This is a genomic window from Hyalangium versicolor (assembly GCF_020103695.1).
GTDB classification, from domain to species: domain Bacteria; phylum Myxococcota; class Myxococcia; order Myxococcales; family Myxococcaceae; genus Hyalangium; species Hyalangium versicolor.
Genome location: NZ_JAHXBF010000009.1, coordinates 230687 through 448868, shown reverse-complemented (window position 1 = coordinate 448868; position 218182 = coordinate 230687). Strand labels below are relative to the sequence as shown.

Annotated in this window: 163 protein-coding genes (1 of these 163 only partly in view); 85 read left to right on the top strand and 78 right to left on the bottom strand. The window is 68.2% G+C overall.

The genetic code is table 11. From position 1 onward, the window contains the following. Positions 1–119: 119 nt before the first annotated feature. A complete protein-coding gene (locus KY501_RS21165) occupies positions 120–413 on the bottom strand; it encodes a hypothetical protein (protein WP_224365026.1) in 294 nt (97 codons plus the stop codon). 106 nt (positions 414–519) lie between these two features. Next, positions 520–1323, bottom strand: coding sequence for a type I methionyl aminopeptidase (gene map / locus KY501_RS21160; protein ID WP_224365025.1), 804 nt, complete (start codon positions 1321–1323; stop codon positions 520–522). A 101-nt stretch (positions 1324–1424) separates the two neighbouring features. Here map and KY501_RS21155 point away from each other — a divergent pair, with 101 nt between their 5' ends. Then, a complete protein-coding gene (locus KY501_RS21155) occupies positions 1425–1706 on the top strand; it encodes a LysR family transcriptional regulator (RefSeq protein WP_224365024.1) in 282 nt (93 codons plus the stop codon). Positions 1707–1752: 46 nt separating this feature from the next. Here KY501_RS21155 and KY501_RS21150 read toward each other — a convergent pair whose 3' ends face one another. After that, positions 1753–2922, bottom strand: a complete 1170-nt coding sequence (locus KY501_RS21150) for an esterase/lipase family protein (protein ID WP_224365023.1) — start codon at positions 2920–2922, stop codon at positions 1753–1755. 131 nt (positions 2923–3053) lie between these two features. Further along, entirely contained in the window at positions 3054–3509 is a 456-nt protein-coding gene (locus KY501_RS21145; protein WP_224365022.1) for a hypothetical protein, read from the bottom strand. A gap of 445 nt (positions 3510–3954) precedes the next feature. On the opposite strand from KY501_RS21145, the gene KY501_RS21140 reads away from it, so the two are divergent. Next, a complete protein-coding gene (locus tag KY501_RS21140; protein ID WP_224365021.1) occupies positions 3955–4512 on the top strand; it encodes an adenylate/guanylate cyclase domain-containing protein in 558 nt (185 codons plus the stop codon). A gap of 31 nt (positions 4513–4543) precedes the next feature. Then, positions 4544–5191 carry a glutathione S-transferase family protein gene (locus KY501_RS21135; RefSeq protein WP_224365020.1) on the top strand — a complete coding sequence of 216 codons (648 nt, stop codon included), beginning with the start codon at positions 4544–4546 and terminating at the stop codon, positions 5189–5191. A gap of 18 nt (positions 5192–5209) precedes the next feature. Here KY501_RS21135 and KY501_RS21130 read toward each other — a convergent pair whose 3' ends face one another. Next, entirely contained in the window at positions 5210–5809 is a 600-nt protein-coding gene (locus KY501_RS21130; RefSeq protein ID WP_224365019.1) for an HAD family hydrolase, read from the bottom strand. Between the two features lie 129 nt (positions 5810–5938). On the opposite strand from KY501_RS21130, the gene KY501_RS21125 reads away from it, so the two are divergent. Beyond that, entirely contained in the window at positions 5939–7336 is a 1398-nt protein-coding gene (locus KY501_RS21125) for a hypothetical protein (RefSeq protein WP_224365018.1), read from the top strand. Positions 7337–7382: 46 nt separating this feature from the next. Next, positions 7383–8675: a hypothetical protein gene (locus KY501_RS21120; protein WP_224365017.1), complete on the top strand. Its 1293-nt coding sequence runs from the start codon at positions 7383–7385 to the stop codon at positions 8673–8675. 23 nt (positions 8676–8698) lie between these two features. Here the strand turns inward: KY501_RS21120 and KY501_RS21115 are convergent, their stop codons facing one another. After that, complete coding sequence (locus KY501_RS21115) at positions 8699–9133, bottom strand: host attachment protein (RefSeq protein WP_224365016.1); 435 nt, start codon at positions 9131–9133, stop codon at positions 8699–8701. A 174-nt stretch (positions 9134–9307) separates the two neighbouring features. Between KY501_RS21115 and KY501_RS21110 the strand changes: the two genes are divergently transcribed. The 6 genes from KY501_RS21110 to KY501_RS21085 all read left to right on the top strand — a co-directional run bounded on the left by KY501_RS21110 (position 9308) and on the right by KY501_RS21085 (position 15701). Next, positions 9308–10471 (top strand): M20/M25/M40 family metallo-hydrolase, encoded by a 1164-nt coding sequence (locus KY501_RS21110; protein ID WP_224365015.1) that lies wholly within the window; start codon positions 9308–9310, stop codon positions 10469–10471. Positions 10472–10523: 52 nt separating this feature from the next. After that, positions 10524–11786 (top strand): PEGA domain-containing protein, encoded by a 1263-nt coding sequence (locus tag KY501_RS21105; RefSeq protein ID WP_224365014.1) that lies wholly within the window; start codon positions 10524–10526, stop codon positions 11784–11786. Between the two features lie 2 nt (positions 11787–11788). Further along, entirely contained in the window at positions 11789–12040 is a 252-nt protein-coding gene (locus KY501_RS21100) for a hypothetical protein (protein ID WP_224365013.1), read from the top strand. Between the two features lie 137 nt (positions 12041–12177). Beyond that, positions 12178–13365, top strand: coding sequence for a PEGA domain-containing protein (locus KY501_RS21095; protein WP_224365012.1), 1188 nt, complete (start codon positions 12178–12180; stop codon positions 13363–13365). A gap of 163 nt (positions 13366–13528) precedes the next feature. Next, on the top strand, positions 13529–14977 hold the full coding sequence (locus KY501_RS21090; RefSeq protein WP_224365011.1) for a serine/threonine-protein kinase: 1449 nt from the start codon (positions 13529–13531) through the stop codon (positions 14975–14977). After that, entirely contained in the window at positions 14949–15701 is a 753-nt protein-coding gene (locus KY501_RS21085) for a tetratricopeptide repeat protein (RefSeq protein WP_224365010.1), read from the top strand. The genes KY501_RS21090 and KY501_RS21085 overlap by 29 nt, the downstream gene beginning before the upstream one ends. 61 nt (positions 15702–15762) lie before the next feature. Here KY501_RS21085 and KY501_RS21080 read toward each other — a convergent pair whose 3' ends face one another. The 4 genes from KY501_RS21080 to KY501_RS21065 form a co-directional block, all read right to left on the bottom strand. After that, on the bottom strand, positions 15763–16308 hold the full coding sequence (locus tag KY501_RS21080; protein ID WP_224365009.1) for an FHA domain-containing protein: 546 nt from the start codon (positions 16306–16308) through the stop codon (positions 15763–15765). Between the two features lie 136 nt (positions 16309–16444). Then, positions 16445–17293 (bottom strand): ATP-grasp domain-containing protein, encoded by an 849-nt coding sequence (locus tag KY501_RS21075; protein WP_224365008.1) that lies wholly within the window; start codon positions 17291–17293, stop codon positions 16445–16447. Positions 17294–17364: 71 nt separating this feature from the next. Beyond that, positions 17365–19065: a membrane dipeptidase gene (locus tag KY501_RS21070; RefSeq protein WP_224365007.1), complete on the bottom strand. Its 1701-nt coding sequence runs from the start codon at positions 19063–19065 to the stop codon at positions 17365–17367. 70 nt (positions 19066–19135) lie between these two features. Continuing rightward, a complete protein-coding gene (locus tag KY501_RS21065) occupies positions 19136–20746 on the bottom strand; it encodes a serine/threonine-protein kinase (RefSeq protein WP_224365006.1) in 1611 nt (536 codons plus the stop codon). A gap of 199 nt (positions 20747–20945) precedes the next feature. Here KY501_RS21065 and KY501_RS21060 point away from each other — a divergent pair, with 199 nt between their 5' ends. Then, positions 20946–25421: a lamin tail domain-containing protein gene (locus KY501_RS21060; RefSeq protein WP_224365005.1), complete on the top strand. Its 4476-nt coding sequence runs from the start codon at positions 20946–20948 to the stop codon at positions 25419–25421. 126 nt (positions 25422–25547) lie between these two features. Here KY501_RS21060 and KY501_RS21055 read toward each other — a convergent pair whose 3' ends face one another. From KY501_RS21055 to KY501_RS21045, 3 genes are all read right to left on the bottom strand, one after another. Beyond that, positions 25548–26186 carry a TetR/AcrR family transcriptional regulator gene (locus KY501_RS21055; RefSeq protein ID WP_224365004.1) on the bottom strand — a complete coding sequence of 213 codons (639 nt, stop codon included), beginning with the start codon at positions 26184–26186 and terminating at the stop codon, positions 25548–25550. Positions 26187–26207: 21 nt separating this feature from the next. Continuing rightward, positions 26208–27437: a metallophosphoesterase gene (locus tag KY501_RS21050; protein ID WP_224365003.1), complete on the bottom strand. Its 1230-nt coding sequence runs from the start codon at positions 27435–27437 to the stop codon at positions 26208–26210. Positions 27438–27516: 79 nt separating this feature from the next. After that, positions 27517–31188, bottom strand: a complete 3672-nt coding sequence (locus KY501_RS21045) for a two-component regulator propeller domain-containing protein (RefSeq protein WP_224365002.1) — start codon at positions 31186–31188, stop codon at positions 27517–27519. A gap of 397 nt (positions 31189–31585) precedes the next feature. Here KY501_RS21045 and KY501_RS21040 point away from each other — a divergent pair, with 397 nt between their 5' ends. The 3 genes from KY501_RS21040 (at position 31586) to KY501_RS21030 (ending at position 34068) form a co-directional block, all read left to right on the top strand. Beyond that, complete coding sequence (locus KY501_RS21040) at positions 31586–32014, top strand: hypothetical protein (protein ID WP_224365001.1); 429 nt, start codon at positions 31586–31588, stop codon at positions 32012–32014. Between the two features lie 74 nt (positions 32015–32088). Beyond that, positions 32089–32331: a mersacidin/lichenicidin family type 2 lantibiotic gene (locus tag KY501_RS21035; RefSeq protein ID WP_224365000.1), complete on the top strand. Its 243-nt coding sequence runs from the start codon at positions 32089–32091 to the stop codon at positions 32329–32331. 96 nt (positions 32332–32427) lie between these two features. Then, a complete protein-coding gene (locus tag KY501_RS21030; RefSeq protein WP_224364999.1) occupies positions 32428–34068 on the top strand; it encodes a cell division protein FtsK in 1641 nt (546 codons plus the stop codon). An 86-nt stretch (positions 34069–34154) separates the two neighbouring features. Here the strand turns inward: KY501_RS21030 and KY501_RS21025 are convergent, their stop codons facing one another. The 5 genes from KY501_RS21025 to KY501_RS21005 all read right to left on the bottom strand — a co-directional run bounded on the left by KY501_RS21025 (position 34155) and on the right by KY501_RS21005 (position 39868). After that, positions 34155–34949, bottom strand: coding sequence for a Dyp-type peroxidase (locus KY501_RS21025; protein WP_224364998.1), 795 nt, complete (start codon positions 34947–34949; stop codon positions 34155–34157). 165 nt (positions 34950–35114) lie between these two features. Further along, positions 35115–36686: a V-type ATP synthase subunit I domain-containing protein gene (locus KY501_RS21020; protein ID WP_224364997.1), complete on the bottom strand. Its 1572-nt coding sequence runs from the start codon at positions 36684–36686 to the stop codon at positions 35115–35117. A gap of 2 nt (positions 36687–36688) precedes the next feature. Beyond that, on the bottom strand, positions 36689–38314 hold the full coding sequence (locus tag KY501_RS21015) for a PDZ domain-containing protein (RefSeq protein ID WP_224364996.1): 1626 nt from the start codon (positions 38312–38314) through the stop codon (positions 36689–36691). Between the two features lie 94 nt (positions 38315–38408). Continuing rightward, entirely contained in the window at positions 38409–39317 is a 909-nt protein-coding gene (locus KY501_RS21010; protein ID WP_224364995.1) for a TIGR01777 family oxidoreductase, read from the bottom strand. Then, positions 39314–39868 (bottom strand): peroxiredoxin family protein, encoded by a 555-nt coding sequence (locus KY501_RS21005; RefSeq protein ID WP_224364994.1) that lies wholly within the window; start codon positions 39866–39868, stop codon positions 39314–39316. The genes KY501_RS21010 and KY501_RS21005 overlap by 4 nt, the downstream gene beginning before the upstream one ends. A 128-nt stretch (positions 39869–39996) precedes the next feature. On the opposite strand from KY501_RS21005, the gene KY501_RS21000 reads away from it, so the two are divergent. From KY501_RS21000 to KY501_RS20945, 12 genes are read left to right on the top strand one after another with little or no spacing between them, the layout of a single operon-like run. Beyond that, a complete protein-coding gene (locus KY501_RS21000) occupies positions 39997–41109 on the top strand; it encodes a polyprenyl synthetase family protein (RefSeq protein WP_373691625.1) in 1113 nt (370 codons plus the stop codon). 16 nt (positions 41110–41125) lie between these two features. Next, a complete protein-coding gene (locus tag KY501_RS20995; RefSeq protein ID WP_224364993.1) occupies positions 41126–42673 on the top strand; it encodes a phytoene desaturase family protein in 1548 nt (515 codons plus the stop codon). After that, on the top strand, positions 42670–43680 hold the full coding sequence (locus tag KY501_RS20990) for a phytoene/squalene synthase family protein (protein ID WP_224364992.1): 1011 nt from the start codon (positions 42670–42672) through the stop codon (positions 43678–43680). The genes KY501_RS20995 and KY501_RS20990 overlap by 4 nt, the downstream gene beginning before the upstream one ends. Continuing rightward, positions 43677–45002, top strand: a complete 1326-nt coding sequence (locus KY501_RS20985; RefSeq protein WP_224364991.1) for a hydroxymethylglutaryl-CoA reductase, degradative — start codon at positions 43677–43679, stop codon at positions 45000–45002. The genes KY501_RS20990 and KY501_RS20985 overlap by 4 nt, the downstream gene beginning before the upstream one ends. Then, on the top strand, positions 44999–46468 hold the full coding sequence (locus KY501_RS20980) for a phytoene desaturase family protein (protein WP_224364990.1): 1470 nt from the start codon (positions 44999–45001) through the stop codon (positions 46466–46468). Before KY501_RS20985 ends, KY501_RS20980 begins: the two co-directional genes overlap by 4 nt. Continuing rightward, complete coding sequence (locus KY501_RS20975; RefSeq protein ID WP_224364989.1) at positions 46465–47385, top strand: carotenoid 1,2-hydratase family protein; 921 nt, start codon at positions 46465–46467, stop codon at positions 47383–47385. Before KY501_RS20980 ends, KY501_RS20975 begins: the two co-directional genes overlap by 4 nt. Further along, positions 47382–48557, top strand: a complete 1176-nt coding sequence (locus KY501_RS20970; protein WP_224364988.1) for a glycosyltransferase family 2 protein — start codon at positions 47382–47384, stop codon at positions 48555–48557. The genes KY501_RS20975 and KY501_RS20970 overlap by 4 nt, the downstream gene beginning before the upstream one ends. Next, the gene (locus KY501_RS20965) at positions 48554–48868 is read left to right on the top strand and encodes a lycopene cyclase domain-containing protein (RefSeq protein ID WP_224364987.1); all 315 of its coding nucleotides are present in this window, start codon (positions 48554–48556) and stop codon (positions 48866–48868) included. The genes KY501_RS20970 and KY501_RS20965 overlap by 4 nt, the downstream gene beginning before the upstream one ends. 5 nt (positions 48869–48873) lie before the next feature. Further along, positions 48874–49221 carry a lycopene cyclase domain-containing protein gene (locus KY501_RS20960; protein ID WP_309242982.1) on the top strand — a complete coding sequence of 116 codons (348 nt, stop codon included), beginning with the start codon at positions 48874–48876 and terminating at the stop codon, positions 49219–49221. After that, a complete protein-coding gene (locus tag KY501_RS20955) occupies positions 49218–49895 on the top strand; it encodes a lysophospholipid acyltransferase family protein (protein ID WP_224364985.1) in 678 nt (225 codons plus the stop codon). The genes KY501_RS20960 and KY501_RS20955 overlap by 4 nt, the downstream gene beginning before the upstream one ends. Next, a complete protein-coding gene (locus tag KY501_RS20950) occupies positions 49892–50773 on the top strand; it encodes a MerR family transcriptional regulator (RefSeq protein WP_224364984.1) in 882 nt (293 codons plus the stop codon). The genes KY501_RS20955 and KY501_RS20950 overlap by 4 nt, the downstream gene beginning before the upstream one ends. Next, complete coding sequence (locus tag KY501_RS20945) at positions 50766–51674, top strand: MerR family transcriptional regulator (RefSeq protein WP_224364983.1); 909 nt, start codon at positions 50766–50768, stop codon at positions 51672–51674. Before KY501_RS20950 ends, KY501_RS20945 begins: the two co-directional genes overlap by 8 nt. Before the next feature lie 20 nt (positions 51675–51694). Here KY501_RS20945 and KY501_RS20940 read toward each other — a convergent pair whose 3' ends face one another. Then, entirely contained in the window at positions 51695–52492 is a 798-nt protein-coding gene (locus KY501_RS20940) for a tetratricopeptide repeat protein (protein WP_224364982.1), read from the bottom strand. A 112-nt stretch (positions 52493–52604) separates the two neighbouring features. Between KY501_RS20940 and KY501_RS20935 the strand changes: the two genes are divergently transcribed. Together KY501_RS20935 and KY501_RS20930 are read left to right on the top strand one after the other, a co-directional pair. Next, the gene (locus tag KY501_RS20935; protein ID WP_224364981.1) at positions 52605–53312 is read left to right on the top strand and encodes a 2OG-Fe(II) oxygenase; all 708 of its coding nucleotides are present in this window, start codon (positions 52605–52607) and stop codon (positions 53310–53312) included. A gap of 225 nt (positions 53313–53537) precedes the next feature. Beyond that, positions 53538–53822, top strand: coding sequence for a hypothetical protein (locus tag KY501_RS20930; protein ID WP_224364980.1), 285 nt, complete (start codon positions 53538–53540; stop codon positions 53820–53822). Here KY501_RS20930 and KY501_RS20925 read toward each other — a convergent pair. Then, positions 53799–54098 carry a hypothetical protein gene (locus KY501_RS20925; protein WP_224364979.1) on the bottom strand — a complete coding sequence of 100 codons (300 nt, stop codon included), beginning with the start codon at positions 54096–54098 and terminating at the stop codon, positions 53799–53801. The genes KY501_RS20930 and KY501_RS20925 overlap by 24 nt on opposite strands. Here KY501_RS20925 and KY501_RS20920 point away from each other — a divergent pair. The 3 genes from KY501_RS20920 to KY501_RS20910 all read left to right on the top strand — a co-directional run bounded on the left by KY501_RS20920 (position 54097) and on the right by KY501_RS20910 (position 56839). Then, a complete protein-coding gene (locus tag KY501_RS20920) occupies positions 54097–54351 on the top strand; it encodes a hypothetical protein (RefSeq protein WP_224364978.1) in 255 nt (84 codons plus the stop codon). The two genes, KY501_RS20925 and KY501_RS20920, sit on opposite strands and share 2 nt — an antisense overlap. Positions 54352–54831: 480 nt before the next feature. Then, complete coding sequence (locus tag KY501_RS20915; RefSeq protein ID WP_224364977.1) at positions 54832–56109, top strand: two-component system sensor histidine kinase NtrB; 1278 nt, start codon at positions 54832–54834, stop codon at positions 56107–56109. Further along, positions 56096–56839 carry a YqjF family protein gene (locus KY501_RS20910; protein WP_224364976.1) on the top strand — a complete coding sequence of 248 codons (744 nt, stop codon included), beginning with the start codon at positions 56096–56098 and terminating at the stop codon, positions 56837–56839. Before KY501_RS20915 ends, KY501_RS20910 begins: the two co-directional genes overlap by 14 nt. Positions 56840–56866: 27 nt before the next feature. On the opposite strand, the gene KY501_RS20905 is transcribed toward KY501_RS20910, so the two are convergent. Both KY501_RS20905 and KY501_RS20900 read right to left on the bottom strand, forming a co-directional pair. Continuing rightward, positions 56867–57871, bottom strand: coding sequence for a hypothetical protein (locus KY501_RS20905; RefSeq protein ID WP_224364975.1), 1005 nt, complete (start codon positions 57869–57871; stop codon positions 56867–56869). Positions 57872–58121: 250 nt separating this feature from the next. Further along, on the bottom strand, positions 58122–59528 hold the full coding sequence (locus tag KY501_RS20900) for a serine/threonine-protein kinase (protein WP_224364974.1): 1407 nt from the start codon (positions 59526–59528) through the stop codon (positions 58122–58124). Between the two features lie 223 nt (positions 59529–59751). Between KY501_RS20900 and KY501_RS20895 the strand changes: the two genes are divergently transcribed. Beyond that, on the top strand, positions 59752–62028 hold the full coding sequence (locus tag KY501_RS20895) for a serine histidine kinase EspA (RefSeq protein WP_224364973.1): 2277 nt from the start codon (positions 59752–59754) through the stop codon (positions 62026–62028). Then, a complete protein-coding gene (locus tag KY501_RS20890) occupies positions 62025–63824 on the top strand; it encodes an OPT/YSL family transporter (RefSeq protein ID WP_224364972.1) in 1800 nt (599 codons plus the stop codon). The genes KY501_RS20895 and KY501_RS20890 overlap by 4 nt, the downstream gene beginning before the upstream one ends. Here KY501_RS20890 and KY501_RS20885 read toward each other — a convergent pair. Further along, positions 63805–67818 (bottom strand): serine/threonine-protein kinase, encoded by a 4014-nt coding sequence (locus tag KY501_RS20885; protein WP_224364971.1) that lies wholly within the window; start codon positions 67816–67818, stop codon positions 63805–63807. The genes KY501_RS20890 and KY501_RS20885 overlap by 20 nt on opposite strands. Before the next feature lie 116 nt (positions 67819–67934). Then, a complete protein-coding gene (locus KY501_RS20880; RefSeq protein ID WP_224364970.1) occupies positions 67935–69566 on the bottom strand; it encodes a mucoidy inhibitor MuiA family protein in 1632 nt (543 codons plus the stop codon). 387 nt (positions 69567–69953) lie between these two features. Here KY501_RS20880 and KY501_RS53950 point away from each other — a divergent pair, with 387 nt between their 5' ends. Continuing rightward, a complete protein-coding gene (locus KY501_RS53950) occupies positions 69954–71000 on the top strand; it encodes a D-Ala-D-Ala carboxypeptidase family metallohydrolase (RefSeq protein ID WP_224364969.1) in 1047 nt (348 codons plus the stop codon). A gap of 19 nt (positions 71001–71019) precedes the next feature. Beyond that, on the top strand, positions 71020–72099 hold the full coding sequence (locus tag KY501_RS20870; RefSeq protein WP_224364968.1) for a tetratricopeptide repeat protein: 1080 nt from the start codon (positions 71020–71022) through the stop codon (positions 72097–72099). A 40-nt stretch (positions 72100–72139) separates the two neighbouring features. Here the strand turns inward: KY501_RS20870 and KY501_RS20865 are convergent, their stop codons facing one another. From KY501_RS20865 to KY501_RS20850, 4 genes are all read right to left on the bottom strand, one after another. Next, entirely contained in the window at positions 72140–72868 is a 729-nt protein-coding gene (locus tag KY501_RS20865) for a hypothetical protein (RefSeq protein WP_224364967.1), read from the bottom strand. Positions 72869–72882: 14 nt separating this feature from the next. Then, positions 72883–73725 carry a hypothetical protein gene (locus tag KY501_RS20860; protein ID WP_224364966.1) on the bottom strand — a complete coding sequence of 281 codons (843 nt, stop codon included), beginning with the start codon at positions 73723–73725 and terminating at the stop codon, positions 72883–72885. Beyond that, on the bottom strand, positions 73722–75239 hold the full coding sequence (locus KY501_RS20855; protein WP_224364965.1) for an ImmA/IrrE family metallo-endopeptidase: 1518 nt from the start codon (positions 75237–75239) through the stop codon (positions 73722–73724). The genes KY501_RS20860 and KY501_RS20855 overlap by 4 nt, the downstream gene beginning before the upstream one ends. Positions 75240–75331: 92 nt before the next feature. After that, complete coding sequence (locus KY501_RS20850) at positions 75332–75532, bottom strand: hypothetical protein (RefSeq protein ID WP_224364964.1); 201 nt, start codon at positions 75530–75532, stop codon at positions 75332–75334. 134 nt (positions 75533–75666) lie between these two features. Here KY501_RS20850 and KY501_RS20845 point away from each other — a divergent pair, with 134 nt between their 5' ends. Beyond that, a complete protein-coding gene (locus KY501_RS20845; protein WP_224364963.1) occupies positions 75667–76755 on the top strand; it encodes a lanthionine synthetase LanC family protein in 1089 nt (362 codons plus the stop codon). A 3-nt stretch (positions 76756–76758) separates the two neighbouring features. Here KY501_RS20845 and KY501_RS20840 read toward each other — a convergent pair whose 3' ends face one another. Further along, a complete protein-coding gene (locus tag KY501_RS20840; protein ID WP_224364962.1) occupies positions 76759–77646 on the bottom strand; it encodes a 2OG-Fe(II) oxygenase family protein in 888 nt (295 codons plus the stop codon). Positions 77647–77767: 121 nt separating this feature from the next. Here KY501_RS20840 and KY501_RS20835 point away from each other — a divergent pair, with 121 nt between their 5' ends. Beyond that, the gene (locus KY501_RS20835; RefSeq protein WP_224364961.1) at positions 77768–78976 is read left to right on the top strand and encodes a JmjC domain-containing protein; all 1209 of its coding nucleotides are present in this window, start codon (positions 77768–77770) and stop codon (positions 78974–78976) included. 917 nt (positions 78977–79893) lie between these two features. Here KY501_RS20835 and KY501_RS20830 read toward each other — a convergent pair. Beyond that, entirely contained in the window at positions 79894–80913 is a 1020-nt protein-coding gene (locus KY501_RS20830; RefSeq protein ID WP_224364960.1) for a polysaccharide lyase family 20 protein, read from the bottom strand. Positions 80914–81315: 402 nt separating this feature from the next. Between KY501_RS20830 and KY501_RS20825 the strand changes: the two genes are divergently transcribed. Then, positions 81316–82953, top strand: a complete 1638-nt coding sequence (locus tag KY501_RS20825) for an acetate--CoA ligase (RefSeq protein ID WP_224364959.1) — start codon at positions 81316–81318, stop codon at positions 82951–82953. Positions 82954–83019: 66 nt separating this feature from the next. On the opposite strand, the gene KY501_RS20820 is transcribed toward KY501_RS20825, so the two are convergent. From KY501_RS20820 to KY501_RS20775, 10 genes are all read right to left on the bottom strand, one after another. Further along, complete coding sequence (locus KY501_RS20820; protein ID WP_224364958.1) at positions 83020–84819, bottom strand: serine/threonine protein kinase; 1800 nt, start codon at positions 84817–84819, stop codon at positions 83020–83022. 12 nt (positions 84820–84831) lie between these two features. Beyond that, on the bottom strand, positions 84832–85698 hold the full coding sequence (locus KY501_RS20815; protein WP_224364957.1) for a DUF2381 family protein: 867 nt from the start codon (positions 85696–85698) through the stop codon (positions 84832–84834). An 82-nt stretch (positions 85699–85780) separates the two neighbouring features. Then, positions 85781–89650, bottom strand: a complete 3870-nt coding sequence (locus KY501_RS20810; protein WP_224364956.1) for an NACHT and WD40 repeat domain-containing protein — start codon at positions 89648–89650, stop codon at positions 85781–85783. A 104-nt stretch (positions 89651–89754) separates the two neighbouring features. Next, on the bottom strand, positions 89755–90420 hold the full coding sequence (locus KY501_RS20805; RefSeq protein WP_224364955.1) for a DUF4276 family protein: 666 nt from the start codon (positions 90418–90420) through the stop codon (positions 89755–89757). After that, positions 90417–91502: an AAA family ATPase gene (locus KY501_RS20800; protein ID WP_224364954.1), complete on the bottom strand. Its 1086-nt coding sequence runs from the start codon at positions 91500–91502 to the stop codon at positions 90417–90419. The genes KY501_RS20805 and KY501_RS20800 overlap by 4 nt, the downstream gene beginning before the upstream one ends. Before the next feature lie 128 nt (positions 91503–91630). Then, positions 91631–93064 carry an NADP-dependent phosphogluconate dehydrogenase gene (gene gnd, locus KY501_RS20795; RefSeq protein WP_224364953.1) on the bottom strand — a complete coding sequence of 478 codons (1434 nt, stop codon included), beginning with the start codon at positions 93062–93064 and terminating at the stop codon, positions 91631–91633. 46 nt (positions 93065–93110) lie between these two features. Beyond that, positions 93111–93779: a 6-phosphogluconolactonase gene (gene pgl, locus KY501_RS20790; protein ID WP_224364952.1), complete on the bottom strand. Its 669-nt coding sequence runs from the start codon at positions 93777–93779 to the stop codon at positions 93111–93113. Further along, positions 93776–95320 (bottom strand): glucose-6-phosphate dehydrogenase, encoded by a 1545-nt coding sequence (gene zwf, locus KY501_RS20785; protein ID WP_224364951.1) that lies wholly within the window; start codon positions 95318–95320, stop codon positions 93776–93778. The genes pgl and zwf overlap by 4 nt, the downstream gene beginning before the upstream one ends. 88 nt (positions 95321–95408) lie before the next feature. Continuing rightward, a complete protein-coding gene (locus KY501_RS20780) occupies positions 95409–96281 on the bottom strand; it encodes an NmrA/HSCARG family protein (RefSeq protein ID WP_224364950.1) in 873 nt (290 codons plus the stop codon). A gap of 194 nt (positions 96282–96475) precedes the next feature. Further along, positions 96476–98575: an ArnT family glycosyltransferase gene (locus KY501_RS20775; protein ID WP_224364949.1), complete on the bottom strand. Its 2100-nt coding sequence runs from the start codon at positions 98573–98575 to the stop codon at positions 96476–96478. A gap of 110 nt (positions 98576–98685) precedes the next feature. Here KY501_RS20775 and KY501_RS20770 point away from each other — a divergent pair, with 110 nt between their 5' ends. From KY501_RS20770 to KY501_RS20755, 4 genes are read left to right on the top strand one after another with little or no spacing between them, the layout of a single operon-like run. After that, positions 98686–99477, top strand: coding sequence for an SDR family oxidoreductase (locus tag KY501_RS20770; RefSeq protein ID WP_224364948.1), 792 nt, complete (start codon positions 98686–98688; stop codon positions 99475–99477). Between the two features lie 48 nt (positions 99478–99525). Beyond that, positions 99526–100296, top strand: a complete 771-nt coding sequence (locus tag KY501_RS20765; RefSeq protein ID WP_224364947.1) for a lysophospholipid acyltransferase family protein — start codon at positions 99526–99528, stop codon at positions 100294–100296. After that, positions 100287–101066, top strand: coding sequence for a PhzF family phenazine biosynthesis protein (locus KY501_RS20760; RefSeq protein WP_224364946.1), 780 nt, complete (start codon positions 100287–100289; stop codon positions 101064–101066). The genes KY501_RS20765 and KY501_RS20760 overlap by 10 nt, the downstream gene beginning before the upstream one ends. 55 nt (positions 101067–101121) lie before the next feature. Next, positions 101122–103818, top strand: coding sequence for a PQQ-dependent sugar dehydrogenase (locus KY501_RS20755; RefSeq protein ID WP_224364945.1), 2697 nt, complete (start codon positions 101122–101124; stop codon positions 103816–103818). A 17-nt stretch (positions 103819–103835) separates the two neighbouring features. Here the strand turns inward: KY501_RS20755 and KY501_RS20750 are convergent, their stop codons facing one another. The 3 genes from KY501_RS20750 to KY501_RS20740 form a co-directional block, all read right to left on the bottom strand. Beyond that, positions 103836–104444, bottom strand: a complete 609-nt coding sequence (locus KY501_RS20750) for a hypothetical protein (protein ID WP_224364944.1) — start codon at positions 104442–104444, stop codon at positions 103836–103838. Positions 104445–104529: 85 nt separating this feature from the next. After that, a complete protein-coding gene (locus KY501_RS54330) occupies positions 104530–105288 on the bottom strand; it encodes an immunity 52 family protein (RefSeq protein ID WP_373691624.1) in 759 nt (252 codons plus the stop codon). Positions 105289–105300: 12 nt separating this feature from the next. Beyond that, positions 105301–106821, bottom strand: coding sequence for a Tox-REase-5 domain-containing protein (locus KY501_RS20740; RefSeq protein WP_224364943.1), 1521 nt, complete (start codon positions 106819–106821; stop codon positions 105301–105303). A 322-nt stretch (positions 106822–107143) separates the two neighbouring features. Between KY501_RS20740 and KY501_RS20735 the strand changes: the two genes are divergently transcribed. Both KY501_RS20735 and KY501_RS20730 read left to right on the top strand, forming a co-directional pair. After that, positions 107144–108385 (top strand): exonuclease SbcCD subunit D C-terminal domain-containing protein, encoded by a 1242-nt coding sequence (locus KY501_RS20735; protein WP_224364942.1) that lies wholly within the window; start codon positions 107144–107146, stop codon positions 108383–108385. Beyond that, a complete protein-coding gene (locus KY501_RS20730; protein ID WP_224364941.1) occupies positions 108382–112170 on the top strand; it encodes an AAA family ATPase in 3789 nt (1262 codons plus the stop codon). The genes KY501_RS20735 and KY501_RS20730 overlap by 4 nt, the downstream gene beginning before the upstream one ends. Before the next feature lie 3 nt (positions 112171–112173). On the opposite strand, the gene KY501_RS20725 is transcribed toward KY501_RS20730, so the two are convergent. The 4 genes from KY501_RS20725 to KY501_RS20710 form a co-directional block, all read right to left on the bottom strand. After that, a complete protein-coding gene (locus tag KY501_RS20725) occupies positions 112174–113166 on the bottom strand; it encodes a TIGR02266 family protein (RefSeq protein ID WP_224364940.1) in 993 nt (330 codons plus the stop codon). Positions 113167–113356: 190 nt separating this feature from the next. Beyond that, positions 113357–115114: a M14 family zinc carboxypeptidase gene (locus KY501_RS20720; protein WP_224364939.1), complete on the bottom strand. Its 1758-nt coding sequence runs from the start codon at positions 115112–115114 to the stop codon at positions 113357–113359. Between the two features lie 31 nt (positions 115115–115145). Further along, positions 115146–116081, bottom strand: coding sequence for an MBL fold metallo-hydrolase (locus tag KY501_RS20715; RefSeq protein ID WP_224364938.1), 936 nt, complete (start codon positions 116079–116081; stop codon positions 115146–115148). Positions 116082–116347: 266 nt separating this feature from the next. After that, positions 116348–117877 carry a choice-of-anchor A family protein gene (locus KY501_RS20710; RefSeq protein ID WP_309242980.1) on the bottom strand — a complete coding sequence of 510 codons (1530 nt, stop codon included), beginning with the start codon at positions 117875–117877 and terminating at the stop codon, positions 116348–116350. A 327-nt stretch (positions 117878–118204) separates the two neighbouring features. Here KY501_RS20710 and KY501_RS20705 point away from each other — a divergent pair, with 327 nt between their 5' ends. The 4 genes from KY501_RS20705 (at position 118205) to KY501_RS20690 (ending at position 122881) form a co-directional block, all read left to right on the top strand. After that, positions 118205–119650, top strand: coding sequence for a sensor histidine kinase (locus tag KY501_RS20705; RefSeq protein ID WP_224364937.1), 1446 nt, complete (start codon positions 118205–118207; stop codon positions 119648–119650). Further along, positions 119647–121041, top strand: coding sequence for a sigma-54-dependent transcriptional regulator (locus tag KY501_RS20700; RefSeq protein WP_224364936.1), 1395 nt, complete (start codon positions 119647–119649; stop codon positions 121039–121041). Before KY501_RS20705 ends, KY501_RS20700 begins: the two co-directional genes overlap by 4 nt. A 186-nt stretch (positions 121042–121227) precedes the next feature. Next, complete coding sequence (locus KY501_RS20695) at positions 121228–121854, top strand: DUF47 domain-containing protein (protein WP_224364935.1); 627 nt, start codon at positions 121228–121230, stop codon at positions 121852–121854. A gap of 1 nt (position 121855) precedes the next feature. Further along, on the top strand, positions 121856–122881 hold the full coding sequence (locus tag KY501_RS20690) for an inorganic phosphate transporter (RefSeq protein ID WP_224364934.1): 1026 nt from the start codon (positions 121856–121858) through the stop codon (positions 122879–122881). Between the two features lie 61 nt (positions 122882–122942). Here the strand turns inward: KY501_RS20690 and KY501_RS20685 are convergent, their stop codons facing one another. Then, positions 122943–124160, bottom strand: a complete 1218-nt coding sequence (locus KY501_RS20685; protein ID WP_224364933.1) for an MFS transporter — start codon at positions 124158–124160, stop codon at positions 122943–122945. Positions 124161–124298: 138 nt separating this feature from the next. Next, positions 124299–125327, bottom strand: coding sequence for a hypothetical protein (locus KY501_RS20680; RefSeq protein WP_224364932.1), 1029 nt, complete (start codon positions 125325–125327; stop codon positions 124299–124301). 201 nt (positions 125328–125528) lie between these two features. Between KY501_RS20680 and KY501_RS20675 the strand changes: the two genes are divergently transcribed. The 6 genes from KY501_RS20675 to KY501_RS20650 are packed head-to-tail and all read left to right on the top strand — an operon-like array spanning position 125529 to position 133363. Beyond that, positions 125529–126776, top strand: coding sequence for a TolC family protein (locus KY501_RS20675; protein WP_224364931.1), 1248 nt, complete (start codon positions 125529–125531; stop codon positions 126774–126776). Continuing rightward, complete coding sequence (locus KY501_RS20670) at positions 126773–127324, top strand: hypothetical protein (protein ID WP_224364930.1); 552 nt, start codon at positions 126773–126775, stop codon at positions 127322–127324. The genes KY501_RS20675 and KY501_RS20670 overlap by 4 nt, the downstream gene beginning before the upstream one ends. Continuing rightward, a complete protein-coding gene (locus KY501_RS20665) occupies positions 127321–128484 on the top strand; it encodes an efflux RND transporter periplasmic adaptor subunit (RefSeq protein ID WP_224364929.1) in 1164 nt (387 codons plus the stop codon). Before KY501_RS20670 ends, KY501_RS20665 begins: the two co-directional genes overlap by 4 nt. Next, positions 128485–131652, top strand: coding sequence for an efflux RND transporter permease subunit (locus KY501_RS20660; protein WP_224364928.1), 3168 nt, complete (start codon positions 128485–128487; stop codon positions 131650–131652). It abuts the gene before it with no gap. Between the two features lie 35 nt (positions 131653–131687). Beyond that, positions 131688–132788 carry a cupredoxin domain-containing protein gene (locus KY501_RS20655; protein ID WP_224364927.1) on the top strand — a complete coding sequence of 367 codons (1101 nt, stop codon included), beginning with the start codon at positions 131688–131690 and terminating at the stop codon, positions 132786–132788. A gap of 11 nt (positions 132789–132799) precedes the next feature. Next, on the top strand, positions 132800–133363 hold the full coding sequence (locus KY501_RS20650) for an RNA polymerase sigma factor (protein ID WP_224364926.1): 564 nt from the start codon (positions 132800–132802) through the stop codon (positions 133361–133363). Between the two features lie 15 nt (positions 133364–133378). On the opposite strand, the gene KY501_RS20645 is transcribed toward KY501_RS20650, so the two are convergent. Both KY501_RS20645 and KY501_RS20640 read right to left on the bottom strand, forming a co-directional pair. Beyond that, a complete protein-coding gene (locus KY501_RS20645; RefSeq protein ID WP_373691628.1) occupies positions 133379–134287 on the bottom strand; it encodes a trypsin-like peptidase domain-containing protein in 909 nt (302 codons plus the stop codon). 149 nt (positions 134288–134436) lie between these two features. Further along, positions 134437–135291, bottom strand: coding sequence for a trypsin-like serine protease (locus tag KY501_RS20640; RefSeq protein WP_224364924.1), 855 nt, complete (start codon positions 135289–135291; stop codon positions 134437–134439). Between the two features lie 464 nt (positions 135292–135755). Here KY501_RS20640 and KY501_RS20635 point away from each other — a divergent pair, with 464 nt between their 5' ends. After that, complete coding sequence (locus KY501_RS20635) at positions 135756–136832, top strand: trigger factor (RefSeq protein ID WP_224364923.1); 1077 nt, start codon at positions 135756–135758, stop codon at positions 136830–136832. A gap of 32 nt (positions 136833–136864) precedes the next feature. Here KY501_RS20635 and KY501_RS20630 read toward each other — a convergent pair whose 3' ends face one another. Then, positions 136865–137899, bottom strand: coding sequence for an AraC family transcriptional regulator (locus KY501_RS20630; RefSeq protein ID WP_224364922.1), 1035 nt, complete (start codon positions 137897–137899; stop codon positions 136865–136867). 210 nt (positions 137900–138109) lie between these two features. On the opposite strand from KY501_RS20630, the gene KY501_RS20625 reads away from it, so the two are divergent. The 6 genes from KY501_RS20625 to KY501_RS20600 all read left to right on the top strand — a co-directional run bounded on the left by KY501_RS20625 (position 138110) and on the right by KY501_RS20600 (position 146637). After that, positions 138110–139108 carry a coiled-coil domain-containing protein gene (locus KY501_RS20625; RefSeq protein WP_224364921.1) on the top strand — a complete coding sequence of 333 codons (999 nt, stop codon included), beginning with the start codon at positions 138110–138112 and terminating at the stop codon, positions 139106–139108. 162 nt (positions 139109–139270) lie between these two features. Next, positions 139271–141757: a heavy metal translocating P-type ATPase gene (locus tag KY501_RS20620; RefSeq protein WP_255636694.1), complete on the top strand. Its 2487-nt coding sequence runs from the start codon at positions 139271–139273 to the stop codon at positions 141755–141757. A gap of 37 nt (positions 141758–141794) precedes the next feature. After that, positions 141795–143117, top strand: coding sequence for a hypothetical protein (locus tag KY501_RS20615; RefSeq protein ID WP_224364920.1), 1323 nt, complete (start codon positions 141795–141797; stop codon positions 143115–143117). Between the two features lie 68 nt (positions 143118–143185). Next, positions 143186–144181 carry a metallophosphoesterase family protein gene (locus KY501_RS20610; RefSeq protein ID WP_224364919.1) on the top strand — a complete coding sequence of 332 codons (996 nt, stop codon included), beginning with the start codon at positions 143186–143188 and terminating at the stop codon, positions 144179–144181. Positions 144182–144254: 73 nt separating this feature from the next. Then, positions 144255–145337, top strand: a complete 1083-nt coding sequence (locus tag KY501_RS20605) for a Rieske 2Fe-2S domain-containing protein (RefSeq protein WP_224364918.1) — start codon at positions 144255–144257, stop codon at positions 145335–145337. 208 nt (positions 145338–145545) lie between these two features. Then, complete coding sequence (locus KY501_RS20600) at positions 145546–146637, top strand: Kelch repeat-containing protein (RefSeq protein ID WP_224364917.1); 1092 nt, start codon at positions 145546–145548, stop codon at positions 146635–146637. 21 nt (positions 146638–146658) lie between these two features. On the opposite strand, the gene KY501_RS20595 is transcribed toward KY501_RS20600, so the two are convergent. Both KY501_RS20595 and KY501_RS20590 read right to left on the bottom strand, forming a co-directional pair. Next, positions 146659–148011, bottom strand: coding sequence for a sensor histidine kinase (locus tag KY501_RS20595; RefSeq protein WP_224364916.1), 1353 nt, complete (start codon positions 148009–148011; stop codon positions 146659–146661). A 154-nt stretch (positions 148012–148165) separates the two neighbouring features. Further along, the gene (locus KY501_RS20590; RefSeq protein ID WP_224364915.1) at positions 148166–149116 is read right to left on the bottom strand and encodes a PLP-dependent cysteine synthase family protein; all 951 of its coding nucleotides are present in this window, start codon (positions 149114–149116) and stop codon (positions 148166–148168) included. Between the two features lie 136 nt (positions 149117–149252). Between KY501_RS20590 and KY501_RS20585 the strand changes: the two genes are divergently transcribed. From KY501_RS20585 to KY501_RS20575, 3 genes are all read left to right on the top strand, one after another. After that, positions 149253–149843: a DUF2378 family protein gene (locus KY501_RS20585; RefSeq protein WP_224364914.1), complete on the top strand. Its 591-nt coding sequence runs from the start codon at positions 149253–149255 to the stop codon at positions 149841–149843. Positions 149844–150157: 314 nt separating this feature from the next. Continuing rightward, complete coding sequence (locus KY501_RS20580) at positions 150158–154492, top strand: DEAD/DEAH box helicase (protein ID WP_224364913.1); 4335 nt, start codon at positions 150158–150160, stop codon at positions 154490–154492. Positions 154493–154567: 75 nt separating this feature from the next. Continuing rightward, complete coding sequence (locus tag KY501_RS20575; protein WP_224364912.1) at positions 154568–157135, top strand: S8 family peptidase; 2568 nt, start codon at positions 154568–154570, stop codon at positions 157133–157135. An 8-nt stretch (positions 157136–157143) separates the two neighbouring features. On the opposite strand, the gene KY501_RS20570 is transcribed toward KY501_RS20575, so the two are convergent. Further along, positions 157144–158853, bottom strand: coding sequence for a sensor histidine kinase (locus tag KY501_RS20570; RefSeq protein WP_304608627.1), 1710 nt, complete (start codon positions 158851–158853; stop codon positions 157144–157146). Between the two features lie 167 nt (positions 158854–159020). On the opposite strand from KY501_RS20570, the gene KY501_RS20565 reads away from it, so the two are divergent. After that, entirely contained in the window at positions 159021–159647 is a 627-nt protein-coding gene (locus KY501_RS20565; RefSeq protein WP_224364911.1) for a biliverdin-producing heme oxygenase, read from the top strand. Between the two features lie 21 nt (positions 159648–159668). On the opposite strand, the gene KY501_RS20560 is transcribed toward KY501_RS20565, so the two are convergent. Next, entirely contained in the window at positions 159669–160232 is a 564-nt protein-coding gene (locus KY501_RS20560; RefSeq protein WP_224364910.1) for a DUF420 domain-containing protein, read from the bottom strand. A 277-nt stretch (positions 160233–160509) separates the two neighbouring features. Between KY501_RS20560 and KY501_RS20555 the strand changes: the two genes are divergently transcribed. The 7 genes from KY501_RS20555 (at position 160510) to KY501_RS20525 (ending at position 172317) form a co-directional block, all read left to right on the top strand. Then, positions 160510–162414 carry a DUF1585 domain-containing protein gene (locus KY501_RS20555; protein WP_309242979.1) on the top strand — a complete coding sequence of 635 codons (1905 nt, stop codon included), beginning with the start codon at positions 160510–160512 and terminating at the stop codon, positions 162412–162414. Next, positions 162414–163085, top strand: coding sequence for a hypothetical protein (locus KY501_RS20550; protein ID WP_224364909.1), 672 nt, complete (start codon positions 162414–162416; stop codon positions 163083–163085). The genes KY501_RS20555 and KY501_RS20550 overlap by 1 nt, the downstream gene beginning before the upstream one ends. A gap of 20 nt (positions 163086–163105) precedes the next feature. Next, positions 163106–164494 (top strand): DUF1501 domain-containing protein, encoded by a 1389-nt coding sequence (locus KY501_RS20545; protein WP_224364908.1) that lies wholly within the window; start codon positions 163106–163108, stop codon positions 164492–164494. A 61-nt stretch (positions 164495–164555) separates the two neighbouring features. After that, positions 164556–166061 carry a hypothetical protein gene (locus KY501_RS20540; RefSeq protein ID WP_224364907.1) on the top strand — a complete coding sequence of 502 codons (1506 nt, stop codon included), beginning with the start codon at positions 164556–164558 and terminating at the stop codon, positions 166059–166061. Positions 166062–166082: 21 nt separating this feature from the next. Then, positions 166083–169793, top strand: coding sequence for an FG-GAP-like repeat-containing protein (locus KY501_RS20535; protein WP_224364906.1), 3711 nt, complete (start codon positions 166083–166085; stop codon positions 169791–169793). A gap of 188 nt (positions 169794–169981) precedes the next feature. Next, complete coding sequence (locus KY501_RS20530; RefSeq protein ID WP_224364905.1) at positions 169982–171910, top strand: sensor histidine kinase; 1929 nt, start codon at positions 169982–169984, stop codon at positions 171908–171910. A 32-nt stretch (positions 171911–171942) separates the two neighbouring features. Then, positions 171943–172317 carry a DUF488 domain-containing protein gene (locus KY501_RS20525; RefSeq protein ID WP_224364904.1) on the top strand — a complete coding sequence of 125 codons (375 nt, stop codon included), beginning with the start codon at positions 171943–171945 and terminating at the stop codon, positions 172315–172317. Positions 172318–172338: 21 nt separating this feature from the next. On the opposite strand, the gene ligD is transcribed toward KY501_RS20525, so the two are convergent. Further along, entirely contained in the window at positions 172339–174843 is a 2505-nt protein-coding gene (ligD, locus tag KY501_RS20520) for a DNA ligase D (RefSeq protein ID WP_224364903.1), read from the bottom strand. Positions 174844–175174: 331 nt separating this feature from the next. Here ligD and KY501_RS20515 point away from each other — a divergent pair, with 331 nt between their 5' ends. Next, positions 175175–175516 (top strand): PQ-loop repeat-containing protein, encoded by a 342-nt coding sequence (locus tag KY501_RS20515; RefSeq protein ID WP_224364902.1) that lies wholly within the window; start codon positions 175175–175177, stop codon positions 175514–175516. Positions 175517–175550: 34 nt separating this feature from the next. Here KY501_RS20515 and KY501_RS20510 read toward each other — a convergent pair whose 3' ends face one another. The 3 genes from KY501_RS20510 to KY501_RS20500 all read right to left on the bottom strand — a co-directional run bounded on the left by KY501_RS20510 (position 175551) and on the right by KY501_RS20500 (position 182461). After that, on the bottom strand, positions 175551–176513 hold the full coding sequence (locus KY501_RS20510; RefSeq protein ID WP_224364901.1) for a class I SAM-dependent methyltransferase: 963 nt from the start codon (positions 176511–176513) through the stop codon (positions 175551–175553). A 51-nt stretch (positions 176514–176564) separates the two neighbouring features. Then, positions 176565–181871, bottom strand: a complete 5307-nt coding sequence (locus KY501_RS20505) for a trifunctional serine/threonine-protein kinase/ATP-binding protein/sensor histidine kinase (RefSeq protein WP_224364900.1) — start codon at positions 181869–181871, stop codon at positions 176565–176567. Between the two features lie 281 nt (positions 181872–182152). Further along, complete coding sequence (locus KY501_RS20500; RefSeq protein ID WP_224364899.1) at positions 182153–182461, bottom strand: hypothetical protein; 309 nt, start codon at positions 182459–182461, stop codon at positions 182153–182155. Between the two features lie 180 nt (positions 182462–182641). On the opposite strand from KY501_RS20500, the gene KY501_RS20495 reads away from it, so the two are divergent. The 3 genes from KY501_RS20495 (at position 182642) to roxA (ending at position 186902) form a co-directional block, all read left to right on the top strand. Then, positions 182642–183127, top strand: coding sequence for a ferritin-like domain-containing protein (locus KY501_RS20495; RefSeq protein ID WP_224364898.1), 486 nt, complete (start codon positions 182642–182644; stop codon positions 183125–183127). 49 nt (positions 183128–183176) lie between these two features. Next, positions 183177–184697 carry a hypothetical protein gene (locus KY501_RS20490; protein ID WP_224364897.1) on the top strand — a complete coding sequence of 507 codons (1521 nt, stop codon included), beginning with the start codon at positions 183177–183179 and terminating at the stop codon, positions 184695–184697. A 183-nt stretch (positions 184698–184880) separates the two neighbouring features. Further along, positions 184881–186902, top strand: a complete 2022-nt coding sequence (gene roxA / locus KY501_RS20485) for a rubber dioxygenase RoxA (RefSeq protein ID WP_444881608.1) — start codon at positions 184881–184883, stop codon at positions 186900–186902. Between the two features lie 37 nt (positions 186903–186939). Here roxA and KY501_RS20480 read toward each other — a convergent pair whose 3' ends face one another. From KY501_RS20480 to KY501_RS20440, 9 genes are read right to left on the bottom strand one after another with little or no spacing between them, the layout of a single operon-like run. Next, positions 186940–188346: an aldehyde dehydrogenase family protein gene (locus KY501_RS20480; RefSeq protein ID WP_224364895.1), complete on the bottom strand. Its 1407-nt coding sequence runs from the start codon at positions 188344–188346 to the stop codon at positions 186940–186942. A 24-nt stretch (positions 188347–188370) separates the two neighbouring features. Next, positions 188371–190548, bottom strand: coding sequence for a 3-hydroxyacyl-CoA dehydrogenase NAD-binding domain-containing protein (locus KY501_RS20475; protein WP_224364894.1), 2178 nt, complete (start codon positions 190546–190548; stop codon positions 188371–188373). Positions 190549–190596: 48 nt separating this feature from the next. Further along, positions 190597–191808 carry an acetyl-CoA C-acetyltransferase gene (locus KY501_RS20470; protein ID WP_224364893.1) on the bottom strand — a complete coding sequence of 404 codons (1212 nt, stop codon included), beginning with the start codon at positions 191806–191808 and terminating at the stop codon, positions 190597–190599. Between the two features lie 32 nt (positions 191809–191840). After that, on the bottom strand, positions 191841–192989 hold the full coding sequence (locus tag KY501_RS20465; protein WP_224364892.1) for an acyl-CoA dehydrogenase family protein: 1149 nt from the start codon (positions 192987–192989) through the stop codon (positions 191841–191843). A 31-nt stretch (positions 192990–193020) separates the two neighbouring features. Then, the gene (locus KY501_RS20460) at positions 193021–194160 is read right to left on the bottom strand and encodes an acyl-CoA dehydrogenase family protein (protein ID WP_224364891.1); all 1140 of its coding nucleotides are present in this window, start codon (positions 194158–194160) and stop codon (positions 193021–193023) included. A 28-nt stretch (positions 194161–194188) separates the two neighbouring features. Then, the gene (locus KY501_RS20455) at positions 194189–196027 is read right to left on the bottom strand and encodes an AMP-dependent synthetase/ligase (protein ID WP_224364890.1); all 1839 of its coding nucleotides are present in this window, start codon (positions 196025–196027) and stop codon (positions 194189–194191) included. A gap of 48 nt (positions 196028–196075) precedes the next feature. Next, complete coding sequence (locus tag KY501_RS20450; RefSeq protein WP_224364889.1) at positions 196076–196903, bottom strand: SDR family oxidoreductase; 828 nt, start codon at positions 196901–196903, stop codon at positions 196076–196078. A gap of 11 nt (positions 196904–196914) precedes the next feature. Further along, the gene (locus KY501_RS20445) at positions 196915–197586 is read right to left on the bottom strand and encodes a TetR/AcrR family transcriptional regulator (protein ID WP_224364888.1); all 672 of its coding nucleotides are present in this window, start codon (positions 197584–197586) and stop codon (positions 196915–196917) included. Beyond that, positions 197583–198425, bottom strand: coding sequence for an enoyl-CoA hydratase-related protein (locus KY501_RS20440; protein ID WP_224364887.1), 843 nt, complete (start codon positions 198423–198425; stop codon positions 197583–197585). The genes KY501_RS20445 and KY501_RS20440 overlap by 4 nt, the downstream gene beginning before the upstream one ends. Positions 198426–198569: 144 nt before the next feature. Between KY501_RS20440 and KY501_RS20435 the strand changes: the two genes are divergently transcribed. Beyond that, positions 198570–199955 carry a formimidoylglutamate deiminase gene (locus KY501_RS20435; RefSeq protein WP_224364886.1) on the top strand — a complete coding sequence of 462 codons (1386 nt, stop codon included), beginning with the start codon at positions 198570–198572 and terminating at the stop codon, positions 199953–199955. After that, positions 199952–201097, top strand: a complete 1146-nt coding sequence (argE, locus tag KY501_RS20430) for an acetylornithine deacetylase (RefSeq protein ID WP_224364885.1) — start codon at positions 199952–199954, stop codon at positions 201095–201097. Before KY501_RS20435 ends, argE begins: the two co-directional genes overlap by 4 nt. Before the next feature lie 548 nt (positions 201098–201645). Here the strand turns inward: argE and KY501_RS20425 are convergent. The 4 genes from KY501_RS20425 to KY501_RS20410 all read right to left on the bottom strand — a co-directional run bounded on the left by KY501_RS20425 (position 201646) and on the right by KY501_RS20410 (position 204196). Then, positions 201646–202176, bottom strand: coding sequence for a transglutaminase domain-containing protein (locus KY501_RS20425; protein ID WP_224364884.1), 531 nt, complete (start codon positions 202174–202176; stop codon positions 201646–201648). Between the two features lie 61 nt (positions 202177–202237). Then, the gene (locus tag KY501_RS20420) at positions 202238–202705 is read right to left on the bottom strand and encodes a metal-dependent hydrolase (RefSeq protein ID WP_224364883.1); all 468 of its coding nucleotides are present in this window, start codon (positions 202703–202705) and stop codon (positions 202238–202240) included. Positions 202706–203231: 526 nt separating this feature from the next. Further along, on the bottom strand, positions 203232–203834 hold the full coding sequence (locus tag KY501_RS20415; protein ID WP_224364882.1) for an ImmA/IrrE family metallo-endopeptidase: 603 nt from the start codon (positions 203832–203834) through the stop codon (positions 203232–203234). Beyond that, on the bottom strand, positions 203834–204196 hold the full coding sequence (locus KY501_RS20410; RefSeq protein WP_224364881.1) for a helix-turn-helix domain-containing protein: 363 nt from the start codon (positions 204194–204196) through the stop codon (positions 203834–203836). Before KY501_RS20410 ends, KY501_RS20415 begins: the two co-directional genes overlap by 1 nt. 691 nt (positions 204197–204887) lie before the next feature. Here KY501_RS20410 and KY501_RS20405 point away from each other — a divergent pair. From KY501_RS20405 to KY501_RS20395, 3 genes are all read left to right on the top strand, one after another. Then, entirely contained in the window at positions 204888–205616 is a 729-nt protein-coding gene (locus KY501_RS20405) for a hypothetical protein (protein WP_224364880.1), read from the top strand. Positions 205617–205722: 106 nt separating this feature from the next. Then, on the top strand, positions 205723–206202 hold the full coding sequence (locus KY501_RS20400) for a hypothetical protein (RefSeq protein ID WP_224364879.1): 480 nt from the start codon (positions 205723–205725) through the stop codon (positions 206200–206202). Positions 206203–206337: 135 nt separating this feature from the next. Beyond that, entirely contained in the window at positions 206338–207033 is a 696-nt protein-coding gene (locus KY501_RS20395) for a hypothetical protein (RefSeq protein ID WP_224364878.1), read from the top strand. A gap of 27 nt (positions 207034–207060) precedes the next feature. On the opposite strand, the gene KY501_RS20390 is transcribed toward KY501_RS20395, so the two are convergent. The 5 genes from KY501_RS20390 to KY501_RS20370 form a co-directional block, all read right to left on the bottom strand. Further along, the gene (locus tag KY501_RS20390; RefSeq protein ID WP_224364877.1) at positions 207061–207879 is read right to left on the bottom strand and encodes a helix-turn-helix domain-containing protein; all 819 of its coding nucleotides are present in this window, start codon (positions 207877–207879) and stop codon (positions 207061–207063) included. 22 nt (positions 207880–207901) lie between these two features. Beyond that, entirely contained in the window at positions 207902–210055 is a 2154-nt protein-coding gene (locus tag KY501_RS20385) for a cation:proton antiporter domain-containing protein (RefSeq protein ID WP_224364876.1), read from the bottom strand. A gap of 110 nt (positions 210056–210165) precedes the next feature. After that, complete coding sequence (locus KY501_RS20380) at positions 210166–210603, bottom strand: DUF1634 domain-containing protein (protein WP_224364875.1); 438 nt, start codon at positions 210601–210603, stop codon at positions 210166–210168. After that, the gene (locus KY501_RS20375; RefSeq protein ID WP_224364874.1) at positions 210600–211442 is read right to left on the bottom strand and encodes a sulfite exporter TauE/SafE family protein; all 843 of its coding nucleotides are present in this window, start codon (positions 211440–211442) and stop codon (positions 210600–210602) included. Before KY501_RS20375 ends, KY501_RS20380 begins: the two co-directional genes overlap by 4 nt. 460 nt (positions 211443–211902) lie before the next feature. Next, positions 211903–213633 (bottom strand): chloride channel protein, encoded by a 1731-nt coding sequence (locus tag KY501_RS20370; protein ID WP_373691627.1) that lies wholly within the window; start codon positions 213631–213633, stop codon positions 211903–211905. A 199-nt stretch (positions 213634–213832) separates the two neighbouring features. On the opposite strand from KY501_RS20370, the gene KY501_RS20365 reads away from it, so the two are divergent. The 3 genes from KY501_RS20365 to KY501_RS20355 all read left to right on the top strand — a co-directional run. Next, on the top strand, positions 213833–214849 hold the full coding sequence (locus KY501_RS20365; protein ID WP_224364873.1) for a peptidylprolyl isomerase: 1017 nt from the start codon (positions 213833–213835) through the stop codon (positions 214847–214849). A 172-nt stretch (positions 214850–215021) separates the two neighbouring features. Beyond that, complete coding sequence (locus KY501_RS20360; protein ID WP_224364872.1) at positions 215022–215474, top strand: DUF6896 domain-containing protein; 453 nt, start codon at positions 215022–215024, stop codon at positions 215472–215474. A 152-nt stretch (positions 215475–215626) separates the two neighbouring features. After that, positions 215627–218182: the 5' portion of a serine/threonine-protein kinase gene (locus KY501_RS20355; protein ID WP_224364871.1), read on the top strand. It continues 423 nt past the right edge of the window; only the first 2556 of its 2979 coding nucleotides appear in the window; it begins with the start codon at positions 215627–215629; its stop codon lies off the right edge, out of view.

Genomic DNA, 218182 nt, shown 5'->3' with positions numbered 1-218182 from the left:
CACCTGACACAGCAGCAAGCCAGAGAAGGGGCTGGCAGGCTGCCTGTGCCTGCCTTGTACTAGGTTGGCTGCTGGGGAAACACTACAGGTTGAGCCTGCTCACCCAAGGTCAACACCCTCTAAGCGAAGACCTTGTTGTACGGGTCCTCCGCGGAATCGTCGTACGGCACTTCACGATTCCCTCGCGGGACAATCGTCTTGATGGACAGGACGCCGCCGCGCATCTGGCGTGGGCGGAAGATGCCTTTGGCTCGAGTGGCGAAGCGATACGTCTCCCCGCGGAACGAGAACCCCTTTCGAATGTGCTCCCAATCCAGCACGGGACCGTGGAGCCGAGTCAGCTCAGCAAGCCGCTGGAATGCGGCGAGCCGTACGGGCATCTCGGCGTCGGCGGTGAGGGGGGCGCTGGGCATGGCCGTGAGGTGGCGGCCAGCCTATCACCCGAAGAAGAGGGAAAGTGGATAATCCGGAAAAGACCCTTCTCTTTGAGAGGCACGTGTGCAGCGCCGAGGAGGCCTCTCAAACTCCGAGCGTCTGCTCTGGTTCGGGGAGGATTCTGGAGGCCGCAGCAGGCAGCCGGGTGAGCACCTCGCATCCTTCGCGTGTCACCAGGATGGTGTGCTCGAACTGGGCGGAGAGGCTCCCGTCCGCCGTCACCACCGTCCACCCGTCCGGCAGCATCCGTATGCCCGGGCGGCCCAGATTCACCATGGGCTCGATGGTGATCACCATCCCCGAGCGCAGGGTGATGCCCGTGCCGCGCTGCCCCACATGGGACACGTGAGGAGGACCGTGCATCTGGTGGCCAATGCCGTGCCCCCCGTACTCCTTCACCACGCTGCAGCCCTCGGCTCGCGCCAGCTCATCGATGGCCGCGCCGATGTCCCCCAGCTTCGCGCCGTGCCGCACCACGGCGATGCCCGCGTCCCGGCATCTGCGCGCTACGTCCACCAGGTGCCTGGCCTCCGCTGACACCTCGCCGATCAAGAACGTGGCCGAGGTATCTCCGTGGAACCCGTTCAGGCACGTCGTCACATCCACGTTGACGATGTCCCCGGGCACGAGCTGCTCGTCCGCCTGAGGGATTCCATGGCAGACCACCTGGTTGCGGCTCGTGCACACCGACGCGGGGAAGCCGTGGTAGCCGAGCTGGCTCGGTTTGCCGCCGCGCCGGGCCGTGTCCTCTCGCACCCACGCGTCGATCTGCCCGGTCGTGACACCGGGAGCCAGCCGCTCCGCGATGAACGCCAACGTTCCGGCCGCTGCCTGCCCAGCCAGGCGCAGGCGCTCCACCTCGGTGCCCTTGAACAACGGAATGCTCATGGTGAAGCAAGGTGCACCCCGCTGAGTGAAGCGTCCAATGCTGTTTGGGAATGAGGAGGGGGCCGTGCCTGTGCGGCCGGGCTGCGCTAACATGCAGGACCGTGAGCCTCACGCACATCCAGTCCTTTGTCGCCGTGGCCGAGGAGGGCCATGTGGGCCGAGCTGCCCGCCGGCTCCACCTCACCCAGCCTCCGCTCAGCCGCCACATCCTCGCGCTCGAGGACGAGCTTGGCACGCCGCTCTTCGAGCGCACCCCCCGCGGCATGCGCCTGTTGCCGGCGGGAGAGGCGTTCCTGCTCCACGCTCGCCGGATCCTCGCCGAGGTGGACACGGCGGTGATCACGGTGCGGGGTGTTGCAGGAGGCCGCCCCGGCGCTTCTTGAGTTCCCCACCGTTCAACGGCTGCCTCCCGTGCAGCCGCTTGGGCAACTACAAGACAGGCCTGTCCCTCGGCGCCGTGCTCACGGGCTCCTCGAGCACGAAGTCCACCACGGACTTCCACACCTTCTCGAACTGCGGACGCCGGAACCCAGAGCCCGAGATGAGCCAGTCCACGTGCGGCGGCTGGTGCGACGGCTGATCGAAGTGGCCAATGGCGTCCAGGTGGTCCGCTCGCACCGCGCCAATCACCTTCCCGTAGACCTGCGAGCGCGTCGGGACGATGCCATCACACGCCTGCGGCCCCGGCAGCGCACCGAACGCCTGCACCAGCGCCGCCGTCTGCTCGGCGGTGTGAAGCGGAATCTGGTTCAGCGGCATCCGCAGCGTCTGCCCGTAGAGGAACGCGTACACGGTGTGGGTGATCTGTGCGTACGGATCCAGCCCCGCGGACACGCGCGTGCGCAGCGAAGGCGCTCGGGCCTGCGTCACCACCGAGCCGTAGCGCACCCCGGGCCGGTCCTCGCACCCCGCGTTGAACAGATCGATCCCCTCGGGCGTGAGCTGCGGAATGAGCGAGGTGTCGTTGCCCACGTCCGCCAGGAAGCGCGAGACGGCCTCGCGCCGATCCGCCGAGAAATCTCCCAGGAGCTGATCGAAGAGCTGATCCAGGATCGTCTGCTTCCAGCCCAGCAACTGGCCGTCTGCCCGGGACAGCAGGTGCCCCAGCCGGAACGCCACCTTCAGCGGCAGCCGCCCGAAGCGCAGCACGTACACGGTGAACAGCGACAGGAGCTTCAAGATCTGCTGCCCGAACAACCCCATGAAGAAGGACGCCAGCGGAGTGCCCGCATGGGGCGTGGACACGGTGACCACCGTGCGCACCCGGCTGGCGTAGGGGTCCAACTGCAGCCCCTCGCGCAGCGAGGCCGTCGGGCTGACGAACAGGCGCGAATCCAGCCCTCCCGTGGAGTGGCCGATGAGGTGGATGGCCCCCTCGTCCATGCCCGCTGTGGCCTGGATGCCTTGGAGCAGATCCACCGACCGCTGCCGGATGGAGGCGGTGGGGTGTGAGCGGATGGCCACGACTTCGGCCTCCACTCCTCGCCGGGCGCACTCCGCCTGCAGGAAGTCTCGGACGTGGCCGAAGTAGACCAGCTCGCCCAGGTTGGTGAAGCCGAAGAATCCGGGGACCAGGTAGATGTGATGCTTCACGGGCATTCCCGCCAACCTTCCGGCCTCTTGGCTCCCGACTCAAGCTCCATGCTCGATCGGCCGCGAAATTCGGACTCCCGCAGGGTCCGCCGCAGAGACAGGAAGCCTACTGCCTGCCTCCGACCTCCGGTTCCACCCTACAGGGAAGGAACGCCAACAGGTCGCCCCTTCCCCCCTTTGAGGCCGAGCGCCGCCAGGGTGGCTTCCACGTGCCCTCGGTGTTTCTTGAAGGCTTGGAGGAACGCCTGCGTCGCATGGAACAACACGGGGTCGCGCAAGGCTGTGCCGCGTGTCACCCGTCGGCCATGAGACGGCTCATGCGCCGTGGCTTCCTCCAGGAAGTTCAGGACGTCATGCACTCCCAGGAGCATCCGGGCCGGTCGGATGTCCATGGGCTGGCCCCACTTGTTGATCCACGTGGCATGACGCCAGCGCAGCCACAGGTTGAACGCCTTGTGCCCACCGGAAGTGCCGAGTACGGACCGGAGCAGCTCCGCCTGCTCGCCGCGATCCATCCAGTGCTGTCGCGACTCGAGCTGCCTCGGGGCTCGGAGATGCTCGCGCTTGAACGGATCCTCGAAGGCTGTGGTCACCCCGCGGCGCCTTCGAACGCTTCCGGATCGCGCTCGAAGCGGGCCATGTCGCCGTGCACAGGGCAGGATCGAGCGGCTCATGTCCCGTGTCTTCTCTTCGCCGTACACCATGGATGCCTCCCGTCGCCGTCGACAGGTGCCTGTCCCACACCTGACGTGACTCACATACCCACGGGCCCTCACTCCCAGTGTGAACTGTGAGACATGGAGGCTTGCGCGTCGCGTCAGCGATGGCCATGCCTCATGAAGTCCAACTGCGGCGATCTCCTCTCCATGTACGTGGTGCTCCTTCCTCGGGAGCTACCGGGTGGCTCGACCTGTCCAAACGGGCACCCGGCTGGGAACAGGTTCGGTTCATGAGTTAACGTTCCCTCCGGTCCGGGGGGGAGAGAGGTTTTGAATGGTGGAGGCACCGGAACCCCAATGTCCCGAAGTCCGGGCAATCATGTTCACAGCCATGGCCCCGTCCGGCTCCGAGGAGCCGCGAGGTGAGGCCCTGGAGCTGGCGTTGCGAGAGGAGCAGGGCCGGCTCGTTCGCGAGCTGCTCCCCCGTCAGGGCGGGCGTGAAGTGAAGATGCTCGAGGATGGTTTCCTGCTCGAGTTCGATCGCGGACTGCACGCGGTTCGCTTCGGGCTCGCGCTGCAGGAGGCCGTTGAGCAGCGCAACCAGCTCGTTCCTTCGGAGCAGCGCCTGGAGCTGCGCATCGGCGCCCACCTGGGCCCGGTGGTGCACCGGGATGGAGATGTCTTCGGCGAGGGCGTGAACCTGGCCGCGCGCATCGAGTCGCTTGCCCGGCCTGGCACCCTTTATGTCAGCGAGTCGGTGGCCCGTGAGGTGGAAGGCCACCCGCTCCCGCGTGCCGTGCGGTTGGGACGCGCCGGGCTCAAGAACATCCGCCTGCCCGTCGGTGTGTTCCGCGTCGAGCCGCGGCGCCAGAGCTCGCGCCCGGCCTTCCTGTCCCGGTTCCGCTCGCTCATCACCCACCTGCGCCCAGGGGGTTGAACCCTCGCGCGCGGGCGCTAGGGTTCGGCGTATGTCCGAACTCACGCTCATCCTCGCGTCGAAGAATTACTCCTCCTGGTCGCTGCGGCCCTACCTCGCGCTGGCCCACACGGGGCAGCCCTTCCGCGAGGTGGTCGTGCCGCTGGATGAGCCCGATACCGCCGCGAATATTGCCAAGTACTCGCCGAGCGGACGGCTGCCGGCCCTGCGCCACGGCGCCGTCTCCTTGTGGGACTCGCTGGCCATCTGCGAGTACCTGGCGGAGACGTTCCCTCAGGCGCGGTTGTGGCCGCACGAGCCGGTAGCGCGCGCGGTGGCGCGCTCGGTGACGGCGGAGATGCACTCGAGCTTCTCCGCGCTGCGGCAGAACATGCCCATGGACATTCGTGGTCGGAAGCCGGGACAGGGGCGCGCGCCGGGCGTGGCCGAGGACATCGCTCGCATCCAGGCCCTGTGGAATGACTGCCGGTCCCGTTTCGGGCAGGGCGGCCCGTTCCTCTTCGGGCACTTCACCATCGCGGATGCCTTCTACGCCCCCGTCGTCACCCGCTTCGTCACCTATGACGTGGAGCTGGATGCGGTGAGCCGGGCCTACCGCGACACCGTGCTCGAGCTGCCCGCGCTGAAGGCCTGGACGGAGGCTGCTCGCAACGAGCCGCCCCTCAAGCGCTACTTGTAGGCGCAGCGCTTCCTCGCTCTACAGTCCGAGCGCCTTCAACTGTGCATCGAATGCAGGTGCATCCGTGAAGACGTGGCCACGGATGCCGAGCACGTTGGCGGCCTCGACGAACTCGGGCAGATCATCGAAGAAGGCGGCCTCATGGGGCGCGCAGCCGACGCGTTCCAGGGCGAGCTGGTAGAAGGCGGGCTCGGGCTTCACGTGGCCCACCTCGCAGCTCATGAGCACGGCGTCGAAACGCTCGAGCACCGGCAGCCGAGGCCGCACATACGCCACGTGCAGCGGGTTCGTGTTGGACAGCAGCACCAGCTTCACCCGCCCCACCAGCCCCTCCACCCGCGGCAGCACCGCTTCGTGCACGGTGAAGTGGCTGCTCCACAGCGGAGCGAACTCCTCCATGGGCAGATCCACCCCCAGCGCTCCGCACACGTCCTTGCGGATGCCCTCCGCGTCCAGCTGACCTCGGTTGGCTGCCGTCCAGCCCGCGCCCGTGAGCCGCTGCGACACCTCGGGCGCCGTCAGCCCCGCGCGCTGCCCCAGCCGGTGGAAGAGCAGGGTGTTGTCGTGGAAGACGAGGACGTTACCCAGGTCGAAGATGATGGCTCGTGGCGGCGGCATGGTCCCTCCTTATATCGGGTCGCCGCTTGCGTGGGACTGGCAGCACCCGGTGCATCTCATGTCCCTCGTTCATCCCGGGGCCTGTGAGGTCCTTCCGCCCCTCCCGGGGGCGATGACAGGCTCCTCGCCATGCCACGCCTGTGCGCTTGGGTGCTCCTGGCCCTGCTGGTCTCTACGCAGTTGGGCGGCTCGTGTTCCGAACCCGACGCCGTTCCTCTCGAGGAGTTGCAGAAGGACGTCTCGCCTCCCTTCGACTACGCGCTTTACTGCGACGAGAGCGGCACCCTGGTGGAGAGGCGCTCCGCGGTGCTCCTCGTCTACCGTGCGGAGCACCTTGAGCGCGTGTACGCCGACTCGCGGGTCGGCAACTCGCGCGCCCAGGCGCTCTTGAGACAGTTGGAGGACAGCCTCCGCGCCACCGGCCAGGCGTTGGCCCGGCAATCCCTGGGCATTGTCTGCGCCTCGCTGCCGGCCTGTGTGGTGCAGTGGCACAAGCTGGACGAGTTCATGCCCTCGCGCGGCGAAGGGGGCATGCACCTGCGCCAGGTGATGGCGGCCAGCTTCTCCCACGAAGCCAGGCTCCAGCATGTGAGGAACACCACCATCGCCGCTGTGCTCGACGTGCTGTTGGTGGGCACCGTCCTCAAGCAAGGCGCGGCCGGTGCCACGGAAATGGAAGCAGCAACGGCCGATGCCAGGACCGCAGCAGCTGCAGCCGCTGCTCCGGTAGAGGCTGGAAGGCTGGCGGTGGCAGGCCTGGAGGCCCGTATCGCCGCGGAGGAACTCCCCGCTCTGGAGGCCCGCCTCGCCGAAGCGGAGGCCCTGGAGACAGCCGCACGCCACCCTCGGAGCCTGAAGGAGCTCGCACGCCACCGCCCTGCTTCCTCGCAGCCTCCCTCAGGCCTGGAGGCTGATCATCCGCGCTGGACCAGCTACGTGGCGTACTGGCACCGCCGTTACGAAGAGCTGGCCGGTACACGCCCTTTGCCCTCCGGGGTGACAGAAGCCAAGCCCCCTCTCACCTGGAGCAGCTACTCGGGACTTCTCAACACGTTCCAACGCTCCTTGGAGTTCCAGCGCGCCGTGACACGCTGGCTCCAGCAGGCGGAGGGCTCGCGGCAGTGCATGCCGGGGATGAAGCAACCCCTGGTCACCGACAACACGGGGCTTCAGCTCGAGGGCCGCGCCAACCCCGTGTATGTCGATCAGCTCGCCGTGGACCAGGCGACGCTCAGCCCGGGCGTCCGGCCTTCTGTTCATTCCGTCAGCAACAAGCAGCACAGCTTTGCCGGCAAGAGCGTGAACGAGGCGCTCGAACAATTCAGGGCTGACAGCCAGGAGGCCACAACGAAGTACGGGGGAGTGGTTGAGGTGCGTCGGCGCGGCCACCCGCTCTTCGGCCAGAAAGTGCGGGTCTCGCAAGTGCACCTCGTCTATGACGGGACAGGGCTTTCCTCCACGCTCCAGGAAGAGCTTTTGGCGGCTGCATCCAAAAGGGGTGTCCAACTTCACTTCTATGTCCCCTGACGAGTGGAACAACGCAGACAGTCTTCACCTTGATCTTTTCTCCTCCATGAACCCCATGGACCGGGGCTTCGAGGGGCTGGAGAAAGTCTTGGAGGTCATCGAGTCGCTGGACCCCGAGGTACGGCCAAACAAGATGTCGCACGTCGGTCGTCGTCGGTGGCTGAATTACTCGCGCCAGACTCTGCGGAAACGCATCCATGAGTCCTACATTGGAGAAACCTTCACGTTCATGCTGGTGCGCTCCCATCCGCCGGAGATCATGGTCGACTTCGCGAGCAGGACGACTGAGGAGGGAGTCTTTTGCTCCCTCTCACTGTACCTGCGGCCCTTCTCGTTCCTGCGCGAGCCGGGGCAAGCCGATAAGCGAGCTGCGTACCTCGTCTCCTTCGTTCGGGCCATGGCCTCCCGCCTCCCGCTCACCTTCGGCGTGGGGCACAGCTTCACGGATCTCCGCTTGGGCACCGATCCCACTGTGAAGGACCTGAGCGCGCCCCGGCCCATCTACGAGACGTTCTGGCTCAACGTGTACGGCTCGGCCACGGTGCAGGCCATCGGCCGCGAGCGCCTGTTGTCCACTCCCTCCACCCTCATGGAGGAGTTGCCCCACGGCGCCGTCCTCTGGCTCACACGCCCCACGCCCGCGGACTTCGACTCCGAGGAAGCCCGTCTCGCCCAGGCGCGCGCCCTCGTCCACCTGCGCCCCGAGCTCTCCCTGGACACGACTCTGGCCACCTTGCGCCAGCGCTCGCTCGAGTTTGCTCCCGTCCCCTTGGAGTTCGACCCCGACGTGGCCGACATCCTGCGCAGGGAAGCGGATTTCCGAGGAGTGCTCGGCGGCAAGCGCTCGTTCGTCGAGCGCTTCAACCGCTACCACCCTCCGCCCGTCTCCGAGTGGTTACTCGCCTCTCAAGCTCCCGCGCCGGATGTGGATGACATCCAGGCCGCCATCGACACCTACGAGGGCCTCTACGCCGAGCAGCTCGTCGCCCTGTTCCACACGGAGGTGCCCGAGGTCATGAAGGGCATCCTGGAGGCCCTGCCTCACCTGGACTGGCACCTGTGGAATGCGAACTGGGGCAGGCGCCTGTCCCACGAGCAGCGAGAGACCCTTGTCCCCGCTCTGGGGGCCTTCCTCGGCCGCTACCTTGTGGAGGGGCTCGGTGGGCGCTGGGTGCCTCGCAAGAAGTTGGAAGAGGCTGCTGTCATCATCGGCGACAGGGCATGGCTGCCCTTCCTCCGGGCCCGCCATGCCCTCCAGAATCAGGAGGCGCCTCTGGACTACTCCTGCTCCCAACTCTTCCGCACCGCTCAGCGTCTGGCCCGCGCTCACTCACATTGAAGCGTGGCTCGCCACCCCATGGCCTAGATGACCGGCACCCGGTTGGGCAGATCCCTCGCCGGGACGTTTGAGTAGTCCGCGTCCAGATCCAGCACCACCCGCTGGAGCACCCGCTTGCTCAGTGCCTTGCGCAGCCGGCCGAGGAACTCGGGTGGGGCGGCGATGATCAACCGCTCGAAGTGGTGACCGTCCACGCCCCGGTCCAACCTCCCGGACAGCTCGCGGGCGAACCGCTCGTGCTCCAGCTCCTTGCGCCCATCCGGCTCCGTCTCCGGAGGAGGGCCGTGGAGCGTGCCCGCATTGGGATTGTCCCGCTGCTCCTGCAGCTCCGAGTTGCGCGCCCGGCTCTCGTCGTGGCGGAACTCCTCCAGGAGCTTCCAGTCATCCCCCTTCTCGTCCGCGGAGAACAGCCGCACCCGGCTCGCATTGCCCACCAGAATCCAGAGCTTGTCCGCCATTCGTCATCCTCCCTCTCCATGGAGGGATGCGGAGCCCTCTCGCGCCCGGCAAGCTTCCGGGCGGAGGTGCCGGTTGTGTCGTGTGCCGGGGGAGCGACCACACGGGGCCTTTTCCCCGCCTGTCTGCCTGGCGTATGCCCAGGGGGCCGGGGGGTGGGCCCCGGTGGAGGCTTCATGCACGAGCTGGGTGAAGCAGCGGCCGGTTGGCTGACAGGCAGGTTGGGGGAGATGGAGGAGGCGCTGGCTGCGCTGGTGGAGGTGAATTCATTCACGGAGAACCCTCAGGGCGGCCGCAAGGTGGGCGCGCTCCTGCTCGAGCAGTTCACCGTGCCCGGCCTCTTCGCCGAGGTGGTGGTCAGCACCCGCTACGCGGACCACCTGGTGTTCCGCTCCCGAGGCCGCGCCGGCATGCCTCCCCTGGCGTTGGTGGGACACCTGGATACCGTCTTCCCGCCCGGCAAGTTCGAGGGCTACCGCAAGGAGGGAGCCCTGCGCCGTGGGCCCGGGGTGCTGGACATGAAGGGCGGCCTCGTCGTCATGGCCTGGGCCATCCGCGCGCTGGCGGCCTCGGGCGGGCTGGAGGCGCTCCCTCCCCTGCGCCTGGTGGTGGTGGCCGATGAGGAGGTGGGCTCGCCCGAGGGGCAGGGCATCATCCGCAGCGCCATCGCCGGCTCCCAGGCCTGCCTCGTCTTCGAGTCCGGCCGCACGGGAGACGCCATCATCACCCGCCGCAAGGGCACCGGCGCGGTGAAGGCGGTGGCCCATGGCCGGGCCGCTCATGCCGGCAATGCCCACCAGGAGGGGGCCAATGCCCTCTGGGCGCTGGCCCGCTTCGTAGACTCCGTGCAGCAGCTCACGGACTACCCACGGGGTCTGACGGTGAATGTGGGAAGGGTCGTGGGAGGGCAGGGGAAGAACACCGTGCCGGACCATGCCGAGGCGGATGTGGACCTGCGCTTCTGCACCCGACGTGAGGGGGAGGAGCTCATCCAGCGCTGTCACGCCGCCGCCACCCAGGCCTCCTCGGGCATCCCCGGCACGCGAATCGAGCTGGTCGGTGGCGTGTCCCGAGAGCCGCTCGAGCGCTCCGAGGCCTCCGGGGCGCTCCTGGAGGCCTATGGCACCTGCGCCCATGTCTCCGGCCTGGGCCACTCCGAGGCGCCGTTGATTGGAGGCGGCTCGGACGCCAGCACTTCGTCCGGTATGGGAATTCCCTCCATCGACGGCCTGGGGCCTCGCGGCAAGGGCTTCCACACCGTGGAGGAGTACATCGAGGTGGATACGTTGATCCCCAAGGCCCAGGCCCTCGTGCGCTTCCTGGCCTCGAGATCCGCATGATCTGTCCGCAAGGAGATTCCTTGGAACGGCACGGCGGGTTAAAACCAGGGGTATGCGCCGCCTTGGTTCCCCTCTCTCCGGCCTGCTGACGCTCTCGCTCATGCTGGTGGCTCCCGTCGTGGGCGCCCAGCAAGGGGGCGGCATGGGGCTGGATCTCTCCGGATCCGATTCTTCCCAGTCCGACACCACCGAAAACCCGGAGTCTCCCGCCGGAGGAGACGAGCAACCCGGTTCCATCGGTCTGGACTTGAGTGGTGAGGTGTCCAACTCGGAGTTGCTGCCGCACGTGGCACTGGTCGGGCTGGATACCCCTGAGCGCGCGGGCGCGGCGGTGGCTGGCAAGTGGCTCAAAGGGCTCTTCACCGCCGCCCGCAGCAACGCCCAGTGGGTGATGAACACCCCGCTCAAGGCGGTGCGCGAGAAGCTGGGCAAGGAGTATGGGGCCACCCTGCGCTGCGCGCAGGCCAACTGCTTCGCCGATGCCGCCGAGACCGTCGAGGCCGACCTGCTCGTCACCACGCGCCTGGCGCTGGAGGACGACGGGTGGACCTTCCGGGTGTGGACGTATGACCGGGACCGCAACAGGGTGGAGACGGACTCGGTCACCGGCCGCACGCCTCGGGATGTGAAGTTCCAGAAGGCGGGCGCGGACCTGTTGTCGCAGCAGCTCAAGCGCCTGGCCCGGCTGCGCTCCATCATCGTGGTGAAGGTGAACGTGCCGCAGGCGGTGACCAAGCTGGGCGACAAGACGCTGGGCGTGGGCAACATCCAGCGCAACGTGCCGCCGGGCGAGAGCACCCTCCTCGTCGAGGCCGATGGCTTCACCACGTACAACAAGCCCGTCACCCTGAAGCCGGGAGAGAAGACCTCCGTGGAGGCCTTCCTGCAGCTGCCGGGGCCCGGGCCCGAGGGTCCCGTCTCGGAGGTGGTGGCCGAGGCCACGACCAAGAAGTCCAGCTCCGCTCCGGCCATCCTCAAGCGGCCCGCGTTCTACACGGCCATCATCGGCGCGCTCGCCGTGGGCGCCGGCGTCGTGGTGGGAATGCAGGCCAAGAAGACTGCGGACGACGCGCAGGACACCGATGGTGATGGCATCGCCAACATCACCCGCAAGGAGCGCATCGATCTGGCCAGCCAGGCGAACCTCTCCACGGCGCTGCTGGCCGGCGGCGCCGCCGTGGCTGGCGGCAGCGTGCTGTACCTCGTGCTCATGCCCACCCGGAGCGAGGCCCCCAAGGCCACGGTGGAGCCTGGGACGGGCACCGGAAGCACCCCTAGCACCGCGATTCATCTCCTCGTTGGAGGGAGTTTCTGAACATGAAGGCGCTCTACCTCTCCCTGTGGTGCGCGCTCTCGGGCGCTGCCCTGGGTTGCGTCAGTGGCTTGCCGGATGAGCTGCCCTATGGCTGCCAAACGCAGGAAGACTGCGGCGGTGACAACTACGTCTGTACCGTGCTCCCGGACTCGCGGCGCTACTGCTGCCTGCCCTCGGACGAGCAGTGCAACGGCATCGACGACAACTGCGATGGCATCGTCGACAACGTGTCGAGCGGTTCCTGCAACAAGTGATTCGAGCCAGCGGTTGATACGGGGGATTGCCTTCCTGGCAATCCCCCTGGAGGAGACAGTCGCCCTCCGCCTTACCAGGTGGCTGACTCGTCCATCGGGCAATTCCTTGAGGAAGGACGGCGAAGTAGAACGAGGGGATGCATTCCTTCGGTTTTTCCCATGTCGGCCTGATCTCCCTCTCGCTCGTGCTGGTGGCTTCCCCTGCCGGAGCCCAGGAGGGGATGGGGCTGGACCTCTCCGGCTCCGATACGCCCCAGTCCGACTCCCAGGAGTCCACGGAGGGCGACGCGCCGCAGGGGGGCATGGGCCTGGACCTGAACAGCGAGGACTCCCCCCCGGATCTGCTGCCGCACGTGGTGCTGCTGGGCATGGACACGCCCGAACGCGCCGCGGCCTCCGTGGCCAGCCTGTGGCTCAAGGAACTCTTCCGCGCGGCCCGGAGCAATGAGCAGTGGATGCTGACCACGCCGCCCAGGGAGGTGCGCGAGAAGCTGGGCGATGGCTACACGGCGGCGCTCACGTGCGCCGAAGCTTCCTGCCTGGCCGAGCCCGCGGACACGCTCGAGGCCGACCTGCTCGTCACCTCACGCCTGGCGCTGGAGGATGAGGGGTGGACCTTCCGGCTGTGGATCTTCGATCGAGATGGCAACACGGTGGTGAAGGACTGGGTGACGGGACGCAACCCCCAGGACGGGAAGTTCATGAGTGCCGCCGCCGAGTTGCTGGGAGAGCGGCTCAAGGCACTGGCCCGGCTGCGCGCCCTCCTCGTGGTGACGGTGAACGTGCCGCAGGCCGTGGTGCGGCTGGGCGACAAGACGCTGGGCGTGGGCAGCCTCGAGCGGACCCTCCCCCCGGGCCAGGCCACCCTCATCGTCGAAGCGGATGAGTTCCCCACGTACTCCAAGACGATCACCTTGAAGCCGGGAGAGAAGAACTCGGTGAATGTGTACCTGGAGTCGGAGGGGCCCGAGCCCGAGGGCCCTCCCTCGGAAGTGGCGGAGCCGGTGCGCAAGAACTCCAAGCCCTCAGCGCCCACCGTGTTCAGCCGGCCGGCGCTGTACACAGCGGTGGCGGGAGTGCTGGCCATGGGTGTGGGCCTGGTGGTGGGCATGAACGCCCAGAAGGACGCCAAGCGCCAGGAGACCCTCTCCACGGCGCTGCTGGTGGGGGGCGCGGCGGTGGCGGGGGGCAGTGTGCTGTGGCTCGTGCTCGTGCCCTCCCGGAGCGAGGCTCCCAAGGTGGGGGGGTCGAATCGGGAGCCCGGTGCCGACAGTGGTGGGTCTTCCGCCACCTCGCTCCATCTCGTCCTGGGCGGGAGATTCTGATCAGTTCCCCAGGGATGAGCGCCCAGTGGCGAACACTCTCAGCCCGTCGAGGCATGTGGGGTGTCCATCGCTGGACGGAAGGAAATCTGGAACTCTCCGTGGAGAAGAAAATGGGAGCTGATCGGGTTGCCGTGTCGCTACCTCGTGAAAAGCTTTCGCGCCCATGGGTGGCGACGACTTTTTCGCACAGACCGTGCTGTCGAGCGTAGCCACGCCAGGTGACGCGATGCGGAGCGTTCAGGAAGCCCAGGAGGGAGACGTTCTGGGCAACTACCAGCTCGAGCGGCTCCTGGGAGAAGGCTCCATGGGCCGCGTGTACCAGGCGCGCCACGTGCGTCTGGGTCGGCAGGTGGCGCTCAAGGTGCTCCGCCCCCAGCACGCGCAGGACAGCGGCTTCGTCCGCCGCTTCTTTCAGGAGGCCCGCTCCGTCAACCAGATCAACCACGAGCACATCGTGGAGATCTTCGACTTCGTCGAGGAGCCTCAGCGGGGCCAGGTCTACTGCGTCATGGAGTTGCTGCGCGGCCAGAGCCTCTCCTCCCTGCTGAAGGAGGAACCCCTGTCGCTCGAACGCATCCAGCGCATTGGCGTGCAGGTGTGCGCGGCGCTCGGGGCGGCCCATGCGGTGAGCGTGGTGCACCGGGACGTCAAGCCAGACAACCTCTTCCTGGTTCACCGCAGCGGGCAGCAGGACTTCGTGAAGGTGCTCGACTTCGGGGTGGCGAAGATTCTCACCTCCGAGGGCACGGGCAACACGCTGGACGGGACCATCATCGGCACGCCGACGTACATGGCGCCCGAGCAGGCCGCGGGTCTGCCGGTGGATCACCGCGCGGACATCTACGCGGTGGGCAACCTGCTGTACGAGATGCTGGCGGGACAGCCGCCCTTCCAGGCTCCGGCCTTCGGTCAGCTCGTGGTGCAGATCATCACCCAGCCGCCACCGCCGCTGCCCGCACGTCTGGCGTCGGGAGAGTCCATGCCTCCGGCGCTGGCGGAGCTGGTGCTGCGGTGCCTGGCCAAGGAGCCCGAGGCTCGGCCGCAGCGGCTCGAAGAGGTGACCACGGCGTTGCTGACGTTGGGCCGCAATACGCCGGCGCGCGCGGCTCCGGCCGAGCCGGATGAAGAGGAGGACATTCCCACCCGCCGCACGCTGATGCGGCCGGATGCGTGGTGGTTGCACCCACGCCTGCCCCTGCTGGTGGGGGGTATGGCCCTGGCGATGCTGGCTGGTGCGGTCGCGTGGAACGGGCTGGAGCCGCTGCTGCAGCCTGCTCCCGTTCAGGCTGTGGTGGAGGCGCCTGTGGCTCCCGTCACCCTCACGGTGCGCACCGTGCCAGAGGGCGCGCGTGTCGTCCGGGCGGATACGGGTGAGGCGCTCGGTGTCACCCCGTTGGTGAAGGAGCTGCCGCGCTCCGAGGCGCCCCTGGGCTTGCGCGTGGAGATGGCCGGCTACGCTTCCCAGGAGCGTCAGGTGCGGTTGGATTCGCATGCCGTCCTCGAGGTGCCTCTGGCCAAGGTGAAGCAGGCTCCGCCTTCGCCCACACCTGCGAAGGCGGCTCCGCGCAAGGAGGTGAAGCGCGATGCCCTCATCGATCCGTTCGCGCAGTGAACGCTGGTGGCTGTCCATCCCGTTGCTCGTGCTGTGGGGGCTCGCGCCGCTGAACGCGGCGGGAGCGGAGATCAGCGACGAGGCCAAGACGCAGGCTCGCGTGAAGTACAGCGATGGCAACGCGGCTTATGAGCGCGGCGACTACCGCAATGCGCTCGCATCCTTCAACGCGGCGTACCAACTGGCCCCGCTGCCTGGCTTCCTCTTCAATGTGGGCCAGTGCCACCGCCAGCTCGGCGCCTTCGAAAAGGCGGCCTCCTTCTACCGCAGCTACCTGGCCCTCTCCGAGAACGAGCCCGCCAATGCGGGCATGGTGAAGGAGCTGATCGCGGAGATGGACTCCAAGGCGAAGCAGGAGGCTGCCCGCCGCGCCACGAAGGAAAAGACGGTGATGCAGGCGAAGGCGGCGGAGAAGGATCGTCCCGAGGCGCTCCCCGCCAAGGCCGCCGGGGCCTCGAAGCCGGAGCGCAGCGGGTTGAAGGAGGCCGAGCGCAAGGCCCTGGACATCCGCACGTCGCGAGCGCTCGCGGCGAAGCCGAAATCCCTGCCGCCGGGAGCAGTACCCGGTGCGCCTCGGCCCGAGCAGTCTCGGGAATCCCTCACGAGCAAATGGTGGGTGTGGGCGGGAGCGGGCGCGGCAGTGCTGCTGGCGGGAGGAATCGTCTACGCCGTCACGGCGCCAGACCAGCGTCCGACCACCCTGGGCACCTTCCCCACGCGCTGAGCTCTGGGCCCGCGGTGGAGAGAGGTGCCGCCCGAGTGGTGCCCGAGGGAACTCGAGCCGTTCAGCCGGCCCGAGCGGAGGCCACCTGGCGACTGAGGGTGGCGGCGAGCCTGTCCAGGCGGACGTAGAAGCCGGCGGGATCATGGAAGGTGAGCCGCACGTCCCCCAGCTCGAGCCGTGCTCCAGGTATGAGCGGAGCGGGCTGGCCGGGCTCGAGCGTCACGCCATCGAGCTTCACGGGACTGGATTTGGGCACGGCCTCGACCATCCACTGCCCGTATGGCCCGGTGCGCAGCACCAGGTGCTCGCGCGACACGGTGGCATCGTTGATGACGAAGGCGTTGTGCGAGGCCCGGCCGAGCGGCAGCACGGTGGGTGCGTCACCCAGGGGCACGAGCTCGAAGCAGAGCGCATCGCCCGCGGGCAGGCAGTCGCGCAGATCCGACACCGGAAGCTGGGTGGCGGCGACGTTCTGGCGTCCGGTTTCCGGGACGTTCCACGCGCCGGCCTCCCAGACGAGCCAGGGATGGGGGTACCGGGCCCGGAACTTCTCTTTGAGGACCAGGTGCTGACGAACGAGCAGGGAGAGGAGCAGGGAGCGCGCCATGGGAGGATCGTAAGCACCGTCCCCCCGAATCTCTCGGGCAGGGGACGATCAGATGTCAACGAATGGTCGAAGCTTGAATGCTGGGGGCCTACCGGTGTCCACCTCTCGGCAGGTGAACGCTGAGACGTTAGCAGGACTACAACTTGCGAGCGATGGCCTGGGCGAGTCGGGCTGGGGCTGCGGGGTCGAGGTTGAGGAAGAGGCTGGGCTCGGTGGCTTCGAGCTCCTGGAGGCGGGAGCGGCCCTCGTTGTCGGTGGCGACATCCACACGGGCGTAGAGCAGGGGCTGACCGACGGCGGCGAGCACGTCCTCGGCCAGGCGTAGCTCCTCGGCGAGGGGCTCGAAGAGCTGGGGCTGCTGGATGCCGCGAGGGGTGTCCTTGAGGCCCGGGGGCCGGCGCACGGCGTGGCTGAAGGCGCCATCGAAGAAGAGGTAGGCGCGCTCGCCTTCGGTCTCGAAGGCGGTGAGGTAGGGCTGCACCATCACCTCCTCCAAGGCGGCCAGCGACTGCAGGCAGGCCTGGGCGGCGTCCAGCTGGGCTCGAGCGAAGCGGTACGTCTTCAGGGCTCCGGCGGAGACCACGGGCTTGAGCACCACGGTCTCCCAGCCACGCTCCCGCATGAGCGCGCCGAGATCCACGCTGCCACCGCGAGGGACCCAGACGGTGGGAGTGAAGGGAATGCCCTTGGCTTCGAAGTCACGGAGGTACGTCTTGTGGGTGTTCCAGCGGAGCACGTCGGGCGGGTTGTAGAGGCGGGTGAGGCGCCCCACCTTGGTGGTCCAGGCGACGAAGGCCTCGCGGCGCAGGTGGTAGTCCCAGGTGCTGCGGATGACGGCCACCTTGGGGACGCGCCAGTCCATCTTCGGATCGTCCCAGACGACGGGGCGTGCATCCAAGCCGAGCGCCGCGAGGGCGGGCAGGAGTGGCGATTCGTTGGCGTCGAGCTGGGGCAGGTCGGCGTAGGTGACGATGGCGACGTCCAAGGGGTGAAGCTCCGGAGGCTCCACTGAGGTGAAGCCTGGGGAAAGGGGCAGCCCGCGGGGGGCGGCCATGATCAGCTTACCGGCTCACCGGCGGTGAGGGCGGCGCCTCGGGCCTCACAGGCCTCCCACATGCGGAGGAAGGCCTCGGCCGAGGAGAACAGCGGGCTGAGTTGCGCATCGGTCATGCCCACGTGGGCGAGATCCCGGATGAAGTCCGGCAGCATGCCGATGTGCGCCAGGCCATCGGTGTTGAAGTCGAACTCGCGAGAGCCGGCGCGCGAGCGGACGAAGGGCACGCTCGTGCCATGCATATTTCCCTCGTAGGGCAGGGGCTGCTTCTGCTTCTGCAGCATCTGCTGGACGGGGCGCCGCTTGTGGCGGAGCGAGTCGTCCTTGAGGCCGTAGGCGGCCTCGGAGCCGTAGCGCGGACCGGGTTGTTGGTTGAGCCCGTTGAAGTCGGTGCCGATGGCGACGCCGCCAGCGCCTACTTCGCTCAGCAGGGAGAGCGCGTACTGATAGGACTGGGCCCACGTCTTGGACGAGCGAGCGCAGTCATTGGCCACGGTGCTGCCCGGGAAGTCCTTCACCTCGTGCTGGTTGGTGATGGGCGCGAGCAGGCCGCCGAGGGCGAGGATGCGCCGGGCCTGCTCACGGGTCTTCATATACTCGTTGGCGCGCTTGGCCTTGACGCTGGTCTCCTCGCGGGCGAGGGCCTGCTCGCGGAAGGAGCAGTGCGACGCGACGACGGGGTAGCGTGCCTGCTCGGCCATGGAGATGACGTCATTGGTGCAGCGTTGGGACATGTGCTCGACGTCGAGGATGAAACCCTGGCGCATGGCGGCCTGGAGGAAGGCCTTGCCAGTGTTCGTGAGCCCGAGCCGGTTGACGTGTCCCTGGCCCGGAGCGTTGAGCGAGTAGCCGCGGGGGTAGTGGGCGCGCTGGGTCAGCTCATAGAAGACGATGGAGACCTTGGTCTGGGTGTCGAGGTCCTGCCCGAGCCGGAAGGCGACGCTGGTGTTGCCCTCGACATTCAGGAACTCGCCACGGAGGAAGTGGTTGAGCAGGTTGAACTTGTCGTCATAGACGGCGGCGCCGCCGAAGCTGTTGTTGGCCAGGTGCAGGGGCGTCATCATCCGGAAGCCCTGGTCGCGGAGCCACTGGAGGATGCGCGGCAGTTGCTCGAGGGAGAGGGGCTGCTTGTTGAGGGCGGCGCGATCTCCGAGGAGGCTGTCGAGCGAGTCCACCTCGACGCCCGCGACGATGGCGAGCTTGCCGGCCTGGATGAGCTGGCGGGCGTGGGAGGCGCTCAGGGCGAGCCCCATCCAGTCCGAGTGGCGCTCGGTGAAGCGGCGCAGCTCGTTCATCTGCTTCTCGATGGAGCTCTGGTCCTTGTCGGGGTGGTGTGTCTGGTCCGCGAGCAGCTCGTTGTTGACGGCGACGGAGCACAGCAGGCGCAGCCCGCCGGCATGGGCGCGTTGGAGCCAGTCCACGAAGACCTGCTGGTGGACCATGGTGGTGAAGCGGGGCCAGTGGGCATAGGAGTCATGGCCGCAGGGCCCATGACCGAGGGTGTCCTCGATGAAGACCTGGAGGAGGGACCAGTTCTTGCCGAACTGCCCGAGGCCCCAGGGCCCGTGGAGGTGGATGTCACAGCGGGCGAGGGCCTGCTCCATCTTCCCATCAGGGAAGCCAGACAGCAGGTGCCCACCGAAGCCGAGGTGCGCCATGGTGTGGCAGTGCAGATCGGCGAATCCGAAGACAGGAGAGGCCACGGGAGACTCCGGAGTAGGCGGCGAGAGCTACAGCATGCCCTGGAGGCCCGACGGCGTGCCAGCCCTGCGCTCACCCCGAGCGCATGAGGATCTGCCCCGAGGCACTCGGAGCCGAGCGTGAGCCGGACACCGGCTCGGTGCCCTGGCGCACGTGGGCCAGCGCCTCCTGTGCCGCTCGTGCCAGCGTCGCCTGTCCCTGCGGGTAGGGCGCCGCGTCCCCCGTGAGTGCCAGCAGCCTCTCGCGGACTTCAGCACCCGTGGCGATGCGCTGGTTCACGCTGCGCTGCAGCAGCCCCATCACCACCGCATCCAGCTCGGGCGGCACATCCGGTCGGCTCGCCGAGGGCGGCGCAATCTCCTGCGTCACCGCCGCATGCATCAACTCCGCCTCGTTCTGCCCCACCAGCACGCGCTGGCCCGTCAGCGCCTCGTGCAGCGTGAGCCCCAGCGCATATAGATCGACGCGCCCATCAATCTGCTTGCCGTAGGCCTGCTCCGGCGACATGTACCCCAGCTTGCCGCGCACGCTGCCCGCCACGGTGAGCTGCGCGCGCGCCGTGTCCCGCGCGATGCCGAAGTCCGACAGCTTCACCTCTCCAATCCGCGACACCAGCACGTTGGGCGGATTCACATCCCGGTGGATCAGGTGCAGCGGCTCGCCCGTGCGCCCGGTACGCCGGTGCAGATAGTCCAGCGCCGAGGCCAGCTCCGCCCCCAGGAACGCCACCGCGCTCACCGGGAGCCCCTGCCACCCCCGCCCCCGCAGCAGCGTGCTCAGCGGCAGCCCGTCCACGAACTCCATCGCCAGGAAGTACGTGTTGGCATGCTTCCCCAGGTCGAACACCTGCACGATGTTCGGGTGGTGCAGCGTGGAGCACAGCTCCGCCTCACGGCGGAACAGCGTGACGAACTCCACATCGTCCGCGTACGAAGGGAGGATCCGCTTCAGTGCCACCTGCTTCTCGAAACCACCCTCGGGGCTGTACGTGGCGCGGTACACCTCGGCCATGCCGCCGGAGCCGATGCGCTCGTGCAGCATGTACTTGCCCATGACTTCCTGCTCGCGCAGCGCGGCCAGCGCCTGCTCCGTCTTCCGCACGAAGTGCCGCGCCAGGATGGCCGTGGCCACGCCTGAACTCAGCAGGAACACCGAGCGCATGACGATGAACGGCGGCGTCAGCGTCAGCAGCGGCTGCTCGGGCAACAGCGGCCGGACGAAGAAGAAGTACAGCCCCAGGTACTCGCCCCCCGCGAGCGCTCCGGCCACCAGCGCCAACAACGGCTGGGTGCGGAGCGCCGCCAGCACCACCAGCGTGCCCCAGATGACGAGCGTGGGCGCGGTGAGCGCATACGTGGGCCCCTGGAACCGCAAGTCGAAGGCCAGCACCACCGAGGGAATGCTCACCTCAATCGCCACATTGAGCCAGTGGATGGCGGGGTGGAACCACCCGGCTCGCAGCGCCCGCCAGAGGATGGCGTAGTACACGCACAGCACCCCCACCAGCGACAGCAACGCCCGAGTGAGCCCCCAGCCCAGGTACGGCCCCAGCGCTCCCACCGCCACCAGGCACGCCCCCGCCAGCCCCGCCATGTAACCGGCCACGGAGGTTTCTCGCGCCTGGGCGTCCCGGCGCATGTGGTTCTGGAGAAAACGAGAGACGGCGGAGGCTCGGGTCGTCATGCGGAGCCTCGAACCATAGTGCGAACGAGGGTTTGGCGGGCAGGGGGGCCCAGGAAGACCCACCAGGTCTTCTGCCCGCTTCCCCCCTCACTTCCTTCACAGGTCGTGTCCGGGGTAAAGTGTCGCTGAAATGTTGCACAGGGGCTCTCGTGCCGTGGCAGGTACGGAGTCCTCCCCCTCGCTCTCCCAGGACATCCGCATGCGTCAAGAAACGCGCCTTCTGTTGGCCGTGCTCGCCACCGGCCTTCTCGCAATCACAGGCTGTTCCAGCGACGGCAACACCGTCTGTGGAGATGGGCAAAAGGAGGGCGCGGAGCAATGTGACGATGGCAACAACAACAGTGGGGATGGCTGTAGCAACACGTGTACGACAGAGACCGTTCCGCTGACGTGCGGCAACGGGGTACGGGAGCTCGAGGAGGCCTGTGACGACGGGAACTCGAAGAACGGGGATGGCTGCGAGAACGACTGCACCCTCACCCCCAAGCCCAGCACCGAGTGCGCCACGTTGCCGCCGGTGTCCTCGGGCAGCACCTGCGAGGTGACGAAGCCGGGCACCAACGGCGCGCGGCTGTTCCTGGGCGTGGTGCTCAAGGACAGCGGGGTGCTCAATGGCGGCCAGGTGTTGGTGGATGCCCAGGGCATCATCCAGTGCTCGGCGTGTGACTGCTCGGACAACGCGGACGCCGCGGAGGCCACCGTCATCTCCTGCCCGCAGGGTGTCATCTCCCCGGGCCTGATCAACTCGCACGACCACATCACCTACCAGGGCGGGCCGCCGTCGCGCACCGAGGAGCGCTACGAGCACCGGCACGACTGGCGCATCAAGAACCATGACGGCCACACGCAGTTGGTGAACGGCGCCACCAGCAGCAACAACGCCATCCTGTGGGGCGAGCTGCGCCAGGTGCTGGCAGGCACCACGTCGGTGGCGGGCAGCGGCGGGCAGCCGGGCCTGCTGCGCAACCTGGACAAGGACAGCATCACCACCAGCGGTGGCAACCAGGCAGGCCTCGGCGAGCAGGCCATCGAATACCAGACGTTCCCGCTGGGGGACTCCGGGGGCAAGGAGCTGACGAACAGCTGTGACTACCCGGCTTCGGGCATCGACAAGCCGACGGTCATCCCGGCCCACTCCGCCTACTTCCCGCACGTGGCCGAGGGCATCGAGGAGTCCGCGCACAACGAGTTCCGCTGCGTGTCCACCACCGACAACGGCGGGCAGAATCTCTTCACGCGCCAGACGGCCATCATCCACGGTATCGCCGCCAATGCGGCGGACATCGGCATGATGGCCAGCCGGGGCACGGACCTCATCTGGTCTCCGCGCTCCAACGTGTCGCTGTACGGCGACACGGCCATGGTGACGGCGTACAAGCAGATGGGTGTCACCATCGCGCTGGGGACGGACTGGGTGGCCTCGGGCTCCATGAACCTGCTGCGCGAGCTGCAGTGCGCGGACTTCCTCAACACCAACTACTACTCGCGGCCCTTCTCGGACGAGGAGCTGTGGCGCCTGGTGACGGCCAACGCGGCGGACATCACGGACACCCAGGAGAAGCTGGGCCGGCTCGAGAAGGGCAAGGTGGCGGACCTGGCCATCTTCCGGCTGCGCAGCTTCGCCGCCTCGCCCTATCGCGCCGTCATCACCGCCAATCCGGAGGACGTGGTGCTCACCGTGCGTGGTGGCCTGCCGCTCTACGGAGACAAGGCGCTGGTGACCGCGCTGGGGAGGAGCGGTTGTGAGGGGCTGGAGGTGTGTGGCGCGGAGAGGGTGCTGTGCATCAACGATGACATCAAACAGACGTACAGCGCGCTGGCGACGGCGAACACGAACCTCTACCCGCTCTTCTTCTGCAACCAGGCGCCCACCAACGAGCCGACGTGCGTGCCGCAGCGTACCTCCACCAACACCCAATTCCCCGCGAGCGTGAACAGCTCCACGGCGTACAGCGGAGCGCGGGCGGCGGACGACCAGGATGGGGACGGGGTGCCGGACTCGAAGGACAACTGCGCCATCGTCTTCAACCCCATCCGGCCCATGGATAACGGAGTGCAGGCGGACACGGACAAGGATGGCGTGGGTGACGCGTGCGACGTGTGCCCGCTGGAGGCCAACAGCACCACCTGCAAGGTGCCGGCGCCGGACGACGAGGACGCGGACGGCCTCAAGGACTGGCTGGACAACTGCCCGTTCGTGGCCAACGCGGACCAGGCGGACGCGGACAAGGATGGGCACGGCGACGCGTGCGATGCGTGCGCCACGGCCAACCCGGGCTTCCAGGCCTGCCCGGTGAGCATCTACGACTTGAAGAAGCCGGTGGGTGGAACGTACCCGCTCGTCAACGAGCCGGTGGCCCTGGCGGACGTGCTGGTGACGGCGGTGGGCAGCACGGGCTTCTTCGTCCAGGCACTTACCTCCGAACAGACGCCGGACTACTCGGGCCTGTTCGTGTTCACCAGCACGAAGCCCTCGGTGGCGGCGGGGGATCGCATCTCCATCACCTCGGGGACGGCGGCCAACTACTACGGGCAGATCCAGCTCACGAACGCCGCGTTCACGAAGAACTCCAGCAACAATCCGCTGCCGGCGCCGGTGAAGGTGAGCCCGGCGGACGTGCACACCGGAGGCCCGCGCGCCGTGGCGCTGGAGGGCGTGCTGGTGGAGCTCGACAACGTCTCCGTGACGAAGCTGGAGCCCACGCTGGGCTCGGGCGACAAGGCGCCCTCCAACGAGTTCGTCGTGGACACCACGGCGAGCACGGACAATGAGACGGCCGGCGTTCGGGTCAACGACTACCTCTACTTGAGCAATCCGCTGCCGGCGGTGGGCACGAAGTTCCGCCTGGTGCGGGGCATCCTGGAGCTGCGCAATGACCACTACAAGGTGGAGGTGCGCGGCGTGCAGGACCTGGTGGCGCCGCCGCCGGCCATCACCGCGTTCGGTCCCTCGGGCCAGTACGTGCGCGTGGGGCAGATGGGGACGGACTCCTTCCCGCAGGCGCTCACGCTGACGCTGGGAGGCACCTACTTCGAGGATGTGGTCGTCACCCTCGAGGCCAGCTCGGGAGCGCTCCATGCCGGCACCAACGGCAACGGTACCGTCACCATCCCAAAGGGACAGACCTCGGTGGTGGTGCCGCTGCAGGGTGTGTCCCAGGCCGAGAGCGTCACCCTCACGGCGACGCTGGAGGGCTCCTCGAAGACAGTCACGGTGCGTGTGCTGGGAGAGATGGAGCAACCCCAGGTGGCCTCGCTGACGCCGAACGAGCCAGTGACGGCGGCGGGCGGGCAGGTGCGCTTCACCGTCAAGCTTGACCGGCCGGCTCCGGCGAACACGACGCTGGACTTCACGGTGGCGCCGGCGGGCTTCGGCACTGTCAGCCCCACCTCGGTGAGCGTGCCCCTCAACGCCACGGAGGCGGCGTTCCGCTTCACCGCGGACGCGGCGCCGTCCAGCACGACGGGCACCGTCACCGCTTCGGTGGGCGCGGCCAGCGCGAGCGCCACGGTGACCATCGCGGCCAGTGTTCCCAAGCTCGCCAGCCTGACGCCCAGCGCTGCGGTGCTGGTGGAGCCGGGCGCCAGCCACACGTTCACCGTCACGCTGGATGCGCCGGCGCTGTATGACACGGCGGTGGAGCTGTCGGCGACGCCGGACTCGGCGGCGGCCACGTACGGCACGGTGCCGGAGGTGGTGGTGGTGCCCATGGGACAGACGTCCGCGAGCTTCACCTTCACGGCGGGCAGCTCGCCGAACGTGAACGGGCAGGTGAAGGCCAGCCTGGACGGGGTGGAGTTCTCCACGCCGGTGCGGGTGGGCGCGACGCTGCCTCGTCTGGCGAGCCTGTCGCCCGCGAACGCCACGGTGCTGGCCGGCGCGACGCAGACCTTCACGGTGACGTTGGACCAGTCCGCGCTGGAAGACACCCTTGTGACGTTGGCGCTCTCTCCGGCGAGCGGAGCGGGTTCCATCCCGGCCTCCGCCACCATTGCGAAAGGCGCGACCTCGGCCACGTTCACCTTCACGGCCGACAGCGCTCCCTCGGTGACGGCGGCAACGCTGACGGCGAGCATGGGCACGGTGTCGTTCTCCTCGACGCTGAGGCTCGTGGTGTCCGTGGCGGGGCTGATCATCAACGAGATCGACTACGACCAGCCGAGCGCGGATACGAAGGAGTTCGTGGAGATCTACAACAGCTCGAGCCAGACGATCTCCCTGTCTGGGCTGAAGCTGGTCTTCATCAATGGCTCGGGGACCGGCAGCAAGTACGCGGAAGTGGACCTCTCGACGCAGACGGATCTGGCGGCAGGGCAGTACCTGGTGGTGGGCTCGCAGTTGGTGCTCGACACGGTGCCGGCGGGCGCGAAGAAGATCCTGTTCGCGGCGGCCATCCAGAATGGTGATCCGGATGCGGTGGGCATCTACGACACAGCCAATGACAAGCTGGTGGATTCGATCTCGTACGGTGGGCAGACGCCCAATGTCGTCCTGGGCACGGCGAGCTTGAGCTTCCAGGAAGGGACGAACCCGACGACGACGCTGAAGGACTCGGGGACGGCCGATGGCTCGCTGTCGCGCTCGCCGAACGGAGTGGACTCCAACGTGAACGCGATGGACTTCAAGTTCACCACCACGGTCACTCCGGGCGCGGCGAACGTCCAGTCGCCCTGAGCAGAGCCGCAGCGCTCGGCCCGGCGCTCCTGGTGGTTCCAGGGAGCGCCGGTGTCGGGCGGCCATGAGCCGAACCTGTAGGACTGGCAGACAGGTTGGCTCGAACCGCGCTCGGAGGGGAGCTTCCTACTCCTTCAGCGGCTGGATGCCGGTGACGAGCAGCTTGTCCAGCGAGGCCAGGACGGGATCGTACGTTACCGTCGCCCGGAACAGGTTCTGGTGCACGAGCAGGCCGATGTACGCGCCGATCACCCCGTGCGCCGTCTGCACCGGATCCACGTCCGCGCGGAACTCCGCCTTCTTCTGCCCGTAGCGGATGATGCTGGCCAGCACGTGGACGTAGACCTCGAGCTTCTCGCGCAGCGCCTCGGCTACCCGCTCGTTGGACTCGGCGGCTTCGGCGGACACCATGCCGAAGAAGATGCCGTACTCACGGTGGTACCGCAGGAACTGCGCCGTGCGATTCAGGAATGAGACGATCTGCTCGCGCGCCGCCTGCTTGCGGTGCTCGGTCAGCAGATCGACGAACTCGTTGAGATAGCGCTGGTGCAGCTCGTCGATGGCCGCCAGCAGCAGATCCTCCTTCGTGGGGAAGTGCCAGTAGAGCGCGCCAGGCGTCATGCGGATGGCCTTGGCCAGCTCCGCCATCGTCGTTGCCAGGAACCCGCGCCGGGCGAACAGCGTGATGGCCGCCTCGAGAATCTCCACCCGGGTGCGTGCCGCGCGCTCTTGCTTGATCTCCCGCTTCGCCGGTTCCTTGCGCATGGGAACCGCATCCTATCTACCTCAAGAGAGCAGCGTCACCTGCACAATCTCCGGTGGGGCGGCGATGCGCACCGGAGGTCCCCAGAAGCCCGTGCCCCGGCTCACGTAGAGGTGGCGCCCGTTCTCCTCGAAGTGTCCGGCGGCGTAGTCCCAGATGGCGGACACGGCCAGGTTGAAGGGGAAGAACTGGCCGCCGTGGGTGTGCCCGGACAGCTGCAGGCCCATGCCTGCCTCGCGGGCCTCCTTCCAGTTGGCGGGCTGGTGGGCCAGGAGCACCGCCGCGCGATCGGGATCCCTGCCCGCCACGGCCTTCTTGAGATCATATCCCTGGCCACCGCCGAAGCGGCCCGCGGACCAGTCATCCACGCCGACGAGATCAAACGAGGCATTCGGCTCGCCGATGCGCAAGAACCGGTTGCGCAGCACGGGGATGCCCATGCGCTCCAGTGCCTCGGTCCACTCCTCGTCTCCGGAGTAGTACTCGTGGTTGCCGGTGACGAAGTAGGAGCCATATCGGCTGCGCAGATTCGTGAGTGCGCCCACCGCGTGGCCCAGGTCCTCCACGCTGCCATCCACCAGGTCTCCGGTGATGCACACGAGGTCCGGTTTGAGCGCGTTGCACTGAGCCACCATGGCATCCATGAAGCGGCGCTGGATGAGCGGGCCCACGTGGATGTCGCTCACCTGGACGAGGGTGACGCCATCCAGCGCCTTGGGCAGGCCGGGCAGCCGGACGGAGATGCGGTTGATGACGGGAGGGTGGAAGGCGCGCCAGGTGCCGTACCCCACCATGCCTCCCGTGACGAGCAGCGCTCCGCCGGCGGTGGCTCGAGCAAGGAACTGGCGCCGCTCCTCGGAGACAGGAGCAGGGGCGGGAGCGGGAGCCGAAGCCGGTGCGGAGTCGGCCGGTGCGGAGGCCTGCGCCCGCCGCTGCCGCACGAGGCCTGCCAGGGAGCGCGCCCCGCCCAGGACGAAGAGGGCCAGGAGCAGGTAGATGGCCACGCTCATCCAGGTCCACCCCACGGTGGCCAGGGCGAACACGAGATCCTCGGGAAGCACGAACGCCAGTCCCCGCGAGCCCAGCATGAGCAGGCACAGGGCCGCCATGGCGATGACTCCGGCCTTGCGCCAGCCCGGGTGTCCGGAGGTGTCCCGGAAGATGCGCCGGTACAGGTAGACGTGGCTCAGGACGGAGAGCACGCTGAGGATGACGAGGAAGACGAGGGTTCGCACGAGGACGGCGGCAGCCATGGACCTCAATACTTACCCCGTCCGTCCGCGCCGCAACCGGAACTGCATATGAAGAAACGTGAAGCGTCCGGTCCCCGCCTCAAGCCGCAGGAGCCTTGGAGGGCTGACCGAGCTCGGTGAGCAGCACTCGGAGGCGGGCGCGAAGGGGTTCCGGCTCGAAGGGCTTCTCCAGCCAGGGCAGGTGCGTGCTGTCCAGGAAGGTACGGGCCGCCTCGGTGAAGGCACCGCCGGTGAGGAACACCATGCGCTCGGCCATCTCGGGGGCTTCGTGGCGCAGGGTCTCGTGCAGCTCCATTCCCGTCATCTCCGGCATCATCAGGTCACAGAGGATGAGGGCATAGCGCTCCCCGGCGCGCAGCTGCTCCAGGGCCAGGCGCGCGCTGGTGAAGGACACCACCTCATGGTCGGGCTCCAGCGTGCGGGACAGGGCCGTGATGAGCAGCGGCTCGTCATCGATGATCAACAGCCGGCCCCGAGCTGGGGAGGACGGACCCACTGCGGGAAGGATGGTATGGGCCCCCGAGGGATCCTTCGGCGCCGGAGGCAGCTCCACCTCGAAGGTGGTGCCCTTGCCCTGCTCGCTGCGCACGCGGATCTCCCCGCCCATGTTCTGGATGTAGGAGTGGCAGATGGACAACCCCAGCCCGGTGCCCACGCCCACCGGCTTGGTAGTGAAGAAGGGCTCGAAGATGCGGGGCAGCACCTCGGGGGGAATGCCCGAGCCGGTGTCGCTCACCGCCGCCAGGATGTGGCCGCGCTCGTTGGTGCGCAGGGTGATGCGGATCTCATGCTGATCCGCGTGGCCCTCGGGGATGGCCTGGGCGGCGTTGACCAGCAGGTTGAGGAACACCTGGCCCAGGCGCGTCTCGTCCCCGAGCACCTCGAGCCCCTCGTCGTATTCCTTCACCACGCGGGCCCGGTGGCGGATCTCCGCGTCCGCGATGGACAGCGCCAGCTCCATCACCCCGTGGAGATCCACCCGCCGCAGGCGCTCGGGCTGCATGCGGGAGAACGTCTTCAAGTCCTGGACGATGCGCTTCACGCGATCGGCGCCCTGGAGCGCCTCATCGAGCGCCTGCTCCACCTCGCCCCAGCCGGCCTGAGGGCCTTCCCGTTGAGCAGCGCCGCGCACCTCCGAGGTGGCGTAGTGGAGGTTGGAGATGATGTAGGCCAGGGGGTTGTTGATCTCGTGCCCCACGCCGGCGGCCAGCGTGCCCACCGCCGCCATCTTCTCGGCGTGGATGAGCCGCTCGCGGGTGGCCTGCAGCTCCTGGATGCGAGCCTTCAGGTCGCCGTTGACGGTGGCGAGCTCGGCGGTGCGCTCATCGACGCGGGCCTGCAATTGCCGCTCGCGCCGGCGCACTCGGAGGATGCGCAGCCACACGGTGCCGGCCACCACCAGAGCGGTGAGCAGTCCGCACGCCACGCGGAAGCTCCACGTCTGGTAGAAGCGCGGCTCCAGGGAGAACAGCAGCGTGGCCTCGGACGGCGTGAACCCCTCATGTGGAGAGGCCACCTCGACGTGGAACCGGTAGTGCCCGGGGGCCAGGTGCGTGTAGTAGGCCTCGCGCCGGGAGCCGGCTTCCACCCAGTCCGCGTCCACGCCCTCCAGCCGGTAGCGGAACGTGAGCTGCTGGGGCGCGCGCAGGCTCGTGGCCGTGTAGTGGATCTCCACCCGGCCCTCTCCCACGGGGATGGGGCGCTCGACAGCCAGGGGCACGGACCTCGAGTTGATGAGGAGATCCTCGATGAGCACCGAGGGGGCGGGCAGTGCCTGCGTCTGCCACGGCTTGTTCGGATCGTAGACGACGACGCCTCGGATGGTGGGGAACCACAGCCGGCCATCGCGGCTGACGATGCCCGCGGGCATGCCGATGCCGTTGCACTCCTCGGCGCGCATGCCCTCATCCGTGCCGTAGGCCTCCGAGGTGAGGTGCGAGAGTTGGCCGTCGGCCACGGCCTCCAGCTCCGCCTGGGACACGCGGAAGATGCCCTTGTTGCAGCTCATCCACAGGTTGCCGTGCCCGTCCGGGAGGATCTCGAAGATGCGATCGTTGAACAGGCCCTCGGAGCGGGAGAAGCGCTGGAAGTTGTCCTGCTTCCACCGGTAGAGGCCCTCGTCGGTGCCGATCCACAGCACGCCGTCGGGCTCCTCTTGCAGGGCCTGGACCTCGCTGAACATCGGTCGGCCCTCGTCGGCCACGAGGACGAGGCGGCCCTTGAGGAAGTAGGCGAGCCCGCCCTCGGCGGTGCCCACCCAGAAGCCTCCGGCCTTCCGCTTCTTGAGCAGCGTGATGGAGTTGCCGGGCAGTCCCTGGGCGCGGGTGAGGAGCTCGAATTGCTCGCCGTTCCACCGCGCCAGGCCCTCCTGGGTGCCGGCCCAGAGCGAACCTTCCCGGTCGAAGTACGCCACGCGCACGGCCCCCGACGGCAGGCCCTGGGCGTGGGAGAGCGACAGGGTGATGGCGCCGCGCTCCCAGCGGCTGAGGCCCGTCTGGGTGGCGAACCAGATGCTGCCATCGGGGGCCTCGGTGATGGAGCGGACGCGGTCGTGGATGAGGCCGTCGCGAGTCGTCCACGTGGTCATCTTCCCGTCCTGCCAGCGCGTGACACCGCTGCCCAGGCCCGCGAACCAGAGGCTGCCGTCACGGGCCTCGTAGATGGCGGTGACGACCTCCTGGGGCAGTCCCTCGGGGCGGCCCATCGAAGTGAAGGGCGCATCCTTGAAGCGGTGGAGCCCTCCCTCGGAGGCACCGATCCAGAGGTTGCCCTCGAGATCCTCCAGGAAGGCGATCACCGTGTTGCTCACCAGACCCTGGGTGACATCGAAGGTGAAGCGTCGGCCTTGGGCCAGGCGCAGCATGCCCAGACCGGTGCTGCCCACCCAGAGGGTGTTCAGCCGGTCCACGAAGAGCGCTCCGACGGGAGAGCCCGGTAGGCTCGCCTCGGGGACGGGCCGCAGGCGCTGATCGCGCAACTGGTACACAGTGCCATCCTCGGTGCCGATCCAGAGGGTGCCGTCCTTTTCCGCGGCGAGCGACAGCACCGAGGCATTGGCCTGCTCCGGCAACGAGGGGCCCGGTTGCAGCGCCGTGCCGTCCCAGAACTGCAGGCCCTTCGGCGTGCCCACCCAAAGCCTTCCTTTGGGATCCTCGACGAGCGCACCAACGCGGTTGTGGGCCAGGCCGGTATCGGTGGTCCACACCTGGAAGCGGCCCTCGGAGTACCGCAGCAGTCCATGGCCGTCGGTGGCGATCCAGAGCGAGCCATCCCTCGTGGGGAGCAGCGCGTGGAGGTGCCGCAGTGGAACTTCGGGCGCCGCGTTGACGGCGGAGAAGATGCCCTGGCTCATGCGGGTGAGCCCCACGTCGGTGCCGATCCACAAGGTTCCTGCCGGATCCGTGGCCAGACAGCGGATGGTGCGTCCCTGGAGGGCAGGGGTGTTGATCAAATCGAAGACGGTGAAGTGCACGCCATCGAAGCGGACGAGTCCCTCCCAGGTGCCGGACCAGAGGTAGCCATCGGGCGTCTGCGCGAGAGCCTCAATGGCGTTCTCCGGGAGCCCATCGGTCGTCTGCCAGACGCGGTGGGGGAACTGGACCAGGGACTTGTCCGGATCAAGGGCCGAGGCTGGGAGCGCGCCTCCGAGCAGACCCACGAGCAGCACGGTCGCGAAGACACACCGGGAGCGCCGGCCCGCGGCGGGATCGGAGGGAGGTGCTCGGAGGTGGCTACGTGAAGCGGGGGGCATGGGGCGGACCTGGAGAGGCGGCACCGTAGCGAGGAGCTGCGCCGGGGAAAAGCCGGTCTACCGGATCCGGATCCGCATTCTCGTGAGCAAAAGCAGGCAGCTAGGAATTCGAGGGGAAACCTTTCGGATGGCTGCCCCCCAGACGAGCCAGCGGGGAAGGTGGGTCGAGAGGATTGGCATCTCGACGAGACCAGAAACCTCCTTCACCTATTTCCGACCTCCCAGGTTGAGTACTCAATAAGCATCACGGGTGATCATTTCGGGCACTGCTCCACTGCCTCCGGTCTTGGATTCTCATGACAGAACCATGACAAAGGCATGGAGTGCTCATGGCCATTGGATGGGGCCCCACGCAGTAGGTTGGTCCTCGTCACTGCTCTGCCCCGGTGCGCCCCCCATGCGTGTCATGACCGCTGCTCTCCTGGTGGAAGCTGTCACGGAACTCTCGAAGGGCTCCAAGCTGGTCCGGGCCAAGGATGTGTTCGCCTGGTGCGACCGGAACGGCGTGGACTACCAGGGAGAGCGACTCAAGAACCACGCCATCTGGGATGCGGACTGCGAGGAGGCCCGCGGTCAGCAGCGGCTCCTGAAGTTCAAGAGCGGGGAGAGCAAGCAGTCTCGAGAAGGCTGGGCGCTCATTGCTCATAGAGCCCGAGCCCGTGAAGCCGCCGCGCGCCTGGGCTGGCGCGAGATGCTCTGGACGGGAGAGAAGTGGGACTGGCTCGACGGGAGCCCGCCCATTCGGACACGGCGTTCCGGCGCAGCGGAGAAGCCGGTCGACGGAGAAGCGGGCTGGGGCTCGGCCTCCGAAGGCACCTGGCCGTAGCGCATCACAAACACGCGCGCGGAAGACTCTCTGTGGGGAGCCCTTTCCCTCTCCCGGCTTCCCAGGAGAACACCATGAACACCGCGATGATCGTCCAGGCGTGGAAGGATCCGGAGTACCGCGCGAGTCTCCCGCTCGAACAGCGCGCCGCGCTTCCGGAGAACCCTTCCGGCGTGCCGCTCACGGAGCTCGAGGAGTCCGAGCTGAGTGAGATCACTGGCGGGCGACCCCTACCCGTGACCTGTCCGGAGTTGTGCTGCTTCCTGAGCATCAACTGTCTCTCGCTGACGCTGGTCTGCCGCGATCTGGATTCCTGAACGCCGCGGAGCGTCATCTTGTTTTCCTTGAAATAAAGGAAAATCAGTTTAAGTAAGGTGCTGCCGTGAGTCCGTGCCCTCGAGGAGGACCCTGTCATGCGCCGCACCCCACTGGATGCTTCGTTCCCTGTGAGCCGTCCCCGTAGGACAGGTCTGCTGGGGCTGGCGGCGATGACGCTTCTGGCGTTCAGCGCCGGTTGCAGTGGCGCCCCGGAGCCGGAGCAGGACGGAGAACTGGGCAGCTCCAGCGGAGCCGTGGTGACCCAGGGCAGCATCCTCTTCGTGGGCAACAGCTTCACCCACGGCAACGAGGAGCCGGCGTACTCGTACAACAAGGCGGCCATCACCGATGCCAATGGCAGTGCGCAGGGTGGGGTGCCGGGTATCTTCAAGAAGCTGACCGTCCAGGCCGGGTTCTCGTTCAACGTCACCATCGAGGCGGTCAGCAGCGAGACGCTCAGCGGGCACGCTTCCACGAAGGCGTCGATCATCGGCCGCGTCTGGGACAACGTCGTCCTGCAGGAGCAGAGCACGCGTCCCCTGCCCACCGCTCATGGAGGAGACCCCGCGGCTTTCTCCTCGGGTGCTGGCAGCCTGCGGAGCCTCGTGGTGAGCAGCAACCCGGCGGCCCGGGTGTTCCTGTATGAGACTTGGGCATCGCCCGCGTCGGTCTCGGCCCAGAGTTACACGGCTGGCACGGCGGGCCTGCCAGAGATGCAGACCGACCTGCGCAACGCGTACTTCAAGGCTCGGAGCGATCTGGGCTTCACGGGCGTGGCCCGGGTGGGGGACGGGTTCATGCGCGCGGTCGATCAGGGGTTGGCGGATCCGGATCCCTCCAATGGAACCACCGCGGGAACCTTCAACCTCTGGAGCGCCGCGGACAGCCGCCATGCGAGCAAGTACGGCAGCTACCTCTCGGCGGCGGTGCTGTTCGCGAAGGTCACCGGAGCCGATCCGCGTACCCTGTCCGTCGGCACGGACAGCGCGGCGGCAGGCCTGGGGATCAGCTCGACCGATGCCACCAACCTGAACCGCATCGCCTACGAGATCTCCACGTTGCCGGATCCGGTGGTGGGGGTCTCCGGGCCTCAGGTCGTGACCAATGCGGCCTTCACGGGAACGGTGACGGCTGGTACTCCGGAGAACCTCACCGGCAATGCGCAGTTGAGCTCCCTCACCACCGCGGAGGGCACCTTCACGAACCTCGTGGGCGCGACGGCCAATGGCATCACGGGGACCAACACCCCCAACGCGCGTGGCACGGTGCCCGCGAACGCCAATGCCGCCGCTTCGGGCCTCAGCGTCCATGACGGCGCGAACAACCTGGGCTCGGGTAACTTCCAGTTCGGCACGGCCTTCACCGCGAAGACCCGCTTCTTCATCGTCGAGACGGGGCTGACCTCCGGAACGATTGGCGACGACACTGTCGTCACGCTGGTCAATGCGTCGAACACCCCGGTGGGCTCGTTCTCGCTCTCCCTGCGCGCGAATCAGTTCACCTCTTCGGCCGCGGGCAACATGTCGAACGCCCTGGCGACGATCAACTACACGAGCGGCGTTGCGAGCGTCACCGGAACCCCCGTGGGCACGGTGCAGTCGAAGCTGGGGGCCGTCACGTTCTCACTGGCGGACCTGGGTGTCACCGATGTCGCGAGCGTCAGCAGCGCCACCGGTATCCGCCTCGTCAGCTCTACGATCGATCCGAACGTGGTGGGCCTCTTCACGGTGCCTTGACCGGCGAGGCCCTGCTTGAAAGGGCAGCCCCGCAGGCGGCGGCCATGAACCGAGCTGGTATGCCTGTCATACCAGTTGGCGCTCGGTCACAGGCCGAGGAGCGCCAGGTCGAGCTGGCCCTTCTCGAGCGGCGGGCACCAGTAGTAGCCGCCAGTAATGGGTCGCGAGAAGGTGAAGAGCCCGTCCACGATTCCGTCCTCGAGCCCCGCCATCCGGCGCATCATGATCTCGAACCGGTCGAGCGATTCGACCTGCGCGATGAACTCGAGCCCCTCCTGCGTCGCCGTCGCCCACGGCATCGAGCGGCGGATCATGAAGGCCGGTGGCTCGAAGCTCTCCTGCGCCGTCCGCTTCACGTGCGCGGATTCCGGTGCCTCTTCGATTTCATCATTCGAATCGGCTCGCCGTCCGATCAACATCTCGCGCCGCTCCTCGCTGAACCGGCGGAAGCGCACGAGGTCATGAACCCAGCGCTGCACGACGAGGAAACTCGAGCCGCGCAGGTGCTCGCCCTGGGCCACGATGGCCGACCGCACCGCCAACTCCCCCTTGGGGTTCTCCGTCCCGTCCTCGAACCGCGTGAGGTCGCGGCCCTCGTGATAGGTGAACGTGTCGTTCGAATCCGCGAGCAGGAATGCGTCGGCGACGAGCTCGCGAATCTGCTGGGTCAGGTCGAACACGACGCCGCGATCGGGACCTCGCAGCAGGAAGCAGAGCGCATCCTGTGTCGATGGGACGCTGCAGGCCGGACCGGACATGGCTGGGAACGTGCGCAGCCCCGGAATCGATTTGCCGAGCGCGAGCACCACCGGCTCACCGATGCCGATGACGCCGCAATCGGCCGGCACGCCCTCGCGCAGCCGGCGGAGCGCGCCGAGCACGTCCGTCTCCGGAGCGATGCGAAACGTGAGCGTGCGGCCTACGGGTGGGCGGTCAGCGAGGATGGAAGGCTGTGAAGTCTCGAGCATGGGTGCGCGCTTATCGTAGAGCCGCACCTCCGTCGAGACAGTCACGTCCGAGCGTGGAGTATTGGATGCGCCTCAGCCTTAGCGGCCCGCGGAGGCGACCTGCTGGGCGATCTCCTGCACGGCGCGCGCCGCGTTCTTGGCCACCGAGGCCGGCGCTCGGCCGCGCGCCGCATCCATGGTCTTCAGCGCCTCCTGCATCTCCTGGGTCGCCGGGGCGCGAAGTTCGCTCTCGAGCCGGTTGACGGTCTCCTGCAGCAGCGCCTGGGCCTCGTAGGGCAGTTCGTTGAAGGTCGTGAAGGCGCCGAAGGCCCGGTCGACATTGCCCTGGATCTCGTAGATCCCGGCGTAGAGGCGCTGGAGTTGCTGGTCGAGATCGAGCCGGTCGATGCCGTTGGCCCACTGCTCGTAGAACGGCCGATCCGCGAGCGCGTCGATGGTCTCGTTGCTGATCGACTCGACGAGGATGCCCTTGAACTTGTCGACGAAGGTCTGGTGGACCTTGCGCATGAACTCGACCCAGTACGTCAGCGAGTCGTCGGCCCGAGCGGTGAAGGTGCGCACGTTGGCCTTGAGGCCATCGGTTGCCTGCGCGCTCTGCCAGTCCTCCATCGCTCTCACCGCGTCGGAGCGGTACTGCTTGGCCTTCTCGTAGCCGTTGTTGAGCACGTAGTCGGTGGCCTCGCGGCGCACGGTCGAGAAGCTCATGATCACGCCCTTGCGGCCTCCCATGAACGAGAGCATCTCCGACGCGCATTGGTCGACGTAGGACTGCGCGACCGGCAGCACGGCCTTGGCACCCTTGCCGATCATCTTCGCCGCGCCGCCGAGCGGGTTGTAGACCATCGACAGCGCCGTGAAGACATAGGATGCGAAGGCGTTGCCCGGCCGGGTGAGCTCGAGGATCTGGTTCATGATCGCCGGATCGATGCCGAGCCGTTCTCCCGCGTCCTTGATGTTCTGACGCTGCCGTTCGATCTGATCGAGCAGCTCGTCCGCCTTCTTCGGGTCGAGCCCCACGCGCTTCACGGCCTCGCGCAGCAGTTCCTTGAACTTGTCGTTGATCTGCTTCTTGACCTGCTCGACCTTGGAGGCCGCGTCGAGCGCATCGCGGATGCCCGTGGCATGCGCGGGCACGACTTCCTCCATCATCTTGTTGACGATCTCCCGGAGCTTGCCGGCCGCGTAGCGCTCCCTGTCGAGCAGGTCCTTCTCGGTCTGCGACAGGTTTGCCCAGTGAGTGCCGTAGATGGCCGCCTTCTCCTCAAGCCGGTTGCAGATCAGCATCTGCTCGTCGTGCGTCTCGCCGATCTTGCAGCGCTCCAGTCCCTCCCAGAACTTGCGCTCCTCGCTCGCCGCGATGTCGCGGAAGGCGATGAGGTTCTGGGGCGGCTCCTTGTAGCCTTCGAGGAGGTTGGCCAGGCCGTTGAGCACGAACTTGGACAGCGTGTCGAGCTTGCTACGGAAGTTGTCGGCGATCTTGCGGTCTCCCTTCTCCGCCGCGATGTCGCCGAGCTCGACGAGCCCAGCCTCGCGGCGTTTGAGCAGCTCGGTGAGCGCGAGGCTGACGCGGATGTAGTCATCCGGCGGGAGCGTCGTCTTGAAGAATGCAAAGCGCTGCTCGAGTTCCTGGGCGCGGGCTTCGAAAGCCATGATCAGATCCCCTGGAGCGTGGCGACGCGCCACGGTCCGTTGTCGATGCGCTGCAAGGTCCACCAGCGATGCACGGTCACGTCGAGAAAACCGCGGTACTCACCGTCGAACTGGCCAATGTGCTCGATCTCCGCCTCGACTTCTTCGACACGTGGGGCACCCGGGAACTCGTCTCCGCGGGTGACGACTCGCGGCTCGCCGACCCAGGCGACGCGTGCGTCCCAGACGCGCCGGGAGAAGCTCGCGCGCGAGCGCTCGAAGTCGTCGTCGGTGGGGTGCTGCATCCGGTAGCAGACCTGCGGCGTCTTGTCCGGGTTGGAGCGCACCAGCCAGTCGGCGAACAGCTGGCGCCACACCGAGAGGTCGCCCGCCTTGATGCAGTCGATCATGCAGGTGAGCACGGCTTGCGGCGAGGCATCGTCCGGCGGCAGCTCGGTGCGCGGCTTGAGCAGGCCTTCTTCACCGGCGAAGGCGGAGATCTCGCCCTGGCCTTGACGCACGTCGACGAACAGCGAGTCGCCGATCAGCGCGGCGAGCACTTCAATCTCCAGTCCCCAGGTGCTGCGGCCATCCACCATGACCACGCGAGGCTTGGGCAGCACGCGGCCGAGCAGGGTGTACTCCTCGCGGATCGATGGGGACACCAGCCGGGTGTAGCGGCGCAGCGCTCGCAGCATGCGGATGGCGCCGAGGCTCTCCATGTCGAGGAAGTAGCGACCCTGGCTGGAATCGCCAGCCACGAACCAGCCGTGCCCGGCCTCGGAGATCCACTGCCGTGTCGGCAGGCGTTCTAGCACCACGCACTTGCCGGCGACGGCTTCGCGCTGGCCATGGATGGGGTGCTGCGCCGGGAACGCGGGGATGGTCTCTGCCTTCACGGAGTCGAGCGCGGCGGCCCAGGCCTGCTTCGCGAGCGAGGCGACCTCGGCCGCGCGCTCCTCGTCGGCCTTGCGGTAGGCGAGCTCCGCCTCGCCGAGCGAGTAGCGTTGCCCTCGCAGCCGTTCGAGCGTCGCCTCGAAATCGCCGCGCACGGCTTCAGCGAAGGGTCCCGGGTAGCGGCTGAGCATGCGCTCGACGCGCGGGCGTTCCTCGAGCAGCGACTTGTACTCGTAGGGGGTGGTCAGGCCGACGCGGAAGCGCGCCTGGCAGAAGGTGTTGCGCACGCGCTTCTGCAGCGCCTCGAGCCAGGACGACCAGGCGTCATTGAAGCCGTCTCGCTCATAGGTGTCCGGGCCATTCTCCCAGACGAGCGTGCGATTCTCGGCGGAGCGGTAGGTGCGCTTCGCGCGCAGCGCGCCTTCGACTTCGAGAGTCTGCCAGCCCAGCGGTTGCTTGCGCCGCACGGTCAGGCGCACGCGATCGTTCTCGCGACGCTGGGACTTCTGCCAGTGCACATGCTCCTGGTACTGGCCGACGAGCAGCGCCTGTGCGGCACCATCGGGCGGGCGCGTGACTGGCGCACCATCGACCGCGATGATGCGGTCTCCCGGCAGCAAACCCGAGCCGCGGAAGCCGGACTCCCAGCCGAGGTTCTCGACCAGCAGGCTCGGAGGCGATTCGTCCCAGTTGGTCTCGGTGATCAGCCCGGTGGTGATCTCGTCGACCACGAACACCTGAGTTCCTTCCATGGAGTCCCCCCGCCGACTGCGGCTGGCATGACACGAAGAGTCTGCCAGCGGGCGGGGCGGTTGGTCACCGCAAAAAGGGGCAGAGGCAGGTGGATCATGTGGCGAGCAGATCCTTCAAGGCCTCCTCGAGTCGAGGGAACCGGAACGTGAACCCAGCCTCCGTGAGCCGCTTCGGCAGCACGCGCTGTCCCTCCAGCGCCACCATCGCCATCTCCCCGAGAGTGGCCTTGAGCACGAACCCCGGGACGTGCATCACCGAGGGCCTCCCCAGCGCCGTACCCAGCGCATGGGCGAAGTCAGCGTTGGTGACGGGCTCGGGCGCCGTCACGTTGACCGGGCCCTCCAACTGCGGACGCTCCAGCAGGAAGAGCATCGCTCCCACCATGTCCGCTCGGTGGATCCAGCTCACGTACTGCTTGCCCGAACCCACCCGTCCGCCCGCTCCCATGCGGAACGGAGGCAGCATCGTGTGCAGCGCTCCTCCTTCCGGGTGCAGCACCACGCCCATGCGCGCCACCGTCGTGCGGATGCCCACCTCGTGCGCACTGGCCGCCTCCGCCTCCCAGCTCAGGCTCACCCCCGCCAGGAAATCCTTCCCCGGAGCGCTCGCTTCCGTGAGTACCTCCGCGCCGTGCTCACCGCCGTAGTAGCCCACCGCCGATGCCGACACGAACCGCTGCACCGTACCCGCAGCCCTCATGGCCTCCACCAGTGCCCGCGTCCCCAGCACCCGGCTTTCCCGGATGCGGTGCTTCGCCTCGCGCGTCCAGCGCTGGTTCACAGGCTCGCCGGCCAGGTGGATGACCGCCTGCGCTCCTGCCAGGGCCTCGGGACCCAACGGCTCGCCCGCTCGGAAGGGAGCCCCCGTCACCCCCGCAGGCAGCTTCGCCAGGCTCTGTTCAAGGTTTCGCACCAGGATGTGCACCTGATGCCCCGCCTCCAACAAACCTTGGACAAGCGCCGGACCCATGAACCCGCTCGCCCCTGTGAGTGCGACCTTCATGGCAATGCCTCCTCAGCCCCCAGGTCCACCCCCACCAGCCGAGACAGCGCCGTGAAGAACGTCTTGCGCTCGGCCTCCTCCAGGCGCCCCGAGTAGCTGTAGACGACCGCCCCCGTCGCATCCAGGAGCATCACCGTCGACGTCTTCTTGGGGAGCGCCCACGGCTTTCCCCCCAGCGTCCCATCCAGATCCACCAGGATGGGCACTCCCACCTTCTTCTCCTCGTCCCTCACGTACGAGAGGGCAATCTGCCGAGCAGGGAAGAAGTTGAACTTCTCCAGGTTCGCCACCGCCACCACCCAGGCCGATTCCAGCAGGCCGTGCTTCTTGCCTCGCTCGAACAGCTCCTCCTTGAGCGCCAGGTTCAGCCGCGTGGAGTCCTTGTCCTCGTAGAAGAGGATCACCGGCTTGCCCCGCCACTTCGACAGGGGCGCCGACTCCCCGTCCGAGCTCTTCAGCGTCGCGTCCAGAGGACTGGAGGGAGGCCCTTCGCCGTACGCCTCGCCCACCGCCAGGGTCATCGTCAGTGCGCCTGCCAACCAGCCCTTCATGCGCGGCTCCTTCCGGGCACCTTGAGTCCAACAAAGGTGATGCAAACCTTGGACATAGTCTTGACAAACAGTGTACGCAGTCGGTACGAGTAGGACAAGACGCTCTCGAAGTCCTGGAGGAACGTGTGATGGCGCATCCCGTCTCCATGGAGTCGGCTCCGGTGGTGTCGGCTCCAGTGCCCACACCCCAGCCGCCGCCCTCACCCGAGCAGGCCTGGCTCCAGACGGTGCAGCACCAGGTCGAGGCCTCGCTGGCCGAGCTCTTCGAGCTGCCGGATGAGGCCTCCCTGGATGTGCGCTGGGCGCAGGCCATGGAGCGCACGCGGAGCTACTCGCTCCGGCCCGCCAAGCGGGTGCGGCCGGCCCTGGTGGTGGCGGGCTACAGCCTGGCGCGAGGCTCATTGAAGGTGCCCTCGGGAGTGTGGCGGTTCGCTGCGGGGCTGGAGTTGCTGCACACCTTCCTCCTCATCCATGACGATGTGGCCGATCAGGCCGAGCTGCGACGGGGTGGCGCGGCGCTCCATCACCTGCTGGGCCCTGGGCGGGCAGGCGAGGACCTCGCCGTGGTGGTGGGCGACCACCTGTTCGCTCGCTCGCTGGAGGCGATGCTCACCTCCGGACTGCGAGGAGCCTCGGAGGCTTCGCGGTACTACCTGGCCGTCTGCCGGCACACGGCGGCCGGCCAGTATCTCGACTTGGAGCTGTCTCGAGCGCCGCTCTCGGAGGTGAGGCTGTTCCAGACGCTGCGCGTGGCCCACCTGAAGACGGCCCGCTATGGCTTCTGCGCGCCGCTGGTGTGCGGGGCGATGCTGGCTGGAGCGGACGGCGAGCTGTGCGAGGCGCTCGAGCGGGTGGGCCGCTACGTGGGGCTGGCCTACCAGCTGCGCGACGATCTGATCGGCCTGTTCGGCGATGTGCGCGTTGCGGGCAAGGCCGCGGATGGGGACTTCGTGCAGGGCAAGCGAACCTTCCCGGTCATGGCTGCGTACACGCGCGCTCCCGTGCTGGTCCGCGCCGAGTTGGAGCAGCTCTGGGCGTTGCCTCCCGAGGTCAAGGACGAGGCGGCGCTGGCCCGAGCGCGGGCGCTGATCGAGGAGCACGGCGGCCGGGCCGCGTGCGAGCGGATGGTGGAGCGTGCGTCGAGGGCGGGGCAGCGGGCATTGCAGGCGCTGCCGGAGCGGGCAGGCGTGCGTGAGCTGTTGGACACCCTCATCACCCGGCTGGCGCGTCGCGCCGCCTGAGGAAGAGAGCAACGCCATGGAGCAGGGCAGGCCGAAGGCAGTGGTGGTGGGCGCCGGCGTGGGCGGGCTGGCGGCCGCGGCTCGCTTGGCGCGCCAGGGCTTCGACGTCCAACTCTTCGAGAAGACAGACGGGCCGGGCGGACGCTGCAACCAGCTCCGGGTGGACGGGTTCACGTGGGACATCGGGCCCACCATCGTGCTCATGCCCGAGGTGTTCGAGGAGACCTTCGCCGCCCTGGGCCGCCGCGTTGAGGACTACCTGACGCTCCAGCGGTGCGAGCCCAACTACCGCATCCACTTCCGGGACGGCTCGGCCATCACCTTCACCTCCGAGCTGTGCACCATGGGCAAGGAGCTGGAGCGCTTCGAGCCCGGCAGCTTCCAGCGCTACCTGGCCTTCCTCGCCCAGGGGCGCGAGCAGTACCGCACGAGCTTGGACCATCTCGTGGGCCGCAACTACGCGGGCATCTCGGACTACTTCTCGCCCAAGGTGCTGGCGCGGATCCTCAAGGTCCGCGCGCACCGCCGCATGTACTCGGACGTCCGCCGCTTCTTCCGGGATGAGCGGCTGCTCGCGGCGATGACGTTCCAGACGATGTACCTGGGCGTGTCGCCGTACGCCTCGCCGGCGGTGTACGGGCTGCTGCCCTTCACCGAGCTGGGCGTGGGCATCTGGTTCCCCAAGGGCGGGCTGTACTCCATCCCCCTGGCGCTGGAGCGGGTGGCGCGCGAGGAGGGCGTGCGGCTGAACTACGGCGCGCCGGTGGAGCGCATCCTCACGGAGGGGGCTCGGGCCACGGGCGTGCGGCTGGCGGACGGGCGCACGGTGCGGGCGGACGTGGTGCTGTGCAACGCGGATCTGCCGTACGCGTACGAGAAGCTGCTGGACGGCGCGCCCACCTCGCTGCCCCGCAAGGAGAAGCTGCGCTACACCTCGAGCGGCTACATGCTGTACCTGGGGCTGCGGCGGAAGTACCCGGGGCTGCACCACCACAACGTGGTGTTTGGCCACGACTACAAGGGCTCGTTCGATGACATCTTCGAGCGCTTCCGCGTGCCGGAGGACCCGAGTTTCTACGTGAACGTGCCCACGCGCACGGATCCAAGCCTGGCGCCCGAGGGCCAGGACTCGGTCTACGTCCTGGTGCCGGTGCCCCACCAGCACCCGGGTTTGGACTGGAAGGTGGAGGGTCCGAAGGTCCGCGCCAAGGTGTTCCAGCGGCTGGCCGAGCTGGGCTACCCGGAGCTGGAGCGGGACATCCTCGTGGAGCGCGTCTACACGCCGGATGACTGGGCGGCCTCGTACAACCTCATGCATGGCAGCGCGTTCGGGCTGGCGCAGAACTTCCTGCAGATCGGCCCCTTCCGCCCGTCCAACCAGGATCCGCGCGTGAAGAACCTCTTCTTCGTCGGCGCCTCCACGCAGCCGGGCACGGGGCTGCCCACGGTGCTCATCTCCGCACGGTTGGTGGTGGAGCGGATGCTCGCTTGGGCGAAGGCCTCCGGGTTGTCCCGGGCGCCGGGAGCCCAGGCCTCGCAGGAGAGCGTGGAGGTGGCGGCATGAAGTCGCACGAGGATCCATTTCTGGTGGGCCGCGGCTACCGCCGGGCGAAACAGGTGACGCGCCAGCATGCCAAGAGCTTCTTCTTCGCCTCGTACCTGCTCTTCGGCGCTAGGCGGAAGGCGGCCTTCGCGCTCTACGCCTTCTGCCGGCGGCTGGACGACATGGTGGACGAGGGCAGCCAGGGTGTCGCGCCGGTGGATCTCAAGGTGCGGCTGGATCGGGCGCGGCAGATGGTGGCCGAGGTCTACCTGCCGATGCCGGAGCTGGCGGCGCCGGGGCTCGACTCTCCGGCCGAGCGGCTCATGAGCGCGCAGGCACAGTCCCCGTGGGAGCCGGCCGAGTTCGCCGCGCTCAAGCACTGCATCCACCGCTTCCGCATCCCCGAGCAGCCCTTCCAGGACCTCATCTCCGGCATGGAGATGGATCTGACGAAGTCCCGCTACGCCACCTTCGAGGAGCTGGACCTGTATTGCTACCGCGTGGCGGGCGTGGTGGGGCTCATGTTGACGCCGGTGCTGGGGGGCTCGGAGGTGCGGGCCATTGCCCACGCGGCGGACTTGGGCCGGGCCATGCAGCTCACCAACATCCTGCGCGATGTGCGCGAGGACCTGGGGCGTGGCCGGGTGTACCTGCCTCTGGAGGAGCTGAAGGCCTTCGGGCTCGGTGTGGAGGATCTCGCCCGTGCCCAGGTGGACGAGCGGTGGCGCGAGTTCATGCGCTTCCAGATCCGCCGGGCCCGCGCCTATTACGCGCGCGCCGCCGCGGGTGTGCACTTCCTCCAGGCCTTCGGCAGCCAGCGGATGGTGCGGCTGATGGGCGGCATCTACGGGGACATCCTGCGCGTCATCGAGGAGCGGGACTACGACGTGTTCACCGGGCGCGCGTGGGTGCCGGGCCGGCGGAAGCTGGCGCTGGCGGCGGCGGCGATGGCTCGGCCGGAGGCAGTGCTTCCGGCTTCACAAAGCGAGGTGAGTGTTCCACTGCTTCCAACGGGGACTCGGGGATGAACGACGACAAGGTGAAGTCGTTGAAGGTGAGGCGGAGCTCCCGGCTGACGGGCTTCTACCAGGAGTCTCCCGATCGGCGGCGGGCGCGGCTGGTGGAGTCGCGCTGGTTGGCCCCGGAGGATGCGAAGGCCTGTGAGGGGCTGGCCGGCTTCGACGAGTCCTGCGCGGATGTGATGGTGGAGAACGTCATCGGCCTGCACGGCCTGCCGTTGGCGGTGGCGCTCAACTTCGTGGTGAACGGGGAGGATCGGCTGGTACCCATGGCGGTGGAGGAGCCTTCCATCGTCGCCGCTGCCTCTTACGCGGCCCGGCTGTGCTCCGAGGGTGGAGGCTTCACGGTGGTGGCGGATCCGCCCATCACCACGGCCCAGGTGCAGTTGCTGGACGTGCCCTCGCTGACGACGGCGGTGCGGGAGCTGCGGGCGCGGGCTCCAGAGCTGCTCGCGGAGGCCAACGCGCTGATGCCGGGCATGTGCGCGCGCGGCGGCGGCGCTCGGGAGTTGGAGGTCCGCTTGCTGGACAGCTCCACGCTGGTGGTGCACCTGCACGTGGACACGTGCGACGCCATGGGCGCCAACCTCGTCAACAGCCTGGCGGAGGATCTGGCGCCTCGGTTGGCGGAGCTCTCCGGGGGACGGGCCGGGCTGAGGATCCTCACCAACCTGGCGGACCGCCGGAAGGTGAAGGTGCGCGCGCGGGTGCCGTCGGGCGCGCTGTCCTCGGAGCGCTTCCGGGATGGAGGCGCCGTGCGGGACGCCATCCTCGAGGCCCAGCGCTTCGCGGAGCTGGACGTGTACCGGGCCGTCACCCACAACAAGGGCGTGATGAACGGCGTGGACGCCGTGCTGGTGGCGTGTGGCAACGACTGGCGCGCGGTGGAGGCAGGGGCACATGCCTATGCGGCGCGCGAGGGCACGTACCGCCCGCTCACCTCGTGGTGGAAGGGGCCGGAGGGCGAGCTGTGCGGCGAGCTGGAGCTTCCGCTGGCGACCTCGACGGTGGGAGGCGCGGCGCGCACGCACCCCGGTGTGCAGCGAGCGCTGAAGCTCGCGGGCGTCACGGGCGCGGTGGATCTGGCGGGGTTGGCGGCGGCCGCGGGACTGGCCACCAACCTGTCGGCCCTGAAGGCGCTGTCCACGGATGGAATCCAGAAGGGTCACATGTCGCTGCACGCGCGGCGGGTGGCGGCCGAGGCGGGAGCCAGTGGTGAGCTGGTGGAGATCATCGCCGAGCGGCTGTCTCGCGAGCGCGTGTACCGGCCGGAGCGGGCCCGGGAGCTCCTCGCGGCGGAGGTGGCGCGGAGGAAGGGGGGCTGGAGATGAGGCGCACCCGGGTCGCGGTCATCGGAGGCGGCATCGGCGGGCTGACGGCGGCCGGCCTGCTGGCGAAGGAGGGTCACGAGGTGACGCTCTTCGAGCAGGGCGCCACGCTGGGCGGCAAGGCCCAGGCCGTCACGGTGGACGGCATCACCCTGGACACCGGCCCCACGCTGCTGACGCTGCCGGCCCTGGTGCGCGGGACCTTCCAGCGGTTGGGGGCGATGGACCTGTTGCCACCCTTCTCGGAGCTGGAGCAGCAGTGCGTGTACCGCTTCGGGGACGGCTGCGGCCTGACGGTCTACAAGGAGGTGGCGCGCACAGCGGAGAGCGCGGCGGAGCTGCGCCACAGCGAGCGTCACGGGGTGTTCTCCTTCTATAAGGAGGCGGAGGCCATCTACCGGGCCGCGGGCGAGCCGTACCTGGAAGCGCCCTTCGAGGGCATGGCGGGCTTCATGGCGCGGGTGGCTCGGCGCGGGGTAGGGGCGGTGCTAGCGGGGATGCGGCTCAGCACGCTGAGCGAGCTGGCCGAGCGGCACTTCAAGACGGACCACATGCGGCAGTTCGTGGGGCGCTTCGCCACGTACACGGGGGCCTCGCCCTACGAGGCGAGCGCGGCCTTCGCGCTCATTCCCCACATCGAGCGGGCCTACGGCGCGCACCACGTGCGAGGCGGCATCGGTGCGCTGGTGGAGGCACTGGGGCAGGCGGTGCGGAGGCTGGGAGTCACCGTGCGGCTCAACGCCCACGCGCGCTACGAGCGTGAGTCTCAGTGTGGTGGTGGCTATCGGGTGGGGCCCGTGGGAGAGGCGGAGCCCTATGACAGCGTGGTGGTGAACGCGGATCCGCTGGGGGCGCTGAACCGCGAGGAGGAGCCGTTGTCGCTGTCCGGCTACGTGGTGCTGCTGGAGGTGGAAGGCCGTCCCTCGGTGCCGCACCACGCGGTGCTCTTCAGCCACGATTACCGCCGCGAGTTCGAGGAGCTGTTCGGCGGCCGGCTGGCGAGTGACCCGACGGTGTACGTGTGCAACCCTTCGGCGACGGATGACACGATGTCTCCGCCCGGGCGCATAGGGCTGTTCATGATGGTGAACGCGCCCCCGCTGCCCAGGAGCCCTGCGGAGGCTGAGCGCGCCGCCGAGGCGTGGGCACTGAATGCCGAGCAGGCCAAGGGACAGATGCTCGAGCGGCTGGCCACGCACTTCCCGCAGCTGAAGGGCCGGATGCGCGTGCTGGGGCAGCGCACGCCGGTGGATCTGGCGGCACAGGGGGCCCCTGGAGGATCCATCTACGGCTTCCTGCCTCATGGGAAGTTCGGTCCGTTCCGCCGTCCGCGGATCCGCGGGCGCACGCCGGGCCTGTTTTTCGCGGGCGGGGGGACGCACCCGGGCGGCGGGGTGCCGCTGGTGATGCTCTCGGGGAGCTTTGCCGCGGAGATGGCCTCCGCGCACCTCAGGAAGGTGGAGGCATGAGCCCGCTGCCACCGCTGCCGCTGCTGCCCTCGGAGCCGGGCGCCTACCGCTGGTTCTACGCGGACGTCACCTCGGGCGAGCTCAGCGCCGTGTTCATCTTCATGGTGGGCTCGCTCTTCTCGCCGCGCTACTCGGTGGCGGCGAGGCGCGGAGGGCTGCCACGGGAACACTGCGCGGTGAACTTCGCGCTGTACCACCGGGGCCTGCGGCTACGCTGGGTGCTCTCCGAGTACTCGAGGTTGGAGCAGGAGTCCGCGCACCAACTGCGCATCGGCCGCTCCACGCTGAGCTACGAGGGGGACCTGGTGCGCATGCAGGTGGATGAGCGCACGGCCCCGTGGGGCCGCCGGGTGAAGGCCTGCCTCGTGCTGGAACCCCTGACGCCCATGGGAGACGAGGTGCAGTTGGCGCCGGGCCTGCCGCACTGGTGGCAGCCGCTGGCTCCCCGCACCCGTGCGCGGCTGGAGGTGGAAACGGAGGGCCTGTCGCTCGAAGGGCTGGGCTACCACGACACGAACCATGGCGCGGAGCAGCTCGGAGCGCGGCTGCGCGGGTGGCACTGGTCTCGCACCCACGGGGAGCACGAGACGGTGGTGGACTACGTGCTGCCGGATGGAATCCCACCGGTGCAGGTGGTGGCCGGGCCCTGGGGGCTGCAGAGCAAGCGTGGGAGCTCCGCCGGGGTGCTGGAGACGGAGCGCACGGGGTGGGGCCTGCGCGTGCCGAGGCACCTGCTGACGCGCGCTCCGGTGGAAGGCGCTCCCCGGCTGTTGGAGTCCTCTCCCTTCTACGCTCGGGTGGAGGCGAGCACCCAGAAGGCGAACACGCTGGGCGAGGTGGCGGACTTCCGCCGCTTTCACTCTCCGCTGATCCGGTGGATGGCGCACTTCCGCACGCGGGTGGAGGGTCCATCATGAGTCCGTTGGAGCTGGTAGGCCTGGGTTGGGCGGCCGTGGCGACAGGCTTTAGCGCCGTGGCGCTGGGACGGCTGCTGCGCGAGCGGCGCGGGCCGAAGGTGGACACGAGCGTGCCGGTGCTTCTGCTGAGGCCGGTGGATGCGCCCACGCCTCGCGAGTTGGAGAACCTCTCGCGCCCGGTGGACTACGCGGGAGCGCTGGAGCAGGTGGTGGTGTCTCCGTATCGGCCTCGGCTGGGGCCGGACGTGCGATGGCTGCCGAGCGATCCGCCCACGCCGAACCGGAAGGTGGGGCACCTGCTGTACGCGCTGGAGGTGTTGCCGACGCAGGGACGGGTGGTGCTTGCGGTGGACGCGGACGTGGCGGTGACGGGAGCGCTGGTGGAGGCCCTGGCCGCACCGGTGGCGGCGGGCGCCGCGTTGAGCACCGCGGCCCCGACACCCGTGGGAGTGCGTGGCGTGGTGGGCTGGGCGGTGGCGGGGCTGCTGCGACACAGCCACCACAGCTTCCGGGCGCTGCACGCGATGAGCGCGGGCGCCAAGGCCGTCTGCGGCAAGGCCCTGGGGCTGTCACCCGTGGCGGCGGAGGAATTGCGGCAGCTCTCGGACCACATCGGGGAGGATCTCGAGCTGGCGAAGCGGCTGCACGCGAGAGGATGTGAGGTGGCGCTGGCGCAGGAGCCGGCGCTGGTGCCGATGGAGCCAATGCGCTCCTGGCGTCCCGCGGTGGAGCGCTTCACCCGATGGATGCAAGTGCTGGCGAGCCACCGGCCTGGGCTCTACCCGACGGTGCCCCTGCTCTTCACGCCCACCCTGCCGCTGGCGGTGCTGGCGGCGGTGCTGGGCTCCGGGCCGCTGGCCCTGGCGACAGGGGCCCTGGTGCTGGTGCGGACCCTGCTGTCCTGGAGGCTCGCCGTCCTCACGAAGTCCTCGCTCCCGCCCACTCTCGACGCGATGGGCGGCCCACCATTCGCCGAGAGAGTGGGTGGGGGCGGGGGTACCTCCTTCATGTTCCTGTTCTCCTGGCTGCTGGGAGAGGCGCTGTTGCTGGTGGCCTTCCTGCGCTCCACGTGGCAGGCAGGGACGGTCACCTGGCGTGGCCGCACCTATGCGCTTCAGCGTGGGGGACGGATGCAACCCGTGTGGCCCGAACTCAGCGGAGGTCCGGGATGACGTACGCACGCTTCATCGGCCTGTTTGTGGCACTGCCCATCGTCTTCCTCGCGGTGCGCTATCGGAAGACCCTGACGGCGCGAGGCCTGGCGCCGCTGGGCCTGCTGCTCGTCGTCGTCTATGCGGCCACGTCCCCGTGGGACAACCTGGCGGTGAAGTGGGGACTGTGGGGCTTTGCTCCGGAGCGCATCTGGGGCATCAAGCTCGGGTATCTGCCGCTGGAGGAGTATCTCTTCTTCGGATTGCAGACAGTGCTGGTGGGCCTGTGGGCGCGGGCCCGTCTGACTCGAGCGCTGGAGGGTCCGCCATGAGCGAGTTGCTGGAGTCACGCTGGGCCTACCTCGCCCACCTGTTGATCTGGACGGTGCCCCTCATCCTCTTGCAGTTGCTGGCGCTGGCCCAGCACTACAGACGGCGCACGGGGGCAGTGCTGCGAGCCGTGTTGCCCCCGGCCTTCCTCGTCGGCGGCTACCTGGCCGTGGCCGACCACCTGGCCATCTCGGCGGGCATCTGGAACTTCGGTGAGGGCAAGCACCTGGGCGTGTACGTGGGCGCGGTGCCCCTGGAGGAGGTGCTGTTCTTCGTGCTGACGAGCCTCCTGGTCTCGCTCGGGCTGGCGCTGTTCACCGCGCTGCTGGGCCCGAAGGAGGTCCGGGCGCCGTGATTCGCGCGGCCAAGGGAGGCCCCCTCGGGTGGCTGTTGGATCGGTACGTGGGCTGGAAGTTCCGGTCCGCCTTCCGAGGCCTCTGGGTGCGCGGCGCGCTGCCCGCGGGGGAGGAGGCCCGGCTCGTCTATATGAACCACTCGAACTGGTGGGATGGCTTCATCCTGCACCAGCTCGGGCAGGCGGCCGGCTGGGATGCGTACTGCCTCATGGAGGAGAAGAACCTGAGGCGCTACCGCTTCCTGGCCCGCATCGGCGCCTTCAGCATCCGGCCGGGAGACCCTGCCTCCTCGCTCGAGTCGCTGCGCCATGCGCGCGAGCTGCTGCGGAGGCCTCGGGCCGTGGTGGGCCTCTTCCCGGAGGGAGAGCTGCGGCCCTTCGGGGTGCTGCCGCTGCGGCTCCAGCGCGGCGTGGAGTTGCTGGCGCGGGCCGGGAAGCGCGAGTGCGTGCCGGTGGCGCTGCGCTACGCCTTCTTCGAGCACGAGCGGCCGGATGTGCTGGTAGAGGTAGGTACACCGCACCCTCCGGGTCCGATGGAGGTATTCCAAGAGGGACTCGACACGGTGGTGCGGCGGGTGGCGGAGGCCACGAGCCTGGAGGGCTTCACGCGCGTGGTGAGAGGAGGCAGTGGAGTGGCGGAGCGATGGGATACGGTGAGGGGGCTGGAGACATGACCCTTCGCATCCGCACCATCGCCCGGCTGACGGGCATCCGCGAGGCCACGCTGCGCGCCTGGGAGCGCCGCTACGGCTTCCCGCGGCCGAACCGCAGCGAGAACAACAACTATCGCTCCTACTCGCGCGAGGAGGTGGAGAACATCCGCCGCGTGGCGAAGCTCATCGCGGAGGGCCTCTCGGTGAGCGAGGCCATCGCCCAGGTGAAGGCCACGCCCGTGCAGGCGCTGCCCAAGGACGAGCGCTTCGCCGATCGCTTCTGGTCCGCCGTCATGGTGCTGGACGAGGAAGCCGCCCGGCGCGTGCTGGACGAGGCCCAGGCCTCCATGGAGGTGGAGGTCTACTGCAATGGCCTCCTGCTGCCGCTGCTCCGGGAGATGGGGCTGCGGCTGGACATCGCTCGGGAGCACATGGCCTCGGCGCTCATCCGCCAGCGGCTCCGACTCTTGCTGGACACGGAGAAGACTCGAGGCGAGGGGCCCCGGGTGCTGCTCGCGTGCCCGCCCAAGGACCACCACGAGGGCGGTCTGCTGGCGCTGGGGCTGCAGCTCAGACGCCGCGGTTGGCGTGTGACGGTGCTGGGCGCGGACACTCCCTCCGAGGCACTTCACAGCGCGTGTGTCCAGCTTGTACCGGAGTTGGTGGCGCTCTCCTTCGTGCGCAGCCGCGAGCCGGAGGAGATGGTGGCGGTGTTGACCGAGGTGCTCCATGCGTGCGGTTCCATTCCCGTAGTGGTGGGGGGGACGGGAGCCCGCGAGCATCTGAGGACCATTTTTTCGCTGGGCGCGCAGTATGCTGAGTCCGCCGATGAGCTCATGGCCTTGTGGCAGATGGCTCGCGGTTCCCTGAACCGGACTCGAGCTCCCGTGAATGGCTGAGCGCACCTACCGCATCCACATCGCCGCGGAGCTGTCGGGGGTCCGCGTGGAGCTCATCCGCGCATGGGAGCGCCGCTATGGCGTGTTGCGGCCTGAGCGCACGCCCTCGGGCTACCGCGTGTACACGGACCAGGATGTGGCGCTGCTCAAGCGGCTCAAGCAGCTCACCGAGGAGGGCGTGTCCATCAGCGATGCGGTGAAGCTGCTGCCCCGGCTCCAGGAGGAGCTGGCCGGGAGCACTCCCTCGCTGGCGGTCGAGGTGACCCCGTCGAGCCTGGAGTCGTGGCGGGGGGCGATCCTCGCAGCCGCCCAGAGCCATGATCAGGCGAGGGTGTCGGCCGTGCTGGACGAGGTGCTGGCGGCGCTGCCACCGCTCAAGGCCTTCGACGAGGTGCTGGTGCCGGTGCAGTGCGAGGTGGGGGACCGCTGGCACGCGGGCCGGCTGACGGTGGTGCAGGAGCACCTGGTGTCCCAGGTGGTGCGGGCCCGGGTGATGAGCCTGCTGCACGCCTCGCCGGGCAACGAGGGCGCACGGCACGCGGTGCTGGCGTGCTTCCCGGACGAGGAGCACGAGATTGGCCTGCTGGGCGCGGCGCTGCGGCTGCGGCACGCGGGGTTCCGGGTGACGCTGCTGGGGCAGCGAGTGCCCGTGGCGGATCTCGGACGGCTGGTGGCGGAGCTGAGGCCGGATCTGGTGGGGCTCTCAGCCGTGACGGATCTGGGCTCCGCGACGTTCGAGGAGACCCTGACACGGGTGCTCCAGGCCCTCCCCTCGGGAGTCTCCATCTGGGTCGGCGGCGCGGCAGCCAGGACGCACCGCGAGGTGTGTACGCGCTGGAAGGTGCGCTCCATCAGCTCCATGGAGGATTGGGCCGCCGAGCTGAAGCCGCAGGGCGGCTGAGCCTCGAGTCGCACCCCGGTTCAGGGTGTCACGTTCTCGGGCGTGTTGAGCAGCTCTCGCGCCTTGAGGGCAACGCTCGGCGGCGTGGCGGGATCGTCCAGCAGCGCCTGGAGCTGCTTGCGGGCGGTCGCCTTCTCTCCCCGCCTCCATTGCCAGGTGGCTTGGAAGACGAGCAGCTCTCCCCGTGTCTCGGCATCCGGCTCCAGTGACAGCGCCTTGTTGCTCAGCCGCTCGGACTCCTCGGACTTATCCGAGGACATGGCGAGCTCCTGCCATGCGGGCACGAAGTTGGGAGCCTTCTTGCTCAGCGCCTCCAAACGCTGCCGGATCTCCGCCGGCTCTCGCAGCTGCATCACCTCGACGAACTCCCCCAGCGTCCCCGGAGGCACGCGGCCGTCCTTCTCCCGGCGGAGGCTGTCGAGCATGCGCTTGCTGTCGGAGACGCCCTGAGGAGCCTGTGTGTCCAACTGCTCGTACGTCTCCAGCGCCTTCGCGTTGTCCTTCAGGTGCAGGTAGGTGAGGCCGATGTCGTAGAGGGGGATGGGCCAGTTGGGGGCCTCCTCGCGCGCCTGCTGGTACGACTTGAGCGCCTCGTCGTATTGGCCGGCACTCGCTTGCTTGCGGCCCTGGGCGTGCAACTCCATCGCCCGCTCGGGGATGGGCGGCGGCTGCGGAGGCGTCTCCGGCAGCGTGGGAAGGGGCTCGGGCTTGCTCAAGGCGGAGCCCGCGTCCACGGGGGAGGCCGCGGGGGCCTTCTCCTGGCGCGAGCAGCCTTCGAGCAGGGCCAGGGCGGCCCAAAGAATCAAGAGACGACGCATCTCGGGTGACCTCGTCCCCACCCGAGCGCCACCGGGACACCGGTGGGTCGTTCGAGGGGGGCGCGCCACTATATAATCAGCCGGCGGCTCCATCCCCTGCCCCTCTTCCGACATGACAGACTTCATCGAGGTCCACGACGGCGTCCTGGAGCCCGCACTCTGCGAGGATATCCTCCAGCGGTTCGAGCAGAGCCCCCACGTGCACCGGGGCCGCATCGGCCACGGCGTGGATGTCACCAAGAAGGACAGCTACGACCTGACGCTCAACCACGTGCCCGGATGGGAACCCACCCTCCGGCTGCTGCTGGACAAGACCTTCCCGCCGCTGCGGGCCTACCTGCGCAAGTACCTCTACACGCTGATTGGCGCCATCTCACCCGCCGTGAAGGATCCGAAGACGGGCCAGATGGTGACGCTCAACGAGCAGAACTTCGCGCAGGTGGGGGAGCCGCTCCTGGACACGCTCATCGGCGGCTTCTACCGCTATGGCGTCCTCAACGTGCAGAAGTACCTGAAGGGCTCGAGCGGCTATCCGCACTGGCACTCGGAGATCTACCCGAAGGACGCCAACTGCGAGCAGCTGCACCGGGTGCTGGCCTTCCAGTTCTACCTGAACGACGTGACCGAGGGCGGCGAGACGGAGTTCTACTACCAGCAGCGCAAGGTCGAGTCGAAGCAGGGCCGCATGCTCATCTTCCCGGCGGGCTTCACCCACACCCACCGTGGCAACCAGCCCGTCTCAGGCGACAAGTACATCATCACCTCGTGGGTCCTCTTCCACCGCGCCGAGTCCATCTACCGCGCCGCACCTCCGGCCTGAGGCAGGGCCGCCGGGCGCGGGCGCAAGGCGCCAGGTGGCTGCCCTCCTGGGCTTCCAGGCATGGCAATGCACCTGGGAGGCATGGCGTCCTGCCACGATGGTGGCGCGCTCACGCGAGGCTCCCCCAGGGAGTCGCGAGAGGCACGCACCTTGCTCTTGCTCCTCGTGTGCAGGCCGAGCCCGGAGGTGGCCTTCGGCTCGGGCCTGTCAGGAGGTTGAAGACAGATGAAGGCGTGGATGGCAGCCCTGGTGTTCGCGGTGGTTCCTCTGGTCGCCTGCGGGCCCTCGCAGGAACTGGAGCATGCTCGAGAGCAGGTGGACGCACTGCAGCAGGAGAACGCGAAGTTGAAGACCCGGGTCAGCGACCTGGAGGGAAGCCTTCAAAACCTCCGCCACGAGCGTGATCAACTGAAGCTCGCGGCGGCGGCAAAGCCCGCTCCTGCGCCCGCTCCCGCCGCGGCGCCCGCGAAGAAGACGAGCGCCCCGTCAGGCACCGCGGCCCGGAAGTAGCGTGCCGGCGGCCGAGGCCTCCTCCCGGTCCTGGAGGGGCTCGGTGAGGGGCTCGATGCGGGCCGCGAGCGTGGAGGTGTGGCAACTCGCCTGGGCGGTCTGGCGTCTTGCGAGGGTGGCTCGGCGCGCGGCGCGCACCTCCGAGCAGGCGACGGCCGGGCACGAGCCTTGCCTGGAGGCATTGAAGGCAGGTGTCTCCAGGGACGCTCCCTGGTTCGAGCCTGCAAGGAGCTGGATATCGATGAAGACCCGGGTGGTTGCTGGAGTGCTGGTCATGGGAGTGCTCGCCGCGTGTGGCCCCTCCAAGGAGTTGAGGCAGGTGCGCGCCGAGGCCAGTTCGCTGCGCACGGAGACAGACTCGCTGCGCGCGGAGGTGAGGGTGCTGCGCGCGGAGAACAAGACCCTGAAGGCGAAGGCAAGTGACTTGGAGGACAGCCTCGCCGAGGTGTCCCGCGAGCGAGACGAGCTGAAGCTCGCGGCGGAGCGGCCCCCTCCGCCCGTCACGCCGAAGAAGACGGGCCGCAAGTAGTCCCCCATCGTGGACCCCGAGGTGGAGCGGCCTGGCTTCCGGCCACTGCTCCTCTTGGGACACGAGGTGCCACACGCTGGATTTCACGGGCTGGCTGAGGCGTTCCTCGCTTCGAGCGCCACGTCGCCCTGTGACGCCCCGGGTCGCCGGGTCTCTCTTCACCTTCGAACTCCCCTCGCCGTACGAATCCCGGCTCGGATCCTCACGAGAGCGGTGTAGCCTGGGCGCTACTGGGATCCATTTGAGGGATCATGGGTTCGTTCCAGCGGGTGAGTCTGATTTGTTGCATGTATCTGTGAAATTGTAGTGGAATTGTATCGGACCCAAAGGGATGATGGGAAGAGGAGGGGGCAGCGTGATCGTGCTCCTGGCGCAGATGCGGGCGTGTGACGCTCGTGCGCCGCGGACATCGAGGGAGCCAGGGCGAGAGGCGGGGTTCGAACGCCTGCTCGGCTTTACGTCGTGGCTTCGGGTGACGCGATGAGCACCCTGCTGCTGCTTCTGCTGTTGGGGATGGCGGGGGCCGCGGGGCTGGCCGTCTACTTCGTGTCGCGGAAGCGCATCGAGCAGCTGGAGGTGGATGCGCGGGCCCTGACGGAGCAGGTGGAGCGAGGCCGCCGGCAATTGCGCGAGAACGAGGAGCGCTTCCAGACGTTGGTGGAGCGCTCGCCGGATGCGCTCTTCATCCACCGCGGTGGGAAGATCGTCTTTCACAACCCTGCGGCCTCCTCGCTGCTGGGCTACGCGCGCGCGGACGAGCTGCGGGGCCGCCCGCTGGTGGAGCTGATCCACTCGGGCGAGTCGGACATGCTCACGCACCCGGGGGACGAGCAGGGCGTCGAGGAGATCCACTGGGTGCACCGCGAGGGGAGGCTGGTGCTGGGCGAGGTGGTGACGTTCCCGCTGGTCTTCGACGGCCAGCCCGCCCGGGTGTCGATCGTCCGGGACATCACCGAGCGCAAGCACCTGCGCGAGAAGCTGCAGACGGCTGACCGGATGGCGGCCATCGGCTCGCTGGCGGCGGGCGTGGCGCATGAGATCAACAATCCGCTGTCCTTCATGCTGAGCAACGTGCGCTTCGTGCGCGACGAGCTGCAGGCGCTGGTGGAGGAGGTGGACGACAAGACGCGCGAGCGGCTCAAGGAGATCCAGGAAGCGCTGCAGGAGACGCAGGAGGGAGGCGATCGGGTCAGCGAGATCGTCCGGGACTTGCGGACATTCGCGCGCGGGGATGACGGCAAGCGCTCGCCGGTGAACGTGCACACGGTGCTGGACTTGTGCGGGAACATCGCCCGCAGCCAGCTCCGACACCGCGCGCAGCTGGTGAAGCGCTATGGCGAGGTGCCCGCCATCTACGCCAGCGAGTCCCGGCTGGGGCAGCTGTTCCTCAACCTGATCATCAACGCGGCGCAGGCCATCCCCGAGGGCGCGGACGCCAAGCAGCACGAGGTGCGGCTCACCACGTGGCGCGAGGGCCGCGAGCAGGTGGTGGTGGAGGTGAAGGACACCGGCGTGGGCATTCCTCCGGAGAACCTGCACCGGCTGTTCGACCCGTTCTTCACCACCAAGCCCGTGGGGGTGGGGACGGGGCTGGGGCTGTCCATCTGCCGCGGCATCGTGGCCTCGCTGGGCGGCCGCATCACGGTGGAGAGCGAGCCGGGCCGCGGTACCTCCTTCAAGGTGTTCCTCCCCGTGGGAGACCCCACGACGACCCCCGGCGCCCCCCTGCCGGTCGGGAGCCCCCATGGCGAAGGGTGACACGATCGATCGCATTGCCCCGACGCTGCGCCCGAACGGGCAGCCCGTCATGTACCAGCGCTGGCGGACGCTGCTCTTCCTGCACTGGGAGTTCCCCGCCGAGGTGGTGGCGCCGCTGGTGCCCCCAGGATTGACCCTCGACACATACGAGGACCGGGTGCTGGTGGGGCTGGTGCCCTTCACCATGAAGGGGGTGCGCCCCGCGGGGCTGCCGGCGTTCTCTCCGCTGTCGAACTTCCACGAGACGAACGTGCGCACGTACGTGCACCGCGAGGGGCAGGAGCCCGGGGTGTGGTTCTTCAGCCTGGACGCGGCCAACCGCATCGCCGTGAAGCTGGCGCGCGCCTGGTTCAAGCTGCCGTACCACTTCGCCCGCATGAGGCTGGAGTACGAGGGCGCGTGGATCTCCTACAGCTCGGAGCGGCTCTGGCCCACGCCGGTGCCGGCCCGGTGCGCCGTGCGCTGCTCACCGAAGGGAGAGGCCGCCGTCTCCAAGCCCGGAACGCTGCAGCACTTCCTGGTGGAGCGCTACTACCTCTACACCCTGCACGGGGGCTCGCTGTGGCGAGGCCAGGTGCACCACACGCCCTACCCGGTGCGAGGCGTGGAGGTGCAGGGGCTGGACGAGTCGCTGCTGGCGGCGGCGGGGCTCACCCGCCCCCAGGTCCCGCCCCTGGTCCACTTCTCCGAGGGCGTGGACGTGGACGTGTTCGGGCTCACGCGCCTCTGAGGCCTCTGGGGGGCAGTGCCCGCCGGCTCAGCGGCACCGGCCGCAGTCGCTCTCGCAGTTGTTGTACGTGGTGCCCGTGCCGCAGCTCTCGGTGAACTGGCACACCCCGTCACCGCACGAGTAGATGTCCGCCGGCAGCATGCGCGTGGTGATGGGCAGGTACGACACGCCGTTGTACGTGCACTGCGTGTAGAAGGTCCCCGTCGGGTCCAGCGTGCAGAAGTCCTTGCACGAGCCCACGTGGGCGATGGGCGCGCAGTCGGTGCTCTGGTCCCACGCCGACAGGCCGCACGCGCGCGGGCTGCTCTCCCAGGAGCGCAGCGCGTTGCGGTCATTGGCCGCGAAGATGCCCTCGTCCCGGAACGTGTTGCCGAAGAAGCACGCCTCCGTCTCGGAGTACTTCGTCAGCTCCGAGGCGGTGTACCCGATGGGGGTGCCCTGCGCGCTCTTGCCCAGCACGGAGATGGAGATGTGCATCCCGAACTTGTTGGCGTGCGCCGCCAGGCACGCGGTGATGATCTGCTGCTCGGCGATCGTGGCCGGGTACCCCGAGCTCCAGCGCGGCGCCAGCCCGAACAGGCCCTTCCACGTATAGGTGCGGCCCGTGGCCAGGCTCGTATACGTGCGCGTCTGACCGCTCGGCACCGCGCACTGCACCACGTACTTCATCACGCTCCCGCGCAGCTCCGGATCCTCCTCGAACCACGTCTTGAAGGTCGCCGTCAGCAGCCCATTGACAGACAGGCCGTTGACGGAGAGCCCATTGACAGACAGGCCGTTGACGGAGAGCCCATTCACAGACAAGCCATTCACCGAGAGCCCGTCCATCGCCGGCGTGTCCAGCTCGTCGTCCGTATCCAGCGCGGCGCCCCGCGACTCCAGCTCCGCGCCCTCGCCGGAGCCCTCCTCCGCCATCCCACATCCCACGGTCCCGCTCAGGCACATGGCCAGTGCCAGGAACCATGCTGCTCCACAAATGCTGCGCTGCTGTAACGAGTGGCCAGAGGAAACAATGGAGGACATCGTCTTCATGGCACTACCCCCCGCGGGAGAGGGCCGTGTGGAGCACGGCCGCGGTGAATCCGACAGTTACAGTGAGTCAGAATAATACCGCTAAAAATGATTTTAGCTGTCTCGCTGGAAGAGCGCCAGTCCAATAACTCTCAAAAACAACACCGGGCCTTCAGTCAGAGTCTGACAGTTCGCCCTCGGTGTGTATGTTTGTGATTCAGTTTGGCTCACGCATTGCGCGAGCCCGAGACAGGTGAGCCAGGGAATTGGCTCAACCCGAGACAGGAACGCCCAATAGCTGTCCTGCGCTCGGCGAGAGGTGTAGCCCGTTCGGCACCCGGACCACCCAGGTGGCGAGTTCCGTGACAGGCCCGCCCAGCACCTCGAGCGACGCGTCTTCTCCGCGCACTTCCACGGCGCCCACGTGGACACAGAGATGGACGTGGGCCCCCACGGTGGCGGCCAGGGACTCGGTGCTCCGGCGCAGCTCCCGGAGCGACTCGAGCAGCCGCTGGGATTCCTCGAGAGGCAGGGGATGGGCACTCTCCAGCAGCCGCACGCCCAGCAGCGCCGTGCCCGTCTGCAGCGCCAGGGAGAAGCCGGTGGCGCGCAGCTCCTGCTCCAGGCAGTCGAGCACCTCGGCCAGCACGGCGTGCACCATCTCCTCTTCCTGGCCGTCCTCGGCGAGCTCCACCTCGGCATGCACGGTGAGCGCCTGGCGCAGCGTGCCTCGCGGGCCCGTGGGCCCCACGTCCTGCACGGCCTCCCGGAGCGCGGCGAGGAAGGTGAGGGTGCCCGGGAAGCGGCTCGCGGCATCCTTCTCCAGGCAGCGCAGCACCACCGCGTCCACCGCCGGGGATACCGGCGCGGAGGCGCTCGCCCGCGGGGGCGGAGCTTCCAAGTGCAACCGCTCCAGCTCCAGCCGATCCTTGGAGTGGAACGGGTAGTGCCCCGTCACCAGCTGGAACAGCAGCACGCCCAGCGCGTACACGTCCGTGGCCGGAGAGATGGGCCCGTCGCGCAGCTGCTCGGGCGCCATGGCGAACGCGGTGCCCAGCCGCTGGCCGGCCACCGTCAGCCCCACCTGGCCCGTGGGCGGCTCGATGACCTTGGCGATGCCGAAGTCCAGCAGCTTCACCCGGGGCTGCTCCCCGTCCTCCACCACCATCACGTTGCTGGCCTTCAAATCCCGGTGGACGATGCCGGCGCGGTGGGCCGCCTCCAGGGCGTCACATACGGGCTCCAGGTAGGCGAGCGCTCGCTCGGCCGACATCCTGCCGCGCTCGTGGATGAGCTGGCTGAGCGTGCGTCCCTCCAGCAGCTCCATCACGTAGTAGGGGCTGCCGTCGGGCATCATCCCGAAGTCGTACACGTCCACCATGTGGGGGTGGCGGATCTGGTTGACGATGCGCGCCTCGCGCACGAAGCGCTGCAACATCTCCCCCTGGTCCGCCAGGTGGGAATGCAGCACCTTCACCGCCGCACGCCGCCCGAGGATGCGATGCTCACCCTCGTATACGCTGCCGTGCCCCCCGGAGGCAATCAGCCGCTTGAGGAGGTACTCTCCGGCGAGAACGTACTGGGGGCCCTCGGCCGTCTTGGCGGTGCCAGTTCCCGTATTCCAGGGGACCTGGGGTTTTCCCCCTTGGATGCGATAGGTGTCGTCGGAATCCCCCATGGTCTACACGCTAACTACCTGCTCCGTCGCATGCGAGAAATTGTCCTCGGCTGGGGCACACTCCTGGTACGAGCGAGTGTCGGCGATCGAGCAGCGCTCTTCCCGGTTGGCGGAGGCCCTGTTTGTTGGTGAATTCTCGCTTCTGCAACAGACGCGGTAGGTTGGACGATAGGGCGGCAAGGCTGGTGGGATTTCCCTGATTGCACAGGGGGGACGAGTGCCCATGACGACTCTGGATGATGTGACGACATGTGCGGGGGTGCCACTGGCGCCACCGTCGGCTGCGACGGGGGCTTGCCTCATCCTGATCAGCACGGCGATGCCGGCCTCCATCGGCAAGGCCTTCCCGTTGGGGCAGGGCGAATACGTGCTGGGGCGCGGCTCCGAGGCGGACATCCGCATCGATGACCATGGGGTGTCTCGCCGGCACGCGAGGATTGTCCGCACGGCGGAGGGCTCCTGCCACGTGACGGACCTGGGGTCGACCAACGGCACGTACCTCAACGGGGTGTCCGTCACCACGACGGAGCTGCGGGAGGGAGACCGGCTGCAGATTGGCACCGGCACGGTGTTCCGCTTCTCCGTCCGCGACCAGCTCGAGCCGCGCGAGGAGCAGTTGCGCCAGGCGCTGTCGGCCGCGCGCGTGGGCATCTGGGACTGGAACGCGTCCACGGGCGTGGTGACGTGGTCCGAGCATGTGGACCGGCTGCTCGGCCTGCCGGTGGGCAAGTTGTCGGGCCGGGCGATGGACCTGAAAGAGGTGGTGCACCCGGCGGACCTGTCTCGCGTGCGGGAGGTGCTGGCACAGGCGCTGGAGAAGCGCATCCAGGTGGAACTGGAGTACCGCATCGAGCCCGCGGGCAGCGGTTACCGGTGGCTGTCCTGCAAGGGTGACGTGCTCAGCGACATGGGCGGCGTGCCCGCGCGCATCACCGGCACGGTGATGGACATCACCGCGCGCAAGCAGGCCGAGCAGGAGCTGCGCCGCCAGGCCCTGCTGTTCGAGAGCTTCTACGACGCGGTGCTGATCACCGACTTGTCGGGCCGCATCGTGGACCTGAACCCGAGCGCGGAGCGGATGTTCGGGCGCGCGAAGAACGAGGCGCTGGGGCACACGCTGTTCTCGGTGCTGAACCCGGGGCAGACGGACATCCTCACGGCGAACATCCTCACCGCGCTGGACCAGGCGGACCGCTGGACGGGAGAGGTGCGCTTCGAGCGGCGGGACGGCTCGGTGTGCGCGTGCGAGTCGGTGGCCATGCCGCTGCGGGACTCGGAGGGGCGCACGATTGCCTTCATCATGGTCCACCGCGACATCACCGAGCGGAAGAACCTGCAGGCACGCCTGGTGATGGCGGACCGGCTGGCCTCGGTGGGCACGCTGGGCGCGGGCGTGGCGCACGAGATCAACAACCCGCTGGCGTACATGCTGGTCAACCTGCACCTCATCCGCGTGGCGTTGGAGCGGTTGGATGCCGTCTCGCCGCCGGGGACCGTGGAGCCGCTGGAGCAGCTGGTCCAGGAGACGACGCAGGGCGCCGAGCGCATCGCCGGCATCGTGCAGGACCTGAAGACGTTCGCGCGCGGCGAGCAGGATGCGCGGCTGGGGCCGGTGGACGTGCGGCGGGCGGTGGAGCTGGCGTGCAAGATGGCGGACAACATGCTGCGCCACCGCGCGCGGCTGGTGCTGGAGTTCGACCACGTGCCGCTGGTGGAGGCCAACGAGTCGCGGCTGTGCCAGGTGTTCCTCAACCTGTTGCTCAACGCGGCGCAGGCCATCCCCGAGGGCGAGCCGGCCGATCGGCACGAGGTGGCGGTGCGGCTGCGGATTCAGGGGCCGGGCAAGGTGGCGGTGGAGGTGCGCGATACGGGCCTGGGGATGACGCCGGAGGTGCTGTCGCGGGCGTTCGATCCGTTCTTCACCACGAAGCCCATTGGCGAGGGGACGGGGCTGGGGCTCTCGGTGTGCCACGGCATCATCGAGTCCATGAAGGGCACCATCACCGCGGAGAGCATGCCGGGCAAGGGCAGCACGTTCCGGGTGGTGCTGCGGGCCATGGGGCCGGAGGCCGAGCCCGTCACCCGTCCGAATGCTCGGCTGATCGATCCCGGGCTGGGGGCGCGGCGGGCCCGCATCCTGGTGGTGGATGACGAGCCGAACGTGACGCTGGCCCTGCAGCGGGCCCTGGGCTCCGAGCACGAGGTGTCCACGGCGACCAACGCGCGGGATGCGCTGGCGCTGCTGTCGCAGGATCGCGGCTTCGATGTCATCCTCTGCGATGTCATGATGCCGGGGATGACGGGCATGGATCTGTACGGGGAGCTGGAGCGGGCGTCGCCGGAAGTGGCCGGGCGGGTGGTGTTCATGACGGGAGGGGCGTTCACGCCACGGGCGGTGTCCTTCCTGCAGAGCGTGCCCAACCCGAAGCTCGAGAAGCCGTTGAACCTGGAGGAGTTGAGAATGTTGGTGACGCGGCGCGCCGTGGAGTCTCAACGATGAGTGTGCCCTCGGGGCCCTTGGAATCCTCGGCTCTGGAGGTCCCCTCCGCGCAGCCTGTGGTGTTTGTCCCGGCTCCGGGGTTGGTGGCTTCGGGTGGAGAGTTCACGCCCCGGGCGTTGGTGGGAGGTTGCATCATCGGAGCGCTGCTGGCCGTCTCCAACGTGTACATGGGGATGAAGACGGGTTGGTGGGAAAGCGGTTCCATCAGCGCGGCGGTGCTGGGCTTCAGCGGCCTGTCGGCGCTGGGGCGGCGCTGGGGTACGGCGCCCACCGCGCAGGAGAACAACCTGGTGCAGACGGCGGCGAGCGCCGTGGGGGCCATGCCGGCTGCCGCGGGGTTGCTGGGCTCGCTGCCGGCGCTGGCGCTGATGGATATCACCGTTCCCGCGTGGGGCGTGGTGGCCTGGGGCGCGGCACTGGGCGTGCTGGGCGTGCTGGCGGCGTACCTGTTGCGGCGGCGGTTGCTGGTGGACGAGGCCCTGCCGTTCCCCACGGGGGTGGCCACCGCGGAAGTGATTACCGCCATGCACCAGAAGGGGCGGGCGACACAGCCGGGGCGCGCGCGGGTGCTGTTGAGCTCGGGGCTGGTGTCCATGGGGATGACGTGGCTGAGGGATGTGACGGGATGGGTGCCGTCGGTCACGGCCATGCCGGGGAAGCTGGCGGGGCTGCCTGCGTCGAACTTCACGTGGGGGCTCGGGTGGAACCCCATGCTGTTGGCGATCGGCATGATGGTCGGGCTGCCCATGGGGCTGAGCATGCTGCTGGGGGCGGTGCTGGCCTGGGGTGGAATCGCTCCCAGGCTCGTGAGCACGGGGGCGGTGGCGACGAACGCGGGTTATGAGCAGTTCGTCGAGTGGCTCACCTGGCCCGGCGTGGGGTTGATGCTGGGGGCCGCGGTGGTGGCGTTGGCGGCGCAGGCGCGCTCCTTGGTGAAGGCGGTGAAGGATCTGCGGGCGGTGCGGAGCGGGAGTGGGGGCGTGGGACGCTGGGCCCTGGGGGTCGCGCTGGCGTCGGGGGCGGTGGTGTTGGTGTTGGGGCACGGGGTGTTCGAGCTGCCGATGCTCCACACGCTGCTGGCGCTGGCGTTGCTGCTGCCGCTGTGCGCGGTGTGCGCGCGCGCGGCGGGGCAGACGGACATCTCTCCGGTGAGCCAGATGGGGCAGATCACCCAGGTGGTCTCCGGCACGCTGTTTCCCGGGCCCCGGGGGCTCAATGTGGCGGTGGGCTCGGTGACGGCGGGCGCGGTGGCGCAGACGGGTGTGAGCCTCTGGTCTCTGAAGACGGGGCACGTGCTGGGGACGAAGCCGCAGCACCAGCTCCTGGCGCAGTTGCTGGGGGTCATCATCGGGGCGGCGGTGGGCGTGCCGGCCTATGTGCTGTTGATGAAGGCGTATGGCGTGGGGAGCGAGGCGCTGCCCGTGCCCTCGGCGCACCAGTTCGTGGCTTTGGCGGAGCTGTCCACTCGCGGGTTCTCAGGGTTGCCCGCGCATGCCTCGGAGGCGGCGTGGATTGGCTTCTGCGTAGGGGCCGGATTGACGCTCCTGGCGCGTGGGCGGCTGGAGCGGTTCGTGCCCTCGGCGGTGGCGATGGGCATGGGGTTCCTGATGCCGGCGCACTACTCGGTGACGATTGCCACGGGGGCCCTGCTGGTCGCGATCGCGCGCCGCGTGCGGCCCGATGGGGCGACTCAGCACGCCTCCGCGCTCGGAGCAGGTGCCATCGCGGGAGAGTCCCTCATGGGCCTGGCCATCGCGGCGCTCCTGGCGCTGGGCTTCATCCAGCGGTCTGGGTGAGGGCTCGGTCCAACATCCGGCGCAGTCGTCCCTCCATCACGTTGGGGATCCGGGCGGCCCGCTGCATGGCGTCCTCGAGGATGCGGATGGCCTCCGCGCGATCGCCTCGCCGCAGCGCCGCCATCCCCATCATCTCCAGCACCTCCAGCGGCTCCTGCTCCACGGAGACCTCCGCGGAGCGCTCCTGGAGCTGCCGCCATGCCTCCGGTGCCGCCTCTCGCGTGGTCAGCTCCACCATGACGAAGAGCACCTCCTCGGAGGGGCTCAGCCCCACGGGGTGCCGGCGCTGTGCCAGTGCCTCGCGCACCTGCCCGAGTCGCTCCCGGGCCCGGATGAACTGGCCCTCCCAGGCCAGCACTCGCGCGTGCAGCAGCAGCGCCCACGGCCTCGCGGCCACCTCCACGTGCTGCCGCTCCAACTCGATGGCTCGCGCGATGTGCGGCGCGGCCGAGGCCGTGTCTCCCGCCTGGTAGTAGAGCTCTCCCAGGTTGTGCTCGGCGAAGTACTCCCAGCCCACCACTCCCAGCTCGCGCCCCAGGTGCATGAAGCGCTCCTGGTCCTTGATCGCGCTCGTCAGGTCCTTGCGCGCCACCCAGAGGTTGCGGCGGTTGTTGATCGCCCCGCCCAGGTGGAACTGATCGCCGCGCTTCGTGCACGCGGCAATCACATCCTCCAGCACCGCCTCCGCTTCGGAGATTCGCCCCAGGTTCGGCAGGATGACCGCCAGCAGCAGCTGCGCCACCACCCGCGTCTCGTACCCCGCGTCCCCCAGCGTCAACGCGCGATCCGCCGCCGCCTCCAGCGGAGGACAGGCCTCCTCCCACTGACCCTGCCGGAACCAGCTGCGCCCCACCCCCAGCAGCAGCCGCGTCTGTACATAGGAGGAGGACACCTTCACCGCCAGCGCTCGCGCCTCCTGCACGCACGCCTCCGAGCGCGTGTAGTCGTTCACCCAGTCCAGCGCCATCGCCTCGTCCAGCAGCACCTCCACCTCGACGCGCGTGTCTCCCACCTTCCGAGCCAGCTCCCGCGCGCGGGTGAAGTCCGCCAGCGAGTCGTCATACCGGCCGATGCGATAGCGCATGAGGCCTCGCCCTCGGAACAGCGTGAGCCCTCTCAGCTCGTCGGCCGGATCCAACAGCCCCAGCGCACGCGAGTAGAGCGTCTCCGCGTCCAGGTATGCGTGGCGGCCTCGGGCCGACTCCGCCAGATCCAGGTAGAGCGCCAGCGCCTCCTCGCGCATCCCCGCCGTCGCGGCGTGGAAGGCCAGACGTGGCAGTTGCTGTTTCTCGTGGGCGGCGCGGCGGCTCTCGAAGAAGCGGAAGGCCGCGCGGTGGAGGCGGGCCCGCTCGGCCTCGGGCAGTGTGCGCGCCACGGCCTCTCGCACCAGCTCGTTGCGGAAGCTCAGCGCTTCGTGCCGGTGCTCCACCAGCAGCCCCTGCTCCAGCAGCCGGAGCGTCGCGTGGTGGGGATCCAGCGGGAACCCACTGGCGCCCCCCTCTCGTTCCAGCTCGTGCACCACGCCATCGGCCGAGCTCTCCGTGAAGTCCGAGCCCAGCAGCGCGCACAGGCGCGCGTGCGCCGCCAGCGCCGGAGGCAGCATGTTCAGCTCCCGCTCCGCCAGCCACTCCACCAGGCGCAGCTCCGGGACGGTGTCCAGCTCGTCCGTGACGAGGTACCAGCTCCCTCCCGGGCCCCGCTGGCGCACCAGCCCCTGGCGCTTGAGGGCTCGCACCAGCTCCACCAGGAAGAGCGGCACGCGCCGCGCCCGCTCGACGATGCGCTCCACCGCCTGCGAGGGGACATTCTCCACCGGGCGCAGCAGGAGTCGGCACAGCGCCTGCGCATCCCCAGGAGCCAGTTGCGCCAGGGTGACCGTGGCCCGGTGCGCCGCGCGCATGCCCCACGAGGGCCGGCTGCGCTCGAACTCCGGCCGCGCCAGCACGCACACCCAGAGCGGCACCTCGGCCTCGGCCAGACACGCGTACTCCAGCGCATCCAGCGCCGTCTCGTCCGCGAAGTGCGCGTCATCCAGCAGCAGGCACAGGGGCCGTTCCCGGGCGATCGAGGCCAGCAGCTCTCCCGCTGCTCGCAACGCCAGTGAGCGCAGCGCTCCAGGCGCCGCGGCCCGGCTCTGCAACTCTGGACTGTCCAGCCCGGACCAGCCCAGCGTGGCGGCCACTCCCGGCCACAACTCCGTGGCGAGCTCTGTCCCCAGCCGCTCGAAGAAGAGCTTGCGGCCCTCCTCCCCGCTGTCCGTCACCTCGCGCTCGAAGCCGTGAAGCCCCTGCCGCAACAGCATGCGCAGGGTGCTGGAGGGATCTCCCTGCACCGGCTCGCGCGCGCGGACCAGGTGGACCCGCGCTCGGGGCATGCCCTCCTTCAGCCTTCGAGCGAGCGCAGCGCCGAAGTGGCTCTTGCCGTGTCCCCGCTCTCCGAGCACGGTCGTCAGCGTGGGCGCCCGGCCCTCCACCGCGCCTCGCGCGCTCTCCCAGAGCCCCTGCAGCTCCTCGTCCCGGCCCACCAGCACGCTGCTGCCCAGCCGCAGCACGGTGACGTCCTTGCGCGGCTCCACCTCGGGAGTGCTCAGCCGCAGCAGGCCTCGCTCGGGCAGGGTGATGCAGCGCACGTGGGGCACGGCATCCGCCGCCGCCGGGGTGAGCAGCAGGGGGATGGTGTCCTGGGCCGCCGGGTAGCGCTCCTTCCGGGTGAAGATGCCGCCGAGGTAGCGCGCCGGAGCCCCCGGGCGCTGCTGCACGGTGACGGTGGCCACGTCGATGAGCGCGGTGGAGACGAGCCGCTGCTCCTCCAGCTCCTCGGCGGCCTGGATGGCCCGCTGCACCGGGTTCTCTCCGGCGTTGGGATCGAACACCCCCGCGAAGCGCGCGCCGTCCCGGTAGGCCACCTGCCCCCCGAGCCCCGTCAACACCTTCTGGATGGAGAGCGGGTTGGCCTGGGTGGTGAAGAGCAGCACCGCCACCGAGCGGCGCGTCTGCGGCGCCCGCGAGGACTCCGTGGACGAAGGAGCGCGCGCGGGAGGTTCCTCCACGGGCTTCGCCTCGGCGAGCGCCTCTCGCAGCGCACCGCGCGCGATGGCCACGCTGTCGAAGCGCCGGAAGCGCTCCTTCGCCAGGCACTGGAGGATGAGCGCCTCCAGCAGCGGAGGGACGGATGCCAGCTCCGACGGAGGCGTGGGGCGCCGCGAGAGGTGGGCCTGGAGGACGTCCGTCTGCACGCCGAAGAAGGGCGTCCGGCCGGTGAGCATCTCGTACAGCAGCACGCCCAGCGCATACACATCCGTGCGCGCGTCCAGCGTGGGAGAGCCCGCGCACTGCTCGGGAGCCATGTACTCGGCCGTCCCCGCGTAGGTGTTCCCCTCCGCCGGGCGAGGCACGTTGAAGGCGTCGGGCATGGCCAGCGCGCGGGACAGCCCGAAGTCGACGATGCGCACGCGCGAGGCCGTGTCGTCCAAGAAGAGGTTCTCGGGGGTGAGGTCGCAGTGCGCGAAGCCCTGGGTGTGCAGCAGGTCGAGCGCCTCGGCGATCGAGCGCGAGCGCAGAGAGAACTCCTCGCGCGGCATCGGCCCCGAGAGCTGCGCCAGGCGCGAGGCCAGCGTGGGCAGGGCGATGAACTCCATCACCACGTACCGGTTGCCCCCTTCCAGCGTTCCCTCCGCGTACACCGCGGGCACCGTGGGCGCCCCGATGGTGCGCAGGGTCCGGGTCTCGCGCTGGAGTTGCTCCTGGGCGACGGCATTGCCGGCATGGGCCACCTTGATGGCCACCGGCAGTCCGTCCGAGAGGCGGCGCCCCGCCAGCACCGTGCCAAAGCCACCGCGCGCGATGAGGCGCTCGGCCTGGTAGCCGGAGAGAAGGAGCTCCGGGACCGCGGAGCTCTCGGGCGGCGCAGCGACAGCTTCCGTGGGGGAAGTCCCCAGGGAACACTGGGTGTGAGACCCCTCCCAGCGCCGCCCGCATGTCAGACAGCGAGGCACGCTGCTGACTCTACGTGTCCGGCCCGGTGGCTTCCATCATGGGGGGCCGCTCAGGCCGCGGGGGGTCGAGTATTTGGATCGGCTCTCCGGGTTTCCAGGTCTCCATCCACCCCGGGTCAGAGTCCACCCGAGTCGTAGCTGGAGGGCACGTCCACGTGGAAGGCGAGATCCACCGTGCGTTTCTCCGCGGGGGCCAGCTCGAGCTTCCACGTGGCGATGCCGTCCTCCGCGGCCAGTGCGTAGCCCGCCGTCGTCTTCTTCGCGTCCAGCTCCACCGTGACGTCGTCCAGCTCGGACACGGGGACGTGCTCAGCCAGCTCCAGCTTCTCGGGAGCCTTGCGGTAGTTGGCCACCTCGAAGCGGTAGGCGTAGCGGAAGCGCCGCTTGCCGCCGAAGAGCCCTTCCTCCCGCTGCACCTCCTCCACCACCTTGCGCTCCACGCGCAGGCCCTCCTCGATGCCGAACGTCAGCTCGAAGGGCGCGCCCTGGGCCACGCGCTCCAGCGGCTGGCGGCCGAGGAAGCCCGTCTTCCGGAACGCATCCAGCTCGCCCGGCAGCAGAGGGAAGGGCGCGGTGTTGGTGAGCCGCGCCACGCGGAACACCACCGGGTACAGCTTGGGCACCGTGCGCCACGAGAAGGAGGCCTGCATCCGCGTGCGAGCCACTCGCAGCCGCATCTCCGTGCCGTCTCCCGGCACGTCCGACCGTTCTGGCACGGCGAGCTGCACGGAGAGGCCTTGAGCCGTGGCTTGCAGCGAGTCGCCGCTCGCGGGCGCGGTCGTGCCCTCCGCCGAGTGCTCCTGGTACTCGTCGCGCCGCACGAGCACCTTGCGCTCTTCCTTCCGCGCCTCGGAGAAGACCCTCAGGGGCCGCAATTCCGGTGGCGTCGCGTTCTCATCCGGCAGCGCGGTGGAGAGCAGCAGCCGTGCGTCCTTCCAGTCCTCGCCGGTGGACTGCTTCACGGTGGCGTAGGTGGACAGCTCCACCGCCCGGCCCTGCTCGTCGGCGTGCGCCTCGTAGGAGGGCTGCCAGGAGGCTCCGCCCATCATGTAGCTGAGCTCCACCCGGGCCTCGGTGCCGGCCGGACAGTCCAGTTGCACCTCCACGAGGCGGTCGGTGCGCTGGGAGGCCGCCTGCGTCCTCACCTCCTGCACGCGGATCTCGCTCAGGGCGCGCTCGGCGACGCGCACCTTCGCCGCCTGGGCCTCCTCTTCGGCCACGGCGCGCAGCCGGAAACTCAGCGCCGTCTCGAGCGCACTCGCCCACGTGCGGGTGTCCGGCTTCGGCAGGGCGAACTCCTGGCGGATGCGTGCGAGGGCCACCTCCAGGAGGCTCTTGCCCAGGGCGTCCAGCGCGTGGGTGCGCGTCTTGTCATCCTGCAGCACGCCCAGCGCTCGCTGCTGCTCCACGCGCTGCTTCTCCAGCCGCTCCTGCTCGGCGCCGTAGCGTGTCTGGCGCGTCTGCTCGGAGGCCAGGAGACCCTCCACGGTGCCGCGATCCACGCGGGCGCGGAAGCTGATCGGATCCGCCGCGGGGGGGAGTTCCTCGAAGCGTGCCAGGGTGTTGCGTCCCTCGCACGACACCGTCTGTGCGCGCGTCACCTGGGCTCGATCCGGGTAGACGACGACGGAAGTGACAGAGGAGGAGGCGCCGAGCACCCACAACGTCAGGGGCAAGGTGTGCAGGAGCATGAGGCCATGGTGGGGCAGCTCCACCCGGGCTGTCACAAAATGGTTGCCGCCACTCATTCCGCTCGGGGAGCCCCTGTTTTTCCTCTGGGAATGCCCTTGCGTGGGAGGCCCCGTCCCCATCTTCCCACCCAGGGCGGACTCGGCGCCGCGGGGGCTCCCCTGCCCTGGGGGGCAGCGGGCCGTCAGGCACTGCGCGGTGCTCGCGAGCGCTCGTCCGCTCATGGACGGCCATGCGCCGCGAGGGCTGGAACGCCGTTCCCGCGATCGCACCATGAGGACCGTCGAAGGGAGCAGCACATGGATTTGGACCGAGCCAGGCGACTCGCGTGGGTGCTTTGCGCCAGCCTCGTGGCGAGTTGCACATGCGGGAGGGATGCGGGCACTGGGGGCAGCGGTCCGCTCGCGGAGGACGCGGCTCAGGTCGGGGGTGCCAACGGACGGCGCGTGGCGCTCGAAATCACGGAAGCCTTCGTGAAGGGCACTGGCCAGGCGGCACCTCGGACCTCCTTTCTCTCTCCCGAGGAGAAGATCACCGTGCGCGCGCGGCTCATCAACGCGCCCGATGGGACGGAGGACCGCATCCGATGGACCGTGCGCCCGGTGGGGCCGCACACCGGTCCCGCGGTTCCGGCCACCTTCGTGGGGAAGGAGCTCTCCTTCCAAGGCAGCTCGTCGAACGGGCGTGCTGGCAGCCGGCAGCCCAACCCTCCGCTGGAGTACGAGGTGATCGCCTCCGCCAAGGTGGAGGGGCAGACGCTCGAGGCCCGCCTTCCGCCCACCTCCTTCATCCGCCAGGACGAGCCGGACATCGTGAGGCAGGAGTACGCCGATTACGGCACGAGCTTCCAGCCGCGCCTGGCGCAGATCTCCATGCCCCGGCGCGCGATCCTCAACACGGGCAACTATGCCTTCATCGTCGAGGAGGACGAGGGGAAGCTGGAGGAGCTGCTCGCCCAGGTGGAGCAGGAAGCGAACCGCATCCTAAATGACGACGTGCAGGAGCAGAAGGTGAAGACCCGAGGGCTGAGGCCCGACACGGTGGTGGTCTCTCCGGGGCCCTCGGTGCTGGAGGTCGGGCCGCTCGGAGACACGGAGCCTCAAGGGGACGATGTCTGCGGAGGGCCTCGGGTGAAGGGGGCCTGCGCCGGGCCCATCCTCGCGGGCCGTAACGGCATCGCCGAGACGACCGCCAACAACCGCAAGGTCCGGGTGGACCTCTCGCAGCTCGTGACCAGCGCCTACCGCAACCCGCAGCGCAACCGGGCCGTTGGCTCCAAGTCACCCGACAGCCGCCATACGCGGGGCCGGGCGCTGGATCTCGATCCGCGCGCGCTCACCGTGCCGGGCAAGGACTCGCGCCAGCTCATGTGCGTCCTCGAAGCGGCCGGAGACCGCATCGTCGGTTCGGGCAACTCGTTCACCGAGCGGGGCTCGGCCACCTTCCTCGACTGCAACGACGTGGCGGCGGACCACGTCCACATCCAGCGCTGAAGCGCGCGAGGAGCTCCCCATGAAAGCCTCTTCCCTCTCTTGCGCCCTCATGATGCTCCTGCCCTGGTGGGCCGAGGCCCAGCCTCCTCCCCGCTCTGCTCCCCCGGTACCCCTGTCCGCCGCCGCGCGCGAGGCGATGCAACTGGCTGAGCAGGGCTGCCAGTCCGATGGGTACGATGAGGACCTGTGCGAGCGGGCCATCTCCCGGCTGGAGGCCTCGGTGCGAGAGAACCCGGCGCAGTTGGAGGTGCGGCTGGCGCTCGCGCAGGCGTGCTGGAACCGCGCCTTCCAGGAGCGTCCGGAGTCCCGCTCCCGGCAGAACTGGCAGAGGCGCTCCATGGACATCTTCCAGGAGCTGGCGGATCGGAAGGTGGCGGATGCGCGGCCGTACTACGAGCTGAGCGTGCGGCAGAAGGACGACGCCCGGCGCATGGCGCTGCTGCAGAGGACGGTGGAGCTGAACCCGCGGCACGCTCGCGCCAACCAGGATCTGGCCTGGGGGCTGCTCCGGCAGGGGAAAACGGATGAAGCGTCCCAGGTCTACCAGCGGCACCTGCAGGTGAGCCCTGTGAGGGACAGGCAGGAGGCTCGAGAGAACCTGCGGTTCGCCGGGGCATTGGCTCAGGCCCAGCGGCCTCGGCAGGCCGCGCAGGTGCTGGAGACGGTGATGGATCAGATGCAGGGCGAGCGCCGTGCCGAGCGCTGTCTGCTCCTGCAGTCCGCGGATCCGCGGCTCGCCAAGGCACGGCCCAACGTGAGGCGTGCGCTCCAGGAGCTGCGTCCCTATTGCACGGACATGGAGCACCTGGATCGGGCGGTGGACCTGGAACAGCAGGGCCGGGTGGACGAGGCCGTTACGGAGCTGGAGCAGCAGATGGCCGCCAACCCCAAGCCCGAGGAGACGTACGTCATGCTCGAGCGCCTCTATCTGCGCAAGGGCCAGCCCGAGAAGGCGGCCGAGGTGACGACGCATTACCTGCGCTCGGAGCCGGATGCGCGCGAGAAGTGCGAGCGCTTCCAGCGGCTCTCACCGCTCACGCTGAGGGCCATGGACACTTCGACCCTGGAGGCGACGCGGCGGCAGTGCGGTCAACGCTGAGTCGCGACACGGACGAGGAACCTGTCCCAAGAGCGCTTGCTCAGAGTGACACACCCTCCGCGAACATCTCCGCCCAGTTCGCGCGGATGAAGGCACGGTCTCGCTTCGAGGGACGGAGACTGCGGGGGCCTTCCGAGCGCAGGTCGAGGTTCATCCTCTCCAGCCAGTGATCGATGGAGCCCCACTCCTCTTGAACGAAAGCGCGGTTCAAGGACAGCCAGTGGATCGCCACCGCACGGTAGATCCGCCAGGACAGGGCGCCGAGAAAGAGGGGGTCGATCCCCACGTACAGCCCCTTCGCTCCGGGCAGCCCATATTCCTCGGGGCGGCCCGTATGGCGAATCCCATGGCACTGCCTCCCCCGGACGAAGTCATTCAGCCTGTGCATCAGCCGGCCGAGCGCGGGCTGCGGCGCGTAGAAGACGATCTTGTCCGGGCGGCGGTAGCTCTGCCGGAACGCCTTCAGCTCCGTGCGCCCGGCGAAGATCTTGAAGCCGTTGCACACCCCGACGAGATCCGGCGACTGCGCGAGCGCCGACACCACCGGCCAGAACGATCGGCGCCCTACACACAGATAGACCTTGGGCAGCCATGTGTTGGGCTCCACCTTCAGGTCACCGCTGATGCGAGCCCAGTGCTCGTTCACGCTGAGCCGGTCTCCAAAGGTCCGCCCCAGCGTGGCGAGCAGCTCCTTTCGCTTCGCCCTGGCCGTGTCGAGGAAGTGAGGAGAAGCAAACCCATCCACGAGTGGCCACACATACGGAATCAAGTCACCCTCCTTCCTCAGAGCCCCAATGACGCGAGCACCGGACCATAGGGAGCTCGCAGCCGCTCCCGGACCTTCCAGGCCCTCCGGTACTCCGTGCCGCTCAGGGCTGCATGGGCCTGCTCCAGGAGCGCTTCGAAGGTGGCGGGTCTCCGGTCGATCCTCGGGTGCGCACAGGTCCGGCAGAGCTTGTAGAAGCGCGCATACCGTTCCCCAAACTGCTCCCGGAAGAGCTTCCAGCTCTTCGACAGCGGCGTCCGGATGTGCAGCCTCTTCAGTGCTCCCATCGCGCACGCGGGCAGGATTCCCAACTGGTACACGATGGCCGCCTCCTTCACACTCTCCCCCTTGAGCTTCTTGCGGACGAGCGTCACATGCTCGGGGGCCGTGAACTTGAGCGAGTAGGGCACCTTGTCGACGAGATAGGCGTCCTCGCTCGTCAAGGGGAGACAGCCCTCGAGATCGATGATCCGCACGTCCTGGACTCCGGGCCTGCACACCACGTTCGCGAACTTGATGTCCGTGTAGAGCCATCCCCGGCGGCGGATGGCCACGAACTGCTCGAGCAGGAAGAGCCACGCGCCGATCAGCTGGCCCGGGGTGAATGGGTAGTACCCCAGCCAGCGTCCCGCATAGTGCGTGGCGAGGATCGGATCCGCGTAATCCCCCACCAGGACCTTGCGCTCCTCCTCGCTGAGCACCGCGGTCTGGGGAACCGCCAGGCCCTCCAGCTGCTGGAAGAATGACAGATCATTCCCTCGGATGCGCCGGATGACCAGCGTGCCCTTGCCGGGGATGGCCACGAAGGCGTGTCGTCTCTTCTCCAGCTCCTCGGCGAGGAGCCCCCAGTTGTTGCTCATGCGATCTCGAAGAGCAGCTCGCGCAGCGTGTTGCGCTGGAACGAGAGTCCACCCAGCTCCACGGACCAGTGGCCTCGCATGAGGCGGGAGGACAGGAAGTCATCAAAGGATGCAGCGGAGTCCTTGCCGCGCCCGAGCTGCCGGGCGGAGCGGAGGACGGCGTCCGCCTCAGCGCGATCGCGCCGGGAGACCATCCGCTCCCACGGAGGCTGGAGCGTGCGAGTGATTTGCTCGGTCGTCTTGCGCGTCAGCCTGACGCCGTTTCGTGACAGGCCAATGCTCGGGACGTGGAACCGAGCCAAGTGGCTGTCGGGCGCGAACAGCTCCCGCCGGGACACGAAGGCGCCCCGGCGGCCGAGCGTCTTCATCCACTTGTCGAACTCCTGATCCACCTGGGCCAGCGCCGCCTCGGCCCCGGTGGTGCGCGAGCGGGTACACAGCCGCCGAAGGGCCTGCTCCAGCTCGAGGAGCATCTTGTCAACCGCTCGCAGTGCCCCGCTCGGAGCGCCAGCACGGCCCGTATCAAAGGAGATCCGCGCGTCCTTCAGGGCATGCTGCAACTGCAAGAGCCAGTAGGCCCGGGCCTGGAGCTCCCGGCGAAGGCGGACCCGCTTCACCGTGGCGGGTCCTTGCTCGCAGCCGACGCCGACCCCCCGGCGGGCCAACGCCAGGAGGAACGCGCGGATGTCGTGCTCCTCGAGAGAGGTCGGCACGGAGTCCATCAGCGAGGGGATGTCAGGCAGGGCGCAGAATGACTCGAAGAAGCGATCGTGCATCCCCGTCGTCACGAGGAGCTCCCGCCAGCGCGAGCTGGACTCCTCGGTCGAGGTGCGGAACGACCAGAGCCTCCGCCGCAGACAGTTGAAGCTCGAGTCGTCCGTGTGCCGGTCCTTCCAGTCGGCGTCGAACCCCAGCAGCCCGAGGAACACCTCGAGTTGCCGGGTCCCGGCGCGATACCCAAGTGAGGTCAGCACGCTCGCCGGGTTGAACAGCCCCTTCAGCCCCACCGAGTCGTTGGCGATCGAGGGCTCGTCCACGCGCTGTACCGCGATGTCCGGAAGAAGGAGCGCGTCCGCGAACCAGAAGCAGAAGGCCTCCGTGAGGTAGCCCCAGTCGAGGAAGTGCTCGCGAGTGCCCAGCGGGTTGAGCCGGCCGGTGAAGAAGGGCTCCCACAGGATGATGTGGCAGAGCTCGTGCGCGAGCTCGACGAACCACAGGATCGCGACCTTGATCTGCGACAGATCGGGGCGGGTGGGTGTGCCCGGCAACACGCGCCTTGGGACGTAGAGCCGTTGCCCGAGCGGGTTCCACTCCTGGATGTCGCGGATCCCATCGTGGTGCACCGGAGCGGTGAAGGGGATCGTCTCCAGCGCGCCGAGCAGCGCGGGGTACCACTCCTGGAGCAGGGGAAGCGGTGCGCGGTTGCGCTCCCGTTGCATCGGGAGCAGGGTCGGCAGCGTCGCGAGTTCCTGCACGAGCTGTGTGCTCGCTAGCGTCCGTGGGTTCATCCGCATGCGCATGGCATCCTTCGAGCTGGAGAAGGCACCAGGGCCGCGGAGGCATGCCCTGGCGGACCTTCAAGACCGCACGCAAGCGCCGCGGCGGATCAGCAGGTGCTGCCAAAGCGGCCGGTATTGCCCTCGAAGCGGGAGTACGTCACGTAGTTCGAGGTGTCAGGATCCTTGTTGCCGCCAACGACCTGCTCGAGCTCTACCATCGTCAGCTTGCGGATGCGGGACTTGGCATCGGCCTTGGTGGTGGACTTCTTCTTCGGGGTCGAGGTCTTGTTGCTCCCGCTCTTCGCCATACGGTGTTCCTCCGAGAGTCTCCTGCCATGCCCAGATGGGCAAAAGCATCGTAGGGCCGTTATTCGAGAAACCTCAAGGCAAGCATGAAAACATTGGGAAACCCATGGGTCCATGTGGCGAGGGGTGATGCGAGATGAGCGGCTCCGAGTCACTCCTCGCGGTGGCGAAGCGGATCCTGGATTCTCCTCGCGAGGCGCCTGCGAGTTGGGGTGGGTTGGCGTACGGACTCGAGGGCTGGGCCTGGGTGCTGGGAGGACTGTCGCGAGCAGGGCTCTTCCATCCGGCGCCCGCCGTGATCGACTGGCTCTACGAGCGGATGTGCTCTGCACCGCCACCGGGTGAGCTGCCCCACGCAGCGGCGCTGGAGGGCCCGTTCGGGCAGCTCGTCTCGCTGGCCGCGCTGGCGAAGCTGGCCCCGCGCTTCCGAGCGCTCCTCCATCAGCGGTTGAGGCTCTTGGAGGACGTTGCTCCGCCACAACTGCCCGACCTCTCGAAGGGGGCTCTCGGCGGCATTTCGGCGCTCTTGAGCCTGACGGGAACCTACCGACTTCGGGTTTCCCCCAAGGTGTTCGACGCGTGGGCAGGCTATGGCGTCGAGGTGGCCGAGGCGCTCCTCGACACTTCCCCGAAGGAGGGCATGTTCCTGGGGCTGCTGCACGGGCTTGCGGGGGCAGTCGCCGTGGTGGAGCGGCTTCATCGGCGGCGGCGGCTCCGCTTCATCCGCGCCTTCCGCCGTCATGCCGTATCGATCCTGATGCAGTCCACGCGGCCCACGGAGGGCAGTGCGAAGGCGTGGCCCCTCATGACCCACAACCCGGAGCTCACCTTCTTCGCGACGTGCTCGGGAGTGCCTGGCATCACCGCGGGGCTCTGCGCCGCTCGGTTGTGGAGCGGCTGGGCGGGGTACGACGCGCCCATCGCCCTGGGGCTCGAGATGCTGGGGGATCCGCGGGTCCGCCGCTCCTACCTGCCCGCGCACAGCTTGTGCTGTGGACAGACAGGAGAGGCGCATGCCCTGGCGTGGATGGGCCACCTCACCGGGAACCCACGGCTGCTGAGGCGTGCGCGTCGCGTGCACGCGGAAGTCTCCCTGGCGGATGTGAAGAGCGAGGCCCGTACCCGCAAGCGCGAGCGCACATTGTTCGTCGACGAATTGGGCTGGCTCTACACCGGCCTCCACCTGCGCCACCCCGGCCGACTGCCGTACGCCGCCCTCTGTTGAGGCTCAGGCGTACAGCGTGAGGGGCTGGGAGGGCCCATGCACCTGGACGAAGGATTGGATCGAGATGCGGTCTCCCCGAGAAAAGCCGCGCACCGCGTGGGGCCGTCCGGAGTCCAGGAGCACGAGGTCTCCCGGCTCCGGCCGGATGACGTGGTCGGGAGGGCCGAGGGTCTCGTGGATGATCTCCTGGACTCCTGGCTTGAAGGCCGAGCCCGACAGCAGCCGGAAGAAGGTATTGGAGACATTGTCCGCCGCCGGGCGGAGGTTCCAGAGGGAGAGCTCACCTCCGGAGCGGGGGACGCGCAGGTAGATGTTCGCGCTCAGGTTCCGGGGCTTGTCCGGCAGGGCCAGGTCATCGACATGGCATGCCCCCCACTGCTGCGCGACGCCCTCGAGCAGGTGCTCCCTGCGCATCACTCGCATCACCCCGACGAAGAGCTTCTTGCCCTCGGAGTCGGCCAGGTGGGCACCATGAGGCCAGAGTTCGTCCAGCTCGAGCCGCAGGCGATCCACGGGGGAGACATAGGGGGCGAACGCGGCGCGCAGGCGGCGCAGGTTGGGGAGCGCCTCGCGGAAGTACCGCGCGAGCCCCGCTTGGCTCATCTCCGCGACCTGCACGGGAGTGCCGAGCAGGTAGTTCATGTCGGTCTTGTCTCGCCCGAGCCGCCAGTTCTTCGCCGCCCGGGTGTCGAGCCCGCGGACCGCCCGGTGGGCGTGGGCCCTGGGACAGAAGCCAGGGATGTGGATGGCCACGGCGCGGCCGTTGACGAGCTCCTGGACGTTGCGGGCGGTGAGCTCGTTCGCGCGGATGAGCCGGGCCTTGTCGAAGCGCAGCTTCGAGCGCTCCTCGCGCATCCAGCGGGCCACGTCGGCGTCAACACCTGTGTCCATGTCACTCTCCCGGCCGCATCCTCGACGGCGCCTCGCATGAGGGTCTTCAAGAGCTCCGGCCTTGTCAATTGTGGGTCCGTGAAACGCGGTGCTACCGTCGCTCGCGACGAGAGGTCGATCGATGTCCCATCCCGACGTGCTGTCCGTGCTGTTCGGCCCTGAGATCGGACCCCGCTTCCTGAGCGAGCACTGGCCGCTGGAGCCCTGTTGGTATCTCGGGCCCGCCTCTCGCCTGGCCGACGTCATCGGCCTGCCGTGTCTCCAGTCCCCCGCGGCGCTGCTGGAGCTCCCCGTCTCGCGGGTCACCGTGCAGGCGAACACGAAGGTCCTCAAGAGTCTCTACGGCAAGGAAGGACTCAGCGGTGCCGAGCGCGCGGAGCTCAGGGCGCTCTACGAGGCGGGCTTCCAGCTCTACTTCCACGAGCTCGAGGCCCTGCCGGAGCCACTGGAGCATCTGCTCGAGCAGGTGGCGCAAGCACTCGGGATTTCCCGGGGGATGCTCAGCGTCAACGCCTTCGCCTGCATCGCGGGCTCGAAGAACCCGCCGCCCCTGCACTGGGATCCGAGCGAGAGCATCCTCCTGCAGTGCGTGGGGTCCAAGCGCTGGAAGCTGGCGCGCAATGACTTCTTCCCCTTCCCGACCTTCAATCACCTGTTCGGTTCGCCTGTCCCCTCCGAGCATCGGGATGAGCTGGAGGCCGAGTACCCCTCCACACCTCCTCGTGTCGAGGAGCTCGTCGTCCGGCCGGGCGCGGCGATCTTCGTGCCTCGCGGTGCCTGGCACTGCGCGATCGCCCAGGAGGAACCCTCTCTCCACCTGGATATCAACATCAAGGCTCCCAGCCTGTCCTCGGAGATGGGGCGATGGATCCACAGGCGGCTGCGGCGACACAGGGCCTTGCGCCAACCGCTCACCCGCAACATGGCTCCCGCGGAGCTGGAGGAGACCCTGGCGGTCGCCCGGCGGACGCTGCAGGAGATGGCGGAGGAGCTCAGTGTCGCGGATCTCGTGCGATTGGGCATCCTCGGGCTCCAGAGCTGGCCCTACAGCTATCGCCGCACCCGGGAGGCTCGCGTCTCGCTCTCGGGAGAGCGCACCCTGAAGGTCCAGCTCGATGGCGAGTCATGCGAAGTGAAGGTCCCCGCCAGGGCCCGCTCCGTCGCGAAGTGGATCATCGAGCGCGACGCGGCCCGCCCGTTCGGCGTCGGCGAACTGCCCCCTTCCGAGTCGGAGCAGGAGATCCTCCCGCTGCTCGATCTCCTCGAGGACCTGGGCGTGCTCCAGCGTCTGAAGGCGAAGGCGAGCCCTCGGCGCCGGGCGAGCCGGTAGCCGCCCATCGTCTCTGGGCCAGGGCGATCTCTTCCAGGGAGGAATGCTGCTCGGCGTCGAGCGGCCCCGCCTCGATGGCTCGCGCGATGCCACTGTGGAGCTGTTGGGGTGTGCCGGGCGAGATGAGGAGCCCGTCGAGCTCGGGGCGCATGAGCGCGTAGCGGTAATAGTCCGCGTGCTCGGGGATCCAGTACCCATGCCCCCTGCCCAGTCGCGCCCACGCCGCGTCCGGGAGTTTTCCGGCGGAATTGTCGAAGTTGTAGACGAGGGATCGGCCCTGCGCGGTGCCGCGCCGCTCGAAGAAGGGGAAGAGTTGCTGGCGCGCACCTGGGTGCGCGGGGTTGTAGCGGATGAACGCGATGTCGACCTCACGCCACAGGATGGCGCTCAGCGCGAAGCGGCGGTTGTGGAACGAAGCGCCCACCGCGGGGGGCGTGGGCTCTCTCCGTTTCGACGCGTGCTCCTGGGCGAAGCGGCGCGCGGTCTCCAGGCGTGCCATATGGCCGTGAGCCCCCACACCCGCGACCACGGCCACGTCGACGTACTTCAGCTCCGGTGCCCCCTGGAGGAGCTCGGCGAGAGACGCCTCGAAGAAGCCGGTGTGCTCCACATAGCTCACCACCGAGATGACGAGGTCCTGTCTCTTCGCGGGGCGGCCGCGGAGGTAGCGCCTCAATCCCTCGAGGGTGTTCCGGTACCAGACCGCATGGAGGTCCGTGGACAGGAAGAAGAAGTTGATCCCGAACTCGATGGCCGCCGCCACCGTGCGCGGGTCGATGACCCAGCCGAGGCAGTACGGGCTGACGGAGAGGCCCTGACCCAGCGGGAGCCGCTCCTTGGAACTCGGGAAGGTGGTTCGTGTGGGAGGTAGCTTGCGCATGGGAGCACCCTGCGCAAGCTACCTCAACTCACCTCACTCAGCGCCGCTTCGCGCGGCTCCGGGCGAGCGCGGGCCGGCGGCGCATGAGCAGCGCCAGCGCCACGAGCACACCCGCCGCGATCACAGGCATGCCTCCGCTGGCGGAAGCACCGCAGCCCTGGGGCTGGCCGAAATCACCCGGCTCCTGCCCCGTGCCGTCCGGCAGCGTGGTGGTGTTGCTCAGCGGGGGAGTCACCACCGGCGTCGTGCCAATGCCCGTCGTCGGCGGGGTCGTGTCCGGCTGCTCGGCCACCGGAGGCGTGGAGGAGGGAGGCGTCTCCGGCACGGGCGTCGCCACCGGCGGGGTGACGGGGGCCGGCATCACGTCCTCCAGCGTCGAGCCCATGGCGAAGCCATCGTGGTAGACGCTGGCCGTCTGGGAGATGGAGGCATCCCGGTACAGGCCCAGCTTGAGGTAGTTCTTCTCGCTGCCGAACTGCGTGGCCACCAGCGTCTTGGGCACCACGAGCTGGCCGTTCTTGTACAGCTCCACGAATCCCTCCTTGGAGCTGGCGGACCACTTCACGTGCAGCACGAAGTCGTTCCACTGGCCACGCACCAGCGGGGCGCGCCAGAGGATCTTCCCGGAGCTGCCGCCCACGCGCATGCGCATCTCCTCACCCGTCAGATAGAACTCCAGCGGGGGAGAGCCGCAGCAGCCGTCCTGGTGCCACTGCGCGAAGACCTGCCACGTATTGGAGGTGGGGTAATTCTGGGGGAAGAGCGTGCTCCACTTGTAGAAGTACTCCTTCCCCGGCGTTTCACGGCTCAGGTAGAGCAGCTCGTTGCGGTTGCCGCTGGCGGAGATGGGGTTGTCACCCTTCTTCACGGTGGCCTTGAGGGCATAGCGGCCCTCACGCACCACATCCGAGACCACCAGGAGGCGATCCGAGGAGACACTCTGCTGACGTGACCATTGCGAGAGGTTTCCAGTCTCGAAGTCTCCCTTCCACAGGGTGGAGGCGGAGGCGAGGGTGGGCACCAACAGGAATGGCAGGAGTCGGAGGAAACGCGTCAATGAAGCTCCTTTCGTTCTTGAGCGTCCTCGGACAAATGGAGCGCGGAAGTCCTTCCCGGTGCACTCGGCTGCCAACCCCCTGGCGAGCGGGGCCCGATTGGGGCGCCGGCACTCCGAGCGAGGAAGCACGGGCTCCTCCGACTCGTGCTTCACCGAGGGAGCACGGAACTCCTCTGATTCCCAACGAATGCGCGCCGTCCTCGCGGGTGTAGGTGGAGAACTACAGGCTCGAATTGCCTGGGAGTTTCCCGGCCGTCTGCCCTCCGGGCGGGCACGTGGAGCTCGTGGGTGGAGCGAACGGGGAACGGCCTGACAGTTCGTCTGCTCAGCGCTTCGAAAAGCGCCGCTGGGGCCGGGAGCCCGTGCCATGCTCGGCGTGGACTCTTCCTGGAGGGGGTGGTGATGAGCCCTGCGTCCCCGCGCAACATGAGTGATTACGAGGCCGTTTACCGCTCCTTCCAATGGGAGCGCCCCGAGCACTTCAACTTCGCCACGGACGTCATCGACCGGCACGCCCGGGAGCGCCCCGAGGCCCTCGCGCTGCTGTGGTCCGATGAGGCCGGCAACGAGCGGCGGTTCACCTTCGCGCAGCTCCGGCAGTACTCGCTGCACGCGGCGCAGTTCCTGGCGAGCCTCGGCATGCAGCGGGGCGACCGGGCGTTCGTCCTCATGCCCCGGGTGCCGGAGTGGTGGTTCCTGGTGCTGGGCTGCATCCGTTCCGGGATCGTCTTCATGCCTGGCACTCCGCTGCTCACGACGAAGGACATCCGCTACCGGCTCTCCGTGTCGGACGCGCAGGCGGTCATCACGGATGCGAGCCTGCTGGACCGCTTCGAGGGGCTGGTGGGCACCGGGAGGGTGGAGAACTGGATCGTCCACGGGCATGCGCCCTCGCCCTGGGTGCAGTACGAGCCGGGCTCGGGGACGGGCGTGCACGGGCTGAGCTTCGAGCCCACCCGCGCGGATGATCCGATGCTCATCTACTTCACGTCGGGCACCACGGGCATGCCGAAGATGGTGCTCCACACGCAGGCGAGCTACGGGCTGGGGCACGTGGTGACGGGCCGCTACTGGCTGGATTTGACGCCGGAGGATCGGCACCTGACGCTGTCGGACACGGGCTGGGCCAAGTGCGCGTGGGGCAAGCTGTTCGGGCCGTGGAGCCAGGGCGCGTGCAATGTCGTCTACGACTTCCGAGGCCGCTTCGACGCGGCGAAGATCCTCAAGATGCTGGCGGCGCAGAAGGTGACGACGTTCTGCGCGCCGCCCACGGCGTGGCGAGCCATCGTGCTGCAGGACCTGTCGAAGTTCGACCTGTCATCCATCCGGCACGCGGTGAGCGCGGGCGAGCCGCTCAACCCCGAGGTCATCGACACGTGGAAGCAGGCCACGGGGCTGCACATCCGCGAGGGCTACGGGCAGACGGAGACGGTGATGGTGGTGGGCATGTTCCCGCCGTTGGAGCCGCGCCCGGGCTCCATGGGCAAGCCCTCCCCGGGCTTCACGGTGGCGGTCATCAACGACCAGGGTCAGGAGGTGCCCGTGGGGCAGGAGGGAGACATCGCGGTGCGGGTGGCTCCGGAGCGCCCGGTGGGCCTGTTTCAGGGCTATCTGAATGACGAGAGCGCCAACCAGGCGTGTCGCCGCGGGGATTGGTACGTGACGGGGGACCGGGCGGTGAAGGACGCGGACGGCTACTTCTGGTTCGTGGGGCGCGCGGACGACGTCATCAAGACGTCGGGCTACCGGGTGGGGCCGTTCGAGGTGGAGTCGGCGCTGCTAGAGCACGCGGCGGTGGCGGAGTCGGCCGTCATCGGCGTGCCGGACGAGCGCATCGGCCAGCGCATCAAGGCGTACGTGGTGCTGGCGCCGGGGCACGTGGGCTCGCCGGAGCTGGCGATGGAGCTGCAGGAGCACGTGAAGCGGACGACCGCTCCTTATAAGTACCCGCGCGAGATCGAGTTCGTCACCGAGCTGCCCAAGACGGTGAGCGGGAAGATCCGCCGCGCGGAGCTGAGAGGTACGGCGAAGCCCTCATAGGCCCCCAATTCATCCAGGGCATGCGGGCCACTGCCCGTGGCCTCCCCATTTCTGACGAGGTTGTTCTTACGGCCAGTAGCGGACGGGCAACGCACTCAACTCCCGAGGTAGGAGGGCTTCCCCGGGCTTCGAGCCCTCGTTCTTGATGGTGAGTCCGTACTGGTCTCCCAGGACGAAGCAGACGAGAAAGCGGCGTCCATCCGGCAGCAGGGCCTCGTTGTAGCGGCCCAGCACAACTTCCCTCCCCTCCTTCTTGAGTCCCTCCGTCCAGAGCTGCCCATACAGGAGGGTGCCGTCGGGGAGCGGGCCCCTCGACGGGTACTTCACCACCTTGCTGATGATGCGCCCTGGGCGATAGGTGCCCTCTTGCGGCTGCTCTCCAGGCTGGTTGATGTCGACGATGACGCTGTAGCCACCCCGGTTGAAGAGGTCCATCTCCTCCATGTTCCGAACAGCTTCCGCAGGGCAGTCCTCCGGCAGAGGCCGCACCTGGGCCGCAGTGCATCCGACGCTGAAGGTGGCGCATAGCCAGGCGGCGGTGGCCCTCACGGGCCGGGAGTTGCTGAGTGTGGACACGAGTGAGTTTCCTTTCGCGGATGCTGCAGGGAGAGGCGGGACGGGAGTGCGCCACACCTGCAAGGCGACCCAGAACAGCAGAAGCAGCAGGAGCGAGCCCGTCCCAAGAGCGATTCTGCGCCATCGCTGCTTGCGGCGGTCAGCTTTCTCATCCTGGATGCGCAGGTCCGCCTCCATCTGCTGAACGGCGGTGGAGAACTGCTCCAGTGTCTGCGCCATGGAGAGCTCCTGCGCCTTCTGTTTTTGCGCCTCCTGAGCCCGGCGCTCCGTCTCCTGCTGGTGAAGTCGGCGCTCCTCCTCCTCGCCCTGGGTCATGGGCATAGGGCCCTCGGGAGGCATGGCCAGCGGCATCTTCCAGGTCTGCGTGGAGCGCTCCTTGTTGGCTTCCCACAGCGCCTGCAGCAGCACCTCGGCACTCTCGTACCGGTCCTCCGGGCGCTTCTCGAGCAGACGCAGGACGATGCGGCTGAGCGACTCCGGCACCGCCGGGTTGAGGCGATGGGGGGCCCGGGGGACCACCGTCTGAATGGCCGTGAGCAATTGCTTGTCCGGCAGTCGTGCGTCGAAGGGCCAGCCCTCTGTCAGCGCCTCGTACATGAAGATGCCTACCTGGTAGAGGTCGCCGGCCACCGTTGCGTCGAAGCGCGCTCCTTCCTTCCAAGTGCCCTCGCGCAGGAAGGCAACGCACTCGGGTGGCAAGGCATGGGGCGTCCCCGGAGCCAGCCCCACGGTGAGGGTGGAGCCACCCGGCAGCCACGCGCTCCCCAGGTCCACGAGCGTGGGCCGTCCGCCCTCCGGGACGATGACGTGTTCGCTCTTGAAGTCGCGAATGAGGATGCCGTGGGCATGCAGGGCTGCCACCACGCGAACCACGGCGATGAAGACGTCGACCAGCTGAGCAGCAGTGGGCCGGGCATGCTCCCGCCAGTCATGGAAGGGCTCACCGGGCACGAAGTCGGTGACGATGTAGAGGTAGCCCTTCTTGGGATGGGGCCATCGACCGATGCCCCGAAGGTGCGGCAGGCCGTCGACACTGGTGTTGGCCAACAGGACGGCGCCCTCATGGCGCATGCGCCCATCCACCTGTCCTTCCTCCCGGAGTTTCTCGGGCGTGGCCTCGGAGAGTTCCGGCGGCGGACGTACGGCCATCTTCAACGTGAAGAACTCGCCTTCGAGTTCCGCTTTGAAGGCGTGGCCAAAGCTGCCGCTGCCCAGCGATTCGACAATCTGCCAGGGGCCTACCATGTCCCCTGGCTTGAGCTGGTCGGGGTGAAAAGCTTCCGTCATCATGGGCGGGGCCTCCTACTTCGTGATCAAGTTGATGGAAATGCGGCGCTCACCGCTGCCGTCCACGAGCGTCACGCTGAAGGCCTTGCCAGCCAGCCACGGCGGAGTCTTCACCTCCACCACCACAAACCCTTCATCACCAGGAGCCAACTGCTCGGGCTGCATCTGCACCGAGAGCACTTTCACTGCCACTCCGTCTGGGCCGGTGACGTGCGCCTGCTCCAGCACCCACAGCTTCTGGCCCGGGCCGTTGCGCAGATGGATGGCGATCAGCGCTGAGAACTGGCCCCGATAGCCCAAGGGCAAGTGTGCCTTGAGCCCATGGCTCTCGGCTGCTGGGGATTCCACCACCAGCTTGACGGGGCCGCTCTCCTCGCTGAGCCACTCGGAGATCATGAGCCCCCCGGGGCCATTGCCCGCGTACCGGGCCTTGAGCTCCTCCAGCTCCGCTTCCTTCTGGGTGAGGGCCGCGCGCAGGGCCTCGGGAGTATCCGCTCGCCGATCCACCTCCACCTTGCCGTCCATCACGTCGCCCTTGGAGACGACGGCGATGACGGCCTTCGCAGGCAGAGCGCGATCCTTGAAGCCGACCTGGACGATGAGCTTCTCGCCCACGTCCGCGAAGGGCTCCAGCATGAGGAAGTGGTCACTGACTTCAGCCCACTTGAAGCGGCTCTTGTCCACCACGAGGCTGCTGGGGTCCAGGCTCGCGTTGAAGAACGCCGTGGTGAGGTTGCCGGCGGCCACGTACAGCTCGAGCATCGGCTCGGCGGGATGGGGGGGCAGCACGGCGCGCCGATCCTGCCGCCGGCGGGTGGGGGATTGAGGCTGGGCCAGGGCGGCGCTCGCCACCAGGCCCAGGGCGAGCAGTGACCACTTCATGGGTAGTGCCAAGGAAGCAGAACCTCCGAGGTCACCACCCTAGCAGATGTGTGGCACAGCCGAGCCAATAGGTCAGGTCGAATCAGGGAGGCAGCGGACCGAAGGCTTCCGCGGGGAGAAGACGGAGCTGGCCGGTGGCGGGATCGGTCCACCGCCAGGCGAGCCAACGCCAGGCTTCCGGAGATGCATGAAGGACGCGGCCTGTCGTCTCATCGATCGACACCGTTTCCTCCAGCGGAAGCAGATAGGCAGACCAGGAACACTGGCCTGTGGAGGCGTCCCACACCTTCAGGGCCCTGTCCAAGATGGCGCTGGAGAGCAGGTGCCGGCCGTCGGGACTCCAGGCGCAGGCAATGATCCACCACGAATGCCCGGAGAGGGTGCGCAGGCATTCTCCCGACGAGGCGTCCCACACCTTGAGGGTCTTGTCCAAGGAGCCGGAGAGCACGCGCTGGCCGTCGGGACTCCAGGCACAGGTGAAGACGGGGCCACCATGTCCGGAGAGGGTGAGGAGGCATTGGCCCGAGGAGGCGTCCCACACCTTGAGGTTGTTGTCGTAGCCGCCGGAGAGCAGGTGCCGGCCATCGGGACTCCAGGCGCAGCCTTGGATGGAGGCGTTATGTCCGGAGAGGGTGCGCAGGCATTGTCCCGAGGAGGCATCCCATATCCTGAGGACTCCGTCGTAGCCGCCGGAGAGGAGATGCAGGCCGTCGGGACTCCAGGCGCAGCCTTCGACTTCGCGCTTGTGTCCGAGGAGTGTGAGCAGACATTGGCCCGAGGTGGCATCCCACACCTTGAGGGAACTGTCATGGGAGCCTGAGAGCACGCGCCGGCCGTCGGGACTCCAGGCGCAGGTGTTGATCTTGTCGGTATGTCCGGAGAGGGTGAGCAGGCATTGACCCGAGGAGGCGTCCCACACCTTGAGGGACTCGTCCAAGGAGCCTGAGAGCAGGCGCTGGCCGTCGGGACTCCAGGCGCAGGCGAGGACCCAGGATTCATGCTCAGAGAGGGTGAGCAGGCATCGGCCCGAGCAGGTGTCCCATACCTTGAGGGAGCCAGAGAGGGAGCCTGAGAGCAGGCGCTGGCCGTCGGGACTCCAGGCGCAGGCGAGGAGCCAATCCGCATGTCCGGGGAGGACGAGCAGGCATTGTCCCGAGGAGGCGTCCCACACCCGGAGGGACGTGTCGAAGGAGCCGGAGAGCAGGTGCCGGCCGTCGGGGCTCCAGGCACACGCGTCGACATAGGAGGAATGTCCGGAGAGGGTGCGCAGGCATTCTCCCGAGGAGGCGTCCCATATCTTGAGGAAGCCGTCTTCGGGGCCGCTGGAGAGCAGTCGCTGACCGTCGGGGCTCCAGGCGCAGGCACCGACTCCGCCGTCATGTCCGGAGAGGGTGCGCAGGCACTGTCCCGAGGAGGCGTCCCACACCTTGAGGGTGCCGTCTCCAGAGCCGGAGAGCAGGCGCTGTCCGTCGGGACTCCAGGCGCAGTCATCGACTGAGTAGGTATGTCCGGAGAGAGTACGCAGGCATCGGCCCGAGGAGGCGTCCCACACCTTGAGGGTGAAGTCATCCGAGCCGGAGAGCAGGCGCTGGCCGTCGGGACTCCAGGCGCAGGAGACGACGGCGGCTTTGTGTCCGGAGAGGGTGAGCAGGCACTGACCCGAGGAGGCGTCCCACACCTTGAGGGTGGTTTCTTCGACGCCGTTGAGCACGTCCACGAGGCTCTTTTCGGCGCAGCCGGCGAGCAGGTACCGGCCGTCGGGACTCCAAGCGCACGTCTTGACCGCGCCGTCATGGCCCGAGAGGGTGAGCAGGCACTGGCCCGAGGAGGCGTCCCACACCTTGAGGGTCTTGTCGTAGGAGCCGGAGAGGATGCGCCGGCTGTCGGGACTCCAGGCGCAGTCCAGAACCGCGAAGGCATGTCCCGAGAGGGTGAGCAGGCATTGTCCCGAGGCGGCGTCCCATATCTTGAGGGAGTGGTCTTCGGAGCCGGAGAGCAGACGCCGGCCATCGGGACTCCAGGCGCAGGTGCGGACATGCTCTGCGTGGCCCAGGTCCAGGGTGAGTGAAACACCCGGGCCTGGCGAGGGAGTGGGGCCGTCCCTCACGGCCGCCGCTCGGGGCTCCCAATCCTCGGGAAGGCGGGCCTCGGCGAGCTTCGTCCGGATCCATTGGCCTCCGTGCAAGCGAGTTCCCAGGAGGTTGGCGTCTTCCAGCGAGCCCTCGTGCCACTTCACTCCCTGGAGATCGGCCTCCCGGAGGCTGGCGCGGGGAGCTGTCACGTTCATGAACAGGGCCTGTCGTGCCTGCGCGCCGTCCAGGAGGGCCTCGGTGAGGTCCACATCGTCCAGGCGGGCGCGGTGGAGCCGAGCGCCCGAGAGATCCGCTCCAGCCAGGGAGAGCGGTCGCGCGGGGTCCGCGCCGTGGATGTTCCATCCCGCCAGGTTCGCGCCCGCGAGCTTCACCCGCGTGGGTGCAGGAGTGGGCCATCCTTCTTCGAGTGCGACCAGCCAGTAGCGGAAGGCCAGCCTGGCGGCGCTCACCGTCTCTCCGCCCAGAATGGCTTCCAACGTGCGCAGGGCCGTGGGTTGTTGCGGATCGACTGCCAGCATCTCGCCCAGGAACGCAAACGTCCCCCAGGAGAGGTTCGGCAGAGCCGCCCAGCGCTCTGTCCGGCCCTCGATGAGAGCGCGTGCGAGGTAGGAGGCGAGGAAGTAGTCCTGCAGAGAAGGGTGGGCGAAGCGGAAGTACTTCGTGCCCGGGGTGGGCCGCACCAGGAAGGTGGCGGTGCGCAGATCCGCCTGGAGGACCGTCCGGTCCTTGTGCACGCAGGCCTCGGCGAGGGATGGGTTGTTCTCGAGGTACGTGTCGAGCCATCCCTCCAGGCGATCCGCGTTCCACCACAGGGTGCGCTCCAGCTTGAGCGCGGCGGCCAGATCTTCCATGAGGCGGCGCTTGTGGTCCGGAGCAAGCTGGTGCTTCCCCTCATCCCGGCTCAGCCACGCGCGGACGATGAAGTCGTACAGCCGCGCCGAATCCACCTCGCCGCCCTGGGTCTGGAACTTCTCCCACTCTCCGAGGAGGCCGCTGATGAGGTGGAGCAGGTACGGCCGCGATGCGAGTTCCTCGAGATCAAGGATGGAGGAGATCTGCTCGAATGCTGCGGCCCCCCGCTTCGCATCACCGAGGAACAAGAACAGATGGTTGCGGATCTGGTTCTCGTTGAAGGGCAGCAAGGAGAGGCCGGGGAACCGGCCAGAGCCGCTCGTCTTCCGCTCAGCGCCCGCGAGAAGCAGGGTCTGGCCTCGCGGGTCCCGGAAGGCGTGGGTGCGGCAGGAGATGAGGAGCTTGCCCCGGTGTCTTTCCTCTGGATGCGAATCTCCGTCCTTCGCGGCATCGGGCAGGACGTCCCAGAGGGTGCGGATGAAGGCACGGGCCCGCTCCGGGGACAGATGGACGAGCTTCTCGTCCAGTCCATCGAAGAGGAGGATGGCTCCCTCTTCGCGCACGAGCCGCAGTACCTCCTGGGCACTGACGCGCTCGCGCACCCTCCCGCTTCGCTGGAGCACCTGGTCGAGCAGCTCTTCGATGGTGGGGACGGTCTCTGGCGTCTCGCCGACGTAGAGGCGGAGATCCACGTAGATGGGGAGCGGCAGGGTGGGATCGTCCTGACGCTTCCTCAACAGGTGGAGGGTGAATGCCTTGAGGGTGGCGGTCTTGCCGCTGCCGTACTCTCCCAACAAGGCGAAGAACGGCGGCCCGGCGCGGTGGGCGGCCCAGGATATGAGCACCCGGAGTGCGTCGGCTGTCTTGGCCCGGGAGGCGGGCGCGCTCTTCTGCGTGCCGAGCCGCTCCAGGTCCTTCAGGACGATGGGCCGGCCCGGGACGCGCTGAAAGTGAGGAACCGGCTCCGGGACTGGCAGATCATCCGCGATGGCTTTGGCGCTCCGCATCGAACAGCTCCGGTAGCATTCGCAGGGCACTCAGCGTAGCGAACTCCTCTATCACACCCCCGGTGCTGCGATGCCTGGGGAGTCCCCCAAGGGGAGCTGCAGCTTCAGTGGGAGAGTGCTTCCAGGCGGCTCAGCCATTCCGCGAAGTGCGGACACGTCTGGCGAATGGCGGTCAGTCCAATCCGTCCCAGCGCCAACGAACCGAAGGCGGGTTTGTCGTAACCGGGAAAGAGTTGGAGCAGGCGCTTGGAAGGAGCCGTCTCAGGGGAGTCGTTGATGTGCTCAGGCGTCTCGAAGGCGCTGCGGATGAAGCGCAGTTGCTCGACCTGCTGGGCCGTGGCGCCCAGCGCGGAGCCCGTCTTCTCTACGTCGCTGAAGAGGAGCGCCTCGAATTCGTGGAGCTGGATATACGGAATGAAGCGACTGTTGTTGATGTCTGCGGACAGGGATTGCTCGAGCTGCGCCACCCACTCATGGATGGGGAGACTCCCTCGAGGTGCTGCAGGGCTTGGGAAGTCCTGTGGGAGTGCGTAGTAGTCGAACATGGTCGACACGAGCGCTCCTGCGTCCTGCTTCAGCCACCCTTCGATGTCCTTCCGGACCTTCTGGTAACGGACGACTCCTCCACGGAAGATATGACCCTTGCGGCGTCCAGTCTCCGCGCTCCGAGCGCTCGCGAAGACCTGATGCTGGCCCAGGTGCGGGGCCAGCAGGTCGCGAACAAAGGTCTCCTCGGTGGGGCCCTCCACGATGATGTTCAGCCGGATCATCGGGTGGGGCGTCCTCCGAAGATGTTCTTCGTCCACATCTCGCCCAGGCTGTAGTCCTCCAGCCAGTGCTCGAACTCCGCGCGCTGGAGGCGCTTGAAGGTCGATGCGCCGCCGGAGCGTTCCACGACGATCAGGTCTTCCAGTTCGAGCTGGTCGATGAGGAGCACGGACTGGGTGGCGATGATGAGCTGGGTCCGGGTGGAGGCACTCCGCAGCAGCGAGGCCAGCATCTGGATGGCGTAGGGGTGCAACCCCAGCTCCGGTTCATCGATCAGCACGGTGGACGGAAGGGTGGGCTGTAGCAGGAGCGTCGCCAGGCAGATGAAGCGCAGGCTTCCATCGGAGAGGTGATGGGCCAGGAAGGGGTAGTCGGAGCCCTGCTCTCGCCACTCCAGGGCAATGGAGTGGGGCTCCAGTGGCGATGGGCGGAGGAGGAAGTCATCGAAGCTCGGCATGACGAGCCGGATGCAATCCCGGATCCGCCCATATTCGGCCGGGCTCTCTGTTTTGAGGCGGTAGAGGAAGGCGGCCAGATTGCCCGCGTCCGCCCTCAGGAAGAGGTTGTCGTTGATGGCGCCGACGCGCTTGACGTTGGCAGCCTCACTGGTGTCGTGGAAATGGTAGACCCGCCAGCTCTGGATGGCTGCTGAGACCTGGGAAGCCATCATCGGGTGATGGCTGCTGGAGCGACTGAAGGTCGCGCTCTCGGCATGGCCCGCAGGACCGGTCCCCGCGGCACCTTGCGTCATGTGGATGCTGGTCTCGTAGGCGAAGATGAGACGATTGTCGACGGTGGGAGTCAGTTCGAAGGAGTAGCTGGTCTGGCCAAATTGCAGTGTCGCTTCGAGCCGGGAGGTCGCTCGTCGTCCGAAATGCAAGAGGGCGTCTGGGCCCCCTTGCTGGGCCACATGGAGTTGGAGGTGTCCCCCAATCAGCTCGTGCAGCAGCTTGAAGAAGGAGATGAAGTTGCTCTTGCCCGCGCTATTGGCACCGATGAGGACGTTGAGGGGGCGCAGCTCCAGTCTCTCTATCGAGCGGATGGACTTATAGCCCGAGAGGGTCAGCGTCTTGAGCGGTTGCATGACCGGAGCGTTTCCTACGTGCGGAGGGAGTGCCCGCGTGGCGAGTGGGCGCGGAGCATAACGGACCCCTCAGGGGCATCCAATTGTGTGGATGCTCCCGAGGTGAGCCCGTCACATCCGCTGCCGTCTCAGCTCCAGTCGGAGTGGACGAAGCCGGCCTCGGGCTTGTCGCGGCGCTGGTAGGTGTGGGCGCCGAAGAGGTCGCGCTGGGCCTGGGTGAGGTTCTGCGGCAGCTCGGGGCTGCGATAGCTGTCCAGGTACGCGAGGCTCGAGGAGAACACCGGCACGGGGATGCCCAGCCGCGCCGCCGTGCCCACCAGCCGCCGCCACGCCGGCGCCAGCTTCGTCAGCACCGGAGCGAACGCGTCCGACACCACCAGGTTCGGCAAGTCCGGCTGCTGGGTGAAGGCCTCACGCAGCGGGCTGAGCAGCTTCGCGCGGATGATGCAGCCGCCTCGCCAGATGCGCGCCATCTCCGCCAGCGACACGTTCCAGTTGTACTCCTTCGAGGCCGCCTGGATGAGCCGCAGGCCCTGCGCGTATGTCACCACACGCGCCGCGTAGAGCGCGTCGTGCGCCCAGGAGGCCAGGTTCGTCTTCTCCTCGTCCGTGAGCGCCAACTGCGGAGCCGGCAGCTTCGCGCTGGCCGCCACGCGCTCGTCCTTCATCGCCGACAGGTTGCGCGCATCCAGCGCCGAGGCGATGGACGGCACCGGGATGCCCAGGTCCAGCGACACCTGCACCGTCCACTTGCCCGTGCCCTTCTGCCCCGCCTTGTCCAGCACCAGGTCCACCAGCGGCTTGCCCGTCTCCGCGTCCTTCTTGCGCAGCACCTTGATGGTGGTCTCCAGCAGGAAGGACTCGGCGATGCCCTGGTTCCACTTCTCGAACAGGTCCGCCAGTCCGTCCGCCGTCAGCCCCAGCCCGCGGCGCAGCACGTCGTACGTCTCCGCCAGCAACTGCATGTCCGCGTACTCGATGCCGTTGTGCACCATCTTCACGAAGTGCCCCGCGCCATCCGGGCCCACGTGGGTGACGCACAAGCCTGACTCGGCTCGCGCGGCGATGGCCTCCACCACCGGGCGGATGATCGCGTACGCCTCCTTCGGTCCACCCGGCATCAGCGACGGACCGTGCCGAGCCCCCTCCTCACCGCCCGACACGCCCATGCCGATGAAGTGCAGGCCCTTCTCCCGGAACGCCTTCTCGCGGCGCTGCGTGTCGTGGAACCACGAGTTGCCGCCGTCGATCAGCACGTCCCCCGGCGACAGCAGCGGCGCCAGTTGGTCCATCATCTGATCCACCGGCGCGCCCGCCGTCACCATGAGCAGGATGCGGCGCGGCCGCTCGAGCATCTGCACGAACTCCGCCAGCGAGCCCGTGCCCTTCATCTCCGGGTGGCCCTCCTTTGCGTGGATGGCGTCGATCTTCTCCGGATGCCGATCCCACGCGGCCACCTTGAAGCCACGGTCCGCGATGTTGAGCGCGATGCTCGCGCCCATCACTCCCATCCCCACCACGCCGAACTGGAACTGACCCGGGGGATTCGTTGCTGCGCTCATACGGTCCTCCTGAGGGCTCCGCCCTGAGCGCGGAGCCGCGTCACCTTCACTGCCCTGCCGCCGCTCGATCCAACATCCACACCGCGTTCGTCACCCGTGCCGAGGGCAGGTTCTCGCCCGAGCGCACCCGCTTCAGGGCCTCCTGCTTGCCCGCACCGGCCACCACGAACAGCACCTTCCGCGCTCCGTTCAGCACCGGCAGCGTGAGCGTCAGCCGCCACGGTGGAGGCTTGGGCCCCACCACCGCCAGCACGCGCCGCTCCCGTTCCTCCACCGCCGCGGTGCCCGGGAACAGGGAGGCCGTATGTCCATCCTCCCCCATGCCCAGCACCACCACGTCCAGTACCGGAGGCAGCCGGGCCTCGTAGTCCTTTGCGGCCCCTTCCCGGTCCTGGCGCTCACCCTCCATGCGGAACACCTGCTCGGGCTTCGCCTTCACGGACCGCAGGAGCGTCTGCTCCGCCAGCAGGTAGTTGCTGTCCGGATGATCCGGAGGCACGCATCGCTCGTCGGCGAAGTAGAAGTCCACCCGCTCCCACGGCAGGTCCATGCCCGCCAGCGCCCGGTAGATGGGGCCCGTCGTCTTCCCACCCGAGAGCGCGATGCTGGCCCTGCCACCACCTGCGAGCCCCTGCCGGAGCGCCTCCGCGATCCACTCCGCCGCCTTCGGAGCCAGCGCGTTCGGCTCCACGACGATCGGTACGGGCCGGCTCATTTGAGCTCCGTCCACCGCCGGCCATCCTTCGCCAGCAACGCCGTGGCCCCATCCGGCCCCGAGCTCCCAGGGGCGTACTCGTGGATGCTCCCGCCCTCGCCGGACTCCAGCGCCTGGAGGATGGGCGTGACGTAGGCCCACGCCTGCTCCACGCTGTCCTTGCGCGCGAACAGGGTGGCGTTGCCTCGCATGCAGTCCAGCAGCAGGCGCTCGTAAGCCTCGGGCACGGGCTTGGCGAACGCCTCCTTATAGGTGAAGTCCATGGTGACACCCGCGATGCTCACGTCCTCTCCGGGCACCTTGGACTCGAAGGAGAGCGCGATGCCCTCCTGGGGCTGGATGCGCAGCCGCAGCACGTTGGGTTGCAGCCGCTGGCACGCCTCACTGGTGCTGAACAGGCTGATGGGCACCGGCTTGAAGTGGATGGACACCTCCGTCAGCCGCGTGGCCAGTTGCTTGCCCGCGCGCAGGTAGAAGGGCACGCCCTGCCACCGCCAGTTGTCCACGTTCATCTTCATGGCCACGTAGGTGGGCGTGCGCGAGTTCTTCTTCACGCCCTGCTCATCGCGGTAGCCGCGGTACTGCCCCGCCACCACGTGCGTGGCCACCTCGCTCCCATCCAGCGAGCGCAGCGCGCGGAACACCTTGTTCTTCTCGTCCCGGATGTCCTCCGCGCCGAAGGACGTGGGCGGCTCCATCGCGCACAGCGCCAACACCTGCATCAGGTGGTTCTGCACCATGTCGCGGATGACGCCCGTCTCGTCATAGAAGCCGCCGCGGCCCCCCTCCATCCCCAGCTTCTCCGCCGCCGTGATCTCCACGTGGTCGATGTAGTTGCGATTCCACAGCGGCTCGAAGATGAGGTTGGCGAAGCGGAAGACGAGGATGTTCTGCACCGTCTCCTTCCCCAGGTAGTGGTCGATGCGGAAGATCTGCCGCTCGTCCAACACCGAGGCCAGGTTGCGGTTCAGCTCCTTCGCAGACTCCAGGTCATGGCCAAAGGGCTTCTCAATGACGAGCCGCCGCCAGGGCTTCTGGCCGGGCTGTTCCTCGCGGGGCAGCAGCTTTGCCTCGGCCAGACGGCGCAGCAGTGTGGGGAAGGTCGAGGCCGGCGTGGCCAGGTAGTAGAGCTGGTTGCCCTGGGTGCCGAAGCGCTTCTCAGCCGCCTCCAGCCGCTCGCGCAGCTTGGCGAAGGCCGCCGGGTCGTCATAGTTCCCGGCGATGCACTCGAGCCGAGAGGAGAAGCGCTCCCAGGTGGCCTCGTCCAGGGGCTGGGTGCGAGCGAACTTCTGCAGGCCTTCCTTCACCTGGGCGCGGAAGGCGGTGTCGTCGTGCGAGGAGCGGCTGAAGGCCACCAGTGCGAACTGCTCTGGCAGCAGCCCGGCGCGCGCCAACTCGAAGAGGGCGGGGAACAGCTTGCGCTGGGCCAGGTCCCCCGTGGCTCCGAAGAGCACGACGATGCACGGGTCCGGTCGGTCCGCACGGACGATGGGGTCGCCTTCGCGGGGGGTCGTCGAAATATGCAGGCCCTGGGCATCCATGCAGGCTCTCTCCAAGACGGAAGCGGTGAACGGCGGCCTACCTTAAGGGCTTTAGCCGCCGCTCGCTCAGGAAACGCGCGGAGTGTCGTTACCCGAGCAACCGCTTCCAGTCCTGTGCGCGAGCCCACTCTTCGAACGAACGCCAGCCAACCTCCGGGTAGTCGCGGCGCAGCCGGGCGATGTCCGCGCTGTAGCCCACCTTGTCGAACCACTCGAACATGATGGCCATGTCCTCGCTCATGGCGCGCACCTGGGCCAGCGGCGCCTCCGCGAACTTCACCGGCTTGCCGGACACGCGCGAGAACACCTCCGCCACCTGCTCGCCCGACAGCTCGTTGGAGGCGATGTCGATGCGCTTGCCCAGGAACTCCTCGCGCCGCTCGATGACGAGCGCGCCGAAGGCGCCAATCTCATCCACGTTGATTTGCTGGAGCTTGCGCTGGGGCGGCATGGCCAGTGCGATGACGCCCTGCTTGAGGCCCGCGCCGAACAGGGGGCTGACGAGGTTGTCCTGGAAGAAGACAGGGGCGAAGATGGTGTAGGGGACACCGGCCTTCACCAGGTGCTCCTCGACGAGGAACTTGCTGTCGAAGTGGGGGATGCCCGTCCTCTGGTTGGCGCTGGCCACCGAGGTGTAGACGACGTGCTTGACGCCCGCGGCCTTGGCGGCGTCCACGGCGGCGATGCCCTGGCGTGTCTCCGTCTCCATGCCGGCCTCGAAGGGCGTGCCCATGATGAAGACGGCGTCCACGCCCGTCATCGCGCGCACCAGCGAGTCGCGGTCATCGAAGTTGCCGATGGCCAGCTCGGCGCCCTGCTGCTTGAGCGCCACCGCGCCCTGCGAGTCCGGCTTGCGCGTGAGCGCGCGGACCTTGTGGCCCTTCTTGATGAGCGCGCGAGCGACCGCGCCTCCCTGCTGACCCGTGGCACCGGTAACGAGAACGGAAAGGGATTTCGACATGTGAGCCCTCCTGGAAGCGGTAACGCCTTACTGGAAGAGCAACCCGGATGCCACGCTCAAGTGCCTGATTTTCCGTAGGCCGTCGTCGGGATGACTCTCGTTTTGAGAGGCCGTGTCGTCAGGCTGAAAGCCCCTCACCTCCCGAGGACGTTCGCGGCTCTCAGCGGGGGTAGTTGCATGGAGTTCCAGGGGGCTCACTTGGCGTTGGGGGAGGGTGGCTCCAGCGGGATGCGTTGGACCTTGTTGCCGAACCCGAGGGCCTTCACACGCGCGCGCGGAGGGCCCAGCGTGGGAAGGAGGAACCAGGGGGCTCCGGCCAGGTGATCGCGGTGCATGAGGGAGGCCTCTGGCTCGAGCTGGAGCGGCTCGTTTGTCTTCCCGCCGGTCAAGAAGAACACCTGCAGCCCGTGGGGCACGCCGTCGGAGTGGATGAAGAAGACCCACTTGTCGTGCTCCCGGTCCACCGGTCCCGAGGCGAAGCCCAGCACCCGCATCCCCTCCACCTGGAGGTCCAGGGGCGTGGCGCCCTCGGGGATGGGCGGTGGGCCGGCAGGCACCTCGGCGTCATAGGCGCGCATCCACGCATGGGCGGGCACACCGGGCACGGGGGCATAGGGCTGGGCTATCGGAGAGAGCAGATAGGGGTGGTAGCCCCGGGCGTGGCACGTGGCGAAGTCCACCGGCAGCCGGTACGACATCCTCCCGCTCCAGAACATGGACTCATGGCCCTCGAAGACGCCCGGCGACTCGAGGTCGATGGACAGGAACAGCACGGACTTCTTCGGCAGCGTGCGATCCAGCACCAGCCCCATCTCGCGCTCGTAGCTCGTGAGCATTCGCTGCTGGTGCTCCCCTTTCAGTCTCCGCACCTCGTCCGGGAGGCGGATGCCAAGCTGGAGCACCAGCACGCCTGCGGTGCTGATGCCCACGGCCCGGGCGAGCATGGGTGAGCGGCTCGTGAGCCAGTACACCCACCCGATGACGAGCGCCGCCGCGGAGGCGATCACCACGCCCTCCGCCAGCCCGGGCACGGTCTGAAGCTGCGGCAGCTCCGGCGGAATGAACGAGCGCACCTTGCCGAGCACGGGATACTTTTCAAGGAACATCGGCACGAAGAAGGTCGAGACGGTGGCGGCGCCGATAGCTGGAGCGCTCCACATGTCCCTCAGGATGAGGGCCAGCGCTACGAGGACTGCGGGGGCCGCGTTCCACACGTGCCCCGGAGCCTTCACCGAGATGAACGAGTGGGTGATCCACGTCGACCAGAGCCAGAGCGCGGAGACGATGACGGCCGTCTCTCGCCGCCGCACGCCTCGGATGATGAGCCACGTCCCGACGACCACCGCGAAGATGGATCCGATCGGAGCGAACTCATGGTTGAGCATCTCGACGAAGATGGCATCCACGGGCCTGCGCCACCCGCCCACGGCCACCTCCGGCGGGGCCTGGATGTGGCCGAACGTCAGCTCCGCGCCGGTCCGGTACACCTCCGGCCACTTCAGCGCCGCGTAGAGGTTCCAGGGGCCCGAGACCAGCAGTGCCACGCCGCCGATGATCAGCAGGTGCGTGAGTCGCAGGCCCTTGGAGAAGCGTCGCCAGCGCAGGCCCACCATCACCCCGGCGACTCCGAGCGGCGCCAGCGCCATCACCGTCTTCGTCAGGTGCGCCAGTCCGAGTGCCACTCCGGTCCACGCCGCCCAGCGCCAGTCATCCGTCTCGATGGTGCGCACCAGCAGCACCACGGTGAGGCTGACGAAGCCCACCAGAATGCAGTCGTACGAGTCCCCGAAGATCCGCCCCTGCGTGAGGATCCAGCTGAATGGGAGCGAGAGGAATGCGCCCCCTCCGATGGCCGCGCACAGCCGCCCCGCGCCATTGCGCGCCAGCAGATAGATGGCCACCGCGGCACCCAATTGCCCGATGAGCGCGCAGATGCGCATCGCCAGCGGTGTCACGCCGATGAGGTGCATCATCATGGCGCCGAACCACAACGGAGCGATGGGCTTGTGGAGCCACACATGGGCGCCCAGCCAGTCCTGCGGACTGACCGGGTAGAGGGGATCGCTGTACATGTGGGGAAAGAAGAAGGAGTCGTACGTGCTGCGGGCGGCCGTCTGATGGAGCGTCTCGTCCCAGTTGTGCATGCCCGGGTGGCCCAGTCCGGGCGCGAGCAGCCATACCCCCCAGAGCCAGATGAGGACGATGAGGACCGCGTCCACGCGATCGAGCTTCAACGGTTCGAGCGGGCGGCCCAACCACGGCCCGAGGCGCTGGGATACTCTGGGTGAGTGCACGGGGGGCGCACGCTAGTGGCCCCGCCTCAGGGCGGCAAGGCAACCGAGCCCTCGCGTTCAGGGGCTTGCTCCCCAGCCGGGAAGGCCGGGAAGTGGTATGCCCAGGGGCCATGACCTCTCCCGTGGCTCTCATCACCGGTGGCTCGCGCGGCGTGGGCCGTTCCCTCTCCCTGCGGCTCGCCAAGGCTGGCTATGACATCGTCTCGACCTACCGGCGCGATGCGGAGGCCGCCGCCGAGCTGGCCAGGGAAGTCGAAGCGCTCGGACGGCGCTGCCGCACGGTGGTGGCTGATCAGCTCGAGCCGGCCAGCCTCAATGGCGTGTTCGACACCGTGCAGCAGGAGTTCGGCGGGCTGGATGTCTTCGTCGCCAACGCGGCCTCCACCGCCTTCGTGCCGCTGATGCAGATGAAGCTCCACCAGATGGACAAGACGTTCAACGTCACGGTGAAGAGCTTCGTGCTCGGCGTGCAGCGCGCCGTACCCCTCATGGAGGGCCGCAAGGGCCGCATCGTCGCCGTGTCCGGCATGGACTCGCGCATGCCGCTGCCGTTTCACGGCTTCCTGGGTGCGATGAAGGGCTCCATGGAGATCCTGGTGAAGTACTTCGCCGCCGAGCTCACCGGCTCCGGCATCCGCGTCAACGCCGTGAACCCGGGCTATATCGACACGGACTCCAGCCGCTTCTACATGGGCGAGGCCTGGGACGCGTTGGAGGAGCGTGTGAAGGAGGCGGTCCCCGTGGGCTACATCTCTCCGCCGGACGAGATTGCCGCCGCAATCGAGTGGCTGTGCTCGCCGGGCTCCTCCTATATCAATGGGCAGACGATCGTCATCGATGGCGGGCTCGAGGTGAACTACGCCATGAATTTCTCGGCCCAGATGAACCCACCTTCGCGCTGAGCAGGCAGGCATCGCGTCACATCCGGAATCAGGCTGTTCTCTCTGAACATGCGGAAGTACCTCGTCACCCTCGGGTTCGTGCTCTTCTTCCTGGTCACCGCGCCGGTGTGCACGGTGCTGGCGGTGCCGTTGTGGCTCGTCACGCTGCCGTTCGACCGGAACCACGCCCTGCTGCACGCGTTCGTGTGCCGCTGGTGCCACTGGCTCTACCTGTGCCTGTGGCCCGGCTGGCACGTGCGCGTGGAGGGGCGCGAGCTGTTGCCCCGAGGCCCGGCCGTCTTCGTGGCCAACCACCAGTCCGCCATGGACATCGTCGCGGCCATGGGCCTGTTCCACCCCTTCAAGTTCATCTCCAAGGCCTCGCTCTTCAAGGTGCCCATGGTGGGGTGGCTGATGAGGCTCATGCGTTACGTGGCCGTGGAGCGCGGGCATGTGCACGCCATGGATCGCATGCTCGAGGATTGCCGCATGTGGCTGCGGCGCGGGGTGGCGGTGTTCATCTTCCCCGAGGGCACCTATGCCCCGGTGGGCCAGCGGCTGCCCTTCAAGCGCGGCGCGTTCCGGCTCGCCATCGAGGAGAAGGTGCCCGTGGTGCCCGTGGTACTCGAGGGCACCGCGGACATCCTCGATGGAGACGGGCCGCAGATGCACGCGCGGGCCTCGGTGCGGGTGCGCGTGTTGCCGCCGCTGTCCCCGGAGTCGCTCGGCCAGGACGAGGCGGAGCTTGCCGCGCGCGTGCGAGCGCTCTATTTCGCGGAGCTTGGCTTGCAGCCCCCGTCCACGGGGGGCGCTCAGGAAAGGAGCCAGGAGTGCGCCTGAATCTCTTCCAGGTGGATGCGTTCACCTCGCGCGTCTTTGGAGGCAACCCGGCGGCTGTCGTTCCACTGGAGGCGTGGCTGCCGGACGAGACGATGCAGGGCATCGCCCTGGAGAACAACCTCTCGGAGACGGCCTTCTTCGTGAAGGAGGACTCGGGCTGGCGGGTGCGCTGGTTCACTCCCGCGCAGGAGGTGGATCTGTGCGGCCACGCCACGCTCGCCGCGGCGCATGTCCTCTTCCAGCACGTCTCTCCCGGGATGGAGCGGGTGGAGTTCGCCTCGCGCTCCGGGCCGCTGGTGGTGACGCGTGAGGGAGAGTGGCTCGTGATGGATTTTCCGGCGCGGCCTCCCCAGCCCTTCTCTCCGCCTCCGGCGCTGGCCGAGGCGCTGGGTGCCACCCCGCGCGAGGTGCAGGTATCGCGGGACTGGGTGGCGGTGTTCGACTCGGAGGCGCAGGTGCGAGCGCTGCGGCCGGACATGGCGCGGCTGGCTTCACTGGATGTCTTCGCCGTCACAGCGACGGCGCCGGGAACGGATGTGGACTTCGTCTCGCGCTTCTTCGCGCCTCGCGCGGGAGTGCCGGAGGATCCGGTGACGGGCTCCGCGCACTGCTCGCTCGTGCCTTACTGGGCGAAGCGGCTGGGGAAGACGCGGCTCATGGCGCGTCAGGTTTCCGCGCGTGGTGGAGAGTTGCGGTGCGAGGAGAAGGGCGAGCGCGTGCTCATCGCAGGGCACGCCGTGCTCTACCTGGAGGGCCACATCACTGTCTGAGCGGGGAGTGTCTTGGTACAGCACTCCTTGCAGGACGTACGGTTAGGATGCGGGGATGATCACACCCCGTACTGGCCTGGTTCTCCTGGGCCTCCTGGCGTCACCCGTGCTGGCGGCTGTGCCCTCGGGTTTCCAGGAGACTCGCTACACCTCCAACGCACTGTCTCCTGCCACGGGGCTGGCCTGGGCTCCAGATGGCTCGGGGCGGCTCTTCATCATCAACAAGAGCGGTGTGGTGCTCGTCGCGACGATGCGGGACGGCGAGCTCGTCAAGCAGGGCAACAATCTGGCGACGGCCCAGTTCGCCTCGGAGTCCGTCCATACCAACAGCGAGTGCGGACTCATCGGCATCGCGTTCGATCCGAACTACGCCGTCAACCGCTACGTCTACTTCTTCCTCACGGCGCCCGGTGGCACGAAGCAGCAGATCGTTCGTTACACGGACTCCAATGGCGTGGGCACGGCGCGCACGGTGATCGTCGACAACCTGCCCACGGCCGGGCAGAACCATGACGGTGGAGCGCTGGGCTTTGGCCTGGATGGAAAGCTGTACTGGGCCATCGGCGACAACGGCAATGGCACGGGAGTGAACGCGGATCTCACCTCGCTGGCGGCCAAGGTGGGCCGTGCCAATGTGGATGGCACTCCCGTCAACGACAACCCCTTCAACGATGGAGTGGGTCCCAACAACGAGTACATCTGGGCGCGCGGGTTCCGCAATCCCTTCACCTTCACGTTCCAGCCGGGTACCGGGAAGCTGTGGGTGAACTCGGTGGGCACGGGCTACGAGCAGATCTTCGTCACGGGCGTTCGCGATCACGCTGGCTACAACGCGTACGAGAACAACCAGCCCTCGGGCTACATCACCCCGGCCATCAAGTACCGCACCAATGGTACCGACACGCGGAACCTCACCGGCGGCGACACGGGCGCGGTGCGCAGCGGAGGCACCGTCACCTTCACCACCACCGGCACCCACGGCTTCCGCAAGGGAGAGAAGATCACCGTGACCGGCGTGACGGACGCGAGCTTCAACGGGGCCGTCTACGTGGCAAGCACCCCGAGCGCCACCACGTGGACGGCGGTGCAGGCGGGGCCGGATGCGAAGAGTGGTGGAGGCACGGCGACGACGCAGGCGCTGGGCGGCTCCATCACCGGAGGCGTCTTCTACGACTCCACGCTCTTCCCGAGCGCCTACCGCGGCAACTTCTTCTTCGGGGACTACAACTCCGGGCAGCTGACGCGTGCCACGCTGGCCGCGGATGGCTCGGTGGCCACCGTGGACGAGTGGGGCACGGGCTTCTCCGCGGCGGTGGACCTGGACGTGGGACCGGATGGAGCGCTGTATGTCGCGAGCGTCACCGCGGGCGCCATCACTCGCGTCATGCCCACCGCGGCCGGGCAGAAGCTCATCGTCTCGGGATTGAACCTGGCCGTGGTCGAGGGCGGCAGGGCCGTGTTCACGGTGCGGCTGGCCGAGGCTCCCACGGCGGATGTCAGCGTCAGCGTGGTGCGGGCCTCGGGGGATGCGGATCTGAACGTGGTGAGCGGCTCGCAGCTCACCTTCACGCCGGCCAACTGGAACCAGCTCCAGCTCGTCACGATCGAGGCCCTCGAGGACATGGACTCCGCCGCGGACAGCGCGGCCTTCACGGTGTCCGCGCAGGGGCTGGCGTCGGAGACGGTGCAGGTGGTGTCCATCGACAACAACGCGACGCGGCTCGTGCTGTCCACCAACACCGTGACGATGGATGAGGGCGGCAGTGCCTCTTTCACGGTGGCGCTCTCGAAGAACCCCGGGGCGAACATGAGCGTCACGGTGGCGCGCACGGCGGGGGACACGGACGTGACGGTGTCCAGTGGGCAGACGTTGGCCTTCACCGCGGCCAACTGGAGCACTCCGCAGACCGTCACCCTGGCGGCCGCGGAGGATGCGGACAACCTCAAGGACACGGCCACGCTCACCGTGGCCGCGCCGGGAGCGGATGCGCGCACGGTGGCCGTCACGGTGCGAGACAATGATCCGCGGGCTCCGGAGATCCTGTCCTCCCCTGTCACCACGGCGGTGGTGGGCGCGCCGTACCGCTACGAGGTGGTGGCCGAGGGATTGCCCACGCCGACGTTCTCGCTGACGAGCAGCGTGCAGGGCCCGGTCATCGATGCGAGCAGCGGGGTGATCTCCTGGACGCCGGAAGTGGTGGGCACGGTGGATCTGTCGGTGAAGGCGAGCAACGGGGTGAATCCGGAGGGAGTGCAGTCCTTCCAGGTGGCCGTGAAGGCGGACGAGCCTCCGCAGGCGGTGCTCACGCGTCCCACGGAAGAGGAGCGGGTCTCGGGGGCGACCGCGGAGTTCTTCGGGGACTGCCTGGACGACGTGGGGTGCACCAAGGCGGAGTTCTACGTGGATGGAGTGTTGGGGAGCACGGATCCGCAGACCTCGGGGCACTACCACTACGAGCGGGAGCACAACCGGTGGGACACGACGTCCTTGAAGCCTGGGGCGCACCAGGTGCGCATGGTGGTCTACGACACCGCGGGCCACAGCGCGGCGGTCGAGGTCAAGGTGTGCGTGGGGGATGGGGCGTGTGTCCCGCCCGAGCCGGTGGATGGAGGGACGGAGCCGGATGGCGGGACGGAGTCGCCGCAGGGGGATGATTCGGAGGGTTGTGGCTGCGGAGCGGGCCCTGGCGGAGCGCTTGCGTGGCTGGGGTTGGTGCTGGTGCTGCGGCGCCGGCGTGAGCGGGGGAGCTGAGCGGGAGTGGCCAGGGGTCAGCCGCGAGTCTGGCCCTTGGCGCGCCGTGCGGATTCCTCCAGCGTGTGAGCCAGCATGAGGGCGGGGCCGGTGAATTCCTCGAGGGCATCCGCGGTGCCGGGGATGCCGCCGCGCTCGGCCTGGAGCCAGCCGTCACGGATGTGGAAAGCCCGGTACTGGTCCAGTAGCTCGTAGAGGAGTTGCTGGACGGAGGGGCGGTTCAGCAGGGCGGTTGTCTCTGAGGAGAGGTTCTTGAGGTTGAAGTGCCGGTCGAACTCCGGGTCGCCCACTTCCTCGTCCTTCTTTCCGAAGGCGCGGAGCACCTTGGTGCCGAGTCCTTCGCGGTCCAGGGAGAACTCGGGCGGGAGGGCATGGCTCAGGGAGAGGCGGAGCACGGTAACGGTATGGCTGTGCTGACCGGCTCCTCGCCGTTGGGTCTCCAGACGGAGCGGGTAGCCTTCATAGGAGCCGTCGATCTGGAAGCCTTCGGCGTGCATGTCGTGGCGGCTGGCGAACTCGGCCCATGCGGCCATGCGGCGCTGATTGATCCTCCAGAAGACATAGAAGATGGCGAGGAAGACGAGCACGAGGCCCACGACGGCCCCGATGGCGACCGGGTTGCTCATGCGCGGAATTGTGCCTGTGAGCTTCCGGGCAGAAAAGGCACGGAGCGCGTGGGTGCCTTCGGGGTGTGTTCCCGACGACTGCGGATCACTTCGGAGGAGCGGGGGGGCGGGAAACAACGGGGCTGAGCAGCCCGGCCTGGTCCAGCAGTGGGGAGACGCGGGAGGCCAGTTCCACGTGGACGGGGTTGGAGACAGTGAAGCGTTCCTGGGTCAGGGTGACGAGGGTGCCCAGGCCCTCGACGGGTTCGACACGGACAGGTTCGGGCAGAGGAGGCACGGGACCGCGGCGGCGTGAGAAGTACATGACCCAGCCCACGAAGGTGCCCGCAGAAGGGCGCTTCGTGCTCATTTCGACAAGAGAGTCAGAGGTAGCGACTGCCCAGTCGGGTTCCCAGGCGACCGCCATGGCACGCAGCACTGCTGCCTGCATCGGGCCCGTCAGGACATGCTCTCGATGGGGCCCCGTGGAGGGCATGCTCAGGACACAGACGTTGCTGATAGGCCCCGCATAGCAACCGCATTGGAGGGTGAGGGCGCAGTGATCGCCTTGATGCTTCCCTGGGCGCATGCCGTTGTCGGAGGAGAGGCGGAAACCCAGGTCATCAATGATGCCGCCTTCATCATTGAGTGTTCTGCCCTGCGCGAACAGCGCCTGAAGGGTGGGGCCGCTAAGTTCAAGAGGTCTGGGGGCGTCCTTGCGCGACCTGGGCGGCACGAACCAGCGAGAGAAGAAGTCGTCACTCCGAGAAATCGTATTGAAGAAGATGAGCGCGCGCCCTGCACACTCCTCAGCGGTTTCTTGTCGCGCTGGCCAGTAGGCACCCGCATAGTAGGTCTCGATCATTCCACCAACCTCTTACGGTTGTGCTGGCATGTGCACGACTTCGACAGCGCCACACTCGTTTCTTGCGAGGAGCTTGCGAATGGCCTGCGCTGCCTTGGTTTCTGCCACATACCACCGAATGGGAACACCGTTGGCCACTCGGAGTTGTCGCTGCGCATTGGCAACCAGTTCCTGAGCCCCTGTGTCCTTGAACCAGTACTCGGGCTCCAGGGTGTTGGTGAACTTGTTGTCGTACCCAGGACCCTTGGCGTCCACCAGGACCCCCTCTGCCTCGTTGAAGCCGTCGAAGTCGAATTTCTCGCCCGCTCGTTCCACCTGGTAGACCCAATCCTCTGGGGCGCCAGTTACCTGGGATTGGTACTTGCGAGCGCGGGCCGACATGCCTTCGCCCTTTCGGACCCACTTGCCAGGCCCTCCTGGTGGAGGCTTCCACGAGGAGCCATCCGAGCCGCCTCCGTTGCCCCCGGCACCCCTGCCCGCCATGTGGACGATGTAGAGGGCGCCGGGAGCAGCGCTGACGGCCGTCACCAGGCGATCCACGGGAATAGCCACCCTGCTGATGGCCAGAGCCCCCCGCTCTGACAGCGACAACACCGGGACGCTCAGGCGGCCCAGCTTGCTGCCCATCGAGGCAACTCGCGCGGTGCCCGCACCCGCTGTCCCGCACACCAACGCCACGTTGGTGAGCAGGCGCGAGACGATGCGCACCTGCTCTCCGTGCGGCAGTTCGCGGAAGTGAGCGTAGTACGCGGGTGAGTTCTCCAGCAGCAGCCGCACCGCCGTGGGCAGCCGTGCCAGTCCTTCCAGGCTGTCGATGGGGTGGAGCGCCAGGGAGACGATGCCCATGACGTTGTCGATGACCGCCTGCCCGGCTCCCTCGACCAAAGGACCCAGTGTGTCCTCGTCTGGCGCGTATACGCCCGCCAGGATGGCGTCCGGGTGGATGTCCAGGGAGCCATCTACGGGATAGAGGACGCGTTGGCGCGGCAGGTAGAAGGGGCCGACTTCGAAGCCCTCTGCGCGCAGTGCGCCCTTCTCGAAGCGCACTTCGCCAATCTGCTGAACGGCCCTGCCCGTGGAGGCGTGCACCAGATAGCCATCGGGTCGCAGCACCAGCAGCGGTGCGAAGCGACGCATCCGCTCGTGCAGGAACTGTCGCGTGACAGGCGCCTGGCTCTCGGTCGCCTCCAGCAGCAGTTGGGCCGCCATGCGCCACGGACCGAAGTCCCTCAAGGGCACATCAGCGGCGAGCACCGTGTTGAGCATCCGCGCCGCGTCTTCAGGCTTGAGCTGTCTGCGGTCCTCGGGCAGCTCGGAGGGGGGCACCCCCGCGCGCACCAGCAGGCCGAAGAAGTAGTCCGTATCCAGGAGTCGGGCGTCGATGGGACCCAGTTCGCCGTGTGCCCGTGAAGAAGCGGGCCGAGTTGAGTTCCGGCCGTCCTGGCGCAGCGCCGCCGAGCGAGAGTCGAGGGCCAGCACTCCCGGCCCCTCCGGTGTCGTCGCGCAGGCACAGGCCAGGCTCAGTGCCAGCACTCCCGGCCACCATCGTTGCCGGAGAGGTTCGGGTTCCTGAGCCTCCTCATCAGGTGGGGCAGGGCGACGCGCGGACATGGCGTACCTTTCGGGGCTTGCTGCGGCCTCCATTCTGCCCAGGACGCTTGCTCGGCTGGCCATCCCCGCATGTGGGATCGCCTCGCTCCACCTGCGAGGGTGGGCGACTTGTGGAAGTGCCCGGATTTCCTCGCGGATTTGTGAATGTCAGACCGGACGTGTAAGCGACCCCCCGCCCGGTGCTTGGACCGGGAGGCTGGAGTGTTGGAGGCTGCGCGCGCGGCCGAGGAGGGGTGGTAACCGGATGCGTCTGCTGCACACGTCGGACTGGCACCTGGGGCATACGTTGTACGACGTCTCCCGGGAGGCGGAGCATGCCGCCTTCCTGGACTGGCTCCTCGATACCCTCGAGGCCCAGAGCGTCGATGCGCTCCTCGTCGCCGGAGACATCTTCGACACCTCCAACCCCAGCGCCGAGGCGCAGGCGGCCTGGTACCACTTCATCGCTCGCGCCCGCCGCAAGCTGCCCCGGCTCGATGTCGTCGTCATCGGCGGCAACCATGACTCCGCCGCTCGCCTCGATGCGCCAGACCCCTTGTTCGCGGCGCTCGGTGTCCGCGTGGTCGGCGGGGTGCCTCGCTCGGGGGGCGCGCTCGACTTCGACCGGCTGCTCGTCCCGCTCCATGACTCTCGCGGCCGTGTGAAGGCGTGGGTGGCTGCGGTGCCGTACCTGCGCCCCGTCGACCTCCCCTTCGTGAAGTCCGAGGGCGATCGTCTCATCGACGGCGTGCGCGAGGTGTATGGCCTCGCGCTGGAAGCGGCTCGCCGTCGCCGGCAGCCCGGGCAGGCCCTCGTCGCCATGGGCCACTGCTACATGGTCGGCACCGAGCTGTCCGCGCTCAGCGAGCGGAAGATCCTCGGTGGCAACCAGCACGCCCTCCCCGTGGATCTGTTCCCCGAGGATGTCGCGTACGCAGCCCTGGGCCATTTGCACAAGGCGCAACGCGTGGGCGGCCGCGAGGGTGTTCGCTACAGCGGCTCGCCCATCCCGCTCTCCTTGAGCGAGGCCCACTACCGCCACCAGGTGCTGCTCGTGGAACTCGAGGACGATGTGCTCGGCTCGGTGCGCCCGCTCTCCGTGCCTCGCACCGCGGACATGGTGCGCGTGCCCGAACGGGACGTGTTGCCCCTGGATGACGTGCTCGCGAAGCTGGCCGAGCTACCCGCGCTGGAGCCGGAGACCCCCGAGCAGGCGCGTCCCTATCTCGAAGTCTGCGTGTCCCTGACGAAGCCCGAGCCCTCGCTGCGCCGCAAGGTGGAGGCGGCCCTGGAGGGCAAGGCGGCTCGGCTCGTGAAGCTGACTCCGACGTATACCGGCACCGGCCTGGTGCTCGCCGAATCCCAGCCCAGCCTCTCCCTGCGCGAGCGCACCCCCGAGGATGTCTTCAAGGCGCGCTACTCCCGCTTCTATCAGGAGCCCATGGCCCCCGAGTTGCTCGAGGCCTTCCACTCGCTGCTCACCCACGTCCAGGAGGATGCCTCGTGAGGATCCTCGCCATCCGCGGTCTCAACCTCACGAGCCTTGCCGGGGAATTCGCGCTGGAGCTGGACCGGCCACCGCTCGACAAGCTGGGCCTGTTTGCCATCACGGGCGCCACGGGTGCGGGCAAGAGCACGCTCCTGGATGCACTGTGCCTGGCCCTTTTCGATCGCACGCCTCGGCTCGCCGGGCGCGGCGGCGTGCCGGTGGGGCGCCCTGGTGAAGAGCTGGATGACCGCCTCCTGTCTCATGACGTGCGTGGCGTGCTCCGGAGAGGCGCCGCCGAGGGGCATGCCGAAGTGGACTTCCTGGGCAAGGATGGACGGCGTTACCGCGCCCGGTGGTCCGTCTGGCGTGCTCGCAACAAGGCCGAGGGCCGCTTCCGGCCTCAGGAGCTGAGCCTCACCGACGTGGCCTCGGGGCAGACCTTCGGCCGCACCAAGTCCGAGGTGCTCGAGGCCATCGAGCAGCGGCTCGGGCTGTCCTTTGATCAGTTCCGCCGCTCGGCGCTGCTGGCCCAGGGCGAGTTCGCCGCCTTCCTGCGCGCGGATGCCAGTGAGCGCGCGGAGCTGCTCGAGCGCATGACGGGGACGGAGGTGTACAGCCAGCTCTCCATCGCCGCGCACGAGCGCCACAGGGCCGAGCAGGCCCAGTTGGAGAAGATGGAGGCGGGGCTGGCGGCCATCTCCCGCCTCTCCGATGAGGAGCGCACCGCAGTGGAACGGGCGCTCGCGGAGGAGGATGCGGCGCGCACGAAGGCGGAGGGTGCGCTGAAGGAAGCCACGATCGCGGTGGAGTGGTACGCGGCGCGGATCCGACTCGTGGAGTCCGAGCGGGAGGCCTCGGGGGTCCAGACTCGTGCGGAAGAGGTGGTGAAGGCAGCGGCGCCTCGGGAAGAACTGCTGGCCCGGGTGCGCGCGGCGGAATCCTTCCGAGGGCCCGTGGCCGCGGTCGAGAACGCGGACCGTGCGTTGGCGGAAGCCTCGGCAGCCCAGGTGGTGCGGGCGGCGGAGGCGGAGAAGGCGCTCGCGGCATCGGGGGCTCATGAGGCCGAGCTGCTCCAGGCGGACGTGGCTCGTGCGGCGGCGCAGACGGCGGAGGAGACCGCGGGTCCAGCTCTGGCCGAGGCGGCGCGGTTGGATGCCCAACTCGCCGTGGAACGGCGCGATGCTCAGGAGGCTTCGCAGCGAGTGGAGAAGGCGCGCGTGGCCGAGGCCCAGGCGAATGGGGTGCTCGAGGGCATCATCCAACAGGAGGCGGCGGCACGCACGGCGGCGGAGGCGGCGCAGAAGTGGTTGATGGACCACGCCCGCATGGAGGCGCTCGCTCGCGAGTGGCCACGGTGGGAGGCGGAATTCGTTCGCTACGAGCGCTCCGCCCAGAGCGAACAGCAGGCCCGGGCCAAGGTGGCCCAGCTCGGCAAGGACGTGGCGCGGCTGCGTGAAGGGGCGGAGCTGCGGCGTCAGGAGCGTCAGGCCGCCGCCGAGTCCACGGAGATGGCGCAGGCCACCGTGACCCACGCCGAGGCGGCGGCCGGTGAAGACGCGGGCGCGGCCCGGCGTGCGCTTCGAGAGGCGCTGCTCGCCCGGCACGAGGCGCTGCGGGTGTTGGGCGTAGCCCGGGAAGGTGCCGTTGCCGAAGCCACGGAGGAGCAGAAATCCCTCGAGGAGGCGGAGGTAGCGCGGCGGGAAGCGGAGACGGCTGCGGCGGAGGCGCGTGAGGCCGCAGACCAGCGGCAGGAACTGGAGACTCGGCTGAAGGAGGCACAGCGGTCACAGGTCCAGGCACAGGCAGCCCAGAGTCTCGCGTCCCATCGGGCGTCGCTGCGAGACGGGGAGCCTTGCCCGCTCTGTGGCGCCAAGGAGCATCCCTACGGTCGCGCCGAGGCAGCACTGGAGGGGCTCCTCGTCGATGCCTTGAAACGGGTCGAGGTGTTGGAGACGGAGCGTACCTCCGCGGAACGCAAGGAAGCGGCAGCACTCGCGCGGGAACAGGCGGCCCGGCCTCGGCAGACCCAGGCGGAGGCTCGGAGGGATACCGCGGCCTCTCGGCGCTCGGGGCATCGCGAGGCGTGGAGCCAGGCCCGTGCACGGCTCGAGCAGTCGCTTCCTCCCGAGCAGGCGGAGGCTGCAGAGGCTGCCGCTTGGATCGAGGCGGCGCTGAAGGATGCGCAGGCACGGCTCACGACGGTGCGAGCCGAGGAAGAGGCCGCCGAGGCACGGGCCCGCAAGGCGCGTGAGGCGCGCGCCGCTCTGGAGGTCTGTCGCTCACGGCTGGAGGCGGCGGTCGAGGCACAGCGGCGCGCGGAGGACGCCTTCACCCAAACCGAGCGTTCGTCCCAGGAAGCCGAGCGTGAGGCGGAGCAGGCCGCGGAGGCTCGGAAGCAGACGCTCGTCGTGCTGGAGCCGGCCTTCGGGGGCTCGAAGGAGTGGGAGCCTCGGCTCACCGCCGACCCTGCGGGCTTCCGGAAGCGTTGCGCGGACAAGGTGGCCGAGTGGAATGTCCGCAAGGAGGCGCTCGAGAGCGCCCAGGCCCGCGAGGTCGAAGCCCGTGGCCACAGGGTGGCAGCCGAGGCTCGAAAGGATGCTCAACACGAGGCCGCCGAGGAGCTCGCCCGCACCTGGATGCGGGCGGATGAGGCCCTCACGGCCACGCAGGCTTCGCGTTCGAAGGTGTTGGAAGGCCGAGCCACCGAGCAGGTCCGTGCGTTCTTGAGGGCCGCCGTGGAGGCGGCCACGCAGAGCTACGAGAATGCACGTGAGGCTTCGGTGTCCGCGACCCAGGCCGCGGCGGTCGCCACCGCGCGCGCCGAGGAGGCCGCGAAGGGGCGCGTCCAGGCTGCCGAAGTGCTGGAACAGGCCCAGGCGGCGCTCGCTGCGCTCCTGGAAGGCCGGGGCGTGACGAGGGAGGATGTCCGCACGCTGCTCGCCAAGGGCACCGCGTGGTGTGAGGATGAGGCCCGGGCGCTCGCGGAATTCCACGAGGCCCTCGCACGCGCCCGCACGGTGTTCGAGGAGCGCCGTGCCTGGCGCGCGAAGCACGAGTCCTCCAGCGCTCCTGCCCTGCCCGAGGCCGAAGTCACCGCCGCCTGCGAGAACGCACGCACCGAGGTGGACACCCGCCGCGCCGTCGCCGCCCGTTCGAAGGCCCGGCTCGATCAAGACGATGAGGCCCGGAGCCGCTACGGCGCCGAGGCCCACGCCCTGGAGGCCCGCCGCCGCGCCGCCGAGGTCTGGAAGTCGCTCCACGAGCTCATCGGCTCGGCGGACGGGAAGAAGTTCAAGGTCTTCGCCCAGAGCCTCACCCTGGACGCGCTGTTGCTGCACGCCAACGCCCACCTGGAGGAACTGGCCCGGCGCTACAAGCTCATGCGCGTGCCGGGCTACGACCTGGATCTTCAGGTGGTGGACCAGGACATGGGCGACGAGATCCGCAGCCTGGCGAGCCTCTCGGGCGGCGAGTCCTTCCTCGTCTCCCTGGCGCTGGCGTTGGGGCTGGCCTCGCTCTCGTCCGAGACGACGCAGGTGGAGACGCTCTTCATCGACGAGGGCTTCGGCACCCTGGATCCGGAGACGCTGGAGGTGGCGCTGGCCACGCTCGACGCGCTCCAGGCCACGGGCCGGCAGGTGGGCATCATCTCCCACGTGTCCGGGCTGGCCGAGCGCATTGGCGCGCAGGTGCGCGTGGTGAAGCAGGGCGGGGGCCGCAGCCGCCTCGTGGTGGAGGCAGAGGGCAGTCTCGCCGTGCTGCCCGAACCACCGGTGTCGGGCACCGGGAAGAAGGTGGCGTGAGGCCTAAGGGGCCAGGCTCGCCAGGTACCGGTCCAGCGTCTCCGCGAAGCTGGAGTCGTCGCTGAGGAACGCGAGCCCCACGCCTCCCTTGTACGGATCATCCACCACGTGCACCACCAGCGCCTCGCCCTGGAGCCGATCGCCGTTGGGCAGCCTCACGTCCACCCGGACGATGGAGTCGAGGGGCGGCCGGTGCGCGCTGCGCACGAAGAGGCCTCCGTTGGAGATGTTCGTCGCGTGCTCGCGGACGAAGTCCAGCTCCGTGCGGAACTCCATCTCCAGGTTGACGGGGAAGCGCTTGTAGCGCCGCAGCTCCGGCCCTGAGGGCGGCTGGATGGGTTCGTCTTCCGCCTGGATGGGCTCGTCGACAGCCCCGATGGGCTCGTCGACCGCTTCGGGCTCCACCACCTCGTCCACCGGCTCGATGGCCTCGATGGGCTCTTCGTCACCCTCCACCGGCTCGAGGGCCTCGATGGGCTCGTCGACGGCTTCGGGCGACAGCGGCTCGTCCTCGAGGACGGGGGCCGGGGCTCGGACCGGGGCCTTGGGCTGCGCGGGAGCCGCCGAGGGTGGGGGCACCCGGTTGGCGTGGGGCAGGCCCTGGGGCGGTGCCATCTTCTTCAGGCCGCGCGCGGTGATGCCCTCCAGGTGCTCCTTGAGGGTGCTGGCCGCGGTCCAGTAGTTCTCCGCGGTGACGATGTTGCCGGAGAAGGCGGCGGCGCGGAAGGCATCGCGCTCGGCCTTGGGCAGCTTCCACATCTCGACGAGGGTGCCCTTGCTCTGCTTGATTTCCCAGGCGAACCGGTCCATCTCGAGCCGGGGGAAGTCGGACATCTCCAGCTTCAGCTCGAGGTTGGCCTCGTTTTCGCGCAGGGCGATGATGATCTCGACGGGCTGCGTCGACGGCAGCAGCTCATCGATGGCCTCCACGATGCCGGCCACATGGCCGGGGATGGCGGAGGCGTTCCACAAGGCTGCGAGACTGAAGGTAGCCACGGCCTGGGAACATACCCGAGCTACTTCGGACCTCCACATCTCGGCGTGGAAAGTTGAGCCAACCTGTCAGGGAGTGGGCGGCGGCACCCTCCTCACACGGCTGTAGCATTGACTCCCGGAAGGGAACACATCCCTCACGGGGCGTGGAAAAGGAGGGGGGGCTTGCTGATCAGGAAGGAGTCCGTGTCCCTCACCGGACGGGTCGCAGGCCCGTGGGCGCGGTGTCCAGGCGGAAGACGGGGTAGAGGTTGAAGCGGGCGTCGTAGGTGGGGTGGCGCTCGTAGAAGAAGCGCAGGCGGGCGCGCGGATCCGCGGCGAAGGCCGGATCCTTGAGCCGAGCCTCCCAGGCGGCCTTCACCGTGGCGTCTTTGGCGAGCAGCTCGCGGGCGTAGGGCTCCAGCACGTACTCCTCGATGTACTCCTTCTGCTCGAAGTGGGTGTTGAAGAAGCCCCAGGAGAGCAGCGAGTCCGGCCCGTTGGGCTCCAGCAGGTGGGCGATCAGCGTCACGCCAGGCTGGGCCACCGGCACGTAGAGCGAGCCCGCGGTGAGGGTCTGCTTCTCCGACTTCCACTCGCCCTTCACGGTGAGGTTCTGGTGGCCCTCGTAGGACTGCGGCGAGAACTTCGCCTCAGTGGCGCGGAAGGCTCCCACGTCCGTCGCGGGGAGTTCCTTGTCCAGCCGCTGGAAGCGCACGCCGTGGGCGCGCAGTTTGGCCTCCACCCACGCGGCGTGCGCCGCGGGAATCACGTAGCCGGCCTTGGGCAGCGGCACCGTGAAGTCGGGCACCACCTCATCGAAGAGTGGCACCTTCCACACCTGCGGCTTCGTGTCGTCGTAGCGCACCACCTTCTGGTTGGAGATGGGCGAGGGCTCGAAGGTGTAGGCGTAGCCCCGGAAGTCGATGGGGTGGTTCTTGTCGGTGTGCTTGTAGGCGAGCGTCACCTCGCGCACCTGTCCGGCCTCGGTGGCCGTGTCCACCGACTTCACCGCGGCCTGCATGGCTGCGCCGTTGCTCGCCACGAAGCGCAGCGAGTCCTCCAGCACATCGCGCGTGGTCTTCACTCGGTGGGCATAGGGCCTCCACGAGTGCGTCTCCACCAGCATCCCGAAGCGGCCGTTCGCGGCCCAGTAGTTCTGCGCGAAGCGGGGCGGCGCCACTCCCTCGGCGAAACCGGAGGCCGGGTCGTCATCCTTGATGAAGGACGGGTAGAAGGTGACGGGCAGGTGCCCCTGGGTCTGCAACTCCGAGATGAGGGTCTCCTCGAGCTTCTTCCCCAGGGTGCGCAGGGGCTGGGGGCCTCCCCGCAGCGGCTCGATGGTCAGCGAGACGTCGTGCTCGAACTTGGCGCCGTCGGTGACGTGGAGATCGATATAGAAGACCGGGTTCCACGCATGCAGGTAGGTGAGCAGCGCCACCATCTCGGGCGCATCCGCCTTCACGTAGTCCCGGTTGAGGTTGTAGTTCTGGGCGGTGACGCGCCAGCCCATCTCCTCGGGGCCCACCTGGTTGGGGCGGTTGTTGGGGCCGAAGCGCTCGTGGCCGTCGATGTTGAAGACGGGGACGAACACGGCCGTCACCTGGCCCAGCACCCCCGGCAGCGTCTTGCCCGAGAGCAGGTCCCTCAGCAGCCAGAAGCCGGCGTCCTTGCCGTCGATCTCTCCGGCGTGGATGCCGCCCTGGAACAGGACGACGGGGCGGCCCTTCTTCGCGTTGGCGGCCGAGGTGAACGTGCCATCCGCGCTGGCGACGAGCGCGAGCATGGGACGGCCCTCGGGGGTGGTGCCGAACGTCTCGCAGCGCACCTTGCCCGGGAAGGACTTGGGGAAGTCGCGGCAGAGGGACTCCACCTCGGCGTAGCGGCCGGTGCGGAGCCAGTTGGAGCGCTCGGCGGTGGTGGTGAGCGGAGCCTGGGTGAGCAGGACGGTGAGCAGGGAGGGCAGGAGCATGATGGCTCCTCACCATACCTGCCCGGTTGGCTCAAGGCTGCCGAACAGTGAGGCTCTCGCCCACGGCGAGCACGTGGAGCTTCTCGCGCGACCAGTTGCGGCGGGTCCACTCCGCGTTCAGGCGCTGCGGCGGCTCGTCGAGCGGCTCATCGGTGAGCTTGAAGGTCCCCCAGTGCATGGCGAGGAAGCGCGAGGCCCCCAGGTCCTCGAAGGCCTGCACGGCCTCCTCGGGGTTCATGTGCTGCTTGCTCATGAACCACGCCGGGTCATACGCGCCGATGGGCAGCATGGCCGCGTCGATGCCCGGGTAGCGGCGGCCGATCTCCTTGAAGCCCTCGAAGTAGGCGGTGTCTCCGGAGTGGTAGAGGCGGGCGCTGGAGCCCTCGATGACGAAGCCGCCCCAGAGCATCTCGTTGGCATCGGCCAGGGCGCGGCGGCTCCAGTGCTGCGAGGGGACATAGTGGATGGTGACCGGCCCCACCTTCGTGGAGCCCCACCAGTCCAGCTCGGTGCACCCCATCTTGCGGCCCCGGAAGAGCTTCGCGTGGCCCAGGCCGGTGACGACGGGGGAGCCGACGGCCTCCAGCGAAGGCATGTCCAGGTGATCGTAGTGGTTGTGCGAGACGAGGCTGGCGGTGATGGGCGGCAGCTTCTCCGGAGGGACGCCCGCGGGCACGTTGCGGCGGATGACGACGTTGATGGAGTCGCGGAGCACCGGATCGATGACCAGGGAGAGGCCGTCGAGCTGCACCAGCCAGCTGGCGTGTCCGAGCCAGGTGAGGCGCGCGCCCTCGCCCGGGGCGGGAGGGGTGGCCAGCATGGCGAGGTCCGGCTCGACGCGGGGCACGGGGGCCCGGTCCGGGGACTTGCGGCGGCGGCCGGTGAGCTTGTCCGTCACCGCCCACTTGAAGACGGTGTCGAAGCCGTGCGGCACACTGCCGTCGAGGTTCTTGAAGCGCGGCGCCATGAAGGCTCTCTCCTGGGGCGGTTCTGGGCCCGTGGGACCCAGTCATGCTCGCCCGGGGCCGGTCAGCGCAAGGGGGGCTCGCGAGCCGCTGGCTGGGAGAGCGGCCAGGTAGGCAGGAGTGGTCAGGGTGCGGCTTCCAGGCGGGGAGAAGAGGTCCCGGGCGGGGCCGCGCCTCGTGGACCCGGTGCTACAGGGGCCGGGAGGGGTTCATCCCGGCACGAGGCCACGCGTGAAGCCCACGTGGCCTCGGGGGTGTGACGCTGTGACTACTGGCAGAGGGTCTTCTCGGCCAGCGCGTTGATGTGGCCCTCGGCATTGCCCGTGAGCGACTCGGCGTAGATGCCGCCGTCGAAGCTGCCATCGCTGAAGTCGAGGTGCGCGTAGGGAGCCAGGACGGTGCCCCAGAAGCCGAAGCCGTGGGCGTTGATGTTCGTGGTGTCGATGAAGTTGAAGAGGATGCCGTGCTGGTCGATGCCGCCGCTGCGCTCGATTCCAAAGCCGGTGAAGGTGGCGGAGGCGCCGCGGATGTTCACGACGGCCAGGGAGCCCGCCGGAGCCTCGATGGAGAAGTACTTGGCGCCGGTGAAGTCGCTGGCGTTGACGTTGAAGACGTTGGTGGCGGCGTCGGTGCCCTTCAGGAACAGGAAGGTGCCGCCCCAGTTCTCGCGGCGGACGTTGCCGTTGGCCGTCAGGGCGCCCAGCTGCGCGGACAGCTGCTTGAGCTCGGTCTCGCGAGCCGCGAAGTCGATGGGCGTGCCCTGGGCCGCCGAGCCGCGCGGGAAGACGACAGAGGGGTCGGTGGTGAAGGTGCCACCGTAGCGGGCATCACCGAAGACGGCGCCACGGGAGAGGGAAAGGTTGCCGCCGGCCACCAGGACGTTGGCGGTGTCACTGGCGTCGAGGTCGCCGCCCACCGAGAAGTTGGTCATGGAGATGTTCCCGCCAGCAGCCACCTTGCCCACGACATCGTGACCACCGGAGTAGTCCTTCAGGAGGAACAGGTTGTAGTCGGCCAGCTTCACCTGGATGCACTCCGGATGCGGGGCCTGCATGCACACCGAGCGGCGGGTGAGCGCGTTGATGTGGCCCTCGGCGTTGCCCGTGAGCGACTTCGCGTAGATGCCGCCGTCGAAGCTGCCATCGCTGAAGGAGACGTGGGCGAAGGGCGCCAGGACGGTGCCCCAGAAACCGAAGCCGTGAGCCTCGATGAGGGTGGTGTCCACGAAGTTGAACAGGACGCCGTGCTGGTCGATGCCACCGCTGAAGGAGATGCCGAAGCCGGTGAAGGTGGCGGAGGCGCCGCGGATGTTGACGACGACGAGGGAGCCCGCCGGGGCCTCGATGGAGAAGTACTTGGCACCGGTGAAGTCGCTGGCGTTGACGTCGACGATGTTGGTGGCGGCGTCGGTGCCCTTCAGGAAGATGCCGCCCCAGCTCTCACGGCGGGTGGTGCCGTTGGCCGGCAGGGCGCCCAGCTGCGCGGACATCTGCTTGATCTGGGTGGCACGGGCCGCGAAGTCGACGGGGGTGCCCTGGGCCGCCGAGCCGCGCGGGAAGACGACGGAGGGGTCGGTGGTAAAGGTGCCGCCGTAGCGGGCATCACCGAAGATGGCGCCACGGGAAACGGAGAGGTTGCCACCAGCCACCAGAACGTTGGCGGTGTCGCTCGGGTCCAGGCCGCCGCCCACGGAGAAGTCGGTCATGGAGAGGTTGCCACCGACGGCCACCTTGCCCACCACATCGTGTCCGCCGGAGTAGTTCTCCAGGAGGAACAGGTTGTAATCGGTCAGGTTCACATCGATGCACCCGGACTCCGTTGCACTCACCGGCGCGGATGTGGTCCGCGGGGACTCGGAGGGGGTCTGCTCTGCCACATCACCACAGGCGGTCAGCAGAGCGAGCGAAACAAACAGAAAATTCCGCCCAGAATTCCAGAGGTTATCAATATGGCTGTTCATGTGAGCGCTCCCTCCCCAAAGTCGGATCACCACTGCCGAGGTGGGTATCTTTTACCCAAGGTGTGCGAAAGAGCGCAAGCCGAATTCGGTCACAAATGCATTTTTACCGTGATTCTTGAATATTGAGACTTGAGAGCGAAAGTCCTCACACGTAGAGGAGCGCCGGTGGCCCCTCCTTCTGGAATCACCCGCAAGCTGCTGTTCGCCTTTGGAGCGCTGGTGGCGCTGTTCGCCGCCGCGTCCCTGTTCGCGCTGGGGCGGCTGACGGAGATCCATGACGGTTCGCACGCCCTGCAGACGGCCAGCAACCGGGTGCGCACCTCGCTGGAGCTCGCCACGGCCGTGAGGGACGAGTACGCCCACCTGGCGCACACCATCATCCTGGGCAACGACAGCCATGCCCGCTTTCACGCGGAGGCGCGGGCCCGCGTGGAAGCGCTCACCCACCGGCTTCAGGAGCAGGCCCAGGACGCCGAGGAGCGGGCCTGGGTGGGAGACATCCAGCAGTCTGGAGATGCGCTGGACCGGCTCTACCGGGAGACGCTGCTGCCCGCCGTGGTGGCCCAGGATCATGCCGCGGTGACGGCCGCCCACGGGCGGGCGCTGGAGCTCGTGGCCCTCATCCAGGCCCGAGCGGATGCGTTGGGCCGGAGGTTCGATGCGTCCATCGGCTCGTTCGCCGAGCACGTGGGCGCGGTGGAGCACACGAGTTTCCAGTGGGTGCTGCTGTTCCTCGGTGGGGCCACGCTGTTCGCCGCGGGCGTGGGGCTCTACATCGGAAACTCCGTGGCGCGGCCCGTGGCCCGGCTGACCGAGGGTGCCTCGCGGCTGGCGCGGGGAGAGCTGGACACCCGCATCCCCGAGGGCGAGCCGGATGAGTTCGGCCGGCTGGCGGCCCAATTCAACCGGATGACGGAGGCGCTGCGAGCGCACCAGGAGCAGCTCGTCCAGCACGAGAAGCTCGCGGGCATCGGCCGACTGGCGGCGGGCGTGGCGCATGAGATCAACAACCCGCTCGGCGTCATCCTCGGCTATGTGCGGTTGTTGCAGCGCAAGGCGGAGGGCTCGCTCGCGGAGGATCTCAAGGTGGTGGAGGAGGAGGCTGTCCGCTGCCAGGAGATCGTCGAGGGGCTTCTGGACTTGTCCCGGCCGGGACGGGTGGCGGTGGAGGCGGTGGCGCTGCGCGAGGTCTGCGATGAAGTCATTGCCCGGCTCCAGGAGGCCGCGAGGCTGGGAGACGTGGAGGTGCGCGTGGAGGGAGATGCTTCCGCACGGGCCCACCCGCAGCGGGTGCGGCAGGTGCTCTTCAACCTGGTGAAGAACGCCGCCGAGGCCGCGGGCCCTGGAGGCCACGTGGCCGTGCGCATCGAGGGTCGCACGGACGGAGGCGCGAGCGTGGCGGTGTCGGACTCGGGGCCGGGGGTGAAGCCGGAGGACCGGCCGAGGCTGTTCGAGCCCTTCTTCACGACGAAGACTTCGGGCACGGGGCTGGGGCTCGCGGTGAGCCAGGCCATCGCGCACGCGCACGGTGGGCGCATCGAGGCTGACACCGGGCCGCTGGGTGGGGCGCGCTTCACGCTGCTCCTGCCGCCGGCCAGGGAGGGCGCATGAGCGACGCCAGCAAGCCGAGCGTCCTGGTGGTGGACGACAAGGAGAACATGCTCAAGCTGTTCTCGCGCATCCTCGGAGACGCCTACGCGGTGACGACGGCGGGGGACGGGGAGCGGGCGCTGGTGCTGGTGGCCTCGCGCGAGTTCGATGTGGTGGTGACGGACATCCAGATGCCGGGCGCGGACGGCTTCGCGGTGCTGCGCGAGGTGAAGAGGCGCGCACCGGCCACGGAGGTGGTGCTCGTCACGGCGTACGCCAGCATCCCCAAGGCGGTGGAGGCCATGCGCGAGGGCGCGTACGACTACCTGGCCAAGCCGTTCGATCCAGATGAGGTGGCGCTGGTGGTGGCGCGGGCGCTGGAGCGGCGCAGGCAGCGGCGGGAGGCGGAGGGTCTGAAGGAGCGGCTGGCCACGGCGCCGGACTTCCACGGGCTGCTGGGCACCAGCGCGGCGATGCGGCAGACGTGCGCGCTGCTGTCCCAGGGCGCGGCGCGCGACTTCACGGTGCTGCTCACGGGAGAGACGGGTACGGGCAAGGAACTGGCGGCACGCTCCGTCCACGCCGAGAGCCCCCGGTGCGGCGGCTCCTTCGTGGCGGTGAACTGCGGCGCCCTGCCTGCGGACCTGGTGGAGAGCGAGCTGTTCGGGCACGCGAAGGGTGCCTTTACGGGTGCCACGGTGGCCAAGGCCGGACTCTTCGAGGAGGCCCATGGTGGCACGCTCTTCCTGGACGAGGTGGGTGATCTGCCCGCGCCGATGCAGGTGAAGCTCAACCGCGCGCTGCAGGAGAAGGAGGTGCGGCGCGTGGGCACCACCCAGCCGGTGAGGGTGGACGTGCGCGTGGTGGCGGCCACGCACCGGGAGCTCCAGGCCGAGGTGTCTGCGGGGCGCTTCCGAGAGGACCTCTACTACCGGCTCAACGTCTTCACCGTCCGCATGCCGGCCCTGCGCGAGCGTCGAGAGGACATCCCCCTGCTGGCGATGCACTTCCTGTCCAGGGCCGGACGCGCGCTGGAGGGCTTCACTCCCGAGGCGCTGCGAGCGCTTACCGGCTACGCGTGGCCGGGCAACGTGAGGCAGCTCGAGAATGCCGTGGCCCGCGCCGTGGCGGTGACACAGGGCTCGCGCATCCGGCTCGAGGACCTGCCCTCCGAGCTCGCGGGAGCGACGGCCGGAACGCTGCCCACCGAAAGCCTGGCGAAGATGCCGTACCGCGAGGCGGTGGACAGCGCACGCGACGCGGTGTCTCGCGAGTACCTCGTGGCGCTGATGCAGGAGTTCGGCGGCAACGTCACCCATGCGGCCGAGCGAGCCGGCATGGAGCGCGAGAGCCTGCACCGGCTCCTCAAGCGCTACGGTGTCCGCTCGGACGACTTCAAACGCTCGGAATAAAAGGGCTTTTCTGGATGGAGACGTGGGTGAGAGATCATCCCACGTGAAAAAGATTACCTCCGTCATTGAGCACTGGAGATTCTCCCCAGGTGCGCTAGGTCACGCCTCCGCAACGGGAAGGTGTCGTGAATGTCACGGCCTCCCATCGTTTCCCGCGCCCGCCTCCGTGGGCGCCCAGGAGGCTGAATGCTCCAGAAGTTGATGCCCAAGTCCGACGAGTTCTTCGACGACTTCGACGCCCAGTGCGCGGCGACGGTGGAGGGTACGAAGATGCTCTACGCCCTGCTGAGCGACTACCGGGACGTGGCCGCCCGCGTCCAGGCGCTCAAGGATGTGGAGCACAAGGGCGACGAGGTGACGCACACCGCCTTCAACCGCCTGCACCAGCAGTTCATCACCCCGTTCGATCGCACGCAGATCCACTCGCTGCTGTCGCGCATCGACGACGTACTGGATTTCACCAACGCGGCGGCCTCGCGGCTGCACTACTACGAAATCGAGACCAGCCTGCCGGACGCCACGGAATTGGCGCGGCTGCTGGTGCAGAGCGCCGAGAAGGTCCGCGAGGTGGTGGCGGCGCTGCGCCACATCAAGCAGCCGCAGCAGATCCTCGAGGGCTGCCGGGCCATCAAGAAGCTGGAGACGCAGGCGGACGAGGTGCTGCGCGCTGGCGTGGGCCGCCTCTTCAAGAGCGGCGCGGATCCCCTCACAGTCATCAAGTGGAAGGAGATCTACGACATGATCGAGACGGCAACCGACAAGTGCCTCGGCGTGGCGAACGTGATCGAGGGCGTGGTCCTGGAGCACTCCTGAGATGTTGCTCACGGCTGTCATCCTCATCGTCGCGGTTGCGCTCATCTTCGACTTCATCAACGGCTTCCATGACGCGGCCAACTCCATCGCCACGGTGGTGTCCACGCGGGTGCTGTCGCCGAACCTGGCGGTGGCGTGGGCGGCCTTCTTCAACTTCATCGCGGCGTTCGGCGGTGGGGTGAAGGTGGCCAACACCATGGGCAAGGGCATCATCGACTTCGAGCAGCTGCGCGCCGCGGGCTCGCACGCGGTGCTGATGGTCATCTTCTCCGCGCTGATGGGCGCCATCGCGTGGAACCTGCTGACGTGGTGGTGGGGACTGCCGTCCTCCTCGTCCCACGCGCTCGCCGGAGGGATGATCGGCGCCACGATTCCGGTGCTGGGCTTTCACGGCTTGGTGGGCTCGGGCATCGCGAAGATCGCCGCCTTCATCGTGCTCTCGCCGGTGATGGGGGTGCTGCTCGGAACCTTGATGATGCTGGCGAGCACCTGGGCCGTGCACCGCCAGACTCCCCTCAAGGTGGACACGTGGTTCCGGCGGCTTCAGCTGGTCTCCTCGGCCATCTTCTCGTTCAGCCACGGGACCAACGACGCTCAGAAGGTGATGGGCATCATCGCCGTGGTGCTGTTCGGCACCATCTGGAAGGAGCGGGAGTTCCACATCGACACGTGGATGATCCTCTCCTGCCACGCGGCCATCGCGCTGGGGACCTTCTTTGGCGGCTGGCGCATCATCAAGACGATGGGCCACAGCCTGACGAAGCTGGCGCCCATCGGCGGCTTCAGCGCGGAGACGGGTGGCGGTGTCACCATCATCTTCCTGGCGAAGCTGGGCATCCCCGTGTCCACCACGCACACCATCACCGGCGCGATTGTGGGCGTGGGCTCCACGAAGGGCTGGCGCGCGGTGAAGTGGGGCGTGGCTGGCCGCATCATCTGGGCCTGGGTGTTCACCATCCCCGCCGCCGCGCTGGTGGCCCTGCTCGTCTACGGGCTCACCTGGGTGGTGCTGAGGGCGGTGGGGTAGGAAGGGTCCCGCGGTGCGCTCTGGCAGTGTTCCCGGAGGCGGCTCCGGGGCTCTGCCAGGGTCAGGCCTTCGTGTCGGCGATGGCCACGAGCCGCTCGTGCAGGATGAAGATCATCAAGGCGCAGAAGGCAATCACCGGCCCGATTGCGTCGAGCCCGAAGCGCTCACTCGCGATTCCCGCGAGGCTCGGGAGCACCGCCACCCCCAGCGTCGCGGCGCTCACCTGGAAGCCCACCGCGTGCGGCGCCGTCTGCTCTCCCACGCGCCGAGGAGTCTCCGCCATGAGCCCCGGGTAGATGGAGGCCAGGGAGAACGACAGCAGCGGCAGCGCGATGGCTCCGAAGGACAGCCCCGGGATGGCGAAGAAGGCCGCGGAGAGCAGCGCGCCCAGCATGGCCAGCCGGAGCATCCGCACCGTTCCCACCCGCTCGACCACGAAGCCCAGCACGAGCCGTCCCGCGAGCAGGCCGCCCCAGTACACGGCGACCCAGGTGCCTGCGGCGGGAGCGCTGAGTCCGCGTCCCTCCTTGAGGATGGTGTAGCTCCACTGGCCCGCGGAGACCTCGATGCCCGTGTAGAAGAAGAAGATGGCGATCTGCAGCCACACCCGGCCACTGCGCAGCGCGGACCACGTGCCGACCGGCGGCGAGTCCTGCTGGACGGGGCCCACGTTGCCGGGCGCATCCACCACGACCTCGGTTGCGGGCTGCCCCGCGTCCCACCGCCGCTTCGCCACGGTGAAGGCCAGCGCCAGGGCCGCGAGAGAGAATCCCACCACCGCATAGCCCACCCGCCATGAGGCTCCCCGGCTGAGCACCGACGTCATGATCGCGGGGCCCGTCGTGGCACCCAGTGCATACGCGGCATGGAGCCACGACATGTGCCTGGGGCTGAAGTTGCGAGCCGCGTACGTATTGAGCGCCGCGTCGATGGCCCCGGAGCCGAACCCCATGAACGGCGTCACGAGGAGGATGACGAAGAAGGCCGGCGCGGCGGCGAACCCGAGGACCCCCGCGGACACGAGCGCGGTGCTCGCCGCCAGCAACAGGCCAATGCCCACGCGCGTGATCAATTTGCCCGCGAGCAACCCCGAGAAGAAGTACGTGGCCGCGCCGACGGCCAGGGGTGCACCGAGCAGGGCTTGAGGCAGCTGGAAGGTGTCCCGCAGGGACGGCCACGCGACGCCGAGCACCGCGTCCGGCAGGCCGAGGCTGACGAAGGCCAGGTAGGCGAGGATGAGGAGGGCGGTTGCTGGGGGGCGGGGCGTCGAGGTGTTCATGCGTCTCTTGCGAGGCAGCCCGCCAAAGAGACGGGGAGCACCCGGGGTGGCCCGAGTGCTCCGCCTTCTACTTCAATCCCTGCTCACACAGGCACTTCTCTGGCACGCAGGTGCCCGTGGGACGACATGTCCGCCCGTCTACTGCAGGATGCCGATGGTGTCCGAGCCGCCCGCGCCGTACTCGTTGCACCAGTCGCCGCCCCTCGTGGAGACCAGCTTCCCGCCGCTGCACACCGCGAGCGCGTTCGAGGAGATGCCCAGGCGGCTGAGGCAGAAGCTGCCGTCCCAGGGCATGACGCCGCACAGGCTCGTGCCCAGCGAGGGGTAGCAATCCGGGTCATTGCCATCGGCCCGGGAGTCCCCCTCGTTGTCGAGGCCATCCTGGCAGGCCGCCTCCGAGAGGACACCCTTGTAGAGCTCGCGCCCCTCCGTGAGCGCCCACACCTCGTAGGGAGAGGCGGCGCTCACGTCGCGAACCAACTTGGAGAGTGTCCCAGCCTTGATCGGGAAGGACGTCAGCGTCAGGGGGCTCCCATGCGAGAAGTTCACGTGCCCTCCGATGAGGACGAACCACCGGTCCTTCACCTTGGTCGCCTCCGCTGCGCCGAGGAAGGTGGCCTCGTACGTCCACTTCTTCGTGGAGTAGTCGTAGCTGTACGCGCTGCCATCCGTGTTGAGCCCGAGCGCCTTGTAGCTGGAGGGGTGTAGGTAGGAGCCGATGTGCCCGAGGGTTGGCACAGTCCCCCGGTACGTCCACGCCGTGTCGCTCCCCCCTTCGTGGTTCTCGTAGAAGCTCTTGTCCTCGTTGAGTGCCCAGACCCAGCTATCGCCCGAGCAGCCGATGTCTCGCGCCGCCGAGGGATAGCCTTTGTAGACCCAGCCGTTGTCGGTTCCGTTGCCCCTATGCAGGGTGGCATCGTCGTTGAGCGCGTAGATGGTGTCGTAGTCGCAGACGGCGATCCGGCTGGCGGCATAGGGCGTGCCCACCTTGGTCCAGGTCGCGGTGATGCCGTTGACGGTGAGCGCCTCGCTCGTCGTAGCCAGCTCCGTCTCGGTGGGGGCGGAGTCCTCGAACTCGCCCTCGACGCCTCCACACCCCAGCAGCAGCGAGGCAGACAGGGTTGCCAGCGCCAGCGGCTGGAAGCGGCTCGTCACGGAAGTCTTCATGGAGGACTGCTCCTGGGTTGGAATGAGGTGTCGAACCCGTTACGCGCGGTGTGGCGAATATTCCTGGGCGTGAAATTTCGAATCGGAGCGGAGGGTCACAGTGTGACGTGAGCGGTCACACTCGAGGCGCCACGCTGGGAGCCAAGTGCCCGGAATCACGAATTCGTGCGCCGGTACGGAGCTTGCGATGGAGTGGGGTGCATGCTCGCTCTGCCCGCCACCCTGACGTTGCTCCTTGCCGCGACGGCTGCTCCTGAACCTGGAGCGGCATGGAGGTTGGAGCACGTGGTGGGTGAGGCGTTGGCGAAGAGCCCCGAGGTGGCGGCGGCTCGCGCCGAGGAGGCGGGCGCGCAGGGAGTCCTCGAGGCGGATGGGCGGTGGGTGCGTGAGAATCCCCAGCTCGAGGTGGAGTACGGCACGGATGCGGTGACGCAGGACCAGGGCGAGCGGCGGCTGTCCGTGGCGCTCAGCCAGCAATTGCAGGTGGCTGGGCAGCGAGGCTCGCGGGTGGAGCGGGCGGAGGCGGCGCTTGCGGCGGCGCAGGCCCGGCGGCGCGGGGTGGAGCTTCGCGTGGCGCGAGAGGCCGCGAACGCAGCGGCGGAGTGGGTGCGGCGAGAGGCGCACCTGCGCGTGTCGGACGAGGCGCTCACAGCGGCGCGGGCGCTGGAGGAGGCCACGGCGCGGCGCTTCGCCGCGGGAGATGTGGCGGAGCTGGAGCGCAACGCGGCGGCGCTGGAGCGGGCTCGGGCCGAGGCACGTTCGGCGCAGGCTCGGGCCGCGCTGGGAGTGGCTCGGGCGGAGTTGAACCGGCTTCTCGGGCGGCCGGCGCGTGAGGGGCTCACGTTGGCACTGGAGACCGTGGCTCTCACGGGCGAGCTTGCCGTGGAGGCGCCGGAGGTTGAGGCGGCCCAGGCGGAGGCCGAAGCGGCTCGGGCGGAGGAGAAGTTACTGCGTCGGGAGCGCATTCCCGATCCCACCGTGAGCCTTGGGTACGAGCGGGAGTCTCGGCTCGAGGAGCACGCCACCGGGCCGGATGTGCACACGGGCTCGATGGTGGTGGCACGGCTCTCCGTGCCGTTGCCGCTGTGGAACCGCAACCAGGGGGAGCTGGCGGCGGCTCGGGCCCGGCTCGCGGCGCGTGAGGCGGAGCGAGAGAGCCGGGAGCGGGAGGTGGAGGCGGAGCGGGAGTCTGCTCGCGAGAACTATGAGGCGGCTCGGAGTGCCGAGGCAGCACTCACGGCCGCGCTCCCGGGAATCGAGCGCAACCTGTCGCTTGTGCAGCGAGCCTATGAGGTGGGCGAGGTGGGGTTGGATGCGCTCCTGCTCGCGAGGGACCGTGCCTATGCCGCGCGAGGCGAGGCCATCGATGCGGTGGCGGAGTTCGCCCAGGCTCGTGCGGCCCTCCTTCGTGCGTCCGGGCGCCTGCCGACGGGAGAGGTCCCTCGATGATCCGTTGGCTCTGCCTGCTGTGCTGGATGGTGGCAGCACCGGCTCTGGCCCATGGAGGCGAGGAGCATGGTGAGGCGTCTCCGCCAGTGGCCTCCGCACGGGGGGATGCCCATGTCCTGGGTGCTACGGGAGATGTCTTCGAGGTGGTGCTCGAACATCCGGAGCATGGCGAGGGTGGGAGGACACCGGTGCGCGTGCTCGTTGCCGAGACGGACACCAACGCTCCGGTTCTGGGCGCGCAGGTGGAGCTGACGCTCACGGGGCCCTCCGTGCAGAAGTTGGCGCCGAAGATGGATTCGCCGGGGGTGTACTTGGCCGACGCCGAGCTGCCCGTGGGGGCCGAGTTCGCCGCGGTGGTTACGGTGACTCGGGGGGACGCTGTGGATGTGCTCTCGCTCGGGATGGTGCACCTGGAGCCCGAGGAGCACGCGTCAGCCCAGGGGAGTGGCGCATCGAAGACGTGGCTCCTGGCACTGGCCGCCGGAGTGGGGCTTGCGGGAATCGGAGCGTGGACCCTGGCTCGACGGATGCGAAGGGTGACGCCATGACGCGATGGATGCGCAGCGGACCTGCCGCGGTGCTGCTCGCGGCCACGGTGGCATGGGGCCACGGTACGGAGGAGCACGGTGCTGCGCCCACGCCGTCCGCCGCTGCCGGACCGGCATTCACCCTGCCGAAGGAGACGCAGTTCCTGTTGGAACTCCGCACCGAGCGCGCCCGAGTGCGCTCGCTGGAGGCGCGCCTGGTGGCACCGGGCAAGGTCATTCCCCGGACGGACCGCTATGCCCAGGTGGCATCGCCTGTTCCCGGCATCGTCACCGCGACGGGGAGCGCCGTGCCGCTCGTGGGGCAGCGGGTGAAGAAGGGGCAGGTGCTCGCCACCGTGCAGCAGAGCCTCTCCGCCTCCGAATCCACGGGCCTGTCCACGGGGCTCCTCCAGGCCGAGGCCGAGGCCACGCGAGCCCAGGCTGCGCTGGAGCAGGCGCGGAAGGATCTGGCGAGGCTCGAGTCCCTGAAGGGCGTCGTCGCGGAGAAAGAAGTGCAGCAGGCAGAGCTGGCAGTGCGCACCGCCGAGGAGGAGTTGAACCGCGCTCGCTCCGCGAAGGAGGTGCTGTCGGGAGCACGCCAGGGGCAGGGCACCGCGCGCTTCACGCTCACCGCGCCCATCGACGGAGTGCTGGTGGAGGCCCGGGCCACGGTGGGCGCGCAGGTAGAGCCGTCGCGCCCGCTCTTCACCGTGTTGGACGCGGCCGTCGTCTGGGTGGAGGCGCGCGTGTACGAGAACGACGTGGCGCGAGTGGAGAGCGCCACGGGGGCGCTGGTGCACAGCGAGGCGTACGAGGATCAGCACTTCCCCGCGCGGCTGTACCACGTGGGGCAGATGGTGGATGAGTCCACGCGCAGCGTCCGTGTCCTGTTCGAGCTGGACAACAAGGAAGGGCGCTTGCGGCCCGGCATGTTCGTGGAGGTGGCGATCGGCGCCGGGGGTGCTCAGCAGGTGCTGGCGGTGCCTGAGTCCGCCGTGGTGGAGGAAGAGGGCCGCAGCTTCATCTTCATCCACACCGCGCCCGAGTCCTTCGAGCGGCGTGAGGTGGTGCTCGGAGTCCGGGATGGCTCGTGGCGAGCGGTGCGGCAGGGACTGAAGGAGGGCGAGCGCGTGGTGGTGCAGGGCGTGGCGACGCTCCAGGCGACGAGGGGAGGGCGCTAGATGCTGGACCGCATCATCCTCTTCTCGCTGCGGCACCGGCTCTTCGTCGTCCTGGCGGCGGCGGCGCTGCTCCTCTATGGAGGCTGGGTTGTCACCCGGTTGCCGGTGGATGTGTTCCCGGACCTCAACCGGCCCACTGTGACGGTGATGACGGAGGCGGGAGGCCTGTCGCCGGAGGAGGTGGAGGCGCTCGTCACCCGCCCCATTGAGGTGGCGATGAACGGAGCGCCCGGCGTGCGGCGGGTGCGCTCATCCTCGGCGGTGGGGCTCGCGGTCATCTATGTGGAGTTCGACTGGGGCACGGACATCTACCGGGACCGGCAGTTGGTTGCGGAGCGGCTCCAGGTGGCGAGAGAGGGGCTGCCTCGCGACGTGGTGCCGCAGCTGGCGCCGGTCTCCTCCATCATGGGGGAGATCCTCCTGTTGGGGGTGCAGAGCGAGGGAGATCGCACCTCGCCGCTGGAGCTGCGCTCGCTGGCCGACTGGGTCATCCGCCAGCGCCTGTTGAGCATCCCGGGGATTGCCCAGGTGACGGTGATGGGAGGCGGGGTGAAGCAGCTCCAGGTGCTGGTGGATCCGGAGAAGCTGCTGGCCTTCGGGCTGACGCTGGAGGAGGTGGAGCGGGCGGCGGGGCTGGCGCAGGGCAACACCACGGGCGGTTTCGTCACGCGCGGTGGACGCGAGTATCTGGTGCGCAACCTGGCTCGCAGCGCCTCCGTGGAGGATCTGGCCGGCACGGTGGTGGCGGTGCGAGACGGCGTGCCCGTGCGGCTCTCCCAGGTGGCCGAGGTGAAGGCGGGCCCGGCGGTGAAGCGCGGGGACGGGGGAATGAACGGCAGGCCCGCGGTCATCCTCGCGGTGCAGAAGCAGCCGGGGGCCAGCACACTGGAGCTCACCGGACAGGTAGAGACGGCGATGACGGAGCTGCGACGCACGCTGCCGGCGGACGTGCACGTCGAGACGCTCTTCCAGCAGGCCCGGTTCATTGAGGCCGCCATCGGCAACGTGGAGGAGGCGCTGCGGGACGGAGCCATCCTGGTGGTGGTGGTGCTGTTCCTGTTCCTGGCCAACGTGCGCACCACGGCCATCACGCTCACTGCCATCCCGCTCTCCTTCGTCATCACGGCGCTGGTGATGGATGCGTTCGGGCTGTCCATCAACACGCTCACCCTGGGTGGGCTGGCGGTGGCGATCGGCGAGCTGGTGGATGACGCCATCGTGGACGTGGAGAACGTCTACCGGAGGCTGAGGGAGAACCGCCAGAAGGAGCGGCCCGAGCCCGTGCTGCGCGTCATCTTCCGCGCCTCTTCCGAGGTTCGGAACTCCATCGTCTTCGCGACGCTCATCGTGGTGCTGGTGTTCCTGCCGCTGTTCGCGATGGGAGGTATCGAGGGCCGTCTCTTCGCGCCGCTGGGCGTGGCGTACATCGTGTCGATCCTGGCCTCGCTGGCGGTGTCGCTCACGGTGACGCCGGTGCTGTGCGCGTACCTGCTGCCCCGAGGCCGCCTGCTGGAGCACGGAGACAGCGCGCTGGTGCGAGCCCTGAAGCAGCGGGCGCGACGGCTCTACCAGGTGTCCCTGGCGCACCCAGGTGTGGTGATGGGGGCGGCGGCGGTGCTGGTCGTTGGGGCGGCGGCCACGGTGCCCTTCCTGGGACGCAGCTTCCTGCCGACGTTCAACGAGGGCACAGCGACGGTGAACGTGCTGGCGTCTCCGGGCACTTCGCTGGAGGAGTCCAACCGGCTGGGGTTGCTGGCCGAGCGGCTCATCGTCTCGGTACCCGAGGTGAGCACGGTGGGCCGGCGCACGGGCCGCGCCGAGCAGGACGAGCACGCGGAGGGTGTCCACTACTCGGAGCTGGACGTGGACTTCAAGGAGGGAGGCCGCCCGCGCGCCGAGGTGCTAGCTGACATGCGCAGCCGTCTCGCGCAGTTGCCGGGAGTCTCCGTGTCCGTGGGCCAGCCCATCTCCCACCGGTTGGATCACCTGCTCTCGGGCATCCGCGCGCAGGTGGCGGTGAAGCTCTTCGGGCAGGACTTGGACGTGCTGCGAGCCAAGGCGGAGGAGGTGCGCCAGGTCATGTCCGAGGTGCCCGGCATCGTGGATCTGCAGGTGGAGCAGCAGACGCTCATTCCGCAGCTCCAGGTGCGGCTGAAGCGGGAGGAGGCGGCGCGGCTGGGCGTGCAGCCGGGCGCCATGGCCGAGCAGCTCGAGAAGGCCTTCAACGGTGCGGTGGTGGGGCAGGTGTTGGAGGGGCAGCGGACGTTCGACGTGCTGGTGCGCTACGAGGACTCGGCTCGGGCGAGCGCGGAGGCCTTCCGGCGGGCGTTGGTGGATACGCCCTCGGGGGCGCGAGTGCCCGTGTCGGCGGTGGCGGAGGTGGTGGAGACGCGCGGCCCCAACATGATCAACCACGATCACCTGCAGCGGCGCGTGGTGGTGATGGCGAACGTGGCGGGCCGGGACCTGGGGAGCGCGGTGGACGAGGTGCGCTCTCGCGTCGCCGAGCACGTGAAGCTGCCCACGGGCTCCTCTATCGCCTACGAGGGGCAGTTCGAGAGCCAGCAATCGGCCACGCGCCTCATCGCGTTGCTGTCGCTGGTGTCGCTCGTGGGGATGTTCGGGGTGCTGTACTCGCACTTCCGCTCGGTGCGGCTGGTGCTCCAGGTGATGCTGAACATCCCGCTGGCGCTCGTGGGCAGCGTGGTGGCGGTGCTGCTGACGGACCGCACGCTGTCGGTGGCTACGTTGGTGGGCTTCATCACCCTGTGTGGCATCGCCAGCCGGAACACCATCATGATGATCTCGCACTACCTGCACCTGGTGGAGGTGGAGGGCGAGCGCTTCGGACCGGAGCTGGTGGTGCGCGGTTCGTTGGAGAGGTTGGTGCCGGTAATGATGACGGCGCTGACGGCGGGTCTGGCACTGGTGCCGCTGGCGCTGGCTTCGGGAGTTCCGGGCAAGGAGATCCTTCACCCGGTGGCCACGGTCATCCTGGGAGGTCTGGTCAGCTCGACGCTCCTGGACATGGTCGTCACGCCTGCCGTGTTCTATCGATTCGGCCGCCCGGCCTTGGAGAGGTACCTGGCGCGCAAGCAGGCAGCTCGTGAGGAGGAGGGCCAGACGCTGGCTCCCTCGCCGGCGGGCAGCCTGCCGGGGAGCGCCTGAGGAAAGTCATGGGTAGGAATGTTCTGGAGGACCGCATGGAGCGCTGGATGGGATGGTTGGCGATCGCCGGGTTGCTGGCTGCGTGCGACAAGAAGACCGAGGCTCCAAATCCCACGCTCGTCGCTGAGGCCAGGCCCTTGGCGAGCAAGGCTCATGAGAGCCAGCCGCACGCGCACGCTTCTCCGCACGGTGGATGGGTGGAGTCGACTCCTCGTGGGCACCTGGAGCTGGTGGCCTCGCGAGATGGGCACTACCGCGTCTACCTGCTCGACGACGCGCTGAACGTGCGCCCGATCGAAGGGGCCAGCGGCTCGATCAAGGTGGCCAAGGGTGGCTACCCCGAGGTGACGCTTGCTGTTGTCGGAGACCACCTGGAGGGCCAGGGACCGGCGCACACGGATGAGCACCGCACCATGGTGGTGACGGTGGTGCAGGGCGGAAAGCCGGAGGTAGTGCGCTACACCGCGCATCTGGAGTCAAACGGCCATGCGGGATCCGCGCAGGCGGGCATGGCGAAGCATGATCACACGCCGCTCCAGGGCGGAGTCGTGGCCATGAGCGGGGACATGCACCTGGAGGTGCTCTCGCTGCGCTCGGGTGAGGTGCGCGTCTGGGTGACGGATGAGTTCCGCAAGCCAGTGGCCATTGGCGGGATGAAGGGGACGGTGGAGGCTGGGGGTAAGAGCGCGCCGCTCAGCTCGGAGCCGGGAGGCCAGTTCCTGACGGCTCTGCTGCCAGCCTCGGATCAGGAGCGAGAGACGACCGTGCACCTGCCCATGCCGGGAGACCCCGAGTACTTCATCACCTTCCTCCTCACGCCGAAGGACGCAGCAGCGGCATCCGATGCGAAGGCCGAGGCGAAGGCAGCGGAGCCGGTGCAGGAGGTGACCATCCGCGTGGACGGCAGCTACAACCCGGGCCAGGTGCAGGTGAAGAAGGGCGTTCCGGTCCGCCTGCGTTTCCAGCGCAAGGATACGGCCGGGTGCTCGGAGGAGTTGGTCATTCCGGACTTCGGGGTGAAGAAGTCGCTGCCGGGGCTCTCGGAGACGGTGGTGGAGTTCACTCCGGACAAGACGGGGACGTTCCCCTTCATGTGCGGCATGGGGATGCTCAAGGGCCAGCTCGTCGTGAACTGAGGAGGGGCGGCATGGAGCACGGCGAGGGAGAGGCGGTGGTGCGGACGCTGGTGGAGAACCACCAGCAGTTCCTGTCGTTCCTGGAGCGGCGTGTGGGGAACCGCGCGGTGGCGGAGGAGTTGTTGCAGGCCGCCTTCGTGCGGACGCTGGAGAAGGGCGCTGCGCTACGCGAGGAAGAGAGCGCTGTGGCGTGGTTCTACCGGCTCCTGCGCAATGCCCTGGTGGACCATTACCGGAAGCAGGCGGCGGAAGGCCGTGCGCTGGAGCGAGAGGCGCGAGAGGCGACGGAGGTCGGCCCGGATCCGGAGCTGAAGAGCACCATCTGTGCTTGCGTGGGAGCACTGTTGCCCACGCTCAAGCCCGAGTACGCCGAGCTGTTGAAACAGGTGGATCTGGAGGAGCGGAGCGTGCCCGAGGTGGCCGCGGAGGTTGGCATCACGCCGAACAACGCAGGAGTGCGGCTCCACCGAGCGCGGCAGGCGCTGAAGCAGCAACTCGAGCGGAGTTGTGGCACCTGCGCCACCCACGGGTGCCTGGACTGCTCCTGCCAGCGGCGCAGCGGAGCCAAGGCCTGAGGGCTTTCTGTACGCTCAGGGGGCGCTTCGTTGCTGCTCCAGCCACGCTAGATGAGCGTAGACGCTCGTGAAGATTGAGACGCGCTCGCCCTTTAGATTCTCGGCTCCTGAAGAAGTGATGCCAACGAGAGTGTCGCCATCCTCTCGGTTCAAGCACCCACCGCCACTATCACCGCCCAGAACGTGCGAAGCAGGTCCGCCATCGGGTAGGAACTGCTCGCTGGCCATGAACTCCGCGCTCCCTGTCTCCAGCGGCCAGACTCGGCTCACTACATTCGTGCCCGAATGACGCTTGCCATAGACAGCGTCCTCACCATCTCCTGGGCCATACCCAACCATGACGATGTGGTCGTCCTTTCTGACCTCCCTTGTTGCGAGCTTGAATGACGGGAGCTCTTTTATCGGACGGTCAAGAGTGATGACCGCCAGATCCGCATTCGACCACACCAGTTGAGGGCTGTCGTCATAGAGCATTTCGAATTCCGGATGGGGTGTAACAGTTCCGAAGTACTCCTTCTCATGCACTCCTGGGGCTTCTCCGGGAACAGGAGGATCATAGATAAACGTCTCGAGTCTGGCTTTCTTGGCGCACTCCGAACTATCGATAAAGGCCACAATCTTGTGGTTCCGGGTCGCTTTGTTTCGCGTCAAAACGGCTGCGAACTGAGGTTGACCCGCACTGGAGGCTCGGGGTTGGTCAGGACGCCTTCCTGGCCCGGGCCGCACCATGCAGACACAATGGCCGGCTGTGACGGCATGACGGGAGTCGATCAAGACTCCACTGCATTCGCCACTTCCCGCCAGGTCTTTGAGTGTGCCTGTCAGGCTCGGGTTGTTGGCTTCCTTGTCGACCTTCTCCCTGGCAAACACCTTGATGACAGACTTGTAGCGATTGCCAACATCTCTTGGCCCTGGGACCACCATCGGTCTCCGGTTCCGTAGCGTCTCTCGGCTGGATTCATCTTGCCCAAGAGAATTTCCAAAGCAGCCGCTGCTCACGAGCGCCAGGATTGTCAGCAACCGGGCCATTGGAAGACCTTCTTGAAAGTGAGAGCGCCCAGCAAGGTCAGGCGTCACAGGCCGCCATCCGTTTCCACATCCGCCGCCCGGTGAATCTGCTCGAGCAACCAGGAGCGGTAGGGATACGTATCGATAAAGATGGGCTCTTTCCCCAGGCCTCTGCCTGAGACGCCGACCAGGACCCAGCCCCGGGCGCTTTCGCGCAAGCAGGGCCCTCCGCTCTCGCCCCGGTAGATGTCGCGCCCAGGTTGCTCGAACAACACGCTTCCTTGAGCGAGCCAAGGATTCGCCGCGACGCGTGTTTCGTTGAATCGACGTTCCCCACCCATTCCGCCGAGACGTTCATCGCTGCCATAGCCCACGAGGACAATCGATTCGTGAGGCACGACATCCGCCTCCGCCAACTGCATGGATTGAATCTTCCTGTCCACAGGCGAATCCAGGAGAATGACAGCCAGATCTCCATCGCTTGAAACGATAGAACCCTCTTTGTTCAGATGGATCCTGAGTTTGGGATGAGGAATCACTCGCCCGCGATATTCATGTCTTTGCGCTCCCATGCCCTCGCCAGGCATCGGTGGATCATAGACAACGGTCTCCACGGTTGCGTGGGCCGCGCACGAACTGCCATCTACATTCATTCTCTCCTCCCCGTCAGGAACGGAGAGCACCGCCTTGCCGCAAACGCAGTGGCCCGCGGTCAGCACCACTCTTGGGTCAAGCAGCACACCACTGCACTGGAGTCCCTTGCTGGGAGCCGCGGGCAATCTCGCCACCACGACAACCGTCGATTGGAACCGGTTCGTGGAGTCCACCGTCCCCGCCAGGCGGAACACGTCCCCTTCCACGTGCTGGGCGTCGAGTTTCGGCGTGCCACGAAGCGCTTGCTCTTCCTTCTCGGGATTCACTGGCTTTGGAACGTCTCTGGAGTGAGCGATGTAGCCAATGACGGGCCCCGCTACGCCCCATAGGCATAGGGCCGTGACAAGCACTCTGCGCCGCCGCTGCCTGCTGGATTCTGTTTTTTGCTCCGATGCGGAGGAACGGTCGGAATGCATGTTGTCCTGCTCTGAGAGGCATCGGATCAAGGCAGTCTAGCAAGGCGGGCCAGCGTGCGCACGGGGATGGTCTCCCCGAAGATGTAGAGCCGAGGCCAGAACGGCACTGCAGAGTGGACGGATAGGCTGGAATGGGGGTTCGGGCGAATGGCTGCTTCTGACCGCGTCAGGAGTGGCAGGGAGCACGGTGAGAGTAGGATTCCCAGGACGCGGAGGGGAATGGGGCATGAGAGTGGTGGAGTTCGGTGCCACCCATGTAAGAAACTCTGTCTCTCCGCTTCCGAAAACCCAACTGAGAGCCCGGAGGAGCCGCAATGTCACGGCCTGACGACACCCTGGAGTCCATCGCGGTCCTCGATCTCATGGGCTCCGGCAGCGAGCATCTGCCCGGAATGGACTCCACGTCCGTTCCTCTGCCCGAGGCACGGCTCTCCTCGGACGAGCCCATCCGTGTCTCGGTGCCCGCCCCTCCCCCGTTGACCGAGGAAGAACTGATCCTCCACTTCAACCAGCTTGCGCGTGAGCACGCGCAGCTTCGCGAGCGCGAGCCCGGTGAGCCCGTCGAGCCGGGCGACGACGTCCAGCTGGACATCATCGGCTACGCCAACGAGCGGCTCATTCCCTTCAGCATCCGCAGCGAGATGTGGATGGAGCTGGAACCCCAGGACGAACTGCCCGGCTTCGTGGAGACCCTCGCCGGCTCAGCCGTGGGCGACTGCGTGGGCATCGAACTCGTGCTGCCGGAGTCCTACCCCGTCGAGTCCCTGCGCGGAGTGCGAGCCCGGTTCATGGTGGATCTGCTGGCCGCGCGCGAGGTGATGCTGCCCGACCCCGAGTCCGAGGAGTTCCTGCGGGAGCTCGGCCGGGGGAACACGCTCCCGGAGGTGATGGAGGCGTTGGGCGAGGAGCTGCTCGAGGAGCGCTCCGATGCGCGGTGGCTGGAGGCGCGGAACCGCGTGCTGGAGGGGCTCGCCTCGCGGGTGGAGGTGGACCTGCCCGACTCCCTCATTGATGAGGAGATCCGCCGTCGCTGGGAGCTGGCCGAGGGACAGACGGTTCGGGAGAAGAACTTCTCGCCGGAAGAGACGCAGGAGGCGCTCGATGCCTGGAAGGCGGATCCCGCCACGCGAGCGGAGGTCGAGCGGCGGCTGCGCACCTCCCTCGCGCTCAAGGCCGTCGCCGAGCGGGATCAGCTCCAGCTAGAGGAGGGGGGCGAGTTTGGCGTCCTCGAGAAGTATCTGGATGCCTATGGGCTCCAGGAATCGGAAGTACGGGAGGCGCTCGCGAACCCGGACACCGCCGTGCCCCTGATCAACCTCGCCTGGCACCTGTTCACCGTCGAGCACGTGATGGAGCAGGCGGAGATCCACTTCGAAGGCGAAGAGAGCTGACGGCGGCCCACGCTCGGGACGCCGGGGAGGCGTCACCCGCGTGCCTGGGTGTGGCGGAACTCGGCGGGGGTGGTGCCCGTCCAGCGGCGGAACGCCCGGTGGAAGGCGCTCACCTCCGAGAAGCCGAGCATGAAGGCGATGTCGAGCGTCTTGCGGTCCGTCTGCCGGAGCTGGACGAGGGCTACGTCGCGGCGCACCTCGTCGATGAGCGCCGAGAGCGTCGTGCCCTCGTCCGACAGGCGGCGGGCCATGCTGCGCGTGCTCAAGCCGAGCCGGTGCGCCACCTCCGAGGCGCTGGGCAGGCCCGTCCGCAAGGACTGGATGATGTGGCGGCGCACCTCGTCGACGAAGTGGTGGCCGCTCGGAGCTCGCGCCAGCATCTCTTCGGCGTGGCGCGCGACGATGCGGTGAAGGGTCGGATCAGCGCCTCGCACCGGCAGGGCCAGCAAGCTGGCGTCGAAGGCGAGTTCGTTCACCTCGGCACCGAACTCCGGCTCGATGCCGAAGAAACTCAGATAGGCACGTGCGTCTCGCGGCGCCCGGTGGCGCAGCCGGACGGAGCGGGGTTGCACCTCCGAGCCCGTGAACCGCCGCAGGCGCAGCAGCGCCGTTCCCAGCGCGAAGTCCTCGAGTTCGCTGGGCACCGCGGTCCCGGGACTCGGTTGAGGCGGCAGGGTGACGAAGCGGGCCTCGTCGCCCTCCACCGTCAAGGACATGGGCTGGAAGCTGAACAGGAGCCGCTGGTAGCGGACGGTGGCGGAGAACGCCTCGCCGACGGTGCTGGCGCTCGCCACCACGTAGCCCACCACATCGAACACCTTGAGTTCGGACGATTCCAAGGCGAGGCGCAGGCCGTAGTGCGGCTCGTCCAGCCTGCGGCTCATCGCTCGGAACAGCTCGTATGCGAGGGCCAGGGGCACGCGCGCCTCGGGATCCTCCAGTTGCGCCGGGTCGACGTGGTGCGCGGAGAAGACGTCCTCGATCCGGAGGCCGCGCTTGCGCGCGAGTTCGAGGTGCGGAGCGAGGATCAGGCTGGTGACCGTCAGCGACGAGCGGCGGCGAGACATGTGGCGAAATCCCGGGTTCCCGAACCGGGAATCATGCACCGGCAATCCGACCTGGGACATGACTCGGCAGGCCACGCGAACCCCTCCCAAAAATGTCAGACCCGCTGGGTACTTTTCGCGCATGGCCGCCTGACACGGGGCCACGAGTTGCTACCCCTCGCAGGCCCTTTCCGCCGCGAGTCCCACCCCGCATTTCCTGGAGGATTTCCCATGGCTTCGCGCAACCGTTCCGCTGAGCAGACCAAGGCCGCTTTCGAGGAGCTGGCCAAGAAGGCTCGCAACAAGCCCGTCGTCTCCGCCAAGGAGCAGGAGGCCCGTCAGTCTCATGCTCGCAACGTCCTGGTGGATGTCTCGAACCTCACCGCTGAGTCCGCCGTCAAGAAGGTCACCGAGGCCGGTCTCACCATCAACAGGACCCTGGGAGGCATCAACGAGCAGGTGATCTCGCTCGTCGAGGAGCTGAAGAAGCTCGACGAGGCCATCAAGCTGAAGACCGAGGAGCTCACCGCCCTGCATGGCAGGGACACCGCCGCCAGCGCCATCGATGTCCTTGTTGCCGAGTACGACAAGAAGAAGGCGGAGCTCCAGTTGGAGATGGAGCGGCTGCAGAAGGAGATCGCCGAGACCCGGGCGAAGTCCGCTGCGGAGCTCTCCGCCGAGCGCGAGGCCGCGGAGGTGGCTCGCAAGCGCGCCGAGGAGCAGTACAGCTACGACATCCAGCTCCAGCGCAAGAAGGAGCAGGACGCCTTCCTGGAGCAGCTGCGCCAGCAGGTTGCCGCCGAGCGCGACCGCAAGGAGTTGCTCGAGAAGGACTGGGCCACCCGGGAGGAGGCGCTGAAGCTCCGGGAGAAGGAGCTGCAGGATCTCCGCAGGCAGGTGGCGGACTTCCCGGTGGCCCTGAAGAAGGAGACGGATGCCGCGGCGGCCATCGCTGGCAATCGGGTGAAGTCCGAGTGGGAGATGAAGTTCACGCTCGCCCAGAAGGACGCGGAGACTTCGCAGCGGGTGGCGAGCATGGAGATCGCCTCGCTGAAGGAGGCCAACACCAAGCAGGCGCAGGCCCTGCAGCTCCTCCAGACGGAGCTGGCTGAGGCCAAGCGTCAGGTCCAGGCCATCGCCGAGAAGGCCCTGGAGTCCGCCTCCGGAGCCCGGGCCCTCGCTGAGGTGCAGGGCGTCATCGCCAGCCGCGACTACCCCAAGAACAAGTAGTCGCCAGGCTCCCGCCCTGGCGCGGAGTGTGTGGGGCTGTCAGCCAGGCGAGAATCTGTTCTCGCCTCCGCTCTCGGGGTGTCCTCCCGGGCACTGAACGTGGCGTGACCACTGTAAGAGGCTGGACCGCGCTCCGTCTGCCAGGGTGAAAGGAGCCGTACGATGAGCCAGCAGCCTCCTTCTCCGGCGGAGCATTCCCACGCACACGCCCACTCGCACGTTCCCGCATCCGGGGAGGATGATGGGCGGCCCGTGGATCCCGTCTGTGGGATGAAGGTGAACCCCCAGGCGCCCAAGGGCGGGACCTTCGAGTACGAGGGCCGCACCTATTACTTCTGCAATCCGAAGTGCCGGGAGAAGTTTCGCGCCGAGCCCCAGAAGTATCTCACTCCCAAAGAGGAAGAGCCTCCCGCTGGCCCGCCGGGCACGATGTACGTGTGCCCGATGGACCCAGAGGTCCGGCAGGACCATCCGGGAGCCTGCCCGAAGTGCGGCATGGCGCTGGAGCCGGAAGCTCCCGTGGTGGCGACGAAGACGGAGTATGTCTGCCCCATGCACCCGGAGGTGGTGCGGGACGCGCCGGGCAGTTGCCCCATTTGCGGCATGGCGCTGGAGCCTCGCACCGTGACGGTGGAGGAGCCGCCGGACCCCGAGCTGCTCAGCATGACGCGGCGGCTCTGGGTATCGCTGGTGCTCACCGTTCCCGTCGTGTTCCTGGGTATGTCGGATCTGCTGCCGGGTCAGCCCGTGCAGCGGGCGTTGTCGCCCTCGGCGCTGGCGTGGCTGCAACTGGTGCTGGCCTCGCCGGTGGTGCTGTGGGGCGGATGGCCCTTCTTCCAGCGCGGCGCGGCCTCCGTGCGCAACCGGCACCTCAACATGTTCACGTTGATCGCGCTGGGCACGGGTGCGGCGTACCTCTTCAGTCTCTTCGCCACATGGGTTCCTGGCGCGCTGCCGCACGCGTTCACCGGGCATGGAGGCAGTGTCCCCGTCTACTTCGAGGCGGCCGCGTCCATCACCACGCTGGTGCTCCTGGGGCAGGTGTTGGAGTTGCGCGCGCGCCGGGCCACCTCGGGCGCGCTTCGGGCTCTGCTGAGCCTGGCTCCGGCGACGGCTCGCCGCATCCGTGAGGATGGGCAGGAGGAGGATGTGCCGCTGGAGCACGTTCATCCGGGAGATCGGCTCCGGGTGCGTCCGGGCGAGAAGGTGCCCGTGGACGGCGCGGTGCTGGAAGGGGAGAGCGCGGTGGACGAGTCCATGGTCACGGGCGAGTCCATGCCGGTGGAGAAGGCGCCGGGGGCGAAGGTGACGGGGGGAACCGTCAACAGCACGGGGAGCCTGGTCATGCGGGCCGAGCGGGTGGGGCGGGACACGCTGCTGTCGCGCATCGTCCAGCGGGTGAGCGAGGCCCAGCGCACCCGCGCTCCCATTCAGCGGCTGGCCGACAAGGTGGCGTCGATCTTCGTGCCCGCCGTGATTGCCGTGGCGGTGGTCACGGCCATCGTCTGGGGCGTGTGGGGGCCGGAGCCTCGGCTGGCGTATGCGCTGGTGAATGCGGTGGCGGTGCTCATCATCGCGTGTCCGTGCGCGCTGGGCCTGGCCACGCCCATCTCGGTGGTGGTGGGCACGGGGCGCGGGGCGCAGGTGGGGGTGCTCATCCGGGACGCGGCGGCGCTCGAGCGGCTGGAGAAGGTGGACATGCTGGTGGTGGACAAGACGGGGACGCTCACGGAGGGCAAGCCGCGCCTGGTGTCGGTGGTGCCGCAGGCGGGCTACGAGGAGATGCGGTTGCTGCGGCTTGCCGCGAGTCTGGAGCGTGGCAGCGAGCACCCGCTGGCCGCCGCCATCGTGGCGGGAGCGCAGGAGCGCGGCGTGGTGCTGGTCCCGGTGCAGGACTTCCGTTCGCTCACGGGCAAGGGAGTGACGGGGCGGGTGGACGGAGCCTCCGTGGCCCTGGGCAATGTGACGCTGCTGGCGGCGCTGGAGGTGGAGCCGGGAGCGCTGGCCGAGCGAGCCGAGGCACTGCGGCGCGAGGGCCAGACGGTGGTCTTCGTGGTGGAGGACGGGAAGGCGATTGGTGCGCTCGGGGTGGCCGACCCCATCAAGCTGTCCACACCCGAGGCGCTCACGCTGCTGCGGAAAGAGGGCCTCCGGGTGGTGATGCTCACGGGGGACAGCCGCACCACGGCCGAGGCGGTGGCGCGCAAGCTCGGCATGGACGAAGTCATGGCGGAGGTGCTCCCGGAGGCCAAGGGGGACGTGGTGAAGAAGCTCCAGGCCGAGGGCCGCGTGGTGGCGATGGCGGGGGACGGCGTCAACGATGCGCCAGCGCTCGCTCAGGCGGATGTGGGGATAGCCATGGGCACGGGGACGGACATCGCGATGGAGAGCGCGGGGGTGACGCTGGTGAAGGGTGATCTGCTCGGGATTGCTCGAGCGCGGAAGCTCAGCCAGGGCACGCTGCGCAACATCCGCCAGAACCTGTTCTTCGCGTTCATCTACAACACATTGGGGGTGCCGCTGGCGGCCGGGGTGCTCTTCCCGGTGTTCGGGCTGCTGCTGAGCCCGATGTTCGCCAGCGCGGCGATGAGCCTGTCGTCGGTCTCGGTCATCGGCAACGCCCTGCGCCTGCGCCGCCTGTCGCTCTGAGTTCGAGCCATTTCATTCGAAGACCCAAGGTCTGCCTATGCGTTCCACGCTATTGATGGTGTCCCTGCTGGTGCTCCCGATGAGCGCGAGGGCTCAGGCGAACCCGCACTCGCACGGTCAGGAGCAGCAGCCAGCTCCCTCGGAGCAGCTGTCCGTCGAGGAGATTCCCATGACGCGCACTGCCTCGGGAACGGCGTGGCAGCCGGATGCGTCGCCTCATGCCGGACTGCACTGGGGCGCCGCAGGCTGGGACTTCATGTTCCACGGCCTGCTCTTCGGCGGATACGACTGGCAGGGGGGCGAGCGCGGGGACGACGCCGTGCTCGGGGTGGGCTGGGTGATGCTGATGGCCGAGCGCAAGGCGAACCAGGCCCACGTTGGAGTCCGGGTGATGCTCAGCCCCGAGCCCTTCACCGCCCAGCGCCATGGCGGCTATCCGCTGCTCCTCCAGACGGGAGAGACGTACCGCGGCGAGCCGCTGCGCGATCGGCAGCACCCGCATGACCTCTTCATGGAGCTGGCCACCACCTATACCCAGGCACTGTCGAAGGACTGGGGCTTCCAGCTCTACGTCGCGCCCGTGGGCGAGCCCGCGCTTGGCCCGGCAGCCTTCCCGCACCGGCTGTCCGCGTCATCGGATCCACTGGCAGTGCTCGGCCACCACTGGGAGGACTCCACGCATATCTCCTTCGGTGTCCTCACCGCGGGAGTCGTCACGCCCACCGCGAAGCTGGAGGCATCCTGGTTCAATGGCCGGGAGCCCGACGAGAACCGCAAGGACTTCGATTTCCGGAAGCTCGATTCCTATTCAGTGCGGTTGAGTGCCAACCCCACGCGAGAAGTCAGCATGCAGGTGTCCTACGGATTCATCCCGAGCCATGACGAACTCCACCCGGACGAACCGCTGCACCGCCTTACCGCGTCCGTGATGGTGCACCGGCCGCTGGGCTCCGGCGGACACTGGGCGACCTCGGCCGTCTTCGGCCGCAACGTGGAGGGCGAGCACGGAGCGTCCAATGCGTACCTGTTGGAGTCGAACCTCGACCTGGACGGCCTCAACGTCTTCTTCGGGCGCATCGAGTACGTCCAGAAGACAGGCCATGAGCTGGTGCTACCCGAGCCTCTGGAGGAAGAGACCTTCGGCGTGGCCAGCCTGGCCCTGGGCTATCTGAGGAACTTCGGGCCTCTGGGGCCGATGCTGCCCGGAGTGGGCGTGCGTGCCGCGGTGAACCCCATCCCCGAGGATCTCGAGTCCACCTACGGGAGCCGCATACCGGTGGGCGGGATGATCTACCTGCGTTTGAGCTCCGCTCCCATGCGCCACGAGGGGCACGCGGGACATGGGGACTCGCACCCTTGAGTGGTGCTATAGCGGAGGCGGCGTGAGCACGGGGGGCCGGGCCGAAATCCTCACGCTTGGAGACCGCCATGCACAGTGGCAGGAGCCCATCCCTCTTCCGGAACCGCCGTCTTCGCAGGACCATCGCCCGTCTGTTGCTCACTGTCCCGTCGCTATCGCTCGCGGGGTGCTCGGATGGTGACGACTACGGGGGCTGCATCCCGTATGACCCCACTCCCGCCGTCTCAGATGGCTACGAGTACCTCTCGGATGGAGGGGTGCCGACCAACGAGACCTGCATGGAGGTGTGCCAGAAGAGGAGCCTGCCGGAACTCTCGAACTGCAGCGTCACCCTGGGCCCGGTGACTTACGTGGATGGTGGGACTGGGACGAGGCCGTCCACCAGGTGCCACTACATCAAGCCCGGAGGCTGCTACAGCGATGGACGCCAGCCCGAGGGGCTCCAGGCGAGCCGGGTGGCGGCACGCTGCTCCCTGGGAGCCCTCTTCGCCGAGATGGCCTGGCTGGAATCCGCCTCCGTGCCCGCCTTCCTCCGGCTCGCGGACGAGCTGAAGGCACACGGAGCCCCGGAGGCGCTGATTCGCGCGGCCCGGCGCTCCGCCGGAGACGAGGTCCGTCACACGCGCGCCATGGAGGCGCTGGCCCACAGGCACGGATCGCCCATGCCCACGGTGGAGATCGCCCCATTCTCCGCGCGCTCGCTGGAGGCCATGGCGCTGGAGAACGCGCGGGAGGGGTGTGTCCGGGAGATGTACGGCGCGGTCGTCGTGGCGTGGCAGGCGCGCACGGCGCAGGACCCCCAGGTGCGAGAGGAGCTCGCCCTCATCGCCGAGGACGAGCTGCGTCACGCCGAGCTGGCCTGGGCCGTGGATGCCTGGGTGGCGGAGCGGCTCGCTCCCGAGGAGCGTCAGCGCGTGCGCGAGGCTCGCCTGGAGGCCTTCCACGAGCTGGAGCGCCGGGTGGCCCAGGAGGAGCCCGACGCCGTGCTCATCCAGCAGGCAGGGCTGCCCTCGCGGGAGGCAGCGCTCCAACTGCTCCGGGGGCTCCAGGTCCTCATCGCATAGCCGGGCGGTCGGGCGGGCACCGGGGATGTTCGGGAAGCGTGCACCCGGCGAGCGGCTCGCTAGACTGTGAAGCATGAGTCCTCGCGATGAGGCGCGAACGCCGGGTGCCCCCGCCGGCAACATTTCGGTAGTCCACCTGCCGAACTCCTGGTTCATCCTCTGTGCGTCGCGCGAGCTGGGCCGCAAGCCGCTCGCGCGCACGCTGCAGGGCACCCCCCTCGTGCTCTTCCGAGGCGAGGGAGGCAAGCCCGCGGCGCTCTTGGACCGCTGTCCGCACCGCAACGTGCCGCTGTCCCTGGGCAAGGTGGTGAGCGGCCAGCTCCAGTGCGGCTACCACGGGTGGACTTTCGACGCGGCGGGCGAGTGCCGCGCCATCCCCGGCCTCTTCGGAGACACCCGGGCCAAGGCCCGCTGCGCCGCCTCGTACGCGGTGCGGGAGCAGGATGGCTTCGTGTGGGTGTACTCGACGCCCGGCGTGGAGCCGACGACGGAGCCCTATCGCTTCCCGCTGCTGGATGCTCAGGGCTACAGCACGGTGCGCCGCATCCTGAAGGCTCCCGGCTCGCTGCACTCCACGCTGGAGAACACGCTGGACGTGCCGCACACCGCCTTCCTCCACGGAGGCCTGTTCCGCACGGCGGAGAAGACCAACGAGATCGAAGTCGTGGTGCGGCGAAGCTCTACCCAGGTGGAGGCCGAGTACATCGGCGAGTCTCAGCCCAAGGGGCTCGTGGGCCGGGTGCTGGCGCCGAGTGGAGCGGTGCTGCAGCACTTCGATCGCTTCTTGCTGCCATCCATCGCGCAGGTGGAGTACCGCATCGGGGATGACAGTCATTTGATGGTGACGTCCGCGATGACGCCCGTGTCGGATTGGGAGACGCTCGTCTACGCGGTGGTGACGTTCCGTCTGCCCATCCCCCACTGGTTGGTGAAGCCTTTCCTCACGCCCGTGGCGCTGCACATCTTCTCGCAGGATGCGCGCATCCTGAAACGCCAGACGGACACCATCCATCGCTTCGGCACGGAGATGTATGTGTCCACCGAGCTGGATGTGCTGGGCCCGGCCATCCTCCGCCTGCTGCGCTCCGTCGAGCGCGAGAAGGTCAAGCCCGCGGACGAGCCGGTGCAGGAGACGCGGTTGAAGATGCTCGTGTGAGGTGGGCGGATGTCACGCCGCTCCTCCCTGTGTCAGGCAATGGCCGTCCTGTCGCCGCTGTGAGTGGATTGACGCGTTCGCAGCGGAATCCCTCGCGAGGGTGACAGGAGTCGCTTGTACTCACATTGCCCATCCAGTCGGGGGTCTGTGATTCTCTGGCGACCGTCGCTCAGCAGCAGCCAAGACACCCACCATGAGGAGACGCATCATGACTAGGTCAGGGCTCGTGTTGATGTTGGCATTCATTGCAGGTTGTACGGCCGACAAGGAGGACTCACCCGGGCCGGGGCAGTCAGCGTCCCAGAGCTTGAGCACCACGGGAACGATGCTCAACGCGCGCAGCTCTCACGCGGCGGTGCTGCTGGCCTCCGGAAAGGTGCTCGTCACGGGCGGAACGGGCGCCACCGACGACATCCATGGCGCACGGAAGGACGCGGAACTCTATGACCCGGCCACCGGGCTCTGGACTCCGGCCGGTACCATGAACGAGGCGCGCATCACCCAGAGCGCGGTGCTTCTCCCCTCGGGCAAGGCCATGGTCTTGGGGCATGCGGGCTTCTCCAGCACCGCCGAGCTGTATGACCCGGCCAGCGGCACCTGGGCCCTCACGGGACCCATGCGCCCCTCTCGGCAGTTTCCTGGGGCTGTCGTGCTCCCCTCGGGGAAGGTGCTTGTGGCCGGAGGTGACATCGGCGACCCGAAGTTGCCTGGAATCATCGAGCTGTACGACGAGACCACGGGGGCGTGGTCCGAGGCTCCCCCCGCTCCCATGCGCAGGAACTCGCCCGCGGTGGCCTTGCTCCCCACGGGAAAGGTGCTCGTCTCGGAATGGTATTATTCTGAAGGAGCTCCGGTCCCCTCGGCGCTGTACGACCCGGCCACCAGCACCTGGAGCAGCGCGGGCTCCGTGATGCCTCGTCCCACGGACTACACGGCCACGGTGCTGCCCTCGGGCCAGGTGCTGTTCCTGGGAGGGACGATGGCGCAGCTCTATGAGCCGGCCACCGGCACCTGGAGGACCACCCAGCCCATGGCGGAGGCGCGCATGGGCCACACGGCGACGCTGCTGCCCTCGGGCGAGGTGCTCGTCGTGGGAGGCTACGGCGAGGCAGGGAGGAAGCTGGCAACGGTCGAGCTGTACGATCCCACCCCGGGCACGAACCACTGGCGCCTCGGGCCCTCGCTGCCCGAGCCCCGGGCCAGTCACTCCGCGACGGTGCTGCCCTCGGGCCAGGTGCTCATCGCGGGAGGCTCCGGCACCGCGGGCAATCTCGCCTCGGCCTTGCTCTATACGCCCTGAGGCGCGCGGCACGCGCCCGGCTCAGGCCACCAGCGGGAACTCCACCCAGAAGGTGGCGCCCTGGCCGGGACGGGACTGGACGCCCACCCGGCCATGATGCGCCTCCGCGATGCGCTTGACGGTGGCCAGCCCCAGGCCGATGCCCGGCTGCTTCGTCCCGGCCGCGCGGACGTAGGGCTCGAACACGGTTCGCTCCAGGCCGTCGGGGAGCCCGGGGCCGGAGTCCTGCACCAGCAGCCTCACCGTGCCCGAGTCGATGGCCGCGCGGGTGATGATCTCCTTGCGCGGTCCATCGCCGATGTACTTGATGGCGTTGCGGATGAGGTTCTGGAGCACGACCATGAGGGCGGCCTCGGCGCAGGCCACGCGCGTGTCTGGCACGGACTCGAGCTTGAGGCTCACCCCGGCGTCCTCCGCCACGGGCAGCAAGTCCTCCCGCAGCCCCTCGAAGACGTGCGAGAGGCTGACCTGCTCTCCCGGCTCGGGACGCGCCCCGGCGCGGGCGAACCGCAAGAGCCCCTCCACGATGAGCTGGGCTCGGCCCAGGCTGCGCTGCATCCGCGCGAGCACCTCCTGCGTCTTCGGATCCGAGGGCAGCTTGGGCTCGAGCAGGTTCAGCCCCAGGGAGACGGGCTGCAGCGGGCCGAGGATGTCGTGGGCGACGCGGGCCGAGAACTGCTCCAGCTCCAAGGCGCGAGAGGCTTGGAGCTCGGCGTACTTCGTGGACAGGAGCATGTACCGGCGCACGGCCTGCGCGGCGAGCAGCGAGCCCACGATGGCCACGAGTGCGCACAGCCCATAGAGGAGCTGGGAGAGTCGTTCCGAGCGGGCGCGCGCCGCCTCCAGCGTCTTCTGGGCTTCATCGGAGTTGCGCGCGCTGAGACTCATTTCCTGCATCAGCAGGCCCGTCATGGTCTCGGCCGCGTCTCGCAGGGGTTCCAGGGCCTCCTCACTGAGCGGCTCCTGGAGGTCGGTCTGGGTCTTGGCGAGCAGGGTGTCCACCTGCCGGTTGAGCTGGTCCACCGCGGGAGCCATCGCCGCGCTGATTTCTCCATCTCCCGGTTGGCGTGGCAGCTCGGAATACTTCCGGAAGGCCTCATTGAACCGGCGCTGGGCATTCCGGACGATGGACAGCCGGGCATCGTGGGAGATGCCTGGTCCCTCGCTCTGGCCCATGGTGACGATGCGGTGGATCTCCAGCCTCATCTCCGTGAGGGGCTGGAGCGTGGGGATGGTGGTGCGGACGATGGTGAGGGCTGTTGCGCCAAGCTTGTGGGAGTAATGCCCCAGGTAGGCGGTCGAGGTCACGAAGCTGCCAATGACCAGGGCCAGAACGATGAACGGAGTGGAGATCAGCCAGCGTTTCTGTTCCATCAGAACCCATCCATGGGGAGCAACACCGCTCACAGGGGCCTGTCTCCCGTGGACGTGCCTGGGCGGAGCGCCCTTGCCCATGAGCATGCCCGGCGAGCGGACTTCAGCCCCTCACCCACGGTAGCGACACTGTGTTACGGAAGTTTTACGGCGCTCAGCCCTTGGGCTGGATGAGCTCGGTGGAGAAGTAGCGCTCCATGCGGTCGGGGAACACGGTGACCACCTGGGCATGGGGCCCCAGGCGCCTGGCAGCCTCCACGGCCGCCGCGTAGTTGAGGCCCGAGGAGGGCCCCACGGGGAAGCCTCGCTTGATGAGCGCCCGGGCGGTGCGCATGGCCACCTCGTCCGAGACGTTCAGCTCCACCAGGCCCGGGAGATCCGCCTGCCGGTAGAGTGAGGACAGCCCGTCCACGACGCCGGGCACGCGGGAGCTGAAGCTGCAGCACTCCATGTCGCTGCCCATGCCGGAGATGGGCTTGGCCACGAAGGGAGCCACCGGGCAGCCGGCCTCGGCGAAGGCCTGGTACAGGCCCACCACCGTGCCGCCAGTGCCCACACCGCTCACCACGCCGTGCACCAGCCCGCCTGGCACCTGGGAGAGGATCTCCTGCCCTGTCCACACGCGGTGGGCCTCGGCGTTGTCCGGATTCTCGAACTGGCGGGGAGCGAAGGCCCCGCGCTCCTTGGCCAGCTCGGCGGCCTTGGCGATGGCGCTGCGGATGCCCTCGCCCCGAGGGACCAGCACCACGTCTCCGCCATAGGCGCGGATGGTGAGCACGCGCTCGTCGGTGACGCCCTCGGGCATGACGGCGGTGAACTTCAGCCCCATCTGCGCCGAGGCCAGTGCCAGGGCAATGCTCGTCGAGCCGCTGGAGGCCTCCACCACCTCGCCGCCGGGACACAGCTCGCCCAGCCGCCAGGCCTTCTCCAGCATGTAGCGGGCGATGCGGTCCTTCGTCGAGCCGCTGGGGTTGAGGAACTCCAGCTTGCACCAGATGGTGGGTGCCTCCTCCTGCAGGCGCACGGGCACCAGGGGTGTGGGGCCGATGGCCTGGATGAAGCGTCCATCCGCGGGCAGGGGACGACAGGGAGGGCGAGGGGACATGGTGAAGGCAAGGATACTTCGGTGCTCGCGAGATGATCGACAGCGAACAGATGGGCTGCCCGGGACATCCACCATCCAACCAATAGGGCGAGTCCCCAATCGCCACGGGGCGAACAGTGCTGTCAGTCTGCAGGGCATGCCGACCGAGAAGCTCGTCTTCGCCCAATCCGTGGAGGCCCTCTTCGTCCGGTCACTCGGACCACACTTGACGTCCGAGGGACGGCGCAGCCTGAAGGAAGTGGGATTGGACCTGGCCGAGCCGCTACGGCCTTCGTATCCGCTGGAGCAATGGCGGACCTTTCTGCGAGTGGCCGCGTTGGATGTCTTCCCCAAGGCCTCTCCCGAGGCAGCCTACTTCGGGCTGGGAGAGCGCTACGTGCAGGGCTACCGGCAGACGGCGGTGGGCCGCGCGAGCATGGCGCTGGTGGCGCACCTGGGGCCTCGCGGCACGGTGGAGCGCGTCTCCCACGGAGCTCGAGCCGGCAACAACTTCAATGAAGTGCGGGTCAAGGAGCTCGGCCACCGCGAGGCCACGTTGTGGATGAAGAACGTGAACGCGGACAACCCGTTCTTCGCTTGTGGCTTCATCGCGGAGACGCTGCGGGGCTCGGGAGCCGCGGACATCCACGTGGAGCCCGTGGCCTTCGATGGCACCGCGGCCACGTTCCGGGTTCGCTGGGAGATCGCTGCCCGGCGTCCCATCGTGGAGGCCGCCGCAGCGGGGTGAACGGCGCCGCCGCAAGGAGCCCCTCCCGGCCGAGTGGTTTGCGGACTGGTATGACAGGTGGACCCGTTGGGCCAGACTGCGCCCGACAGGCCTGTGTCGCGGGGGGCCGTTCGGGGCGCGCCAGTTCCGAACCTGTCTGCCAGGTGGACAGGTTCGTCCAGCTCGCTCCCGACGGGCCTGTGTCCCTGGCGGGTGTGAGGGTTCTGGCGCAGGTGAAGGCACGGGTGAGGCGGGCACGCTCATGCATGGGCCTGGCAGCCGGGGTGGCGGGGATTGACGCCGTCCTGCACCTGTGTTCAGTCTGAGGGTGCGCCATGGCCCCGCAGATCTCGCTCGATTTCCACGCCGCCCAGGCGGCGCATCCATCCCTCATGCCGTTCCATCCGGTGGTGCGGCGGTGGTTCGCGGAGCGGCTGGGCGAGCCCTCGCGTCCCCAGGTGGAGGGCTGGCCGCTGATCCAGGCCGGGCATGACGTGCTCATCGCCGCGCCCACCGGCAGCGGCAAGACGCTCACGGCCTTCCTCGCGGCGCTGGATGGGCTCTTCCGCCAGGCGCTGGAGGGCACGCTGCCGGACCGCACGCAGGTGCTGTACGTGTCGCCGCTCAAGGCGCTGGGCAACGACGTGCAGAAGAACCTGCTGCAGCCGTTGGAGGAGCTGCTGACCCGCGCCCGAGCTGAGGGTTACACGCCGCAGGACCTGAGGGTGCAGGTGCGCACCGGGGACACGCCGGCCTCCGAGCGCGCGCAGATGATCAAGCGGCCGCCGCACATCCTCATCACCACGCCAGAGTCGCTCTACCTCTACCTCACGGCGGACCGGGCCCGGGCCACGCTGCGCTCGGTGCACACCGTTATCGTGGACGAGATCCACGCGCTGGCGCGGGACAAGCGGGGCAGCCACTTCACGCTCTCGATGGAGCGGCTGAAGGTGCTGACGGAGGTGCGTCCACAGCTGATCGGCCTGTCGGCGACGCAGAAGCCGCTGGACCGGATCGCCGGCTTCCTCACCGGAGCGACGCACCAGGAGTGCAGGCGGGTGGAGGTGGGGCACCTGCGGCCGTGGGATCTGACGGTGGAGATCCCCGACGCGGAGCTGAGCTCCATCGCCTCGCACGAGATGTGGGGTCAGGTCTACGACAGGCTGGTGCATCTGACGTCCTCGCACCGCACGACGCTGATCTTCGTGAACACGCGGAAGATGGCCGAGCGCGTGGCGCATGACCTGGGCGAGCGGCTGGGCAAGGACAAGGTCGCGGCGCACCACGGCAGCATGTCGCGGGAGATCCGCCTGTCCGCGGAGGAGCGGCTGAAGAGCGGGCAGCTCGTGGCGATGGTGGCCACCGCCTCGCTGGAGCTGGGCATCGACGTGGGCAACGTGGACCTGGTGGTCCAGCTGGGCACGACGAAGGCCATCTCCGTGCTACTGCAGCGGGTGGGCCGCGCTGGCCACTATAAAGGAGGCATCTCCAAGGGCCTGCTCTTCGCGATGACGCGCGACGAGCTGGTGGAGTGCGTGGCGCTGCTCAACGCCGTGCGCGAGGGCGACCTGGACGCGGTGCGCATTCCAGAGAAGCCGCTGGACGTGCTGGCGCAGCAGGTCGTCGCCGCCTGCGCGTGCGAGGAGTGGGACGAGCGGGCGCTGTTCGCCACCTTCCAGCGCGCGTACCCGTACCGTGAGCTGACCTGGGAGGAGTACCAGCAGGTGCTGGAGACGCTCTCGGAGGGCGTCTCCCTGCGCCGGGGTCGCAGCGGTGTGCACCTGCACCGCGACCGGGTGAATCACAAGTTGAAGGGGCGGCGCGGGGTGCGCATCACCGCGTTGACCAATGGGGGAGCCATCCCGGACACCTTCAACTTCGCGGTGACGGCCGAGCCCGAGGGCAAGGTGGTGGGGCAGCTGGACGAGGACTTCGCGGTGGAATCCTCACCGGGAGACATCTTCCTGCTGGGCTCGACGGCGTGGCGCATCCAGCGGGTGACGGGCAGCACGGTGCAGGTGGAGGATGCGAAGGGAGCGCCGCCCACGGTGCCCTTCTGGCGCGGCGAGGCGCCGGGGCGCACGGACGAGCTGTCCCTGCAGGTGGGCCGGCTGCGAGACGAGTTGCTGCGCCACGATGATCCCGCGGCCTTCCTGGAGAAGCAGCTCCGGGTGCCCGCGCCCGCGGTGGATGCACTGCTGGGCTACCTGCGGCTGGGGCAGAAGATGCTGGGCGTGGTGCCGTGCCACAACATGGTGGTGGCCGAGCGCTTCTTCGACGAGGCGGGCGGCATGCAGCTCGTCATCCACGCGCCCTTTGGCAGCCGCATCAACCGTGCCTGGGGCCTGGCGCTGCGCAAGCGCTTCTGCCGCTCGTTCGACTTCGAGCTGCAGGCGGCGGCCACCGAGGACGGCATCCTCCTGTCCTTGGGCGAGCAGCACTCGTTCCCGCTGGCGGACATCTTCGAGTTCCTCCACCCGGACAACGTGGAGGAGGTGCTGGTGCAGGCGGTGCTCCAGGCGCCGCTGTTCGGCACGCGCTTCCGGTGGAACGCGACGCGCTCGCTGGCGCTCAACCGGTTTTCCGGAGGCAAGCGCGTGGCGCCCATCCTCCAGCGCGCCCGGAGTGAGGACCTGCTGTCCGCCGTCTTCCCCGCGCAGGTGGGCTGCCAGGACAACCACGGCGGTGGAGACATCGAGCTGCCGGACCATCCGCTGGTGAAGCAGACGATGGACGATTGCCTGCGCGAGGCCATGGACATCGATGGCCTGCGCGAGGTGCTGCGCCGCATCAAGGACGGGCGCGTCCGCCTGGAGGCTCGGGATGTGCCGGAGCCCAGCGTCTTCGCGCACCAGATGATCCACAGCATGCCGTACACCTTCCTGGACGACGCGCCAGCGGAGGAGCGGCGGGTGCGCAACGTGGCGCTGCGGCGGGCGATGCCGGCCGAGGACGCGGCGGCCTTCGGTTCGCTGGACGGCGCGGCCATCGCCCAGGTGGTGGAGGACGCCGCGCCGCCGATGCGGGACTCGGACGAGCTGCATGACGCGCTGTTGCAGTTGGTGCTGCTGCGCGCCTCGGAGGTGCCGCGAGGGTTGGAGGTGTCGCTCTTCCAGCAGGGGAGGGTGGCGTGGCTGGAGCTGCCGGGTGGGCGCTTCCTGGTGCCGGCCGAGCGGGGCAGCGCGGTGCGAGTCCTCTTCCCGGATGTGGTGCCGCAGCCGCCGCTGCCGGTGCTGGAGGGAGACCGGCCCGTGGAGCGGGACGCGGCGGTGCTCCAGGTGGTGCGCGGGTACATGGAGATGCTGGGGCCCACCACCGCCGGCGAGCTGGCGCAGCTGACGCTGCTGGACGAATCCGAGGTGAACATCGCCCTCCACACCCTGGAGAGCACCGGCGGCATCCTCCGAGGCCAGTACCGCCCGCCGTCGGAGCTTCGCTCGCCGGATGCGCCCGTGTCGCTCGAGTGGTGCGACCGGCGCTTGCTCCAGCGCATCCATCGGCTCACGGTGGGCCGGCTGCGCAAGGAGATCGAACCCCTCAGCGCGCAGGACTTCATGCGCTTCCTCTTCCGGTGGCACCACCTGGAGGAGGTGGATGCACTGCGCGGCTCCACGGGAATGCTCAAGGCGGTGTCGCTGCTGCAGGGCTACGAGGCGCCGGCCTCCGCGTGGGAGCGCTTCCTGCTGCCCTCGCGCATGAAGGGCTACAACGGCGAGCTGCTGGAGCGGGCCTGCTACGGAGGCGAGGTGGCCTGGGGCCGGCTGACGGTGAAGGACGCCCGGCCGCCACCGGGGCCTCGGAGGGGCGCGCCGGTGACTCCCCCGGAGCCGGAGCCTCCCCGAGCCCGTGCGCCGCAGCCCACGCGCAACGCCAGCCTGACGTTCACGCGCCGCGAGAACCTGGACTGGATGCTGGCCGCCGCGCGCCCGAACGCCGTGTTCTCGGACGGTGGCGTGTGGCTGCCGCCGGATCTGTCCGCCGCCGCTCGGGACGTGGTGGCGGTGCTGGAGCAGCGCGGCGCGTGCTTCTTCAATGATCTGGTGTCTCGCGCGCGCCGGCTGCCGGCCGAGGTGGAGGACGCGCTGTGGGAGCTGGTGGCGCGGGGGCTCGTGACGGCGGATGCGGTGCAGAACCTGCGCGTGCTGCAGAGCCCGGCGCAGCGCCGCCGCCAGAAGCTGCTGCAGCGGGGAGGCCCGGGGCGCTGGAGCCTGCTGGTTCCCTCCGAGCCGAAGCAGAGCGACGAGGTGCTGGACCAGCTGGCCCGGCTGTTCCTCCAGCGCTACGGCATCGTCTGGAGGGACCTGGTGATGCGCGAGGCGCTGGCGCCCACCTGGCGCGAGCTGCTCTTCATATACCGGCGCATGGAGGCGCGCGGCGAAGTGCGAGGTGGCCGCTTCGTGTCCGGCTTCGTGGGCGAGCAGTTCGCGCTCCCCGAGGCGGTGGACATGGCGCGAGCGGTGCGTCGCCAGGCGCCCTCGGGCTTGAGGGTGCAGTTGTCCGCGGTGGACCCGCTCAACCTCACGGGGGTGGTGACGCCGGGGCCGCGCGTGCCCGCCACGGTGGGCAACGTCGTCACCTGGGTGGACGGGATTCCACAGGGCGTGGATGCGCTCGCGGAGGACGAGGACGGCGGGCCGGAGGCTCCCGAGGGCGAGGCGGCAGCAAGCTGACAGAAGGTTTCGAGTCCCGCGCGGAGCGGCTCCAGTGCTGCTAGGGTTCCCCCGTCACAACGAGGGGAACCGCCGATGCGCCGTTTGCTCATCCTGGGGTTGTTGCTGCTCACTGCATGCCCGGACGAGGGAACCGATCCGGACAATCCGGACGATCTCCCGCCCGCCAACACCGGGCGCATCCAAGGCAAACTGAACCCATTCCAGGGCTCGAGCCAGTCCGCGGGGGCTCCGGCGAGGCGTCCCTCGCTGCTCCAGGGGCAGGGAGCGGAGGTGCTCTCCCGAGCGCTGAAGGACGCGCTCACGCAGCAGCGGTTGCAGACGCGCCAGTCCGGGCTGGAGGTGTCGCTCCCGGAGCTGCCCATCATCCCGCCTCCCGCCGGGCCACCTCCACTCCATCGGATCCCCAACACGGATCCGACCATCGTCGGTGACGTCATCGTCCGCTTCGAGCAGGCGGGGATGAACGCGCAGCAGGCACTGCAGCAGGTGCAGGTGCCTGGCTACCGCGTGGTGCACAAGGGCTTCGCCAGTGAGTACCTGCACCTGGTGGGCTTCGAGGCGCTCGACGGCCACACGCTGACGGCGGCGGAGACGGGCCAGCTGGTGGCGCAGCTGGCCGAGGTGCCCGGCGTGCGCTTCACGGAGAAGAACCTCCGCATGTACCCGCTCAAGACGCCGAATGACTCGGCCTACACCGTGCAGTGGCACTACCCGGCGCTGAACCTGCCGGCCGCCTGGGATGTGAGCACGGGCGTCGGCACCGTGACGGTGGCCGTGCTCGACACGGGCATCAAGTCTCACCCGGACCTCAACTCCCGCATCGTTGCGGGTTACGACATGATCTCGGACGTGGCCAACGCGGGGGACGGGAATGGACGGGACAGCGACCCCACCGACCTGGGTGGGGACGAGCCAGGCGGCGGCTCCTCGTGGCACGGCACGCATGTGGCGGGCACCATCGGCGCGGCGACGAACAACGGCAGCGGTGTGGCTGGCGTGACGTGGGCCGCGCGCATCATGCCGGTTCGCGTGCTCGGCAAGCAGGGCGGTACCAGCTTCGACATCGCCACGGCGATGAACTGGGCGGCCGGAGGCACCGTGACGGGCATGCCCACCCTCCCCGCATCCGAAGCGGCCAAGGTCATCAACATGAGCCTGGGAGGACCGGCCCCGGCGTCGAGGACGTACCAGGACGTCATCGACCCGCGAGTGGCGGCGGGAGCCATCTACGTCATCGCCGCGGGCAACGAGAACACGGACGCCACCAACAGCACGCCGTGCAACCAGCAGAACGTCATCTGCGTGGGCTCGACGAACTTCGCCGGCAAGCGCAGCAGCTTCTCCAACTACGGCGCCCCGGTGGACGTGATGGCAGCAGGCGGAGAGATGGTCGAGGACCTCAACGGAGACGGATACGCGGACGGCGTGCTCTCCACGGGGTTCGATGACAAGGGCCAGCCAGCCTACATCTTCAACCAGGGCACGAGCATGGCCACCCCCCATGTGACGGGCGTGGTGGCGCTGATGGCCTCGGTGAGCTCGGGGCTGAGCCTGGCGCAGGCGGAGAGCATCCTGAAGTCAACCGCGAGCGCGAGCAGCCAGTGCACGGAGGGCTGCGGGGCGGGCCTGGTGAATGCCCAGGCGGCGCTCAAGAAGCTCACGGGGGCCACGAACGATCCGCCGCAGTTGGGTGTCTCCACCACGCTGCTGTCCTTCCGCGGCAGCAGCTCGCAGAAGGTGCTCGTCTCCAACCTGGGCGCGGGCACGCTCCAGGTGACGGCGGCGAAGTCCGGGCCGCAGGGCTCAGCGGTGTCTCTGCCGAGCCCCACCCTGACGGTGCCGGCCTTTGGTACCCAGGTGCTGGATGTGGCCGTGAACACCGGAGGGCTGGCCAACGGGGACTATGCGGCCGTCGTCACCCTCAAGGGAACGAATGCGGCCAACGGGACATCGGCGGGCGAAGCCACGGTGTCGGTGAAGATCCGCGTGGGCTCGTCCGAGGCCCTGGATGCATTCATCGCGTTCGCGTACCAGGACAGCCAGGGCAACTGGCAGATCGACAAGGGTGCCGCCGGGTTCGTGAATGCCTCGGCGAACTACCAGTACTCCGCCGACCTGGTGCCGCACACGTATTACACGCTCGCCGCCATCGACGACGACCAGGACGGCGAGTTCTTCGAGGACGGCGAGCGCACGGGCTTCTGGCGGAACGTGGACGACTTCGAGCCCATCCCGCTGGCGCTGAAGCAGGTGGTGACGGGCATCAGCTACGACCTGGTGCCGCTGGCGCCCATCGACGACACGCCGGAGCTGGTGGTGGGCAGCTCGTGCACCAGCGACTCGGACTGCCCGGATGACGGCTTCTGCGTGACGGCGTACCCGGGAGGCTATTGCAGCCGGGATTGCAGCTCCCAGGCGTGCCCCTCGGGTTCCAAGTGCTACATCGTGAACTCGGCGACGGGGGCGCGCTCCTGCATCGCGAGCTGCACGGGGCCGGACGCCGGACAGAGCACCTGCCGCACCAGCTACGTCTGCTACGACGACGGCGCGGGCAGTGGCGAGTGCTTGCCGGACTGCCGGGCCCAGAACATCTGCACCAGCGCGGGCCTCGCCTGCGACAGGCGAGGCTACTGCCAGTAGCGCGAGGCTCAGCTCACGTTCGGAGCCGCGGGCAGGCCCAGCCGGAAGGTGGTGCCCTGCCCCGGCTGGCTCTGCACGGTGATGGTGGCCCCCAGGGCGGTGAGGATGCTGTGCACCAGGGAGAGCCCCAGCCCGGTGCCCTCGCCCACGGGCTTGGTGGTGAAGAACGGATCGAAGATGCGGTCCAGGTTCTCCGGGGGGATGCCGCAGCCGGTGTCGCGGATCTCCACCACGACGAGCTGCGGATTCTCCTGGCGAGCCATCACGCGGATCTCGTTCTGCTCGGCATCTCCCTCGGGGATGGCCTGGGCCGCGTTGATGAGCAGGTTGAGGAACACCTGGCCCAGGCGTGAGGCGCTGCCGAGCACGGGAGGCACCTCGCCCAGTTCCTCCACGAGCCGCGCGCGGCGGCGAATCTCATGCGAGGCGATCTTCGCGGCGGCGCGCACCACTTCCTTCAGCTCGGCCCGTCCGCCGCTGACATCATCTGGACGCGACAGCGTCTTGAGATCCTGGACGATGATGCGCACGCGCTCGGCGCCGTCCTTGGCCTCCTTCACGGCGGTGAGCAGCTCCTCGCGATCCTCATCGGAGGGGGGAGTGCCCTGGGTGCGGTGGAGTTCCTTGTAGACGTAGGAGAGGTTGCTGAGCACGTAGGCCAGGGGGTTGTTGATCTCATGGCCCACGCCGGCGGCGAGCCGGCCCATGGAGGCGAGCCGGTCGGTGAAGATGAGCTGGGCCTGCATGGTCTGTAGCTGGCGCAGGCTGGCGGCGAGCTGGGTGTTGGCGCTCTCGAGCTCTCCGGTGCGCGAGCGGACCATCTGCTCCAGGGCGGAGTTGTAGCGGTGGAGATCCCTCGAGGCGATCTCCGCCTCACGGCGGCGTTCCAACTCGGCGGCCTCGGCCTGGGTCTGGAGCATCTTCTCCTTCTCACGGAGGCTGGTGCGGAGCTCCTCGGCCATGCGGTTGACGGCCTGGGCGAGCGCACCCAGCTCATTGTCACGGTGTGCGGAGAGCTCAGCCGAGAAGTCGCCGCCGTCGAGGCGCTCGGCGCTGGCGCGGAGTTCTCGGAGCTGGCGGAGCAGGGGAATGAGGAGCGTGGCGGACAGCAGTCCCAGCAGCGCGGTGGCCGCGATGGGGACGAGGCGTCCAACCCACCGGGTGCGCTGGAGGGTCTGCTCCAATCGGAGATCGAGCTGCCGTCGCTTCTCGCGCAGGGAGGAGATGCGCTGATCGACCAGGGGGGTGACCTGATGCTCGTAGGAGGTGAACAGCTCGGCCCAGTCATCGGAACCGGGGGGCTCTCCACGCTCGGTGGGACGGAGGACGACCTCGACGCCCACGCCCCAGAGCCGCTGTGCCTCGATGATGGACTCGAGCATGAGCTGGGAGGCGGGGTCCGGAGGGAAGTCGGCCCACTGCTTCTCGGCGTCCAGGTGTTCCTGCAACTGGGAGAGATCCTCGTGGAGGATCTGTTCATACTCGCGGAGCAGGCCCCGGGTGTCCGTCTTGAGGCGGCTGGCCTGGAAGAGCTGCCGGAGGTAGTCCCACGCCTGGTGGTGCAACTCGGAGTAGAGGTCCAGCTGCTGCTCCAGGGTCGTGACGCGGGAGCGCAGCTCCGTGGCCTGCGCGGCGCTCTGGGAGAGCACGACACCCAGAGCGGTGACGAGCCCGAGCGCCACTCCCGCGAGGAGCAAGACCTGGGTACGGATCGACATGGCGGAAAGGAATTCAGACGAGAGGAGGAGGCGTGGGCACAAGCCCACGTCTGCAAGGACGGCCACTATACGCGAGCACTCCGCATCCACAGTGGCGGTAGGTGGTGGACACTTCGCCCGGCAGCGGGTTCCATCCTCTCCGCCGCCGGCCCATCCTTCCAGGTGCCTTGGCTCCCACACCAACTACGACCCTGCTCCAGCGACTGAAGGCCGAGACTCGCCCCCACCACGAGCGCGCCGAGCGCACCGTGCGTCTCATGGACCCGGGCCTTACCCTCGAGCACTATCGTCATCACCTGGAGGCTCTCTACGGCTTCTATGCCCCACTCGAGGCCCTGCTCGCCTCGAGACTGGGGGGCCTCCTCCCCGAACTGCGCGCCGAGGAGCGCTGGAAGTTGCCCCTGCTCCTCAAGGATCTGCGCGACCTGGGCCATGACTCCGCCTCCCTGGCGTGCCTGTCGCGCAACACGGCGCTGCCTCCCATTTCGGGACTCCCCGAGGCGCTCGGCTGCTTCTACGTGCTGGAGGGCGCCACACTCGGAGGCCAGCTCATCCTCCGCCACCTCCAGCGCCACTTCACCGGCATCCCTGCGGGCGACTTCGTCTTCTTCCGGGCCTATGGAGAGGAAGTAGGCCCTATGTGGCGCGCGTTCGGCGAGGCTCTCACCCGCACCTCCGCCGAAGAGGCCTCCGAACTCTTCGACGCCCGAACCATCCAAGGCGCCAAGGACACCTTCGACGCCTTCGAGCACTGGCTCCGCCAGGAGGCCGAAGACTCCAGCGCCTACTCCTGATCCCGCATCACCGCTTCGTGATCAGGGCATCGCCGGCAGGCTGCCACGCAGCAGGAAGTACACGAGCACTCCCGTCACCGACACGTAGAGCCAGATCGGCGCCAGCCACCGCGTCACCTTCCGGTGCCGCCGGAAGTCCTTCTTCCACGAGAAGTAGAAGGCCACCAGCGCCATGGGCAGCACCGGCACCGACAGCAGCACGTGGCTGGCCAGCACCGTCAGATACACGGTGCGCATCAGCCCGTCGCCCGCGTACTTCGTGTCGCCGTGCACGAAGTGGTACGCCAGATACCCCACCAGGAACAGCGCCGACGCGCCGAACGCGGAGATCATCAGATACTGATGCACCCGCTGCGCCCGCCGTTTGATCGCCACCCACCCCGACAACAACAGGGTAGCGGCCAGCGCATTGAGGCTCGCGTTCACCGCCGGCATAAATCGCAGATCCACGCCCACCGCGCCGCCTCGCCGGATCAACAGCAGCCACGCCAGCAACGTCAGCGCGGCAACTGAGACAATACCGGTAAAGACGTAGAAGGTTCGGTCTGTAACGCGGGATGCAGGGACAGGGGCGGCGTTCGACATGTCCCCTTGAATGTCTGGAAACTCAGACACTTGCAACTACCCCCAGTGCTGTCAGCAGTGAGATCACCTACACAGTGTGTAAAGCTGGACTTGGATCAAAACGGAAATTCGGGCATAACGCGTGATTGAGTCTCCAAGTACCCCCCCGGAGGTCACAGTGCCTCACGTGCGTCGTTGTCTCACCGCCCTTCTGGGCGTCGCTCTTCTACTGGCCAATCGCGCCTCGGCTGAGGAAGCGGTCTGTGCGCCAGTCGCCAAGGTTCCCCTGGAGCGGCATTTGCGCCAGCTGTCGCTGGACCTTCTTGGCCGCCCTCCCACCATCGACGAGTACCGCGCCTACCAGGCCAAGGGCTCCATCTCCGAGGATGACATCAAGCAGATGATGAGCTCCGAGGAGTTCTATGCGCGCATGCGTGGCTACCACCACGCGCTGCTGCGCTCGAACATCTCGGCCAGCATCAGCAACCCGTCGGATACGCGCGTGAGCGGTACCGGCGTGCCGAAGGCGGTGAACACACCCTTCGGCTTCCGCAACAACACCAGCACGGGCCTGCGCGGCGTCAACGGCCAGGGTTGTGATCCCTTCATCCGGCAGGACATCTGCAACAAGAACCCGGATGGTACGGACCCGGCCGTGGTGGGCGAGAAGACGGGCGCGCGCCAGGATCCGCAGGCCGAGGGCCCGATCGCCCAGAAGAAGTGCTTCGACGAGCAGGGCGTGCCGCTGCCCGTGAGCTTCGACTACGACACCAACTTCTTCACCTGCACGCGGCTGGACTCGACGGATACCACGCTCGATAGCTGCGAGAAGGCCATCGCCGCCAAGTCCGGCGGTATCGCCGACAAGGACGCCTACTTCTGCGACATGCGGCTGCTGGGTGACAACAAGCTCCACCCGCACTGGTGCAAGCCAAACCCGGACAAGTACACCTCGGAAGAGGTCCTGGAGAGCAACAAGGTGGTGAAGTACACCATCAAGAACAACACCTCGCTGACCGTGTTGGATCGCTGCACGCTGGATCTCGACATGAAGAACGGCGTGAAGGGCACCTATGCGACCCGGCGCGGCTGCATCGCGCGTGAGGGCTATATGATGAAGCCCGCGCCCTTCTGGGCCGCGGACCCGAGCGCCCAGGTGGCCGTGTGCGCCATCGAGGCGCAGGAACGCGCCACCAACCCGTGGACGATGGAGTCCTGCGAGACGGCGCGCTTCCGGGGTGACCGCACCTGCGGCTGCGGCGCCGGCATGCGCCGCTGCGAGGTGGCTGCCGTGCACACCTCGCGCGTGGCGGCCATCAACGAGGAGCCGGACCTGATCACCGACTCGGTGGTGCGCAACGACGAGCCGTACTTCAACATCCTCACCACGCGCCGCTCCTTCGTGAACGGCCCGCTGTCCCAGTTCTACCGGCAGCAGCAGGGCGTGAATGTCTTCTCCATCACCTCGCCGGCCAACCCGGACACCATCCCCTCCGTGGGCTACGCGCAGGAGGACACGTGGCAGGAGTACACGCGGGACGCGCAGCACTCGGGCGTGCTCAGCACGCCTTCGTTCCTGTACCGCTTCCCCACGCAGCGCGCGCGTGTGAACCACTTCTACGAGGCCTTCCTCTGCAAGACGTTCGTGCCCTCGTCGGACCCGCTGCCGCCGCCGGAGGACAACTGCAACCGCGAGAACAACCTGGCCAAGCGCTGCGGCTGCAACTACTGCCACGCCACCATCGAGCCCACGGGCGCGCACTGGGGCCGCTACGACGAGCGCAATGCCCTCTTCCTCAACCCGGAGCGCTTCCCGCGCTACGATCCGAAGTGCCGCGACTGCGCCCTGGCGGGTGACACCAACTGCGGCGGCGAGTGCTCGCAGTACGTGATGCAGGCCTACGACGGCGACGGCGCCAACTCGCTGGGCATGCTGAAGACGTACCTGTACCGCACCTCGGACGAGGAGGCGAACATCCAGGGCGGCCCGCAGCTGCTGGTGGAGCGCATGCTGCAGACGGGTGACCTCGAGCGCTGCACCGTCAAGCGCATCTGGACCGAGTTCCTCGGCCGGCCGATGAGCACCGAGGAGCAGCAGATGTACCTGCAGGATCTCTCCGAGGACTTCTCTCACAGCAACTACAGCCTCAAGACGCTCATCCAGAAGATGCTGATGACCGACGCCTACCGGAGGATCGACTGATGCGACGCCTGATCGCCCTGGCGCTGCTCGCGCTCGCGCCTGCCTGCTCCAACAAGTCCGACGAGACGTCCCTGCCGCCTCCCACCGAGGGGCAGCTGGATCCCATCCCCAACCCGCACGAGGGCACCGTCACGCCGCTGCCGGACCCCGAGGCCCAGTCGGGTTCGGTGGGCCGCGCCCCGCGGCGCCTTACGGTGGACCAGCTGGACAAGTCCATCACCACCACGGTGGGCCGTCCCTGGACGGACCTGAACAAGTACGCCCCCTCACTGGGCCGCGCGGACTACGCGCTCGTCAACACGGAGAACACCGAGCCCAACCTCGTGTTCGCCAAGTTCCTCGAGGACGGGGCGCGCGTGGTGTGCCTGGCCCAGGCCACGGACGAGGTGAAGAAGTCCGCCACCACCCAGCACGTGCTCACCGCCACCTTCACCACGCCGACGGGGCCGGTGGGTGACCTGACCAAGCTCACCGACGCCCAGGTGACGGACGCAGTCGTCTACCTGTCCACGCGCTTCTGGGGCTCGCCGCTGCAGGGAGAGGAGCTTCCGAAGTGGAAGAACTTCTTCACGCAGGCGGCGACTCGCTCGAAGACGATCAACAAGCCGGAGCAGGCGCTTGCGGCCGTGTGCATCGCGCTGATGACGGACTCGCGCTTCCTCACCTACTGAGCCACTCGGGGAATTCATCCATGAAGAAGAATCCGAACCATCCGAACCCCGGGCGCCGCACCTTCCTCAAGGCCGCCGCCGGCTTCATGGGATCCACCCTCTTCGGGGGTATCCCCTTCCGGGCCTTCGCTCAGGCGACCAACCAGGCCACGGACCGCTACTTCGTCTTCGTGTACTTCTCCGGCGGCTGGGATCAGCTGCTGGCGTTCGACCCCCGGGATCCGAGCGTGTTCACCGCGGATCGCGCGGCGGAGACGCGCATCCTGCCGGGCTACAACCTCATCAACGACTCGCGCTTCGAGTCCATCCCGCTCATCCCCGAGGCGAACGGGGTGCGGTCGAACATCGCCTTCGGCCCCGCGGTGGGCCCGCTGGCCAATCACTTCGACGTGATGACGGTGGTGCGCGGCATCAACATGACGACGCTGGGCCACGACGTGGGCTTCCGCTACTTCCTCACGGGCAAGCGGCCCATCGGCAGCGCGGCGCGCGGCTCGTCCACGGCGACGGAGATCGTCGGCCAGTTCAAGCCGGCGGTGCCCATCCCCTCGGTGGCGTACAACATCGAGTCGTACAATGACCGCTACCCCGGCTATGCCAACGCGCTGCGCGTGAGCAGGACGGAGGACATGCTGCTGACGCTCTCGCCCAGCCCCACGGCGCTGGACAGCGAGCTGGAGAAGCAGCTGGTGGACTTCCGCGGCCAGCCCATCTCCTGCGAGGCGGCGGCCTACGGCGCTCGCGGCGTGGGCACCACGTACGAGAACAGCCGGGACCAGATGCGCACGGTGCTCTCCAACCAGCTGGACAAGGCGTTCCGCTTCGAGAACGACCCGGCGGTGCAGGCGCAGTACAAGCTGCCCGCCACCAAGCCGGCCAACGGCTACGACTCCACCGAGGCGGGCCGCGCGGCGCTGGTGGCCACCGCGCTCAAGAAGGGCATCAGCCAGTGCGTGTCCATCAACCTCACGGGCGGCCTGGACACGCACTTCGGCACGCAGCTCACCCACGCCAACAACCAGCGCCGCGGCTTCGATGCGCTCGCCATGCTGGTGGATGACTTGAAGAAGTCGGATCACCCCACCTCGGGCAAGAAGTTCATCGACCACACGACGATCCTGATCTTCTCCGAGTTCTCGCGCACGCCGCTCATCAACGCGAGCGGCGGGCGTGATCACCACCTGTCCAACAGCTGCGCCATCATCGGCGCGGGCGTGAAGCACAACTACGTGTACGGCGCGAGCGGAGACATCGGCATGTCGCCGGGCACGTTCGAGCTGCGCACGGGAACGGCGACGCCGACGGGCGAGAACATCCTCCCCGAGCACATCATCGCGACGGTGCTGGCTTCGGCGAAGCTGGACTACGCGATCACCCGCGTCTCGCCCCTGCAGGCCATCCTCGCCTGAAGTTGAAGTACACTTGAAGCAGATGATGATCCCAGCCCCCCGCGTTTGGAAGAGGGGTGGAGTGAGTCTCTCCACCCTTCTCCTGGTCCTCACCGCCGCGTGCGGTGATTCCTCTTCCTCTTCCTCGCTGCCGCTGGAGCGGCCCCAACCGACGGCCTTCACGCCTGGGCAGATCCACTCCCAGGTGGCGCTGGCCTCGGGCTCGGGGTTCGCGGATCAAACGGGCGGAGGCGTCTTCATCGCCACGGATGGGAAGCCGATCCGGCTGCGGCTGGATGGCACCCGGGCGCAGCTCGAGAGCCACCCGGGCAACGCGGTGCTCCCGGGCAAGGCGTACGCGGCCTTCCCGCTGGGCCCTCGCACGGCACTGGTGGAGACGGACTCGGGCCTGTTCCTCGCGGACGCGGGCTGGCTGATCGCTCCGCCGTGGAGCGGCTCGCTGGGGCGGGGCACGGTGGCCACGGCCCAGGCGGGCGATGGCGTGGCGTGGGTGGCGCACAAGACGGGGCTGTACAAGCTGAGTGAAGGCCTGCTGTCCGCGCTCAAGGTGAACGGCGAGCCCCTGGACAACATCACCCACCTGGCGGTGGCTCCGGCAGAGGATGGGGCTCCGGGCGTGTGGATGCTGCGTGGAGGCAAGCCGTACGTGGCCGTGGCCACGGGGGCCAATGTCTACGAGGTGCGCCCGGCGGCGCTCGCGTTGGGCGAGAAGGAGACGCTGGTGTCCATGGCGTCCCTCACGGCTTCGGCGGAGCAGGACGCGGAACTGTGGGTGCTCACCTCGGAGCGGCTGCTGCGCCACAAGGACAAGACGTGGCGGCGCGTGGAGTTCTCCCAGCGGCCGGTGCAGTTGCTGGGCGCCGGGCGCTTCCTCTGGGTGAAGTCCAGCGATCAGCTGCTCGTGTATGACGCGGACGCGGACACGTGGGGCACGGCCTCGGGCCTGGACACGCGCGAGTTCCGCTTCCTGGCGGCCGACGAGAGCGGGTGCGCCTGGGTGCAGCTCGGCCCGGACTCGGTGGCGATCAACCGCGCGCCAGTGGCTCGAGTGCTCGGGCTGAACCAGGGCGCTCGGGTGGTGGAGGACAGCCGCATCATCCGCGCCGTGCCGCCCGCGGGTGGCGAGGTGCCGACCATGTTGTTCCGCGTCGCGGGCGCGGAGGTCGCCGCGGAGGCCCCCGACTACAGCCTCGGCGGGCTGGAGAAGGACGGCTCGCTGCGGCCCTTCTCCTTCGCCGCGCTGGACAAGGGGCAGCACTCGCTGGAAGTGGTGTCCCGCTTCCTGGACGGCTCCGAGACGAAGCGCGTGGTCCACTTCGACTTCGAGCCCGTCGCCGAGGTGGAGGTCGGCTGGGAGAAGGACATGCTGCCCATCTTCCAGTCGCGCTGCGCCAAGTGTCACGTCTCGGGACCTGGCCGGCCCCTCTCCACGTACGAACAGTGGAAGCAGAACGTGGACCTCATCACCGCGGCGGTGCGCGATCAGCGCATGCCCGCGGACGGTCCTCTGGATCCGCAGCTCATCTCTCTCATCCAGCGCTGGGCCGCCTCTGGCGCCAAGCCCTGAGCCATTCTCAGGAGGCACCTCATGAAGTCCCGACTGTTCGCTCGCGCGGGCTGTGTGCTCGCGCTCCTGGTCCTGGGTTGTGGTGACAGTGAGGATCCGCAGCCCAATCCCCCCGTGGTGGACCCTTGCGAGGGGCTGCCGCCGCTGACGCTGAAGGCCGACCCCCAGACCCTGCGCGTGGCCGGCGTGGTGAACCTCACCGCCACGGGCGGCAGCGGGCACTACCGCTTCCGCTCCGAGCAGGGAGGCTCCTCCGGTGAGATCCGCGGGGACCGCTTCGTCGCGGGGCTCACTCCGAGCACGGACACGCTGATCGTGGAGGACCTGCAGTGCTCCGGGTCCGCGCGGACGACGGTGCAGGTGGTGGCGGCCTTCGACGTGGCGCCCTCGCGCGCGATGGTGCGTCCGGGCACCAGCTTCCAGGTGCTCATCCAGGGGCTGCTCGGGAGTGCCGAGTACTCCCTGCCGTCCGGGCCGACGGGCAGCACGGTCTCGGCCACGGGTGTCTACACAGCGGGGGCGAACCCCGGCACGGACCTGGTGCGCGTCCGGGACCTGAAGTCCGGAGACGTGGCGGTGCTCGAGTTCCAGGTGAGCGCCAGCGCGAAGCTCAAGGGAGACCCGGGAGTGATGGCGTTGCCCTCGGGCTCCTCCATTCCGATCGCCACCACGGGTGGCAGCGATCGGGTGACGTGGTCGATGGTGTCCGGTCCAGGCAAGATCGAAGGGGGCTTCTTCAAGACCCAGTCGGGCGACAAGGGCCTGACGGTGCTGGAGGCGTCCGATCCCTTTACCCTGGACAAGGCGCGGGTCTCCATCCGCGTGCTGGATGAGCTGGCCCGCTCGTCGCAGGCCCATGGCCGCACCACGGACCTGGCCACCATCACCACCGCGGACTTCGACGGAGATGGTTTCCAGGACGTGGCGGTGGGCCAGCGCGAGAGCGATATCAACCGCCCGCAGGGCGGCGCGGTGTTCGTCTTCAAGGGCAGCTCCTCCGGACTGTCATCGCAGCCGGCGTGGGTGCTGTCGGGGCAGACGGACACGGCGGGTTTTGGCGACACGGTGGTGGCGGGCGACCTGGACAATGACGGGCGCGCGGAGCTGGTGGTGGGCTCTCCGGGCGCGGACATCACCGGGGCGGACTCGGGCGCGGTGTACATCTACAAATGGGGTTCCAACGGGCCGGAGCTGATGCGGGCGCCGCTCACCAGCATCATCCGCGGTGGCGCCTTCAGCACGGGCGTGGCCGTGGCGGACGCGGACGGAGACGGGGATCTGGATCTCATCGTCGGCGCGCCCTTGGGAGACCTGGCGACCGCCGCCTCCAGGCGCGGAACGATCGACATCTTCACGCTCACGCCGGGCCAGCCCATCCCGGACCTGCCCGCCATCCGCCTGGGCGGCTCGGATCTGTCGAGCACGGGCACGCCCATGTCGCGCAACAACACGGACCTGGGCCGGGCCATCGTGGCGGCGGACTTCAACGGGGACGGGCGCGTGGACGTCGCGGCGCTGAGCAAGGTGTCTCGCTACAACGCGGACGGCACCGTCGCGTCGGCGACCTCGCTGGTGGCCGTGTCGGTGTTCTTCGGCCGCGCCGAGGGCACTCGCTTCCGGGAAACGGCGGATGCCTATGTGATGCTCACGAACACGGCGGACGCCAACGAGGGCACCTGGCGCCTGGGCGTCGTCCCGAGTGAGGCTGGCCGCCCGGCGATGCTCATGGCGGTGGCGGATCGGGCGGACTCGCCGAACCTGACCAGCAGTGGCGGCAACGCGGCGGCCACGGATGCGGGCGGTGCGTTCATCTTCAACCTGAGCGCCATGCAGCCCACGGGCACTCCCGCGGCGACGCCCACGCAGGTGACGCGCGAGACGGCCTTTGCCCGCATCTACGGCGAGGCGGCCAGCATCTTCGCGGGCCGGAGCTTCGCGGTGGCGGACGTGGACGGGCAGCCGGGCTCGGAGCTGGTGCTCGGCGCTCCCTACGCCTCGGCACCAGCGGCGGGTAACACCACGTTGCGCAACTCGGGCCGGGTGCTGGCCTACCCGTTGGCCTCGCTCACGCAGGGCGCCAGCATCAACAAACCGCTGGCGGTGATCCACGGGCAGAACAAGTCGGACGTGCTCGGGGTGGGACTGGCGCCGTGGAGCGGGCCAGGCGGCGGCGGGCTGGTGGCCTTCGCCGGGCGCGCGTCGACGGACGCGGGCGCCTTCACCGGAAGGCTGGAGTCCTTCTCGCGAGCGGGGGCCTCGTTCGCGGAGTGGACCCGGACGGCGCTGACCGTGCCGGCGAAGCCCTCGGTGGAGCGCTTCGGCGAGGTGGTGGCGGCGGCCACGGGTGTGGGCGGCCGGGCGGTGGCCATCGTCGGTGCGCCGGGCTACTCGGGGCCCGGAACGAATGGAGACGGCGCGGATCTCACCGTGGGCCGGGCCTTCACGTTCGACGCGACGCAGGGGACGCCCGCGGCCATGGTGGCGGAGGGCGCCAGCGCTCCCGTGGTGAAGGGGAAGGCGGTGGGCGTGGACGTCACGTTCACGGACTTCAACGGAGACGGGCGGCCGGACGCGGTGGTGGGAGCCACGGGCTTCACGGTGCCGAGCAGCACGCAGACAGCGGATCTGGCGGTGTACTCCGCGCAGAAGACGGGCTGCGTCACGACGAGCGCGCAGGGCATTGGCGGCCTGCTGGTGTCGTTGCAGCAGGCGGATGGCACCTTCAAGGATGCGTACCGGCTGTGGGCGCCAACGGTCATCACCGGCTGCACGCCAGAGACGGACGCGCGCTGCAAGCGCAGCGCGATCGGCCGCGGCGTCGTGGGCGGGTTCGACTTCAACGGCGATGGCAAGAAGGACATCGGCGCGCTGCGCAACAACGGGTTCGAGGTGTTCCTCGGGCGCGCGCCGGATGACGCCTCGCTGGCGAAGCTGACGATGGGGTGTGATCCGCTCTATTTCACGGATGGTTCCACGACGCGGCAGACGTCGGTGCCCACGGCGCTGGGAGACCTGAACGGCGACGGTTGCGACGAGGTGGGCTGGCGCTACACGGAGTCGAACCGCGCGGGCGTGATCATCCTCTTCGGTTACGACACGGCCGGGGCGAAGTGCGGAGGCAAGACGACGGCCTCGTGGGTGCGGCTGGCGGCGGACGGCGAGGTGGGCGGCAACTTCCTGGGCTTGGGCGTGTCCATGGTGCGGGCGGGCAAGTTCCTGAACGATGGGAAGGACCTCCTGGCCATCAGCGCGACGAGCGTGCCGTACGACGACGTGACGCAGCCGGCGGTGCTGCTCTTCGAGACGGCGCAATTGGTGGCGAAGCGGCCCGCGTCGGGCGAGGCGCTGGTGGGCGCGGTGGGCGGCGGGCTGACGCCGGTGACGCTGGTGCACCGCACGCGCGCGGTGAACTTCGGGCGCGCGTTGGAGGGAGGCCGGGACCTGACGGGCGACAGCATCCCGGACCTCATCGTGAGCGCGACGGGGGCCTCGGAGGCGTCGGACGGTGGAGGCGCGGTCTACATCTACGCGGGAGGGACCCAGTCGAAGGGCAAGCTGACGCCCTGGCTGACCGTCGCGGGCGATGTGACCGAGCGCTCCAACTTCGGACAGGACCTGGCGCTCACGCCGGGTGGGAGTGCCAGCCCGCCGACGCTCATCATCGGCGCGCCGACGAGCTACCGCACGGGAACGCAGAACGGCACGGCCTTCTCGCTGCCGCTCGGCTTCTGAGCCTGTTCATCGAGACGGCGCACTTCTCACCGCGCGGTTCGGTGCATGAGAGTCCTTGGTTGAGTGGAGGACTCTCATGCTCTGGCAGTGTCCAGTGGATCAGTCGTAATTCAGGAAGGAATTGCGGAAATGTGAGGCTTTCCGCGATGAGAGCCTGCGGCGTGTGATCCTGAGGCCTTGGAGGGGCAATGCCTGTCGAGAAGGACGTCGATACCCAGGAGAGCGCCTGGCTCGCGAACGAGCGGCTCCGGTTGATGGTCGCGAGCCTCAAGGACTACTCCTTCACCACCCTGGATACGCGAGGCTTCATCCAGAACTGGAACGCCGGTGGCGAGCTCATCACGGGCTATGGGGAGCGGGAGGTCGTGGGCAAGCACGTCTCGATGTTCTACCCGCCCGAAGAGGTTCAGGCTGGGAAGGTCGAGAGGGTGCTCTCGCTCGCGGAGTCCGAGGGCCGTGTCGAGGAGGAGGGGTGGAGGTCGCGGAGGGATGGCTCCCGGATCTGGGTCAACGTCGTCACCAGCGCGGTCCGAGATCGCTTGGGACGGTTGGTTGGCTTTTCACGGATCGGCCGCGATCTCTCCTCGCGGCACGAGATGGAGGAGCGGGTGCGCGAGAGCGAGGAGCTCTTTCGCTTGTTGGTGGAGCGCGTCGAGGACTACGCCATCTTCATGGTAGACATTGATGGCCGGGTGCTGTCCTGGAACGACGGGGCCCAGCGCATCAAGGGCTACTCGGTCCGGGAGATCCTGGGTCAGCGCATTGATGTCTTCTATCCCCAGGAATTGCGCCTTCAGGGCAGACCCGAAGCGCTCTTGCGCGAGGCCGCGGAGCGGGGCCGGGCCGAGGACGAGGGCTGGCGCGTGCGCAAGGACGGGTCCCGCTTCTGGGCGGACGTGGTCATCACCGCCATCCGAGAAAGGAACGGCCAGCTTCGCGGCTTCACCCAGGTGACGCGCGACCTGAGCGAGCGCAGAGAGGCCGAGGAGAGGATCCGCCAGAGCGAGGAGCGCTACCGGGCCCTCGTGGAGGGGGTGAAGGACTACGCCATCTTCATGCTGGACCCAGCGGGCCATGTGCTGACGTGGAACGAGGGCGCGGAGCGCATCAAGGGCTACCGCCGGCAGGAGATCATCGGCAGGCATTTCTCCCTCTTCTATTCGGAGGAGGAGGTCCGGGCGGGGAAATGCGAGCTCATGCTCGAGCGGGCGAAGCTCGAGGGCCGGGCCGAGGATGAGGGGTGGAGGCTGCGCAAGGACGGCACGAGATTCTGGGCGAATGTCATCATCACCGCGCTGAGGGACTCGGCGGGCCAGCTCATCGGGTTCACCAAGGTGACGCGTGACATGACGGAGCGCAGGCGTCAGGAGGAGCAACGGCTCCGGCTGTTGCAGGCTCAGGACTCGATTCGCATCCGGGATGAGTTCCTCACCGTGGCCTCTCATGAGCTCAAGACGCCGCTCACCGCGCTTCAACTCCAGCTCCAGAGCCTCCGGGATCGGATCGAGGAGATGGACAAGAAGATGGCACAGAAGCTGGACCGCGCCTCTCGCAGTGGCGAGCGGCTCGCCAGGCTCGTCGAGACCTTGCTGGATGTCTCGCTCATCGTGACGGGCCGGCTGGAGTTGAATCCGCGGGACTTCAACCTCGCGGAGGCAGTCATCGAGGTGGTCGAGAGCATGCGGGTCTTCGGCAAGGAGGCCGGGTGTGAGCTCCGCGTGAAGGTGAGCCGCGCCGTCCATGGGGCGTGGGACCGCCTTCGCGTGGAGCAAGTGCTGAGCAACCTCCTGGCCAACGCGTTCAAGTATGCGGCCGGTACACCCGTGGAGGTGATGCTGAGCCAGTACGGCGAGGAGGCGGTGATCGAAGTCAAGGATGGAGGTCCTGGCATTCCGGAGGGGGACCTCTCTCGCATCTTCGAGCGGTTCGAGCGGGCCGCCTCGGTCCGGCACTATGGCGGAATGGGGTTGGGGCTCTATGTCGTGAGGGAGATCGTCGAGGCGCACGGAGGGCGGATCTCCGCGCGCAACGATCCGGCAGGAGGGGCTCGCTTCACGGCGTGTTTGCCGCTCGTCCCCAGACCCCAGGTGAGCCCAGGGCCAGAGGTTCCTCACTGAACCGGCTCCGGTGAGCCCTCGCGAAGGAATCCATGCCTCTCAAGACCAAGCGATGGAACGCGCCCGTGGAGCCCGATGACGGTCTGCGTGTCCTGGTCTGCCGTTACAGGCCGCGCGGCCTGCCCAAGGCCAAGGAGACCTGGAACGTCTGGTGGCGCGACCTGGGGCCGAGCGAGGAGCTCTTCGACGCCTTCTATGGCAAGGGCCAGACGCCCATCACGCTGGATGCCTACCGCGAGCGCTACTTTCGCGAGATGGAAGCCCAGCGGGACAAGATCGCCGAGCTGGCCGAGCGGGTGGACCGTGGCGAGACGGTGACGCTGCTGTGCTCGAAGGACTGCATCCTCGAGCAGGCCTGTCACCGCAGCATGCTTGCCGAGCTGGTCCAGGCCGCCCGGCGCCAGTAGCTCCTCTTCCGCGAGGCGGACTCATGGGAGCTTCTGCTTCGTCTTCAGCACGTCGGCGAACAGGTCTCCCACCGCGCTGAGCCGCTTGTGCAGCGTCTTCAGGTTGAAGCGGCTCGGATCCAGGCGCCGCGTCACCTCGCTCCACTTCAGCGGTGCGGAGAAGGGCGCCTCATCCACCGCGCGCAGCGAGTACGGCGCCACCACCGTCCTGCCCCGCCCGTTCTGCCCCGCGTCGATATAGAGCCGCCCGCCGCGCCGGTTGATGGCGCGCTCAGTGGTCGCGATGTCGCTCAGCTCCGCGGCCAGCTTGTTGGCCAGGTCATTCGCGAACTTCACGACCCGCTCGTGAGAGTATCCGGCTCGCACTGGCACGAGGACATGCAGTCCCCGCTTGCCCGAGGTCTTCGGGAAGCTCTCCAGCCCGAGCGCCTCCAGCCTCTTGCGCATCGCCGTGGCCACGGTGATGAGGTCCTCCCAGGTGCCCTTGCCGGGATCCAGATCGAACAGCACCCACTCCGGCTGCTCCAGCTTGGGCGCATGGCTGGACCACATGTGGAGCGTCAGCGCGGACTGATTGGCCAGCCAGAGGAGCGCGTCCGTGTTCTTCACGTTCACGTGGTCGATCTCCCGGTCCACATGCTTCACGTGAAGCGTGGGCAGCCAATCGGGTTTGCCCGACAAGTCGTGCTTGAAGAACCCGGGGGCCTGGATGCCCGCGGGCCACTGCTGCACGGAGATGGGCCGGTTCGTCAACACCGGGACGAGCAGCGGAGCCACCTCGCGGTAGTACTCGAACACGTCCTCCTTGGTGTACCCGTCCTTCGGATACACCACGCGATCCCCATGGGTGAGGCGGGCCTGGCTCTCGGTGAGAGGCTGCGCGTCAGCCGCCGGGAGCCTCGCCGATCGGGCCGCCTTGGCGATGGGGGCTCGCCGCGAGCCCGTACTCCGAGTCGTGGAGCGCTTCGCCTTGGCTGCCGTGGAGGGCCGCTCGCGCACCACCTCCTGCGGCTTCTTGTCCGTGCGCAGGCCCTGGAAGACCGGATGCCGCAGGCGTCCCTCGTTGGTCCATTCGGTGAAGCGAACCTGGGCCACGTACTTGGGGCGAACCCAGATGGCACCGGGGCGCTTCTTCGCGTCCACCGCGACGGGAGCATCCGCACGGATCCGCTCCAGCATCTCACGCAACTGGAGTCTCACCTTCGTGTCGAAGCCCGTGCCCACCTTGCCCACGTCGTGGTAGCCGTCCGGCCCGTTCACTCCCACCAGCAGTGCGCCGATCTCCTTCGCGGAGCGCTCGTTCTGGATGGGCAGGAAGCCGAGGATGACGACCTCCTGGCCTGCGACGACCTTCTCCTTCAGCCAGTGCCCCGAGCGCGAGCCCACGTACGGAGAGCCCCTGCGCTTGGCGATGAGCCCCTCCCACCCGCGGCGCTGGGCTTCCTTGAGCGCCTTGTCCAGCGGGAGGTGGATCTGTTCGGACAGTTGCACCGGAGGCTTCACTCCCGAAAGCAGGCTCTCCAGCAACTCCCTCCGGGACTCCAGCGGCTTGTCCCGCAGGTCGTGCCCATCCACCCACAGCAGATCAAAGGCGACGAAGCGCAGCTCTCCGCCGCTCTGGTTCTGGAGCAGCTGGAAGCTCGAGCGCCCCTTCTTGTCCAGCGCCACCACCTCGCCGTCGATGACCGCCTCGGCGACGCGCAGCCGCTTCAGCGCGTCCGCGATGGTGGGGAAGCGCCCGGACAGATCATTGCCGTTGCGGCTCTTGAACGAGAGCCCGCTGCCCGAGAGCGCGGCGAGGGCGCGGAAGCCGTCGTACTTCACCTCGAACAGGTGGGTGTCCTCGCTGGCCTCCTCGGGAGTCGCGAGCCGCGCCAGCATGGGTGGCCACACGCGCTGGAGCAGCGTCTCCGCGGGCACATGGGCGCGCTCGATGGCGCTCTTGCGCACGGGGCCGCGCGTTTCGCGGCGGCCGGACTTCACGGACTCGGGGCGCTCGGTGGTGACGTCGTAGGAGGGATTCTCCGAGCCATCCAGCGCCTTGAAGCAGAGCCACTGGCTCTTGCGGCCGTCCATCCGCGTTCGGATGAGGTGCCAGCGGCCTTGCAACTTGTCTCCGTGGAGCTCCACCACCAGGTGGCCCTTCTCTCGCTGCTCGTGGGCCTTGCCGGAAGGTACCGTGTCGTAGGTCCCCTCGTCCCAGAGCAGCGAGTCCCCGCCGCCATACTCCTCGTCGGGGATGCGGCCCTCGAAGCGGGCGTAGGACATCGGGTGGTCCTCGGTCTGCACCGCGAGCCGCTTCGCCTTCGGGTCGTAGCTGGGGCCCTTGGGGATGGCCCAGCTGGCCAGCGCCCCGTCGATCTCCAGGCGCAGGTCGTAGTGCAGCCGGGTGGCATCGTGCTTGTGCACGACGAAGATGGGCTCCGCGCCAGTGCGCTCGAGCGGCACGTCGGGAGACGGCTCGGAGGTCTTCTGGAAGTCGCGTTTGGCGCGATAGGTCTGGAGCGAGGATCGTCGGGTCTTCACGCCACCAAGGGTCCGCATCGTCCCTGCGCCGTGCAATTCCCCGAGCAGTGGGGGAAAACGGAGGGCCAGGACACCAGGCGCCCCGGGCCCCCGCCTCACGGCCGGAAAGCGTGCAGCCAACCGGTCCGACTCTGACCCGGGCCTCGGGGCGCTCCACCGTCACCCGCGGGTGCGCTCATCCCCCGAAAAGCATGAACACGCCTCGCGTCGGAGCGCTCGAAGCGCTCCGCTCCATCAGTGTGAAGATAAGGAGCGGAAGCCCTCGGGCCAGAGGGCTGCTCGAACACGGCTGCCCGCCGCGCGGGAGAGCGGCACGGCAAGGCGCGGGAGCATGCACATCCTTGAGCCCACGGAGGCGTCGATGACCGAGGTTCTGGGCTGGCTCAGTTCCTTCATCCTGGTGCTGACCATCAGCCAGCAGGTTTACAAGCAGTGGAAGTCGGGCCACAGCGAGGGAGTCTCGATATGGCTCTTCCTGGGGCAGATCACGGCCTCCACGGGCTTCACCCTGTACAGCATCCTCGTGCACAACTGGGTGTTCGTGGTGACCAACGCCCTGATGCTGGTGAGCGCCATCGTGGGTGGAGTCATCGTCATCCAACACCGGCGCGCGAAGCGTGGAGAGGCGGGGCGACCCATGGAGGCCCGCTCCGCGCGCGCCGTGCACGCCTGACCCCGGCAGCTGACCCGCCCCACGAAAAAGCCGGCTACGGGCGCGCCACCAGCAGGCAGGCAGGCGCCCACCAGTAGGGGAACAGCAACCGGCGCTCGATGTGCGTGAAGCCCGCCTCGCGCAACTGCAGCTCCCAGTCGGACATGGGGTGCTCGAAGGTGGTGCGGGTGACGCTGCGGTCCATGTAGCCGAACATCACCGGCATCAAGAAGCCCTGGGCGACGGTGTCGAAGTCCGCTCCCCTGTACTCCGCGAGTCCCGCCGGGTAGCGGCTGAGCACATACCTCACGGTCTCCGGCTTCAGGGGTTCGTCCATGCGTAGAGCATCGAACTCGGCCACCAGCAGGGCTCCGCAGTGCGAGCGCAGCCAGCTCAACAGCGCGAGCCTGTCGGAGGGAGCAACATTGTGGAGGCTGAAGGTGGCCTGGGCCACGTCCCACCGGCGTGACTGCATGCCAGGGGCGGCGGCGAACTCCTGCAGGCGGCCCGCGAAGGTCTCGAAGCCCACGCCTCGGGTGGTGAGCTCCTGGGTGGTGCGCTCAAGCAGGGGAGCCGCGGGTTCCACGAGGGTGATGCGCTGCACCGCGGGCGTCAGCGCTGGCAGCAGCGCCAGCCCGTCACCCACGCCGATGTCGAGCAGCTGGAAGGGCTTGACCGGGTAGCTGCTTCTCAACGCCGCGCTGGTCTCTTGATACAGCGTTACGTTGCCGCCGCCTCGGATGAAGGCGAGGAAGCCCTCCGCCGACACATAGACGTTGCGCTTTCCCTCTCGGGCCGCGCGCGCCAGGTAGGCCGCCGCTGCGCGGGGCAGCAGGTCTTCCGGAGCGGCTCGCGAGGCGCCTTCCGCGAAGGAGGTCGCCTCGGCATAGCGCTCATCGGCGAAGGCCAGCAGCGCCAGGTAGAGGAGGCTCTCCGGGGACGATGTCGCTGCGCGAGCGGCGGCATCGAGACCCTCGGCGCGGTAGTGGTTCCAGATCGGGAGGAAGGCATCGCTCATGGGAGCGAGCCTATATGGAACGCACCGGGCCGGAACGACGGGGATGCTGCCTCAAGCAGGAGGAAGCTGAGGCAGCGGCAGGTCCAGTGTGGCCACGGCACCCTTGCCCAGGCCCGCACTCTCCAGCGTGAGACGTCCCCCGAGGATCTGCGCCGCCAGCGCGCTGGAGTGCAACCCGAACCCGTGCCCGTTCTTTCGCGTGGTGAACCCGTGCGAGAAGAGCTTCTCTCGTACCTCCGGGGCGATCCCCACTCCGTCATCCTCCAGTTGGATGCGCACCCAACTCCCCTCCACGCCCAGCCGCACGCTCAGGTGGCGCTCCGCTTCGGGGACGGCGTCCAGCGCGTACTTCGCATTGCTGATGAGGTTGATGAGGATCTGCAGCACCTTGTGCTTGTCCACCTTCATCCGAGGCACGGGCGACAGCTCGCGCCGGACCGTCACCCCGTGGCGCTGGAGCGCCGGCATCTGGATGCGCAGCGCATCCTGGATGAGTTGGCCCAGGTCGCACTCCTCCTCCATGAGCGAGGTCCGGGCATAGGTCTGCTGGACCTGGACGATGGCGCGGATGTGCTCGATGTGCCGGCCCATGGCCTCCACGTCCTCGATGAGGCGCGTCTGTTCGCTCATCAACTCATCGGCCAGCGCGGCGAGGTAGTCCGGCAGGCTTCCGCCTCGGGCCCCAGGAGCCAGGAAGCCAGGCAGGTCCTGCCGGTTCTCCAGCAGCAGCTTCGTCGCCTGCTTCAGCTTGCCCACCCGTGAGCTGCCCACCGCCCGCTGCATCATCTCCAGGTTGATCACCGCGCTGGTCAGCACGTTGCCCACGTTGTGCAGCACGTTCGAGGCCACCTCCGTCATTCCCACCGCGCGCGCCGTGTCCACCAGCCGCGCCTGCGCCTGCCGCAGCTCCCGCGTGCGCTCCTCCACCCGCTGCTCCAGCTCGTCGTTGGCCTGCCGCAGCTCCTGCTTCGCCTTCTGTACGTCCGCGTACAGCCGCGCGTTCTCGATGGAGATGGCCGCCTGCGAGGCGATGTGCCCCAGCAGCGCCAGCCGCGCAGGGCTGAAGGCGTTGGTGGCCAGGTTGTTCTCCAGGTACAGCGCTCCGGAGAACTGCTCCTGCCTCATCAACGGCAGGCACAGCACGGAGCGCGCCCCGCTGCGCGCCAGGTACTCGTCTCCCGAGAACGCGTGTGCCTTGGATGCATCGCCGATCAGCACGTGCTCGCGGGTGCGCCGGACATAGGACAGCAGGGTCCACGGCAGCTCGCGTGCCTCCTCCGCGCCCGGCTGGAGGGCCACGCTGCCCGGTGAGGCCCCCGTGGTGGCCGCCACCACGAGCGTGTCGCCGCTCGGCAGCAGCAGGGCTCCCCGGTGGGCGCCGGCGTTCTCCACGGCCGCCTGCAGCAGCGTCGTCACCAGCCGCTCCAGCTCGATCTCCCCGGAGATGGCCTGCTGGGCCTTGACCACCGTGAGCGCGTCGATCTGCGTCGAGTCCGTGCTGCTGGTCTCGTTGCTCGAGGTGGTGGGGGAGGGGGCCAGGTTCGGCCACTGGGCCTCCAGGTGCTGGACCTTGGCGGTGGCACCCCACCGCTGGAAGGACGCCCAGGCCTCGCGGGCGAAGGCGTGGGCGACGATGGGGGCCTGCCGCGTGCGCCAGAAGTTGGCGGCCAGCTCACAGGCCATCCCCGCGAGCTGAGGGGCCCCATTCTCCCGGGCCGTACGGATGGCCTCCTCATACGCGCGCGTCGCCTCATCCGACCGCCCCGCCAGCCGGGCCAGCTCGGCGGACACCATGAGCTCTGGAGCGCGAAAAGTCTCCGGGCAGTGGACTGCCCACTCGGCCAGCTGATGATGATGGCGGTGCATGGCCGACAGGTACTGCTGCTGCTGCTCCGGGGTGGCCTCGTGGAAGCACTGGGCCATGGCCAGGGCGCGGCAGAGGTGGAACTCCCTCACCATGATGTTGCCGTGCAGCGAGTGGAGCAGTCCGGCCGCCCGGTCCGCCACCTCGAGCGTCTCGCGCCAGTCACCGCACATGAAGCGGGACTGGAGCTTGGTGAGCAGGTACAGGCACCGCGTGCTGGCCATGCGCTGCGTCGTCAACCGTGCCTCGAAGGCCTGCTCCTCGAAGCCGTCTCCGTCGAGCGTGTGGAACGAGAGCGAGCGCCCGCGCAGTTGCTGCACATAGCGCTGGTTGCACAAGGCCATGTCCTGCGCGTCCCGGATGGAAGCCTTCCGCAGGAAGTCGGTGTACACGAGCGAGTCCTGGTACACCTCCTCCAGGTGGTGCCCCATGCTCAGGCGGTTGGTGATGAGCGCGGCGGCGCAGTAGCTGGAGCTGACGTAATCCCCCGTCTGCAGCCCGTGCTGGTAGCCGCTGAGAGCGAACTCATGGGCGTCGGCGAGAGGCCGGGTCCAGCAGAGGACGGCGGACAGGCTCAGCAGCATCGAGGGCCTGTACGTGCTCAGGTTGTCGCGCTCGACGAACGCGTAGGCGAGCCGGCCCCAGGCCTCGCCCTCCTGGTACCGCTTGAAGAAGGAGCTGGTGATCACCGCGAACCAGCTCAACCCGCGCACCGCGATCGGTGCGAAGCCATGCCGAAGGAAGAGCGAGATCATCCGGCACAGGTCGACGATGAGCAGGTTGTGGTCGTAGGAGTAGGCCGAGCTGAACAGCAGGGAGAGCGCCTCCATGGTCAGCTTCACGTCCGGATCCGTCATCGGCGGCAGGTCGATGAGGCTCTCGATGGAGCGGTCGCCCAGCAACAGGCAGGCCTCCTCATAGGCGGCGGCCACCTCCTCGTGGCTGGGGTGGGGGGAGAGGATCATTCCCAGCTGCGCCAGGCATTCCAGGGCAGAGGTGGCGGACGCCTGGACATCTCCCCGGGCGAGCTGGAGGTGGCTCTTCAAGGTGAGGGCGGCGGTGCGGTCCTCGCGGCTCTTCGCCCGCTCCAGGAGCTCCTCCGCCAAGGAGCGAGCCTCGGCGATGTTGCCCTTGAGCAGCTCGCAGCGCGCCCGCGCCAACCGGACCTGGAAGGCCAGGGCGGGGTCTGTCTCCCAGGGGTCTCCGGGGATGAGGGTGAAGGCCGCCGTCAGATAGGAGATGGCGGGCTGGATCGCCACCGCGGCCCGGGCTTTCGCGCCCGCCTCGGCGTTGAGCCGCGCGATCTGGTGTCGCTCCTCGGGAGTCTCGATCAGCTCCATGCCCACGTTGAGCTGGCTCACCACGTCGAAGAGCGACTCGCGCAGCTGCTCGGGGGTGAGGCTGCGCAGCATGAGCCGGCCGATGCGCAGGTGGATGTGCTTGCGCTCCTGCTCCGAGCTGAGGGAGTAGGCCGCCTGCTGGATGCGATCATGCAGGAAGCGGTGCTGGTCGGCCCCCACGCGCATGAGCATGCCTTCCTGGAGCGCGGGCTCGAGCCCCTGCTCCACGTCGATCACCGAGCCCAGGTCGGCGATGATGCCCAGCAGGTGGAGCGAGAAGATATTGCCCACGCATGCCGCCATCCGGAGCAGGTTCTGCGTGGCGGCGGGCAGCTGGCGCAGCTTGCCCACCATGAAGTCCACCACGTTGTCCGAGTAGCCCCGGGCCCGGACACCCGCCTCGTCCCACTGCCAGCCGGTGCCGGGTGTGCGCACCAGCAGCCCGTCCTGGTTCAGCGTCACCATGAACTGCAGGAGGAAGAAGGGGTTGCCGCCCGTCTTCTCGTGCACCAGCGCCGCCAAGGGGAGGACCACCTCTGGGGACGCGCCGGGCAGCGTGTCCGCCACGAGCAGCTCGACGTGCTTCAGGCTCAGGGGCTCCAGGCAGATATCGGTGATGCGCGTGCCCGCCTTGCGCACCGCATCCAGCACGGACATCAGCGGGTGCGCGGAGCTCACCTCGTTGTCGCGGTAGGCGCCGATCCACAGCACCGGCGGCGTCACGGCCTGCGACAGCAGTTGCTGGATGAGCTGAAGGCTGCCCAGATCGGCCCACTGCAGGTCATCCAGGAACACCACCAGCGGGTGCTCGGGGCTGGCGAACACCTGGAGGAACTGGCGGCACACCCGGTGGAGGCGGTGCTGGGCTTCGTTGGGAGGCAGCGGCGCGAGCGCGGGCTGCTTGCCCACGAGCACCTCGAGCTGAGGGACCAGCTCCACCAGCACCTGGCCCTGGCCTTCCCAGGCCCGGTTCAGCCGCTCTCGCCACTGAGCAATCTCTTCCTCCGTGCCGGCCAGCAGCTGTTGCACCAGTCCTCGGAAGGCCTGCGCCAGGGTGGCGAACGGTACATCCCGCTGGAGCTGGTCGAACTTGGCGCTGAGGAAGAAGCTGCGCCGCTGCACCACCGGCTTGTGCAGCTCGTGCACCACCGAGGACTTGCCGATGCCAGAGTAGCCGCTGATCAGGATGAGCTCTGGCCGCGTTGTCGAGGCCACGCGCTCGAAGCCCTGGAGCAGGGTGGAGACCTGGGCCTCGCGCCCATAGAGCCGCTGGGGGAGCTGGAACCAGCTGGGCGTGTCGTGCTCGCCCAGGGTGAAGGGCTCCGGCGCGCTCTGGCCCGGCTTCTCCAGGCACCGCTCGAGGTCCGCCTTGAGCCCCTCGGCGCTCTGGTAGCGCTCCTCGGCGACCTTGGCCAACAGCTTCATCACGATGGCCGAGAGGGCGGGGGGCACCCGGGGGTTGAGCTCGTGGGGCGGCACCGGCGCCTGCGCCATGTGAGCGTGGAACCATTCGAGCGCGTCCCGGCCCTGGAAGGGCCGCCTGCCGGTGAGCAACTCGTAGAGCGTGATGCCCAGCGAGTAGAAGTCCGTGCGGTAGTCCACCGCCCGGTTCATGCGCCCGGTCTGCTCCGGGGACATGTAGGCCAGCGTGCCTTCGATCAAGTGGGTGGGCGCCGCGTCCAGGTGCTCCACCTTCTGGAGCGTGGCCACGCCGAAGTCGATGAGTCGCGCCTCTCCCGAGGGCTCGAGGATGATGTTGGAGGGCTTGATGTCCTTGTGGATGACGTTGCGGCTGTGGACCTCTGCCAGCGTGGAGGCCATGGAGATGGCCAGGGTGAGGCAACGCGAGGGATCCATCGGCTGGCCGACGGACTCGGAGAGGGACTCGCCCTGCACCTTCTCCAGCAGCAGCACGGGGCGCTCGTGGATCCGCTCGTAGGCGTAGGGGCGGGCCACGCCTCGCACGTTCTGCAGCCGTTGGAGGATGCTGAACTCGCGCCGATAGCGCTCGTTCTCGTTGGGGCCCGGAGTGGGCGCCATGGGGGTCTTGAGGATGACGGGCAGGCCATCCGCCTCACGGACAGCCTGGAACAGCACGTTTGAGCCCGTACCTCGAATCGTGCCGAGGACCCTGTAACCTGGAATGTTCAACATGGGTGGGGCCGCCTGCGGAGGACCGGTCGCTTGGACTGCATCAGGGGTATTCAGCCTATACGTTCGGTTGTTAACGATGGTGGGTCCACAAAGAGGGCTCCCAGAGGTTCCCTGCCGGGGAGCCAACCCACGTGCCGTCCGCTTCGGTGAACTTTTCCATCCGGGTCCACTCTTACTGGGAGTCAGGGCAGGCTAGGAGCCAGAGAGCCCTCCAGAAACAACACCCCGCCTCCCTCCGGTGAGGAGAGGGGCGGGGGAGTGCCAGCCTGCGCTGCCGCGAATCAAATCAGCGGACGCGGCTGACGGTTCAGCTCCTCGGTGCCCTTGAGGATGGAGGGATTGCTCCCATGCGCCAGGCGCTGATCCTCGCTGTAGGGCGCCGAGAACGTCTTCACCAGCTTGTTGTAGGTGCCCAGGATGAGGATCGTCGGCGCCCACTGGCCCACGAAGTTGGCCCACGTCTTCTTGTTCAGCACCATCAGCGCCGCGCTCAACCCGATGGCTCCGATCGCGAGCCCCAGGAAGCCCACGGAAGGCACCCGCTTCGTCACCTGCTCAATGCTCGAAGTCGCTACGTCTTCGTTCTTCATGCCCGTCCTCCGGATGTGGGTGTGGAGGAAAAGTGGGCATGACGCGAGTGCTCGCACCTGCCGCCTGCCCGGCTGTTCCCCAGCCGGGCCTCCCTCGCGATGACGCTGTGCTTCCACGGTGGGTTGGCGCCAGCGGACAGCCCGCGCAGATTGGCCGGGATCTGCAAGGAGGGTAGAAGCATGGCGGAGATGTCCGAGGTGGCGAAGCTGCGCAGCCTGGCCCAGCTCGATGCGGATGCCGTGGGGGCGTATGACGCGGCCATCGCTCGCGTGGCCGAGCCTCTGGTGCGCGAGCGGCTCAATGACTTCCGGGGGGACCACGTCCGCCACGTGCAGGACCTGAACGTGCTCATTCAACGCTTCGGCGGCGCGCCCGTGGAGCTCAAGCCCGATCTCAAGGGCACCGCCATGCGCGGGCTGACCGCGGTGACGAGCATGATGGGCACCGAGGCTGCCCTGGTGGCCATGCTCGGCAACGAGGAGTTCTCCAACCGCGCCTATGAGCTGGCGCTCCAGTTCGACTGGAGCCCCGAGGTGCGCTCGCTCATCCAGAAGAACCGCGAGGACGAGCACCGGCACCTGACGTGGATCCGCGACGCCGTCCGCAATCGCCCCTGGCTGCGCGAGGGTGCCTCCGCCACCGGCGGCTCCGAGATCCAGGCCTGATGCCTTAAGCTCCCGGGAAGACATGCCCTTTTCCCGGGAGGGGGCTCGGATGCGTCTGGAATTCTTCGCTGGAGTGATGGCCTTGGGGCTGCTGGCCGGTTGTGCCACGGGGTACGGCGGCACGGGCATGCCCGATGAGGAGGCCATCTATGATTTGCCTCTCGAAGAGGTCTGGCCTTCGGTTCAGCAGTACTTCAGGGACAACCAGCTGTCCTACCGCGAGGATCCCGGCACCTACGTCCTGGAGACGGAGTGGCGCGAGGAGTTCGGCGGCTCGCGGGTGTCTGGCTTCTGGCACCGCTACATGGTGCTGGGCAAGCGCGACTCTCCGAGCACCAGCAAGCTGTGGATCTACCGCATCACCCGGAGCGCCAACAACACGCTGGCCCAGGCCGGCTCGCAGCTCAGTTGGGGCGTGGACCCTTCGCTGGGGGGAGAGGCGAGCGGTGCCGACGACGCGGAGACCGAGGGCGGTCTGGTGAACAGCAGCCTGGAGGACCAGGCCGCGTTCGCCAGCAGGCCTCGCGGGGAGAACGCCATCGTAGCCGGCTCTCGCGACGGCCAGCGCGATCTGGTCATGGAGTGGAAGGTGTTCCACGGTATCGCACCGCAAGTGGCCCGCGTCAGGGACGAGCTGCTGCTGAAGGACGCGGCGCCGAGCGTGGGGAAGATGTCGGTCCAGGTGCCGAAGGCGAACGGCTCGGCGGCCTCGGCGATGGGCATCGAGTGTGGCATGCCCATCATCGGCCTGCCCCCGCAGGTGGAGCGCGGCCGGGTGCTGATGTTGGGGGAGCTGCATGGCACGCAGCAGGTGCCGCGCTTCGTGGCCCAGGGCGTGTGCCAGGCGGCCTCGTCCGGGACTCCGGTGACGGTGGGCCTGGAGCTGCCGGTGGAGAACCAGGAGCGGGTGCACACCTTCATCCACAGTGCGGGCACGGACGACGACTGGTTGAAGCTGATGGAGTCGCCCTTCTGGCGCAACCCCTTCCCGGACGGGCGCGGCAGCGAGGCCGTGGCCAACCTGCTGGAGCAACTGCGCCGCCTGCGTGCCCAGGGGCTGGACGTGGAGGCCTTCGTGTTCGACCACCCCCAGGTCCAGGGCCAGGAGCGCGAGACGGCCATGGCCAACACGGTGCTCTCCTTCATCCACAAGAGCCCGGAGCGCTTCTATGTGGTGGTGTCGGGCAACATCCACCCTCGCACCCGCAAGGGGCTGCCCTGGGACAGTCAGTACCAGCCCATGGGCCGACTCATCCACGCGCAGGTGAAGAACTCGGTGGCGTTGGACATGGCCTACAACAGCGGCACGGCGTGGATCTGCGCCATGGCGTCCAAGAGCGAGCAGCTCGAGTGCGGGGTGAAGGAAGCCCGGGGCAAGGACAACGGGGACCGCTACTTCGTGCACCTCTGGAACGACCCGGACGAGAACGGCTTCCACGGCGTGTTCTACGTGGGGCCGGTGACGGCCTCGCTGCCGGCGGTGCGCCGTGGCACGGGTCGCCCCGGGGCGGATGACAACTCCGTCCACTCGCGGGTGGATCTGGATAACCCCCGCGTCTCGTGGCGTTGACGCAGTGAATCAAGCGCGAGCCCACGCCTCGCGCCGCGCTCCAGTCCTGAATCCCTGACGCTGTCTGTCTTCCAGCGGCACTCGCAGCTCGCCACGACGCGCTGCGTATTGAGGCCGCTAGCGCCTGAGGCCTAAACACTTTCTTGTTGGCACTCTGCCAACAATTGATGGAGGGCTGCGCGCATGAGACTGCGGTGGAACCGTACGCTGTCGTTTTCCAGTTGCCTGATCCTCGCCATGGCTGTTTCGCGAGCGGAGGCGGACCCCTTGCCGTTGTTGGACACGACGGCGCTCCGTTCGCCGTTCGCGGCGGCCTGCAACGGGAAGGCGGACTCAACACCGTTGCCGGTGGACGCGCGTACCCTGGTGGTGCCGGGCGTCAACAAGCCGGGGACGGCGGTGCAGTTCAACGCTTTCTGGGTGGACCTGCACACCCCGCCGGCGCCGTTCGTCTCGAACCTGGCTCCGAATCCGAAGACGTGCGGAGAGTTCCGCGCGAGCGTCGCCCGGGGCCGCTCGAACATCGAGACGCGCACCTACTTCCAGCCGTTCGGCAACTCGCTCGCCTACTACAACATGTTCACGCTCTGGGGTTACCTGATCCGCCCCTCCGACTTCGACGAGCAGATCATCAAGCGCTTCGGTCTGGCGAAGGCGCCGTTCCGCAATCCCTACCCGATGCCCTGGGAGAACCCCAACCTCACCAATGGCGGCAGTGGCCAACTCCCTCTGGGACTCATTCAAGAGCGGGACGCGAACGGGCGCTTCACGGGCAATATCGGCTCGACCTGTTCGGGCTGCCATGACTCGCGCCTGGGGACCGAGCAGGAGGCGGGCTTCGTGTGGGGGCGCTCGAGCGATTCGAGCGATCCCGGTCTGATCCAGTCCGACACCTTCCGTTCCACGGTGTGGCAGACGCCGCTCCTGCTCGCGCCCGTTCCCTGGAGCGTGGGCCGCGGTTCGAGTGACGCCATCGGCATCGTCGACCTGTTGCCCGCGCTCTTCGACATGGACTCGATGGCCCTGGTGCCGAGCCTGCTCGAGTTCTTCCCGACCCACGCGGGCGGCATGTCCCGAGCGCCCAACTGGTGGTACCGCGCCTTCAAGACGCGCCAGTTCTGGGATGGCGCGCTCACCTCGGACAACGTCCGCTCGGAGATGGCGTTCGGCGTTGCGAACCTTCAGCGCACGGCGGCGGAGCGTCGCGCGCTGACCGCCGAGTTCGAGGACAACGACAACTTCTTCCTCTCGCTCTCGCCCCCCGTCTTCCCCCAGACGATCAACACCACGTTGGCCGAGCAGGGAGCCGTCCTCTTCCACGAGCGGGATCTCTGGGCGAACGGCGCGAATGCCAGCATCCCGAAGACGCCAGGCAATGGCTCCTGCGCGAGCTGCCATGGCGTCTACTCTCCGCGCTATGCCGCCAACTCGGCGTACCTGCCCGACGCTCGGCTCAAGGGCATCGCCGGCGTCATCACGCCGATCGAGACCATCCGGACGGACCCGGCGCGCTCGCAGTTGATGGCGGACGAGCGCAAGCGCCGGGCTTGGGACACGTCCTTCCTGGCCTACAACGACCAGCACCCCGATCATGGGCCCTTCTACGACGACCCGATCACGAGCGCGTTGCGGCGCGTGCCGCGCAGCGCCTACGACAACGGCATCGGGCCCGTCTACTCACCCGAGGGACCGAACAAGTGGCTGCCTCCGTTTGGCTACATCGCGCCGCCGCTCTACGGCGCGTGGGCTGCCGCGCCGTACTTCCATAACGGCAGCGTGCCCACCCTCTGGGAGGTGCTGAAGCCTTCCGACCGCTCCAGGGTGTGGAAGCGCCAGCAGACCTCCGGCAACGTGCTGGGGACCAACGCGGGTTACGACACGAGCTATGCGTCGTATGACTTCGCGAAGCTTGGCTGGAAGGTGACGCCGCTGGCTTGCGGCAACAGCCCCCTCAACGACCCGTTCCTCCCCTGCAGCGACGAGTACGCGACGGCCGACATCCTCTTCGCGAACATCTCCAACCTGGCCGCCAACTACAACTCGCTCGCCTACCAGTCGCCGCCGCCCATCACCCAGAAGCAGATCCGCTCGCGCATGATCTTCAACTCGTACCTCTACGGGTTGGGCAACGGCGGGCATGACTTCACCCAGTCGCTCACGGATACCGAGCGCTGGGCCATCATCGAGTACATGAAGACCCTCTGAGTTGGGAGGGCGTGCGACGGGCCTGCCCGCGGGCCCGTCACATGAAGCGCTTGAAGAGGCCGAGCTTCCCGCCATAGGGCGGGTAGCGGAGCTTCACGTCGAGCGCGAAGGGCCGCTTCACCACGCTCTTCTTGTGGCTGAAGGCATCGAAGCTCGCCCGGCCGTGGTAGCCGCCGAGCCCCGACTCGCCCACTCCGCCAAACGGCAGGCCCTCGACGGCGAAGTGGACGCACACGTCATTGACGACCGCTCCGCCGCTCGACGTCTCGGCCAGGACGCGCTCGTTCACCGAGGCGTCTCGCGCGAAGCTGTAGAGGGCGAGCGGCTTCGGACGCGCACGCACGAAGCGGATGGCCTCGTCGAGACTGGGGCAGTCGACGATGGGCAGCAGGGGGCCGAAGATCTCCTCCTGCATCAGCGAGCTGGACAAGGGCGCATCGGTGATGACGGTGGGCGCGAAGTAGCGGCTGGCCGCGTCACGATCGCCGCCGAAAGCCACCTTGCCGTCGGCCGCGAGCGCGGAGATACGCTCGAAGTGACGGGTGCTGATGATGCGGCCGTAGTCGCTGCTGGCGCGGGCATCGTTGCCGTAGAAGCTGCGGACGGCCTTCTGGACCAACTCGGTGAAGCGGCCCTTGAGTTCGGGGGGAATGAGCACGTAGTCCGGCGCGATGCAGGTCTGCCCGGCGTTGACGTACTTGCCCCAGGCGATGCGGCGCGCGGTGACTTCGAGGTCCGCGCTCCGATCGATGATGCAGGGGCTCTTTCCCCCCAGCTCGAGGATGGTGGGCGTGAGGTGCTTGGCCGCAGCCTCGGCCACTACCCGGCCCACCTGGGTTCCACCGGTGAAGAAGATGAGATCCCACCGCTCCGCGAGGAGCGCCTTGCTGGCCTCCACGCCTCCCTCCACGACGGAGACGACTTCGGGAGGAAAGGCCTCGCCCAGCATCCGTGCGAGGACGCGGGACGTGGCGGGCGCAAGCTCGCTGGGCTTCAACACGGCCGTGCAGCCTGCGGCGAGCGCCCCGATGAGAGGAGCGATGGACAGCTGATAGGGATAGTTCCAGGGCGCGATGATGAGCGTGACGCCGAGCGGATCCGCGTACTGGTAGGCCCGGGCCGGCTGGATGACGACGGGCGCCAGGGCCCGCCGTGGCTTCATCCATCCCTTCACGTTCTTGAGCGCGTTCTTGATCTCGCCGTAGATGCTCCCGACCTCGGTGAGGTAGGCCTCCTCGGGGCTCTTCGAGAGATCCGACTTGAGGGCGGCGAGGATCTCCGCCTCGTACTTGTGCGCCGCCCGGTCGAGCGCCTGCAACTGCTCCCGCCGCCACTGGAGCGGGAGCGTGGTGCGGGTCTCGAAGTAGGCGCGCTGTTTCTCCACGAGCGCCTTCACATCAGGCGAGGGCGGAGCGTCGGTGAGGCGGCTGGGGCTCTGGACCATGGAACTCTCCTTGCGTGGAAGAGGCTACTTCAGCAACTCGCCGCGTTCCGCCTTCTCGACGAGCGAGGCAGGAGGCAGGAAGTGCTTTCCATAGCGCTCCGCGAGCTCGCGCGCGCGGGTGACGAAGCCGCGAAGCCCCGTTCCGGTGCGTCCCTCATAGCCGTTCATGAACTGGACGACACCGCCGGTCCACGCCGGGAAGCCGATTCCCAGGATGGAGCCGATGTTCGCGTCCGCGGCGGAGCGCAGCACGCCCTCGTCGAAGCACCGCACCGTGTCGATGGCCTCGGCGAAGAGCATCCGCTCCTTCATGTCCTCGAAGGGGATGGTGTAGCCGGGCTTGGTGTAGTGCTGGGCGAGCCCCGACCAGAGGCCCGTGCGCTTGCCATCCACGTAGTCGTAGAAGCCGGCGCCGGTGGAGCGGCCCTTGCGCTGGTACTGGTCGATCATCGCGTCCACGACGGCGTAGCTGCCATGGTCCAGCCAGGGCTGGCCCGAGGCCTCGACGGCGGCCTTGGTCTCGAGGCGGATCTTCCGCGGCAGCGTCAGGGTGAGTTCGTCCATCAGCTGGAGAGGCGCCGCGGGGTAGCCCGCCTGGAGGCCCGCCTGCTCGACGGACGCGGGGGAGATGCCCTCGCCCACCATGGCGATGGCCTCGTTGAGGAAGGTGCCAATCACGCGGCTGGTGAAGAAGCCCCGGCTGTCGTTGACGACGATGGGCGTCTTGCCGATCTGCACCGCGATGTCGATGGCCTTCGCGAGCGTGGCGTCGCTCGTCTTCTTGCCCGCGATGAGCTCGAGCAGCGGCATCTTGTCCACGGGGGAGAAGAAGTGCATGCCCACGAAGTCGGGCACGCGCTTCACGCCCTCGGCGAGCAGGGTGATGGGCAGGGTCGAGGTGTTGGAGGCGAGCACCGCATCCGGGGAGACCACGTCCTGGATCTCCTGGAAGACCTTGTGCTTGAGCTTCACGTCCTCGAAGACGGCCTCGATGACGACATCGCAGCCCGCGAGCGCGGAGGCATCCGCGGTGGGCTTGATTCGCGCCAGGAGCGCCTCACCCTTCTCCTTGGTGGACTTGCCCTTCTGGACGGCCTTCTCCACCAGGTTGGCGGAGTACTGCTTGCCCTTCTCGGCGGAGGCGAGGCTTACGTCCTTGAGCACCACGTCGATGCCGGCCTTGGCGCACACGTAGGCGATGCCAGCGCCCATCATGCCGGCGCCGAGGATGCCGACCTTCTTCGCCGCGTACTGGGGGAAGCCCTTGGGACGGCCGCCGCCCGAGTTGATGTGCTGCATGTCGAAGAAGAACGCCTGGATCATGTTCTTCGCGACCTGGCCGGTGGCGAGCTCGACGAAGTAGCGCGACTCGATGGCGAACGCGGTGTCGACGTCCACCTGGGTGCTCTCGACGGCCACGGCCATGATGGCGCGCGGGGCCGGCATGTTCGCGCCCTTGAGCTGCTTGCGCAGGTTGGCGGGGAACGCGGGCAGGTTCGCGGCGAGAGAAGGAGAGGACGGGGTGCCGCCCGGGATCTTGTAGCCCTTCTGGTCCCACGGCTGCTGCGCTTCCGGATTCGCCTTCACCCAGGCCTTGGCGGCGGGCAGGAGCGCGTCGACGGAGCCCACCACCTCGTGCACGAGGCCGATCTCCTTGGCCTCCTGGGGATGGTAGCGCTGGCCCTGGAGGAGGACCTTCATCAGCGCGTCGGTGATGCCGAGCATGCGCACCGTGCGGACCACGCCACCGCCACCGGGCAGCAGCCCGAGCGTTACCTCGGGGAGCCCGACCTGCGCGCCCTTGACGTCGGCGATGATGCGGCGGTGACAGGAGAGGGCAATCTCCAGCCCGCCGCCCAGCGCCGCGCCGTTGATGGCCGCGACCACGGGCTTGCCCAGCGTCTCCAGCGTGCGCAGCTGGGCCTTGATCTCCATGCCGAGCTCAAAGGTCTGCTTCGCGTCTTCCTTCTTCACCTGGATCAGGTCTTTGAGGTCGCCGCCCGCGAAGAACGTCTTCTTGGCGGAGGTGATGATCACGCCCTTGATGTCGGCCTTCTCCTTGACCAGCCGATCCACGGTCGCGCGCATGGACTTCACATAGGCGGCGTTCATGGTGTTGGCGGATTGGTTCGGGTCATCCAACGTCAAGACCACGATGCCGTCGGAGTCTTTTTCCCAGCGGATGGTGTTCTGCTCACTCATGGGTTTGCTCGAATCCTGTCTTGTCGAAAGTAGGAGAGAGAGGAGGAATCAGACGCGCTCGACGAGGGTGGCCACACCCATTCCGCCGCCGACGCACAGGGTGACGACCGCGCGGCGAGCCTTCCGCCGCTCCAACTCGTCCACCACGGTCCCGAGGATCATCGCGCCCGTGGCCCCCAGCGGGTGGCCCATGGCGATCGCGCCGCCGTTGACGTTCATCTTCTCGCTCGGGATGCCGAGGTCCTTCTGGTACTTGAGGACCACCGAGGCGAAGGCCTCATTGAGCTCGAAGAGGTCGATGTCCTTGATGGACAGGCCGGCGATCTCGAGCAGCTTCTTGGTGGCCGGAATCGGGCCGGTGAGCATGATGGTCGAGTCCGCGCCGGAGGTGGCGACAGCCGCGATGCGCGCCCGAGGCGTGAGGCCCAGCGCCTTGCCCACCTTCTCCGAGCCCAGCAGTACGAGTGCCGCACCGTCCACGATGCCGGACGAGTTACCCGGCGTGTGCACGTGGTTGATCTTCTCCACGAAGTGGTACTTCTGCAGGGCCACCGCGTCGAAGCCGCCCATCTCGCCGATGGTGACGAAGGACGCGTTGAGCTGGCCGAGCGAGGCCACGGTGGACTCGGGGCGCATGTGCTCGTCCCGGTCGAGCACGGTGAGGCCGTTCTGGTCCACCACCGGGACGACGGAGTTCTTGAAGTAGCCGTTCGCCCAGGCCTTGGCAGCGCGCTCCTGGGACTGCGCGGCGTAGCGGTCCACGTCCTCGCGGGTGAAGCCCTCGATGGTGGCGATCAGGTCCGCGGAGATGCCCTGCGGGACGAAGTAGGTGTCGTAGTTGGTGGCGGGGTCCATGGCCCAGGCGCCGCCATCCGAGCCCATGGGGACGCGGGACATACTCTCCACGCCGCCCGCGATGACCAGCTGCTCCCAGCCCGAGCGAACTTGCTGAGCGGCCAGGTTCACGGCCGACAGTCCGGAGGCGCAGAAGCGGTTGAGCTGAACTCCACCCGTGGTCTCCGGCAGGCCCGCCGCGAGTACGAGCGTCCGGGCGATGTCCGCACCCTGGTCACCGACCGGGGAGACGATCCCGAGCACCACGTCGTCGATGCGCTTGGGGTCCAGGCCCGGGTTGCGCTTCTTGAGCGCATCCACCAGGCCAACGAGGAGGGACAGGGGCTTGGTCCCGTGCAGCGCGCCCTTCTTGCCCTTGCCGCGAGGGGTGCGAACGGCGTCGAAGATGAAAGCTTCCTGGGTCATCGGGGGTTTCCTTGGGAAACGGTGGATGGAGGCTACAAAGAACGGGCGACGAGCTCTTTCATGATCTCATTCGCGCCGGCAAGAATCCGTAGGACGCGGGTGTCTGCGAACAAGTGGGCAATCGGATACTCCTTCATGTAGCCGTACCCACCAAACAGCTGCAAGCACCGGTCCGCGACGATGCATGCCTGGTCGGTCACCCAATACTTGGCCATGGCCGCCGTGGTGACGTCGAGTTCGCCCTTGAGGTGGTTCTCGATGCACGAGTCGATGAAGGTCCGGCACACCCGGCTCAGGGTGGCGCACTCCGCGAGCTCGAAGCGGGTGTTCTGCAGCGCGAAGAGCGGCTTGCCGAAGGCCTGACGCTCCTTGGTGTAGTCGACGGTCAACTGCACGGCCCGCTCGATGCTCGCCATCGCGATGACGGCCGTGATGAGGCGCTCCTGGGGCAGTTGGTTCATCAGCTGGATGAAGCCCTGTCCCTCCACGCCGCCGAGCAGGTTGACGGCGGGGATCTTCAGGTCATCGAAGAACAGCTCGGTCGTGTCCTGGCCCTTGCCGCCGAGCTTGTCGAGGATGCGACCCCGCTCGAAGCCGGGCGTCGTATCGGAGACCTCGGCGCACAGCAGCGAGATGCCCGCGTGACCCTTCACCTCGCTCGTCCGCGCGACGATGATGAGGAAGTCGCAGACGCGGCCATTGGTGATGAACGTCTTCGAGCCGCTCACGCGGTAGAAGTCCCCATCCCGCACCGCCCGGGTCGAGACGGCCTGGAGGTCCGAGCCCGTTCCCGGCTCCGTCATCGCGATGGCGCCGACCCACTCGCCACTGGCGAGCTTGGGCAGCCACTTCTTCTTCTGGGCCTCGGACGCGTAGGCGAGGATGTAGTGCGCGACGATGGAGCAGTGCACCGCGAAGCCCATCGAGGGGTCTCCGGCGCGGACCTGCTCCTCGGTGAGGATCGTCTCGTGCGCGAAGGTACCGCCGACGCCGCCGTAGGCCTCCGGGATGGACATGCACAGCAGCCCGAGCTCACCGGCTCGCCGGTAGAGCGCCTTGTCCGGATGGCCCTGGGCCACGTGCTTGGGCACGTTGGGGAGGACCTCTTTCGTGAAGTAGGTGGCCGCGAGTGAGCGCACCTGCTCGAGCTCGTCCGAGCTCCAGGGGGAACGTTTCGTCATGTCTGCTTTTCTCCGCTCATGTGCAGCACTGCTAGAGCCCGAACGTCTTGCCGATGATGTCGCGCTGGATCTCGCTCGTGCCGCCGAAGACGGTGGAGATCACCGTGGCGCGCAGATGCGACTCCATGTCGTATTCGAGGGCGTAGCCGTAGCCCCCCAGCATCTGCATGCCCTCGATCGCCACGCGCTTGGCGGTCTCGGTCGTCTTCAACTTCGCCATCGAGGCCTCGCGAGGGAGCATCCGGTCGGGGGCCTCGTCCGCCATCGCGGCCACGCGGTAGACGAGCAGCTCGCAGCAGTCGAGCTCGGTGGCGAGGTCCGCGATCCGGTGCTTGAGCGCCTGGAAGGAGCCGATGGGCTTGCCGAACTGCTTGCGCTCCTTCACGTACGCGACGGCGTCATCGAATGCGCGCCGGCCGCGGCCGAGCATGCTGGCGGCGAGGATGAGCCGCTCGCCGTTGAGCCCGGCCATCATCTGGGGCCAGGCCTGGTCCACGGCTCCGACCACGGCGCTCTCGGGAACGAAGCAGTCGGTGAAGAACACGTCATTGACTTCCTTGCCCGCCATCGTGGGGATGCCCCGGATATCCATCCCCGGCGTGCCCGCGGGGACGCAGAACATGGTGAGGCCCTCGTGCCGCGAGCTCGAGGCGAGGGTGCGCGCTACCAGCAGGATGTGGTCCGCGAAGTGCGCGTTCGAGCACCACGTCTTCTGCCCGTTGATGATGTAGCCGCCCGGTGTCCGCGTCGCGCGGCAGGTGATGGCCGCGGCGTCCGAGCCGGCTCCAGGCTCGGAGATCGAGATGGCCTCGACGCGGCCTCGGGTGATGCCGCCGAGGACCTTTTCGCGCTGGGCCTCGGTTCCGAACTTCGCGTAGGGGCCGGCGGAGACCGCCGTGGTGACATAGCCGCCCACCGGGGCCATCCAGTAGGAGGTGCGCTCGGTGAAGATACAGATGTCGGTCATGCCTCCGCCCGAGCCGCCATACTCCGGCGCGATGCCCGCCCCGAGCCAGCCGAGCTCCGCCATCTGCGCGTAGAGGGCGGGGCTGTGGGCCTCGGTGCCGTTCCGGGTCAAGGCGTCGCGCTGCGCGCGAGTGCCGACCTTGGAGCGGCAGAAGGTGTCGATGGCGGAGGCGAACGAGGCGTGCTCCGGTGTTCTCACATGCATGAGGTCCTCGGATGAGCGGGGGAAGGGGTCAGGTGTTCGCGTAGAGCGTGGCGATGCGCTCGGCGTATTGCTGGAGGATCACTCGGCGCTTGAGCTTGAGGGTGGGGGTGAGCTGGCCCGTCGCGGGAGTCCACACCTCGGAGACCACGGCGAAGCTCTTGACCTGCTCCGCTCGGGACAGCCGGGTGTTGATCGAGGCCACGAGCGCCTCGATCTCCGCTCGAACCGTCGGCTCGCTCACGAGGTCGGCGATGGATTGTGTCGAGAGACCACGTCCCTTGGCCCAGACCGGTGCGATCTCCGCGTCGAGGGAGATGAGCGCTGTCACGTAGGGCCAGCCGTCGCCGATCGCGATCGCCTGGGCGATGAGGGGATGGGCGCGCAGCAGGCCCTCGATCTTGGTCGGCGCGATGTTCTTCCCGCTCGAGGTGATGAGGAGTTCCTTCTTGCGGTCGGTGATGGTGAGGTAGCCGTCGGCGTCGAGCGTGCCGATGTCACCGGTGGCCAGCCAGCCCTCCGAGTCGACCGCGCTGACGATCTGGCCATTCGCGGCGAGATAGCCGAGGAACACCACGGGGCCGCGGACGAAGATCTCCCCGTCCGAGGCCAACCGGATCTGAAGCCCGGGGATGGCACGACCCACGGCCCCCACGCGGAAGTCCTCGGCGGTGTTGATGGTGGCGCAGCCTGTGGTCTCGCTCATGCCCCAGACTTCGAGCACCTTGATTCCGAAGCCGCCGAGGTATTCGAGCACCTCCACGGGAATGGGCGCCGAGCCGCTGCTCGCCCACTGGAGCGCATCCAGCCCTATCATCCGTCGCAGGGGCTTGAGGACCTTGGCGTCCGCCTCAGCCGCCCGCTGCGCGAGCTCCGGGGGCACGGCCTTCCCGGCGCCTTCGAGCCGGAAGGCTTCCAGGGCCACCGCATGGGCGGCGAGGAGGGGCTCGCGTTGAGCGGGTTCGAGCGCGCCCACCTTCGCCCGGAGGCCCGCGGCGAGCTTCTCCCAGACACGCGGCACACCGAAGAACGCGGGAGGCCGCACCTTGGCCAGCAGCGGCACCACGCCCGTGGGATCCGCACAGATGTGGATGTGCAGTGCCTTGTAGAGCGCGCGGTAGAAGCCGAGTTCGCGCTCCGCGATATGGGCCAACGGAAGATAGGCGACGGAGGGAACCTGCATCGGCACGGGAGCGGCAAGGTCCACCGCGATCGCCTCGTAGAAGGCGTTGCGGTGGCTCAACACCACGCCCTTGGGATCGCCGGTGGTCCCCGACGTGTACATCATCGCGATCGGATCCTCGGGCCGGACGGTCCTCCAGCCGTCCTCGAAGACATTCGGGTTCGCCTGGTGCAGCTGGCGTCCCTGGACCTCGAGCTCCGCGAAAGAAAAGAATCGGTCATCCCCCTGCGGCACGGCCGATGCGTCGATGACGATGACTCCCTTGAGGGCTGGGAGCGTCTCGAGCACCGGCTGCCAGCGGGCAATCTCGTCGGCGCCCTCCAGCACCACCACCGTGGCGCCGCTGTGCCGGGCGACGTAGCTCACCTGCTCGGTGCTCAGGGTCTGATACGCGGTGCAGGGGATGGCGCCGAGATGGACCGCGGCATGATCGATGATCCAGTGCTCTGGCCGGCTGCTCATCATGATCATCATCCGCTCGCTTCGCTTCAACCCGAGCGCCGCGAGCCCGCGCGTGAGGGCGGCGATCCGTTCTCGCAGCTGGGCCCAGGTGAGCGTCGAGTCTCCGGCGGTGAGCGCCGGAGCGCCCGCGTATTCTTCTGCATTGCGCTTGAGCAGGAGCGGCAGCGTGAGCTTGTCCGCCCTTGATTGGCACTGCGCTTCCAGGTCCGCGAGCGACGCCCCCATGGGTACCTCCTCCGACTTGATGAGCTACATGTGCTGATCTGTTCCTCTTCAGGGATCGACGTAGAGGTCGAGGATGATGTCCGAGCCGCCCCCGTAACGGCTGAAGTCGGTGACGCCTTCAGCGCGGAGCACCTCTTCGTCGATGAATGTCTGCCCGGTGCAGTCGCGCGGTGGGCGCTGAAGGATGGCCACCGCCGCGTCCGCCATGATCTCGGGCGAGCGAGCCCGCTGCATGGACGCGTCGCCTCCGAGCAGGTTCTTCACGGCGGCGGTGGCGATGAGCGTCCGGGGCCAGAGGGCATTGGCGGCGATGCCCGCGTCCGCCAGCTCCGCGGCCCAGCCGAGCGTGAGCAGGGTCATCCCGTACTTGGCGAGCGTGTAGGCCGGGTGCTTGCCCATCCAGTGCGGCGCGAGGTTGATGGGCGGCGAGAGCGAGAGGATGTGCGCGTGGGGCGAGCGCCGCAGGTGCGGAATCGCCGTGCGCGTCAGGAGGAACGTCCCCCGGAGCTGGATCTGCTGCATCAGATCGAAGCGCTTGATGGGCAGCTCCTCGGTCTTGAGCGGAGCGAGGGCGCTGGCGTTGTTGACGCAGAAGTCGATGCCGCCAAAGCGCGCCACCGTCTCATCCACGGCCCGCTGCACGTCCGCCTCGTCGCGCACGTCGCCCACCACCGCGAGCGCCTTGCCTCCCGCGGCTTCGATCTCGGCGGCCGCCGTGTGCACCGTCCCGGGCAGCCGCGGATCCGGGGTGTCGGTCTTCGCCAGGAGCGCGACGTTGGCCCCCAGCCGCCCCGCCGCGACGCCGATCGCCAACCCGATGCCTCGGCTGCCTCCGGACATCAGCAGCGTGCGCCCCGCGAGTGGCTTCGAGCTCATGGCTGGTTCCTTCATCGCTTGGGACCTGTCTTTGGCGTCTTGGCGCCGGCGCGCTCGGGGCCCGCCTGCTGTGCGAGCTGGGGGAACACGTCGCGCACGATCGTGATGAGCGCTTCGCTCAGGAGCAGGTGCGCGTCCTCGCGGGAGAGCGTTCCGCCGCGAATCCACTCGCGGATGGTGGCCTTCACCAGGCCTGCGTAGGAGCGCATCATCGCCCGCTGCCGCGCGTCGCTTCCGACTTCGACCTTGAGGCCCAGGAACTCGAGCGTCTTCGTGGAGGCCACGTCATCCGACTCCAAGATGATGCGCTCGACTTCCGGATCCGAGCCGATGCCTCCCATGCCGGTGACCGCCACGTAGGTCTTTCCGTGGGTCTCCACCGTATCGAGGTACCATTTGACGCTGCGCTCGACGCGCTCGCGCAGAGATCCTGTCATGGGCACGCTCTCCTCCAGGCCGGGCATGAGCAGCATCCGCTTGATGACCTTCAAGTAGAGGTCCCGCTTCTGCCCGAAGTAGTGGTTGAGCAGTCCGCGCGCGACGCCTGCCTCCCGGGCGATGTCCGTGGTCGAGACCTCCGAGTACGGGCGCTCACCGAAAAGGCGCACGGCGCACTTGAGGATCTGCTCCCGGCGCTCGTCCGGCTCCAGCCGCTTCCAACGGGGTGCGCTGGTGGAGCTCATGACTTGCGCTCCTGCCAGGGCAGGAACGCTGGCAGATCCTGCTCGAGCGTCCGGGTGAACTTCGCGGGCCGCTTCTGCAGGAAGGACATGACTCCCTCCACGGCGTCCGCGTTCTGGCCTAGCGTCGCGATGAGCCGGCTGTCGAGTTCGAAGGCGGGCTCGGGCGAGGGCAGCGCGCTCATCCGGTAGAGCGCCTGGCGGATGACGGCCACGGACACGGGCGCGGTGTTCTCGACCAGCTCGCGCGCGAGCGCATAGGCGGCGTCGAGCAGGGCCTCCGGCTCGTGGAGCGACTTCACGAGGCCCGCTGCGAGCGCCTCTTCCGCCGGAATCAGCCGGCCACTCACCATCCAGTCCAGCGCGCGCCCCATTCCCACGAGGCGCGGCAGGAACCAGCTCGAGCCCGCTTCCGGGTAGATGCCACGGCGGCTGAAGACGAAGCCAAAGCGGCTGTCCTTCGCGGCGAGGCGGAAGTCCGCGGGGAGGAGCATCGTCGAGCCCACGCCCACCGCGGCGCCTCGGACCGCGGCGATGACGGGCTTGCGCAGCGAGAACATCCGGCGCGTCACCCGCGTGGCCGGTTCCACCCAGCCGTTCTCCGGCAGCTCGAGGTTCGCTGCCTCGAACGAGCGGCCACTGAGGTCCGCTCCCACGCAGAAGTCCTTACCGGCCCCCGTGAGGATGACGACGCGCACGTCCTCGTTGTCGTCGGCGGCTCGGAGCGCGTCATCGAGCTCGTCGGCCATGGTGACGGTGAAACCGTTCCGGGCCTCGGGACGGTGCAATTCCAAGGTGGCGACCCGGTCCGCGACGGAAGACCGGATGTGTTGGTAGCTCATGGATGGGGCCTCCTCGCTCCTTCGAAACGATGATGGGAGCTTGTTGGCAGAGTGTCAACAGCGGGCTCTCGCGCCGTTGACCGGTGGACCTGAAGTGAGAACCTGTGCTGCGGCGCGCCAAAACAGTGACATAGGCTGCCGCGCGTGAGCGACATCACCGTCTATCAGCCGGACCTCCTTTATCGATTGGGCCGGTTTCACGAGGGCAGTTCCCTGCAGGTTGGCGCGGATGGCCGCGTGCTTCCAGAGGGGCCCCTCCCCCAGGGGGCACGAATTGTCCGATTGCCGGGGCGAGCGCTGCTGCCGGGGCTTGTCAACGGACATTCCCATGCGTTCCAGCGCCTCATCCGTGGCCGCACGGAGTATGTGGCGTCTGGCAGCGGCACGGACGACTTCTGGAGCTGGCGCGAGGCCATGTACCGCGCCGCCGAGGCCCTGAATCCCGAGGAGGTCTACACCGCATCGCGTCAGGCCTTCCTGGAGATGGTGTTGGCGGGCATCACCTCGGTGGGGGAGTTCCACTACCTGCACCACCAGCCGGATGGCCGCCCCTATGTGGAGCGCAACGCGCTGGCGCACGAGGTGATCCGCGCCGCGCGGGACGTGGGGTTGCGCATCGTGCTGCTGCGGGTGGGCTATGCGCGCGCGGGCTTCCGGGTGCCGGAGAATCCCCGGCAGCGGCGGTTCATCGACAAGGACGTGGATGCCTACCTCTCCTCGGTGGAGGAGCTCGTCCGGGAGATGGAGGGACAGGCTGGGGTGAGCGTGGGACTGGCACCTCACAGCGTGCGCGCGGTGCCGCGAGAGTGGCTCACGGTGCTCGCGGGAATCCGTGGGCAGCTGCCCGTGCACATGCACGTGGCTGAGCAGCCCAAGGAGATCGAGGCGTGCGTGGCCGAGTATGGCTTGCGCCCAGTGGAGCTGCTCGAGGAGCTGGGGCTGTTGGAGGAGCGGTTCACGGCGGTGCACGCGGTGCACGTGACGGGAGAGGAGGCGCGGATGCTGGGCGAGGTGAATGCGTCCGTCTGCGCGTGCCCCTCCACCGAGCGCAACCTGGGGGATGGCATCGTCCCCGCGGACCGGCTGGTGGGCGCGGGCGCGCGGCTGTGCCTGGGCTCGGACAGCCAGGCCACGGTGGATCTGCTGGACGAGGCGCGGCAGCTCGAGGGGCACCTGCGGCTGTCCCGGGTGCGGCGCGCGGTGCTGGATCCGGGCCATGGCACGGTGGATGGGCTGGCGGCGCGGCTGTTCGAGATGGGCACGGTGAATGGTGCTCGGAGCCTGGGGCTGCCCACGGGGGCGCTGGTGCCGGATGCTCCTGCGGACTTCTTCACGGTGGACCTGCACCACCCGTCGCTCGTGGGGGCCAGTCCCTCATCGCTGCTGGCGGGCATCGTCTTTGGCATGGACAAGGCGGCGGTGCGTGAAGTGGCTGTGGACGGAAGGCTCGTGGTGAGGGACGGTCAGCACCCACGGATGGAGGAGTCGGGTCGCGACTTCCATGCGCTGGCTCGGAGGCTGTACTCGTGAATGACACGCTGCCCGCATTGCGGGCCCTGCTGACGGATCTGGTTGCGCTGGACACCACCTCGGTGCGCCCCAACGCGCCGCTCATCGACTATGCGCAGACCCGGCTGGAGGGCGCGGGCTTCGTGGCTGAGCGTCAGCGCTATACGGATGAGGCGGGCGTGGAGAAGGTGAATCTGGTGGCGGTGAAGGGCGGAGACGAGGGACGCGCGGCGCTGGCGTTGGTGGGGCACTCGGACTGCGTGCCGTATGACGCGGCGTGGACGGACGCTCTGCGGCTGACGGAGCGGGACGGTCGGCTCTACGGACGGGGCGCGTGCGACACCAAGGGGTTCATCGCCTGCGCGCTGCACGCGGCTCTCCGCGCTGAGCGGCTGAAGGCTCCGCTGATGGTGGCGCTCACGGCGGATGAGGAGATTGGCCTGGTGGGCGCCAAGAAGCTGGCGGAGGCGGGGAAGGGGAGGGCACGGCACGCCATCGTGGGAGAGCCCACGCGGCTGGTGCCGGTGCGCGCCAACAAGGGCTACTGCCTGGGAGAGGTGGAGGTGCGCGGCAAGGAGGGGCACAGCGCGTACCCGGACACGGGAGCGTCGGCCATCTTCCGGGCCGGGCGCTTCCTGCACCGGCTGGAGCAGGTGGCGCTCACGGTGCTGCGCGAGGAGAGGGACGAGAGCTTCGAGCCGCCGTACACCACGGTGAACGTGGGGATCATCTCGGGGGGGAAGGCGAAGAACATCCTCCCGGGCGTGTGCCGCTTCACGGTGGAGTGGCGTCCCATTCCGGGGCAGTCACCGCAGCGGGTGGTGGAGCTGATGGAGTCCATCCGCCAGGAGCTGGTGAAGGCCGAGCCGGCTTATGAGGCGCATATCCGAGTGCTGCGCACGGACAGTGGAGTGAGCACGCGGCCGGACGCGGAGGTGGTGCGCTTCCTGGCTGAGGCCACGGGCAACGCGCCCGAGACGGTGTCCTTCGGCACAGAGGCGCCGCAGCTCACCGCACTGGGCGCGGAGGCGGTGGTGTTCGGCCCCGGAGACATCCGGATCGCCCACCAGACGGGCGAGTACGTACCCATGGAGGACCTCGTCCGCTGCGAGGCGGCGCTCTCTCAGGCCATCACCCGATTCTGTGGGCCGGGCGGTGGATGAGCCAATAGGTCAGGGAAATCGACTTACCCATTTTTCCGCTGGCCAGAGCGAGGCTCCGGGGCTTCGGGAGAGGAAGTTGAGAGGGGGAGTCAGCGGCAATGTGGTGAGACATTGGCCTACATGGCCGACGGCGTGAGGGCTCCGAACTTATTTTCCACGTGCGTGGAAAGTGCCTCTGCTCCGCCTTCAACGGGCCAGTCCACCCGCGTGGACTGGTACGTAGCTCTCCCCGGTCTCGGACTATTTCGAGGGAGGTCCAGAACGCGCGGCATGTTCGTACCGACACCAATGAAGGTGTCTTCAACATCGAGGCCGCATGAGTCCGAACAACTGGCAGGAGTACCTGTACTGGGTGGTGCGCATCGGGGCGATCATGTTCCCCGCCGCCTGGGGGATCTTCGACATCCTCACCCGCGGGAAGTGAGAGTTACGGGGGCCGGTGGAGGGGATCCCACCGGCTTCCCCGCAGAAAAAAGGCGCTCGCCCCGTGGGAGGCGAGCGCCGTCCTTCTCCGGAAACGCCGGTTCTCAACACCCGTTGGAGTTGATTCAGGCGACACGCCGGCCGAGGTCCGGCGTGATCCACCGAGTCACGAGGTAATTGCCAGGACGCCGTCGATACATGTCGCCCGTGGTGGCCTCGATCAGGAAGAAGCCGCGCTTGTCCAGCCCTTCGATCCAGGCGTGGCCGCCGGACGAGGAGCCGTTCCAGTACGTGCCGACGGTCACCTGGGCGGCCATGCCGACAGCCGCGAAGAGTGAGACGCCGAGGATGGTGAGATCCTCGCAGTCCCCGCCGCTCCACGCGAGCGTGTGGGAAGGAGCGCTCCAGTAGTCGAGAGGGCCGTTGGGGTCCGGCTCATATGAGAGCTTCCCGCTGCTCAAACGGGAGCGGAGCCACTCAGCCACCTGCTCGGCAAACGGCCGCGTGTACTGGGGGACGAAAGGAGAGGGCGTCCGGGTGATGAACTGGTCCACCTCGTTGGGGCGCACCAGGTACTGAACGGCGATGGCCTGAGACTTTTCGCTGCCGTTGATCTTCAGATAGTTGTTGCTCGGGATGATGTACTTGAAGTTCATGTGAGTTTCCTTGTTGTGAGGAGCGCCTCTCCGGTGTTTCCAGCGGAGCGGCGTGGGTGAACTAGAATCCGCGGGTGAGGAACGGGATGCTCCGCGGCGTGGTCATGTCGCAGGCCAGGTGAGAGACGTACCCGGCCGGCAGTCCTGAGACGAAGCCAGCCGCAACGTGAAAGAGCAGCTCCAGCAGGTCGTCCTTTGTGGAGGGCTGGCCGTTCGCCTTCAGCAGCGCAGCACGCTGTGCCGCTTCGCCCGCGAGTTTGCGGAAGGCATCAGCGGGGGACACCTGCTTCTGCACCATGCCGTAGGTGATGGTGCCCGCCGTGGTGAGGCTGTGGAACGTGGAGCGGTGGTGGCTGTGGATCGCGGGCTCGATCACATCCGGAAGACGCGAACCCACGACACCTCCGAGCGCCCCGCCCACCACCTCGGCGAGGTTGTTGAGCGGCTTCTGATCCTTCGGCGCGCGGACGAGGGCGTAGGTGCCACCGGCGAACGCGCCAACAGCGGTATGAGTACGTCGGGAAGACATAGGTGTTCCTTTCCCCTGGCTGGGGTCGTAACGAATCGTTGGTAGGGTCCACCCCGCCTCGAACGAGGCGGAGTGGTTTCATCTCGGGAAGTCCCCGCCGGTGTCCCCGGCGGCGACGTGAATGACCTGGGCGCCGGCGGCGGTGTCGCCGCCGGACCCCTCAACGCCGTCTAGGCGTTAGGCGCGACGAGCGCGGACCAGAAAGGCCCACGATTCGTAGCCGTAGTCCCGGGCGTGCAGGATCTTGCCGCTCCGCCAATGACGGAAAGACGGACAGAAGACCCAGCGCCAGCCGGGAGGGGCGGGCTTGCGGGTAAACGTACCCATTGCCTGTCCTCCTGTTGGAGACAGTTGGGCCGCCCAGTTTCCGAGGAGCACTTGACGATCACCCTTTAAGTTGACAAAAAGGGTGTGGATCTACGTCCGTCTTGCTCAAAGTCGGGCGGCTTCACTTCAGGGTTCCCGCGGCGGCAACCGCGGGGCCCTGCTCTTCAAACTAGATTAGGTCGCGTGTCTCTCCTCGCCCTCAGCGCACCAGCTTGAGGCGCTTGAGGTGCCAGAACATCATCTTCTCGCTCACTTGGTAGATGCCGGCCATCTCCTTGATGCTGAGGTGGGCCACCATGTTGATGGTGCGGCGTGGAGCCAGGATGCAGCCACCGAGCGCCCACGCCTGCCACTCCGCGTCCATGTAGGGCGGCACCTCCGAGCGGGCCACCCGCGCCAGCAGGTGCTTCGCGGTCGGCAGGTTCCGGCGTCGCCGGATGACCGGCACGTGCAGGAGCGCGTGGCCGAACTCATGCGCCAGTGTCGCGCGGGCCAAATTGGCCCGGGGCCCACCTTCGATGAGATTGTCCCAGAGATCATCCCGGAGGAGGATCTCGATGGATGTCGAGCCCGAGGGATCGGTCAAGGCGAAGTTGTTGCCCAACTCCACGACGTGCGCGGGCGTCACGTGGATGCCCCGCTGGGGCAGCACGGCCTCCGCCAAGTGGAACACGTCCACGGCCATCGGCTGGACGAGCGCATTCGGGCAGAATTCGGAGAGGAACGCCTCGCCCAGGCTCTCGATGGTGGACATGCGCAGCGGCGGCATGGAGATGGTGTCTTCACCCTTGAGGTCGCTCACTACTCGTCCTCCCCCTTCAGCAGCCGCATGAGCTGATTGATCTCGTCAGTCTTCAGATCCTGCTTCGCGATGCGGCGAGCCAGGGCGAGACCCAGTTCCTGGTACTGCGGGGGCGCATCCTCCAAAGCGAGCTGGACCGGTTTCGTCTGCGCGGCCTTGCGCTCAAGCTCGTCCTCAGTGATGCCCGGCACCACCTGGATGAGGCCAGGCCACCACTTCTTGTCCAGGGGACCGCGCACACCGCGCTCGACCTCGCCCAGGTAGACGTGCGTCACGCCCACGAGGTCGGCCACGGTCCGCAGGCTGAGTCCAGCCTCGACGCGGCGCTGCCGGATGTAGTTACCGAAGAGAGAGTCACCCATGGTGGCTCCTGGAAGGCGAGTGCATTCCTGGTAACCTACCGCCTTCCAGCCTGCCAGGTCAAGCCTACTCGCTGGGGGGCCATGAGTGCTTAACCAAGCCCTGCATGGCGTGTTGCGTCAGAATTGCGCGATGGAGCGCAGGGGGAAGAAAAGGCCAGTCATCCCCGACTCTTACATCATCTCAAAGACGTGGCCTACCTGGATCATTCACGCGCGTATCGAATGTGTTCGACGTGATCCGGTGAGTCCGATGGAGGCGTTGGCGCAGCCGGTTCTCACGGGTTGAGGCACTTCGACTCACCACCCTCACCCGGCACTGTGAGGGCCTCAAGGTGGATGCGGCCCACCTCCTCAAGCCCCTCACCAAGGGGCAGTAGGGCGAAGGGTTACTTCTACCTGGAGCGGGTGTGGCTCAATCCAGGTAGAAGCCGGCCAAGTACAGCCCTCGTCTGGTTACCTCCCCAACGCTGGAGCCTCAGTTTCTCGGATGGCTTGTTTGACCCAGGGAGCCCCCCAGTGCGGTGTGCTCCGTCGGGGCAGGGAGCCTCAGTTTCTCGGATGGCTTGTTTGACCCAGTTGGGGTCGCCGCCGACCTGCCGAAACGAGCCCAAAAAATGGGTAAGGACGAAGTCAGGGATACGATGGGCAGATGGCTCGAGCGAGAGCTTGCGCACTGATGAAAAGGCACGCGATGCTGAATCGCTGTCTGGCCGCGGTTCTGGTGGGGCTCGCGTGGGGCTGTTCCACGACGCCACCTGGAGGACTGGTGGGAGTGGTGGAACCCAGGCCCGGAGAGGTCATCACGAGTATCCCGGGCCCCATGCCGGGCCGCAGCGCGTACGCGACCGTGGATGAGGCCATCTTCGCGGCTTGCCCTCTCATCATGAGCCAACCGCAGGCCTCGATCCCCGTTCCTCCAACGCATCAGAACTTCGAACTGTATTGGAAGCTGTCCCGGGAATACTGCGCGTGGCTGTACGCAGCCGATGGACACGATGTCGAGATGAGCCTCTTTGCGGTGAGCGCTGTCCAGGATGACCCGAGGAAGCGGCAGTGCAAGCTCCCGGCTTATGTGGATGACCCTCGCTATCCGAGCGACAGCCTCTCCTACCTGGTCATTCTCCACAGCCACCCATTCGATGGCCCCCTTTCCAGGAGGGATCTCCAGTTCCTGGTTCAGATGGCACAGCTCCATGGGTTCACCCCCATGGTCAAGGGGAAGAAAGTATCCATCAGCATCGTGGCCTTTTTTGGGCAAACCCAAGACGGAAGGGGCACCTGCGAGGGCTTCTACCAATATCTCCCGGCTCGAAATAGCGAGCTCGTCAAGGTGACCGTCACGGAGGATGGGCACTGGAGCCGCACCCTCATGGGGCATGTCCGATGGGCCAGCGAAGAAGACTTCAGCATCGAGCCATGAGGGGCGTGCCATGAAGGCGAAGGCAACCTTGCTGCTCTGGATCGTTCTCCTGGCCTGCGCGCACCAGCAAGACGATTGGCGCCAGCATCAAGATCGAAGCATTCAAATGCCTGAGTTCGGTTCTGCGGCGAAGGTGGATGTGCTCATGGATGGAGCCACGCTTCGGGCCCTCCAGGTCGCCGCGGAGGATTTCTTCCCACCCTCCGACAAGCCTCTTCCCTGCGCTCAAACCCAGGCCGCGCACGATTTCGAGGTCGTTCATGAGGGGGACATCATCTTCGTGCGGATCTCCGAGAACCCACGGCACTGCGGCGAGAAGTACTACGGGTTGGATGGAGCGGTGAGGTACGCGATCAGTAAGGAGGGGCGAATCCTCCGCCGCGTTTTCGATGGAGAACCTGAAGGGACGGATTCACCGGACGCTGGCCTGTCTCGACCCAGTGAAGAGCTGCCCGTCCGGCCAGATGGAGGAGGGCCCATTCTCGACATGAGCGTTCAATGGGATGAGACCCGCACCCCTTTTGGGCGCTTGGATGGTGGAGTGGTTGCCCCACGCCTGGATGCGGGCGCCGCCAGCCCACCCTGAGCGCTTCATCGTTTGCCTGCGCAGAGGGCAACCAGAGGAGCAAGCACACCCTGGCTGCCTGCCGTGTGGGCAGCTGTCTGCCGCTCCTTCCCCCCGTGTCTACCCTGTCCGATAGGCAACGTGGAGGGAGAGCCCATGATTCAGGTGAGAGCGCGGCATGCGCTGGTGGCAGTGCTCGGGACGTCTCTGATGATCCTGGGAGGTTGCAGTGCACACAACAAGGCAGTGCAGGACTCGTGGCTGGCCCGAGTCCCCGAGGAGAACCTCCGGGACGTGAGGCAGGCGCAGGTCGCCAGGGATCGGGCGGCGGATGCCATCACCCGGGCGGACGTGTCCATCGGTGACGCGGAACGGGCGCTCGATGTCGCTCGCCGCAATGTGGATGCGGCCAAAAACCACATGGATGCGGAAGAGGCCACGCTCGAGGCCGCGCGCGTCACGGGACAGCGGGCCTCGATTGATCAAGCCCAGGGCCAATTCCAAACCGCGGAGGCGGGGCTCGCCGCTGCCCGGGCCCACGTGGGCTGGCGCAAGCAGAACGTGGATGCATGGCGAGCCCAGAAGCAACTGCGTGAGCGGGAGCTCGAAGTCGCCAACGCCGAGCTCGCCTATTCCCGTTTCCTGGCGCTGAAACAGCACGGGGACATCCGAGTCCAGGACATCTCCGAGGCGGAGCTGCAGAAGGACATCACCAAGGCCCAGCGCAAGGCCACCGAGGCCCGCCGCGAGGCGGACGCAAAGGCTCAGCAGGCGCAGCAGGCCCGCGTGGCCTGGGAGCAGCTGCGCACGCAGGCTCGGGGCTACGGCGGCAGCGGCTGGGACCGGCGCTGACGGGCCTGGCCCTCGGAGCCGCCTGGCTCAGCGCAGGGCCTCCAGCTCCTCCAGGCGCGCGAGCACCTCGCTGGGGTGCCGCGCGTCTTGGAGTCTCGTGGCGAGGCCGTGGCTCGCCAGGCGTGCCATCTGCGCCAGACGCATGAGCCGGGCCCGGCCCCGGTCTCCGCCCACCAGGACGATGAGCACCCGCAGCGGCTGCCCGTCCGGTGTCTCGTGCCGCAGCGGTTTCGCCAGAGTCACCAGCGCGGCCAGCGGCGCCACCCCTTCAATGACTGCGTGGGGCACAGCCACCCCATTGCCCACCGAGCAGGAGGCCTCGGCCTCGCGCCGCTCCAACTCCTCGGCGAGCTGGGAGGTTCCCAACCCTGGACAGGCCGCGCAGAGCCGTCCAATGGCCATGTCCCGTGCATCCTCCATGGCGGCGCAGGACAGCTCGAGGATGATGCGCTCGGGAGCGAGCAGCGGCGCCAGGGCCGGCGCGGGATCGTCCCGGGAGGCGCCTCGCAGCGGGAACTCCTCCTCCAGGAAATCGCGGACCCGCGCGAGCTGCGAGCTGCTGAGCTGCCTCCGGGCGATGTCCAGGAAGAGCGTGCCCGCGCCGGGCACCTGTTCCAGGTAGCTGGCCACGAATGGGTTCACCCGGTGCGCCACGTCCATCAACAGCGTGGGGGGCACATCCAGCTCGCGGGCGATGGCGGTGAGCCGCTCGGGTGTCGGCACGGCGTCCAGCCCGTGCTCCACGCGGCTCAGGTACGCGCTGGATACGCCGATGCGCCGCGCCAGGTCTCTCAGGGAGAGACCTGCATCGACACGCAACAGCCGGATGGTGGCCCCCAGATGCATGTGTTCCTTCTACCTCTCGGCCTCAGGCCATCGTTCCGTTGGTGGCCCGCAGGCCCTCTTCCTCCGTGGCCGCGGCTTGTTCCACCACGGGCGCCGGGTGGCGCACCACGAGCAGCGACACAGGGGACTCCTGGATGATGCGCTCGCGGTACAGGCCCCACCGCCGGTCGTCCAGGCCCCACTCCTGGCCCGCTCCGACGATGACGAGGTCATAGCCTCGCGCGGCCTCCTGCAGCGCGGCCTCTTCGGGTGCCTCGTGCTGCACGACCTTGAAGGAGACCTGCTTCCCCGCCTCAGGGAACAATTCCTCCACCTGGGCGCTCGCCCGCTTCGGGCTTTCGGGAGAGGTGACGTGGAGCACCGTCACCTCCGCGTCCGCATTGCGCAGGAGCCGCCGCGCCAGTCCCAGCGCCGCGCGGTCGTGTGAGCTGCCCATGAAGGGCACCAGCACCCGCCGGACGTTTGACAGCCCGCGATCCACGAAGACCGCCACGGCGGAGCGCGCCTCCTGCATCACCTCGTGGACCGTGCCGCCCAACCGCGTCTGGCTGAGCAGCGGCTTGTGCCAGCCCAGGAGGATGAGGCTTGCCTGCTTGGCCTCGGCGGTGCGGCAGATGTCCGTGCCGGGATCGGTCGAGACGAAGGACAGAGGCCGCACCGCGAGGCTCAGCCGGCCAGCCCGCTCCAGCAGTGGAGCCAGCGCGGACTCGCTGGGCGGCTGCGCCTCGTGCCGCAGGTGGAACGAGGCCCGCTCCGAGGAGGGGATGAGGTGCAGCGCGTAGAGGTGCGCGGCCTCCTTGTCCACGCCCGTGAGGGCATGCGCCAGCGTCACCATCCCCGCTCCCGCGTTCCCGTGAGACACGCACATCATCAGGGTGAAGGCAGGGCTCGCCGTCGGTGGGGTGCTCTCCACCGTCGGCACCAGCCGGTCCTTCGCCATCTGCTCGAAGGGGTAGATCCAGCGCAGCAGCGGGGTGGTGAGGAACGTCGTCACCAGCGCCATCACCACCATCATCGTGAAGAGCTTGGGAGAGATGACGCCCAGGTCCAGGCCGATGTTGAGCACGATGAGCTCCATCAGGCCGCGGGTGTTCATCAGGATGCCCACCGCGCCCGCCTCGCGCCAGCGCATGCCCGTCAGCCGCGCGGCCACGGCGCTGCCGCCGAACTTGCCCAGGCAGGCCAGCAGGATGATGGCGCCGCAGGTGAGCCACGCCTCGCTCGAGTTGAGCAGGCCGATCTGCGTGCGCAGGCCGCTGTAGGCGAAGAACACGGGCAGCAGCAGCACGACGGCCACGTCCTCCAGCTTCTCCGCGAGCGACTCGGCCAGCCCGCCCTCCTTGGGGATGATGGCCCCGAGCATGAAGGCGCCGAACAGGGCGTGGATGCCGATGAACTCGGTGGCCCAGCTGGAGGCCAGCAGCAGGATGAGCGTGGCGGCCACCACGTTCTGGGTCAGCCCGTCCCGGCTCGCCACACGCGCCCCGAGCCGCGCCAGGAAGGGCCGGACCACCAGCAGCATGAAGGTGATGTAGAGCAGCGTGAAGAGCGTCGTCCACGCCGCGTGGGTGAAGTCCGAGGCCCGGACGATGGACACCACGAAGGCCAGCAGACACCAGCCCGTCACGTCATCCACCGCCGCACAGGTGATGGCGATGGCGCCCACCCGCGACTGCATCAGCCGGCGCTCGGTGAGGATGCGCGCCAGCACCGGGAAGGCGGTGATGCTCATCGCCACGCCCATGAAGAGGACGAAGGAGCTGAAGGACACCGAGGGCTCGGCCAGCGCCTTGTAGAGCCACAGCGCCGCGGCGCCAGCGCCCAGCGCGAACGGGACGACGATGCTCGTGTGGCTGATGGCGACCGAGGCGTGCCCCCGGCCCTTGAGCAGCTTGGGGTCCAGCTCCAACCCGATCAGGAACATGAAGAGGATGAGCCCCACCTGGCTCAACATCTTCAAGATGCCCATGGAACTCTGTGGGAAGAGGACCTCCATCGCTCCCGGCGCCAGCCACCCCAGCAGGGACGGCCCCAGCACGATGCCGGCGACAACCTCGGCGATGACGAGCGGCTGCCCCAGCCACCGGGCTCCGCGGCCAATCAGCCGGGAGACACCGATGATGACGATGAGCTGGAGGATGAGCAGCGTGAGCGGGCTATGCGCGAATCCTTCCATGGTGTGTGTCTCCTGGGCCCGAGGTTGATAAGGAGTCACTTATCAACCGGATCCGCGCTGCGTCAATTCACCGAGGTGGGACGATGTCCGCCGCGAACGTTGCCCGCAAGTCAGCCGAGCTCGGCCCGGCCCAGTAGAAATGACAGCATCAGCAGCACGAGCACCACGGACGTCAGCGTCACGAAGGCCCGATCGCGCTGCAGCCGGAACACGTGCAGGGACACGGCGACGCGCAGCACGGGGATGGCCATCATCACGAGCAGCCCCATCATGACGAAGGCCCGGCCGCGCGCCGTCTTCACTCCCTCCATCACGTCGCCCAGTTGGTGAGGGGTGTGCTCGGGAGCGGTGAGGCGCTGGAGCGCCTCGCCCGAGGAGAAGTAGTCCGGGTGGTGCGCGAACGTCAGCAGCATGCCCAGCGCCACCAACACCAGGCTCGAGAGGACGCCGTAGCGCAGCAGATTGCTGATGAGCAGCTCCGGGCTCGTTGTTGCCTCGGGGGGCTGCGCGACCGCGGCCTTCGAGGGATTCGTGGGCTCCATGCTCATCCCCTCCATCCTTTGCGGAGCATCTCGAAGGCCACCCACAGCAGCACCAGCACGAAGAGCCCGCGCAGCCAGCTGCTCTTGAGCTTCGAGAGGTAGCGCGAGCCGGTGAACGCACCCAGTGTCACCCCTACGCACACGGGGCCGGCGATGAAGGGGTCGATGTCGCCTCGTGCGAAGTAGACGCCCGCGCTGGCGGCGGCCGTCACTCCGATCATGAAGTTGCTGGTGGCGGTGGACACCTTGAGGGGCAGGCGCATGGCCAGGTCCATCGCCGGCACCTTGAGCGAGCCCGAGCCGATACCCAGCAGCCCGCTCACCGTCCCCGCCACGTACATGAGGCCCAGGCCCGTGATGGGGCGGCACACGCGGTACTCCACCTCGCGGTGGAGGGACTCGTCCCAGTAGCTCCCGTGCAGATGCAGCCGGTCGGCGAGTTCATTCGAGGGCGGCTCGGTGGCGGGCCCGTTGCCTCCCAGCTTCCGCAGCATGGCCACGGCTGACCAGGCCATGACCGCGCCGAAGATGACATAGAGGCTGCGCACGCCCACCACGCCCGCGAGCAGAGCGCCCGTGAGCGCTCCGGCCGTGGTGGCCAGCTCCAGGAACATGGCCACGCGAAGGTTGGCCATCCGGTCGCGCACGTACGCCGCCGCGGCGCCGCTCGAAGTGGCGATGACGGAGACGATGGAGGCCCCCACCGCGTAGTGGATGTCCACCTGGAGGAGCAGCGTCAGGATGGGGACCAGGATGATGCCGCCTCCCAGTCCGAGCAGTGAGCCCAGCAGCCCTGCTCCCAGCGAGATGCCGAGCACTTCGGCGGTGAAGGCGAAAGGAGTCATGATCAGCCTCCGAGCCATCCTTCCGCACGCACTGCTCGGGCACAATCACGGCCTGCATCGAGGGCATGGCTCGGCTGCCTGCCTGCTTCCAACCCGTGAGATGCGAGACATCTGTCCTGCTCAACGAGCGTGTGGGGTGGGGGGAGGGCTCGGACTCTGTCCGGGCTCTGCCGAGGGCCCACTGCCTCCTGTGCCTGCGGGGGCCTGGGGCAGAGGCCAGCCCTCGAAGAGGGGCCAGCCTCGATAGTAGTTCCCACGGGAGGAAGGTGACTCCGGCGAGGGCTGGGCGGGGGTGGCTCCCCGGATGTCGTTCTTCTGGCGCGCTCCGGGGGCTGCTGGGCTCTCGGGAGCGGGGTTTCGGAGCAGCACGAACACCAGGATCGCGCTCAAGAGGCTCATGAGCACGATGCCCCATGCGCGCGTGAGATCCCGGCTCGGCTCGGTGTCCTCGGCTGTCATCTCAGAAGCGCCCCTGCTTCAACACGTCGCTCTTGGAGATTGTGCCCAGCAGCCGCCGATCGGGATCGACCACAGGGAGCCGCTCGAGAGGCGTCCGCGCGAAGTGAGTGGCCACCTCGGCCAGGGAGAGGTCTGGGGTGATGGGCTGCAGGTGGCGGTCCATGACATCCGCGGCGACGGTGGCCCCCAGGAGCGAGTGGTCCGGCAGTTGTCCCTTGAGCTCGTTGAGGGCGATGAGCCCCAGGTAGCGGCCCTCCTCATCGGTGACATAGAGGTCCGTTCCCGAGGGCTGCTCCAGGAGGAGCACGACGACCTCCTGGAAGGAGGCGGACGGGGAGACTCGGTCGCGCACGGGCGTCAGCAGCGCGCGCGGGCCCTCCTGCCGCAGCCAGTCCGGCACGGTGGCGGGGATGCGCACGTTCCGGCGGTTGAGCACGGAGGTGTAGAGGGATTCGGGCTCCAGCCGACGGCTGATCACCGTGGAGAGGAAGGCGCCCAGCATCAACGGGAGGATGAGGCCGTAGTCTCCCGTCAGCTCGAAGATGATGAGCACGGCGGACACGGGAGCGTGGGTGGTGCCAGCGAGCACGGCGCCCATGCCGAGCAGGGCATAGGCGCCGCTCGGTGCGCCTCCGGGCCAGATCAGCTGCATGAGCTGTCCGAAGGCGCCGCCCAGCAAGGCTCCATAGAAGAGCGAGGGCGTGAAGAGCCCGCCTGGCACGCCGGCGCCCGCGCACAGCGAGGTGGCCAGCAGCTTGGTCAGGGGCAGCACCACCAGCAGCACGAGCGAGAGTTTCCCCAGGAGCGCCGCGTTCACCGAGTCATAACCGTTACCCAGCAGGTGCGGCAGCCAGACCGCGGCCAGTCCCACCACCGTCATGGCGCCCAGGGGCAGGAAGGGAGAGAGCTTCCGGGGGACGCGATCGAGCAGGTCCGACAGGATGTTGATGCCGCGCACGTAGAGGGCGGAGGCGCCTCCCAGGAGGACGCCCAGGAGCACGGCCAGCAGCAACTCGCGCGGGTGCGTGAGCACGTAGTGGGGGATGACGTAGCTGGGGTGGTCCGCGATGAGGATGCGCGAGACGAGCGTGGCCACCACGCAGGCCACCACGATGGGGCCGAAGAGCTCCAGGGCGAACGAGCCCAGCAGCACCTCCAGGCCGAAGAGCGCTGCGCCGATGGGCACGTTGTAGGCGGAGGCCACGCCCGCGGCGGCGCCACATGCCACCAGCAGCCGGGCCTGGCCGGGTCCCAGTCGCAGCCATCGCGCCAGGGAGGAGCCACTCGCCGCGCCCGTCTGGAGCAGTGCGCCCTCGCGGCCCAGGGGGGCGCCCAGGGCCACCGCGATGATGGAGACCAGGCCTCGCAGCAGGGCCCGGGGCAGGGGCAGACGGCCGGATTTGACCCAGATGGACTCGATGATGCCGGCGGTGCCATGGCCTCGCAGCGGCTGGCCGATGATGAGCGAGACCAGCGTCACCAGGGCTCCTGCCAGAACGGGCACCAGGAAGCGCCGCCAGGAGGGCGCGGCGATGACGCCGGGAAGGAACCCCTCGACATCACCGCCCCAGAAGAGGTGCTGGGTGAAGCGCAGCACCTTGATCAGCACCACGGCGCCGAGCCCCGAGATGAGCCCCACCAGCGCGACGAGCACCCAGAAGCGGCGCTCGGCCCGGACGAGCTCGCGCAGGAATCTTCGGAGCCGCGAGTAGAAGCCTGTCAGGGGCTCCAACCCGGGAGCGGGTCGCGAGAGTGTTGCCACGTCCTCCAATCTAGGGAGTGGAAGCGGCCCGTGCCGGCTCCCGCTTCCTTCCCTGCTCGCTGGGTGTCCAGGGTGACAGGTTCGAGTCATTCGCAGCAGGCTGCCAACACCTGAGTGCATCCGTGCCTTGCCGCTCATGGCTGGACGGTGCTAGCGAAAAGCCCTCCTTATGCCCCTCTCTCGCTTCCTGTCCGTGTCGACCGTCTCGCTCCTCCTGCTCGCTGGCTGCGACAAGCCAGGAAAGGACTCAGGCACGAAGCCCGCATCCGGCTCGTCGGAGTCCGCCGCGAAGGGCACTCCGGTGGTGACGTTCGATGGGGGCGCCGTCACCATCGAGCAGTTGCAGGGCTACATCGCGCAGATGAACCCGGCGGCGCGCACCCGCATCGAGTCCCTGGACCAGCGCCGCGAGTACGCCCAGGGCCTGGCGCGCTTCGAGCTCTTCGTCACCGAGGCGCGGAAGCGGGGGCTGGAGAACGACCCGGAGGTGCAGGAGGCGATGAAGCGCGCCATGGTGCAGCAACTGCTCTTCAAGGAGTTCGACGAGAAGGCGCCGCCCATTCCTCCCGAGGAGCTCTCCTCCTACTACGAGTCGCACAAGGCCGAGTTCGTCCAGCCGGCGCGCGCGCGCTACTCGCACCTGCTGGTGCCCGCGCCCAAGGGGAGTCCCGATCGGGCGGCGAAGAAGAAGCTGGCGCAGGCGCTGCGGGAGAAGGCGAGCAAGCTCCAGTCGCTGGACTTCGACTCCTTCGACGCGTTGATCACCGAGGCCTCGGGCAACCCGGCCGCGAAGCCCGCCGAGGCGGATACCCACCTGGTCAGTCCCGAGGAGCTGAAGGCCCGGCTGGGAGAGCCGGTGGCGGCCGCCGCGAGCGCGCTGAAGCAGCCGGGAGACCTCTCTCCGGTGGTGGAGTCCGACAGCGGCTTCCACCTGATCAAGCTCACGGACTTGCGGCCGGCGAAGAATCAGCCCCTGGACGCGGTCAGCTCCATGCTGAAGGCGCGGATGGCTCGTGAGCGGAGGGACGCGCGCGTGGCGAAGTTCACCGAGGAGCTCCAGGAGCGTGCCCACTTCAAGACGGACGAGGCCGCGCTGCAGAAGCTCCAGGTGGATCTCCAGGCGCCGCAGGCGGCCTCCTCGGGCCCGGTGCCTGGGTTCCTGCCGACCCCTGCGGCGACGAAGTGACTCAACCCGGCGTGTCCTTTTCAGCCGGCCCGCACGTTGCGTACAGTGATTGCCTCCGGTGATGGATCACCGGGGAGGGGCTGCCCCGCGGCATCCAGGTCGGGCGGTGGCGCTCTATTTCCTCATCCTAGAGAGGTTCTCTTTGACTGCTCGCTGAGTGGAGGCTCGTGCCGTGGCTGAAGGCAGATCGGCAGCGGGGTGCGTGGTGCTGTTGCAGCGCTTCGTCTCGCTCCAGGCGGAGCTGGTGAAGGCCTGGCTGCACTTCCACCCGGAGGCGCTGGATCCATGGGCCTACCGGCGGCTGCCGCGCCATGGGGAGATCTTCGTCCGCGGGGAGAGCTGGCACTTCCACCGTCACGGGGTGGGAGTGGACTTCCAGGGTCAGGAGTCCCGGCGGATGGTGGATGTGCACCGAGCGGTGGGAGAGCCGCAGACGTTCGATGCCTGGCGGCTCATGCTGTACTTCGAGTCGCTGAACGTGAGCAGCGTCCGGGTGGGGGCCCGGGACTTCCCCACGGATGACGAGCGCTCGTTGGAGCAGTGGTTGCTGGAGCTGGAGACGCTGGGCCTGGTCGTGAGGGATCGCGTGGATGTCCGGCTGTGGAAGCTGGCTCCCACGAACTGACTTCCGTCTGACACCTCGCGGCGCTTCGCCACAGCGCAGGCCTGGCAGCCGTCCGGCCTTCCTTCATCGGGCCGCGCGTCCGATTCGGCTACTATCGGTCTCGAATCAGGGACCGGATCGAAGGCGGCAGCCATGCACGGGGAGGGCTGTGGATGAGCGGGGACGAGCCAGGGGAGAAGGAGCACCCGGGCCAGAATCATGAGGCGTCCACTCCTCACGTCGGCTCGCCCGCTTCTCCGGCCCCTGATGGAGGGCCCACCACCTTGCCCTATGAGGTGGAGCCCGAGAATGCTCCGCCCGTCATCCCCGAGCCCGGGTTCATGTTGCTGGGGCGCTATACGGTGCTCGGCACGCTGGGCCAGGGCAGCATGGGGGTGGTGTTGAGCGTGTATGACGCGCGGCTGGATCGGCGCGTGGCGTTCAAGCTCATGCGTCCCTGGAGTGGCCGGGAGAGCCGCCGTCACGAGGAGCAGGCCCGCTTCGTGCGCGAGGCGCAGGCCATGGCCCGGCTGAACCACCCGAACGTGGTCGCGGTGTACGACTCGGGTACCCTGGACGACGGCGCGCTCTTCATCGCCATGGAGTACGTGGAGGGGCAGACGCTGCGCCGCTGGCAGAAGGGCCGTCCGTGGCGCGAGGTGCTGGCGCAATACCTGGCCGCGGGGCAGGGGTTGGCGGCGGCCCATGAGGCCGGCCTCATCCACCATGACTTCAAGCCCGACAACGTGCTGGTGGGGAACGACGGGCGCGCGCGTGTGACGGACTTCGGCCTGGTCTGGCTCGAGTCTTCCCCGGAGGAAGAGGCGCTCCCCCTGCCGGAGGCGATTCCTCTCCCGCGTCCTACCGCGTCCCTTGCCCGGCTGACCCACCGCTCGAGCCTGTGGATGGGAACGCCGAGCTACATGGCGGACGAGCAGTTCCGAGGCCGGCGCGGAGACGCACGCAGCGATCTATACGCCTTCTGCGTGGCGCTCTACGAGGGTGTCCACGGCCAGATGCCTTTTCGCGGAAACACCGTGGCGGAGCTGCGTGAAGCCCAACGCGCCGGGAGGATCGAGCCGCCGGAGAACACGCAGGTCCCCACGAGGGTGACACGCACGCTCCTTCACGGGCTGCACAGCGACCCGGCGAAGCGCCCGTCCTCCATGAAGGAGCTGCTGAGGGCGTTGGCCGATGATCCGGAGGCTCGGAGGCGGGCGAAGCGCTCGCGCTGGGCCGTGGTGGGACTGGTGGCGGCCGCCTCGGGGCTGGCGCTCTGGGCGTGGGCTCACCCTCGGGAGCAGGAGTGTGACCGCATGGCGCTGCGATTGAGCGGCGTCTGGGACGAGACGGTCAAGGGCCGGGTGGAGCAGGGACTGCTCGCCACCGGAGTGCCCTACGCGCGGGCCACCGCGGAGCGGGTGTTGCAGCGTCTGGACTCCTATGCCGGAGCCTGGGTGAAGCAGCGCGTGGCGCTGTGCGTGAGCGCGACGCAGGAGGCTCACCTGGAGACGGCGGAGTTGCTGCTGTTGGAGGAGGGGTGCCTGGAGCGCAGGCGCAGCCAGTTGCGCGCGCTCACCACGCTGCTCTCCCAGAGTCCGGACACGCAACTGCTGAGCAGGGCCGTCGAGGCCGTGCAGGCCCTGCCTTCGCTGGAGTACTGCGGGGATGCCAAGGCGCTCACCGCGGCCATTCCGCCTCCAGAGGACCCCGTGCAGCGCGCGAAGGTGGAGGCGCTCCAGGAGCAGGTGGATTCCCTCCAGGCCCTCCAGGACGCCGGCCGCGTCAAGCAGGGGCTCGCGATGGTGGAGGTGCTGCTGCCCCAGGTGAAGGCGGCAGGCGACGCTCCGTTGCTGGCCCGCACCCTGTTCATCCTCGCCTGGCTCAAGGACTCCGCGGGGGATTACCGGAGCGCCGCGGAGATCCTCCGCGACGTCATGGCAGTTGCTGCCCGAGGGAAGGACTCGCTCATGCTGGCGCGGGCCTCGAGTTCCCTGGCCTGGATGACGAGCAATCACCTGATGCGCCCTCAGGATGCGATGACCATGGTGCCCATCACCGAGAGCATCGCGGAGCTGGCGGGTGATGATCGGATTCGTGGCTTCGCCGCCAACACCCTGGGGACCATCTTCTCCGCGTTGCGGCGGCCGGAGCAGGCGCGGCAGGCCTATGAGCGCGCCTTGGAGCTGAGGCAGAAGGTGCTGGGCCCCGAACATGGGGAGGTTGCCTCCACGCTCAACAATCTCGGCATCCTGTTCCAGCGCATGGGCAAGCTGGATGAGGCGCTCGACGCCCACACCCGGGTGCTGGCGTTGAGGAGGAAGGCGCTGGGCCCCGAGCACCCTCGGGTAGCGGAGTCCCTGAGTTCCCTGGGCAGCGTCTACAAGGAGCTGGGGCGGTTCGACGAGGCGCTCGAGTCCTGCACCCAGGCGCTGGAACTGAACCAGAAGGTCCTGGGCCCCGAGCACCCCCAGGTGGCGGAAGCACTGCATTGCCGCGGGGACGTCCTGCAGAGCATGGGCAGGCTCGAGGAGGCGCTCGAGGAGCACACGCGCGGGCGAGCCGTCCGGGAGAAAGTGCTGGGCTTCGAGCACCCCGCCCTGGCCGAGTCGATCAGCGAGCAGGGCCATGTCCTTCAGGACATGGGGAGGTTCGATGAAGCGCTCGCGGCGCACACCCGCGTGCTGGACTTGAGACAGCGATTGGGGGGGCCCGACGACCCGAGCGTC

Bases quoted from the DNA above. Each gene is read 5' to 3' on its own strand.
- KY501_RS21165 (WP_224365026.1), bottom strand. From the start codon at position 413: ATGCCCAGCGCCCCCCTCACCGCCGACGCCGAGATGCCCGTACGGCTC.
- map (WP_224365025.1), bottom strand. From the start codon at position 1,323: ATGAGCATTCCGTTGTTCAAGGGCACCGAGGTGGAGCGCCTGCGCCTG.
- KY501_RS21150 (WP_224365023.1), bottom strand. From the start codon at position 2,922: ATGCCCGTGAAGCATCACATCTACCTGGTCCCCGGATTCTTCGGCTTC.
- KY501_RS21140 (WP_224365021.1), top strand. From the start codon at position 3,955: ATGTTCACAGCCATGGCCCCGTCCGGCTCCGAGGAGCCGCGAGGTGAG.
- KY501_RS21135 (WP_224365020.1), top strand. From the start codon at position 4,544: ATGTCCGAACTCACGCTCATCCTCGCGTCGAAGAATTACTCCTCCTGG.
- KY501_RS21130 (WP_224365019.1), bottom strand. From the start codon at position 5,809: ATGCCGCCGCCACGAGCCATCATCTTCGACCTGGGTAACGTCCTCGTC.
- KY501_RS21125 (WP_224365018.1), top strand. From the start codon at position 5,939: ATGCCACGCCTGTGCGCTTGGGTGCTCCTGGCCCTGCTGGTCTCTACG.
- KY501_RS21120 (WP_224365017.1), top strand. From the start codon at position 7,383: ATGAACCCCATGGACCGGGGCTTCGAGGGGCTGGAGAAAGTCTTGGAG.
- KY501_RS21115 (WP_224365016.1), bottom strand. From the start codon at position 9,133: ATGGCGGACAAGCTCTGGATTCTGGTGGGCAATGCGAGCCGGGTGCGG.
- KY501_RS21110 (WP_224365015.1), top strand. From the start codon at position 9,308: ATGCACGAGCTGGGTGAAGCAGCGGCCGGTTGGCTGACAGGCAGGTTG.
- KY501_RS21105 (WP_224365014.1), top strand. From the start codon at position 10,524: ATGCGCCGCCTTGGTTCCCCTCTCTCCGGCCTGCTGACGCTCTCGCTC.
- KY501_RS21100 (WP_224365013.1), top strand. From the start codon at position 11,789: ATGAAGGCGCTCTACCTCTCCCTGTGGTGCGCGCTCTCGGGCGCTGCC.
- KY501_RS21095 (WP_224365012.1), top strand. From the start codon at position 12,178: ATGCATTCCTTCGGTTTTTCCCATGTCGGCCTGATCTCCCTCTCGCTC.
- KY501_RS21090 (WP_224365011.1), top strand. From the start codon at position 13,529: ATGGGTGGCGACGACTTTTTCGCACAGACCGTGCTGTCGAGCGTAGCC.
- KY501_RS21085 (WP_224365010.1), top strand. From the start codon at position 14,949: ATGCCCTCATCGATCCGTTCGCGCAGTGAACGCTGGTGGCTGTCCATC.
- KY501_RS21080 (WP_224365009.1), bottom strand. From the start codon at position 16,308: ATGGCGCGCTCCCTGCTCCTCTCCCTGCTCGTTCGTCAGCACCTGGTC.
- KY501_RS21065 (WP_224365006.1), bottom strand. From the start codon at position 20,746: ATGACGACCCGAGCCTCCGCCGTCTCTCGTTTTCTCCAGAACCACATG.
- KY501_RS21060 (WP_224365005.1), top strand. From the start codon at position 20,946: ATGCGTCAAGAAACGCGCCTTCTGTTGGCCGTGCTCGCCACCGGCCTT.
- KY501_RS21055 (WP_224365004.1), bottom strand. From the start codon at position 26,186: ATGCGCAAGGAACCGGCGAAGCGGGAGATCAAGCAAGAGCGCGCGGCA.
- KY501_RS21050 (WP_224365003.1), bottom strand. From the start codon at position 27,437: ATGGCTGCCGCCGTCCTCGTGCGAACCCTCGTCTTCCTCGTCATCCTC.
- KY501_RS21045 (WP_224365002.1), bottom strand. From the start codon at position 31,188: ATGCCCCCCGCTTCACGTAGCCACCTCCGAGCACCTCCCTCCGATCCC.
- KY501_RS21040 (WP_224365001.1), top strand. From the start codon at position 31,586: ATGCGTGTCATGACCGCTGCTCTCCTGGTGGAAGCTGTCACGGAACTC.
- KY501_RS21035 (WP_224365000.1), top strand. From the start codon at position 32,089: ATGAACACCGCGATGATCGTCCAGGCGTGGAAGGATCCGGAGTACCGC.
- KY501_RS21030 (WP_224364999.1), top strand. From the start codon at position 32,428: ATGCGCCGCACCCCACTGGATGCTTCGTTCCCTGTGAGCCGTCCCCGT.
- KY501_RS21020 (WP_224364997.1), bottom strand. From the start codon at position 36,686: ATGGCTTTCGAAGCCCGCGCCCAGGAACTCGAGCAGCGCTTTGCATTC.
- KY501_RS21015 (WP_224364996.1), bottom strand. From the start codon at position 38,314: ATGGAAGGAACTCAGGTGTTCGTGGTCGACGAGATCACCACCGGGCTG.
- KY501_RS21010 (WP_224364995.1), bottom strand. From the start codon at position 39,317: ATGAAGGTCGCACTCACAGGGGCGAGCGGGTTCATGGGTCCGGCGCTT.
- KY501_RS21005 (WP_224364994.1), bottom strand. From the start codon at position 39,868: ATGAAGGGCTGGTTGGCAGGCGCACTGACGATGACCCTGGCGGTGGGC.
- KY501_RS21000 (WP_373691625.1), top strand. From the start codon at position 39,997: ATGGCGCATCCCGTCTCCATGGAGTCGGCTCCGGTGGTGTCGGCTCCA.
- KY501_RS20995 (WP_224364993.1), top strand. From the start codon at position 41,126: ATGGAGCAGGGCAGGCCGAAGGCAGTGGTGGTGGGCGCCGGCGTGGGC.
- KY501_RS20990 (WP_224364992.1), top strand. From the start codon at position 42,670: ATGAAGTCGCACGAGGATCCATTTCTGGTGGGCCGCGGCTACCGCCGG.
- KY501_RS20985 (WP_224364991.1), top strand. From the start codon at position 43,677: ATGAACGACGACAAGGTGAAGTCGTTGAAGGTGAGGCGGAGCTCCCGG.
- KY501_RS20980 (WP_224364990.1), top strand. From the start codon at position 44,999: ATGAGGCGCACCCGGGTCGCGGTCATCGGAGGCGGCATCGGCGGGCTG.
- KY501_RS20975 (WP_224364989.1), top strand. From the start codon at position 46,465: ATGAGCCCGCTGCCACCGCTGCCGCTGCTGCCCTCGGAGCCGGGCGCC.
- KY501_RS20970 (WP_224364988.1), top strand. From the start codon at position 47,382: ATGAGTCCGTTGGAGCTGGTAGGCCTGGGTTGGGCGGCCGTGGCGACA.
- KY501_RS20965 (WP_224364987.1), top strand. From the start codon at position 48,554: ATGACGTACGCACGCTTCATCGGCCTGTTTGTGGCACTGCCCATCGTC.
- KY501_RS20950 (WP_224364984.1), top strand. From the start codon at position 49,892: ATGACCCTTCGCATCCGCACCATCGCCCGGCTGACGGGCATCCGCGAG.
- KY501_RS20945 (WP_224364983.1), top strand. From the start codon at position 50,766: ATGGCTGAGCGCACCTACCGCATCCACATCGCCGCGGAGCTGTCGGGG.
- KY501_RS20940 (WP_224364982.1), bottom strand. From the start codon at position 52,492: ATGCGTCGTCTCTTGATTCTTTGGGCCGCCCTGGCCCTGCTCGAAGGC.
- KY501_RS20935 (WP_224364981.1), top strand. From the start codon at position 52,605: ATGACAGACTTCATCGAGGTCCACGACGGCGTCCTGGAGCCCGCACTC.
- KY501_RS20930 (WP_224364980.1), top strand. From the start codon at position 53,538: ATGAAGGCGTGGATGGCAGCCCTGGTGTTCGCGGTGGTTCCTCTGGTC.
- KY501_RS20920 (WP_224364978.1), top strand. From the start codon at position 54,097: ATGGGAGTGCTCGCCGCGTGTGGCCCCTCCAAGGAGTTGAGGCAGGTG.
- KY501_RS20925 (WP_224364979.1), bottom strand. From the start codon at position 54,098: ATGACCAGCACTCCAGCAACCACCCGGGTCTTCATCGATATCCAGCTC.
- KY501_RS20915 (WP_224364977.1), top strand. From the start codon at position 54,832: ATGAGCACCCTGCTGCTGCTTCTGCTGTTGGGGATGGCGGGGGCCGCG.
- KY501_RS20910 (WP_224364976.1), top strand. From the start codon at position 56,096: ATGGCGAAGGGTGACACGATCGATCGCATTGCCCCGACGCTGCGCCCG.
- KY501_RS20905 (WP_224364975.1), bottom strand. From the start codon at position 57,871: ATGAAGACGATGTCCTCCATTGTTTCCTCTGGCCACTCGTTACAGCAG.
- KY501_RS20900 (WP_224364974.1), bottom strand. From the start codon at position 59,528: ATGGGGGATTCCGACGACACCTATCGCATCCAAGGGGGAAAACCCCAG.
- KY501_RS20895 (WP_224364973.1), top strand. From the start codon at position 59,752: ATGACGACTCTGGATGATGTGACGACATGTGCGGGGGTGCCACTGGCG.
- KY501_RS20890 (WP_224364972.1), top strand. From the start codon at position 62,025: ATGAGTGTGCCCTCGGGGCCCTTGGAATCCTCGGCTCTGGAGGTCCCC.
- KY501_RS20880 (WP_224364970.1), bottom strand. From the start codon at position 69,566: ATGAGTGGCGGCAACCATTTTGTGACAGCCCGGGTGGAGCTGCCCCAC.
- KY501_RS20870 (WP_224364968.1), top strand. From the start codon at position 71,020: ATGAAAGCCTCTTCCCTCTCTTGCGCCCTCATGATGCTCCTGCCCTGG.
- KY501_RS20860 (WP_224364966.1), bottom strand. From the start codon at position 73,725: ATGAGCAACAACTGGGGGCTCCTCGCCGAGGAGCTGGAGAAGAGACGA.
- KY501_RS20855 (WP_224364965.1), bottom strand. From the start codon at position 75,239: ATGCGGATGAACCCACGGACGCTAGCGAGCACACAGCTCGTGCAGGAA.
- KY501_RS20850 (WP_224364964.1), bottom strand. From the start codon at position 75,532: ATGGCGAAGAGCGGGAGCAACAAGACCTCGACCCCGAAGAAGAAGTCC.
- KY501_RS20845 (WP_224364963.1), top strand. From the start codon at position 75,667: ATGAGCGGCTCCGAGTCACTCCTCGCGGTGGCGAAGCGGATCCTGGAT.
- KY501_RS20840 (WP_224364962.1), bottom strand. From the start codon at position 77,646: ATGGACACAGGTGTTGACGCCGACGTGGCCCGCTGGATGCGCGAGGAG.
- KY501_RS20835 (WP_224364961.1), top strand. From the start codon at position 77,768: ATGTCCCATCCCGACGTGCTGTCCGTGCTGTTCGGCCCTGAGATCGGA.
- KY501_RS20825 (WP_224364959.1), top strand. From the start codon at position 81,316: ATGAGCCCTGCGTCCCCGCGCAACATGAGTGATTACGAGGCCGTTTAC.
- KY501_RS20820 (WP_224364958.1), bottom strand. From the start codon at position 84,819: ATGATGACGGAAGCTTTTCACCCCGACCAGCTCAAGCCAGGGGACATG.
- KY501_RS20815 (WP_224364957.1), bottom strand. From the start codon at position 85,698: ATGAAGTGGTCACTGCTCGCCCTGGGCCTGGTGGCGAGCGCCGCCCTG.
- KY501_RS20810 (WP_224364956.1), bottom strand. From the start codon at position 89,650: ATGCGGAGCGCCAAAGCCATCGCGGATGATCTGCCAGTCCCGGAGCCG.
- KY501_RS20805 (WP_224364955.1), bottom strand. From the start codon at position 90,420: ATGATCCGGCTGAACATCATCGTGGAGGGCCCCACCGAGGAGACCTTT.
- KY501_RS20800 (WP_224364954.1), bottom strand. From the start codon at position 91,502: ATGCAACCGCTCAAGACGCTGACCCTCTCGGGCTATAAGTCCATCCGC.
- gnd (WP_224364953.1), bottom strand. From the start codon at position 93,064: ATGAGCGCAGCAACGAATCCCCCGGGTCAGTTCCAGTTCGGCGTGGTG.
- pgl (WP_224364952.1), bottom strand. From the start codon at position 93,779: ATGAGCCGGCCCGTACCGATCGTCGTGGAGCCGAACGCGCTGGCTCCG.
- zwf (WP_224364951.1), bottom strand. From the start codon at position 95,320: ATGGATGCCCAGGGCCTGCATATTTCGACGACCCCCCGCGAAGGCGAC.
- KY501_RS20780 (WP_224364950.1), bottom strand. From the start codon at position 96,281: ATGTCGAAATCCCTTTCCGTTCTCGTTACCGGTGCCACGGGTCAGCAG.
- KY501_RS20770 (WP_224364948.1), top strand. From the start codon at position 98,686: ATGACCTCTCCCGTGGCTCTCATCACCGGTGGCTCGCGCGGCGTGGGC.
- KY501_RS20765 (WP_224364947.1), top strand. From the start codon at position 99,526: ATGCGGAAGTACCTCGTCACCCTCGGGTTCGTGCTCTTCTTCCTGGTC.
- KY501_RS20755 (WP_224364945.1), top strand. From the start codon at position 101,122: ATGATCACACCCCGTACTGGCCTGGTTCTCCTGGGCCTCCTGGCGTCA.
- KY501_RS20750 (WP_224364944.1), bottom strand. From the start codon at position 104,444: ATGAGCAACCCGGTCGCCATCGGGGCCGTCGTGGGCCTCGTGCTCGTC.
- KY501_RS54330 (WP_373691624.1), bottom strand. From the start codon at position 105,288: ATGATCGAGACCTACTATGCGGGTGCCTACTGGCCAGCGCGACAAGAA.
- KY501_RS20735 (WP_224364942.1), top strand. From the start codon at position 107,144: ATGCGTCTGCTGCACACGTCGGACTGGCACCTGGGGCATACGTTGTAC.
- KY501_RS20720 (WP_224364939.1), bottom strand. From the start codon at position 115,114: ATGCTCCTGCCCTCCCTGCTCACCGTCCTGCTCACCCAGGCTCCGCTC.
- KY501_RS20715 (WP_224364938.1), bottom strand. From the start codon at position 116,081: ATGGCGCCGCGCTTCAAGAACCTCGACGGCAGTGTGCCGCACGGCTTC.
- KY501_RS20700 (WP_224364936.1), top strand. From the start codon at position 119,647: ATGAGCGACGCCAGCAAGCCGAGCGTCCTGGTGGTGGACGACAAGGAG.
- KY501_RS20695 (WP_224364935.1), top strand. From the start codon at position 121,228: ATGCTCCAGAAGTTGATGCCCAAGTCCGACGAGTTCTTCGACGACTTC.
- KY501_RS20690 (WP_224364934.1), top strand. From the start codon at position 121,856: ATGTTGCTCACGGCTGTCATCCTCATCGTCGCGGTTGCGCTCATCTTC.
- KY501_RS20685 (WP_224364933.1), bottom strand. From the start codon at position 124,160: ATGAACACCTCGACGCCCCGCCCCCCAGCAACCGCCCTCCTCATCCTC.
- KY501_RS20680 (WP_224364932.1), bottom strand. From the start codon at position 125,327: ATGAAGACTTCCGTGACGAGCCGCTTCCAGCCGCTGGCGCTGGCAACC.
- KY501_RS20675 (WP_224364931.1), top strand. From the start codon at position 125,529: ATGCTCGCTCTGCCCGCCACCCTGACGTTGCTCCTTGCCGCGACGGCT.
- KY501_RS20670 (WP_224364930.1), top strand. From the start codon at position 126,773: ATGATCCGTTGGCTCTGCCTGCTGTGCTGGATGGTGGCAGCACCGGCT.
- KY501_RS20665 (WP_224364929.1), top strand. From the start codon at position 127,321: ATGACGCGATGGATGCGCAGCGGACCTGCCGCGGTGCTGCTCGCGGCC.
- KY501_RS20660 (WP_224364928.1), top strand. From the start codon at position 128,485: ATGCTGGACCGCATCATCCTCTTCTCGCTGCGGCACCGGCTCTTCGTC.
- KY501_RS20655 (WP_224364927.1), top strand. From the start codon at position 131,688: ATGGAGCGCTGGATGGGATGGTTGGCGATCGCCGGGTTGCTGGCTGCG.
- KY501_RS20650 (WP_224364926.1), top strand. From the start codon at position 132,800: ATGGAGCACGGCGAGGGAGAGGCGGTGGTGCGGACGCTGGTGGAGAAC.
- KY501_RS20645 (WP_373691628.1), bottom strand. From the start codon at position 134,287: ATGGTGGTCCCAGGGCCAAGAGATGTTGGCAATCGCTACAAGTCTGTC.
- KY501_RS20635 (WP_224364923.1), top strand. From the start codon at position 135,756: ATGTCACGGCCTGACGACACCCTGGAGTCCATCGCGGTCCTCGATCTC.
- KY501_RS20630 (WP_224364922.1), bottom strand. From the start codon at position 137,899: ATGTCTCGCCGCCGCTCGTCGCTGACGGTCACCAGCCTGATCCTCGCT.
- KY501_RS20625 (WP_224364921.1), top strand. From the start codon at position 138,110: ATGGCTTCGCGCAACCGTTCCGCTGAGCAGACCAAGGCCGCTTTCGAG.
- KY501_RS20620 (WP_255636694.1), top strand. From the start codon at position 139,271: ATGAGCCAGCAGCCTCCTTCTCCGGCGGAGCATTCCCACGCACACGCC.
- KY501_RS20615 (WP_224364920.1), top strand. From the start codon at position 141,795: ATGCGTTCCACGCTATTGATGGTGTCCCTGCTGGTGCTCCCGATGAGC.
- KY501_RS20610 (WP_224364919.1), top strand. From the start codon at position 143,186: ATGCACAGTGGCAGGAGCCCATCCCTCTTCCGGAACCGCCGTCTTCGC.
- KY501_RS20605 (WP_224364918.1), top strand. From the start codon at position 144,255: ATGAGTCCTCGCGATGAGGCGCGAACGCCGGGTGCCCCCGCCGGCAAC.
- KY501_RS20600 (WP_224364917.1), top strand. From the start codon at position 145,546: ATGACTAGGTCAGGGCTCGTGTTGATGTTGGCATTCATTGCAGGTTGT.
- KY501_RS20595 (WP_224364916.1), bottom strand. From the start codon at position 148,011: ATGGAACAGAAACGCTGGCTGATCTCCACTCCGTTCATCGTTCTGGCC.
- KY501_RS20590 (WP_224364915.1), bottom strand. From the start codon at position 149,116: ATGTCCCCTCGCCCTCCCTGTCGTCCCCTGCCCGCGGATGGACGCTTC.
- KY501_RS20585 (WP_224364914.1), top strand. From the start codon at position 149,253: ATGCCGACCGAGAAGCTCGTCTTCGCCCAATCCGTGGAGGCCCTCTTC.
- KY501_RS20580 (WP_224364913.1), top strand. From the start codon at position 150,158: ATGGCCCCGCAGATCTCGCTCGATTTCCACGCCGCCCAGGCGGCGCAT.
- KY501_RS20575 (WP_224364912.1), top strand. From the start codon at position 154,568: ATGCGCCGTTTGCTCATCCTGGGGTTGTTGCTGCTCACTGCATGCCCG.
- KY501_RS20570 (WP_304608627.1), bottom strand. From the start codon at position 158,853: ATGTCGATCCGTACCCAGGTCTTGCTCCTCGCGGGAGTGGCGCTCGGG.
- KY501_RS20560 (WP_224364910.1), bottom strand. From the start codon at position 160,232: ATGTCGAACGCCGCCCCTGTCCCTGCATCCCGCGTTACAGACCGAACC.
- KY501_RS20550 (WP_224364909.1), top strand. From the start codon at position 162,414: ATGCGACGCCTGATCGCCCTGGCGCTGCTCGCGCTCGCGCCTGCCTGC.
- KY501_RS20545 (WP_224364908.1), top strand. From the start codon at position 163,106: ATGAAGAAGAATCCGAACCATCCGAACCCCGGGCGCCGCACCTTCCTC.
- KY501_RS20535 (WP_224364906.1), top strand. From the start codon at position 166,083: ATGAAGTCCCGACTGTTCGCTCGCGCGGGCTGTGTGCTCGCGCTCCTG.
- KY501_RS20530 (WP_224364905.1), top strand. From the start codon at position 169,982: ATGCCTGTCGAGAAGGACGTCGATACCCAGGAGAGCGCCTGGCTCGCG.
- KY501_RS20525 (WP_224364904.1), top strand. From the start codon at position 171,943: ATGCCTCTCAAGACCAAGCGATGGAACGCGCCCGTGGAGCCCGATGAC.
- KY501_RS20515 (WP_224364902.1), top strand. From the start codon at position 175,175: ATGCACATCCTTGAGCCCACGGAGGCGTCGATGACCGAGGTTCTGGGC.
- KY501_RS20510 (WP_224364901.1), bottom strand. From the start codon at position 176,513: ATGAGCGATGCCTTCCTCCCGATCTGGAACCACTACCGCGCCGAGGGT.
- KY501_RS20505 (WP_224364900.1), bottom strand. From the start codon at position 181,871: ATGTTGAACATTCCAGGTTACAGGGTCCTCGGCACGATTCGAGGTACG.
- KY501_RS20500 (WP_224364899.1), bottom strand. From the start codon at position 182,461: ATGAAGAACGAAGACGTAGCGACTTCGAGCATTGAGCAGGTGACGAAG.
- KY501_RS20495 (WP_224364898.1), top strand. From the start codon at position 182,642: ATGGCGGAGATGTCCGAGGTGGCGAAGCTGCGCAGCCTGGCCCAGCTC.
- KY501_RS20490 (WP_224364897.1), top strand. From the start codon at position 183,177: ATGCGTCTGGAATTCTTCGCTGGAGTGATGGCCTTGGGGCTGCTGGCC.
- roxA (WP_444881608.1), top strand. From the start codon at position 184,881: ATGAGACTGCGGTGGAACCGTACGCTGTCGTTTTCCAGTTGCCTGATC.
- KY501_RS20480 (WP_224364895.1), bottom strand. From the start codon at position 188,346: ATGGTCCAGAGCCCCAGCCGCCTCACCGACGCTCCGCCCTCGCCTGAT.
- KY501_RS20475 (WP_224364894.1), bottom strand. From the start codon at position 190,548: ATGAGTGAGCAGAACACCATCCGCTGGGAAAAAGACTCCGACGGCATC.
- KY501_RS20470 (WP_224364893.1), bottom strand. From the start codon at position 191,808: ATGACCCAGGAAGCTTTCATCTTCGACGCCGTTCGCACCCCTCGCGGC.
- KY501_RS20465 (WP_224364892.1), bottom strand. From the start codon at position 192,989: ATGACGAAACGTTCCCCCTGGAGCTCGGACGAGCTCGAGCAGGTGCGC.
- KY501_RS20460 (WP_224364891.1), bottom strand. From the start codon at position 194,160: ATGCATGTGAGAACACCGGAGCACGCCTCGTTCGCCTCCGCCATCGAC.
- KY501_RS20455 (WP_224364890.1), bottom strand. From the start codon at position 196,027: ATGGGGGCGTCGCTCGCGGACCTGGAAGCGCAGTGCCAATCAAGGGCG.
- KY501_RS20450 (WP_224364889.1), bottom strand. From the start codon at position 196,903: ATGAGCTCGAAGCCACTCGCGGGGCGCACGCTGCTGATGTCCGGAGGC.
- KY501_RS20445 (WP_224364888.1), bottom strand. From the start codon at position 197,586: ATGAGCTCCACCAGCGCACCCCGTTGGAAGCGGCTGGAGCCGGACGAG.
- KY501_RS20440 (WP_224364887.1), bottom strand. From the start codon at position 198,425: ATGAGCTACCAACACATCCGGTCTTCCGTCGCGGACCGGGTCGCCACC.
- KY501_RS20425 (WP_224364884.1), bottom strand. From the start codon at position 202,176: ATGAACTTCAAGTACATCATCCCGAGCAACAACTATCTGAAGATCAAC.
- KY501_RS20420 (WP_224364883.1), bottom strand. From the start codon at position 202,705: ATGTCTTCCCGACGTACTCATACCGCTGTTGGCGCGTTCGCCGGTGGC.
- KY501_RS20410 (WP_224364881.1), bottom strand. From the start codon at position 204,196: ATGGGTGACTCTCTCTTCGGTAACTACATCCGGCAGCGCCGCGTCGAG.
- KY501_RS20405 (WP_224364880.1), top strand. From the start codon at position 204,888: ATGCTGAATCGCTGTCTGGCCGCGGTTCTGGTGGGGCTCGCGTGGGGC.
- KY501_RS20400 (WP_224364879.1), top strand. From the start codon at position 205,723: ATGCCTGAGTTCGGTTCTGCGGCGAAGGTGGATGTGCTCATGGATGGA.
- KY501_RS20395 (WP_224364878.1), top strand. From the start codon at position 206,338: ATGATTCAGGTGAGAGCGCGGCATGCGCTGGTGGCAGTGCTCGGGACG.
- KY501_RS20390 (WP_224364877.1), bottom strand. From the start codon at position 207,879: ATGCATCTGGGGGCCACCATCCGGCTGTTGCGTGTCGATGCAGGTCTC.
- KY501_RS20385 (WP_224364876.1), bottom strand. From the start codon at position 210,055: ATGGAAGGATTCGCGCATAGCCCGCTCACGCTGCTCATCCTCCAGCTC.
- KY501_RS20380 (WP_224364875.1), bottom strand. From the start codon at position 210,603: ATGAGCATGGAGCCCACGAATCCCTCGAAGGCCGCGGTCGCGCAGCCC.
- KY501_RS20375 (WP_224364874.1), bottom strand. From the start codon at position 211,442: ATGACTCCTTTCGCCTTCACCGCCGAAGTGCTCGGCATCTCGCTGGGA.
- KY501_RS20365 (WP_224364873.1), top strand. From the start codon at position 213,833: ATGCCCCTCTCTCGCTTCCTGTCCGTGTCGACCGTCTCGCTCCTCCTG.